This is a genomic window from Micromonospora sp. ATCC 39149, assembly GCF_000158815.1.
GTDB lineage: Bacteria > Actinomycetota > Actinomycetes > Mycobacteriales > Micromonosporaceae > Micromonospora.
Genome location: NZ_GG657738.1, coordinates 3,200,080 through 3,406,871 on the forward strand (window position 1 = coordinate 3,200,080; position 206,792 = coordinate 3,406,871).

The following is a 206,792-nucleotide window of genomic DNA, read 5'->3' on the forward strand; positions in this document are numbered from 1 at the left end:
GACAGCGCGAGCAGCGGCCGCCAGGGCAGCCGGGCGGCCAGCGCGGGTCCGCGCCACCAGACCAGCACGGCCAGCAGCAGGGCCGGCGGTGTGCCTGGGCCCACGTGCGGCAGCCAGTGCGCGGACAGCGGCGCCGTGCTGGCGTGCACCGGATGTCCCAGCAGGTACAGCACGCCGCCGGTGACGGCGGCCGTCGCGACCAGGCCGAGCGCTCCAGCGGCCGCGATCAGGTCGGCTCGTGTCGGATGGTTCGCCAGCCCGACATTCATCCGCGCAGCGGCGCGTGGGCGAACTCCGCGATTCCGTCGGCGAGTCCCACGGCGGCCCGGAATCCGAGTTCGGTCTCGGCACGTGCAGGCGAGGCGACCACGTGCCGCACGTCGCCGAGCCGGAACTCGCCGGTGAACACCGGCAGGGGCCCGCCGGCGGCCCGCGCGAGCTCCGTGGCCATCTGGCCGATGGTCGCCGGGCGACCGGAGGCGACGTTGTACGCACGCCAGCCGGTGCGCGTGCCGGTCGCGTTCACGGCGGCGAGGTTGGCCGCCGCCACGTCGCGGACGTGCACGAAGTCGCGGCGCTGGCCGCCGTCCTCGAACACCCGGGGCGCCCGTCCGGCCTCCAGCGCGGAGCGGAAGATCGCCGCGACCCCGCTGTACGGTGTGTCGCGGGGCATGCCGGGCCCGTAGACGTTGTGGTATCGCAGCGCCACGACGGTACCGCCGGTCTGCCGGGCCCAGGCTGCGGTGAGGTGCTCCTGGGCAACCTTGGTGGCGGCATACACGCTGCGTGGATCCAGCGGAGCCTCCTCACCGATCAGCCCCGGGGCGACGGCGGCACCACAGATCGTGCAGGCGGCCTCGAATTGGCCGGCGGCCAGGTCTGCGACACGTTCCCGGGCCCGGGGGCGGAACCGGAACCGTGCTTCGCCGCAAGGCGTAAGGCCCCTTTCCGCCGTAAGACGACCATGGAGCTGGGCGAGCACGAGCCGGCGGATGCCCGGCGCGGGTCAATCGCGGCGGAGCAGATCGCGTGCGAGGTCGTTACAGCCGACGTACTCGGGCAGGTCGTCCAGGTCCACGCCGAGTCCCCACCATGACCGCTAGGTGGACCACCACGTCGACGCCGGCCAGGACGCCGGCGACGGCGGGCCGGTCGCGCAGGTCGAGCCGGACGAGTGGGGCTCCTGCCACGGTGTCCGGCAGCGGCAGGCGGTGTGCGCCGGGATGACCGGCGTCCACGACGGTCACCCGGTGGCCGGCATCGTGCAGGGCGGTCACGACGTGGGTTCCGATGAATCCGGCACCGCCGGTAACGAGTACGTGAGTCACGGCGCCGACGGTAGAGCCGGGACGCGGCGACGCGCCCCGGCCGCGACCTACCGTCAGCGGTTCGTAAGGACTCCGGTCCGGGTCACCGTTCCGTAAGACTCCGTCATCGCCAGGTAAGAATTTCCGGGCGGATCGTGTCCTAGCGTCCGCGGCATGACCGATGTGGTTCTTCCCTGTCGCAACGAGGCCCCGGCCCTGCCCGGCCTGCTGGCCCGGATGCCGGCCGGCTACCGGCCGATCGTGGTGGACAACGGCTCGACCGACGACTCGGCAGCCGTGGCGCGCGCCCACGGCGCCGAGGTGATCAGTGTGGCCGAGCCCGGGTACGGCGCCGCCGTGCACGCAGGAGTCCTGGCGGCCGACCCCGCCGACGGGGTGGTGTGCGTGATGGACGCCGACGGATCCTTCGACCCGGCGCAGCTACCCCGGCTGGCCGATCCCGTCCTTGCCGGCGAGGCGCGGCTGGGCACCGGCCGGCGTCGCCCGGCCGCGCGCGGCGTGTGGCCGCTGCACGCCCGGGCCGCCAACGCCGTCCTGGCCCACCGGCTGCGCCGCACGACCGGCCTCGACATTTACGACATCGGTCCGATCCGGGCCGTGCACCGCGCCGACCTGCTGGCGCTGGGGCTGCGCGACCGCCGCTTCGGCTACCCGCTGGAACTGCTGATCGCGGCGGGCCGGGCCGGCTGGCGGGTGATCGAGGTCGACGTCGACTACCACCCTCGGGCAGCCGGCACCCGCTCGAAGGTGACCGGCACCCTGCTCGGCACCGCGCGCGCCATCCGGGACATGAGTGCGGTGCTGGCCCGGTGAGCGCCCCTCAGCTCCTGGTGCTGACCAAGACGCCGGAACCCGGCCGGGTCAAGACCCGGCTCTGCCCGCCCTGCACGCCCGAACAGGCTGCCCGGATCGCCGCAGCCGCCTTGGCCGACACCCTCGACACCGTCGCCACGGCCACGGCCGGTGCCCGGGTCCTGGTCGTCGACGGCGGCCACCCCACCCCGGAGGGCTGGACGAGGGTCGGCCAGCGAGGCGGCCCGCTCGGCGACCGCCTCGCCAACGCATTCGCCGACAGCCTCACGGTGGGCACGGCCACCCTGCTGATCGGCATGGACACCCCGCAGCTCACCGCCGAACACCTAGACACCGCAATGGGGCTGCTCGGCACGGTGGACGGGCCGGACGCGGTGCTCGGACCGGCCGACGACGGCGGCTGGTGGGCACTGGGCCTGCGCGAGCCCGGCCACGCCGAAGTCCTGCGCACGACCCCGACCTCCACAGCTGACACCGGCCGGCTCACCCTGGCCGCGCTGCACCGTCGCGGCCTGCGGGTTCACCTGTTGCCCCGCCTGCGTGACGTGGACACCGCGGCCGACGCCCGTGCCGTGGCCGCGCTGTGCCCGGCGGGCAGCCGGTTCGTCGCCGCCGTCGCAGCCAACGTGCCGTCACCGGCGGCGGTTGCCCGGTGAACGCTGTGGCGGTCTTCGAGGCCGCGTTCGACCGGGCCGCGTCGGGCGTCCCAGCCGCGTTCACGGCCCGGCACCCGAGCGGCGGCGTGGCCCGGTTCGACCCGGCCGTCTGGTGCCGCGACGCAACCGCCGGGGACACGGCACTGCTCGAACGCTGCACCGGCCCCACCCTCGACGTCGGCTGCGGTCCCGGCCGGCTCACCGGTGCGCTGATCGGCGCCGGGCGTCCGGCCCTCGGCATCGACATCAGCGCCACCGCGGTCCGCCTGGCCCGTAGCCGTGGCGCGGTCGCGCTGCAACGCGACGTCTTCGACCCGGTGCCGGGCACCGGCCGCTGGCAACACCTGCTGCTGGCCGACGGCAACGTCGGCATCGGTGGCGACCCGTACCGGCTGCTACGCCGCTGCCGACGGCTGCTGGCGGCCGACGGCCAACTGCACGCCGAGTTCGCGCCACCCGGCACGCCCGCCTGGTCCGGCACAGCCACGGTGCAGGCCCCAGGCGGCACTGGCGGCCCCCTACGCTGGGCCTGCGTACCCCTCGACGGTCTTCCAGCGCTGGCCGAGGCCACGGCGATGCGCGTTCTCGCCACCTGGACGGAGGCTGGGCGGTGGTTCGCCACCCTCGTCCTCCGGTGAACAGCCGTACGACCGTACTGCGGCGGCTCGCCCGGTGGTGGCTGATGCCGCTGCCGGCACCGCCCGCAGCACTGCGGCGCGGGCCGATGCGACCTAACGCGTTTGCGTCCGGGTTGCGGTCGACGCGGCTGACCAGCCAGCTCGGCGTCGCGCTCGGCGCGACGTTTGCCGTCTGCTTTCTCACCGGGCTGCTCAGCCACCTGATCCAGCACCCGCCGGGCTGGCTCTGGTGGCCGGCCCGCCCGGTCGGGCTCTACCGGTTCACCCAGGGTCTACACGTGGCGACCGGTCTCGCCACGGTGCCGCTGCTCGGCGCCAAGCTGTGGTCGGTCTACCCACGCCTGTTCACCTGGCCGCCGATCCGTTCGATCGCCCATGCCGCCGAACGCGCCAGCGTCGGCGTACTGGTCGCGGCGGCGCTGTTCCAGGTGGTCGGCGGGGTCCTGAACATCTCCCGCTGGTACGCGCCGATGCCGTTCTTCTTCACCGCCGGGCACTACTGGGTGGCGTGGCTGGCGGTCGGCGCGCTGCTGGTGCACGTCGGCGTACAACTGCCGGTCGTGCGCAGCGCGCTCAGCCGCGCCGTCCCCGAGCCGCCACAGGGCCGGCTGAGCCGGCGCGGGATGCTCGGCGGCGTCGCCGCCGCAGCCGGGCTGATCACCCTGACCACGGTCGGACAGACCCTCCGGCCGCTGTCCGGCCTGGCGGTGCTCGCCCCCCGGCGACCAGACGTGGGGCCCCAGGGGCTGCCGGTCAACAAGACCGCGAACAGCGCCGGGGTGTCCGCCCTGGCGCTGGATCCGTCGTACCGGCTGGCGGTCGTCGGTCGCGCCGGGCACACCGACCTGGATCTCGCCGCCCTCCACGCCTTCGAGCAGCACACCGTGGAACTGCCGATCGCCTGCGTGGAGGGTTGGAGCGCCACCGGGCGGTGGACCGGCGTACGGCTGCGGGACCTGGTAGCCCTCGTGGGTGCCGACCCGGACCGGGCGGCCGTTCTCATCGAGTCGCTGGAGGCGACCGGCCGGTACCGCACGTCGACCGTCGCGCCGGCCCACGTCCGTGACCCGCTGACGCTGATCGCTCTGCGGTTGGGCAGTGAACCCCTGCACCTCGACCACGGCTACCCGGCACGATTGATCGCCCCGAACCGGCCCGGCGTGTTGCAGACCAAGTGGGTCGCGAGGATCACCGTGCGGGAGTCTTCGTGAGGATCCGGACAGCCCTCGTCGCTGTCGGCGTCCTGCTGATGGGGTACGCCGCCGTGGGCGCTCTCGCCGACCCCGGCCTGAAGCCGGCCGGTGTGCTGCTCTTCCTGGCCGGGATGCTGGCCGGTCACGACATCGTCTGGATGGCCGGGCTGCTGGCAGCCGGTGCGGCGATCGCCCGGTTCGTCCCGGACCGCCATCGGTCGGTGACGCGTGCCGCCGCGGTCAGCGTCGCCGCCATCACTTTCGTGGCGTTGCCGCTCGTCCTCGGCTTCGGCCGGCCCCCGGACAACCCCTCGGTGCTGCCGCTGCCGTACGGCCGGAATTTTGCCGTCGTCCTGCTCCTCGTCGCCGGCACGACACTGCTGACCTGCCTGTCGGCTGACCGGCGACGCCGGTCGGCGGCAGGCCGTAAGAAGTCCGAAAGACCCGGCGGGAGCGGCCCGCGACCGGCCGGTCGGTAACGTGGCCGGGATGGGACATCGGGTGTTGGTGGTCGACGACGACCTCACCGTCAGCGACGTCGTCCGGCGCTACCTGGAGCAGGACGGCTGCGAGGTCCGGCTGGCCGCCGACGGCGCCGACGGCCTCGCGGCGATCGCCGTCCACCGGCCCGACCTCGTGGTGCTCGATCTCATGATGCCCGGCATCGACGGCCTCGAAGTGTGCCGCCGGATCCGCAGGCAGTTGCCCGACCTGCCGGTGATCATGCTTACCGCCCTCGGCGAGGAGGCCGACCGGGTCCTGGGGCTGGAGGTCGGTGCCGACGACTATGTGACCAAACCGTTCTCGCCCCGCGAACTCGTGCTCCGCATCCGTTCGGTGCTGCGACGTACCGCCGGGCACACCACCAGCCCGGCCGGCCTGACCAGGCTCGTGGACGCGGAGCTGGCCGTCGACACCGCCCGCCGCGTCGCCGAGCTGAACGGCACGCCGCTGTCGCTGACCGTCCGGGAGTTCGATCTGCTGGTCTTTCTCATGCGTCACCCCGGGCGCGCGTGGTCCCGCAGCGACCTGCTGGACAAGGTGTGGGGGTGGCAGTTCGGTGACCAGTCGACGGTGACCGTCCACGTCCGCCGGCTACGCGAGAAGATCGAGAGAAAGCCGGCCGAACCGCGCCGCATCCGCACCGTCTGGGGCGTCGGTTACCGCTACGACCCGCTCGCCGAGGGCGACCACCGGTGAACGACACGCTGCTCATCGGGCTCTACGCCCTCGCCGCCGGAGGCGTCGTCGGGCTGGCCGGCGCCGGGACGCTACGGCTGCTGCGCGGACGCTCGATCCTCGTCCACGTCCTGGTGCTGCTCACCGTCACCGTGCTCGCGGTGGTCGTCGGCGTGGCCACGGTCGCCCAGGCCATGTTCCTGTCCCCGCACGACCTGTGGGTCGTCCTCGTCACCGTCAGCGCCTCGGCGGTGATCAGCCTCGCCGTCGGCGCCATCTTCGGCAGCCGGCTGGCCGCCTCCGCGGTCTGGGCACAGGCGGCCCGGGACCGGGAACGGCGGCTGGAGGCCGGGCGGCGCGAACTCGTCGCCTGGGTGTCGCACGATCTGCGCACCCCGCTTGCCGGGCTACGGGCGATGGCCGAAGCCCTCGAGGACCGCGTCATCGACGACCCGGCCACCATCGACGACTACCACCGGCGCATCCGGGTCGAGACCGACCGCATGACTCAACTCGTCGACGACCTGTTCGAGCTGTCCCGGATCAGCGCGGGGGCGCTGCGGCTCGTGCCCACCACCGTGCCGCTGCGCGACATCGTGTCCGACGCGATCGCCGGCGTCGGCCCGCTCGCCGCCAGCCGCAGGATCCGTCTCGTCGCCGCGGACAGCGGCTGGCCTCTCGTCCGCGCCGGCGAGCGCGAACTCGCCCGCGTCGTCAGCAACCTGCTGATCAACTCCGTCCGGTACACGCCCGAGGACGGCACCGTGCACATCGCGGCCGGCCACGAACGCGACGACGTGTGGCTTGTCGTCTCCGACACCTGCGGCGGCATTCCAGAGGAGGACTTGGACCGGGTCTTCGACGTCGCCTTCCGCGGCGAACGCGCCCGCACGCCGGGAGCGGCCGGCTCCGGTGGTGGTGGAGGGCTCGGCCTTGCCATCGTGCGCGGCCTCGTCGAAGCCCACGGCGGCAGGGTCGACGTCCGCAACACCAGCCGCGGCTGCCAGTTCGAGGTGCGGCTGCCCGCAGCCTGATCCGGCCCCGGGACGCGGTGAGCATGGCCGGGCCGCAGGCTGACTGCTCAGTCGAGCCATGGCCCGGTGGCCTCGGTGATCGTGCCGCTCGCCCAGAGCAGCACGACGATGTCGGCAATGGCGATGTCCGTACGCACGACACCCGCCGCCGGCGGCGCCCCTCGACCCGACGCCGGGGCCCGCTCCGCGACGCCGGGTGCCCCAGCCTCCACAGGTATAGTGATCACATTCAATGACTTGACCACGATGATCACGCCGGGATCCCAGTCGGGACATTGATCGTCACAAATGGCGCTGATTGCCAGAAATCGCTCCAGACCTAGGCATGACTTCCCAAAATCTGTAAAGTGAGCGCACCGCCGGGCAGCCAATGTTCCGGGCCGGCGGCGCATGTCTCGGAATAGGTCGAGGAGGGCCCATCGCGCGCCGGGGCAACTTTCCGATGACTGCGCGGCAGAGGCGGGCCGCGATCACCCGATCCAGGCGATCGTCCTCGTGTGCGGTTCGTGGGTGTCTACGGAAAAGACGGCAGGCCTCTCGGCCGCCCTCCGGCGTGCAGCGGTGAGGCGAGGCGAAGGAGGCGAATACATGGAGGACCACCCGTTGCGGTCCCGGCGCAGCTTTCTGGGAATGGGGGTGGGGCTGCTCGGCGCGGCCGGTCTGGCCGCGTGCGGAGACAGCTCGCCGTCGACGCCCCGGGTACAGGCCGAGGTCCCGAAGGAGCTGATCGACGCCGCGGCATCGTTGAAGGGCTCCTCGATGGGAATGCTGTCGCAGAAGCTGTACTCGGAGGCGGCGAACGCGGCACTCGACAGCTCGATCAAGAATTTCGCCGACGCCACCGGCACGAAGATCGAGAACAGTCTGGTCCAGGCCGATGCCGGTGACGCGGTAGCCAAGATCGACGCCGAGGTCAAAGGTGGCGTGGCGCGTGACCTTGCGTTCATGACCGACTCGCGGTTCGTCGCGCAGTTCCACGCGCTGGGCGACCTGGAGGACGTGACGGACGTCGTCCAGGCGCTGACGGCGAAGTACGGCGAGCCCACCGCGGAGTCCAAGAACTTCTGCGTCTTCGACGGCAGGTGGTTCGCCATCCCCTACCACTTCATCGGGATCGGGTCGTTCCTGCGCAAGGACTGGATGCAGGACAAGGGCATCTCCCCCAAGGACATCTACACCTGGGAGGAACTGCGGGACCTGTGCCTGGCGATCTCCGATCCAGGCAAGCGCCGGTTCGGCTGGGGCATGACCGTGAACCGGTCCGGTGACGCCAACGGCATGATCGAGGCACTGATCAACTCCTACGGCGGGGCGATCGCCTCCAACGACGGCAGGAAGGTCACGTTCGACTCTCCCGAGACGGTGCAGGCGGTGACCTTCCTCGGTGACATCTACACGAACCCCAGGTACAAGCCGATGCTGCCGCCGGGGGTGGCTGCCTGGACCGACTCCAGCAACAACGAGAACTGGCTCGCCGGGATCCTCGGCTACACCCGTAACCAGTTCAGCGTCTACGCGGACTCCAAGACGAAGAAGAACCCCGTCTACGAGAACACCCACGTCTTTCCCGACTGCATCGGGCCGGCCACCGACAAGTCCCTGCTGCTCGGCCAGTCCCAGAGCTTCGTCATCTTCAAGGGCGCCAAGAACCCAGAACTCGCCAAGCTCCTGGCGCAGTACCTGGTCACCGCGCCCGCGCTGCTCGGGGTGGCGAAGGAGGCACCCGGCCTGGCGCTGCCTGCCTGGGAGAAGGTCTGGGATGCCGACCCGTTCTTCGCCAGCGGCGACCCGGCGTTCCCCGTCATGCGCAAGATCACCCAACAGTCGCTGCCGCTGTCCACGAAGAACGGCCTGAACTTCCCGCAGAAGGCCAGCGCCGGCCAGCAGGCCGCCGTCGGGTCCTACCTCCTCACCGACATGATGCAGCAGGTCATCCAGGGCACGCCGCCGGCGCGGGCCGTGCAGGCCGCCCACGCCAGGATGGTGCAGATCTTCACCCAGCAGGGGCTGCCGCAGTGACGTCGACCCGTCCAGCACCGGCCCCGGCGGCGAGAGCATCCTCGCCGCCGGGGGCCGGCTCCCTCACCGCCACCCAGCGACGACTGGGTCGCGACTGGCGGCTGGCGGCGCTGTTCCTGGCGCCCATGGCCGTGCTGGTCGGTGGTCTCGTGCTCGTGCCGATCGCCTGGTCGGTCGTCACCAGCACCACGGAACGGCACGGGCAGCACAGCGTGTTCGTCGGCCTGGCCAACTACACCGCCCTGGCCGGGGACGAGCAGTTCCACGCGGGCGTGGTGAACTCGTTCGTCTTCACCGCCTACGCCGAGGTGTTCAAGGTGGTGCTGGGGCTGTCCGCAGCCTTGTTGCTGCACCATCGGCGCCGTGGACGGGCCGTGTTGGCCGGACTGCTCCTGTTGCCGTGGGTGGTCCCGACGGTGGTCACGGCGTTCAGTTGGCGGTCGCTGCTCGACCCGATCTTCGGCAGCGTCAACATGCTGCTCACCGACTCGGGGATCGGGCCTCTGCTGGCCAGGGCACACCTGGTCGAAAGCTGGCCCGCGGGCTGGCTGTCCGAGGCGTCGCTGGCCATGCCATCGGTGATCCTCGTCAATGTGTGGAAGGGGGTGCCGTTCTTCACCGTTGCGTTTCTCGCGGGGTTGAAGGCCATCCCGACAGACCTGTACGAGGCGGCGACCGTGGACGGTGCCACGCCGTGGCAGCGGTTCGCCCACGTGACGCTCCCCGGACTGCGCCATGTGATCACCGTAACGGTGACCCTGTCGTCGATCTGGACGTTCAACAACTTCGACCTCATCTGGTTGCTGACGCAAGGCGGCCCGGGCAACGCGACAGCGCCGTATGTGCTGGTCGCCTACTCGAAGGCGATCCTGCAACTGCAGTACGGTGCGGGGGCAGCGGTCACGCTCGTGATGCTGCCGGCCATCGGCGGGCTGGTGTTCGTGCTGGTCCGGCTGTTACGCCGGGACGCCGGCACCGAGCCGCCCCGCCGTGCCCGCACGGGGCGGACGGCGCGGACGGTCCGCACGGCGCGTAAGGCGCGGAAGGCGCGGAAGGCACTGCCGTGGGCCGCCGCCGCGGCGGTCGCCGGTCTGCTGGCCTGGGCGTCGCCACACATCGCCTGGAAGGCGGCGGTGGTCCTCGGGGTGCTCCTGCTGGTCGCGGCGGCGGTCGGCCGGGTGGTCTCGGCGCTCGGGGCCTGGGGACGTCGCCGGGCGTCGTCGCTGGTGTCTGGGCTGGCCTCCGCTGTCGCCCTGGCCGGGTTGCTCGTCTTCGTCTTGGCCCCGCTGTACTGGATCGCCGTCACGGCCTTCAAGTCCGAGGGTCAGATCGTCATGCGCGACCACGACCTGTGGCCGACGCCGTGGACCCTGCAGCAGTTCGCTGATCTCTTCGCCACCAAGCCCTTCGGCCGCTGGTACCTCAACACGGTGCTGGTGTCCGTGGCGTCTACTGCGGTGGCACTGGTCTGCGCCGCCCTGGCGGGCTACGCGCTGGCCCGACTGCGGTTCCGCGGGGCGCAGAGTTTCACCGTCACGGTGCTGATCACCTACGTGATGCCGGGCGCGCTGCTGTTCATCCCGCTGTACCAGCTACTCATCGGGGTGCGACTCACCGACTCGTTGTGGTCTCTGGTGGTGACGTACCCGACCTTCACGCTTCCGTTCGCCACCTGGCTGCTGGCAGGGTACTTCGCGTCGATCCCCGTCGAGTTGGAGGAGGCCGCGCTGGTCGACGGCTGCACCCGCCTCCAAGCGTTCCGCCGGGTGGTGCTGCCCCTCGCCAAGCCGGGACTGCTGGCGGTAGCGCTGTTCACCCTGACCAATGCCTGGAACGAGTTCCTCTTCGCCTTCGTGTTCATCACGAAGGACGAGTACAAGACTCTTCCCGTGGGGATGCAGTCGATGATCACCGGGGACGTCGTGCCGCAGGGGCAGCTCGCTGCGGCGTCGCTGCTCGTCAGCATCCCCGTGGTGGTCATGTACGCCTTCGGGCAGCGCTTCCTGACCGAGGGGATCACCGCAGGCGCGGTGAAGGGCTGACCTGGGAGCCTGCTACGACGCCTGCCCTTGATGATCGACATCCCGTCCATCCTGGTCCACCCGCGCGGCCAATCCCTCACGTAGGTCCGCGACCGCCGGCGGAGTATGGGGCTCCGCCGGCGGTCCGGGGTTGCTGAGGGTCAGCGGCCGTTGGTGGTGTCGCGGATCCAGTCGGCGATGTTGTCGGTGCGTGCCGGGGTTTCGATGCCGGTGTGTGGGCAGCTCGGGCCGTTGCTCACCACGGCCACCAGTTCCGGGGCCCGCCAGCGGAATTCGCGGAAGAACGGGCCGCCGGAATCGTATGGGCACGGCGTGGTGTCGGGCCTCGGTGCCAGGCCGCGAACGCCCAGGTTCGCCTCCCGCAACGACTCCACCTCCATCTGCCCCGTGTTCAGATGCGTCACCGGCGTCGGGTTGGTGCTGGTCAGCGATCCGTAGCCGGTGAGCCGCAGCACGTCGCCGACCTTTGGAGCCCGGCTGCTCACCTTCAGCGGCTTCACATCGGTGATCGGCTCGGCCAGTTTGGCGAGGGCCACGTCGGCGGTGGCCGACTGGCGCACCTCGACGATTTCCAGGTCATGGCCGCCGGGGCTGGTGACCAGATCGGTGCGACCTACGGTCGCGACCGTGGAGGCGGCGACCGGACGGGAGACGCGGACCCCGTTCTCGTCGCGGAAGCAGTGTCCGGCGGTGATCACCCACTGGGGCGCCACCAGCGCGCCCGAGCAGGCGCTGTTGCGTGTTCCTCCGCCGAGGACCGGGATTCCGGTCATGGTCAGTTTGGCGGAGAACCGGTACTTGCCATCCTTGACCGGTTCGCCGTTGGCGATCGCGTTGGCCGGCACGATGCCGAGCATCGTGATGCCCGCCGCGACCACGGCAACGGTGGTCGCGGCGATCATCGTTCTCTTACCTGACACTGCTGTCCTCCTCGGAACGGTCGACACCACATCCTTGCGGATCACTCAGGTCCACTGCTGGTACCAGTTGCTGGAGTCGCATCCACCGGCGTACGCGCGGCCATCGCTGTTGCTGTCCACGCGCCGAGGGGGCATCGCCTCCGGGACTCGTGTCACGTCCGCTCCCTTGATTCGTGCTCGGCGAGAGATCCACCGATGGCGCACGGAAGCTACCCATGCAGGTGGAACCTGACCAACAGCCACGTCGTGCCGGTTGTCCCGCCGGCGGGACAACCGGCACGACGGAGCCTGGCCACCTACGCTGTTTCGTCGAGCGCGTGATCAATTACCTCAGCGGCGGCCCCCGCTGAGCTCCGCACTACGCGCCGGTTTCGCCGTTTTCGGATCTTGAACTGGGCCTTGGTGCTCCCGGGTGGCGGGTGGCCCCGGATCCTTTCGGGATCCGGGGCCTACCGTAGCGATCAGGCCGCCGCCAGCGAGATCACCGGAGTTTGGCGCTCGGTGTACGTCGCGTACTCGGTGAATGGCCGATGGAGCGCCACTGGGTGCTCCCACGACACCGCACGCTCCGCGCCCTGCGTAACCCGGCGGAATGACCCGGCGGCACGTGCCACCGGGCGGTACGACCTCGGTGGCCGCCATCGCCATCAGGTTGTGGGGCCAGGCTGGACGCGTGTCCGTGCCGCCCTTCGATGCGGCGATGACCAGGCGGGAATCGTCTCGGGGTAGATCAGGGGCTGATCCGAGCCTCGCCGCTGCGCCGCCCGACTTGGTGGAGGAGCAGCTTGCCGCAGCCCGGTGCGTAGGGCCAGTTCGAACAGCAGGCCGTGCCGTTGGTAGGCGCAGCCCGGGGATGAGCGTCCCCACTTTCGACGCTTAGGACAGCAGAGGTGTCGACACCGCCGAGGTCTGGTGGTTGCGATCCTCGCCCAAAGGAGCGGGCCGCAGGCGGTCAGCCCAGCAGGCGATAATGGTACGGGCCCGTCGAGCCACAGACACTTGTAGACCGGATCGAGTCGTACGTCCAGCCGAAGGGGATTGCGCAGGCCCACAGACCGTTGACCGGAACCCGCAGCCGGTAGCGGTACGAGAGCGATCCGCAGGCGCCAGTGGGCTCCACCTGGTCCCAGGTGTAGCCGCTCGGCACGTAGCAGGCCCAAGACCCGTCGAGGCCAAGCGCTCCCGGCGCGGAATTCCCATGCAGAACGGTTTCCTGTGAAATCGGATTCGCGTTGGCGGGAATTGCCGCTGGGGCAATGAGCGGTGAGGCGATCGCCAGAGCGAGAGCGGCGATGATTCGACGCAACACGGCATTCCTTTCGATCATTTTGCACCCATCCACGCAGCCCTGGAATCCTCTCAGATCAACTGTCGCACGTCTATTTTTTGATATTCGCGTCGGGCGAATCGAGAGTGCTACTGCCGCGAGTGCCACCGGCCCGTGCACCGGACGAAGCGGCCGAGCTTGCCGAGGGCCATGCCGAGCGCGTTGTGCGCCTCGGAGTACTCCGGTCGCAGATCGAGGCACGCGCGCAGCGGCTCGAGTGCCTCCTCCCACCGACCGGCGTTGGTTAGCGAGACCCCGAGGAACAGCCGGCAGCTCGACGAGCCCGGATCGGCGCCGGCTGCCTCGGCGAACCCGTCGGCAGCCTCCGGCCAGCGCTTCTGGTCGAACAGCGCCAGAGCGCGCTGGTACGTCGCCCGCGCCTGCTCGACATCGGAGCGATGTTCTCTGCTCTTGCGCGAGAACAAACCCACCCGGGGCCTCCTTCGACACCGACTTCATGGTAGGCGTGGTGCCCGCGACGCCGGTTGATCTGATGTTGGTGGTGTAGAGGACCTTGCGGACCTCGTTATCGCAGTCGAGGAACGGCACGAACTGCGGCCAGGAGGTGCGCCACAGCCGGATGAGGGCGGGGTACTGGTCGCCGAACTCAGCGGCGAACGCCGAAACGGTCCTCGGGGGCGGTGCAGATGTCCCGCAGAGCGGAAGTGACCTTCTCCCCAGTCCTTGCGGTTGGGGTAGCGCAGACTGCCCGCACGAGGTGCACGACGCACTGCTGGTGCACCCCCTGGGGCCAAACCTGTTCGACGGCGTCGGTCATACCCCCGAGGCCGTCGGAGCAGACCTGAACACGCTCTCGACAGCGCGGATGAGTACTTCGGTGAGGTACGGCGGCCGGCTCGACCTTGGCGACCCCCATTGGTCGGGTCGGCCGTACGCGACCATAGCGTCGGGCATCAATGCACACGTGCGTCGTCATCACGGCGGAGTCTGGCACGCCGCGCGGTCCGCGTGCCGGTTTAATCCCGTCGTGGATCTCCATACCGGCTGTTAGCGTCGCGGCATGTTCGCCACCGACCGGGTCCGACTGCGTCCGCCCACGCCCGACGACGCGCCAAACATGTTCCGCCTGCACGGCGATCCCGAGCTGCACCTGATCACCGACAACGAGCCGTTCCTGCCGCATCACGTCGGCCAAGTCCGGGCCCGGCTGGAGAAACAGGTCACCGAGCCGCCCGACGGCCAGACCATGGTGTCGCTGCTGGCCGAGACCGCGGCCGACGGCACTTTCCTCGGTGGCGGCGTGCTGTGGGGGATCGACGCGTTCAACCGATACGCCCACCTCGGCATTTCGTTGCTCCCCGAGGCGCGCGGCCAGGGGTACGGAACCGAAGTGATCCAGTTGCTCTGCCGGTACGGCTTCCGCAACCGCAACCTACGCCGCCTGGAACTGGAGACGTTGGCCAGCAACACGGCCATGCGGCGGACTGCGGAGACGTGCGGCTTCATGCACGAAGGCACCCAGCGGGAGCGCGAGTACGACGGCGACGGCTTCGCCGACATAGTGATCTACGGCCTGCTCCGGCGCGACTGGACCCTGTAGCCGGCCGACACGGTCGTCCGGTCGTGATCGGGCGGATCAGGCGTTCGGGGCACGTCGGGGTGCTGGCCACCCCGGAGCGGTTCGCCTCTCGCTCGGGGCCCTGGCGACACCCGGATAAAGCAACGAGGCACATTGCGGTCATCGGCATGACAGCGCACTGCCGTCCGCGCCGAACGCGGCGAGATGCCCCGTCACCCGGGCGAGCCGGGGTTGCCCGCCGCGCAGGGCCGGTCGTCGCACGTGCGGTAATCAGATGCCTGGACCTTTTGGCCGTCACCACCGATGCTCGCCCAGCCGACGTCCGATCCCCGCTCGCCACCCTGCGCCAGCCCAGGGTCAACGACGGCCGACCGAGCAACAAGCATCACCATCCGCTACCACCACGCTCGCACCGCCGACGACAAGAACACGGCGCTCGCTGCGCTGTCGGCGGCATGACAGGATGACCGGACATGATCCGATCAGCTCAGCCAGGGGTTGTCGATGTCTCAAATGGGTCGGCCGCCGGACGATGTTCGTGACACCGGGACCGCAAGCGCGGATCTCGCCGAAAGCGAGGCGCTGCGCGCTGCCGAGCGGCGCTTGCAACAGGCCCAGTTGGCCTCCGATGTCGCGGTGTTGGATCGGTTGATCGATGACCGGCTCGTGTTCACTGGACCTGACGGCGGTCTGTACTCCAAGCAGGACGACCTGCACCTGCACCGATCTGGCCGGCAGTCGATGATTCGGGTGGACGAGGAGGACCTGGCGGTGCTCGTGGTCGGCGGCACCGGGGTGACCTGGTTCCTCGGCACTTTGGAAGGCACCCTTGCCGGGAAACCGTTCCTCGCCCGGGTCCGCTACACGCGCACATGGATCCTCGATGAGGAGGAGGGATGGCGCCTGATCGCGGCACACGTCAGCCCCGCCGACCGGGACACCGCCACGGGCGGGTGACCGGACAACACGTCGCCCCAGTCCGGGAACGCGCCGACCGCGAGCGCGGCCCGGGTACGCAAGATCACTTGCACGCTCATCGGCATGACACGCTACGTATCCACCTCGACAGCGACCGCCTCACCGCATGGCGCGTTCTACACCCCCACCGGGCGGGCAAGGTCCATCACGAGTCGCGCGGGGCGACCCGCGAACAAGCGCGCCCGCCCGGTTGCCACGCCAAGGTTACGACCCACCCGCCGCCGAGGCGGTCAGCCTGGGGTCGGCCCGTGCCTGCGTGCTTGGGCGACGCCCAGCCACTCCCCGAGCCGACGGCGGATTCGGCTGCGGCGATATCCGCCATGCATTGCCCCGGTTGATGGTGGATCGAACAGCGATCCTGACCCGGGTGCGGCTGTGGCCGGCTTGGTCAAGAACGTAGCGCTCCACTGGGCGACTAACGACTCGGTGGCACGCGGTGCCAGTCGGTGGGCGGCCAGCGCCAGGTGTGAGACCACACCCGTTGTTGCCTGCCTGCGCGGACGGCGGGCGCACGCGAGAATCTTGGCAGCGAGACGCTCCGGTGCGTACGCGGGAGGGATAGCTCGTAGTTGGCGGCCCGAGTGGTTGGCGGCCCGCTCGAAGAAGGGCGTGTCGACCGGCCCGGGTAACACGAGACAGACCCGTATCCGAGGATGACGGGCGACTGCCCGCTGAAGGTTCAAGGCCAGCCCTCTGATGGCAAACTTGGTCATGGAATAGAGCGGGACCAGCGGGTTTGGGAACAGTGACAGCAACGACCCGACGAGCACGAGGGTCCCGTTGCCCTGCGCCTGAAATGTGGCCAGGGCAGCGCGGGCGCAAAGCGCGGTGCCGAATACGTTTGTGTCTACCAGCCGACGAATCTCGTCCACCGATTCAGAGCCCAGCGGCCCGGCAATGCCGACGGCCGCCGCTTCGACCCAGACGTCTATCTGCCCGAACCGTTGCACCGCCAGCCGGGCCAACCGCTCGACGGCCGCCGGATCTGCAATGTCGGTCGGCACTACCAGCACCTGCCCGCCTCGTGCCCGGCAGTCGTGTTCCACCTCCGCAAGCGCTTCTTGGCTGCGCGAGGCGAGCACCAACCTGGCCCCTTCGGCAGCGAAGGCCAACGCCGTCGCGCGACCGATTCCACTCGACGCCCCCGTGATCAGCACCACGGCGTCACGGAAGGTTCCACGCCTGACCATCACACCTCCCGCAACGCAGCAAGTCGACATCGACCATCTACCCACGGGCGTGACGATCACTCCCAGGAAGCATCACGGTGCCTGCCGAAGCGCGGCGAATCCGCCGGAAGGCCAGAAGACGCGGTGCCCGCTCATCGGCAAGACCGCGGCCGTACGCCCCGGCCGAGTAAACAGAAGTCTGACGGCGTTCTGGACGAAGCCTCCGGGGCTCAGCACAGTGGGTGGATGCCGACGACGGACAGGGCGCAGTCACCGGGGTCAACTTAGCTGCATCCCGTTGGATGCGGGCACAAGTCAGCCGAACAGCATCCCGAGAACGGCCGTACCCTTGATCAGGACGAATGTCGCCGTGCATAACAAACCGACCGAGTAAACCGTCACGGCGCCCCACCCAAGTGCGGGTGAGAATCGCCGTGGCGGTGGACTCGCCGTGCGAACCGGCCACCGCTATCAGTCGCCGCCCGGCGGCCAGCCTGTCGAGGACCTGCGCCCGGTGCACCACGGGAATGCCGGCGGCGCGGGCTATCCGCACCTCCGGCGCGTGCCGCGCGACCGTGGTGTAGACGAGGCAGCTCGCCGCCCTCGACGTGCGCCGCGTCGTGGCCCATGCGCACCCGAACGCCGGCCGCGCGCAGCGCCACGAGGACGGCTGAGCCGCGCGCAGCGCACGAGGATGGCTGAGTCGCACACGTCGCTGCCGCTGACCTGGTGCCCCAACTCAACCAGCAGTCGTTGGCGAACCGATCACCGACGTGCTTCGAAGAGGGGCCGCAGTCTTCGCTCGAAGGCCGCCTCGTCGATGCCCCGGGCCAGTTTCCGGTTGTAGTTCATGCGATACGGACAGCTGTCCTCGGCGCCCTGTCGCCCCGGGACGGTGAACTGGCTGATCATCTTGCCGCTGCGCGCCTCCCGCACCGTGACGTGGTAGACGCTCTCGAACAGGTCGAAGGTGAAGGGCCTGCCGCCGGCCATTAAGGCCTGTTCACTCGCATAGTTGCAGGTGACGTCCTGGCGCGAGTCCCGGGTCGCCACCACGCGTACGCAGACCAGCAGCTGCACCTGATCGGGATTCCTGCGGGAGGTACCCAGTTCATACCGGGGTTCAAAGCCGTCGGGCAGGAAGAACTCGGCGTACTCCATCGACCGCTCGTCGGAGTATCTGACCATCGCCATCAGGTGTGGGCCGCGGCCGGCGAAGGGCCGTGAGCTGAGGTTGTAGACGGAGAGCTTCGGTGACGTGCACGGTTCTTTGAAAGCGTCGTTGCGGGTCTGCGTCGGCCCGCTAGGCGGCGGGAGGGGGGCGAGCCGTCCGGAGGTGGGCGGGCCGCCGGGCCGATCCGGCGGCCAGGTGCATGGCCCGGTCAACGCGACGGTGAACCTGCCACTGCCCAGAGCCATCTCCATGAGCAACTCGGTGCCGTCCTCATGCTCGGCGGTGATTTCCCGGACGTTGGCGGGGGTGCCAGTCCGCAACCGCTTGGTATGTTCACCAAAACCCTCGCGGATCATCCAGGTCTCCACGTCGTCGAGGTACTTTTCGGCCTTTCCGCCGACGGACACCGTCATCTCCGCTCGCGGCCGGACACCCCAGGTCGGTCCGCCCTCGGGCAACTCCGCGCAACCCACAATCCGGGAGTGGCTCGGCGGGGTGGCCTGTGCCTCGGGTTCCAGCGCCCCGTTGACGGCGCGTGACAGGTGTTCGGTGAGCCGCTGCTCGAACTCCTCGGTGGTCACCACGGGCGCCGGCGGAGCCGGTCCGGTCTTGTCGGTGCAACCGGTAAGCGCCAACACCCCACACAACGTCATACCGAGTAAGGGACTCCACCGGCCAGCCATCGCACCCCCGATTGTTCCGTCGGCACGGCAGGCCGAAAAGAAACGGGATGGTCTACCCCGGACTCTACTGGTAATCCACGCCGTCCGATACCGGTGATGCTGTCAGTCGCGGCCTTCGGCCGCAGCCCATACCAGAATCAACAGACAGAGCGCGGGGGACGCTCGTCGGACAAGCAACCACACGCCCACAAGGGACGGGTAAGCAAAGAGCCTGGTGGCCGAGCGCAGCTGACCAAGGCGGGCGTAACCGCGGTAATCTCCAGCTCGCCGCGGAAACAGTCGCTTGCACAGGGCATCAACGTCGTAGACGTGTCCTCGACAGCGCCGTCCCCGGCGAACGGTTGGGGATGTTGCAGTGCCCGCACGGCCGCGCGCTCGGCCACGTCCCACGCCCAGTCGGAGCGGTCACTGGAGTCGGCGGGCGGCCCGGGCGCGTCGTGTTCGCCGGGGAGCACGACGCGTCCGACGGCGGCGCGCCACGCCGCCCGCACCCCGAGCTCGGGCAGCCGCCAGCGTGCCCACCGATCCGCCAAGCAACAGCGCCCCGGACACGCACGCCGTCGATGGCATCGTCGCCCTGGCGGTCACCATGGGCTTCGGCGTGTAGGTGACCAGCGCTACCGGCCGGTCGATCCCGCCGACGTCCAGCAACCCCGGCCTCAGTCCAGCAGCGCCTTCACCCACCGGTCCGTGTGGCGCTCGGTGTACTCGGCGTCCGAGCGCCACGCGTCGCCGTGCCCGGTCCGCCAGTGGGTCGCCCAAGGCTCCACTGCGAGCGCGGCCTGATCCCGCAGGAAGTCGTGCATCGCCCGGGTCCGTACGGTCAGCATCGGTACCAGATCGCGGCGCTGCTGTTCGTCGAGCCCGTACGCATCGGCGAAGGCCCGCAGCCGCGGCCCCGCGTCCGCGCGCTGCCAGTCGGGGTGAGCTGACATCGGGATGAAGCCGTGGACGGCGTAGGCGAGGTCCCACAGCCGCGATCCCGGCCCGGCGTTGTCCCAGTCGATGAAGACCCAGCGTTCGCCGATCACGAGATTCCACGGCGCAAGGTCGTGGTGCACGATCTGGTCGTCTCGGTCGGCCGGCATCAGGACGTTCCACCGTGCGTCCGGCGGTGGGGTGAAGGTCGACAGCGCGTCGTGCAAATCCCGCGCCAGCCGGCCCACCCTGGCGAGCTGGTCCTGCGGCTCCAGAAGGTCGAAGAAGAACGGCCACGGCACCTCACCTGCCGCGTAGGTGAGCACCTCCCGTCCCTTTTCGTCGATGCCCAGCGGTCGGGGCGCGCCCCGGAAACCGACCGACCAGAGGTGTTCGAGCAGCGCGTGGACCGCCGGGGTCCAGGGACCGACCCGCCGTCGTACGGTGTCTCCGACCCGCACCACGCCCGCCGTCACGTTTCCCCCGGTGAGCGGGATCTCCTCCGCAGTCATGCGTCAGTCCTTTCACATTGACGTTCACACCGACCCACCGGTCACCGTCCTCGGCGTCTACCGGTGTCAGTGACCGGATCTGTTGCGTTGGGCGAAAGCATGGCGGTTCTTCCACCGGGCGCTGACCACACTGAAGGTCCCACCCGGCGAAGTCGTCACCGAGGCCCCCACCTACTCGAGGGTGACCGAGGATCTGCTCCCGTCGGCGCGGCACCACATCGAACGGCACGCCGACAATACGATCGAGGCCGACCACAGCCAGCTCGAACACCGACTCAGACCGATACACGGACTCCGCACCGACCGGACCGCCCAGACGATCGTCACCGGCCACGCCTTCGTGCAGAGACGCTGCGGAACCGGGTCCGTAAGAAAGATCAGCACACCAGGTCGGGCGGAGCGGTGTCGGCGGCTTCCTACCATCGCGGTTCAGAGGACCTGGTGGCAGGCGTCCTCCCATTGCAGATCAGACGCTGTGGTCTCGCGTGTCCAGCGGAGCATGGCTACTGTTGTCACCGTGACGAACACGCAATTTCGGCGCGTGTACCGCAATTCCGGGCACGAAATATGGTTCGTGCTGGTCCCCGCGATGCTCGTCGGGGTGTTCCTGGTCGTCCGGCTCGCGAGCTACGACGACGTACCGGTGATCGCCCCGATCGGGCTCGCCCTCATGTTCGCCGCGGCGGTCGGCTGCATCATCCCGTCCGTCTATCGGACTGCCACTATCGCCGACGAAGCACACCTGACGATCGTGGGCCCGACCAGCACTCGCCAGATCGCGTGGCGGGACGTGCAAGGCATCGAGATCGAACTGCGCCGAAGCCGGCCGTCGATGCAGGTGGCCGTGGTGTACGACGCCGCAGGTGGCAAGCGCGACCTGCCACACGTGAATGACCACAGCCTCGTAACGGCCCTGTCCGCTGAGGTCGGCCAACTGCGCCGGATCTGGGAGCTGCGCCGGGGCGACGACTGGAAGCCCACCCCGCCCGCCGCCGCCCAGATCGCATACGACCGCCGGTATCCGACGCCGGCGTGGGCGATCGGCCTGGTCGGCGGGTTTGCCGGGTTGGTCTTGGGCGTCGCGCTGTTCTTCATCCTGTTGGCCAGCGACGCCTACACCGACCGCGACGGGTTCGCCTCGACGTATCTGAGCCCCTTCGTGCTGTCGGTCGGGCTGCCGGCCGCAGGGGCTGTGCTGACCGGGGTCGCCGTCGCGGTCCGCCGCCGGGCGGGCTAATACTGCTAAGGCGGTTCGACCCTTCAAGTCTTCCGAGTCGTCTGCGGTAGTGGGAGCCGCGGGCTCGGTGGTTGCAGAGTCGGCGGAAAGCTGAGCAGGCCAGCACGTGTTCGACGGCGGGCTCGATGGTCAGGATCACCACGGGGCATGAACGCCAGCCTGCCCGGAGCGGCAGAAGCGGGAACCGCTGCCGTCCGGCTATGACCGACGCGGACCGGCGGGGAACTGTCGTAGTCGGCACCTAGGCTCGCGCCGTGAGCATGAACGGCAACTGGCTGCGCGTTTCCCTGGACGAACTGGAGCAGGCCAGGACCGACCTCGGCTGGGCCTACGAACTCGCCATGACGGAACGGGACGACAACTCCGAACGCTGGACCGCCACTGACAAGGCATGGAACGGGCTCGATTTCCTACTCGACCGACTCGGCTTCGAGATTCCGCTTGTCCTAGGAGCGGAGGGATTCGTGGAGCTGCCAGACGTCGAACCCGACAGCGACGAGATGTTTGATTTCCTGGAGAACCTCGAAGACGACTGGGGCTACGGGCCACCCTCCTACCTGACACCGGGCCAGGTAGCGGCTGCGGCCTCGCGACTGGCTACGCTCACCGAAGACGACCTCATCGGCGACGTCGACCCGCAGGAGTTGAACCGAGCCGAGATCTACCCCGGAACTTGGGAAAGACCCGGTGAGCTTGCGTGGGTGGCCCACTATCTGCCGGGCGTCCGGAGCTTCTTCGCGGCAGCCGAGAAGGATGGCGACGCGGTGATCTGCTGGCTTGACTGATCTGCAACTCAGCCACAGGGGCACTCGCATGGATCGGGCGGTTCACGTCCACCTACGTGGGGCATCGTGTGCCGGGCTCCGCAGGGCCACTATCTGCTCGAGCTCTCTCGCTACACGTCACATCACCAGATCGACTGCCCGGCGATAGCCACTCCCGCAGTGCCCACCACCTCGCCGGATATGGCTGGAGCCAGGCGAAATGGGGTGCAAGACCGGACTGTACGTCTCACCACCGCGTTGACGGGCCCCGCAGGCCGTCGTCCGAACTGCCGGCGGCCACCGCCGGCGGCCCGGCCCGGCCATGACGGCTCGCCCGTCGGGACAACGGCCCAATTTCAGGCCGGATTCTCGGGCCGTGGGCGGCGACCAGCTGCGCCCCTCCCCAGTCCCAGCCCACGAGCGTAACGTCGCGCAGGTCGAGCACCTGCATGAACTCGGCCACCAAGGCGGCCAGCCCACGCGAGCTGAGATCGACGTCCGGGTTCATCGGCAGGCGGTGTGCGCCCAACGGCACCGCTAGCACCACGCGCGATGATCTGCCCGCAGACCAGCAACCACGTGCCGCCAAAGCGTCGCGCCCACCAACACGCACCGATGACTGGGGCGAGGGCACCACGATTCCGCCGGAGAAACTGCCGGCCGGGAGCACGGCCTACCTTGCCGCGCACCAGAGCGACGAGACAGCTGTCGCGATCACGTCCTACGCGGCCTACGCCGTCATGATCGACGCGGGCCACGCCCACCGAGGGCTGGACATCTGGCTCCTGAACCAGGGGTTTGTCGCCGCGTTGGCCGTCGTCGGCGAACAGCGGGAGCAGGGTCTCGCCGACCGGGCCGGCAGGTGTCCGGCCTCTGGACGGGCACCCGTGGTGACCGGTCGGTGACCGGCCGACGGTGCTCCGGTGTCCGGGAACCGCTCGGACAGCCCGGCCTCTGCGCAGCCTGGTCGAGATAGGCGTGACTGCGGGGGAAACCCCGTCCAACCAGAGGAGAGCCATGCTTGGAAAGAGATGGGCGGTAGTAGTCCTTGCCGCCGTAGCCGTCGGCACCGCAGCCCCTCCGGTCGGGCCAGCGACTGCCGCCACGACTCCCGACCGACCCGCCAGCGCCGATGCGGCCCAGTCCGGTCACCGGCCCGTGAGCACGACGGCACCGGTGGCCGGCACCGCCGTCGGCGTGACTCCCGCCGTCGGCACCGAGGCAATCCTCGGTCCCGACACCCGGGTGCCGGTCCGTCCGACCACCACGTTTCCCGCCAGCGCCATCGTGCGGCTGGTGTTCACCGGCGGCCAGTGCACCGGCTTCATGATCAGCGAACGCACCGTGGCGACTGCCGCCCACTGCCTGCACTCCGGCGGTTCCAATGGCACCTGGCGTACCAACGTCGTCGCGTACCCCGGGCACGACGGCACGACAGCGCCCTTCGGCGGGTGCGCGGCGCTCCGGCTCTTCGTCCCTTCGAACTGGACCAGCGCGACCAATTCCCCTGGCGGTGGCGACCCGGCCTTCGACTACGGGGCGGCGCAGCTCAACTGCGCGATCGGCACCAGGACCGGCTGGCTCGGCCTCGGTTACTCGACCCAACCGGTGACCGGATCCTGCACCAGGACCCAGGGATATCCGGCCGACCGGCCCGGACAGTGGGCGAGCGACGACGCCGTCCGGGCCGAGGACGCGAGTGTTCTCTACGTCCGGCATCCCCTCGTCGGCGGGCTGGACGGCAGCCCTGTCTCCTACACGCCCGACCCGGATGACTGGTGCCCGGTGCGGCCGCCGCTGGTGATCCCGTGCCCGTGCCCGCCGCCACCGCCCTGCGTGTGCCCGATCCCGACGGTGATGGCGATCCTCTCCCGTGGACCCTCCGGCGTCGGGCCCGGCGCCACCAACAACATCGCCACCCGGATGACGCTACCGATCATCAACAACTTCATGCAGTGGCGTTGACCCCTCCGACCGGCGCGGTCGGGGCGGGCGACGGCATCTAGTACTGCAACGGCAGTAGGCGAATCGCCTTCGGGTCGGGTTCGTTGGTCAGGTCGTGGCGGACGTTGATGTCGATCGTTGGTATGCGGAGTTGGATCGGCTGCATGCGCGGATCGGGGTGCGGTTTCGCCGGTCGGAGCCGCGTCGGCGGGCGCGGCAGTACCTGTGTGGGCTGGTCTCGGGTTTGGCCCGCAAGAACGGGTGGACCCTGGCTGAGCAGGCCGGGGATGTGTCGCCGGACGGGATGCAGCGGTTGTTGCGGTGGGCGGACTGGGACGTCGACGCCGTGCGGGATGACGTGCGTGACTACGTGGTCGAGCATCTCGGCGACCCGGCCGGGGTGCTGATCGTCGATGACACCGGGTTCCTGGAGAAGGGCACACGGTCGGCGGGGGTGCAGCGTCAGTACTTCGGCACCGCCGGGCGGACGGAGAACTGCCAGGTCGGGGTGTTCCTGGCCTACCGGTCGTCCCAGGGGCACGCGTTGATTGACCGGCAGCTGTACCTTCCGACCTCGTGGACCGATGACCGGGACCGGTGTCGGGCTGTCGGTATTCGGGACGAGGTGGAGTTCGCCACGAAGGTGCAGATGGCCCGTCAGATGCTCGCCCGCGCCTTGGACGCGGGGGTGCCGGTGGGGTGGGTGACGATGGACGAGGCCTACGGGCAGTCGAAGTACCTGCGGGTGTGGCTGGAACAGCGGGATGTGGGCTATGTGGTCGCGACCCGCCGCAACGACGACATGATCACCACGACGATGGGGACTGCCCGCGCGGAGATCGAAGAGTGCTTCCAGCAGGCCAAGGACGAAGCCGGCCTCGACGAGTACCAGGTGCGTGACTGGCGGGCCTGGTACGCCCACATCACCCTCGCGATGGCCGCCCACACCTGGCTTTCCGCGGCCAGATCCCTTGCGGCAAACGGGGATCTGGCACCGGCGACGGCATGATGATCGGCTACACGGTACCGGAGATCCGAAGACTCCTCACCGCACTCGTAGTGCGACACATCCATGAACCCCAGCGCATCTGGGCCTGGTCCCGATGGCGCAGACGCCGCCAACACCAGGCCCGAACCTGCCACTACCGACGACGCGGCTATCCCTGACCAACTGCCGTTGCAGTATTAGGAGACGTGCAGCCCGGCGGCGAGCCACGCCGCAGCGGCTTCGGCCGCGCCGGGGTGGTGCGGTGCGGTGCGAGTCTGCCGGGGGCGAGCCGAACGGCCCGCCCCCGCTAACCTGCTGCCTACTTCGCCTTCGGCGAGGCGTAGCCGACAATGCTAGTGTTCGACGGGTACCACTTCACGTGGGTGACGCCATCGGATTGGTTCCCGCCGACAACGTAGAAATAGCCCTTTGCCACTGTGTCTGCGTAGTACGAGGTAACGATGGCAACGTGATCCGTCTCGCCGCCGTCATAGTTGAAAACCACAGCGTCGCCCTTGCGGGGGATATAGCCGCTGGTCCTGGAGTGCCAGGTGCCATTGTCGTTGCCATAGGTGATAAAACTTGATGAGTGCGGCGTGAGCTTCGAGTATTCGGCCGTGCCCCAGTAGAAGGCGTACTTCGCGAAGTCCGCGCACCAGGCCCGAGAACGCCAGCTCACCGGCATTGATTGCTTAACACCACCGCTGTACATGGTGCCCGAGGTGGTTTTGGCGGGGCTGCAGGCGGCCGAATAGTGACTGGTCCTGCGGTCGTTGTCCGGGTCGGTCCAGAACCCGGTGTAGTAGTTGCAGTCTTCGTTGCCGGCCTCCGATCGGCGGACCGAAACCGTTGTGCTGGTGGAGGTGTACTGCTCCCAGGCGATGTTGCCCACGTCGATGCCGAGCTGGGTGTCACCGGCGGCGTGAGCCGTGCCCGTGCCGATGAACGTGACGGACGCCGCCGCGACTGCGGCAACCAGCGCCGCACGAATTGCTTTTCTCATGGATGTCTCCTGTGTGAAGTGTCCAACGGGGGATGGTGGCCGGTTCAGAGCCAGTAGCCGCATGTGCGGTTGGTGTTGGCATCGCTGGTGCAGACCTTGAGGTAGACGCCGGTCTTGTGGTAGCCGTGCCACTCCCCGGTCAGGACCGTCCAAAGTCTTCGCTGCGTCGTTTTCATCAGTGGCCTTTCCGGAAGGTTGCTTGGATGCAGTCGAGGCTTACCTGGTCGATCACGTCCGGCAATGGGTCGCTCCTGTCCCGGACAGGCGTAGCGCTGTCCGGGCTGGCCAGAAGCTTGTCCGCCTGCTTGTCCGGCCTGCCTGTCCGGGCGGTCCCGCTAGGCAGTTGATCTCGGCGGTCATCTCGGGCAGCATGGAGGCCGATGGATGCGGAAAGTGTTCGGCCGGACGCTGCTCGCGATAAGGCTGAGTTCGTGCAGCTCATGCGGCTGATAAAAGACCGGTCCGGGTACACGTTCCGGCAGCTCGAGCAACGGGCGGCGAGCCATGGCGAGGTTCTGGCCCGCAGCACCGTAGCTGACATGCTGGTTGGGCGGGGCCTGCCTCGCGCGGAGTTGCTGGCGGCCTTCGTTCGGGCGTGCACAGAGGACGACGCCCAGGTCGCCGCCTGGTTGGCTACCCTCAATCGGTTGGCCCACGAGACCGACGCGGCAAACGGGAAGGAGTCGGCGCCCAGGCAGTCGGCTCATGCCACCGGTCAGGGCGCCCCCGAGAAGCCGCGCGAGGTCATCTGGCGCACTTTGGTTAGGGCCGCCGCAGGTGTGACCGCGGCGGCGCTGCTCGCGGTGGGTGGTTGGCTGCTGGTCCGCGACACCGGAAGGTCGCCGGGCACCCGGGAGGCTGGCCCGGCGCCCAAGAGCCCGCTGGAACTGCCCGCGGGTGGCAGTGTCGTGCGCATCCACCCCGCGCGGACACCGGCGCTCTGCGTGACTGAGGGGCGGGAGCGCACCAGACGATACGACTCGGCCGTCGCGGTGCAACGATCGTGCGAGGACGCCGAGCCGCCCAGGACGCTGCTCGTGCCGGTCGATGGGGACCGCTTTCAGATCAAGTGGAGCCACCCGCAGCATGGAGTGGGTTGCCTGACTGTGCTGGCCAACGGCCCGGCCAGCGGCATGCTCGAACCCTGGGACGACTGCGCAGCCGGTGGGCCAGCGCAAGTGTTCCGGGTCGAGCCGGTCGCCGCTCCACTGGAGGGCTACCGGCTCCGCCCCGTGCATAGCGAACTCTGTCTCGGCATTCGTGGCGACGAGACGGTCAGCGGTGTCGAACTCGTGCAGGAGCCGTGCACAGGCGAGGGCGATCAGACGTTCCGCGTTGACGTCGTGGCGTCCGCTTCCTGAACCGGCGGGTCTCGATCACGGTGCTACCCGCCGACGTCGTCCGCGTGCGTTCCCGCTCCGGCCGGACGACGACTACTGATTTTGCCTACCGGGACCTTTCCGAGCGTTGGTCCCAGACGCCGCCCGACAGCTACCCGACCCGCCCGTACCCCGGCAGATGTTCAAGGCTATGCTGCGGGACCCCACGGCCGCCTTCAGCCCGTCGCATCCGCGCCCAGGTGCGCGCCGCGCAGCAAACAGGCGCGACCGTGTGGCGGCCGGCGACCCGGCCGTCGTGGTGGCGGCAGGCGTCGGCCGAGGACATCGCGCGGGCCTGGCGGGCCAGCGCCGAGTGGGCGGCCGTCGACCCGCGCGCCGAGGCCGCCCAGCGGGTCATGGTCGTGCGGCTCGCCGAACGCGGCGTCCGCGTCGACCCGCAGACCGGTGCCCGGCCGGGGGACGAGGCGTGGCTGTCCGACCAGCTCGACCGCGCCGCCATGGACGACGTCGACCGGCCGCAGCCGCTGTCACCGCCGCCTCGTCGGCGGGCCGGCCGGCTGAGGCGCCACCTGCACCACCGCGCTCCTCTTCGGCGGGCGTGACCGCCGAAGCGCCGGGCCGGTAGAGAGCGCGCCGGCGCGGTCAGGGGCAGGCGTCGCAGAACGTCAGGGTGGACGCCACCGGGGCGGTTTGGCAGCCGACGCAGACGTACAACCCGCAGTGGTAGCAGGTGATCGAGTCGCTGTCGGCTAGGTCGAAGAACATGCCGGGGTTGGCGCGGTGCAGCACCCGGTCCGTGGACTCGCAGCCACCGACGCTGCCCGCCGGCCGGATGCTCCGCCTCGACCGGACCCGGATCGAGATCACCGACGGGAACCTCTGCCAACCGCTGCGCCTGAACTGGGCCGATCTGGGCGCCGTCCTGGACAGCGGCCGGGTCACCACCGACCTGATCCGCTGCTGCGAGCAAGCCGTCATCGCCTGGCGTGACCACCCCGGCGGATTCCGGGGTGCCGGCTGGACCGATGTCGTCGCCGCAGCTCCCGGGCCGGAGAGGCCGTTTGGGCGGCCTGTCGATCGGCCGACCCTGGCGAGCAACTCGACCTGTTCGCCGGTCCCGGGATCTAATACTGCAACGGCAGTTGGTCAGGGATAGCCGCGTCGTCGGTAGTGGCAGGTTCGGGCCTGGTGTTGGCGGCGTCTGCGCCATCGGGACCAGGCCCAGATGCGCTGGGGTTCATGGATGTGTCGCACTACGAGTGCGGTGAGGAGTCTTCGGATCTCCGGTACCGTGTAGCCGATCATCATGCCGTCGCCGGTGCCAGATCCCCGTTTGCCGCAAGGGATCTGGCCGCGGAAAGCCAGGTGTGGGCGGCCATCGCGAGGGTGATGTGGGCGTACCAGGCCCGCCAGTCACGCACCTGGTACTCGTCGAGGCCGGCTTCGTCCTTGGCCTGCTGGAAGCACTCTTCGATCTCCGCGCGGGCAGTCCCCATCGTCGTGGTGATCATGTCGTCGTTGCGGCGGGTCGCGACCACATAGCCCACATCCCGCTGTTCCAGCCACACCCGCAGGTACTTCGACTGCCCGTAGGCCTCGTCCATCGTCACCCACCCCACCGGCACCCCCGCGTCCAAGGCGCGGGCGAGCATCTGACGGGCCATCTGCACCTTCGTGGCGAACTCCACCTCGTCCCGAATACCGACAGCCCGACACCGGTCCCGGTCATCGGTCCACGAGGTCGGAAGGTACAGCTGCCGGTCAATCAACGCGTGCCCCTGGGACGACCGGTAGGCCAGGAACACCCCGACCTGGCAGTTCTCCGTCCGCCCGGCGGTGCCGAAGTACTGACGCTGCACCCCCGCCGACCGTGTGCCCTTCTCCAGGAACCCGGTGTCATCGACGATCAGCACCCCGGCCGGGTCGCCGAGATGCTCGACCACGTAGTCACGCACGTCATCCCGCACGGCGTCGACGTCCCAGTCCGCCCACCGCAACAACCGCTGCATCCCGTCCGGCGACACATCCCCGGCCTGCTCAGCCAGGGTCCACCCGTTCTTGCGGGCCAAACCCGAGACCAGCCCACACAGGTACTGCCGCGCCCGCCGACGCGGCTCCGACCGGCGAAACCGCACCCCGATCCGCGCATGCAGCCGATCCAACTCCGCATACCAACGATCGACATCAACGTCCGCCACGACCTGACCAACGAACCCGACCCGAAGGCGATTCGCCTACTGCCGTTGCAGTACTAGATGCCGTCGCCCGCCCCGACCGCGCTTCGGCCCGCTGGTCAGGGAAACCGCCGGGCTCCGCGCGCAGCCGGTCCCGGAGCTGCTCGGCGTCCGGGTGGCCGAGCAGCTCCAGGATCTCCAGAGCGCGGCGCCAGGCCCGCCGAGCGGGGCCCGGCGCACCGGCGGCACGGTGGGTGTCGCCGAGATGGGTCAGCGTCGTCGCCTCGTAGTAGCGCTCGGCCGCCTCCCGCCACAGCGCGAGCGCGTTGCGGTAGCAGCGGATCGCCTCCGCCTGCTGCTCCAACCGGTGGTGCGCGTAACCGAGGCTGTCCCAGGTGTGCGCCTGCCAGTACCGGTTGCCGACCTGCCGTTGCAGCACCAGCGCCTGCGTGCAGTAGTCGATCGCCTGTTGGTGGTTGCCGAGCTGGCTGTGGTACCAGCCGATGTTGTTCAGCGCGTTCGCCTTCCCGTTGGCGTTCTCCGCCGCCGCGAACAGGCCGAGGGCCTGCTGCGCGTGCTGGAGCGCCTGCTCGTACCGGCCCAGGCGTTCGGCCAGGATGCCGAGGTTGAGGTGAGCCCGAGCGCTGCCGATCGCATCGCCGAGGCCGGTGTAGAGCCGCAGCGACCGGCGCAGGTGCACCTGGGCCTGGTGGTGGTCCCCCAGCCGCAGGCAGGCCACGGCCCGGTTCCGGTGGGCGCGGGCCTGCCCGTCCCGGTCGGCCACCCGCGACGCGGCGAGCAACGCCCGCTCCTGGACCACGAGCTGCTCCTGCCAGGCCCCGAGCCGATCGAGGTACGTGTTGACGGCCCAGGCGAGCTGCCAGGCGGGTGTGTCGAACCTGGCGTCCGTGGCGAGGCCGACGACGGCCAGGAGGACTCGGTGCTCGCTGGTGAACCAGCGCCAGGCCGCCGCCCGGTCGGTGAGCGCGGTGATCGCGGTGCCCGGCCGGGCCGGGGCGGGGCTGATCGGGTCCCGCTGGTCGTAGAGAAGCAGGTCTGCGGCGTACCCGGTGTGCAGGTAGGAGTCGATGAGCCGGCCGAGCGCCTGCCGGCGGGCCTGCTCGGGCTCGTGTTCGGCGACCAGCTCGGCCGCGTAGGCGCGCAGCAGATCGTGCAGGACGTACCGCTGTGGGAGATGCTCGGAGACCAGGTTCGCGCGCACGAGTGCCGCCAGGGTCCGACCCGCCTCCGCCACCGGTGCGCCGACCAGGCTCGCGAGCGCCGGCACCGAGACGTCCGGCCCAGGGTGCAGTCCGAGCAGCCGGAACGCCCGCGCCGAGGTCGCGTCCAGATTGCGGTACGACCAGGAGAAGACCGTCCGGATGTCGGTGGCCGCATCGCCGTGGCTGAACCGGTCGAGGCCGTCCGACCCGGTCAGCTCGTCCGCGAGCCGACCGAGGCCGAGGGCCGGCTGGACGGCGGCCCGCCCTGCCACGATGGCCAGCGCGAGCGGCAGCCCCGCCGCCGCGTCGACGATCCGGCTCGTCGCCTCCGGCTCGTTCTCCAACCGATCCGTGCCGAGTCGCCGGGACAACAACTCGTGCGCCTCCCGCCGCGACAGCGGATCGAGGAAGATCGGACTCGCCCCCTCGATGGTCACCAGCCCTGGCAAGTGACCACGGCTGGTGACCACCACCAGGCACCCCGGCGAGCCGGGCAGCAGGGGGCGGACCTGATCGACGTCACCGGCGTTGTCGAGCAGTACGAGTACCCGCCTGCCGGTCAGCACGCTGCGGAACAGTCCGGAGCGGGCATCCTGTCCCGCCGGGACGCGCTGCGCCGGCACTCCGAGAGCTTCGAGGAACTCGCGGAGCACCTCCGCCGGGCTCGCCGCCGGCCCGGTCGCGTCGAACCCACGGAGGTTGACGTAGAGCTGCCCGTCGGGGAAACGGTCGGCGACCTGGTGCGCCCAGCCGACCGCCAGGCTCGTCTTGCCGACCCCGGCCGTACCGCTGATCAGGCAGATCGTCGTGGTGCCCGGGGCGCGGTGTCGGTGCGCCAGCAGGCCGTCCAGTCTGGTGAGCGCCGCCCTGCGACCCACGAAATGGGGTACGGCCGTCGGCAGTTGCCGGGGCGTCACCCTGTCGAGGACACCCGCCCGTTGCCCGGTCGGCGACGGTCCGGGTGCCGGCGGCTCGGGTTGGCTGGCCGGCGCGGCGCCGCCGGATCGGCGGCCGAGCTGGGCGTGGGCGGCGGCCCGCAGCCGATCCTCGGTACGGGCGGCGTCGGCGATCCGCAGCAGCCGCCAGTGTCTCGCATCCCAGTGCCTCATCTCGGCCAGCTCGGCTGGCAGGCGGACACCGGCCCGGTCGGCATGCGCCAAACATGCCTTGACGAAGGCGACGACGAAGGGCCAGTCGGGCAACGACTTGGCGTTCAGCTTGTCGCTGATCGTCGAGCGGGCCAGTGGCTGCCCCTGCGCTGTCGAGATGGCGACCAGGGTGTTCAACGACGGGGCCCCGCAAAGCTGCCGGAGGTGTCGGAGTTCGCCGGCGAACCAGGCCGACGCCTGCTGCGCATCCCCGCCCGCTTCGCTCATCCGTCCGCACCTCTCCGCGCCGGACAAGTCTATCAATGCATGGAGGATATTCGATGTTTTCTGCGACGGCTGAGGTGATCCGTCATCCGAGCGTGCTGGCCGCACTATCCCAGCTATTGGTCCTGTTCTTCGTGGACCACCCCGTCATCGCGTTCATCGCCATGGGCGTCGTGGTACTGGCCATCACCGGCGCCGAAGCGCTCTACGCCGGCCTTGCGCACTTCGGGCGCGCCCCGATCCGCCGGCCTGATTCGTGATCGTGTTTCCCGCCCTGACGCTGAACTACCTCGGCCAGGGCGCGCTGATCCTCCGCACACCCGCCAGCCGGGAGAGCCCGTTCTTCCTGCTGCTACCAGACTGGGCGCACTACGCCACCGCGAACGGCATCGGCGTCGCCTGGACCACCCGGGGCACTCCAATCGTCTTGGCCGTCCTGTCGTCGAAGACCACGAAGGACGCGCCGATCACGAACGCCCTCATCGCCGACACGGCACGGATCCTCGCCGCCGCCGGTCCTACGGACCGACGGCGGCCGTACGATCGCCATCCACCTCGATGATCGCTCAGCGCGGGACGCGGTACTCACCGCCGCCGGTCCCTGCGCCAAAGGCATGATTGGTCGCTCGGGTAGCGCCTGAAGCCCTCCAGCATCTGCCGCGAAGCCGGTGACCGGTAGAGGTCATGGGCACCGTGATCGCATGCCTCTTCCAAGCCGCCGCCCCTGGGCAACGCAGGCTCAGAGAGCGGATTTCAGCTCCTCGCGATGCTCGATCAGCCAGTCCTCGAGTGTCTGAAGCCGCGGATTGATGGTGCGGATCAGGCTGAGGTCGCGGTTGCCGACGAAGGCCTCGGTCGCGTCGGTGAAGAACTGGAACATGTTGCCGAGTTCGTCGGCATCCGGGAAACCGGCACCACGCAGCTGGTCATGGCTCATCGGTCGGTAGGCGACCGGCTCACCAAGCACCTTGGCGAAGAGTTCAGCCAGTTCGGTTCCGGTGGCGTGACTACCGGCCAGGCCGATGGTACGGCCGATGAACCGCGCTCCGGTCCGGAAGATGCCATAAGCGGTACGGCCGATGTCCTCAGCCGCCACGAGCGCCATCACGCTATCGCCGATCGGCAAGGTCAGCGCCAGTTCGCCGTCCGGACTGCGGTGCGGGCCCAGCCCAGCGGTGATGAACATCTCGTAGTAGAACGAGGTCTGCAGGAAGGTTGTCGGCACCCCGAGGCCAGTGAAGTAGGCGTTCGCCTCGTCCTTGGCATCGAGATGCGGCACCTTGTAGCCATCGCCGATGGTGGGAACTTCGCTGCCGAGGAACTCGAAGTGCGGCCGCGTGTCCTCCAGCGTCGACCAGATCACGTGCTTCAGCCCGGCGGCCTTGACCGCGCGTGCCGCGTTGGCGGCCTGGTCCAGTTCCCTCTGCGCGCGGCTACGGGCCGCGACCTGCTCAGGAGTCAGCTCCGCCCGGTAGTTTGTGACGACGAACGATCCGTATGCGCCGTCGAAGGCGGCCCGCAGACCGCCCTCGTCGTCGAGATCGACTTGGACCACCTCGACGCCACGCGCGGCGAACTCCTTGGCTGCCGCCGAGTCCGGATTCCGGGTGAGAGCCCGCGCCGCGAACGGCCCGTTCTCGTCGTCTAGAATGGCCCGTACCAGCCCGCCGCCCTGCGAGCCGGTCGCACCTACTACCGCGATAATCTTTTTCTCGGTCATGATCACTTTCCTTCTGTGTGTCGTCGGATCAAATACGTCGGACGAAGCGCGCTTGGCGCGTCATCTGCCACGGAATGTCGCGATGGTGCGCTGCGCCCAGGCGACGAAAAGGTGCGGATGCCGGCCCTGGACCGTCGTCTCGTCTTGGCTGACCCGCTGCTGCTCGAGGGTCGGCGACACCGGTTCATCGGTCAATAACCGACGGCGAGCCAAGCGCGATGGGTACTCGGTTCGTCGATCTCATCGGCGAACGCGATCGCATAGTCATCCACGCCAATCACCGAACGGCCCTCCTTGTCGGCGACCAGCGCGCTGCTACTCGTGCGATATGAGCCGGTACGAATGCCCGGTAGGTGCCGGCCAAAATTCGCTGCGGGGACGAGATAGAACCAATCAACGTTTCTGGGTGCCGAATTGAGCAAGCTCAGCGCCCGGGTATGGGCCTCGGCAAGCGGAACAAGCCACGCGGGAAGATCTGTGCTGTCCGCCTGACGGGGGCCGCCCTCGGCGATCGGGACAACCGCCGAGCCGCCGACGACACCGAAGCGCGAACCGATCGCCTCGGCGGCCGAAAGAAGGTGGGCCACGCTCGCGGGGAGACCTCCGTCTGCATCGAGGGCGGGGAGCGCCGAGACGATTACCTCTGCGTCGGAGGTCACTTTCGTGACGAACGCCGGATCGTGAGCGCTACCGGCAATGGTGATGACCCCGTCAGCAGTGCCGCTGCCTGGATGCCGCGAAACGACGGTTACATCGTGTCCTCGCGCGGCGAACTCTCGCACCAAGGCGCTGCCGACAAAGCCGGCACCGAATACGACGAGCTTCATTCTTTACCTCAACAGTGCTGCTCGGAGACCGGCTTGAAATGGGTGCCCGGTTGAAGTCTCGGGTTTCAACGGAACCGCACGGCCCCGTAAGGAACTTTCCTGACCTATCATGGAAGCACTTTGCAAGTGGGTCAATAAGGCACATTCGCGTGGCCAGGTTTCATGGAGGTAACCTTGAGCAGCCAACAAGCCCCCCAGGGGGCGGAGACGTGTGACGTCCGCGAGGTCTTGGACGTGGTGAGCGACAAGTGGTCCCTCTACGTGGTCGCCAACCTGGGCGGTGGCCCGCGCCGCTTCACCGAGCTCAAGCGCGCAATCGACGGTGTCAGCCAGAAGATGCTGACGCTTACCCTGCGGCACCTAGAACGTGACGGCCTCCTCACCCGCACCGTCCACGCGGTCATGCCGCCCAATGTCACCTATGAGCTCACCCCGCTCGGCACCGCCCTGCTGCACGCGGCCGGTCCCCTCATCGCATGGAGCACTGGCAATCTGGCGCAGATCGCGGCCGCGCGCGCGGAGTACGACCGAAAGACCCACGCGCACGCCGCGACCGCCTAGCGGTGACATCCGTGCCGATCGCAACGGCACTCAGCGGAGCGGCTCGGCCCTCGGGCCACGCCATTGCCGAACGCCGGGCGATGGTGAACAGCCACGGTGCGAACCGCTCCGGCTGGTGCAGACGTGGCAGCGCCTTCAGCGCACCCGCCCACACGTCCTGGCCCACGTCATCTGCCTGACCCGGCCCGCGCCATGACAGTCGCACCGAAGACCGATGTGGATCACGGCCCCCGCCCGCGGCACGACCGGATGCCACCGTGGCCCCGGTGGAGACCAGTTACCAGGAGCGTCAAATCAACGTCGACCGGCCGGAGAGTGCAAAGTAGCCGCGCAAGATCCTCTGCCGGAATCCGCCCGATGCGCCATGTCGACCAGGTAGGCCAACCGCCGAGCCGCGTATCGCCAGTCAGGGAGCCGGTAGGGCGGACGCGCGCAGTGCCGCGGCCAGCCACTCGAACGGGAACCGCTCCGGTGGCATGTTGTTCACGGCGGCGACCAGTTCCATGTACCGGTCGAACGGTCCCTCCGGCTCCGGCGGGGTGCGGTCCCACTCCGCGCCTGCCAGCATGTGGTCGGCCGCCTGGATCCGGAACTCGGGCGTGTCCGGCATCCCAGGGCTGTCCGGTGTCGCGAAGATGCCGGTCAGCCACCCGATCCACCGGTCGGCGATCTCCCGCCCCCTGGGCGAGTCCGGTGGCACCCGCTCCCGCGCCGCGTCCATCAGCGGCTGTCCGATCGCCGCCCCCGCTTCCAGGGCGTCCAGCATCGGCGACGAGGTCATCAGCGGCCCGGCCCCGGTGGTGCACGCCTCGTGCAGCTCACGGCGCACGGCCTGCCGGACCTCGGTGTCCCGGACCAGCTCGGCCAGTTCGATCCACGCCTCCAGCTGCGCCGCGGTGGGATGTTCGGGCAGCTCCGGCCGGGCCGCCCGCCACCACTCGACCATCCGCTCCGGTGGCTCCCAGCCGGTGGAGACCTCGGTCCAGAACTCGTCGATCAGCCGATCGCGTTCCTCGTCCGGCATGCCAACCAGCTTGTGCATCAGCGTGACCTGCTCGGCTGTGGAGTCCTGCCGCAGGATGGCCGACAGCACCGCGCGGCGGCTGCGCAGCCGTGCCTCCTGCCCTGCCAGCAGGGCCAGGTGGGTGGTGGCCAACTCGCGCAGCGTCGCCCCGCCGGCCAGCACCCGCCGGATCTCGTCCAGGCTGGCGTCGAGTTCCCGTAGCGTCCGGACCAGTTCTAGCCGGGCGATGGCCGACACGTCGTACAGGCGGTGGCCGGCCGGGGTGCTGGCGGCCGCCGCGACGACACCGGCGTCCGCGTAGTACCGGACGGCGCTGACGCTCAGGCCGGTCCGTCGGGCGACATCCCCGATGGCATACAGCTCGTTCATGTCCACGACGCCACTATGCGATCTCAAGCGGGTTGAGGTACAAGCCCCTCATCAGATCGCCCGGCAGTCTCGGGAGACGGGCCCAGGCTAGGCCGAACGACCCTCATCCAAGATCGCGCACCCGGTCATCGCATGACAGCGCACTGCCATCCGTGCCGACCGCGGCGAATGCCCCCGCCACCCAAGGCGAGCTGGGCTGCCCGCCGCGCAGGCCGACCGCACGTGCGGCAATCAGATGCGTCGGCCTCCCGACCGGCACCACCGATGATCGCCCGGCCGACATCCCGGCCCCCTCTCGCCACCCTGCGTCAGCCCAGGTCAACGACGACCGACCGCCCGGGCACCCATCTCGGCACACAAGATCTATTCGGTACGCAGCGCGACAGCGGTGCGGGTGCGGGCGGCCCAGCCGGCCGGCAACAGCGCGCCCAGGATCGCGATCAGCAGACCGCCGAGGCCGAGCAGTGCCAGGCTGGCCGGCTGGTAGACGTCGGTGACGGAGGCGGGCAGGGTGATGCCGGCGCCGCTTCCCATCGCGGGCACGACCACACGGTGCAAGGCAACGCCGGCCGATGCGCCGATCGCGCCGCCGGCCAGCCCGGTCACGACGACCGAGGCGACGACCATCGCTATTGTCTGCCGGGGCGTCATCCCCAACGCCTTGTGGATGGCGAGGTCGCGGACGCGTTCGCGGGTGTCGAGCACGACCATGTTCAGCACGCCCATCCCGGCGACGGCGACCAGCATCAAGGTGAGGAGCGCGGCGAGCGCGTCGAGAAGGACAATCGTGTCGCTGCTGTCGCCGGACTGCCCGGACTGCGCGGTGAAGCCCGACGGCCCCAGTGCGGTGTTCAGCCCGGCCACGTAGACGGCCACGTCCGTGCCATCGGAGAGCCCGATGTGGTAGGTCGCGGCGACCAGGTTCGGTTTCGTGGTCGCGAACGTGCCGGCGTCGGCGAACATCAACAGGTTGTTGGTGGGGTGGAAGACCTCGCCGACGATCCGGACCGGCACCGTCTTGCCGTGGTCGGTCAGCATGACCGTGTCGCCGATCCGGGTGCCGGTGGCGGTCAGGAACGTGCCCGGCACCGTGGCTTCGCCGGGGCGGGTGAACCACCGGCCGGAGACCATCTCGTACCCACCCCAGGACGCGTCACCGGTGAACCCGTAGAGCCGGACGGAGCCGGCCCTACCGGCGATCGCAACCTCCGTGCTGGCGACGCTGTAGTACCTCGTCGTGCCGGGCTGGCCCTGGATCGCTGTGGTGATTTTGGCGATCTCGTCGGCGCTGAGCGCCCTCGGGGCGTTGGGCGTCGGGTTCGCTCCGCTCGTCGGGCCGAACGTATCGATGATTACGTCGGCGGCGGCGTGGTCCTTGGCGACCTGCACCTGGTTCAGCGAGGCTGCCACGCCGACGGCGAACGTGACGGTGGTGACGCCGAACACGACGGCCGCGAGCATTGAGGCGGCGCGGACAGGACGGGCGAACGGGTGGGCCAGCCCGAGACTCACCGACCGGGGTAGCGGGAGTCGGGCGGTCAGCCGGGCCGCCCACTGGCCGCGGCCGGGACCTGGCGTGTGCCCGGCGGCGATCGCGTCAACGGTGCGCAGCCGGCCGGCCCGCAGCGCCGCCGCCCAGGCGACCAGCGCCACGACGCTGAGCGCGCCGGTGACCACGACCGCGTCGACCCACCAGGCGACGCCGGCGGTACGGGTGCCGTAGAGCTGGTCGGCATCGGCCAGCACCGGGATGGCCAGGAGATTGCCGGCCACGACGCCGGCCGTGATGCCGCCCGCGGCCGGGATCAGTGCCTGGGCCACGTACGCCCGTACGACCTGCGCGGGCGTGAACCCGATGGCCTTGAGGATGCCGATCCGCCGTGTGCCGGCACCGACCGCGCCGGCGATCACGTTGCCGACGATGAGCACCGACATGATCACGCCTAGTGCGCCGAACGCGACCAGGAACGGCAGGAACAGCGCGGTGTTGCGGTCGTTGGCCTCCTTGACGGTGAGCCAGGACTGCGTCCCGGTCAGCGCCTCCGCGCCGGTCGCTGCAACCACCGCGGCCCGGCCCTGGCCGAGTTGCGTGGCGGTGCTCGCCGCGGCGAAGCGGTAGAGCATCTGGTAGCCGCTGGTCGCGCCGGGCGCGGTCAGCGTGGCGATGTCGGATGGCGACACCCAGGCGTCGGCGGTGTGGCTGACCGACCGGGCCACGCCGACCACCCTCAGCGTCGGGCTTCCCGGCAACTCGGCGAAGCGCAGGGTGATGCCGAGCGGGAACGGCCCGGTGGGGTAGTCGGCGGCGAGCACGATCTGGCCGGGCCCGGTCACCCACTGTCCCTGGCTCAGAGACACGTCGTCGACGCCTCCCCTCGCCGCGGCACGACCGACGACGGTCATCGGTGGCAGTTCCCGGTCGGCGGCGTCGCGCGGGATAGCGGACACGGTCGGGAATGGACCAGCCGCCGCCGTGACACCGGTGGCCCGCACGGATGCCGACAGCCGCGCGGTCGTGGTCTTGGCGGCGTCGAACTGCGCCGTCAGGTGCGCGCCGTGTTGTTGGGCGAACGCCCGGTCGAATGGCCCGCTGGACGCCACGACCAGCGACCCGCCGAGCACCGACGCGGTCACCGCGATCATCGTGGCCAGCCCGATCACGACCGTCTGCACCCGGCGGCGGCCCACGCCCGAGCGCACCACACGTCCCAGTGCGCTCATCGGGCCCGCCCCGCCGCGACGGTGCGAACATCGGCGACGACCCGGCCGTCAACGAGCCGGATCATGCGGGTCGCGCAGGATTCGGCCAGCGACAGGTCATGCGTGACCAGGACGATGGTCTGGCCGTCGTCGTGCAGGTCGTTGAGCAGTCGTTTGACGTCCTCGCCGGACGCGGTGTCCAGCGCGCCGGTCGGTTCGTCGGCCAGCAACAGCGTCGGGCGGTTCATCAGCGCTCGGGCCACCGCGACGCGCTGCCGCTCGCCGCCGGAGAGCCGGCCCGGGTACGCGGCGGCGTGCCGGGAGACGCCGAGCGCGCCGAGCAGCTCCTTGACACGGTGGTGGGCTGCGCCGCGCGCCATCCCGGCCAGCTGCGCCGGCAGGACGACGTTGTCGGCGACGGTCAGGTCGTCGAGGAGGTTGAAGAACTGGAACACCATGCCGATCTTGTCCCGCCGGTAGCGGGCCGAGGCGGCTTCGTTGAGCTGGTCGACGCGGACGCCGTCGACGGTCACGGTGCCGCTGCTCGGCCGGTCCAGACCGGCGATCAGGTTGAGCAACGTGGACTTGCCGCTCCCGGACGGCCCGAGGATCGCGACCGCCTCGCCGGGCGCGATGCTCAGCGCTGTGTTGTGCAGCGCGGGCGGCCCTTCGTCGTACTTGCGGCTCACGTTGTGCAACTCGATCACCGGCGGGGTCATGCTCGTCTCCTCGGTTCGGCTTACCCTTGCGGAGATCGACGCTAGGTGTGCGGGCATTCCGGGCGCGTCGGCCCGGAGAGGCATCCTCGTTGGCGCGCAGGGATGAAGGCGTCCGGCCTCATCCCCGAGGACTAGGCGCGCGGTGGAGCCCGCTGGTTCTCCGGACCAATACCGCCGGCCGCGGCGGATCGGCGAGAATGGAGCCGGTGGGGAACACCGACCGACTGTGGGCCTGGGGCCGGCAACTGCTGCGCCCGTCCGGTCCGCTGCCCCGACCATCGCGGCGCAGCCAGGGATTCGACGCGATACTCGCGCTGGGCCTCAGCGCCATCGTGATCCAGCCGAGCTACGGCGTGTTTCCCAGGCCCGCCGGGCCCGGCACGCCGGGCCCGGCGCTGCCGGAGCGGCCGGGACCGCAATTCCAGGTGGATCCAACGGGCACGCTCGACCCGCTCGCGTACCATCATGTCGCCTGGGCGATCGTGATGCTGCTGATTGCCGCGCCGCTCGTGACTCGCCGCAGATATCCGCTCGCGGTGCTCTGGATCGTCATGGCCATGGCCACGGTGGTGTCGGCGGTCACGGAGGACCGCGCGACGATCCGGTTCTCGTTCTACGTCTGCGTGATCGCCGCGTACAGTGCCGCTGTCTACAGTCCGTACCGCATGCCGGTGCTGGCCAGTCAGCTCGTGGCGGCCCTGCTGTACAGCCAGCTCCAGCAGCTCCAGTCACCGACGCTGCCCACCGTCTCCAGCGACGCCGTCCCGGCCCTGGTCCTGATCCCGCTCGCGATCGCAACCGACGGGCTACGCCGGTGGCGGCGCCGGGCCGACGAGGAACGCGCGCGGACGGTGGCGCTGGAACGCGAACGGGACGAGGCGCTCCGCCGTGCGACCGAGCAGGAACGCGCCCGTATCGCCCGGGAACTGCACGACGTCGTCACCCACAACGTCAGCATGATGGTCATCCAGGCCGGCGCCGCCCGCACAATGATGCCGCCCGACCAGGAGCAGGTCCGGGAGGCGCTGCTCGCGGTCGAGGCGGGCGGTCGAGCGGCGATGTCCGAACTGCGCCACGTCATGGGGCTGCTGACGATGAACGTCTCCGGCTCCGACGCGGCCGGCCCCGCGGAACTCGCACCCCAACCCGGCCTGGACCGATTGGAGGCCTTGGTCGCAGGCGTCCGGGCCAGCGGCGTGCCGGTCGAGTTGAACGTGGCCGGGCAACCGCGCCCCATGCTGCCCGGGATCGAACTGGCGGCCTACCGGGTGGTACAGGAAGCGCTGACGAACACCGTCAAGCACGCGCGCGGCGCATCCGCGACCGTCGCCGTCGACTACGACACCAGCCACCTCCGCGTAGAGGTGGCTGACACCGGTGGCGTGCCGCGTGCGTCAGCCACGACCGGCAACGGGCGCGGGCTGATCGGGCTCCAGGAACGCCTCGCTGTCTACGGTGGAACCCTGCATGCCGGGCCACGCCTCAGCGGCGGCTACCGTGTCCAGGCACAAATTCCCCTGGAGGCACCATGGCCCCACCACTGCGCGTAGTGATCGCCGATGATCAGGCATTGGTCCGCGCCGGCTTCCGGATGATCCTGTCGGGCCACGGCATCGACGTCGTCGCCGAGGCGACCGACGGCACCGAAGCGGTCGACGCGGTCCGACGTACCCGCCCCGATGTGGTCCTCATGGACATCAGGATGCCTGAGCTGGACGGTTTGGAGGCCACCCGACGCATCATGACCGGCGCCGCGGACGAGCCACGCGTGATCATGCTCACCACGTTCGACCTCGACCAGTACGTGTACGCGGCGCTGACCGCCGGGGCTAGCGGCTTCCTCCTCAAGGACGTCAGCCCCGAATACCTGGTCGCCGCCGTGCGCCTGGTCCGCTCCGGCGACGCGCTGCTCGCGCCCGCCATCACCCGCCGCCTCGTCGAACGGTTCGCCCGCCGCGACACCGACACGCCCGCGATCCACCGCGACCTGAGCGCACTAACCGCCCGTGAGCTGGAAGTGCTGCGCCTGCTCGCCGAAGGCCTCAGCAACGCCGAACTCGCCGAACGCTTGCACCTATCCGAGGCCACCGTGAAGTCGCACGTCGCCCGCATCCTCGCCAAACTCGGCCTGCGCGACCGAGTTCAAGCCGTCGTCGTGGCGTACCGGACCGGTGTAGCTAATCCCGCACCACCGGACTGACCTCATCACCTGAAGTCCAGGGGGCTGCGCAAGCCGACCCGGAGCTGGCCCGGCTCGCCGCCCGGGCGCTCGGCGTCGCGATCGCCGACTGCTGGTCCGCCGGCGACAGCCGGCACCGCGACGTCGCCTGCGCCCGCCGCGCCGGTGTCGGGGCGGCCGTGCTGATGCGCTCGCCGCGCACCGACCGCGAGGACCCCCTACCCGAGGCCGGGGACCGGGGCCCGGCGGGGTCAGTGCCTGGCGAACTGGACCCGGGTCGGCTGCACGACGTCCGGCTTCAGCTTGATCCCGCTGATCGTCAACTTCTCTCCGTAGATGTCGGTGATCCTGATCGGGCCGCCGCACCCACTGCCGTTGGCGGAGATGAAGTAGTTGTATTCGGGACGGGGTAGCTGGCGCCAACCGCTGCTGGTGCGGACCTCCAGCAGCGCCACCGGATTCCGATGGCCGATCGCCTGTATGCCGCACCACCACTGGCTGGACCCGACCTTGTACCGGATCGAGATCGTATCGGACATGCTGGGACTGAGCAGTTTCCACGTGATCGGCACTTCGCCGAGTGAGCGGTTGGCCAGTTTGGCGAAGGCCTGTGGGCTCAGGTCGATCTGCCCGGGCGCACAGGGCAACGGGCACAGGTTGGTGATCCGGACCGTGACGGAGTTTCCGTTGGCCGCCTTGACGAGCACATACGCCCCGCACGCCTTGGCCGACTCGTAGTCGGTCTGGTTCATCGCCCCGATCATTAGGTCACTGGCCGGGCCGAACAGGCAGGCCCCTCCACCGTCCCCAGCGTCATAGAAAGTGGCTTTTCCGCGGTACGTAACGTTGGGCCGGATCCGTCCCGCCAGCGGTGCCACGCCGCTGGACTTCGGCGACGGGCTGCCGGTAGCCGACGGCCGTGCGGTCGTGGGGGTGGTCGCGGGGGTGGTCGCGTCAGCCGCCGCGGTCGGGAACCCCGGCCCGGACTTGCCGACCGCCGGGGTGCTGGTGCCGGCGGCGGGCGTGGGCGCGGCATGCCAGGCCGGAGATGGGCCGCCACAACCGGCAACGGACGCCAGCACGACCGCCGACACGGCGCTCGCGAACGCGATGCGCCACGGGCGGCGCGGATGCAGAGGGGGCATATCGGCGTTCTCCTTCAGCCGTTCAGTCGACCAGTCGACCTTCAGTGGCCCGGCGGACCGGAAAGGTTGCTCGGCCGCCCCGAAGAATTCAGCCGCCCTGATTCAGAAGCCGCCGTCCACCTCGGCCCGGGCAACCTCGGCGGTGGCGATCGCCTGGTAGCTGTCCCGGCTCGGGTCCCTGCCGCCCACGGCGTGACCGTACTGAACCGCGAAGATGTATGAGCCCGGCGTGATGCGTACCGCCGGCTTCAGCGTGAACGTGTAGACCAGGACGCCCGGCTGCTGCTCGACAGTCGTCACCAGGTGCTCGGCCGGTATGGTGCTCCACATTCCGGTGCTGGTCACGTACGGGGTCAGCGCGATCCGTACGCGGACCTCCAGCGCCGTCAACGTCTCGCTGTTCCTCACCGTCACGTTGCTCTGCGCCCAGTTGTCGATGCTCTGCGGGTCCACCGCGCCGCTGGCCCACAGGAAGCCCCGCTCGACGCCGCTGTTCCCCGGGGACGCCACCGGTGACCGGGACCCATGGGCAGCCGACGACGGACGGCTCGCACCACCACGGCTCGGCGACGATCCAGCGGTGGCGGGTGAGACGGCCGTGGGGGCGGTTGGGGCGGTTGGGGCGGTTGGGGCGGTTGGGGCGGTTGGGGCGGTGGAGGCCATGGGGGACGGCATGTGTACCGGTGGCGTCGTCGCCTCTTGGCCGACGGCGGCCCACGTGACGACCACGCCGAGCCCGAGTACCGTGGCCACGGTCGCAGCCATCCCCGCCGCCCGCACGACCGCACCCCGACGGGTCGGGCGGGTCGCCGGGGACGGATCGAAGGCCGCCTGGCCGCGTTGGATCCGGGCCAGGATCGCTGCGCGGTCCGGCTGGTGAGAGGCCGCAGTGGCGCGGAGCACGGCGCGAACGCGATCCGACCGCATCATCGTCCCCTTCCCCACGAGCCCGGCGGAACCGTGGCCCGCGAAGCAGGCGACTCCCAGTGCGTGCGGTCGGTAGCCGGTAACGCCGGCCCGCCGAGCAACGTCGTCAACTGCGCGACCCCGCGCGACGTCTGGCTCTTCACGGTGCCCACCGAGATGCCGAGCGCGCGCGCCGTCTCCCGCTCGGACAAGTCAAACGCATACCGCAACACCACGCACGCCCGGCGCCGGTGCGGCAGGCGGCGGAGCGCCTCCCGTACGTCGAGCACCGCGGATACGTCCGCGTCCCGGGCGTACGCCCGCTGTTGCCACAGCAGGCCCACGCCGAGCAAACCGCGCCGTTCCCGGCGCTGCCGGCGGATCCGGTTGCGGGCCAGGTTGACCAGCACCCCACGGGCGTACGCGATCGGGCTTTCGGCCGCGGCGACCCGGTCCCAGTGCCGCCACACCTCCAACAGGGCATCGGCGGCGAGGTCGTCGGCCACCTCCCCCTCGCCGGTGACCAGGTACGCCAAGCGTGCCAACTCGGAATGGTAGGTCTCGAAGAAGCAGTGGAAGGCGTCGTCGCGTGATGTCGCCATGGCCGCCTCCAGTTCTCGACCTTTGGCGGCCGCGGGTGCGGTGGCCAGCGTTCGCGAGGCTACCAACCCAGCCGCGACTACGAACACGGCGGTGACACGCTGACGTGCCCCGGACCGAGGCGCGCGGGTCGGGCCGCGGGGTGGGCTCGTGTCAGGCATGGACGCCGCCCCGCCGCCCGGCACCACCGACCAAGGGAGTCGTCCCCGTGTTCAAGATCCCCACCGACGCGACAATGCCCCCACCCGAAACGGACGGGGACATGCGCAAACGTCGGGCCAAGGACCGCGCCATCGGCGTCGAGCATCTCTTCGAAGAGATCAAGGCCCTCGGATACACCGGCTGCCTGAACCTCCTGTCCAAGTACATCAGCCAGGGCTGTGCGGACGCGAACGCAGCCACATCTCCGCACGTCGGCTCGCCCGGATGCTCCTCACCAGGCTCGACAACCTCAAGCCCGAACAACGAGATCTTCTGACACGGCTCACCGCCGCCTGCCCCGAGATGACCCAACTGGCCGCCGCTGTCGAAGGCTTCGCCCAGTTCCTCACGCCTGCGAAGGAACGCTGACCGGCGCGCCAGATGCACCGACGAGCAGGCTTCACCCTGCTCCGCCACCGCATCCTTCTCGGATAGCAGCACTCTCCGTCGCCACCGGATGTGAGACAGGGCGGTTCGTTTGACAAACCCGTTAAAAGATCAAGCTCAGCGAACGGCCTCGAATGTGGTCTTCCACGTGGTGTGGAACGAGCCTGTCCACGCCGCGCCCAGCTCAGCGGAAGTCGGCTATCTCGACCGGCCCGCCGGCGCGGGGAACGACTGGGTGCCGCCGCTGGCGCGAAGTTCACCCTCGCTCTTCACATCGATGATGTAGGCCAAACCGTCCGAACCCTTGCAGCGGATCGACGAGCCCTGCCGGTTGGTGAGGCCGCCCTCGCACTGAAGGGTCACATCCTTACCGAGGTCGCGCTTGACCGCGGCGGCCCCATCCTTCTGTAGCTGCTCATTGGACCAGTTTCCTTCGTGTCCGCCACCACAGCCGGCAAGAACGAAGGCCATGCTGACGGCAAGAATCACGCGGGATGCTCTCATAACAGCTTCTTCGGACGGGGTGGCCGACCTTACCTGCCAGGTCCAACATGACCGTGCGCCTCGAACTCCGCATCGGGACAACCCACGGCCAGACACCACTGCCACTCATGTCAACACCGACTCAACCCTATTAGGCGGAGCCGACAAGATTGCCGACAGCGAACCGGTGACGACTCCCATTACGCGATCACGACGAGTCGCGGCCGAACGGCGCATCCATTGACAATATTCACTGGGCAGTGGAGTATGCTGGAATGGGCCTCAGGCATCTGCTCGGCGTCGCGCTCGCCTTCGCGTTGGTGACCTCCGGACCGGCGCCGGCACAGGCGAGCGCACCGGTGACCCCGCCCGGCACCCCGCAGGTCGCCGGCACGCAGTTCCTCTCCGCCACCACGGTCGATCTGGCCTGGATGCCGGCCGCCACAGGCACCAACCCGATCGCGGTGTACGAGGTCTACGCCCGCCGGCTGGGCTGGACCTACCCGGACCAGCTGGTCACCACCACGACCAGCACGTGGGTCTTCGTGCCGATCCGCGGGTTGCGCCCGGCCACGACCTACGAGCTGTACGTGCGGGCGCGGGACACCAGCGGCCTCCCCGGGCCGGCCTCGGCCCCCGTGACCATCACGACCCTGCCGAGCGAAACCGTGCCCGGTCCGCCGGTGGCGACCAACGTCACCGCCACCACCGCCACGGTCTCCTGGCGACCACCGGCGGTCGCCATTGAACGGATCGCCGGCTACGACCTGATCGTCCCGCCCGCAACCCCGACCCAGCCGATCCAGATCCGGGCGAGCACGGGCCCGTCGACGACCAGCGTCCAGCTCACCGGGCTCAGACCAGGCACGAGTTACACGTTCATCGTCGTCGTCCGCTACACCGACGGCACGCAGCGCTCGGCCCCGTCCGCACGCGGCACCGTCACCACCGTCCCGTCGGTGCCGCCGTCCCCGCCGTCCGACCTGACCGTCACCACGCTCACCCCGACCTCCGCGACGTTGTCATGGACGGCCTCGGCACCGGGCGACTTCCCGATCTCCCGGTACTTCACGTACGTCAACGGCGGCGCCCTCGGCGTCTCGAACCCCACCCCGGACGTACGGACCGTCACGTTCGCCGTCTCCCCCGGCAACGCGTACGAGGTCTACGTACGCGCGGTCGACCAGGCGGGCATCTACTCCGCCCCCTCCAAAACGGTGACCTTCACCGCACCCAGCCAGTAGGTCAGCAGCCCGGCAAGGAATCCCGCAATGGCCGTCCCTACACCACCAGCGCAGACGTGACCTCCTCCGTCGAGGACAGTGCGCGTGCTACCGCGCTCAACGCGAGACGGCGTCGGTGAGGATCGCCTGGAGGCGGCTTCGGCATTCGGCCACGAACGCCGGGTAGGTGTGCCAGTAGTACGAGATGCCGCTGGCGCCCACCGCGATGGCCCAGGCGCGGGCGCGGGTCCAGGTCAGGTCGTCAAGGCCGACGGTGTCCCAGTAGGCGTGTCGCGCCTGTGGCGGCAGGTCCCAGACCGTGGAGTGCTCGGCATCGGGCAGACCGATCGACAGGCCACCGAAGTCGATGATCGCGTGCAACCTGCCGTCCTGTACCAGGAGGTTGGTGGGTTTGAGATCGCCGTGGAGCCACACGTGAGGTCCGGAGGGTTCGGGCAGGGCGAGCGCTTCGCGCCACAACCGTTCCAGGGTCTCGACGTCGATTTCGCCGCCGACGGTGGCCCGGCAGTCCATGAGAGACCTGCTGATCCACTCGTCGCAGTCCCGCAGGTGTCCCCCGCGGTACCAACTGAGCTCGCCCGTGCGGGTTGCGCCCATGAGGTCGATATCGTGAAGTTCCCGCACAAAGGACGCCAGATCGCTGCCAAAGGTCGACCAGTCCTGGACAGTGTCCGGCTGGGCTTCGTCGCCGTCGATCCACCGGTAGACCGACCAAGGAAGTGGGTACGCGGTCGTAGGCATGCCGGTGTGCAGTGGCTCTGGGACCGCACACGCCATCAGCGGCGCGAGACGAGGAAGCCACTTTTGCTCCTTAAGCAGGGCGCGCGCCTTGTCCGCAGTTCGCGGGAGCCTCACTAGCAGATCACTACCCAGCCGGTACATGATGTTGTCGGTGCCCGCACCCGCCGGCGACAGCGACAGGCCGGCCCACTGCGGGCACTGCTCATTCAGCAGCGACCCGACAACTCTCTCATCGACCGGGACCTCATTCTGGTGCAGTGTCATGCCCAGATCCTTCCGTCAGATGCCGAGGCAAGCCACTGACTTAGGTCGACGACGCCCACCCGACACCACCGGCCGCGCCATGGATCCCTCATGACCCGACGCCCACCCAGGAAGTCTGTTCGTGCCTGCGGGAGGGCCTGTCTCACAGGCCAGCCGTGTACGGACTTGCCGTCCTGCTCATGCCGGACTTCGGGGCGGCGCTCCGGACGGGCTGCGGCGGGTGCTGATGACTAGGGTTGGCTAGGGTCGTCGGAGACCCGCGCCGACGACGACGAGGACCGCGATGACCCGGACCGACGACGATGTCGCCCTCGACGCGGCGCTGGACCCGCTGGTCCTCGCGCTGGACATCGGTTCCACCGCCACCCGCGGCGGCGTGCATGACGCGTCGGGCCGGCGGGTCCAGGGCCTGCAGCACAAGGTGCCGCACGCCTTCACGGTCGCGCCCGACGGTACCTCGATCATCGACCCCGAACAGGCGACCGCAGAGGTCGAGCAGGTTCTCGACGCGGTGACCGGCGACCTACGGCTGGGGACCCGCATCGCCGGCGTCGCGATGGACACCTTCGCCGCCTCGCTGATCGCGGTCGACGCGGCCGGACGCGCGCTCACCCCGTGCCTGACCTACGCCGATGCGCGCAGCGCCGATGCGGTGACGGCGCTGCGGGAGGAGCTCGACGAGCAGGCAATGCAGCAGCGCACCGGCACCCGCCTGCACACGAGCTACCACGCCCCGCGCCTGCGCTGGCTCGCGGCCGTGGAGCCCCGCGTCGTCGCTGAGACCGCGGTGTGGTGGTCCCTGGGCGAGTACGTTCTGGCTCGGCTGGTCGGGCACCCGCTCGCCGGGACGTCCACGGTGGCGTGGACCGGCCTGCTCGACCGTCGCACCGGCGAGTTCGACGCCGAGCTGCTCGCTGCCGCCGGCGTCGGCCCCGAGCAGCTCTCCGCGCCACGGGACGTGACGGAGCCGGTGCCGGCGGCGGCCCCGGCGCGCTGGCCCGCCCTCGCCGGGGCCGTGTGGTTCCCCGTCATCACCGACGGCTTTGCCAGCAACATCGGGTCCGGGGCGACCGACGCCACGGTGCTCACCGCGTCGACAGCCACCAGCGGGGCGCTGCGGGTGCTGCTCGACGGACCTGCTGATCCGCTGCCGTTCGGGTTGTGGAACTACCGGGTCGATGCGGGACGCACGCTGCTCGGCGGGGCAATCAACGATGTCGGTCGCGCCGTCAGTTGGGCGCAGAGCACGTTGCGCCTCAGCCCGACGGTCACGGCCGTCCTCACCGCGCCGCCGAGTGATGCCACGCCGCTCATGCTGCCGTACCTCACCGGCGAACGCGCGCCGGGCTGGGTCGGCGGGGCACGCGCCGTACTCGAAGGGGTTTCGGCGGCCACGGACGCCGACGCGATGTTCCGCGGCATCGTCGAGGGCGTGGCCATGACCTACGCGCGCGTCGCCGATGAGCTGCATCCGGCCGCCCCGCAGATCCTGGAGGTCGCGGCGGCGGGTCGGGTCAGCAACGACCAGCCTGAGTGGCTCCAGGTCCTTGCAGATGTGCTCGGGCGACCGGTCACGCACGTGACCCGCCGGCGTGCCACGCAGCATGGCACGGCGCTGCTCGCGCTCCACGTGCTGGCACCGGACGTGCCGCGCGCGCCCCGGGCCGTCGGGGCGACGTACGAGCCCCGGCCAGCGCACGTCGAGCACTACGCCGAACGACGCGCGCGGTTCGCCAAGGTGTACGACGCGCTCGTGCGCGGCTGAGAGATCAGGTGGCGGGGGTCCCCGAGCCCGGCGCGCGAAGCGACGTCCACCGGTGCGATACAGCGTCTGCCGGACCGGCGGCCCCGACGACCTCACCGAGGGCCGTCGCCCGGTCGCCGCCGCTCATCACGCGTCCTAGCGGCCACTGGATCGACCACGAGCACAGGCGCGGACGCGACTGCGGGCCGAGGAGTGGGATACATTGACATCAATCGATGCGTGCCGCATCGTTGACGCATGGTAGGCGTCCACTCGGGCTCGCGGTGTCGCCGCGTGCGACCCGGCCTGCTGGCCGCCGTCGTCTCGTCGATCGCAGTGCTCGGCGTCGGGCTGATCGCCGTACCGGCGGCCGATGCCGGCACCGCAACGCTCACCGGGACGGCACCCGTCGTGTACCCCGCCCCCGTACCCGGTGGCGCCTCGGTGCCCATCATGGGGCCGGCCGGGGCCACGCCGACACCGACCGCAGCACCCACCACACCGGGCACCTCACCCTTTCCACCGGGTGCGCCCACGAACCTCACCGCCAGTCAGGTCCGGACGGGGTCGATCACCCTCACCTGGACGGCCGCAACGCCCGGCTGCTGCGCCATCACCGGCTACGACATCACCTACTACATGGCCTTCGACGACGTCGTCTTCTCCGCCAGCGTCGGGAACGTCACCACCACCACGATCACCAACTACATCGGGGCGGGCAAGCAGTACCTGTTCCAGATTGCCGCCAAGGACGGCCTCGGGCACCGCTCCAACTCGTCGGACACGCTGACCGTGGTCACCCCGGTGACCGACACCGGCCCGGACACCACCCCACCGAGCGCTCCGCAGAACCTGAGCATCGGCGACGTGACCGCCTCGACCGCCACGCTGTCCTGGTCGCCGTCGACGGACGACGTCGGCGTGCGCGGCTACAACGTCTACCGCTTCGACGGCTGGTTCACCTCGATCGTGATCGCCACCGTGACGGCAACGACGTACACGATGCCGCTTCCGTCGTCCACGCCGCAGCTGCGCTACCTGTACTACGTGCGGGCCCGAGACGCGGTGGGCAACGTGTCGATCGCGTCCAACACCGTCACCACGCCCACAGCGCCTACCCCGCCACCGTCCACCTGTCGCGTGACCTACCAGAACCAATCAGAGTGGCAGGAGGGTTTCGTTGCCGTCGTGACGATCCAGAACACCGGGACGGCTCCGATCGACGGCTGGATGCTGACCTTCAGCTTCCGGGGAGACCAGCAGATCACCTCCGCATGGAACGCCACGGTCAGCCAGAGCGGCGCCACGGTGACGGCCCGTAACGTCGACTACAACCGCGTCCTCGCGGCGAACGGCTCCGCGACCTTCGGCATTCAGGGAAGGTGGAGCGCCAGCAACGCGCCGCCGACCAGTTTCGTCCTCAACGGCACCCCCTGCACCGCAGGCTAAGAGCGCACCGGGGAAACAACGCTGCGTCCGGGCCGGTGGACGTCTCGGGTCCCGTTGCGTTGGGCGAAATCATGATCGACTTCAGCTTGGCCGGTATGGCCTGTTTGGCCGGTAAGGTGATCGTCTCGTGTCCGGTCCTGGTCTGCGCCGTCGTCGGCGTTCGTCGGGTTCCGGTTCCCGCCCGAGGTGATCGTCCTGGCGGTCCGCTGGTACCTGTGGTTCGACCAAACGCAACAGCGTCAGCACGGCTACCTCAACACCAAGATCATCGACTCTGTCGAGTAGCATGTCTGGTCAGTCGTCCAAGACGATCGACCAAGGAGAGGGTATGCCGGGCCAGACCAATACCGAACGCGGCCGGGTCGCGCGAGCACGCCTGCTGGCGGCCGCCCGGGAGCTGATCGGCGAGCTCGGTTGGAGCGCCGTCAGCACTCGGGTACTGGCCGAGCGGGCCGGGGTCCCTCCGGGACTGGTGCACTACCACTTCAAATCGCTGCAGGCGCTCCTGTGCCATGCCGCGCTGGAGGAGATGCGGCAGGTGCTCGACGGCATCACCGCGATCCTCACTCAGGCCACCAGCCCGGCCGACGGCATCGAGACGATCCTGTTCGACCTCGACCAGCACAACGGGTCCGATCCGGCCTCCCTGCTGTTCATCGAGACCTACCTCGCCGCCACCCGCGACCGCGAACTGCGCCAGCAGATGAGTGCACTCGTGGCCGACTTCCGCGGCTCACTCACCGATGTGCTGACGCGCTCGGGACACCCCAGCCCCCAGGACGCCGCGAGTGCGGTGATGGCGGTCTTCGACGGCTTCGTCCTCCACAAAGGACTCGACCCGGACCTCTCGGCAGCGCGCATCGCCCCGCTCCTGCGTCGGATCACCACCACCGAAGAGAACGGAGAACACCGATGAAAGCCCTTATCTGCGGCGCCGGCATCGCCGGACTGACCCTCGCCCACCGCCTGCACCACCACGGCTGGGAAGTCCACGTCGTCGACCACGCTCCGGGGCCACGCGAACAGGGCTACATGATCGACTTCTTTGGCCCCGGGTACGAGGCAGTGACGGCGATGGGCCTGCAGCCGAACCTGCGGAGGTTCGCCAGCTCGGTCAACTCCTTCCGCTACATCGACGCCCGCGGCCGCACGACCGTCAGCGTCGACTACACGCTCTTCGCCAAGGCCCTCGACGGCGAGATCGCCAGCATCATGCGGCCCGCCCTCGAATGCATGCTCCGCGAATCGCTCAGCGACCAGGTCGAGATCCGCTACGGCACCACGATCGACCGGATCGACGGCGACCAGGCCGAGCTCTCCGACCGCACCGTTGTCGAGGCCGACGTGATCGTGGGCGCCGACGGCATCCACTCCCGCGTCCGCCGCCTGGCCTTCGGCCCCGAACCCGACTACCTCCGCTACCTGGGCATGCATACCGGGGCTTACGTCTTCCGCGATCCCAAGGTGTTCGAGCAGGTCCAGGGCCAGTTCGTGCTCACGGAGACAATCAACCGCCAGATCGGCCTCTACGGGCTCGACGAGGGACGCGTCGCGGTGTTCGCCGTGCACCGCACCGAAGACCCGCGCCTACCCGAGGACCCGCGCGAGGCGCTGCGCCGCACCTACACCGGCATGGGCGACCTGGCCGAGCGGGCCCTCGCCAACTGCCCGCCGCCGGAGGAGGTCTACTACGACCAGGTCGCCCAGATCGACGCGCCGCGCTGGACCGACGGGCGGGTCGCGCTGGTCGGCGACGCCGCCTATGCGGTGTCCCTGGTTGCCGGGCAGGGCGCTTCACTGGGAATCGCGGGTGCGTACGTGCTGGCCCAGCGGCTGCACGCCGCCGCATCAGTACAGGAAGGACTGGCCGACTACGAACGCCGCTGGAGGCCGGTCGCGGCGGCCGTGCAGCAGGCGGCCCGAAACCGGGTCACCGAGTGGTTCCTGCCGACTTCGTCGGCCAAGCTCTTGCTGCGGCGCTGGGGATTCAAGGCAATGCGCCTGCCGGGCCTCGACCGAATCCTGGTCGCCCCCCTGTTCCCGAAGAACCACCAGAACATAGCCGAGCTCGCAAGGTAAAGACTACGCGGCGCTACGCTACGGCATCACTCCGTACCTCGTTTCTGCTATCACCGCCTGAAGCCGAACCCCACGACACCTACCGGTACCGGGCTCTGTTGCGTTGGCGGACGCATGATCGACTCCGGCTTGGCCGGTATGGTCGGCTTGCCCGGTGAGGTTGTCGTCTCGTCTCCGGTCCTGGTCGGCGTCGGCGTCGGCGTTCGTGGGTTCCGGTTCCCGCCTGAGGTGATCGTTCTGGCGGTCCGTTGGTACCTGCGTTTCGACCTCTCGTACCGGGATGTGGAGGAACTCGTGGTCGAGCGCGGTGTCGAGGCCGATCACGCCACCGTCCACCGGTGGGCACAGCGGTTCACCCCGCTGTTGGCCGACGCCGCCCGGTGAGCCCCAGACGATCATCACCGGCCACGCCTTCGTGCAGAACATCCGACGCGGACACTGCGAACTCGCCGCTGATGTCCCACCCGGACCTGGGCAGCTGGGACGACGGCCGGCTCTGCGGATGGCAGTCGCACTCACGGAACTGGCGCAAGCGATCTGATCAATGCCCGGCGGACGCGCCTCGGCGTGTCCACCGACCCGCCAATGCAACAGCGCCGTGTCGATGATCTGCTCCCGAGAGCACATGATTGCGCCGCTGTGTCCGGCGCTCGCGTTGCCATGCCTCGATCACGCCACGTTTGGTGCACCGAACCAAGTCAGAGCGCTGTACCAACCCGGGAGGTCACCTGTCGCCTCCAGTGTCGGTCGGACGTACCGCATCCACCGCTGCCACGGCGTCCAGGTCCGCAACAGGCCGGCGGCGGGGCTTCCCTGCCGCGGCGAATGTTTTACGAGCCACCTGGTACTGCTGCAGGGTCGCCTCCGCGATACGGTCCCAGGAGTACGCCGTCCGCGCGTGGGAACCGGCTCGTTCGCCCAGGGTGCGGGCGCGGTCGGGATCTGCCAGTACCCAACGGATCCATCCGGCCAACGCGATGTGGTCCTCGGGCGGGGTGAGGATCCCGGTCTCCAGGTGATCGATCTGCTCGGGGATCCCGCCGATCCGCGCCCCGATGACCACCTTGCCGACGGCCTGCGCCTCGCAGACTGCGATGGGGCAGGGATCGAACCTACTCGGCACCAACGCTATCTGCGCGTTTGCGTACAGCGTCTCCAGCCGACTCCTGGCCACGTAGCCAAGGAAGGTGACCCGGTCGCGGACGCCCAGAGACCGTGCGAGACCTTCCAGGTGGGGCCGGGCCGGGCCGTCGCCCGCGACCACGAGATGTACGGGAAGATCACGCAGCAGGCTCAACGCCGCGATCGACAGGTCACAACCCTTCTGGTGGACCAGTCGTCCCACCTGGAGAAGTTCGACCTGCTGGGCTCGCGGCCCGCCGAGCGACGACGTCGAACCGTCCCGGGGGGCGTCGTGGAACTCCGTCCCGTTGGGGATGACCACGAGGTTCTCGACCGCTCGGCCGACGGACGTATGGACCCCCCGCGCGAGGGACTGGCTGACCGCGATGATGACGGTGCTGCGCTCCAACCCCCACCGCTCGAGCCGTTGTTCGTAGTCGAGCATGACCCGGTCGGAGGAGCCCTCGTCGAGGTGGGTGCCGCCCGCCGAACGGTCATAGTGTTTCGTCATGACCAGCGGCAGATCCCACAGGTCGGCGACGGCACGTGCCGCCAGGACGGCTCGCGAGTCATGGCAGTGGACCAGGTCGAAGCTGGCAGGCAGCTTTCCGGCGGCCGCTGCCATGCCCACGTTGCGGTGCAACATGCTCAACGTGGCCGATGCCTCACCGGGGAAGGACAGGATCTCCGAGCCGAGCGTCCCGCAGTAGTGGTCGTCATCGTCCCGGACGCCCTCCGGTTTCGAACCCGCCGTGATGACCGTTACCGAGACGCCCAGCCTGCGCAGAGCCCTGGTGAGGGCTGCGGCATGTACTCCGATGCCGCTGCGGGGCCGGGGAGGGTAGTCACTACTGATCATCAGTACACGCATGCCGCCAACCACCGGGGAAGAGACGAAGGCTCTCGAGGGGCGAAGCTAGTAATGACCCAACCTCTGGATGTCGTTCGACCGGGGATCGAGGCGCTTCCAATCCGTCACGAACGACGGGGCGAAGCCCAGTGCGGTCAAAATCCGTTCGCCCCCAGACGCCTTCTGGAGTGAGCCGTGCAACAGCGCCTCGTTGATCACCAGAGCGTCCCCGGCCTTCGCCCGGACGAATTCCAGCGACGGAAAGTTCTCCCTCGTGAGAGCCACCCTCGGGTTACCTGTCTCCGAGACCCACGCATTTGGCGAACCCGAGTCACCATCCGGAAACCAGGCGAAGTTGGCCTTGTGTGATCCTTGCAGGTAGCAGAAGGGTCCATCGTCGTCTCTCAGGACGTCACTCAGATAGATCAGAACCTTGACGAACATGCAGTAGAGTTTCCCGTCATGAAACGTGTGCATGTAGCTCATGTTTCGTCGGGCGACCCGGTCACCCCCGTAACGTAGAACCTCGCCACTGCCGTTGTGGAGGTAGAAGACGCTCTGCCGGGTGCGCCTCAGCGCATAGCTCTCGATAAGCCGGTAGGGCTGGTTGATGAGCGGTTCGACCAGCGCTCGCACTGCCTCATCGGCCGCCAGCTCGGCGAAGTGGGCGCTGTTCCCCACCAGGTCTTCGACCTTCTCCTTCTCACCGTCGCCGAGTGCTTCCGTCGACGACAGACGCCGCACTTCGTCACGGCACACCTCGACGGCATCAGGGGAGAGGAACCCAGGTATCCGTAACAGCCCCATAGTGTCGAACAGGTACAGTTCGCGAGTGGACATGGTCTGCATCTGCGACGGAGGGATGAGCATAGGGCCTCCTGAGGTCATGACCTCGGTACGGTCACCCGGCATATTCGCCGCGCCGCTGGACAAGGGCCTCGTGGAACTTTCGGCATGGCCCGGCGACTCCGAACCAGCTCCGAGCGTAGGCATGGGGGGAACTCCGAACGGCAATACTGGCAGGTTCATGCCAGCCCGCCAGTCTGCGCAGCTCGGCGTGGACGCAAAAGGCTAACCGGAGAAATCTCCGGGCACTGTCGCGCCCTCGTTCGGTCCACCGTCTCGACGCGTCCGGCCGAAGAGGAGGCCCTGAACAGCCGCCTGATATCCCGCCTGGAAGCGGCTTTGCGCGCCAAGACGGGTCATCCACCGCGCCACGCTCCGGCGATAGGTGCGCAGGGACATGCCGATCCTGCGCGCGGCGGCCTCGTCCTTGAAACCACTTACGAGCTGGTGCAACACCTCCCGGCTCAGCAACTCGGTCGACTCATCGTCCGGGAACTCGGTGGGCAGGGCCAAGGCATGCGCGTGCATCGACCGAAGCATGAGCCCCAGGAAGGGAAGTTCCCGGCCGGCGAGGCCGCCACTGTCATACCCGCGTTGGTTCAGGGCGGACATCAGCAGTTTTCCATCCACCACACTGAGCCGCGGCAACGATTCCGGAGTCGTGAAGACGGACGCGCCGGAACGAATGAGCCGCCGGACCTCCCCGTCGATGGTCATCTCACCAACCCGGCACTCGGCACTGACGTATGCCCTGACCCGAATCCCCGCCCGAGCCAGACGGCACCCGGCCCGAACATCCAGCGCCGGCCCCGTTCGCTTCCACTCGACGGGCAACGCCAGCAGAAGCTCGTGCCTACTGCCGGCAATGGCCCGGTAGACGACCTCGGGACCAACCATCCTCATTCCCAGCGAACCAATGACGTCGCCGAACACGGACCGCCCACCAGACGGCGAAGGAAAAAAATCGGCAGACCCACCATCGTCACGACGGCGACCTCTCGGAAGTGCGGAATCATTGATCAGATTACCGTCAGTGCGCACTTCTCCTCTTTTCATCCATGCCGCGACTCATCATGGACCCCACTGCGACCCCGACAACAGCGCTCAACGCGCCGAGTCGTGACTCGGCTTCATCGCCCATCACCGGCACTCAGCCAGCAGCAAGCGCTCTCCCCGGCCACCCGCATAGCGGAGATACCTTTATACACAGTGACGAACACCGATCTTTTCATACACCTGCGCAGGATGTCCATAGTCTTTACCGGACGGTCATTCCAAAGCTGGATGGATGCCAGTGGACGTCACGGTATGTGAGTTCGGAAGGCGTCTGCGGCCCACACGGGCGTCTCCGGCGACTACGGTGCTACGCGGGGTGGCGACGAGGGCGGGCTCGGTGCCGGTGCGGGCCTGGCGGAGTTCTCACGGAACGTGACACCCCGAACGCGGTGGACGAGCTTCCGATGTGGCAACCTCACCGGCCCCTTACCCGGCAAGCTCGGGCCTACCCATAGGCCTCCGCCTGGAGGCGGTAGAGGCTCGCGTACTCGCCCCCGGCCGCCAACAGCTCCGGATGCGTGCCCTGCTCGATGATCCTGCCGCCGGAGACGACGACGATGCGGTCGGCCAGGTGAACCGTCGAGAAGCGGTGGGACACGAGCACCGTGATCGCCCCATCACCGCCGTACTCACGAGCCTGCCTGGTGAAAAGTTCGAACAAGTCGTGCTCGGACTGCGCATCGAGGGCTGCGGTCGGCTCGTCCAGGACGAGGAGCAACGGGCTCGTGCGCATCAGCCCTCGTGCGACGGCGAGTCGCTGCCACTGCCCGTGCGACAGCTCGATTCCTCCAAAGAGCCTGCCGAGGAGGGTCTCGATGCCCTCGGGAAGTTCCTGGACGAACTGCGCGGCCGCGGCACGACGCAGGGCACCGTTGACCGCGACGACGTCCCCGATCTTTCGCAGGTCGCCCGCGCCGACCGATTCCCGAACCGGGACCTGGAGCTTCAGGAAGTCCTGGAGCGTACCGGTGCTCGCCGCCGCCCATCCGGACGCGTCCAATCGCGTGAGGTCGACCCCGTCGACGGTGATGGTGCCTCCGGTCGGACGACGCGCCCCCATGAGAAGCTTGATGAGGGTGCTCTTGCCCGCCCCGTTTTCACCCACGACAGCAATCGAACAACCTGCGGGAATGACGAGGTCCACCTTGTCCAGTACGCACTCCTCGGTGCCGGGATAGGCGAAGGAGACCCGATCCAGGACGATTCCCTGGGTCAACCGCGTTGGCGGCGGCAGTACCCCCGTACGGGACGCCGACGCATATCTCGTGAGCCAGAAATGATGTTCGGCGATCCGTCCACCGGCAGCGACCTGAGTGATCGCATCGACTACCGCCTGCTGCTGGGTACGCAGTTGACCGGCGAGAGAGATGAGCAGGACGGCACCACCCGCGGTGGTCTGCCCAGCCGCCATCAGGTGCCCGACGAGGATTAGGGTGAAGGCCAGGGCTCCGTAGTAGAGCGCCCAGCCGGCTGCCTCCATGCCCAGGCCGCGGAGCCGCGCCGACCCCTCTTCGCGGGCAGCGCTCGTCCACAACTGCTGCGCGAGCCGGTTCAGCCTCGCGGCGTTCCCGCTGATCCGCACTTCCTTCGCAGGGCCGGGTCGCAGGCACAGCTCATGCAGCGCGGCCTCTTGCCGCAGCGGCTCCGCAGTCGCGTCGATCGCCTGCTGCTGGATCTTCCGGGCCCGGTTGGTCAGGACGAGAATCGGCAGAGCGCATGGCGCCAGAATGGTGAGCAGCGGGTGGAGATCCGCCAGCAGCCAGACGCTCAGGCAAAGTCCGACGCCGGCGGACACCGCATAGGCTGCAGCCCAGCCGGTGGTGGTCAGGGCAACCGTTCCACGCCGCAGCATGGTGATCTGGTTCAGAAACTCGGCGCGCTCCAGGTGCTCGATCGTCGGAATCCGTGCCGCTGTCTCCGTGATCTCCTGCTCTATGGCCATCTGGACTCGGTTGACGAGATCGTTACGAAAGTTGAGTGCCAGCCGCTGGCCCACGACCTGCATGACGTAGGCAAGAATGCCCACCACGACTGCCTCGACGAGCCCGACGAGCATACGGGTGCCCGCCGCATCGACCAGCCACCGTTGGGCGCTCGCAGTGGCGGCGACGAGGCCGGCTTGGAGAAGGACGAGAACCCCGACGAAGCAGGTCACCCGGGAATCCGCGCGGTAGCTGAGCCGCAGGGTGTAGAGCGCCATCCGCAGGCTTGCCGGCACGGTCACTCCGGGGACTCCCGATGCGGGTGCCGGGCCGTGAACCTCGACGCCTGGAGCGTGAAGAGCCTGGCGTACGTCCCGCCGTCAGCCATCAGGGAGTCGTGATCACCTTCTTCGGTGATCCTCCCACCATCCAGGAGCACGATTCGGTCGGCTGCCCGGACGGTAGAGAACCGGTGTGAGATCACCACTACCGAGGCTGCCGGAATCGACCCCAGGATCCGCTGGTGGAACTCCGCTTCTGCCCTAACGTCGAGGTGCGCCGTTGGCTCGTCGAGCAGCACCACCTGTCGCCCCTTGTCGACCGCGTGGAGCACTCGTACCATCGCGAGCTTCTGCCACTGCCCACCCGAGAGGTCGGTGCCCGAGGTCCCCGTACGCCACAGCAACGTGTCCAGGCCGCGGGGCCGGCTCGCCAGCAGAGCCGCCGCCCCGGCACGCCGAATCAACTCGTCGAGCTCGGCGTCATCGGTCTCCGCCTCTGGGGCGGCCAGGGCGATGTTGTCGCGGAGGGTCAGCGGATAGTGGATGAAGTCCTGGAACAACGCGGTGACCCTGCGACGCCACACCTCGGGGTCGAGGTCGCGCAGGTCGACTCCGTCCACCGTGATTCGTCCCCCCGTCGGCTCGTACAAGCCCGCGAGGAGCTTGATCAGGGTCGTCTTTCCAACCCCGTTCACCCCCACCAGGGCCAGCCGCTCTCCCGCCCGGATGGTCAGGTTGAGCCCGTTCATGACAGGGCGGGGCTGGCCGGGATACTCGAAGGACACCTCCTCGAACCTGATGGTCGGGATCGTCGCCGGCGGCGGCTGTAGATTCCGCCGCGGTTCGACCTGCGCGCGCTCAAGGACGGCCAGCGCCCGCATCGGATCCTTGCCGTACTCGATGTCGTGTGCCTCGGCGCCGAGGGCGGCGATGGCGAAGATGCCCCAGGCAGCGACCAGACATGACGCCAACGCCCCCACGCTGATCTGACCGTCGAAGGCCGCACGGCCAGGGACCCCGAGCGCCAGACCGGCACAGACCACGGCCAGCACGGCCGCCGTCTTCTGGCTACGGAGAACTCTCCGGCGCAACTTCCAGTAATCGGCCAGCCAGGCGAGGTGGGCAGCGGCCCGGCGTTCGACCACCCACCCGGCAAGACCGAACAGCCTGATCTCTTTCGCAGCCTCGGGTCCGGCCGCCAGCTCCGCCCAATAGTCGACCTTGCGTCGCTCCGGCATCGCCGCGTCCTTGACCGACTCAAGGTGCATCCACTGCCGGACGGCGATCCACCGCGAGGTGACGGAGAGCAGGAACAGCACTGCCGCCAGGACCGGGAAGTAGGCGCCGAGCGCCACGGCCATGGCCGCTGCGGAGAGGATCCGGCCGGTCAGCGACAACTGGCCCACGGCCGCCAGACCAGCGGACCTGTCGCGCCACGCCACGCCTTGGTCCGCGGCGCGCAGCGCCACATCCTGAAAGGCAGGATCCTCCAGATGGGCTATGCCGGGTGGCCGGGAGGCGATACGTCGAAGCTCGGCGCGCACGGCGCCGTCGACCTGCCTCGCGATCGAGGCCCGCAGGGTTGATCCGGCGATCTCCGCGAACTGCCGGACGAGCATCAGGAGGGCAACGGCGACAGCCAGCCGGACGAACTCTCCCGACCTCGAGAGCATGGCGTCGACGAGTCCGCGGGTGGCCGCGACAGTGATCGGACCGACCGCCACGACAACGACGAGCGATACGACCAGAGCACCCAGCCACCGTCGATCCGCGTTGCGTAGCAACCCCAGAAGCCTGCGCCGTTCGACGTACACCGCCCGCACACCGGACGGGTTCACATTTTCCCACAACGGCGGCGTGCGAAGGGCGGCGTCGCTCATGAATCAACCACGCTGTTCCGCGCCTTCAAGTTGCTGGAGCGCACGCAGGAACAGATCGGGGTGCCGCCGGATGTTGTCATCGACCTCCGGCGACTCGATGGACGCGAAGTAGTGACACAGGACGCGGTTCTCCGCAGGCGGCAGCCTGCTCCACGGCCCCGAGCGATAGGGTTCACCGAGTGGCTGGGCCGCATCGCCGAGCCGCCCGCCCAGCACTGAATAGAACATCTGTGTGACATGGCGAGGGCGAAACAGGATCTCCCGGGGCGTCCGATCCATCATGACCTCCAGGTAGTCGAGGTCGAGAAAGCGACGACGGTGCGCGCAGACGAAACCGCAGCACATGTGCGGCACGTACGGCACGTCGGGTAACGCCTCGGGAATCCAACGAACACCGCCCGGCAATCGCCCCGACGCGAATTGCTCCTGCGAGTACATGAAGGCCGGCTGCCGCTCGGTGGCGGCGGCCCACCGCATCACCTCCAGCGGTTCGCCGAAAAAGAGGATGTCGCTGTCCATGCCGATGACCAGTTCGGCGTCACCGAGCAAGAAGTAGTCGACGAGTTGCAGGATGCGAACATTCCTCCGCCGGACCTCCGCGAGGAGTGGATGGTCCTCGAGCATGACCTGGACCATGTCGTCGGCGTCAGGCCGCCGGATGACGCGGACGTCCAGGACCTGTTCTTCCAGCAGCGCCAGGTCAACGTCGGTCAACGAGCCGTCGTCGTGCACGACTGCCGCCACCCCGCGCCAGTAGCCAGCGAGTGACTTGATGGCGAACAAATACAATGGAACATGCTTGTGGGAGACCAGGGAGTGGACCTGCACCGGGGCGGCGCCGTCGAGTTCGGCCGGAGGCGCCTCAAGCATCCGACGGTGCAGTTCGTCAGGCGAGGGATACGGCATCAGCGTCACATTCGCCGGAGATGGATCTGCCGGGACACCCGCTTCCGGTCGCGCTCGGGATCCAACTGGCAGACGGCGCGGCGGACATCGTCGATATCGATAGGGATGCGCTCGTCGCGCCCATCAGGCCTCCATCGACGCAATGTCGCAAACGGTCTCATCGTCCGACGACCGTAACGTGAGGACGGCCGCCCGCCCGCTCGTCGGCCACATCCTGCCAACACGGGCTCAGCCAGCGGAGCCCCGACCGCCGGCATGATCAGCCGACGTCGATGGCGCCCGACCAGAGGCATCTGCTACAGGTACGGGCGGGTGATCAGTTCGATCGCGTGGCCTGCTGGGTCTTTAAAGTAGACTCCTCGGCCGCCGTGCTCGTGGTTGATCTCGCTAGGGCGACGCATCTGCGGATCGGCCCAGTGCTCCACGCCGTGGTCGCGCAGTCGCGCGTACGCCCGATCGAAAAGGTCGTCGTCAACCAGAAACGCGTAGTGTTGCATCTGAATCTCCACCGGCGGTTCGGCGAACTGGAGAAGCACCCCGTCGCTGAGCTGAATGTTGGTGAACAGACCCCAGGACGGCGCTTCTGAAACTTCTAGCAACTCGCGGTAGAACCGGGCCGACTCGTTGCGATCCTTGGCGGCGACAATAGTGTGGTTGAACCTGACTGCCATTCGGCTGACCTCGCTGTTGTTCGACACGACTATAACGGGACCTGGCAACTGTTGATTACCTGGAGGCCCGCGTGCCGAATCGGCGGGGTGCCCACGAAGCACCCGCCGGTCGATCAGCTGTCCACCGGATCGCCAATCCGTGTGCGGCTTGGCGCCAGTCCGGTGTTCACGACAGGCCACGATACCTGATGGGGCCAACTACGACAAAGGGAGTGCATCAACCGTCCTCAGGATCGCGACCGGTCCGCCCTGGTGCTTCAGCTTCCGGTACTGGCCGAGATGGGTGCAGCCGATCAAGGTCCGGCGGTGCGTTGTCGCGCCGGCGGCGTCAGGGATGAGCGGTAGAGCCGATCGAGCCGCTCGTACGGGCGGGTTGTCGTCGGCGAAGTGCCCGTCGTCGCGGACGACTTGGAAAGGACGGCTGCCTATCAGGGACGAAGCCAGAAGACATCCCGGAGGATTGCATTGCCGACACGCGCGTCGGTGACCCAGGTGGCGCCCCTGTCTTATAAGGGAATGCCGGAGCGGTAGAACGCACTACGGCCGGCACGAGTGTCACGCCCCCCCCGCAGCCCAGGCGGCCATAAGGACCGAAGGAACTCGTGGTCGAGCGCGGTGTCGAGGCCGATCACGTGACCGTCCACCGGTGGGCGCAGCGGTTCACCCCGCTGTTGGCCGACGCCCGCCCGGTGAGCCCGCCACTGTCCTGGTGACCGCTGGTCGTAGACGAGACCTACGCCAGGGTCAACGGCCTCTTGAGGTACGTCTACCGAACCGGCGACCAGCATGTCCAGGTCATCCACGTGCTCGTATCGACACGTCGGGACGCCGCTGCGGCCCGACGCTTCTTCCGCCGGGCGCTGACCATGCTGAAGGTCGCGCCCAGCGAAGTCGTGACCGACGCGAACCCTGTCATTCCGAGGATGTTGGACGACCTGCTCCCCCCGGCGGGGCACCACGTCGAACGACACGCCAACAATCCGATCGAGGCTGATCACAGCCAGCTCAAGCACCGGGCGGTGAACAGGACCCTGGCCCGGCTCGCTCAGGCCGGCGCGGTCACGCCGGCGGATCGTGGAATCGTCGTGGCCGACGGGGCACGCCTCGACGCCGTCGCCGGGGACTGACCGACCCCCCCACTCGGCCAGCTCGTGGATCGTCGTCGGCGACGGCGGCTGCTCGTCGGCCTGGCCTCCACCCACCGTCAGCCCGCGACCACCTTGTGCAGGAAGCCGGCCAGGTTGGTCCGGGTCCGATCGATCTTTTCGGCCAGCGTGATCGACTCGTGGAGTCGACCGCCGAGCCCGGTCTGCTTCTGGCCCCGCAGGTAGAGCGAGCAGGCGAGGTCGGTGCAGATGTAGACACCCACCGAGTTGCCCTGCTGTCCGGCCGGCCCAGCCTTGCGGGCGGTCATCAGCGATACGCCGCCACCCGAATGGTTGGTCAGGCACAACGAGCACATGCTGCGTCGGGCCCGTCCGGCGGACGGTGCCGCCAGTCGCAGCGCCACCCCCACCGGCCCCTGGTCGGACTCGGCTACCAGGTAGGCCCGCTGGGGTGCGGCGGGGTCCTGCCAGCCGAGAAAGTCCAGGTCGGCCCAGGGTCGTTCGGTCAGGTCCCGGGGCAGGGCCAGGCGCTTCGTCTCACCCTTGGTGCAGTTGACGAATGACGCGCGGATGTCGTGCTCGGTCAGGGGAACCATGCCTCGAAGCTATATCGCCCAGGCTGAGAGTGCCAACCGCTATGAGATAACCTAGAGGCCCTAGGCAGGAGGGCAACGTGGTACGTGCAAAGGTGACCATCGAACGCCTGGTCAACGCTGCGGCGGAGCTGACGGACGAGGTGGGATTCGACCAGTTGACCGTTTCGGCGCTCGCCCGCCGCCTGGACGTACGGGACGCGAGCCTCTACTCGCACGTCCGGAACGTGCAGGACCTGCGGATGAGGCTGGCGGCGCTGGCCCTGACCGAGCTGGCCGACCGGGTGGCGGAGGCCCTGGCCGGTCGCGCCGGCAAGGACGCGCTGGTGGCCTTCGGAAACGCCTACCGCGACTACGCCAAGGCCCACCCGGGCCGGTACGCCGCCGCCCAGATCGAGATCGACCCGGAATCACCCGCCGGCAGCGCGGCACGCCGGCACGCCGAGCTGACCCGGGCGATCCTCCGGGGCTACGCGCTGGCCGAACCCGCCCAGACGGACGCAGTGCGCTTTCTGCACAGCACCCTGCACGGCTACGTCAGCCTGGAGAGGGCCGGCGGGTTCCGGCATCACCCGCGTACGGCGGACGACTCCTGGCGGAGGTCCCTGGACGCCCTCGACGCCGTCCTGACCACCTGGCCGCCGGACTGACCCGCCCGCGGGACACCATCCGTTCCCAGGCAACCGCACGAGGCCCCGACCACCGGAGTGGACGAGGCCTCGTGCGGTTGCTGGTCAGGCCGCGTCGACCGCCGCGACCGGGAACGAACCGGAAGCCCCGCAGACAGGAAGGCCCGGTGGTCGACGGCAAACCGGAACTGAAACTCTTGCTCGACCCGATCAAAGTCCGAGTCGATGCGCCCAGGGTCGGCCAACCACACAGACGGACCTGAGCCGTGACCGCCACGTCGCCTCCTGACCGAGACGACAACCAACCCCACCCTGTTGATCAAGCCGTGACACCACGACACGAGACACCACCTCGTCAACGCGTCACAAATCTGCGCCTTCGTCATAGCCCAACGCACCCTGTGCCGTGCCATAACTCGTCGGACAGGCTGTGAGCTGGGAGTTCTCGGTTCGCACTGATGATCTCTGGTATGACCGTGCGGTTGCTGTACCTGGGAATGAGTTGCTGTACCTGGGAATGATCAGCCTGTTCAGCGGACTGGGATTGTTGATCCACGGCGACAGGGCGTTGCTGGTCGAGGTCCTCGCGCTGCGGCATGAGGTGGCGTGCTCCGCCGGCAGGACCCCGGCCGACCACGACTGTCCTAGCCGGACCGGGCGATCCCGTCCGCCCTCACCCGCCTGCTGCCGGCCCGGATGCGGGCACACCGGATCGTCACACCGGCGACGTTGCTCGCCTGGCACCGACGGCTGGTACGACGCCACTGCCCCTACCCGAACAAGCCAGGCCGGCCACCCCACCACGGCCCAGCCGTCATCATCCCCATGGACAAGCCCGTACGACGCCGACGACGATTCAACGGGGTGATCAACAAGTACCACCGAGCAGCCTGACACGATCCTCAAAACACCAGATCACGACCACCGAACGAGTTTGGCACGGTACACCATCTCGATGCGTGCGTCCGCCGTCGCGGCGTCCAGGTCGCCGGCAAAGTCCGCGGCACCGTCGTTGTCGGATGGGCCTACGTCCCAGAAGCCCAAAGCCACCGCCTCCAACTGGCACCTTCGCGATCCCCGACGAGCGCGGTGCTGGTCATCAACCTGCAAGCTTCTCGGCATGGGTATGCCGGCCGATTCAGCACTTCGTGACGCCGTGCTGGGGCTGTCTGCTACGGTCGCCGCCATGCCTGCCGTTTGGCGGATCGCGAACTATCACCGCGCCGAGGCGCCGGTGACCGAGCCGGTCACCAAGTTCGGCGGTCAGCCCGTCTGGCTCACCGGACCGCAATGGCCGGTAAGCCAAGGCTGGGACACCCCGATGCGGTTTGTCTGCCAGATCGTATTGGAGCCCGAGCTCGCCGGAGCCGGCCCGGGGCGGTTGGCCTACGTGTTCGTCACCCATGGCGACCACGGCAGCGACGTGGAGGACTTCGACCCGGACGTCATCTTCCCCGACGGCGGCGAGAACGCCGTCATCATCCAGCCCGACGGCGTCTTCGACGGGCCGACCAGCCCACTGACCAGCGGCCCAGCCCTCTACCACGGCGATGGGTCGCCGGCGGAGTACACCGTCGAGTTGGTCCGCGGTGAGGACCCCGAGCACCTGCCGTTCGACGCCTACATGGCGCTGCCGCCACATGAACGGGACCGCTACTTCCAGGCACTGGACCAGGACAAAATCGGCGGGACGGCACTGCTGTTCAACGGGCACGACTGGCCCGAGGGCGGGCCGTGGCGGCCCCTACTGCGCCTGGAAGCGAACGGAAAGCCGTTCTACCTCAACCTGGGTGCCGCACCGGTGGCGTTCGCGTTCATCTCCACCGACGGCCGGCACGGGTGTTTCCTCGTCCAAGACTCGTAGTCAATAGTCAATATTGCCTGTACGTCAGTCGCCAGCGGCGAACACAACGCGCCCTGCCGGCGCACGCCCCGCGGCATGAGCGCACACCTGATCTTGGCAGAACCGGAGCGGCGTCAGTCACTTCCCAACCGGGCGGGAGGCGGCCCGTGGGTTTCCCGCTGGCGGTCAAGTCCTATCGGACGTATCCCCGCCGGCCGAGGTGCTCGGCTGTGTCCGGCGGCGCGTTCGACCGCTACGAGCATGCTCGATTCGGGGGAATGCAACAGTCTGGCGCCGAGGTTGATGCGCGCTGTCCCGGTTGCCTGATGCCCTCTGATATAAGCCGGGGTAGAGATGGGACGCGCTGAGAAACAACATCTCCGAGACTGCGATTCACAAGCTGATCCGCTCTCTTCTCGACAGATCTGATCTGGAACTTGCCTCTTTTCGCATTCTGGCATGACGCCGCACCGGGAACGAACCGCCTGGTTGCGCACCCAACCACCCGATGGTCCGCGTAGCTGACCTGGCCTCCGACGACTCCTGCTACAACGCTTCAGAGCGCCAGAGCCGGCCTGATCATCACCCACAGGAGTCCGACAAGCACACAACGCAGTCCACGCGGGATCACGCTCGGTCTTCATTTACCGCCCCAAAAAAGGCATATCGGCGATAGTCGTTCTCGGGGTTGGACGGGATCCCTTGGGACCACCCGCGGCTGGTTTGTGGCAGGCTTGTTTCTCGTTGACAACCACCGTGTTAACGCTCACAATCCTGCGATAACAAGTGATCAATGGCCGGAGACAGGGCGGGATAAATGGATCGACGGTCGGTTCTACGTGGAATGACTCTGGCCGGTGCGGCACCGGCCCTACTGGCAGGGCTCACCGATCCGGTGTGGGCCTCGGAGACGGCCCCGGCGGCCGGTCCGCCTTGGGCCACGGTGCCGCCGTCTTGGAAGCTGCGCCCGTTCCCGCTGGGTGAGGTTGCTCTGCGCGATGGTGTCTTCGCCCGTAAGCGGGATCTCATGCTGGAGCACGCCCGCGGCTACAATGTCGACCGGTTGTTGCAGGTCTTCCGCGCCAACGCCGGCCTGGACACCCTCGGCGCGGTCGCCCCGTCCGGCTGGGAGGGCCTGGACGGCGAGGCCAACGGCAACCTGCGCGGCCACTACACCGGCCACTTCCTGACGATGCTGGCCCAGGCGTACGGCAGCACCGGCGACAAGGTCTTCGCCGACAAGCTCAAGTACATGGTGGGTGCGCTGGTCGAGGCGCGGGCGGCGCTGCGTGCCGACCCGCAGTGGCTGAGCGTGCCGGGCCGCTTCGGCACGGCGGTGCAGCAGGTTCGCGGCTCCTACCGGTACGTCGATCTGCCGGCCACCGTGCTGGGTAACAGCGCATCGATCACGATCGCGGCCTGGGTGAACCCGGCGCACGCCGCCAACTGGGCCCGGATCTTCGACTTCGGCAACGACACCCAGCGGTACATGTACCTGGCCGCCCGCAACGGCGACGGCGTGCCGCGATTCGCGATCACTACCAACTGGGCCGGCGGCGAGCAGGGCATCAACGGCACCGCGACGCTACCGCTCAACCAGTGGAGCCACCTCGCGGTCACCATCGGCGGTGGCGTCGGCCGACTGTACGTCAACGGAACGCAGGTCGGTGTGAACACCGGCATGACGCTGAACCCGGCAGTGCTCGGCACGCTGCGCAACAACTGGCTCGGTCGGTCCAACTACGCCGGCGACCCGCTCTTCGCCGGCGGGCTCGACAGCGTCAACATCTGGTCTTGGGCGCTGAACGCGGACGAGATCACCACGCTGCAGACCACGCCCGGGCAGGGTGACCTCGCCGCGTACGCCTGCGACGAGACGTCCGGGAACGCACTGATCGACCACTCAGGCCGAGGACAAGACGGCACGCTGCTGCGCACCTGGGGCGGGCCGAGCCACCCGGGCTTCCTCGCCGCCTACCCCGAGACGCAGTTCATCACCCTCGAATCGATGACCGCCAGCGACTACGCCAAGGTGTGGGCGCCCTACTACACGGCCCACAAGATCCTGCAAGGGATCCTCGACGCGTACCTGAACACCGGCGACGAACGCGCCCTGGATCTCGCCACCGGCATGTGCGACTGGATGCACTCGCGGCTGTCCAAGCTTCCCGCGGCCACCCTGCAGCGCATGTGGGGGCTGTTCTCCAGCGGCGAGTTCGGCGGCATCGTCGAGACGATCTGCGACGTGCACCGCATCACCGGCAGTCCCAACCACCTGGCCCTGGCCCGCCTGTTCGACCTGAACAGCCTCATCGACGCCGCCGCGGCCGGCACCGACACGATCACCGGCCTGCACGCCAACCAGCACATCCCGATCTTCACGGGCCTGCTGCGGCTACACGACGAGACCGGCGAGCAGCGCTACCTGAACGCGGCCCGCAACTTCTGGCCGATGGTGGTGCCGACCCGCATGTACAGCATCGGCGGCACCAGCACTGTCGAGTTCTGGAAGGAGCCCGGCGCGATCGCCGGGTCGCTCAGCGACACCAACGCGGAAACCTGCTGCGCGTACAACCTGCTCAAGCTGAGCCGGACGCTGTTCCTGCACGAGCAGGACCCGAAGTACATGGACTACTACGAGCGCGCCCTCTACAACCAGATCCTCGGCTCCAAACGGGACCTCGCCGACGCCGAGAAACCGCTGGTCACCTACTTCATCGGCCTCGTGCCCGGGCACGTACGCGACTACACCCCCAAGCAGGGCACCACCTGCTGCGAGGGCACCGGCATGGAGAGCGCCACCAAATACCAGGACACCGTGTATCTCGACACGGCCGACGGCCGGGCGCTCTACGTCAACCTCTACAGTTCGTCGAAGCTGACCTGGGCCCGGCGGGGAATCACGCTCACCCAGACGACCCGCTACCCGTTCGAGCAGAACACCACGATCAAGGTAGGCGGCAACGCGACCTTCGAACTCCGGCTGCGGGTGCCGGGGTGGGTCAAAGGCGACTTCAAGGTGTACGTCAATGGCCGCCGCGCTCCCGGCAAGGCCACGCCGGGCAGCTACTTCCCGGTCGCGCGCCGCTGGCGCGCCGGTGACACCGTGCGTGTGCACATCCCGTTCCAGCTACGCGTGGAGAAGGCCCTGGACGACCCGTCGACGCAGACGCTGTTCTACGGCCCGGTCAACCTGGTCGCCCGCAGCGCAAGCACCAACTTCCTGAAGATCGGCCTATACCGCAACTGCGCCCTCTCCGGCGACCTGCTTCCCAGCCTCACCCCGGTCGAGGGCAAGCCGCTGCACTTCACCACCATCGACGGGATCGAGTTCGCACCCTTCCTGGAAGGCACCGAAGACCCCAGCCACGTCTACTTCACCCGGTCCGAACCGACCGTGGTCTTCGGCAATCACGACTCCGGAGTGGCCAACCCGGCCAAGCCCGACGGCACCACCCTGCTCGACGAAATCTGGGCCGCCGCCCCCTTCCCGACCCGAGCTGCGTTCCTCACCAAGGTCACCAAAACCGTCAACGCCTGGGTGACGGTCGCCCTCCTGACATCTACGGACGCCACCAGGATCCTCACCACGGCCCGCGCAGCGCACTACGCCTGCTGACCAACCCGTCCGCCGGTCGGCAACCAGCCATCCAGTTGCCGACCGGCCCGACTATGTAGAACCGGAACGGCTGCATCGCGGAGTCGGGACGGGATGCACGCAGGTCACCGTGGCCAAGCCAGCGCCGTCCACCGCGTCGCGCCGAAATCCGGCAGAAGCCATCCATCGTGTCCCCGAGGCCATACTCGGACAGGAATCGGAGACAGTCTGTCCGCCGCCAGCCCCGGTCGAGCAACGGGAAGACGTTGTGTATGTTGCCGACGTCCGAGTCATGGGCCCGGCCGATCTCGTCCAGGCTGATCCCGATCGCCACCTGCGCCCGCACCCCGGCCGGCACCGCGTCGGACGCGGGAGCCGCTGGCGGGACTGTACAAGTAACGCCGGCTTCAAAAACCGCGTCGTCGAACAGCGCGCCACCCTCGGCGTCGACGTCGAAGTCGTCACCAAAGACCCACAGGCCAGGGGATTCTCAGTAGTCAAGCGGCGGTGGGTCGTCGAACGCAGCCTCGGCTGGATCATGCAGCACCGACGCCTCGCCCGCGACTACGAAGCCCTACCCGACAACTCCGCCAGCATGATCCGCATCGCCATGATCGACAACCTCGCCAAACGCCTCACCAACGAGACCACCCCAACCTGACGAGACACATAAACACGCATCACTCGCAAAAAACGTGAATCATACGTTCTCTGAGCGCTATTCAGAATGGCTTGCCCCGAGGTGTGATGATCCCGAGTCCGGTGACGCTCCCCAGCACTCGAAGGAAGTTGGTGAGGCGTTCGCCCCAACTGGCATGGAGGATGTTCTGTTAATCAGGTTGCGATGATGCGCAATCGACTGCGGCAGGCTGCTGTTGATGGCGGTAGTGCCGTGCCGACCGGGGTGTTAGGGTCGCCGGATGCCTTCACTCCTTACCAAGCCATTCCTCGCCGGACGCACCGCGCTGATCGTTGTGGACCTGATGCCGCGTATCGTCGAGCAGGACATGGGCCCCCACAAGGGGGCCGACGTGGTGGCCCGGGCAAGCCGCCTGGTGACAGCGTTCCGCCGGGCAGGCGGCACCGTGGTGCTGGTCCGGGTGGATCGGCCGGGCGTTGCCGAGCAGCCCCCGGGCAGTGGGTTCGTCCCGGAGATGGAGCCGCAGCCCGGCGACATCATTGTCGTGAAGCAGACCATTGGTGCGTTCTACGGCACAGGATTGGCCGACCAGCTGCGGGAGCGCGGTGTGTCTGCAGTGGTCATGACCGGCCTTGCCACGACGATGGGTGTCGAGTCGACTGCGCGGGCTGCGTCCGATTACGGGTTCGAGGTCATCCTCGTGGCCGATGCGATGAGCGGTATGGCGGCGGCGGAGCATGACCACGCTCTGACCGTGGTTCTGCCGCGGTTCGGCGAGGTCGTCACCACTGACGAGGTGCTCGACTGGCTCAGTTGACGCCTGTCGCGCTTACTGGTCGGGGGATTCTCGCCTCACTTTGCGGGCCTCACCGAAACGCGCTACGTAATGGGCCCACTGTGCTCAAGAACACGAGTGTCACTACAGGTGACGGCGGCTGCCCGGTAGTAGATCGACTGGTTTGTGTGGAACACCGAGATCACCGAGGGGCAGCCGCCGCGCTGCCAAGCTATGACCGGACTACCCGCCGATCAAGTCCGCGAACTGGTCGGCGCGGTGTTCGGCCTGCTCGGCGGGGTGTGGCAGCCGGTCCATGGCCGGCGGCGGGTGCTGGGCTTGTATCGGGCGGTAGTGCTGACCCTGTTCCTGATGCGCCGAAACGAGGCCCAGGTCGTGGCCGGTGAGCTATTCAGTTGCTCGCAGTCCAGCGTGTCGCGGATCGTGCGCCTGCTGCGTCCGCTGCTCCGACAAGCGACCGCCGAGTTGGCCGGCCAGGTACGCCAGCAGGCGAAGCGCTCAGCAGTGCTGGTCGACGGACTCTTGGCCCCGACCGGCAAACGCACCGGCGTACCCGACCTGTACTCCGGCAAGCGCCACACCAGCGGGTTAAACATCCAGGCCGTGTCTGACCTGGCCGGCAGGCTGGTCGATGTCGGGTTACCGGTTCCCGGCGTACGCCACGACAGCAAAGCCCTGACCGAATCCGGAATCGCCGACCGTTGGGCCAGCCACCTCAAACCCGGCGGGCCCGGCATGCTCGCCGACCTCGGCTACCTGGGCACCGCCGCGATCACCGGCACCCGCAAACCCCCGAAAGCAGACCTGATCAACGTCCAACGCGCCTGCAACAAGGCCATCAACAGCACACGGGCCGCGGTCGCTCTGTGTCTATGCCATGGCGTTCAGCCAGCTGGCGAGGAGTGGCAGTACAGCTCGGAGGTCGGTTCCGTCGGCTGAGGCGTGGGCGGCTGCGAGGACCGCAGGCTTGGTCGAAGCCGAAGCGGTCGCACAGGTAGGTGCCCACGGGCTCCCACGCCAACGTGGCCAAGACAGGCGCCAATCCGTGCCGGCGGCACCAGGAGACGGTCTCGGCGATGCCATCCACGAGCGGCAGCGACTCCAAGAAGCCACGCACGTCCGCCGGAGTCCGCGTCGCCCAGCCGCAGGCGTCGAGGACGGAAACCTCCGCGTTGCTCAGCGTGCCAGCGGCGTAGCCGGCTTCCGCGTGCCGTACAACCTCGGCACGGCCCAGCAAATTCGCCAGGTGCTGCCCGCTACTGGTGCGCGGGACCAACGTCCCGTCGACGTCGAAGAACACCGCTCCACGCACCACGGCAGAAGATTATCGGCCACCGCTGGCGGTCCAGCCACCAGCACGGCCAGCACGGGCTTCTGCCGCCAGGCGCGTGCCAACGCGTTAAGCAGTGGACGGAAGGCAGGAGCCGGTCAGCGCACATGCCACCCCATCGCGGAGGCGCTCATGCACGTCCGTCATCTCCTCGAGCACCACCAGGAGCGATAGCCACGGCCGAACGTAAAGTGCCCGGATCTGCCGCGAACTGGGCGGTGGTGCGGGTGGCCCGCTGTGCGTCGGGCTGACGTCGGGGCATCATGAGAGCATGATCATGCGAATCTGGCGCACGCGGGTAGACGAGGGTCGGGCCGCCGAGTACGAGCGTTTCGCCGCCGAGGAGTCGTTGCCAATGTTCAGCGGCCAACCGGGTTTCCTCGGCCTGCTGTTCGGGCGGGCGGGCACCGAGTGCGCGGTGGTGACCCTCTGGGAGGACGACGCGGCGGCTGAATCGCTCGAGGCGTCACCGAACTACCGCGAAACGGTCGCCCGGATCGGCGCGACGGGATTTCTGCAGGGAGCATCGACCGTCGAGCGCATGAACGTGCACGGCGGCCAGTTGCCCGGCGGCTGGCGTATGGAATGAGCAGCCGGCGGCACGCCCAGAAGCTGACCAGGTCGGGTGCGCGGATCTGCAGCAGATAGGGCGCGTTACCTGTCGGCTGCTGCCCTCACTCTCCGTGGTCGGACGTTGGTCCGGCCGGCTTCCTGTGGGTAGTGGGCGGGCATGTCGTACTTCGGGTGGTAGCCGCCGGCGGTGAGGAAGACGCTGCCGGCGGTCGGCGGAATCCAGGCACGCAGCTGGTCGACGGTGTTGCCAGTTGTCCCCGTGTCAGGATCGAGCCTGCCATTGCTGACAGTAGTTGTTCAGCCACGCCCACAACCGGACGGTGGTGCCGTCCGTGGTGCCGCAGTCCGCCACGTCCGCGACCTTGCCGCTGTTGACGTTCTCCAGCCTCATCCAGCCGTCCTCCGTGTCTATGAGGGACCATCGCTGGCAGGCGTTGTTCAGCCACGACCACTGCTGGATCTTCGTGCCGTCCGCAGTGCCGCAGCCGTTGACATCCAGTGCCTTGGAACTGGCGAGATTGATGAGGCGGTAGTTGCCGCCAGCGGCCTCGTCGATGCGCCAGCGTTGGTTCGCGCCACCGTTGCAGGTCCACAGCCCGGCATCAGCCCCGTCCACCAGCGAAGAGGCGTACACGTCCAGGCACTTCCCGGTGGCCCGGTTGACGAGCGTGACCTCGCTGGTCGTCGCCACCGGCAGCCGGAGGCGGGCCTGCACCGGCAGGTGGTCGCTGGGGAACTGTCCCGATCCCGAGCCGTACGTGTTGATGGCCGCAGCTGATACCGTCACGCCCCGCGTCGCGAGTATCCAGTCGATGCGAGCACCCCCGGCCACCAGCGGCTGGTAGTTGTGGTACGTGCCGTACGCCGGTCCGGTGGCCGCAGCCGCCGTCCAGGTGTCGACCAGCCCCGCCTGCCGGACGAGGACGTCGTAGACCGGGCTGCCAGCCCATGGCCCACTGTTGAAATCTCCGGTCAGCACGATCGGCAGCCCCGGAGCCAGGGCCGCCAGCCGAGCCCTGATGAGCTGCGCGGCCCGCTCACGGGCAAGGGCGCTGGCGTTGTCCAGGTGGGTGTTGACCGCGTACAACTGCCCACCCGTGACAACGTCGCGGAACCGGACCCAGGTGACCATGCGGATCGATCCGCCGCCCCACGTGTTGGATCCCACCACCTCCGGCGTGTCCGACAGCCAGAAGTGGTGCTGTTCCAGCGGCTGCAGGCGGGTGTTGTCGTAGAAAATGGCCATGTACTCGCCCCTGGTGCCGCCCTCCCGACCAACGCCGATGAGTTCGTAGCGGCTGCCCAGATCCTGCTTGATGTTCGCGAGTTGGCCGGCTAACCCCTCCTGAGTACCGATCAGGTCTGGCTGCTCGGCAGTGAGTAGTTCACGCATGGCCGGCCGGCGCTGCGCCCACGAGTTTGGCCTGCTGCTGCTTGCGTACCGCAGGTTGAACGTCATAACGTCCAGATCCGCAGCGGCCGGCGACCCTGCGAGCTCATCGAGCGTCGCGGCGGCGGCCGGCGTGGCGGCCAGCAGGCCACCGCCGGTGAAGAACACCGCTGCGGCCAGCGCGACGGCGACCGAGCGGAAGCACGCTAGTCGGCTCACCGCTTGTCCGGTGCGGGTCATGACCACGGGCCACCTTCCATGATCACAAATGGTGGGGTCCACACCGTATCGAATATCGCCGTCACGCACGAGATCATCTGATGTGCTCATCAGGCTGAGCTGTTCATCGACCCGGCAGGGCTATCACTGTGGAGCTGCGCGTGGGCTCCACTGGTGCCGACGGCCACGGCGTAGCCGGATCTCGGGCTAGGTAGTCGGCGCGCGGTCGTCAGGCCTGTGCGGCACCGCATTGTTGACCGGGCCGACCATGGCGTGCCGGTGCAGGCGACGGCCGGCGATCATCTTGAGCGCACGCCAAGGGTGGCCAGCGGGCGGCCGCCCTTGGCCTGCAGTGGCATCCCGGCGCTGTTCCAGGCGCGCAGGCCGCCGGCGAGGTCGTGCACCTGTCGCCCCTCGCCGGCGATCAGCGCAGCCGCCTGCCGCGGGTCAACGGACCGGTACGGCTTGCGGAACAGTTTGGTGAGCAGCGCGGATACGAACATCTAATCCCCTCTGATGCTGTGTGGCGTGGCGGGTGCGACCGGGCACCCATCTCCTCAGATACCCCGGGGGTATTTGAGGGTGGTAGTCGTGGTGTGCGCCACCATCTCGGGGTCTTCCCGGGGAGGGCGGTCAGGCGGTGACGGGGTTGACGATCGTCTGGATGGCGACGAAGGCGGCGATGGCGAAGACGAGCCAGGCGAAGGCGCGTTGCAGCCGCTGGGTGGGCAGCCGGACGGCGAGTCGCCCGGCGGCGAGGGAGCCGGTGGTGGCGGCCAGGGTGAACGCCGCGGCTATGCGGTAGTCGATGGCCGCGTCACCGGCGTGCGCGGCGAACCCGGCGGCGGAGTTGACCACGATGATCACCAGTGAGGTGGCAACCGCGGCGGGCATGCTCAGACCGAGCAGCAGGACCAGGGCGGGGATGATGAGGAAGCCGCCGCCGACGCCGAACAGGCCGGTCATGAAGCCGACGCCGATTCCGGCTGCGATGGATTTGGGCAGGCAGCCGCGCCAGTTGATGCCGCCGCCGGGCAGGGCGCAGTCGCCGCCGGAGTCGTCGGTGCTGCCCAGCATCCGCCACCCGGCGAGCACCATCAGGGCGGCGAAGCCGATCAGGACCAGGCGGGGGTCGAGCAGCCGGTTGGCGGCGGCGCCGGCGAACGCGGCGGCGGCGCCGGTGCCGCCGACGATGGCGGCGATGCGCCACTGCACCAGCCCGGCCCGCAGTCGCGGGAGCAGGGCGGTGGCCGAGGAGATGCCGACCACCAGCAGTGAGGTGGGCACGGCGGCGGCCAGGGTGAGGCCTGCGCCGTAGACCAGGGCGGGGACGGCGAGGATGGAGCCGCCGCCGCCGAGCAGGCCGAGCAGGATCCCGATGACCGCGCCGAACCCGACAGCGGCGATCATGACCAACCCCGGCCCGGCCGGCAGCGGATGCTGCGGTGACACGGCACGGCGGCTACCGCCGGTCACCGGTCAGGGCGGTGACGACCTGGTCGAGGTCGGTGCGCGGGCCCCGGTTGTACGGCAGTTTGGCCAGCAGCATGCCCATCGCGCAGGTGTTGGTCAGCGCGGCGAACGCCAGGCCCGCGCCGATGAACGCGGCCACCCACTTCACCGGCTCTGCGAGGGCGCTGGCGAGCACCGCAAGCAGGACGATGCTGCCCGCGACGAGGCGGACCTGCCGTTCCAGGTCCCAGCGCGGCGTGCCGGTGGTGACCGGCGCCTGGGCGGCCTGCCAGGCGGTGATGCCGCCGGTGAGCACCCGGAGGTTCGGCAGGCCCGCCCCAGCGAGGGCCTGTTCGGCCTGGCCAGCGCGTTGCCCGGAGCGGCAGACGAGGACGACCTGCTCGTCGAGGTGGTTACGCAGTTCGCCGCGGTGCTCGCGCAGCAGATCGAGGGGCACGTTGTAGGAGCCGGGGATATGTGCGGCCTCGAACTCGGCCGGGGTGCGCACGTCGATCAGCCGCGGCGCGTGGCCGGTGGTGAGCAGGTGTTGCAGGGCGGGGACGTCGAGGGCGGCGGGGGTGCCAGTGGGGGTAGTCATCGAGTACGGGTTCTCCAATTCAGTTTCCGGCGACGATGGGCAGTCCGGCGTCGGCGGCGTCGGTGTAGGCATCGTCGATGTGCACGACCTGCCGGCCGGCGCGCTGCAGCAGGCTGGTGGCGGCCGCAGCGCGGTAGCCGGAGCCGCAGTGCACCCAGACCGTGCCGGCGGGCACCTCAGCGAGTCGGGCGGGCAGGTCGGGCAGGGGGATGTGCACGGCGCCGTCGATGTGGTCGGTGCGCCACTCGTTGCTCATTCGCACGTCGAGCAGCACCTCGACGGCCGGCAGCCCGTGCGGCGGAGTTCCGGTCCGGGCGGCGGCCAGGTCGGCGAAGGTGGCGGTGGTGAGCTGGGCGAGGCGAGTGTCGTCGCCGCCGGCCCACTGCTCGGGGCTGCCGGTGGCCGCGGCGGCGGGCCGATCGATGCCGATGCGAGCCAGCTCTCGCTGGGCGTCGGCGACCTGCTGTTCGCTGTCGCCGAGCAACGTGATCGGCGTACCCCAGGGGGCCATCCAGGCCAGCCACGTCGACATCGGCCCATCCAGGCCGAAGCTCAGCGTGCCGGTCAGGTGCCGGTGGGCGAATGCCTTGCGGTTGCGCAGGTCGACCACCCACTCGCCGTCGGAGATCCGGGTCGCGAGTTCGGCCGGGTCGGCGGCGGCGGCCGGGGTAAGGTCGATCAGGTCGGCGCCGGCGGTGTTGCGGGCACCCATGTGGGCGTAATAAGCCGGATAGGCATCCAGGCCGGCCAGGGTTTCACGGACGAAGTCGTCGGTTTCGAGGCGCAGTGCCGGGTTGGCGGTGCGTTCCCGGCCGATCGTCGACTCCGGCGCGTCGGACTGGGTCGCGGAGCAGAAGCTGCCGAAGCCGTGGGTGGGCCACACTTGCGCGCCGTCGGGCAGCAGGTCCGCCAGCCGCCGCACCGAGGTGTGCTGGTGCTCGGCGAGGGTGTGGGCGTGCTGCTTGCCGAGTAGGTCGGTGCGGCCGGTGGTGCCGAACAGCAGCGACCCGCCGGTGAATACCCCGACCGGCCCGTCGGTGTCGTCGAGGACGTACGACAGGTGATGGAAGGTGTGCCCGGGCGTGGCCACCACCCGCAGCCGCATGCTCGCCGACACGCTGATCTCATCGCCGTCGGCCACCGGCCGCCGGTCGAAGCCGACCTCGTCGGCGGCGGCCACCAGGTACGTCGCGCCGGTCAGCTTCGCAAGGGCCAGGCCGCCGGAGACGTAGTCGTTGTGCAGGTGCGTCTCGGCGACGTGCGTGATCCGCACGCCGAGCCGGCCGGCCAGGCCCAGGATCCGGTCGATGTCGCGCTGCGGGTCGACCACGACCGCCACCTGCCCGTCGTGGGCCAGGTAACTGCGGTCGCCCAGGGACGAGGTCTGCACGACCTCCACGCTCACCTCAGTCATCACATACCTCTCCTCGTTTGTTTACGGTGCTCAACGGTGGGTCTCGACCGGGTACCCGGCCTGGTGCCACGCTTCGGTGCCGCCGGACAGTGACTGCACTCGGGCGCCCGCGGCGGACAGCAGCCGGGCTGCGGCGAGACTGCGGGCACCGGAGTGGCACACCGTCACCACGTCCTGCCCGGCGTACCGGGCGGCGACCGCTTCCACCTCATCGAGCGGCACGTTCACCGCACCCGGCAGGTGACCGCCGGCGTACTCAGCCGGGCTGCGCACATCGAGCAACAGGCCAGCGCTGCCGCTGCGACTCAGCTGGTCAACAGAAATCTCACTCAAAGTCACAAAGAACTCCACTCAGTCTATACCCCTGGGGGTATACAGCGGCCATGGTTCGGCCATGAGATGAACCGAACTGCCGCCCCATGCCAGGCGGCAGGGGCGCGGAAGATTCGGGATCAGGACAGCGACATGAACAGCTTTTCGAGCTCTTCCTCGCTCATCGGCGGCTCCTCGCCGCGCTTGCGGGCGGTCTGGCATTCCCGCATCCCAGTAGCGATGATCTTGAAGCCGGCCCGATCAACGGCACTGGACACCGCGGACAGCTGGGTAAGTACCCGCTTGCAGTCCTCACCGTTCTCGATCATCGCAATCACCGCACCGAGCTGCCCCTGCGCCCGCTTCAGGCGAGTCAGTGCGTCCTTGAGCAGGACCGGGCTCATCTCCATGGGTACACCTCCACCGCGAATATACCCCAGGGGGTACCCGCCATCACGTGACCAATATACCCCCCCTAGGTATCCCTCGTGTCTACGGTGACCTGCACCGCACGTACCAGCAGATCCGGGCTTTCCCCGCCCGGCTGCGGTGCCGCCGCCTGATCGGATACAGCAGAGCAGGTCGTCCCACATGCTCGTGATCAGGTCGAGGTTTGAGCCGGCGAGTCAGCAGCGCCCCGGCCACCGCGGTCACTGCGGAGATCCCGACCGCCGAGCCGAACCGGGTGAACGTGTACAGCAGCCCGCCGGCCAGGCCCTGCTCCTCCTAAGGGTGACAGTCCGCTCGGGAGGGCACAGCTGGTCGACTGGTACCTGCCGGACGATGCCGTGCTGATCGACCTGTCGTCGTTGCAGGACGTCGAGATCGATCCGGCGGCTTCGACGGCAATCGTGCGCCCGGCGGTCGAGGGCCAGGTCCTCAACGCGGCGCTTGCCGAACACGGCTTGATGTTCCCGACCGGTCACTGCCCCGACGTCGGAATCGGCGTGTTCCTGCTGAACGGCGGATGGGGCTGGAACTCCCGGGCATGGGGCCGGCGTGTTTCAGCGTCCGCGCCGTCGACGTGGTTACCCCAGACGGACGGTTGGTCAGGGCGGACAAGACCACCGATCCGGAACTCTTCTGAGCCGCGCGCGACGGAGGCCCTGGCTTCTTCGGCGGGATCACCCGATTCCACCTCACCCTGCGGCCCGGCTGGTCGGTTCCGCGCACCACTAGCAGAACTCGAAACGCCCTAGCGGGCGTTCGGAAAGCAGGGTCGCCCGCTGGTGGACGGCGACCCTGCTTCCGTTCAGAACGCGTACGGCCCGAAGCGTCCCCACACCACGACGGCCGCGAGCACACCCAGGACGACGTTCATAGCGATCTTGGACCCCGCCGATTCTCGCGCGTGGGCCACGATGGCACCGACCATGATCACGACGATGCCGACGGCCGCGACCGGGCTCAGCACCGGGGCGACTCCGGCGAGCGGCGGAACGACCAGGCCGACGGCGCCGAGCACCTCGACCAGGCCGAGGAGCTTGACTCCTGGGGCGGAGAAGGAGCGGACCCATTCGCCCAAGGGGGCGACGAGTTCCTCTTTCGGCTTGGCGATCTTCGTCAGGCCCGCGCCGAGGAAGACGGCGGCCAGCGCTCCCTGCACGACCCAGAGCACAATGTTCATCAATTGTCCAATCTGCGTTGAGGATGGAAAAAATCAAGCCGAGCCAGCCCTTCCGCTGATCACCGCGCCATGAGGAGTCTGGGGGCGGCATTGCCCGTCAGGGAAACCAAGGGGCGGTACGGAAGCGGTGGTTGGTACGGGATGCGTGATGGACTCGGTGCGGCGGTCGTCGTCGGCCTTACCCCGGAACGCCGTCGTTGACCTCGTAGCGGGTCGCGGGTGCCGCGCCCTTCCGTTGGCCGGCGGGCCTGGCACTGCGCAGGCCGAAGGCGGGGACTGCCGCTCCCAGCAGCACCATGGCCACCGGGACGACGAGCGCGGTGCGGTAGGCGTCCAGCACCGCCCGGTGAGCCATCGGAGCCGGCCACGGCGATCCCGTACACCGCGGTCACCGCGGAGATCCCGACCGCCGAGCCGAACTGGGTGAACGTGTACAGCAGCCCGCCGGCCAGGCCCTGCTCCTGCTTGGCCACGCTGTCGGTCGCCGCGATGGTGAGCGGACCGTAGGCGAGGGCGACGGCGATACCCGACAGGAGCAGGCCCGGGAAAATCGCCGCGTAGGACCAGTCCATCCCCACCGGCAGGAAGAGGCCATAGGCCACGATCGCCAGCAGGAAGCCGCCGAAGATCACCCGGCTGTTGCCGTAGCGGTTCACCAGTCGCGGGGTGAGGATGGGCGCCAGCACGGCGTCGCAGCACATGACGATCAGCGCGATCGCGGCGGAAGATCCCCAGCCGGACGAGCGGCGCTGTGGCGCGTCGTTCGATCAGGATGAACGCCGCCACCAGCGCCAGCCCGGCGGCGAGCGCGCCGAGGGTCAGCCCGCGCCCTGCGCCGCGGTGGTCGAGCCGGACAATGCCGTAGGCCAGCAGCAGCATCGCGGCGGCGGCGCTGGCCGCAGCCGGCAGGTCGTAGCCGTGCGGTGCGGGCTCGGGGCGGGCCTCGGCCGGCAGCAGCCTGAGCGCTGCGAGCAGGATGGCACCGGCCACGAACACCGGGGCGAAGAAGACCCAGCGCCAGCCGAGTTCGGTCAGCAGCCCGCCGATGACGAGGCCCAGTGAGAAGCCGCCGGCGCCGACACCGGCGAAGATGAGCAGGGCCTTGTTGCGCTGCGGCCCCTCCGGATACGAGGTCGTGATGATCGACATGGCGGCGGGGGTCATGAAGGCCGCCGCCACGCCGGTGACGAACCGGGCCACGACCAGCATCCAGCTGTCGGTCGCGAAGCCCCCCAGCATGGAGAAGACAAGGAAGACGCCCAGCCAGGTGAGGAACATCCGCCGCCTGCCCAGCAGATCGGCAGCCCGGCCGCCGAGCAGGGTGAAACCGGCGTAGCCGAGCACGTAGCCACTCATGACCCACGCCGTGGTGCCGGTGGTCAGGCCGAGGTCGGCGCGGATGGCGGGGACGGCAACGGCCAGCATCGCGATATCGATGCCCTCGAGGAAGATCGTGCCGCACAGGACGAGCAGCAGGGCCCAGGCTCGTCCGCTTGTGCGGGCCGCAGGGATCGTGGACACGGATGCGCCCCTCACCCGTTGAGCCGCTTGGTCACTTCCGGGTCTTCCGCGACCGGCGCTGTCCGTCGCGGAAGCTGCACGGACCCTGCCACGTCGCCAGTGCCCGCACGTCGAATCATCCATCCCGGAGCCTCCACAGGCTTCTCGCTGTCAGTGGGAATGCCCGGCGATCGCGCGGAGGAAGGCCACGTTCTCGGTGACGCGGACTCCAATTCGGACATTCCGTACCTGCGGTTGGCGGACAGTTTCACAATGGTGGTGCGGCTGGCCGGGTCGACGAAGACGAACTGGTTGTAGACGCCTATCGCGGTGAAGTCGCCGCGGAATCCCGCGGGAAGCCACCACTGGTAGCCGTAGCCCAGGTCGGTGGTGTGCCCGCCGACCCAGGGCCGGCCCGCCTTCAGGTGCGGAGCCGCGACGGCCACGGAGTCGCGCACCCACTGCGCCGGGATGATCTGCTTGCCCTGCCAGAGCCCGCCGTTGCGGTAGAGCTCACCGAGTCTGGCGAATCCCGTGCGGTCATGTTCAGGCCGGCGGAGGCCATCTCCGTGCCGGCGGAGTCCACGGCCCAGTAGCCGGGGGATTCCATGCCGAGGGGCTCACACAGTTTTTCCTGCGTGTACTCGCTGAGGGGACGGCCGGTCGCCCGGGTCAGCAGTGCTCCCAGTGGCCGCCGGAAAGGACGGCGACCTTCCCGCCGTACGCCGCTGCACCGCGGACCGCGGCGATGACCTCGTCTTCGGTCCGTGGCGAGACGACGAGGTCGGGTGCGGGGTCGAACCGCAGCTTGTTGAACACCAGCCCGTGCAGGCGCTCAGCGAAACCCGCTTCCCCGCGTGACAGCTGCGGAACTCCCGCACTCATGGTCGTGCCCTCACCCGCCGACGAGCTGGCGCGACTCGTGCCAATGGATGAATCGCCAACCACCGTCAGTCCGACGCAGAGCGGCCGAGAGCCGTGAGTCGCCGGCGAGCGACTCGCCGGAGTCCTTGAACTCGAACGTGGTGTGGCCCCGCCAGTAGACGAGCGCGACATCGCCGAGCACAGCGACGTCGCTGCTGATCTCACGCCCTTCGATCCGGCCGACGACTCCCGGAATGCGACGCCAGTAGTCGACGATCGCGTCCCACGTCATGAACGCGACTTCGTACTCCTCCGGCTGGTAGACCAGGTGCTCGTAGCCGTCGTCCCACAGATCTTTCATCGCCTCGAGATCCATCGCCTGCATCGCCTGGGCGAAGGCCGTGCACGCGGCGTGGACTGCCGTCTCGTCGTCAGTCATCAGTGTCCTTGTCGTGTCAGTCATCGGTGTCCTTGTCGTGATGGAAGGTCCGGCTATTGGTACCCGTGCCGGATCAGTCATCGTCGTCCTTCAGAGGGTCCCGACCGATGCGGAGGCTTCCGGCTTCGGTGCATGAAAAAGTAGCAGTACCACTCGGTTAGGGCAACCGTTTGGTACGCTTAATCGACCAGGCAGGCGGAGTGAGGACGACAGCTGATGAGTTCCGAGCGCGTCGACGGGCGGACCCTCCGGTTTCAGCACAGGCGGCCGGAGCTGCTGGCCGCGGCGACCGAGTACGTCCTCGATCACGGCACCGCCGGCCTGTCGCTGCGTCCGGTGGCCCAGGCGCTGGGGGTGACCCATGCGACGCTGCTGCGCCACTTCTCGTCGAAGGACGAGCTGATCAAGTGCGTACTGGAGAAGATCCGCACCGATCTCTTCGCTCAGGTGACCGCCGACAGGGAGCTCCAGGAAGCCGGGTCGACGGCACAACTGCTGAGGATCACTTGGCGACGGCTGTGCGAGCCGAAGGAGCAGCGGCAGTTCCTGCTCCTGTTCGAAATGGTCGCCGGCAAGGTGTGGCGGTCCCGCGACGGCGGGGAGCTGGCGCGGTCGATGGAGGACGCCTTCGTCGATTTCATCTCCGGGTGGCTCAGGCAGGACGGGTGGGCGCCCGAGGACGCCTCAGCCCTGGCCACCCTCCTCCTGGCTCAGATACGGGGGCTTCAGCTCGACCTTCTCATCTCGGGAGACCGCGCGCGTGTCGATCGCGCGTTCGAATTCGCCCTCGCTCTCCTCGAGCCTCGGACGGGGTCGAGCGTGTCCTGACAGTGGCTGGACCACTGCCGACGCGGATGCGGTCGGCGCGCTTGAAGCGGGTGGGCCGTCGAACATGGCCAACGATCCACTCAGCGCAGAGCAGTCCCCCGGTCCCCGCTGGTCTGGGTCTGTAGAGGCTGGTTCGTTAGGTTAGGTCCGTTTCGGGGTGAGGGTGAACACTCCGGGTTGGTGCTCGGTCAGGATGTGATGCTTGACCATGCGTTTGAGCTTCGCGCGGGCGCTCTCGACATGTTTCGGGATGGGTTCCACACCGAGTGCAAGGCAGATGTCCTTGGCCCGCATGCCGGTAGGCGCGGTGTGCAGGACCGTCAGGATCTGCTGGTAGGGGGCGCTGGCTATCGTCGGGTCTTCAGCGGTGAACTCGGCGGCGGTGAGGGTGCGCAGCGTGGTGCGGACGACCTTCAGGTCGGTCAGTTCGCCCTCGATGCGGATGAGGTCGGCGGTGAGGGCGGTGATCTGCTCGCGTAGCCGGTCGGCGGCCTGACCGACGGTGGTCTCGCGTGCGGTGATCAGGTCGAGGATCACGGTGAGGTTCACCGGTATCGCCAGGACGGTGTGCTGGTGCCGGTCAGCCGACGCACGATGATGACCATCGACGCCCACAACTGCCCGACGCCGTGGACACCGGTACGCCACCGTGCTCATCGACATGCACACCCGCCGGCCGATCGACGTCCTACCCGACCGCACCGCCGACGCCCTCGCCGGATGGCTGCGGGAACACCCCGGAGTGCAGATCATCTGCCGGGACCGTGGTGGCAGCTACGCCGAAGGCGACCGGCAAGGGGCACCGGCCGCGATCCAGGTCGCCGACCGGTGGCACCTGCTGAACAACCTCAGCGACGCCGTCGAGAAGGTCATCCGTGGGCACCGCCGGTGCCTGAGAGAGCCCGCCGACCGGTACCTGCGCTTGCTGTTCCGGTCGCGGCCGAGCCGGTGAGGACGGGACGCCGTGCGGCGAACACCCGCGCACGCCATGCGGCCGTGCACGCCCTGCGGGCCGAAGGGCTGTCGATCAGCGCGACCGCCCGCCGGCTCGGCATGAACGTCAGAACTGCCCGCAAGTACGCCCACGCCGCCACCGCCGAGGCGTTGATCGGCCCGAACGCCAGCAGCCGACCCAGCGTCCTCGCCCCGTTCCACCCCTACCTGCGCCAACGCCTCACCGACGGCGTCCACCAGACAGCCGAGCTGTATACCGAGATCCCTGGCCCGCGGCTACCAGGGCAGCCTGCGGATTCTGCAGGACTGGCTCACCATCGCCCGCATCCGGCCCACGCGGGTGGTCCTCCAGGTGCCCTCCGCCCGGCGAATCACCGCGTGGATCATGAGACCCGGCCACAAGCTCACCGACGACTGTCGTCGGCGCGTGAAATCGGACCCTGCTGCGACGTCTGAAATCGGACCCCTTTGCCTGGGTATGACCTTACTCAGTCGTTGGTCTTGGTAGCCGCAGGAACGCGGCCGAGGTCGCGGTCTTTGAGTCGGTAGCTGTCGCCCTTCATCGAGATGACTTCGGCGTGGTGGACGAGGCGGTCGATCATGGCTGCGGCGACGACGTCGTCGCCGAACACTTCGCCCCACCGGCCGAAGGGCTTGTTGGACGTGACTATCAGCGAGGCTCGTTCGTAGCGGTTGGACACGAGTTGGAAGAACAGGTTCGCGGCTTCGGCTTCGAAGGGGATGTAGCCGACCTCGTCGACGATCAGCAGCGGGATCCGGCCGAGCTTGACCAGCTCGTCCTGGAGACGGCCGGCGTGGTGGGCATCGGCGAGGCGGGACACCCACTGGGCGGCGGTGGCGAACGCGACCCGGTGTCCGGCCTGGCAGGCCCGGATCCCCAGGCCGATGGACAGGTGGGTCTTGCCCGTGCCAGGCGGGCCGAGGAACACCACGTTCTCCTTCGACGCCACGAAGTCGAGGGTGCCGAGGTGGGCGATCGTCTCCCGCTTCAACGACCGTTGGTGGTCGAAGTCGAACTCCTCCAGGCTCTTGCGGGCCGGGAACCTCGCCGCCCGGATGCGGCCCTCACCGCCATGAGCCTCACGGGCAGCGACCTCGCGTTGCAGGCAGGCGGCGAGGAACTCCTCATGCGTCCACGACTCCGCCCGGGCCCGCTCCGCCAGCCTCTCGACCGACGCCGCGAGGGACGGCGCCTTCAGGGCACGGGTGAGGAACGCGATCTCCGAGACGACGTTGCGGCTGGTCTTGGCGGCCATCACGCAGCCACCTCATCCAGGCCGAACAGGCGGTCGTAGTCACTCAACGGCCGCCGTTCGACCTGGCCGTCGACGGCGGCCGCCGGCTTGTGTTGCGCGGCGATACGCAAATCCGCGGCGGCCCGGCGGTGGACGGGATCGGTGATGCTCTGATGCTTGGCCCAGCAACGATCGTGCCGGGCCACCGCCCGACCATCACAGAACACCTCCACCCGATCGACATCGGCGGTGACCTCGACGCGGCGGCCGACCACCGACGGGTGCACCGAATAGTCGTTGCCGTCCAAGCGCACGTAATGATCACGAGGAAGGCGGGTGGTCTGCCGCCAGCCGACCACCGGCGCGACCGGTGGCAACGGCAACATCACCTGCCGGTCGGCGTCCCACCGCTGCACCGGCCGGCAGCCCAGCGTCCGGTGCTGGCGGTTGTTCGCCCGCACCAACCACTCAGTGAGTTGGGCGTTGAAGTCGGCCGGCGAGGAGAAGCGGCGTCCGGGCAGAAACGAGGTCTCCAGATAGCCGTTGGCCCGCTCCACCAGGCCCTTGGACTCCGGGTCCGCCGGCCGGCACTGGATCACCTTGATGCCGAGGGTGCCGCGGAAGGCGTTCATCGCCTCCGTCAGCTGCGGCCTGCCGGCCCGCCACTGACCGATGGCGGACTCGTTGTCCCACACCAACGCCTTGGGCACCCGTCCCCAGCCGGAGATCAACGTCCAGTGTCCGACCAGCAGGTCCGGTGACTGCCGCGACGGGATCATCACCGCCGACAGCCACCGCGAATAGCCGGACACCATCACCAACACCGGCGGCCGACCCACCTGCCCGAACCCCAACGGCACATCCGCCGGCGGGAACCACAGATCACACTGCGCCAACTCGCCCGGCAGATACTCCGTGCGCTGCGCCGGGTCCGGCGCCATGAACAACGGCCGCAACAGGCGCACCCGCTCCTTGAGCACGGTCAACGACCGCGTCCAACCGATCCTCTCCGCGATCACCGTGGCCGGCATCGACGGCCACTCCCGCAGCAACGCCCGGATCTGCGGCTCCACCGCGTCCACGATCGAACCCTTCGCCGGCCGCTGGTACTTCGGCGGCCCCTGCGCGGCCAACGCCCGCCGCACCGTGTTACGACCCACCCCAAGCGTGCGGGCGATCACCTTGATCGGCATCCCCTCAGCCCGATGAAGACGACGGATCTCCGCCCAGTTCTCCATGCTCAACACCCCTCCGATCCTCGAAGAGGGGTCCAGATTCACCCGCCGACCCGGGGTCCGATTTCACGCGTCGCCGACAACGACAACCGCACCAACCTCATCGACGCCCCAGCCGCTGCCCCGACCTGGACACCGTCTGCAACCTCGCCCGCGGATTCACCGCACTGGTCCGCCACCAGGGCACCGGACGACACCTCGACGCCTGGATCGAACAGGCCCGGCACGCCGGATACCCCGAACTCCGCGGCTTCGCCGCTTGCCTGGTCGGCGATCGTGACGCCGTCGTCGCCGGTCTCACCCAGCCCTGGAGCTCAGGCCCGGTCGAAGGCCACGTCAACCGCATCAAGACGATCAAACGACAGATGTACGGCCGGGCGAACCTCGACCTCCTCCGCAAACGCGTCCTCGCCCTGCCGTGAGCTACCCCCAAGATCACTCACAGAATGTGTGCCAGAGCCCGATTTCACGCGTCGCCGACACATGCCGCCCACCGCACACAACGGCTGACACCAGCGAGCGGGGCCACCGGCTGGTTCTCCGACACTCCCCCTCCCTCCCCGTGCGGCAACCCCCTAGCGACTACCAGAGGAGACAGTCAACGACCTGCTGCTTCAGGCGGGATACCACGTTTCCGCACCTGAGCCGCAACTCGTGTTGGCGGGCCTTTCGTTCTCGGGCGGCGACATCTGTGCCGGGTGTGGCCACAACACGTCGATGATGGTCTCGATGCTGACGCTGAGGGTCGACTCGATGTCATCGAAGTCGAACGGGCTTTCCATGAGCGCGAGGTGGTCGAGCAGGGAGTCGAACGAGCCGGCCAGGTGCTGCAGTGGTGGCCGATGCTCGCGGCGTTCGGCAGCCTGGGTCTGCAGCGAGACCGCGTACGCGACAGCGGCCGGCCACACCTGGTCGAGGAACAGCCCAGGAGGAGGTTCGCCGTCGCTCCACCCCGCGTCGCGCCAGTTCTCGGTCTCGGCCGCATGGGCACGCTGGCGCAGGTCGGGCATTGTTCATCCAGTGCTGCGACGAGGGCTCCGAGTCGGGCGCCGGGCCCGAATCTGGCCAATGGAGCGGGCCGGTCACCGGGTGGCAGCCATACCCAGAGCTGTTCCGGCTACGACCAGTAGTCCGCAGGCAGTAGGAACGTGCCGGCCTGCCTCCACAGTTTTGTCAGCCGGTCGTCGAACCCGGTTGGCGCCGTACACCCCAGCAGCGCCACTGGTCCGGCCCAGCCAGCCGGCATCGCGAGGTCGGTCGCGGCCAACTGGTCGATCTGGTAAGTCAGGTAGGCGGTGACGTGCCCGGCAGTGACGTGCACGTCACCATCGAACGCGAAGACCGGGCACAGCGGTAGCTCATCGTCGCCAGCGGCGGGGAGTAGGTGTGCGCTCGGGTAGGCGTCCCCCCACACGGCGCACTGTGCCTGGTTGGCGGCCTTCGCCACCGCGCGTGCACGTCCGGCGGCAGCATGCGGTTCAGTTCCGCGATCAACTCGTGGGCGGGACGGTCACCGCTGATCTGGGTGTGCGCCTCGAAGCCGGTCGGGGTCAGCGGGGCGGCCATCTCCACCGTCGGCGGCTGGGACACATCGAGCCGCGTGCCGTCGTCCGGGTCCGGGGCATCAGGACTGGGGCGTGTCGTCGAACTCGAGGCGCTGGCGCGCCGGCTCGGCCAGCCGGTCGAGCAGGTCGTCCTCGCGGTAGACACGGCCGGCCTCCAGGAAGTCGGGGGCGGGCGCGAGCGGGACGAACAGGTTACCGTCGCCGTCGAGCTGCCGTAGCCAGAGCGCGACAACGTAGATCCCTGGGATCTTCAGCAGGTGCGGCTCGTAGGTGTCGGTCTGTACCTCCGGTGCCCCGGCGAGGTCGCGGAGGGTCCAGGCGGTCGACTGCACGTACGGCCCCTCGCTGACCTGCTCGAATCGTTCCGGCTGGCCGTTTGCGTCGGTGGCGACCTCACTGCTGGCCACGGCGGTCGACTCGGTGGCGACCAGAAAGCGCCAACCGGTGGTCGGGGCCTCGGTGAGCGGCCGGCGGGCGGCGACGGCGTCCAGCCCCACGTGGTGGACCGGGTGCGGTGCCGACAGCACGGCGGTGTCCGCCGGTGCGGTCATCAGGGCGACCCCGCCCGCCGTTGCGAACTGGGCGGAGCGGGCGATCTCCCGCAGCCCAGTCATCGCGGTCGTTTCAGTTTCCGACGGTGGGGTGGCGAACTGGATTCCCATGGTCAGTCCCGGGTGAAGTAGGTGTGCGTCCAGGTTCCGGTGCCCTGGTACGCAGTACGGAAAGTGTCGTAGCTAGGAAAGGACGGCCCGTACCACGGGTCCTGGATAGCCAGGTAGATCGTGCCGTAGTCCAGGTAGCCGCTGATCACGACGAAGTGGGCACCGCCGCCGCTCCAGGCGATGCGCGCGCCCACCGGCCGGCCGGCGTCGATCTCGGAGCGGATCGCGGTCATGGTCAGCGCGCCAACCTGCCAGTGGTCGAGGTTGCCGACCCGGTTCAGCGCGCGGTCGAGGTACCAGGGCTGGTTGCATCGCGGGGCCGATCCGTCGGAGCAGCAGGTCGACTGGCCGAGTTCGGCGTTCGCCAGATAACACTGGTACCAGCCGCTGGTGGGGTTGTAGAAGAGCGAGACGCTGGTGGCGGTCGCGCTCCAGCACCAGTTGGTCTGCTGCTGGTACTGCATGAGGAAGGCGAGTTGGCGGGTGTCCTGGACCGCTTCCTGGACGGTTGTCGCCATGTTCCCACTCCTTGCCGATGCGGACTCGATGGTCGTCGCGGGCGGTGTCGGCAACCCACACGATGGGTAATGCCTAGATAACTCTAGGTTACTTCTCGGCTTGTTGTAGCGGGTCCGGCGAAACCGTGGCCGGCACCGTGCGGGGCGAAGCGATCGCCTAGTGTCCCGTAATTGAGATCTTTCACTCGTTGTTGGTGAGGAGTTTGCGGACCTGGGTGTGGACCCAGCGGACCTTGCCAGGATCTCGCCGGGGGTCGCGGGCCAGACGAATGGTTTCGCGTTGGTGTTCCAGGCGGTGACGTAGTCGTTGATTGCCCTGGTCAGGCGGGTGACGGAGGTGAAGATGCCGCGTCGGATCGCTTGTCGGGTGATGATGCCGAACCAGATCTCGACCATGTTCAACCACGACGAGCCGATGGGGGTGAAGTGGAAGACGATCCGGGGATGCTGGGCGAGCCAGGCCTTCACCTCGTCGGTGGTGTGGGTGGACAGGTTGTCCACCACGACGTGTAGCTCACGGTTGGGATACGCGGTGGAGACCTGCTTCATGAAGGCCAGGAACTCCTGCCCGCGTCGTTTCGGGAAGCAGCGGGCGGTGACCTGCCCGGTGGCGGCGTCCAGGACCGCGACCTCCTCCGCACTGTGGCCCTCATCGCGCCACAACACCATCCGCGCCTGCCCCGCCACCACCGCGTCGACCCGCCGGTCACCGACCAGGCTGGACAGTTCGGCCCGCAGCTGCCGCGTCAACGCCACGCCCTGAAGTGAACCACTACGAAGTAACACCAAGCCACGTAAAAGATCTCAATTAAGCGACACTAGCGGTGCTATACGGCGAGTAGGCCTAATGCTGGCCAGCTTGCGCCCGGCGGGTCCTGGCACCTACTCGCGGCCCTTCGGTTCTCTCAGATCACTCTTGGCAGCCGGACCAACGAGCCCGCATGAAGCCCTTCAGAAGGCACTTCCTCTTTGAGGATCCACGATGCGAGCCGGCCCTTACTGGAGCGCCGAGGCTACTATTGAGTATAGATGCTGTTGAACCCATCAACCTTCCACATCATCGCGTCGATGCCGCATTCACCATAGGCGATTTTGAAGTAGCCTCGCTCAAGATGTGGCTGAACTTCCTCATTCTCGAACCTGGGTATTTGACCCCACCCGGTGTTCCATTGGTTTTTGCACAGCCAGGCTTGTTCGTTGTCGCTGTAGCCGACGACGCAGACGCAGTGGCCACCTGCCCGACCGCCCGAGGTGTGGCGGTAGACGCCGCCGGCGTAGTAATGGAAGTCATCGTAGACGGTGAAGCACGTGGTCAGAGGGGTGGTTGTTAGCCAATCCTTCATTATTACAGGATCACCTGTCCAGGAGTAGCCGCTGATAATGGTGAGCTGGTTCCGCCAGTCATCGCAGAGATTGCAGGGCTGATTACCTGGAGTGTAGGGAAAGCACCACTCGGGCACCACACCAGTGTTCTCCGCATAATCAAAGGCCGCATCGGGATACCAACCATGCTGGCATCCCATTGATCCTCCGCAGTAGAACAGTTGTGCCGGAGAAAGCTGGGGAAGGGCGTTCCCATTAGGATCGCTGTAAGGGATGTCCTCAGCGATCCGAGCTGCCCCTTCTATCGTCGCCGTGACCCCGAACGCGACGCACGAGCCGCAGCTCTTTTGGTCCCTGACCGGGTCTATGAATGACCGAGCACTGCCATCCACGTTTGTCCAGTTCCATTCCCCAGCGGCGGCTGATCGGACTAGGCCCCGATGCTCCTCCGAGCGTCGTTCCCTCTCTTCGAGGGACAAGTCTTGGGGCCCGGGGACGTAACCTAGACGCTTCCTGCGCTCCTCTTCGGTCAGCCGCGAGATAGATGTCTCCTCGGCAGTCCAGCTCACTGTCGGATCGGCGGCGAGACGGGCTTGCAGTTGCTCAAAAAACTCATTGTCAGTGGGCATGATTCCTCACTCTCCATAGGTTCTGGCGTTCAACTTACCCGCAGAGTGATCTGCATGGTTTCGGCAATCTCACCGCTCCAACTGCGTGCGAGTTCGAGCCGAACATGAGCGGCTCCTGAGATTGTTGTGCGAAGGCAGACTTCGCGACTACCTCCGGCACCAGGTCTTCCCGAAGTGCTCGGAGAGTACTCCGAGCTGACAGTTCCCACTGGGCCGTCGACTACCGCGACAGCCCATTTGAAACCCGTGGTGGCATTCTCTTTAGGATGACGAGCACGGTTTCGCCGGGGCTGATTTCAAGCTCGGCTTCTGCGGCGTTGTGCTCGATGACATAGTTAGCCATTAATGCGCGGCATCGTCGATATGACTCTTTCCGTGTGCGCGTTGTACCACTTCCCAGGCTGGAAGCTACCAGGTTTTCGCCTTCGTCGTGCCGAGACGTCAAACTGGGGCGGGCTCTTCTGCAGTGAGGCTTTTTCGTCGTGATGCGCCTGGTCACGATGGGCGACGAGGATCTGATGTCGACATAAGACGAGGCTCCCGGCAAGACAGCAGTCGACCCAGGGCCCCGGCAAAGTCCTCAGGTGATGCCGAGTAGGGACAGTGGTCGGTTGCTGTCGCGGGCGTGGTGGCGGTTGGCGGCGGCGATGTTGGTGACGCCGTTCAGGCGTAGGGCGCCGATGGCGGCGTTGCGCAGGGCTGCCATGACCTGGGGTCCGGTGCCGGTGTGGATCTGGGATCGGTCTTCGTCGTAGGTGACGTCGCGAACCCAGTGGACCTTGTTCTCGATGGACCAGTGACCGCGGATCCAGGTGGCGAGCTGGGCGGGTCTGGCTTGGTGAACGAGCAGGTCGGTGTAGACGGTTTCGGTGGTGAAGCATTTTGGTTGGTCGAGGCGGCGGCGTCGGATCTGGCACGACTTGGCTCATTTAGTGCGTGCCGTGGATCGAGTCCAGTGCTGTCTGTAGTTCAGCGGGTATGGGGTCGGCGGCGGTGATGGTGTGGTCACCGGCTTGGATCTGGATGGTGCGGTAGCGGCGGGCGGTGGTGACGAAGCGCTTGATGCTCCAGCCGGTGGTGTTCTCGATCCATCGGGACACGGCCAGGGCGGCGAACACGATGGTCAGGTGCGCTTTGATCGATTCGCGGGTGTGGTGGTAGATCGGTCGGGCGGCCAGGTCGGTCTTGGACATCCGGAAGGACTTCTCGACCTGCAGGAGCCGGCTGTAGGCGCCGATCACCTGTCCGGGGTCGGGTCGCCGGGTTGGTGACGTAGCCCTTGATGCCGGCCAGGGCACGGTTCTTGGTCTCCAGGATTTGGTTGACGCTCTTGGTCGCGCCGGTCAGGCGCACGTACCGGTTGCGCTTGACCGGCGACGGCGTTCTCGGCCTTGCCGACCTGGGTGTCGATCCCCCGTAGAGTGCGCCGTGCCCGGTCGACGCGGTACTGATAGAAGATCGTGTGATCCTGGCGTTTGTCGCTCGGCCCGGCCGGTCAGGGCTGGACGAACACGTGCCCGTCGGGGACCTCCGTGTCGGGGTGCGCGTCGCGCCACGCGGTGACGACGTAGGGCACGTCGGGGACGCGGACGCCGGCGTTGCGTTCGACGAGGTCATCGCTGCCAAAGGCATCACAATGGTCAAGCCCCGCCCATGGACACCGCAGGCAAACTGCTACACCGAACGCTGGCAGCAGCCTGACGCGGTCTTCAAAAACACCAGCCCAAGGCCACTGAACGAGTGTGGCACGGTGCAGGCGGTCCGGCGCGAGTTCGTGTGGACGACCAGCCGGCGGCAGAGTTTCGCCAACGGCCTGACCCGACCGCTGCTGATCGCGGTCACCGACAACGTCACCAGGCCAAGGGCGACCAGGAGCCGTCGACGTGACAGCCGCGGGCGGTCGGCGGACCGGTGTACCTACAGCAAAATGTGGATCCACCGTGAAGCACAGCTGGGGCCTGACGCTGCAGTCGTCGGAGAAGTCCGCGCTGCAACGCATGCTCAACACCTGCTCGCCCTGACCGTGCCCGGCGTGGTTGGTCAGGCGGCTGCCGACCGCCGGAAGCGAGGAAGCGCCGACCCCTTCGGAGCCACAGCAGAAATAGGCACGTGTAGTGCTTTATAGGCAGTTGCACTATCTTCGGCATGACCGGAAGTCGGGCCCCAGCTGCGCTCTGTCTGACCCAGTGCCCGACAGGTGCGCCTGTTGGTGTCACTCGGTGCGCATCGCACATCGGGCAGGACCGGTCTGTCGTTGTGTCTGCGCCCTGGCGATTCCCGGCCCTCGGGGGTAGTCGGCTGGTAGGTATCGGTAGACCGACCGTAGGGACCTGCCTATTTCTCGGCGAGCAGTTCAGGGTCCATGTTCGGTTCTCTGCGTGACCAGTAGGCCACTGCCTCTGCGGTGCCGCTGGGAATCTCTGGGTCCTCGGCGGTCGGCAGCGACGCCTCCGTTGTCTTCCGCGCCGGCCCGCTCGTTCACCGGCGGCGCGGCATGTGGGACAACGTTGTCGCGGCTCTCGGCTGTCAGGCGCTGGTCGCTGTTCGATCCGGGACCTGGGTCGCGCTCCGGCTCTGGATTCGGTGCCCGCCGCTCCCCGCCGGGTGTGTATGTCGGAACTGAGTTGACGATGGTGACGGAGATGGGTCGGGCTCAGGTGACCGTGATGCCTGGGCATGGTCTTGTCGGCTGCGCCAGCGACGGCGTCGGCTGGCGTTGTTGGCGGTGAGGATCCGTTCTGGGGTGAGGGCGTTGACGAGACCCTGCAGGCCAGCGGGGTCACCCGCCGCGATGTAGCGGAAGCTCTGCGGAGGACGGAAGGGGCCTGCTCGCGTAGGTGATGTAGCGGTAGCGGCTCGTTGAGGCGGTTGACGGTTGTCAGGTGCAGGAGATGCGCGTTCGGGGCGCAGTCGAGGTAGGCATCGTATTCGTCGCGGTTGAGGCCGAACTGCTGGTGGAAGCGCCGCCATCGTCGTCGGGGGCGCAGATGGTGGTGGCGCCGAGTCGGGCGCTGTCGTACCGATGTGAGTTCGCCGAGAAGTGGCCGTGGCCGCCGGCCTGGTCGCGCAAGTCTTGCATGGCGACCGTACTTCTCGGCGATGTGGGGGCCTGCTGGCAGACGCTGATTGTAGGCGGGCTACAGGTTGTTGATTCGGGCCAGCAGCTCTGCCTCGGTCAGGTTTTCCAGGACCGCGTCCTGCTTGCGGCCCAGGACTGCCAGCAGCTTTTCCTTCTCCAGTTTCTTGGCTGCCGCTGCCTTCGCCGCCTGGTCCTCCGCGAGGCGGATAGCGATGACGTGCTTGACGACCTCCAACTTGGTCTCCAAGGTCGCCTTGGCCGGATTGGTCTCGGTGGCCACGAACGACTCGGTGTCGATGGCCTTGAGTTCGGCGTTGACCGCCTTGGCCACGTCATCGAGGCTGAAGCCGGACCTGGCGGTCAGCGGAAGCTCCCACAGCTGTTCCGTGGTCAGCAGTCCCTTGGCCGACGGGTAGCGGAATTTCTCCCGCGTGGCCTTTTCAAAAATGGTCACGATGGCCTCTCTCCAATTTTCTGGGTAGGAAATCAGAACTGGATACTGATGAGGTGGCGCCGGCCGCCGGTCATGGTCACCTTGGCGACCACAGAGCTGCGGACCGTGGAGCTGAAGCCGAGGCCGGACAGCTGATCCGGGGACGGCTCGCACTTGGTGCGATCGCCGAGGACCTCGAACACCTTGCGGTGCGGTTGCAGGTCGCCGCGGAGGAACTCGTTGTAGATTCCCCGGGTCGGCTGGTCGTTCACGCACCCTTTCAGGATGAAGAAGTAGTGGCGGTTGCCGACCTCGCCGTCGTCGAAGTAGTTTGGCGAGAACATGATGGTGGACACCGGCACGAACTGTTCGGTAGTGATTCCCCAGAGGTTCTTGCCTGCGCTGCCCGGCTGCATGTCCTCACCCGGCCGGAAAGCGGTGATCACCTCGTCGGCGACCGTCATCCGGCCCACCTCGACGGTCTCCTTGTGGCCGACCGCCCGCTCGTGGCTGTAATGCTCGATTTTCCCGTTGCTCTCGGTCTCGATCACGAAGCCGACCTCGGTGCTCTCCCGCTTGTTGAACTGGTTCACCTCGATTCGGTACTCGCCGTCGGGGACGTTGTCGGTCCAGGTGACGTTCTCCACCGGCTCGCGCGAGAACGTCCCGCCCGCGTTCATGTCGACATCCAGCTTGTTGCGCTTGTCCTTGTACCAGATGTGGTCGCCGTTGGGTTCGAACACGTGCAGGTCGAGGTCGTCGTGGTTGAACCAGGACAGGCTCACCCGCAGCTTGCCGGTGACGTTGCCGCCGGCCCGCTTGACCTTCTCCTTGATCGAGTCGGTGACGTTGCCGTTGTAGGACCAGCCGAAATCGTTGTCCCAGGTGAACAGCCGCGGGGCGGCCGGGTGCCGGCCGGTGGTGAGACTGACGAAGTGCGGTTCGTGGCTGTTGGCCACCCACAGGTCGATGGCCGCGGCACCGGGCAGGATGTCTTTCATGAAGGTGACCACGGGAATCTCCTCCGGCTTCGCGTCACGAAGGCGCGCACCTGCCGACCTCATGGTGGCCGCCTGCATGAGCAGCCCTTCGATGCCGTCCTTCATCCGCGACTGTGTGTCGTTGTCGACCCATAGCACGTTGGTGACCGACACATCGGACAGCCGGGCGAACCGTCGCTGCAACGACTCCTCGATGCCCAACTCGTCGATGGTCTTCATGGCAGCCTTGACCATGGCCGGGGTGATCAACGCCGTCGGGCGCTGGTAATTCTGCGGTGCCACCTTCGTCTCGAACGACCGGACCGCCTGCTCCAGGTCGACGCCCGCGGAGAGATCCTGGACGAGGGTGCCGATCACCGTGTTGCGGAAGCGGGCCGCCGGGTTCATGGCGTTGGCGAAAATGAAGGCCTGTCCGTCGGTCGCCTTCGTCCACCGGTTCTGCAGTGACCGGAACTCGGTCACCGCCCGACGATGCTCCGTGCCGCGGTAGAGGGCGTTGTCATCGATGAGGTCGACGACGGTGTCCAGAGCGTGCTGGGTCAGCTCGGCCAGGCCACGCTGGAACACCTGCACCGCGGCGTCGAAGGCACCCCGTGCCGCGCCGACGTCCTTGATGCGATGCCGCTTCTCCACCCGGCCGTGCAGGTGGTGCCACACCTCGACCTGGCCGTCGCGCAGCGTCCGAGTCGTCCTTGTCCCGTACTGCTCCTCGGTGGACCGGAAAATGGTGGACAACGGCAGCGTGCTGACGAATTCGTCCATTGCGGCGGCGACGACGGAGAAGACCGGGTCGGATGCAGACACCCCGGACCAGACAGAGCGGACCTGTCCGTTGTGGATCTCGACGATGTTACCGAGGTTCTTGATGAACCCACGGCAGGTCGAGCAGTCGTACTCGGACCGCTCGCGGAACCGGAGATTGGTGCCGGCGGGGAAGGAATCGAGAAAGGTGAGCCAGAGTGAGTCCCGGTCGAGACCGTCGCCGACGACGTACAACTCGCCCTTGGACATCGTGGACAGACGTATAGTCACATCCGTCACGAACTGCTGGAAATCGCCCACTGCGTCATCCTCCTCGATCACCGGAGATCCTACGAAGTGCCTGCAATCGGAGAAACGCATTTCCGGCTGTCCGCACGGTCACGGACGGGCGCCGGTGGCCGGCGGTCAGTCGACCGGATTCGCATACGGCGGTGGGGTGCCGAGCCGGCGGTCAGCAGTTCCGCCAGCTGGCCGGTGGCGCCGTTGAGCAGATCCCGGCTCACGCCGTGGTTGCCTTCCCGGGCACCGGCAGGCCTGGGTGGTCGGGGCATGCTCCGCATGACGATTTTCCTCGTCACCAACAACACCGCCGACACTGCGAGGAGACCGGTGTCCTCGCGCTCGGACGTTGATCGACACCGAAACCGTGCGCCGCCGGATCCTCCTCCAAAGCGGTGGCCAGGCGCCGCAGCCGAGCCTCATTTAGACGACACCGGGGCCCGCCAGGCCCCTTCGAAGCGAGGGCGTCCTCACCACCGGCCCGCCACCGCTTACGCCACCCGTACACCGCGGTCAGCGACACCCGCAACCGGCGGGCGACCTCCGGCACCGACACACCCTGGCCGAACCAACCGGCAGCCTGTCGTCGTACCGCCTCACGCTTCGCCCGCCCCCGCGCGGACAACCCACCTCCATCGGGATACCTCATCCCATCGATCTACCCCAGCTCAAGACCATCACAAAGACCATCGGACGAACCTGGCCATTCAAGATCTGTATCTGCGGACTCCGTACCGCCGCGCAAGCCACTGATGAACGGCGTCGAGATCAGCGCCCGTCAACCCGCGATGTGGATCGACGCGGTGCAGCAACGCGGGGTGCCGGTGGTGCGCGGCGGCCCACCGGCGGTCGGCGTCGGTGATCTCGTCGTTGAGCCAGACGAACGGACGACCGGCGGCGTGCCGCATCAGCGGCCCAGTCTTCCAATGCACACCGCCCGGCGAATGCTCGTCGACATCCGGCCAGTCGACGAGCGGCAACACGGGAAGACCGAGCCGAGGCGCGATCACCTCGTTCGCCTCCGCCATCCACGTACTCGCCCACACCAGATCCCCCGGCAGCTCATCCAGCCGAGGACCGTCAGCCGGGTCGAGCCGGTCGAGCAGCGGATTGCCGGAGCCGTCCGAAACAGCCATCGCACCGAGGACCACGGGTGAGCTCGCGCCGGCTGGCCGAGCCCGCAACGGCAGAAGCACACCGTCGATATCCACAAAGATCAAGGGTCGCGTGACGCCACCAAGCACGGGTGCACCGTACTGCTGATCCCCAACCCCGGCCCACGTCGTCCTGGGCCGCCAGGCCGTCCCGCCGCGGCGCGATGACAGAGCTTGCAGCTCAGCGGAATGCCGGCGCGAACCCGGCGCGGGCCCGCCAACCTTCGCGATAGCGTTGATACGGAATCTGGGTGGAACAATCGGTCCTGATCGTTGAGGATCGGCGGGTGTCCGTTCCCGTACGTCAGATCCGTGCTCGCTACTCGGCCGCGACCATCACCGTGTACCAGGCATACCCGCCGCAGATCGCGCTGCCGGCGGTGTCGGCCGGCCGTTTCGTCGCCCCGTTCAAGCGGGACCGGATGACGTGGATCAAGCCGTCCTTCCTGTGGATGATGTACCGCTGCGGCTGGGCCACCAAACCAGGGCAGGAGCGCGTGCTGTCCATCGACATCACGCGGGATGGGTTCGAGTGGGCACTGGCGCGAGCCTGCCTGAGCCACTACGACCGAGACGTGCACGGCGACAAGGCGACCTGGTCGCGGCAGCTGAAGACAAGTCCCGTCCGAGTGCAGTGGGACCCAGAGCGGTCCCTGCACCTGAACGCACTGCCGTACCGGTCGCTGCAGGTCGGCCTGTCCGGCGAGGCTGTCGACCGGTACGTCGACGACTGGATCGTCGCCGTCACAGACATCACCCCCACCGTTGAACGAGCCCGGGACCTGCTGCGCCGCGGCGACGATCAGGCAGCGGCAGCTCAACTGCCCGTCGAGTACGTCTACCCACTCCCGGATCGGATCGCCGTCGGCCTCCACGCCAGCCCGGACGTCACTGCCAGCGAGGACCCCGAACGACAGCAGTGACAGTGCATCAGAGACGACCCGCCCAGCCGCCCCCGTCGCGGCGGGACAGGACGCGCCCCTGACAGCTTCGAACTCGGTGGCGAGAACCGGGACAGACGTGAGAATGCGTTCATGGCCGATGATCCACTGCTCGCTCGGGCTCGGTAGTCCTGGCTCGGGATGGCTGGCGTAGCGATGGCCTTCCCCGCCGACGGCGGCGTCGACGTAGCCGCCTCGGCCAGATCGCGGCTCTGTCCGCCGGGCTGGGTCGGGATCGTCGCGTTGGGCGAAGCCGCCATCGTCACCGTGCCGACAGGCAGTCGGGCCGGAATCTTGCGCAAGCGTTTGCGCAGTCTGCCCGTCGAAGTACTGACCGACCCTGACCGGCTGCGCGCTGTCCTGCCGTTCACCGAGGTACTGGGCCCGGCGAGCCTGGCCTACCTCAATGAGTGTGACCTCCATCCGGCCGAACTCGACACGGTCGATGCGGTACCCCGAGGACATGCCGATCTCGCCACGCTCCTGGCCTCTGTCCCGGTGCACGACGCCGACGAATGCGGGTTGGCCGCCATCACCTCCGACGCGTTCGTGTCCGCCGTGGGAACCATGTAGTCGCGGCGGCCGGCTACCGACGCCGGCCGGAGGAGGTGGCCCACCTGTGCGTACTCACCGAGCCGAGCCACCGTGGGCGTGGGCTGGCGCGTGCCGCTGCCTCCGCAGCAGTCGCCGACGGTTCAACTGGCGAGGGCCGGGTGGCGGGAGATGAAGTCACGCCAGAGGGCGATGGCCACGGGATCGGTCTTCGCGTGCGTGCCGACGTAGCCAGCGGGTTGCTTGTCCGTTGACCCCAACCGAGAACCTCAGGAGGGCCTGGGCATCTGCGCCCGGACCGCGTGGGCGACCGGCGCGGGCAGCGCGGCGAGGTAGCGCTTGCTGTCGGCCGAGGCCATCGCGGAGAGCTGCGTGGCGGAGACGGCAGGGTCGGTCTCCGTGATCCGCGTGACTGCTGCGTCGAACGGCATCAGGTTGAGCAGGCCGGCCGCCCGCCCGGGTGGCACATGAGTCAGCCAGCGAGCCGCCGTGGGCGGGGCCGCTGTCGCGAGGCGGGCGGCGGCCTGTTCGGGCTGCATGTCCGCGAGCCAGTGCCCCGCCGCCTCCGGGCTCATCTCGATCGCCGGGCGTACCGGTGGCGCGAGCAAAAGGTCGACGGACTCACCCTGGCTCCGCATGAAGTCGGCGAAGTCCGCGGCGAAGGAGAACAGCATCGCCAGTTGCAGTGCCTGCGACTCGAACACCGACTCGGACGCGAGCCTGGCGAGCATCTGCCGCATGGCGTCCCGGTTCATGAGCGCGACCCGCTCGAACGAGCTCCGTCGGTCCATCGCGACAAGGCAGCGCAGCGCCTCTACGTCGTCCATCAGCTCGAGGATTTTCGCCGCCGCCGGTGGGTCCATTTGGGCCAACGATCTGCCGGCTAGGTCCGGAGCGAGGAGGCTAAGGTAGGCCGTCGCGGCACTGGCACCCATGGCCTGGAGCAGCGTTGTGGCGATGTCCGAGTCCATCATCCGCAGGAAGGACACCGCCCGCTCCACCCCCATCGCGCCGAGCCGCTTGACCGCGGCGTGGACGTCGAGGGCAGCAACGAGGTGCGCGGCGGGCGCGGGCTCGATCCGGGATAGCAAGGTGGCGGCCCGGTCGGCAGGGAGTGCCTCCAACAGCTCCGCCGCGTCGAGGACCGGCATCGACTTGATCCGCCGCGCGGCCAGTTCGATCGGCATCTGCATGAAGAGCCGCTTCAGCCGCTCCTGGGCGGTCGCGACTATGGGGCCCGTTTCCCGCGCGGTGGCGGCGGGAGAGGGGCGGTCCCGGTTGGCATGGGCACGGCGGCGGGCGGCCAGCCAGCGGGGAACATCGTCAGCGGGCACCGCGCAGGCGGTGACGATGTTCCGGACGACGTCGAGCGAGGGCAGGTGCCGGCCCGACTCGGCGTTCGAGATGGTCGCCGGCGGTACGCCGCTCCGCTTGGACAGCTCGCGTACCGTCGGGTTGTCCACGGGAAACACGTGTATCCGCAGTAGACTGAGCTGGCGGCCGAGATCCTCGACACTGTTGATCAAATCAGGGTCGATCTCTGAATTGGATGCGCCGTTCCTTGCCACCGCTCCACTATGAACGACGACGGCCCAACTTGTTCCAAGATCACTCATGGTTGTGGCCGCACGGCCGACCTTGTCCGATCATCGTTCGCTCCGTTGATGACGCAGGGTTGCCGGTTGTTCCCTGTCTAGACAAGGCCGACCGGCCCCGAGCTGAACGAGGTGGCTCCTATGCGTGATCTCCGTGATGCCCTGCGGCTCATCTGGTTTCTGTTCATCCTCATTTTCGCGCTGCTGGTGGGCGCGACCGGAGGCCTACTGTCATGGGTGGACAGCCGCGGGGGCGCGTCGGCGATCCTCTACGGTGCCGGCGCATTCGCCGCCACGGTGGGTTTGGGCTTGGCCGTCTGCCACTTTCTCCAGCAACGCCCGTAGCGGTGCCAATTCCACAACCCCGTCACGACCGGCCCTGACCGAGCATCTCGCCGCTCGGCCAGGGACCGGGTCCGGGAACAGTCTCAATCCGAGCCGTCGCCCCACCTACGCATCACCATGATGGCCGCCCTCATCTCGTGCACCACGTCGCGAGCCTCGGCGTCGATCCGGCAGGGACTGCGTAGATTTCCGTGTTTGGCCTGGGTGTGGTCTGTTGGACAGGACGTAGTTCCTGTCCGGGAAGGACCACGTCATGGCAGACAAGAAGAACACCGCTTCACTTCCACAGCCGTCGGCGGTGGAAGTGGAGTTCGCGCAGCAGTTGGTCGAGCGGGCCAAGGCCGACGGAGTCTCGTTGGTCGGGCCGGGTGGGCTCCTCACCGGGATCACCCGCACCGTGCTCGAATCGGCCCTCGACGCCGAACTGGATGCCCACCTCGACGACGCGGGCGTCGATGAGGCAACCGGCCGGCGGACCAACATCCGTAACGGCCACGGGGCCAAGACGGTGCAGACCGAGGTCGGGCCGGTGCGGATCCAGGTCCCGCGGGACCGGGCCGGGTCGTTCACGCCGCGGATCGTCCCGAAGCACGCCCGTCGTCTGGACGGGTTCAACGAGGCGATCGGCGTCGCTGTATGCCAAAGGGTTGACGACCGGGGAGATCTCCGCGCATCTGGCGGATGTGTACGACGCCGAGGTGTCCCGGGAGTTGATCAGCCGGGTCACCGACAGCGTCCTGGCCGACATGGAAGCCTGGCGGCAACGGCCCCTGGACCGGGTCTACCCGGTGGTGTTCATCGACGCACTCGTGATGAAGATCCGCCAGGGACAGGTCGCGAACCGGCCCGTCTACGTCGTGGTCGGGATCAGCCTCGACGGGGAACGCGACGTGCTCGGTATGTGGGCCGGCACCGGCGGCGAGGGCGCCAAGCAGTGGGCCGGCTACCTCACCGAACTCCGCAACCGTGGCATTGAGGACGTGTTCATGGTCTGCTCCGACGGGCTCAAGGGCATGACCGACGCGATCGAGCAGGTCTGGCCGCAGGCGGTGCACCAACAGTGCGTCGTCCACCTCGTCCGAGCCAGTCTGCGGTATACCAACCGTAAGGACCGGGGAGAAGATCACCCCGGCGTTGCGGGAGATCTACACCGCCCCGACCGTCGCCGCTGCGGAGGCTCGTTTCGAGGCGTTCGCCGCCGAGTTCGGCGACCAGTACCCGGCCGTCATCCGGCTGTGGCGCACCTCGTGGCCGCAGTTCGTGCCCTTCCTCGACTACGACCACGAGGTCCGCAAGGTCCTCTACACCACCAACATCATCGAAAGCCTGAACGCCCGGTTCCGGCAGGCCGCCCGCCGGCGCGGGCACTTCCCCACCGAGCAGGCCGCGATGAAGGTCCTCTACCTCGTCGTCCAGCAGAAACGCCGGGGCGGCGGGAGCATCACCGGCCGGGTCTACGGTTGGGCCAAGGCCCTCAACGCCCTGATCCTCGCCTACAGCGACCGGATCACCATCTAACCACCTCGATCACACCCAGCGGTCAAACACGGAAAACGCCACACTCCCCACCTACATAACCGGCCCGGCCGGCCTGCGCTCTACGGTTCGATGAGTGCGGTGGAGCGCAGGAAGCGCACGACGGCAGCGGTTTCCGTGTCGACTTCGGTCTGGATCTGAGGTGGCCAGGGCTGGAACGGCTCCACCTGGATCGTGCGTCCGCCGGAGCGGCGCGTCCAGGTGGCGACGGCCAGGCCGTCGGCGACTACGGTAGCTCGGATGGTTCCGCCTCCGGGCCAGACCCGGGCTTGGTGGGCCGCGGGGACGGAGCCCTCGCGGGTTCGGGAGCCGGTCAGGTAATTGTCGTAGGCCGGGAGCAGACGTACGTCGGGCGTGCGGGGCGTGTCCAGGGGCTGGTGGCCGTGTCGGGCGAGCGCGGTCAATCCGGCGTCCGTGGTGATCGTGCCGGATTGCGCGAGTTTCTTCCATGCGCTGCGTGCCCAGGTGATGGGAAGCCCTGACCAGGCTGCGAAGTCTTCGACGCCTGCGGGCGCGAAGGCGATCAGGTAACGGCGGGCAAGCTCGGCGAGGGCGGCGCCCTGCTCGAGGTGACTTCCGGTGCTGGGCAGCCAGTCGTCGAGCAGGACGTAGGTGGCGTCTGCGGCGCGCTGCGGGCCGTGGCAGATGATGCCGGCGAGTGCCGCGTGGCGGATCAAGTGGAAGGGCGCCTGTCCGTCAGGGGAAATGCCGAGGGCGGTGAGGTGTTCGGACAGCTCGGCTCGGGTCAGCGGCCCGTGCGTGCCCAGTACGCGTCGGATCAGGTGGTCGGCGCGCTGGCGTAGGTCGTCGTCCAGGCCGAGCTGCTGGTAGCGGCGGCTCGTCGCCGCGAGGAAATGCGGGCCGAGCAGGCGCAGCGCCCAGCGGGCGTCCTCGCCGGGGATGGTGTGTAGGGTGCCGCGCATGAACCAGTTGCGGACGATGCTTCTCTCGTCCTCGTACGCGGTGCGAATGGCGCTGGCCGTGATGTCGCGGCCGCGCGCGCGGATGCCGAGGTCGGCTGCCGTGGCGTCCTGCGCTTGGATGGCGAAGACCCGCCGCACGATCGCCGCGGCGGAGTCCTCCCGGACGCCGTCGGCCAGTGCTTGCGCGCGGGCGCGCATCCGGCGGACGCGCTCCTGGTGAAGCATCGGATGCATCTGCTGCTCTGCGCCCTCAGGAGACGGCCGAGCCGAGAACGTGTGCGAGTTCGGCTGGGGCCGACAACATAGGCCAATGCCCCGTCGACAGGTCGAAACGCCGCCACGGCGGCTGGTTGAGGAACGCCAACATCGGCACCCCGGCATCCAGCAGGTTCTTGAAGTCGTTGCAAGCGACCAGGACGCGGTCGACGTCTGGGCTGGGTTCGGCCGGGCCGGCGAGCCGCTGCTCGAAGGTGCCGAACGGCTGGGAGGTGGCACCTGCGCGCATAAGCCCCCGCTTGTTCTCATCGAGTCCGTAGAGGCTGCTGGACAGGCCCAGGACGTCAAAGGGCGGCATCGGCAGCCGCCACCCGTCGCCGAACTCTGCTACCTGCTGGCGCAGCTGGTCGACAGCCTCGGGTGGCATGAGGTCAAGCATGCACATGCCAGCGGCGAACGGGGCGCTGTCCACGTAGACCACACGTTCCAGCCGATCGCCAAGGCGCCCGGTGGCCCCGGTGACGGGAGCAGCTGCGTAGCTGTGGGCGACCAAAGTGACTTCGCGCAGATCGCGTCGCTCGATGAAGTCAGTGATGTCCGCAATATGGGTTTCCAGGTCCGTCTCCGGGGTGCCCCGGTCGGCGTACTCGCCGAGACCGGTCAGCGTCAGCGGCAGCGCCGTATGCCCGCGCTCACGCAGAGCCTGCGCGGTGTCTTCCCAGGCCCACGCGCCGAGCCAGGCGCCGGGAACGAGTACGAAGGTAGCCATGTGATCTCCCTGAAGTGAGGTGCCGCCGCGAGCGTAGGATCAATACAGGACAAGTTCCGCCCTGAAATGTCGAGTGATCCATGTCGCATCCCCTCACCCGCGTATTGACCCTGCTGGAACTCCTCCAGTCGCACACGCGGCTTCCCGGCTCCGAGCTGGCCGATCGGCTCGGCACCGACGTCCGCACCGTGCGCCGGTACGCCGCGCACCTGCGCGAACTTGGCATCCCGGTAGAGGCCGAACGAGGACGCCACGGCGGCTACCGCCTGGCCCGCGGCTACCGGATGCCACCCTTGGTGCTCACCAACGACGAGGCCCTCGCCGTCGTCGTGGGCCTGCTTGCCGCTGAGCGGCTGGGCATGAGCATGACCACCCCTGCGAATTCGGGCGCACTGGCCAAGATCGAACGCGTCCTACCGCACAGCCTGCGGGAGCCGCTGGCCGCCATGCGAGAGACCTTGTCCTTCACGACGAACGCGGTGACCGCACAGGCACCCGAGACGAGTGTGCTGCTGGCCCTGGCCCAGGCGTCGCGCGCCCGCACCACCGTCGGCATCAGCTACCTGTCCTGGCACCAGGACCAGACCGAACGTGACCTCGATCCCTACGGCGTCGTCTTCCATCGCGGCCGCTGGTACGCCGTCGGCCGCGACCACCGGCACGACAGCCTACGGACCTTCCGCATCGACCGCATCGCATCAGTCACGACCCGCACGCAGACCTTCACCGCCCCCGACGACTTCGACCCCGTCACCCACCTGACCTCGGCACTGGCTCAAGTGCCCTACCGCTGGGACGTCGAGGTTCTCATCCACGGCCCGCTGGACGACATCGCCCGCCGACTGCCCCGCTCCGCCGTGACACTCACCGCAGACACCGCCGGTGTCTTGATGCACGCAAGGGCAGAGCGCCTGGACGGAATGGCCCACCTGCTCGCCTCCCTGGAATGGCCCTTCACCATCCACCGACCCGACGAACTACGGCAGGCCCTGAAGAACCTGGCCGACCAGCTCACAGCAGCCGCAGAGCGAGCACCGGGACAACCGTCGTAGCGGGATGCCGCGACCAGCTCACGCCCGAGCCCTGGCTCGATCATGAAGGTGCCGGAGCTCGGACAGAATCGCGCGATGAGCAGGCAGTCGCCGATCAACGGCACACGAGGGCGTCTCCCACGGGCGGATTGACAAACGAGCTGGTTGAGCTGGTCGCGACACGGCGGTCAACGCACCTGCTTCGGGTGGCGATCGACGCCGGACACCGCCAGCAAGACAACCCTCGCAGACGAGGGGCCGATAAGCTCACCGCGCAGGCGGCAAGGTGATCCGGGTCGGCGTCGATGGCTTCCAGCAGCTACGAGCCGTGCGACACCGGCGCAGCCTGCCCGCGGAAGGGGCTTCTACCAGGACTCGTTCGACTATGCGGCCCTACGCGGGTTGCTATTGGACCCGTTGGGCCGGGGCGGTAATCGTCGCTACGGACCGCGCCGTCGGCCACCATCAAACCGTCCGGAGGACGCGCCAGTGCGAGTAGCGCCCGACGGGGCGGTTTCTTCTGTTCGATCGGGAATTCCTGCTACGCCGGGGACTCGACGGCTGCTCGGATTTGCGGGTGTTAGTCACTGCTCAGTGCACACGACTACGGAAGTCGACATCTCGTGTCCGGCGCCGCGACTCGGATCGGTGTCATGTCCGAGAAACGATCGTTTCCTGGAAAAGATCAAAAACCGGGGCGACAGCCGGTCGGACCCGTCCAACAAACCTGTCCAGAAACTCGGCATGTCCAACAAGACGACCGCTGGTTTGTCGGCAAGACGACCGCTGGTTTGTCGGACGTCCTCAACGGCATGACCGCTTCCACGCCGCGCCGGTCAACCTCCTCGCACCCGCCCCGCTATCCGGAGTGCCCGTCGGCTACGGCCGAAAGGATTTCTCGTAACTCGGTGATGGCGTTGCCGGTCAACGGTGCCAGTGTCACCCGAGCAGGATGATGTCGTGGAGGTGGGCGATGCCGGAAGCGGTGTCGGCCAATGTGGTGGCGGCGCCGGTAGTCCCGCAGGATCTTGAAGGTCTTCATGCGGGCCAGGGCGTGTTCGACCTGTGCCCGGACGGTGCGGTGTTGCCTGTTCAGGTCCTTCTTCCAGTCGGGTAGTTCGCTGCCGTCGGTGGGTTTGCGGTACGGGATGATCACTTCGGGGTTGCCGCGGTAGGCGTCGTCGGCCATGACCGGCCGTCCGGCCAGCTTCTGGTCGACCTGTGAGCTGCGGTAGGCGATGGTGTCGTTGCGGTTGCCCGGCTGCGGGTCACACAGGGCGACGACGAGGCGGGTGTGGGCGTCGATGGCGATTTGCAGGTTCGTGGAGTAGCGGTAGTTCTTGCTCGGCGCGGCCAGTCGGTGGTCCCGGGTCGGGATCAGGGTGCCGTCGACGATCGCGATCTGTTCGACCCGACGTCGGCGGACCGGGGCCAGAGCCAGCAGGGGGCTGAGGGTGTCGATGACCCGGTGGGCGGCGGAGTGCGACACCCCGAACAGCGGACCGATCTGGCGCATGGTCAGGTTCGTGCGCCAGTACGCGGCCACCAGCGGCACCCGGTCGGCGAGGTCGAGGGACCTAACGATCGGAAACCTGGTCGGGGGCGACGCGCAGTCCGTAGGCCGGCAAGTGCTGGTCGGCATCCCGCTCGTACTGATCATCAAGACCAATCCCATGCGCCTTACGTAGCAGCCACCGGCCAGGCGACGCTGTCAAACGCCGGCACGAGCTGAGCGCGAGGAAGACCGCCTGAGAGAGGAAGTTTCCCCTCCGACCCGGCGGTACAGTTCGTCTATGGCCCTGCCTGTCTTCTATGCACGGCCGGAACTCGTGGGCAGCACCCTCAACGTTGCGCCTGCCCCGGCCAGTTGGGACACGGCTGGGGAACCCGGCCAGGTGCGCTCCGCCGCGTTCACCGCCGACGTCCTGGCGGCCATCGCCCCGACGGTGACTGTCGCACCGGATCCGCTCGCACTGCGCTTGGACGTCGGGTTGTCGGACACGGTGCCCCTGCTCTTGCTCAACGATCTCGACAACTACCTGTTTCCGCTCGTCCCGAAGCTGACAAAGGGAACCCTGCGGCAGTTCGCCTCGGTGTGGGCGACCAAGCAGCACGCAACGACATCCTCAGTCGCGGTGTGCCAGACCCAGCCCGCCCCGGACCCCGGCGGGGTGTACTCGCTACGGGTGCGCACCACAGCATCGGCAAGTACCGCCGCCTACAAGCGGCAGATCCACGACCAAATCAGCGTCGCCCCACCACTTCCCGATGGCGGCATCGCCCTCCAACTCGCGTTCGTGGTCGGGCCCCGCCGTGCCTGGCCCAACCTCTGGAAGGCCACGATCGACTCACTCGGCCCAATCCTCGGACGTGACCATGCCGCCCGCGAGTGGGACACACGCGACGGCCGGATAACGAACCTCGGACTGCACTGCACCACAGACCCGTTCGCAGGCAATCACGTCACCATCGCGATCCGCGCCCGCACAACCGACATGCATACAGCCCGCTGACGAAACAGATCCAGCACAGCTGAGCCCTGCCCTGCACGCTGGCTACGTAGCGAACGTGAGACACCTCGTCGGCGGACCGGCTAGTCCGCCGAGGGCAACCCTAACCGCCTCTGCACCCACGCCGCTCAGGGCGCACAGCATCGGTTTCCTAAGACGGCTCTCTATATGTACCCATAGGCTGATGACCTGCGGGTTCCTGTTCTGTTTTCACGTTAGCGGTCGCACGCGCCCGTTGCTGTGCTCGTTTGCCGAAGATCAGCGCACCAGGTCGTCAGGTCATCCGGTGTGCTCCCGCCGGCTGGGAGCGATCTGCGGAGGGGGCGAGGTCAGTCTGCTGGCGGGGCGGGAACCTGCCACAAGGCGCTGACTGGTAGGGCGCGAAGTTTGTCGCCGAACGGCAGCGTCGAGGTGCCGGTGTAGAGGACGACGCCGGCGATGAAGTCGTCGCCGAGGCGGTCGGCGAGTCGACGTAGCCCGCGGAAGTCGTCGGGTCCGACGGTGGTGGCTGCTTTGACTTCGATCCCGACGACGTGGCCGGATCTGTTTTCGAGCACCGCGTCGACTTCGTACCTGCTCTGGTCGCGGTAATGGGAGAGGTCGACGAACTGTTCGGACCAGGTGAGCTGGCGGGACAACTCGGAGAGGACAAATGATTCGAGTAGTGGCCCGAACGGTGCGCCGGGCCGGAGCAGTGCCCGGGCGTCGGTCGCGATCTCGTTCGCGGCGATGCCGGAGTCGACGAAGATCAGTTTAGGGGCGGCGGTGGTGCGGGTGCCCAGGTTACGGGACCAGCCGGGAATCCGCTTGATCAGGAAGATCTCTTCCAGAGCTTGAAGGTAGCGGGCGATCGTCGGCCGGCTCAGTCCGAGGGCGGATTCGAGAGAGTTGGCGGCGATGATGGTCGCGGATCTGGCCGCGAGGAGGCGTACCAGCTTGCGTAGCTCACCCTTGTGCTGGATGTCGGACAGCTGCCGGACATCGCGGTCGATGAGCGCTTGGACGTAGGCGTCGAGGAACCGTTGGCGGCGGCGCGGGTCGGTGCGGGTGGTGGCCTCGGGCAGGCCGCCGCGCACGATCCTGGCCGCGTAGTCGGCGCGGGTCACCTCCGACTCGTGTCGCAGATCCGGACCGAGCGCGAACAGGGCGTCGACGAATCCGTCCGGCGCTCCGTCGAGTTCACCTTGGGACAACGGCCAGAGCTCGACGGTCTCCATCCGGCCGGGCAACGCGTCCGGGGCAGCCACCATGCCGAACAGGCGAGACGAGCCGGTGAGCAGATAACGGCCCGGGCGGGGATCCTCGTCGACGGCTGCCTTGATGGCCAGCAGCAGCTCCGGAGCGCCTTGGATCTCGTCGATGGCCAGGAGTTCGGGCGAGTCCACGAACCCGACCGGGTCGGCGAGCGCCGCCGCCCGGTCCTGCGCCCGGTCGAGATCACGGCGCTCGGCGAGACGATCGCCGGCGACGATGCGAACCAGCGTGCTCTTGCCTGCCTGGCGTGCGCCGCTGATCAGCACGACGCGGGTGTCGGCCAGGGCGGCGTCGACCTGCGCGGCGGCCCGACGCGGAATCAGATGCGGTATCGGCACGACGTCATGATAGCCGCGGCGGTTTCGATCTGCGGGGAATGCTGTGTTCAATCTGCGGCAAGATCATGTTCGAAATGCGGGTCGTTAGGTGTTCGAACTGCGGGGCCTCGAAGGCGTTCGTGGAAGGGGTCCATCGTTATGCAGCGTTGGCTGATGGCGGCAGGCTGGCGCTGCCGTGCCCGCGGGGCCGGGAGTGGGGATGGCTGTGTGTGTTCGCTTGCCCGAAGGTCCGACGTCGCCGTCCACGTCGACCGCGACTGGCGCGAAACGACGGCGCCGACTCAACCGCACGGGGCCGTCCGGCGTTCCTGAAATGATCAGGCGCAGGCTCTCGGCCGGGCGTCGTACGCCATCCGCTGACCGTATCCGAGCCGAGGTGCCCCCGGCCTCGGATCGATCACCTACGGCCGGATCCGTCCCGGTTTTCGGGCGTGGTCGATCCGGCCCGGACCGTGTCATGCTGCACGGACCCCGACGGGAGGACGACGATGGCTGCTGGCGATGCCGTACAGGTGCGGCCGGCGCGAGGGGCGCTGCGACCGCTGGTGTCCGGTTCGACGCTGATCGCGGTCCTGGCGTTGCTGTTCGGGCTGCCGTGGTGGACGTTGATGGCGGCGGCGCGGTGGCCGGCGCCGGTGGTGGCCGCGGGCACGGCCGTGTTCGTCGTCGCGGTGGTCGCGTTCCCCGTTCTGATGTATCTCGGGCACGGCCGCCGGCGGCTGGACGCGGCGGCCCGCGCGGGGGACACGCTCCTCGGCCTGGTCTGGATCCTGTTCGTCTGGGCGCTGCTCGGCAACGTGGCCCGGCTCCCGCTGGCCGCCGCAGGGGTCGCCGATCCGGTGCGGTCCCGAGCCGTGGCGGTCGGCGCGGCGGCCGTCTCGATCGTCCTGGCCGTCTGGGGCTACGCCGAGGCGATGCGGGTGCCCCGGGTCCGGCGGATGGACGTCACCATCGACCGGCTCGGCGCCGGTCTCGACGGGGTCCGGGTGGTGCTGCTGACGGACACCCACTACGGCCCGATCGACCGGGCCCGCTGGTCCGCCCGCACCATCGAGGTGGTCAATGGCCTGGCCCCCGACATCGTCTGCCACACCGGCGACATCGCCGACGGCACGGTCGACCAGCGCCGGGCGCAGGCAGCGCCGCTGGGCACTGTGCAGGCCCGGCTGGCCCGGGTGTACGTGACGGGCAACCACGAGTACTACGGCCAGGCGCAGGGCTGGGTCGACCACATGCGGACCCTCGGCTGGGAGCCCTTGCACAACCGGCACCTCGTGGTGGAGCGGGGTGGCGCCCGGCTCGTCGTCGCCGGGGTGGACGACGTGACCGCTGCCTCGTCCGGCGTCGCCGGTCACCGGGCCGACCACGCGGCGGCGCTCGCCGGCACCGACCCGCGGCTGCCCGTGCTGCTGCTGGCGCACCAGCCGAAGCAGATCGACGACGCGGTCGCGGCCGGCGTGGATCTGCAACTGTCCGGGCACACCCACGGCGGCCAGATGTGGCCGTTCCACTACCTGGTCCGGCTCGACCAGCCGGTCGTGCAGGGCCTCAGCCGGCACGGCCGGACCCAGCTCTACACGAGCCGGGGGACCGGTTTCTGGGGTCCGCCGTTCCGGATCTTCGCGCCGAGCGAGATCACCCTGCTCACCCTCCGGGCGGGTTAGTACTGCAACGACACTGAGCGTGTCGAGTGTTGCTCGGGTTCGTTGGTCAGCCTGTGACGGGTGTTGATGTTGAGCGTTGGCAGGCGGAGCTGGATCGGCTTCATGGCCTGGATCGGGGTGCGGTTTCGCCGGGAGCAGCCGCGTCGGCGGGCGAGGCAGTACCTGTGTGGGCTGGTCTCGGGTCTGGATCGGAAGAACGGATGGACCGTTGCGGAGCAAGCCGGTGATATGTCGCCGGATGGGATGCAGCGGCTGTTGCGGGTGGCGGACTGGGACATCGACGCGGTTCGTGACGATGTGCGGGACTACGTAATCGAGCATCTCGGTGACCCGGCTGGGGTGCTGATCGTGGATGACACGGGCTTCCTGAAGAAGGGTGTGCGGTCGGCCGGGGTGCAGCGGCAGTATTCCGGGACTGCCGGGCGGCGGGAGAACTGTCAGGTCGGGGTGTTTCTGGCCTACCGGTCGGGCAGGGGGCACGCGTTGATCGACCGGCAGTTGTACCTGCCGGTGTCGTGGACCGATGACCGGGACCGGTGCCGGGCCGCCGGTGTTCCCGACGAGGTGGGGTTCGCCACGAAGGTGGAGATGGCCCGGGTCATGCTCGGCCGCGCGTTGGACGCGGGGGTGCCGGTCGGGTGGGTGACGATGGACGAGGCGTACGGCCAGTGCAAGACGCTGCGGGTGTGGTTGGAGGAGCGGGACGTGCCGTACGTGGTGGCGACCCGCCGCAACGACGACATGGTCACCACCTCGATGGGCCGTGCACGGGCCGACGCTCTGATCGCCGCCCTGCCCGCGCGGTCGTGGTGCCGGCTGTCCGCCGGCGCTGGCGCGCATGGCCCCCGGGGGTACTGGTGGGCGCGGGTGCCGGTCCGGATGTGGTGGAAACCGGGACGAGGCCACTGGCTCCTCGCTCGGCGCAGCCTCGCCACCGGTGAAATCGCCTACTACGTCTGCTACGGGCCCCGCCGCAGCCGTCTGGTCGACCTCGCCCGGGTCGCCGGGAGCCGGTGGGCGATTGAGGAATGCTTCCAACAGGCCAAGAACGAGGCCGGCCTTGATGAGTACCAGGTGCGGGACTGGCGGGCCTGGTACGCCCACATCACCTTGTCCATGGCCGCTCACGCCTGGCTGGCGGTGGCCCGGTCCCAGTCCGTAAAAGGGGCACCAGCCCGGACGACGAGCTGCTGATCGGCTTCACCGTGCCCGAGATCCGAAGACTACTCACCGCACTGGCTGTGCGATCAGAACGCCAACCCAGCCACGTCTGAGCCTGGTCGAGATGGCGACGACGACGCCAACACCAAGCCCGCACCTGCCACTACCGACGACGCGGCTACCCATGACAATGCCGTTGCAGTACTAGTGCACCGTCTCAAGTTCCCGGACCGGTGGTGCCTCGTCCAGCGGCTCGTGGCCGCCGGGCAGCAGGCGGTCCAGCCACTTCGGCAGCCACCAGTTGGCGTTGCCGAGCAGGGTCATGGTCGCCGGTACCAGCACCATGCGCACGATCGTGGCGTCGACGAAGATGGCGGTGGCCAGGCCGAGGCCGAACATCTTCGTCGACGGGTCGTCCGCGACGGCGAAGGACAGGAAGACCGCCACCATGATGAGCGCGGCCGAGGTGATGACCCGAGCGGTGCCGGAGATGCCCCGCACGATCGCGGTGCGGTTCTCCCCGGTGCGCAGGTACTCCTCCCGCACCCGGGACAGCAGGAACACCTCGTAGTCCATGGACAGGCCGAACAGGATCGCGAACATGAACATCGGGATGAACGACACGATCGGCACCGTGGACTCCAAACCGATCAGCGCGCCGCCCCAGCCCCACTGGAAGACCGCGACCATGATGCCGTAGGACGCGCCGATGCTCAGCAGGTTCAGCAGCACGGCTTTCAGCGGTACCAGCACCGAGCGGAACACCAGCAGCAGCAGCACGAAGGACAGCGCCAGCACGGCGCCGACGAACGCCGGCATGCGGTCACTGGTCCGCTTCCCGACGTCGGACAGGCTCGCCGCGGCGCCGCCGACGTGGGCCTTCGCCGGGCCCGCACCGACCGCGCCGGGCAGGACGTCGGCGCGCAGCCGGGCGACGGTGTCCGTGGTGGCCTTCTCCTGCGGCCCGCTGGTCGGGAACAGCACCAGGGTCGCGATCCCGGTCGCCTGGTCGACCTGCATCCCGGCGACCGACGCGATGCCCCGGTCGGCGGTGACTGCGGTGACGACCCGGTCCAGCGCGCCCGGATCCCCGGCGGTGGTCATGGCGATGATGACGGGACCGTTGGCGCCTGGCCCGAAGCCTTCGGCGACGAGGTCGTACGCCCTGCGCTCCGTCCGGTTCTGCGGCATCGAGCCGTCGTCCGGCAGACCCACCCGCAGGCTGAGCACGGGCAGCATCGCGGCGAGCAGAAGCGCGGCGGCACAGACCGCGTAGAGCCCCGGGTGCCGGTTCACGTGCCCGATCCAGCGCACCCACCCGGTGCCCGCGGTGGTAGCGGCGCGCCGCCGGACGACGCGGCGCATCAGCCGGCCCGGGTGGCCCAGGCGGGCACCGGCGAGGCCGAGGAAGGCCGGCAGCAGCGTCACCGACGCGAGCACCATGATCAGCACGACCAGGGCGACCGCGAGCCCGCCGATCGTCATGAACGGCACGTCCGCGACCGCCATGCCGAGGATCGACACGACGACGGTGCCGCCGGCGAACACCACGGGCCGCCCGGCCGTGGCCACCGCCCGCGCCGTCGCCTCGGGCGGCTCGATGCCCGCGGCGAGGTACTCCCGGTGCCGGGCGAGCACGAACAGGGCGTAGTCGATGCCGACGCCGAGCCCGACCATGCTGCCGAGCACCGGCCCGAACGTCGGTACCTCGATGAACCTGGCCAGGACCGTCATCGTGGCGATGCCGACGGTCAGCCCGAAGATCGCCATGCCGATCGGGAGCGCAGCGGCGATGAGCGAGCCGAACGCCAGGAACAGGATCGTGGCCGCAGCGAGGAGGCCGACCAACTCGCCGATGCCGGCGCCGGCATCGGAGAAGGCGAAGAACAGGTCCCCGCCCATCTCGATGCGCAGCGGCAGCTCACCGCGCAGCCGTTCCACGGCGGCGACCAGCGCGTCGAGGTCCTTGGCCGACAGCTCGTCCTGCGGCGGGTACTGCACCCGGATCAGCGCGATCCGCCCGTCGGCGGAAACCAGACCGGCGCGGACGGCGGCGTCGCCACCGGCCTCCAGCGCCTGGACCGGCTCGCCGGTGCCGAGCACGTGCGGGAGCTGCCGCACCTCGGCCTGCAGCCGGGCCAGCGCCGTCCGCGCGGCACCCTGGTCGAAGAAGCTCACGCCGCCGTCGAGCGGGGTGACGACCACCTGGGCCGTCATGCCGTCCTGGCCGGTGCCGGTCTGCTCGATCAGCTCCGCGGCCAGCTGCGAGTCCAGCCCTGGAGCGGTCATTGAGTCGGCGGGCCGCCCACCGAACGCACTCGCGGCGACGACAGCGAGCACGGCGACGAGCAGCCAGGCCGCGATCATCCGCCACGGATGGCGGGCCGCGCCGCCGCCCAGACGGGAAAGGGCTTTCGAAAGCATCGGGGTCCTCCAATGACCTCTTCGGCCGCTGTACCCCGGCCGCCGATGCAAAGGCTCGTCGTCGCAGCACCGGCGGGCATCGGCCTGCGAGCCGCAGATCCGTCCCTCCCCGGGCCGAGCGGTCCGCCGTTCTTTCGGCCGATGCGCGCGCCGGTGCGATCCCTAGGCTGGAAAGCGTGCTGACCGATGACCTGCGAAATCTGTGGACCGAGCCGCGGCCCCCCGACGTGCCCGTACGGGTGTGGCGGGACTGGGCGCTGCTCGCCGCGGGACTGGGCACCGCGGTCACCGAGGCCACGCTGCGCGACGACCTCGTGTGGCGGCCGGTGGCCCTCGTGCTCGCCGTCTGGTTGTGCGCGTTGCTCATGTGGCGCCGGACCCGGCCGCTGGCGGCGGTCGCGCTCGGGTTCGGTGCGATAATCCTGCTCGGGCTGGCGTCACTGGTAGCGGACCCGAGCGAGCCGGTCGGGCTTGGCAGCAGCGTGATCGCGCTGCTGCTGGTGTATGCGCTGCTCCGGTGGGGATCGGGACGGGAGATCGTCCTGGGTATCGGGATCCTCCTCGCGGCGTTCGTCGTCCAGGCGGTCGAGGACGACATCACCCCGCCCGCCGAGCAGATCGCGGGGTTCGGGTTCCTGTTCATGCCGGCGGTGATCGGGGCGTCGGTGCGGTTCCAGGCGACCGCCCGCGAGCGGCTCCTGGACGGGGTGCGCTCCAGAGAGCGTGAGCGACTGGCCCGGGAGCTGCACGACACCGTGGCCCATCACGTCTCCGCGATCGTCGTCCGCGCTCAGGCGGGCCGGGTGCTCGCGGCCGTGGACCCTGCCGCCACCGTCGAGGCGCTGGAGGGCGTCGAGGAGGAGGGCGCGCGCACGCTGGAGGAGATGCGGGCCATGGTCGCCGCGCTGCGGGACCGCGGCACCGGCGCCGAGCTGGCCCCCATCGCCGGGGTCACGGACCTGGAGCGGCTGCTGAGCGGCACCGGCGGCGGGCTCCCGATCGACCTGCGGCTCGACGGCGACCTGGACGCGCTGCCACCGGCCGTGGACGCGGCGGTCTACCGCATCGTGCAGGAGTCGGTGACCAACGCCCGGCGGCACTCCGTTGACGCCAGCGGGATCATCGTCCGGGTCACCGGCGAGCCGGAGCGGATCACGGTGACGGTGCGCAACGACGGGGTCCGCGCCGGCAAGGGCCGCGATGGGTATGGTCTGGCGGGGCTGCGCGAGCGGGCCGCGATACTCGGCGGCGAGCTACGGGCCGGGCCGGGCGCCGAGCACGGCTGGCAGGTCGAGGCCGAGCTGCCCCGGGGGAGGACGCACAGTGCAGCCCATTCGCGTCGTCATCGCTGACGATCAGGCCATCATCCGCACGGGGCTGCGGATCATGCTGGACGTCCAGCCCGACATCGAGGTGGTCGGCGAGGCGTCCGACGGGCGCGAGGCCGTGCGGCTCGCCCGTGACCTGCGGCCCGACGTCTGCCTGTTCGACATCCGGATGCCGGTCCTCGACGGGCTGGAGGCCACCCGTCAGCTCGCCGGACCCGGCGTCGCCGACCCCTTCGTGGTCGTCGTGATCACCACGTTCGACCTCGACGAGCATGTCTACGGTGCACTGCGCGCGGGCGCCCGCGGGTTCCTGCTCAAGGACGCCGGGCCGGAGCTGCTGGTCCAGGCCGTCCGGTCGGCGGCGGACGGTCAGGCGCTCATCGCCCCGAGCGTCACGGTGCGCCTGCTGCAGGCGTTCGCTGACGTGCCGGTCGGGCGGCCCATGACACAGCCGGTCGTCCCGGTCACCGCCCGCGAGGAGGACGTGCTCATCGCCGTCGCCCGGGGGCTGACCAACGTGGAGATCGCCGACGCCCTGCACATCAGTCTGAGCACGGTGAAGACCCACCTCGCGAGCCTGATGGGCAAGCTCGGCGTCCGGAACCGGGTTGAGATCGCGATGTGGGCGTACGAGACCCGCCGCATCGTCCCCGGCGCCTAGCTACTTCGAGCTGAAAAAGTCGGTGTAGTGGCGGGGCCGGCGTGGGCTGCCGGCGTGCCCGGAGGGCGGGTGGCCGGGTTATGCCGTCGTGATCCTGAAACATCAGGCGCCCGGCTCGCCGCAACGGAGGCCGGACTTGCCGGCAGGAACAGCCAAAGCAGCTCATGCAGCGAGCCGTGCCAGGCTAGCTCGTGCGTACGCCATGGTGCAGTCGGCACGCGGGCAGGACTGCCGCCAGAGCACCCCCTGCGACGTGCGTCGATCTACCTGGGCGGTCCTGACGGCTGCGGCATGAAGACTCCGTATCCGAAGTGGCTGAGCTGGCCCAGCGCGAGCGGTCCTTCGTGGTCCTGGTCGAACTCCAGGCTGACGCCGAGTCCTGGCCGGGCGTCGTTGAGCTTTTCTGGTGGGAGGCGGTATCGGCGGAAGGCGCGGGCCCAGTGGTCGGAGAGGCCTTTGTCTGGGCTGAGACGGGTGACGGTCGCTGTTGGGAGGTTGCGGTAGTTGAGTTCGGTTCGGATGTCGGCGGTGATGTACTCGTCGAGGGTTTGTCGTTTCGGGTATCGGACCGGTAGGTAGGGGGTGAGGCTGCGCCACCGTCTGGCCGGGCCCCAGAGCTCGGGTGCTACCTGGATCGGTGTGCCGGTCGCCTGCAGGAGGAGGTCGACTTCGGGGAATCCCTTGACCTGGTAGCCGCTGCGGCGTCCGGAGGCACGGCGGATGCCGATGAGGTGGCTGACTTCGTCGAGCATGAGTCCGCCGGGTACCCAGACGAGGAAACCGGTAACGGTGGCGCCGGGCTCGGGTCCGGTGGGGATGGGAATCCAGTGGGCGTGTTGGTGGTTTGTTGCCGCGCCTCGTTGGCCGAACACGGCGGGTCGTGGGCCGTCGAGTCTGCTTGCGGCGATTCGGTGGATCTCGTCGGCGAGGATCACGCCGTGGGTGGTCTTGAGGGGGACGCGGGAGGTGACGGCGAAGCGGATCGCGGTGATGGCGCTGTCGAATTGCCGTGTGGCGCACGACCGACTACGAAGACGCCCGGGCTCGCACAACCCCGTGTGCGCGCCGTGACGCTGACACTCGCCACGCTCGTCGGTGCGCTTCTCTCGGCCACCAGCGCGGGGACCGCGGAGGCGACGCCGCCGGGGATCCCCTCCAAGGCGACCGCGCAGTCGCAGCTCAACGCCCTCACCGTTGCCAACGAGGGTTCCACCAGCGGCTACTCCCGCGACCTGTTCCCCCACTGGATCACCATCAGCGGCAGCTGCGACACGCGCGAGCAGGTTCTCAAGCGCGACGGCACCTCGGTCGTCGTCAACTCCTCATGCCAGGCCACATCAGGCCGCTGGTACAGCCCTTATGACGGGGCGACTTGGACCGCCGCGTCGGACGTCGACATCGACCACGTGGCCCCCCTTGCCGAGGCATGGCGCTCCGGCGCGAACGCCTGGACGACCAGCCGCCGGCAGAGCTTCGCCAACGACCTGTCCCACCCGCAACTGATCGCGGTAACCGAAAACGTCAACCAATCCAAAGGCGATCAAGACCCGTCGACATGGCAACCATCGCTGTCGTCGTACCGCTGCACCTACAGCAAGATGTGGATCACCGTAAAGTACGCCTGGGACCTGCGGCTGCAATCGTCAGAGAAGTCCCCCCTGCAAAGCATGCTCAACACCTGCTCGTCCTGAACCCGCCCAACATCTTGGCGTCGGCAGCCCCGCGAGCGGGGCTGCCGACGCCAAGGGGCCCGAGGCGGCAACCGCACCGCCGATCACCGAACGGCTCGCACCAGTCGGCCGAGCGCGCAACGTCAGAAGCACGCCGTCGATGTCCACGAAGATCAAGGGCCGCGTGACGCCACCAAGCACGAACGGAACCGTACTGCCGATCACCGATCCCGGCCCACGCTCGTCGCGCACCGCCCGCTCACTGACGTCGTTGTGCAGGCTCCCCGCTGACTACCTGGGCGGGCGAATCCCGTCTCATCGATCGGCTCCTCGGCGCACCGGCCGGGTCGCGCGGGCCTCGAACGGTTGATTCCGGCAGCGAACCCCCGGCACTAAACGCCACCGGTTCCTGACTTTCCGTAGGACCCCACGAACTGAAGGTGAACCGATGATGGAGGGATGCTGGAGCAGATCGCGGTCAGCAGCGCCGGCCCGTCGGCGCGGCTCGCCGCCCGAATTCTCTGTGGACGGCTGAGGCGCCCACCTGCCGGCAACGTCGCTGCGGTGGCCCGGCTGATGACGGGTGCGCGGGACGAACGGGTCGCGGCGATGGCCGAGGAGGCCCTGGCCCTGGCCTGGGGCAGCGACCAGAAAGTGACCAACCGCGTCTGGGACACCCTGACCGCCACGCCGGGGCCGGCGTGGCGGTTCCTGCTCGCGCCCGCGCCGGACTGCCCGCACAAACCACGGGTACGGCTGGTCACCGCACCACCGGACGGTAGACGGGTGCTTGCGGCCGCCCTCAAGTCCGCCGATCCCGAGTTGCGCGGGGCGACGGCCGACCTCCTGCGCGCCACCGACCACCCGATCCTCCTCGCCGACTTCGAGAGCGCGCTGGGAAGCACGCCGAAGCCGTTGCGCGAACCCATGGACGGGAAGCTGGAGGCCCGCGCGGTGCTCGATCTCGCGCTGACCAACACCCACCTGTGCCAGCCCGCGCCGCTCGGCGGGTACCGCGCCGGGCTCGCCATCGTGGCGATCCTGAAGAGGCGGTTCGACCTGCTCGACAGCTACGACCCAGCATCCCTGGTAGATGAGTTGGTGTGCCTCGACGACAGGGCGTTCCCGGCACCGGCGGCCGAGGGATACCGCCGGTGGCTACGTGCCCTGGGTCCCGGCCCGGGCCGCGAGCGACTGTGCGAGCTCGTCACCGATGGCTACCCCGGGGCGCTGGCTGCAATCGCGGACAGCGGCCAGGAGCCGGACTCGCCGGACCTGTTGCCAGCCTTCCTCTTCTGCATTGAGCAGTGGGAGCGGTACGACGCCCTGGACCCCGACGGCGCCCTGCTCGAGAACTACATCATCAAGGAGGGCGACGACGCCGGAATGTACTTGTGGACGGTCGCGGAGCGCAACGGACGCCAGTTGCCAGCCCCGAGAGGTTTCGCCGACCCCGGGTTCTGACGGTGGGCGGGCGGCGCCGGGTCAATCGGCCTCGACCGGCGCCTCGCCGATCCGGGCGAAGGTAGACCAGCGCGCAATGGTGGCACCTACACCCGACTCGCTGCCAGCTGGTTTCCATCGATCAGGGACGTAGGCGGTGGCAGGTGCCTCCCGGTTCGACCAGGTGGGAGCACAGCGTGCACCATAGCGCGGGTACGGTCTCGTGGATTGTTGCCCCGAAGACGACCGGGTTCGCGTCGGCAGCCTGCGCCGGTGCCCGGGTGAAGTACCGGATGGTCCACACGTCTCGGTCGTGTGGCCAAGCGCTCAGCTGGGCCTGGACAGCGACACCCGCGTCGCCGTTTAGCCACCAGGAATCGGTCGGGCCGGTCGCTTCGGGTACGCGCTGCGGTAGGTGCCGCTCGTCCACTATTGGGGCCACGCCGCGCGGGGTGTAGCAGGTGAAGGTCCGATGGAACCAGCCGCTGACCGTCACGAGCAAGGCGTGGCTCTCCAGACGCTGATCGACGCAGCGCTCGATCACACGGTAGGACCACCGGCCGGGTCCCATGGCGGTGCGGCCGTCAGCAAGAACGTCGACGCCCCAGGTCCAGTCGCCGTCGACGATTCCGGTGAAGGCCAGCCCGAGCGGGCTGCGATGAACCACCGCATCACCATCCGGCCCGGTACACGTACCGCCAGACACCGTTGACCTTGACGTAGGTCTCGTCCACGAACCAGCGGTCACCAGGTAAATGACGAGCGAACCGGGCGGCATCGGCCAGTAGCGGGGTGAACCGCTGCACCCACCGGTAGACCATGACGTGATCCACCTCGACACCTCGCTCGACCAGCAACTCCTCCACTTCCGGGACTGTAAAACGAACGGCCCTGTCTCACATTCGGTGTGACAGACAGTGGCCGTTGTCGTGGTTCCTATGTGGAGGACGTCAACAGACTTGTACAGACGGTGTTCTCGGGGCTGTTGCCGCTGGTCATCGAGGACGTGACCGACGAGGGCGAGCGGATCGTCGTGCGGGCCCCGACGCCGCGGGACACCGCGGTCTGCCCGACGTGCGGGGCCTCGTCAGGGCGGGTCCACGGCTATCACTGACGCACGGTGGCTGACGTGCCGGTCGACGGGCGGCGGGGGTGGTCCGCGTGCGGGTACGGCGTCTGGTGTGCCCCACGCGCGGCTGCCGCCACACCTTCCGGGAACAGGTTCCCGGGAACTGGAGCGGTACCAGCGCCGCACGGCCCGTCTGAACAGGCAAGTCAAAGCCGTCGTCAAGGAGCTGGCGGGCCGGGCAGGGGCACGTCTGCCGGCGATACCGGCCATGGGCCTGTCCCGCCACACGGCCCTGCGCACCCTGCTGCGCATCCCGCTGCCCACCGGGCGCACACCCCATGTGATCGGCGCCGACGATTTCGCCCTGCGCCGGCGGCACCGCTACGCCACCGTGGTGATCGACGCCGAGACCCATGAGCGGATCGACGTACTGCCCGACCGCACCGCCAACACCCTGCAAGCGTGGCTGCGCGAGCATCCCGGCGTCGAGGTCGTGTGCCGAGACGGCTCGGCCACCTACGCCGAAGCCATCCGCCGCGCCCTACCCCACGCGGTGCAGGTCGCGGACCGGTGGCACCTATGGCACAACCTGTGGGAAGCGACCCTCAGCGAGGTGAAGGCACACAGCACCTGCTGGGCCCCCGTGCTGGACGCACCCATCTACGACGGGCCCCGCGCACAGACGACCCTGCAACGCTGGCACCAGGTCCACGACCTGCTCGATTAGGGCGTGGGCCTGCTCGAATCCGCCCGCCGCCTACAACTGGCCCTGAACACCGTCAAACGCCACGCACGCACCCGATGACGGCAACCCCGGCGAACGGCTGCGACCCCGTCCAGCACATGACCACCCAAGGTAACCGTCGCCGCCTGCCACCGGACCTGGTAGAGATTGGAGAGACATCACCCGGCCAAAGCAATAGACACGCCGCTACCTGCCAGCTTTAGAGGCTCAGCCAACTCTGAATCTGCAAGCACCGGGCGGCGCCTTCTATTCACCGTAGTCCTCAAACTCCCATCTACCAATTCGGCCAATTTTAGCTGCCAACTCCAGCCAGCTTGACCCCTCCAGCGAATCTATCTGACGGTACAGGAAATGCTTGATGGCCTCTGGCTGGAAATTTTCAACTATTAAGTAATGGCGGCCAATGAGAGGCCCGTGCTCTGCCACTCGACGACCAATCCAGGCAGGAGTGCAGACAACGATGTCGAAGGATTCGCCACTCAGCTCCCCCTTAGGCCCTACAGTCATCTGCACCAGTGCGCAGAAATCTGATGGACAACTAAGGTCCGGCAGATCCATATCTACATCAGGGCTTACGATGTGCCTAATTTCCGCTTTCATTCGATGATATCCAAGTGTCCGTTGGATTGAAACTGTCCGCCGGGGTTGTACCGCCATTCGTAGTTAGCTTGCGTCTTTTGTAGAGGATTTTTCCACGAAGGCGGCCGGAACTGTCGCAATTTATCCTTACTCAGCAAAGCGCCGTTCGACAGCGTCGTATATCCCTCGCCGACCCATGCCTCACCGGCCAGTCTCGCCTGCGCTGACGTGGCGGCGCCTAGCCCGTAGTTCCCCTTCTTCTTCGCCGCATCGCGGACGATTCCACTCGCTACTGCCCAGTCGGCGGTACCGCACGGTGTGTTGTGTACCAGCACCGGGGTGTTGCCGGCGAGCACATAGTACGTGTGCAGGCGGGCGACGGTCAGATTGTAGGCCGGTCCGTTGGAGACCTCTCCTCGCTTCAGTCCCTGCGTCGGCACCTCTCGGCCTGACCGGGTCAGCAGAAGGTCCCCGGAGTCGAGGGCGCTTGCTGGTTGCCACTCGCGGTCGGTTGCGTTCCAGTAGGGGTGGTCCTCGGTCGTAGTGAGCGATGCGCCGGCCACGTCCAGTTGGTGAAGGTTGTCTTCGTGCACCCAGACGTTGGTGACGGGTTCCTGGCTTACCTCGCCGGTTTCGGGGTCCTGTGCTTCGAGGCGGTCGCCGACCTTTAGTTCGCTGATGGGTTTCGTCTCGCCGTCGGCGAGGAGGACGGGTGTGTTTCCGGCGAAGCTGCACAGCGCGCCTGCGGCGAGCCCGTATCCGCTGAGGGTTCCGATGCCCGCGCCTCCAAGCCAGCTGCCGGTTGCGGCGAATTCTCCCACCCCGGCGGCAGCGTTGGTGGCAGCGCGGCCGCCGGGAGAAGCGGCGAGCCGGGTCAGTGCGGGACCGACAGCCCGTAGTGCGACTCCTGCCGCTACCCAGCATTCGGGTCCTGCCACAGCGCAGGCCGCAGTTCCCGCTACGAGTGCTACCGCGACGAGGCCGGCCAGCCCTCCGGAGTTCGATTTCCAGGAGATGCTGTTGCAGCTGGCTTCTGACAGCTTCAGCATGTGGTAGCAGGCGTAGGAGCCGTGGGCCGGGTCTTGGGCGGCCCACTCGTATGCGTCGCCCCAGGTGAAGACGCCGTCGGCGTCTCGGTAGCCGCTGGAGACTACGTATTCAGGGATGCCCCCGGGGACGGGGGTGGCCAAGTGGTTGGCCAGCACCTCGACCTTGACGTGCCCGGAGGGCTGGTGGGTCTCGCTGCAGCCGTCGCAGCCGTCGTTGTGGCCGGGGATCTCGACGTACTCGTCGTAGAGGTCGTCGTAGTCGGAGCCGGGTCGACAGTTGTCGTCGGAGCAGGCTTTGAGGCCGCTGGGGTCTGACAGGGTGACGGGGCTGTTGTCTGCGTAGGAGTAGCCGTGCCACTGCTGTGGGTTGGCGAGGTCCTGGACGGGGTCGACGCTGATGAACCGGCCGAGTGTGGGGTCGTATTCGCGGGCGCTGAGATGGGTGAGTCCGGTGGGGTCCTGGTCGCCGCCGACGAAGCCACGGGCGTTGGGCCAGTTGGGTGTGCTGCCGCGGGGTCGGCCGTAGGGCTCTTGCCGTCGGGTGGTGACGGCGTGGGTGGTGGCGTTGATGGCGGTGAGTTGGGTGCCTTGGTGGTCGGTGTAGGTCCAGGTGAGTCCGCTGGGGTTGCGGCTGGCGATGAGCTGGCCGGCGAAGCTGTAGTAGCGGGTGCCGCTGACGGTGGTGTTCTCGCGGCGGATCTCCTGGCCGGGGAGGTAGAGGGTGGTGCCGGTGGCGTCGCGGCGTATGAGGCGGTTGCCGTCGGCGTCGTAGATGTTGCTGCCGGCGGTGGGGGCGTTGCCGGAGATGGTGGCGAGGCGGCCTTCGGCGTCCCAGGCGAGGTTCTGTGATTGGGCGTCGGGTGGGCAGGTGTTGGCGGCGGCGCCGACGGGCCGGCAGGTGGTGTTTCCGGCGTTGTCGTAGGAGTAGTTGGTGATGGTGGCGGGATTGCTGCCGACGGTGGTGGTGACCTTCGTGACGGCGTGCGGGCGTACGACGTTGGTGCCGCCGGTGGGGTGGGTGTAGACGCGTTGGGTGTTGGCGATGGCCCCGTGGGAGACCTCCTGGGTGCGGTTGCCGACCGCGTCGAAGGTCCAGTCGAGCCAGTAGGGCGCGGGGCCGCCGAGGTTGGCGGTGGTGGGGTTGGTGCTGCAGGGGGTGCTGCCGGTGGGGGTCCAGGCGGAGGTGAGGCGGCGCAGCGTGTCGTACCGGAAGCACTGGGTCTCGCTGCTGCCGATAGCGGGGGTGTCGGTGATGGTGGTGATGTTGCCGGCGTCGTCGGGGGTGTAGCGGCGGTCGGCGACGGTCCCGGCGGCGGTCTGGGGCTGGATGGTGACACGGTTGGCGCGGCGGGTGACGTCGTCGTAGTAGGTGGCGTCCTCGACGTAGAGGCCGCCGGAGGTCTGGCGGGTGGTGATGTTGGGTTCGCCGAACTCGGTGTACGTCTGCAGGGTGACGTAGGTGCCCGCGCTGGTCGACGTCAGCGAGGTGGGCAGGCCGGTGGTGGCGTTGTAGAGAGTTTCGACCTGTTCGTTGGGTAGGCCGGTGTTGATGGTGCTGCCGCTAGGCTTGTTCGGGTATCCGGTGTAAGTGGGCGTGCCGTCGTAGGGTGAGTAGCCGTGGCCGTAGGCCCAGGTACCGGCAAGTCCGGTTCCTTCGACGGCGGGAATGACGTAGTTGGTGGTGCTGGGTTGGCCGCGGGGGTTGAAGGCGCCGACCTGCCACTTGTAGATGTTCGTCGAGCCTGGTGGGTCGTACCGGTAGGACTCGGTCAGTTGGTTCTTCGCTTTGGCGGTGGAACCGGTGTAGAGCTGGTCGTACTTCCACTTGGCGCGCAGGGCCCCGGTGGCGGAGTCGTCGCGGAGTTCGGTCTTGCGGCCGAGCGCGTCGTAGACGTACCAGAGGACCTCGCCTCGGGCGTCGGTCGTCTTCTCCAGCTCGTTGTAGTCGTTGTATTGGCTGGTGCTGGTTCCCTTGTCCGGGTCCTTCGCGGAGGTTTGGCGGCCCTTGACGTCGAAAGTGTAGGTCCACGTGTTGCCGACGTGGTCGGCGACCGTGGTGAGCTGGTCCTTGCCGTTGTAGGTGTACCAGGTCGACTGGTAGGGGCCGGTGACGCCTTGGCTGGTGGTGTGCTCGCGCAGCTCCACGGTGCGGCCCTGGGCGTCGACGAGCGTGGTGGTTGGCGTGCCTCCGTCGGGTGGTGTGACGGTGGTGAGGTCACCTTCGTGGGTGGTGGTGGCACGCCACTTCTCCACGAGATTCGTGACGCCGTCGCCGTGCAGCAAGATCTCCGCCGTGGCCCGGTTGGCGTTGTCGTAGATGGTGCGTACGAGTGAGGGCACCGCCCACTCGGGTTTCCACCACAGGGAGCCGGAGGGGGTGCCCGCCTCGACGTGGGTGTTGTAGCGGGTGTCGGCGCGGCCGAGCTTGTCGTAGATGGTGTCGTCGACGAGGGTCGCGTTGGGCAGGGCTCCGGCGGTCTGGGTCTGGCGGGGTCGCAGGAAACCGTCGAAGAGTTGGTAGGTGGTGCGGTGGCCGCCGGCGGCGTTGAGCGCTGTCGAGGCGGTGTAGGGGTAGGCGTCGCGGTTGGGTGCGAAATGGTAGGTGTACTCGACTGATGGGTTGTTCTCGTGGGCGGTCTTGTCCCAGCCGCTGGTCCAGACCCGCCAGACTCGGCCGAGGCCGTCGTAGGCGACGTCGGTGACCAGGCCGTTGAAGTCGGTGACCTTGGTGGTGGAGCCCCAGTACGGGTTGAGAACGGTGGTGCTGGTCCAGTTGTAGGGTGCCGGCCGGGTGGTGGTGGTGCCGGTGACGGGGCCGCCGCTGGCCGGGGTGTAGGAGGTGTTGACGACGTTGCCCTTGATGTCGGTGCTGGAGGTCAGCCGGCCGAAGGCGTCGAACGCGTTCTGGGTCGTCGTCTGCCAGGTCGTGCCACTGCCGGCGGTCCAGTCCTTGAGCTGTTCGACCTTGGTGATCGCTCCTGTGGTCGGCGCGGTGTCGGGGCTGGTGGCGCCGTCGTAGTAGTTGCGAGTGTCGGAGATGATGTGGGCGGTGGTGGTGGGGGCGGTGGCGCAGGGTAGTGCGGTGACGGTGGACCGCTTCACGGCGGTGATGAGGTTTACTCCGACGTTGCGGTTGTAGGTGCGGGTTTCGCACTTCTCGTCGCCGGCGGCGTCGAGGCCGTTGTCCTGGGTCTTGTCGATCGTGCCGTAGGTGTCGGAGAACCAGGTTTGGCTGCTGGTGGTGCGCCAGCCTCGGTTGCCGTCGACGCCGAGGGCGGTGGCGTTGTAGGTCTTCTGGGTGCGGACGAAGCGGGCGGTGACGGTGTCGCCGTTGATGGTCCGGGAGGCGGTCGCCGGGGAGCGCCAGGGGACGTTGACCTTCTTCGACACGGGCTTGGTGTCGGTGCCGTTGTAGACGATCTGTTCGCGGACCATGCCGGTGAACTGGTCCTCGTCGTACACCGTCTCGGAGCCCAGTGAGGCGGGGACGGTGACGGTGCGGGTGGTGGTGGAGGTCAGCCGGTCTCCGTGCATGCCCCGCAGGTAGTGCGTCTCGGTGAGGGTCTGCGCGCCGGGCACGTCACCGACTCGGGTCTTGACGGTGGCGTAGCCGCGGAACTGGTTCCAGGTCTTGCGGTTCGGTTTGGTGAGGCCGTCGTCGTCGGAGTAGTGCCAGGCGGGCGCGCCGACGTATTCGTAGTAGGTGAACTTCGGTGGGGCCGCGCCGTTGGACAGTTGGACGTCGGACTCGGAGATGGCCTTGACGACGTACTTGTGCCACCACTCGTTGACCAGTGCCTCGCCCTGTGGATCGTCGGGGTCGATGACGCGGGCCGGGTAGCAGCGCTTGTCGTTGCTCTGTGGTGACGAGGGCAGGTTGGAGGCGGTGCACTCGGGCAGCGAGTACTCGATGTCGATTTTCGCGCCGGTCTCGGTGACGAGGTAGTCGATGCGCTGCCAGTTGTTGCTGGTGTTGTTGCTGGTCAAAACCCGGTTGGGCATCGAGACAGGGGTGAACGTGACCGGTGGCATGGTCACGGTGGTGCCGACGAGCCCTTCCTGGGTGATCTTCTCTAGCCACAGGCCGTCGTGGTCGCTGCCGTCACCGGTCGGCGGGAACGACTGCGTGAAGGTCCAGGCGTCGACGTTCTGCCAGTCCGGGGTGGTCTTCGTAGTGTCCCAGACCCTTGTGGTGATCTTGGTCAGGCGTTTCGTGGACCAGAAGGTCGGTGAGTACTTGCCGGGGCAGGAGGTGCCGTCGCACTCCTGGTCCTTGGGGGTGTCGGGCCAGTTGGCGTCGACGGAGCAGGAGTTGAGGCAGCGGTCTGCGGTGGTGAAGAGAACCTGGGCCGTAGGAGTGACGGACCGGTCGGCAGAACCGCGGTCCCACGTCCCGTAGTCGGCTCGGACGAGGGTTCCGCCGCGGACGTAGGAGGCATCGTCGCTGTCGTCGATGTTGCGGGCGTACTTGTTGGTTTCCTTGTTGTACCAGTACGACAGGGTGTTGCCGCGGGTGTCGATGACGTAGTCGAGGTTCCACCGCCAGGCCTGCTCGCAGAACGACGAGCTGAACGTGCTTTGTCGGCAGGGCTCACCGGTGTGGTTGCCGGCGACGGGCACGGTCCAGGTGGAGTTGGTGGCGGAGCTCTGCCCGGGCAGGTTGTGCTGGCCGAAGTAGTACTGGATGCCGTCGGAGGTGGTGACCTTCCAGTACTCGCCGTTGTTGTCGCCGTTGCTGGCCCCGGTCGCCTTCTGGATGAGGGAGCCGTCCTCCTCGCGGGGGTGCCATCCCCGGCCGTCTTCGTAGACGAGTTCGACGCCTTGACCGTTGAGGTACATCATGGCGTTGTCGGAGCGCCAGCACAGGTCACCGGTCTTGACGGTGTTGTTGGCGCTGCCGGCCATGTCGTCGAGGCAGGGCACGTAGCGGCGTTCGATGTAGCCGGGCCAGTAGTCGAAGCCCTCCCCGATCCAGGAAGGCTGGTTGTTGGTCACCGACGACCGCCCGTCCACGCTCGCCGACGAGTAGGAGACGTTGATCGACGGCGCGAGGCCACCGATGGCCGGGGGCACCCGGATGGGCTGGGACCAGGAGAAGTTGCCGGCCGAACCGCCCGCCGACCACGTCGACGACGCCTGCAACGGCGTGGCCCCGAAGTCACCGGAGGGGCCCGAGGATCCGGCGGACAGGGCGATGAAGGTGTCCGTGGCGGCGGCCGAGTTGGCGGCGGTGACGGGCACTTCCGCCGTTACGGTGCCGGCTGTGGTGTCGTTCGATGACCGCAGGGCGGTGACGCTGCATCCGGGCTTCTGTCCGTCGGTCAGCGCGCAGGCGGGAACCCGCCACAGCTTGAGGCGGGACGCCCAGTCGCCGCCGTAGGCGTTGCGGAAGCCGGTGTAGTCGACCGACAGGGCCGCCCTGCCGGGCTTGCCCGCGGTCGCGCCGGTGACGCGCATCAGCAGGCCGTCGCGCAGGCTCGCGGGGATGGTGGCCCGGTCGAGGATCTGGACCGTCACCGACGAGACAGCATCGCCGGTCGGATCTGAGCTGCGTGCCACTCGTACTGGCAACTGCCCCAGGCGCACCGGTCCAGCGGTGCGGGCGTCCGGTTCCGGCAGGGCGACGCTGGCGGTGGCGGGTGCGGGCCACTTCGGCGCGGGCAGCGCGTCCCGTCGCTGGATGGTGTGCGGCCATGCCTTGCCCTTGGCGTGGCCTCCGTGGCTGTTGATGGTGGAGGTCTGCGCGGCGAGGTGTGGAGTGGGTTTGGCCTGGGCCGGCTCGCCGACGACCATGGCGCTGCTCACCAGTGAGCTGGCCACCACGCCGCAGAGCAGAACGCGGAGCTGCGTGATACGGGTCTGGCGTCGCGCGACTGGGTTCGAGCGCATCACCAGTGACGTCAGGTCGAGCATCGTGTCTCCACCGTCCTGCTGACGAGAGGGGTTGAGCGGGGGTGCCGGGTGGGCGGATGTGAGCACGTATCCGCCCACCCGGGTTGAGGCGTGGTGGGTTGCTTAGCTTTCGACGACCTGCGTCTGGTACAGGGCGTTGATCTGGGCTGGGGCGAGGGCTCCCTGGAAGACGGAGATGTCGTCCACTCCGCCGTGGAGCCAGCCGGTGGTGGTGCCGTTGGCGATGGAGCGTCCCACCGTCAGTGGTCCGGCGGCCTGCCACGGGCTCCAGGCCGTCTTCATCGTCGCTGTGCTGACCAGCGTGCCGTCGAGATACAGGCGTAGCTCGCGTTTCTGCGCGTCGAGGACACCGACGAGGTGATGCCAGGAGGTGCCGGGGTCCGGTGCCGCAGCGGTGACGCTGGTGGTGTCGGCGGCGTTGGTGGCTCCGGCGTTCGCGGGCATGCTGAACTTCCACGTGCCGGTGTCGGCGGTGGCACCGGGGACGTATTGGAGTAGGAAGCCGCTGTGGGAGGCCCCGTCCTGGGCGATGACGGTCTGGGTGATGTCGGTGCGGTCCACTCGTGCCCAGGTCGACACGGTGAAGGACTGGTCGGTGCGCAGCACGGGGGTGTTCGCCCAGACGTTGTAGTCGATGCCGTCCTCGTCCGTCGTCACGCCGGTGATGACGGCCGAGCGGCCCGCTTCCTGCGTGACCTCGCTGTTCTCCCCTTCTTCGGGGAAGTAACGGTTGTCCAGCTGCAGGCCGTTGCCGCGGTTGCCGCGGGCGATGCCACTGCCGCGGCTGAGAGCCAGATACCGGGCGAACGGGGTGCTGTCCTGGGCGTCACAGGTGTCGGCCTGGTCGGTGATGTAGCAGGGATGGGCTCCCCACTCGAAGTCCCAGCGGCCGACTTCGGTGGGGGCGAGGATTCCGGGTTCGTCAACGCCACCGGAGTCGGGGTCGGAGGCGAGCTGGCCGGTGAAGTCGTGGTTGACCAGCACGCGGTTGTAGACCTGCACGTCGGCGATCTGTCCGGGGCCGGTGTTGCTCTGGCCGGCGCCCCACTTGGCGTAGCCGACGTGGAGGGCTCCGGTGGCGTTCCACGTCGAGTCGTGGCTGGTGGTGCCGGCCAGGGTGCCGTTGACGTAGAGGCGCATCTGCTTCTGTTCGTCGTCGTACACCGCTGACAGGTGGGTCCAGGTGTTCGCCACCGCGGGGGCGAAGACGAAGTTTCCCTGCGTGCTGGTGCCGTCCGCGTTGTACATCGAGAATCCCCACTGCTTCGGGTTGGGGACGTAGTACAGGTTGAACCCGTTGGTGACGGCGCCGTCCTGGGAGACGATGGTCCTACAGCAGGTCGTGCCGGTGTCGGTGACGCGCACCCATGCGGCCACGCTGAACGACTTGGTGGTGTCTACGACCGGGCCGGTGGTCTGGGCCTGCTTCCCGGTGCCCGTCATGGCGGCGGTCTGACCGCCTATCAATCGGGCGTCGTTGTCCCAGCTGACGTTGCTGGTGGTCAACGGCGTGTCGTTGGCCAGGGGTCCGGCCGCGTCGGTGTCGCCCAGTAGGGGTTGGTTGTCCGCCAACGCCGCGGTCTGGTCGTGCCCGGGGTAGGTTTCCATGCTCCACCTCGCGACCGGGCGCGACGGTTCCGCGACCTCGACCTCCTTCGAGCTGGTGTTGCCCAGGTTCCCGACGGCGTCGATGCTTCGAGCCCAGAAGATGTTCTTGCCGTACTTGTAGGCAAGGACGGTCACCTGGGCGGTCTTGACGGTCGGATCGGTGGGGCTGGTGACAGCGGGGACCTCACCGAAACTCGGCGCGGCGGCTACGGCGGCCAGGATGTCCGGCTTGCCGTCGCCGGTGAAGTCGCCCGGGGTGAAGACGCCTCCACCCGGTGGGATGGTGCCCTTGGTGACGCCGACAGTGTCCAACCATCCGCCCGTGCCGTTGCCCCGGTGCAGACGCACCTCGCCGGTGGAGTTGAGGCGCACCAGGACGTCGGTCTTGCCGTCGCCGGAGAAGTCGCCGCGGCCGAACAGCGCGGCGCCGCCCCAGCCGGAGCCGATGTTCTCCGAGATGCCGGTGATCCAACCGCCGGTGCCGTTGCCGCGGATCATGTAGAAGGTGCCGTCGGTCTTGCGCCAGAGCACATCGGGCTTGCCGTCGCCGTTGAAGTCACCGGGTGAGAAGATCCAGTTGGCGGTCGAGAAGCCGGTGCCGATCTGCACTGAGGTGGTCTGCAGGCCGCCGCCGACCGCTCCGGGGCGCATCCACAGGTTCTGGGTGGCGGCGTCGCGGTAGAGCAGGTCGGGTGCGCCGTCGCCGGTGAAGTCACCCGGTGAGAACAGGTACTGCGCGGTGGACCAGTTCGAGCCTTCCAGGAACTCGGGTGAGCCCAGGAAGCCACCCGCGCCGTCGCCCCTGACCAGGTAGAGGCTGGCCGTTTCCTGCCGGCGGAACACGACGTCGGGCTCGCCGTCGCCGGAGAGGTCGCCCGGGCTGAGGACGGTGCCGTCGGTGTACCAGGCCGATGCGGCCTCGCTGAACGTGGCCGAGAATCCGCCGACTCCATCACCGGGATAGGCGCGCAGGCCGTACAGGGTGGCGGGCGGGCCGGTGAAGCTGTACCGGAACTTGGCGACGTCGGCTGCGGTCGTCGAGATCGTCACGGTGAGGGGTTCACCCGGGCCGGGGCCCGTGTCCGGTGGGGTGAAGGTGGGGGGCGTGATGTCGGGTGGCGGCGGCACGGAGGTGTCGACGGAGAACTGGCACCAGGCGGACCAGCCGTCGCTCCAGATCTGGTACGGGGCGGGGTCGACGGTCTTCACCCGGAACGCGTAGTTCTTGGCCGTGACCACGGTGACCGGGGCAGTCGTGCCACGGGTGTTCGCCGAGGCCGGAGCGGGAGCCGGCGGTGTCTTACGGGTAGGCACCGTGTCCGTCACCGCGCCCATACCGGCGGCCGGCACCTCGATCCACTCGTAGGTGCCCGTCAGTGTCTGTCCGGTGTCCCCATCGGGATAGACGGCGGAGAACTTCGGGGTGGTGGTGCCGACGGTCACCCCGTCGACGGGGCAGTCCACCTCAGCGACCTGGAGCTTGTTCGGCTTACCCGGTTTCGAGTCGTAGTCCACGACCAGCTTCGCGTTGGCCGGCCGGAACTTCTTCCACCGTTCCAGGTCAGACTCGTACTGACCCTCGTCGTTGCAGGCGCAGAACCCCACGGTGAGGGTGCTCCAGTTACCCGTCGCGGCGGTCTGGACCTGGCTGGTGACCGTCGAGCCGGTGAAGTTCATGACCATGTCGTCCTGCGGCGAGTCCGAACAGCCACCGGCCTTGTTCGCGTGCCCGTCGGTGGCGTCGAGCCACTTCTTCAACGTCATCCCCGACCACGACGCCTTCATCGTGGCGTTGATCGCGGGCGTCAGGTACATGTGCGCGGGCGAGTCACCACACGAGTACGAGTGGTACAGCTTCATCTGCACGTACGCCGACTCGATGTGCTTACCACCCAGCGCCACGGTGCCGTTGGTCATCGGGAACGTGAAGTAGGAGCGGAACTTCGCCCCCACACACGGCCCTTCCGGGCTGTAACCCACCCGCGCCATCGTGTAGTCGGTGTTGGTGCAACCGTTGCTGGTGGCATAAGCCCACTTCGACTCCGCCACCGACCACGCCGGGTCGATGAACAACGGAAACGTCACCTCGTCCGAGTCGAGCAACGCCGAATCGGGAATGAGCTCAAGATCTCCACCCGCTGTGACGTTGGTGATCACCTCACCCGTCAGCGCCGCATCACCCGCCGCCAGCGTCGAGGAGCGCGCGGCGGATGAGCGAAGGGTCGACCCGGCCGTGGAGTCCCACATGCGCGCCGGCTCGGTGCGAGCGACCACTGCCGCCCCGGCGCTGGCCTGGAGCGACCCGTCCGGCTGTGCCTCAAGGTCGACGTCACCGCTCACCGGCAGAGTGATCTTGCGAAGGGTCGGGTTGGCCGCTGCCTGAGCAGACTTCACGACCAACACGTGCGTGAATCCCGTGTGGGTGGCGTGGACCACGAGATCCACGTCCGGGAAGACCCCCGGGTAGGTGGCCCCATCGCCGGACAGGACCGGGGCGGGCAACGGGCCCGGCCAGGACATCTGCAGTGTCTTACCGGAGCGGCGCAGGGTTACCAGGGGGCCCGCTCCTCCCCCGGAGAAGGCCACATCCGCAACCGAGACCGCCGGCCTGACCAGGCCATCGCCGTCCGCCTGCAACGTCAGATCGACATCGGCCCACGAACCGTCTTCCTGACGCGCACGCTGCGGCACGACCGCCGACTCGAACGACAGCCGGCCATCCGGCTGCGCCACCACCTGCGTGTACTCGGAACGAGAGGATTCCACCGCGACCGGGATGTCACACGCCGCCGCCGAAGCAAGCGCCTCGGCCTCGGAAACCGCAGATCCGCTACACGACGGAGACGCCCCACGCGCCGGCGAGGCAGCGAAAACGGTCGGCGCCGCCACTGCCGCCGTCGACAGGAGCAACCACCCGACCGTCGAAGCCACAAGCGCCCCGCGCCGAGACAGCAGGCCTACCTTCTCAGGGGAGCCCCTGCCGTGCCCATCGAGTCCGATGGGTGTCGAGTTGCCCATACCGTCCAGCACAGGGCCTCCCCCCGACACCCATGGCGATCAATTGATGTGGGACTGTAGTCGAAATCGCACTCGGCAGCCACAACATGACTTTGCGTAACAACGCCTGACTGGGCGAGGCAGTCACACAGTCCGACAGGCGACTGCCACCTCCGAACCGCTTCGACCTGCCTCGATCACATGGAGCGACTCAGTACGCCCCACAGCGAGGAGGCACCCTCATCACGCAGAGCAAGCGTCGTAGCGAAACCCTTGACCTGGATGTGATCAACACAACAGCAGAGAGAGATGACTCGGCTTCCCCGGCCAGGGCGCGCGGACGTTTCGGGCGCCTCGCTTTCGCCTCCGCCACTCACGCACGAAACCGGCCAACGTGAGACAGGCCGCCCAGGGTCGCGGGCCGCCGAGCCGCCGTCGACCGTTAACTCTCCCCCGGCGGGCGGGCCGATGGTCGGAAGACACAGCAGGCGAGCATCAGCTGGCGAATCCGCGTCAGCAAAAAGACGACATCGATGAAAGAGGGTGAGTCCACGAGAAGGGATGCCAGCATGACATCAGGTGTGATCTTGAAGAGGTGCGGATGCCGGGACGACGGCGGTCGGCGGTTGGAGCAGCGCTGCCCGAGCCTGGGCGACCGGCAGCACGGCACCTGGTACTTCCACTGCTCCGCTCGCAACGTTCTCGGCCAATCCGAGCGCGTCCGCCGAGGTGGCTACCCATCGCAGGTGGCGGCGCGCAAAGCGCGGGACGAGTGGCTGGCCGCGACCGAGGCGCAGCGCACCGCCAGCGGATGGACCGTCGAGCGGTGGCTACGCCATTGGCTCGACCAGCACACCCGGATCCGGCCGACCACCCGGCTGCACTACACCCGCGACGTCGAACGCGTCCTGATCCCCCACCTCGGTCAGTACCGCCTCGCCGACCTCGACGCCCGACTGCTGCGCACCGTCTTCGACCGGATCGCCCAGACCACCAACACCAAAGGGCTGCCCCAATCCGCCTCCGCGATGCAGCACCTGCGCACCACCCTGCGCGCCGCGCTCAACCTCGCCGTCAGACAAGGCATCATCGAGGGCAACCCGGCCCGTCACATCACCGTCGCCGGCTACCGCAAACCCCACGCGCAAGTCTGGACCGACGACCGCATCAACGCCTGGCATGCCTCCGGCGAGCACCCCTCAGTCGCGGTGTGGACCGCCGAACAACTCGGCACGTTCCTCGACGCCGTAGCCGACGACCCCCTGTTCGCGTTCTGGTGGCTCACCGCACTGCGCGGCCTGCGCCGCGGCGAGATGTGCGGGCTGCGCTGGACCGAGATCGACCTCAACCACGGTGTGCTCTACGTCGAACGCAACCGCACCACCGCCGGCTACCAGGTCATCGAAGGCGACCCGAAAACCCCCGCCGGACGCCGCCCAGTCGCCCTCGACAAACGCACCCTCCACGTCCTGCGCGAACACCGAAAGCGCCAACAAGAGCAGCGGACACGCCGCGAGACCACCGGAAAGACCTGGATCGACTCCGGCTACGTATTCGTCCGCAAAGACGGCAGCCCTCTCCATCCTGGCTACGCCAGCGGCCGGTTCCGACTCCTGATCAAGCGGACCGGCGTCCCCCCGGTCCGACTGCACGACCTACGCCATGGGGCCGCATCCCTCGCCCACGAAGCCGGCGCCGACCTCAAGACCCTGCAGGACATGCTCGGTCACTCCAGCATTCTGGTCACCGCCGACACCTATACCAGCGTCCTGCCCCTGACCCACCGACGCAGCGCCGACGCCACCGCCCACCTCGTCCTCGCCGCCGCCCATCGCACCCGCGCCACAATCCGCGAGGCGAGCCTCCGCAACCGGCCCAAACTCCGGTCAGCGACCGATACCTCCACCCGAAAGGCAGCAGCGAAGAGGAGAAAGCCTCAGATCAGAAAGTCGCGACCCTCGCATCGTCACGGAAAGTGACGACACCCGGGTGGCGCCCACGTAACACCCAGCGTCCACACTAGCCATACACGACAACGGGCCTGACCGCGTTTCCGCAGGTCAGGCCCGTTACGATCTTGTGCGCCCGAAGGGACTCGAACCCCTAACCTTCTGATCCGTAGTCAGATGCTCTATCCGTTGAGCTACGGGCGCTTGCTGCTCGGCCAGTCTACACACCGGCTTTCGCGCGGAGACTCCGGGATTCGAACCCGGGAGGGGCTTTAAGACCCCAACCGCATTAGCAGTGCGGCGCCATAGACCAGACTAGGCGAAGTCTCCCAGGTGGCCCGTAGACCACCGCGCCCGAGGATACAGGTCCGCACCCTTTCGGGGCAAAGCGACTATCGCAACGCGGCTGGCCGGGCAGGGAGGACCGCCAGGTATGGTGCGGACGGGCGCGTCCCACCCAGGTATTTCCCCCTGTGCGGCATGAGGATCAGGGCTAGGCTCCATCGACATGGAGGAGCAGTCCCCGAGCGACCCGTCCCACCGACAGCCTGGTGAGAACGCGCGGCGGCGCCGTTCCCCGAGGGCGACCTTCACGCCGCCGGTCGATCCTGATCCCGCACCGGCCCAAGCCGAGGATCCCGCCCCGGAAGCCGCGCGGCCCCGGCCGCGCCGAGGCGGGGTGGCTCCCACTGTGATCTTCCAGCCGCCCGAACCCGACCAACCGGCATCGTCGCCGCCGGGTTCCAAGCCGGTCCCGGCCCAGGCGGCCCTGATCCACTCTGCCGCGTCGGAGCCGCGCGAGCCGTTCAGGGGTACGGCTCGGCGACGTGATCAGGCACACCTTGGCACCGAGGAGGCGCCGGCCGGGCCCGCCGAGGCGAAAGCGGCCAGGCCGGCCGCCGCTGGGAGCGTCCCCGCCGGGGCACCCGAGCCCGGCACCGCCGCCGAGACATTCGATCCGAGCGTCGCCGCTGAGGAGAAGACTCCTGATACGCCTGAGACTGACGGTACCGCCGTCAGGCGGGCACCCCGGGCACGGGCGCCCCGGAAGGCCCCCGCCCGCAAGGCGGCGCCGGTCGAGCAGGCAGCGCAGACCGCCCCGGCCACCGAACCCGTAGAGCTGACGGAGCCCGACAAGGCAAGCAAGACCGACAAGGCCGTCAAGGCCGTCGAAACCGCCAGGGCCATGCCGGCCAGGAAGACCGCCACGCCGGCCAGGAAGACCGCCACGCCGGCCAGGAAGACCGCCACGCCGAGGAAGGCCTCCCCGAGGAAGGGCGAGCCGCAGCGAACCACGCCGGGAAAGGAAGAACCGGAGGGAGCCACCGCCACCCCGCCCGGGCCTATGCCCGCGCCGCAGGCGACCGGGCCGGCCCCGGGCCCGGCGGCGGACGCCGGAGCAGGCGGACGGATGCCGGGGGCGGCGTCGGCGCGTACCTCCGATGGGGGCCTGCGGGCGACGGCCGTGCGGGTGCTCGACCAGCCGGGCTTCGCTCCAGAGCTGCTCGCCCTCGCCGCCGTGCGGACGCTCGGGCCGCGCGCCCGCGACTGGGTCTCCTGGCATCGCGCCGCCTACCCCGACGCGGTGCCCGACGGGTTGGCGCGGCTCGCGACCCGGCGGTTCGTCCGCCTGGCCGGGACGGGTGGGGCCGCCGCCGCGCTGGCGGGACTCTTCGCGCCGGTCGCGGAGCTGGCGGTGGTGCTGTGGACGCAGGCCAACCTGGTGTTGCACCTGGCGGCGGCCTACGGGCGGGACCCGGCCGACCCGGACCGGGCGGTGGAGCTGCTGGTGTTGACCCGGGTGCACCCGGATGCCCAGAGCGCCCGAGCGGCGCTGGCCGCAGCGGAGCGGAGGGCGACGGCGGACCCGGCGGAGGGGGCGGAGGGGGCGACGGCGGAGACAACGGAAGGGGCGACCGGGACCTGGGGAGCGACCGAGCCGGCCGAGGTGCCGTGGTCCCGGGTCGCGGAGGGGGCCTGGCGGTTGGCCGCGCCGCTGACCGCGCAGGCCGGCGGGTGGCTGGGGCTGCGGGTGGCGTCCCGGCTGCTGCCGGGGGCGGCGGCGCTGGCCGCCGCGGCGGGCGACTCGGCCGCCGCCGAACGGCTGGCGGCCCGGGCGGTCGCCGCCTACCGCCCGGCCCTGACCTCGGCCCCGGTCAGAGCCAGCTGAACCAGGACTTCGGCAGGAGCGCGTAACCGACGAAGGCGACCACGTCGAGCAGGGTGTGCGCGACGATCAGCGGCATCACCCGCTTGGTGCGAAGGTAGAAAAGGCCGAACACGACGCCCATCACGGCGTTGCCGACGAACGCGCCGAAACCCTGGTAGAGGTGGTAGGAGCCGCGCAGTACGGCGCTCGCCGCGAGCACCGCGCCGAGCCGCCACTGGAGCTGGCGGAGCCGGGTGACCAGGTAGCCGACGACGATCACCTCCTCCAGCACGGCGTTCTGCGCCGCGGCGAGGATCAACACCGGAACGGCCCACCAGACCTCCGGTAGGCCGGCGGGGACGAGGGTGGCGTTGACGCCGAGCTGGGCGGCGGCCCAGAACAGGGCGAGGCCGGGCAGGCCGATGAGCGCCGCGAGGCCGGCACCCCGGGCCAGGTCGGCGCCGGGCCGGCGCAGGTCCACCCCGAGGGTACGGACGGGATCGCCGGGGTCGCGCGCCAGCAGGTGTACGGCGAGCAGCACCGGCAGCAGCGCGAAGACGATGCCGAGTAGCTGGTACGTCAGGTCGAGCCAGGGCCGGGCCGACTGGGAGGTGTTCAGCGCGGCGGTCTGCTTCGACAGCGGTCCGTCGGCGGTCAGCTTCGCGATGATCGACACGAGTGCGTAGACGGCCGACTGCCCGAGCGACAGCCCGAGCACCAGCAGCGTCTCCGTGCCGAGGACCCGGCGGGACACCGGGCGGGTGAGCTCCTCAACGGTCACCGCACCACTGTGCCCGACCGACGCGCGGTGCGGACACGGCCGACGAGCCGGTATGAGCTGATCGCACATTCTGTGCGATCGACAGGCACGCTCCGTGGACATTCTATGGGTGCCCGATCCGCCGTCAGCCCGATCCGCCGCCAGGAGGAGGAGCGCCCCCGTGGACCATGTCGCGCGGTTGCTGAAGGAGAGCTGGACCCTGGTCGAGGAGGACCGGGACCGGCTGAGCGGTCACTTCTACGCCCGGCTCTTCCTCCTCGACCCCGCGCTGCGTCAGCTCTTCCCGGTCGAGATGGCCGGCCAGGGTGACCGCGTCCTGGACGCGATCGTCACGGCCACCCAGGTGGTGGACGATCCGGAGAGCTTCGACGAATACCTGCGCTCCCTCGGCCGGGACCACCGGAAGTACCACGTCGACGCGGCGCACTACGAGACGATGGGCGTCGCGCTGCTGGACGCGCTGCGTAGCACTGCCGGCGACGGCTGGAACCTGGAGTACGACCAGGCGTGGCGGGACGCGTACGGGGCCATCTCGGCAAGGATGCTGGCCGGGGCGGCGGCGGACGACAACCCGCCGTTCTGGCACGCGGAGGTGTTGACCCACGAGCGGCACGGGCGGGACACCGCCGTGCTGACCGTGCGCGCCCTCCAGCACCCGCTGCGGTGGCAGGCCGGGCAGTACGTCAGCGTCGAGGTGCCCCGCCACCTGCCCCGGGTGTGGCGGACGTACTCGGTGGCGAACGCGCCGAACGACGACAACGTGCTGGAGTTCCACGTTCGTACGCCGCGGGGGGCGGGCTGGGTCTCCGGGGCTCTGGTCCGCCGCACGAAACCGGGTGACCTCCTTCGCGTCGCCGCGCCGATGGGCTCGATGGTCCTGGACCGTTCCTCCGAGCGGGACGTGCTCTGCGTCGCCGGCGGGGTGGGGCTGGCCCCGGTCAAGGCGTTGGTGGAAGAGCTGACCGGCTGGAACCGGACCCGCTGGGTGCACGTCTTCTACGGGGCCCGACACGCCGCCGACCTGTACGGGCTGGCCCAGCTCCGCGAGTTGGTGGAGGCCCACCCCTGGCTCTCGGTGACGGCGGCGTGCTGCGACGACCCGGACTTCGACGGCGAACGGGGCGACATCTCCGAGGTGATCACCCGCTACGGCCCGTGGACCACCCACGACTGCTACGTCTCGGGCTCGGCCCGAATGGTCCGGTCGACCCTGCGGGCCCTCGCCGAGGACGAGGTCCCGCCGCCGAACATCCGGTACGACACCTTCGGCGAGCTCTAGACCGACCGGCACCGAGCGCCTCCCCGGCCGCGCCGTCCGGTTAGTCGTCCGGTTAGTTGTCCGGCCGCGTCGTCCGGGCAGTCGCGAAGGCTTTCCTCCCCCCGAAAAGGACCGGGTCGCGTGCCCCCGCCCCCTGGGGCACGCGACCCGGTCCACCTCTGCGCTCAGTACCGCCAGGGGGTGCCGGTCTCGCGGTACTCCTCGACGGGCACCAGCGGCACGCCGGGCGTCATCCGGTCGACGTACAGGCGGCCCTCCAGGTGGTCGATCTCATGCGCCACGAGACGGGCCATGGCGAACTCGAACGAGGTGATGAGGCGACCGCCGTCCCACTGCGCGTGTTCCACGTCGATGCGCAGCGACCGGGGCACCAGCCCGCGGTGGTCGAAGAAGGAGAGGCAGCCCTCGTACTGCTCGTCGGTGTCCGGGGACGAGTCGACGACCCGGGGGTTGAGCAGCACCACCGGCTCGGCGGCACGGTCCGGCGGGCGTACGACGGCGGCGGCCCAGGCGAGGCCGAGTTGCGTGGCCGCGATGCCGACCCCCTTGCTGAACGGATGCAGCTCGTCGAGGCGGACCAGCGCCGAACCGAGCCGGTCGACCACTTCCCGGGCGACCCCCGCCTCGGCGGGCAGGTCGAACTGGCGGCTGGGCTGACGGAGCAGGTCCGCGCCGCGCTGGACGATGCCGAGGCCGCGCATCCGGTCGCTGGCCCGTGCCCGGACGCCGCCGGCCGGGCCGCCAGGGGCGGATTCGGGCGGGCGGCTGCGGAACCGCCATTGCAGCCGGTACCGGGCGTTGAGCGGCGGGTCCTCGGTGGCCCAGTCGAAGACGGCCCGATCGGCCCGGTCGTGCCGGACGACCGGGCGGCGCAGCGGCCCCTCCTCCGCCGAGAGCGAGGTCTCCAACCCCCAGACCAGGGGGTCCAGCTCCGCGGGGAGGTCCAGCCGCACCTCCAGGTGCCGGGTGGGCAGGCGTACGGCGCGCTGGAACCAGGGGCCCCACTTCTCCCGGCCGACCCGGTACGCGTACTCGATGGTGACCCGGTCGCCGGGGTAGAGCGGGAACCGGCCCTCGTCGTTCTCGAAGAGCAGCCAGATCTCCTTGAACGCGTCCCGGTCGTGCTTGGCCCGCCAGTGCATCGGCTCGGGCTGCCCACCGTCGTCCCGGTACGCCCGCAGGTGCAGCTCGGCGAAGGTGAGCGGGTGATCCCGGTGGTGCCGGTTCGACCGGCCCGGGTCGTTGGGGTACCGGTCGACGGCGACCCGGACGAGGTAGCGGGTGACCGGTTCGGTGCCGGCGTTGTAGAGCTCCCGGCGGATGACGCAGTGGTAGGCGTCGCCGGTGTAGGTGAGGACCGCCCGTTCGCGCTCCACGATGAGCCCGGTCCCGGGGGGCATCCACTGGCCGGGGGCGGGGTGGTCCCGCAGGGGGGTGGCGGAGCGGCCGTGCCGCAGTTCGTCGTACTCCCGGAAGCGCTGCCAGATCGTGCCGCTGGCCTCCAGGACGGCCTCCGCCCGGCGGGCGAAGTCCTCGGTCGGCCGGTGCCGGCGCCCCTCGACGTGGCTGACGTAGGACGGGTCGAAGCCCATCAGCGTGGCCAACTGCTTCTTGGACAGGCCCCGCTCGGTCCGGTACCGGGCGAGTTCGACCGCGAACGACTCGGCGGCCCGCTCGATGGGAGAGGTCGTCATCAGCTTCCTCAACGCCGGGGAGTATTAGTTTCACGTTCAGTACGTGAACGCGCACAGAAATGGCACATTGCCGACATTTACCTTGACAACTCGTCCATAAACGTCAATAATTTCGCGACCCGACACCCGAGCCGCGCGTTTCCGCAGTCCTCGACCGGGTAGTACGCGGCGCGGCCGCCTATCGACCCGCGGGCCGCCGGAGTGATCGGAGCCTCCCGACCGCAGCCAGGCGAAGCTCCCCCCTTACTCAGAGGCAGCAGTTAGGCTAGCCTTAGCTCACCGGTTCGAGGTTCCGGTGGGAAGACCAGGGGCGGGGGGAGATCGGGTGACTGCGGTGATGCCCACGCGGGAGGCCGCCACGCCGCTCGCCCCGGTGACCGCCACCCTGCGCGCCATGTTCGGCACCGACGACGTGCCCGGCCTCGCACCGGGCCTGCTGGTGACCGACGACCGGTGCGGCTGGGCCCCGGCCACCACCCTCGTCGACGGCACCCGGCTGCCCGAGCTGCTGTCCGCCGCCGCGCTGCGCTGGGGCGGCACCCCGCACGCCTGCGCCGCCCTGGCCTGGAAGTCGTACAGCTACTGGGCCGCCCTGCCGGCCGTCCTCGGTTGGGCGGCGGCCCGCCGGGTCCCGCTGCTCGACCCCGCCGACGTGCTGATCCACTTCGAGGACCACCGTCCGCTGGTCACCCTCGGGTTGCGCCGGTCGACCACCGTCGCGGTGCTGCCCAGCGACCCGCTGGCCCTGGCCGGGTTTCCCGAGACAAGGGTCGTCGCCGACGAGGCCGCGCTGCTGGCCGCGCTCCGCGCCTCGCTGCTCGACGCCCACCTCGCCCCGCTGGTCGCCGCAATCCAGTCCGAGGTCCGCATCGGCACCCGTACGCTGCTCGGCTCGGTCGCCTCTGGCATCGCGCACGGCGTCCTGCGGGCGGCCGACGCGCTGCCCGGCCCCGCGGCCCGGCACGTGGAGACGCTGCTCGGCGCGCTCGGCCTGAGCGACCTGGTCGAGCTGGTGCCCGGTCCGACCGGCGAGCCGACGGTCCAGCGCCGCACCTGCTGCCTGGCCTTCACGCTGCCCCGGCCGAAGGTCTGCCAGGGCTGCTGTCTCCGCGCCGCCTGACCGGCCGGGCACCCCACCGCCGCCCGCCAGCACCGCCGCGGGCCCACGTCCCTCGGGCCCACCACGCCACGCAGCCCCGGCTCGGGCCTCCGCCCGGCCGGGCCGTTTGCGGCCCCGGCTCAGCCCGTCAACGGACGGACATCCCACACCCAGGCCCCGCCGGTGTACGTCGGACGGATGCCGGTCAGCTCGGTCATGCCTCGGCGCAGCGCGTCGGCATGCTCGTGCGGGCCGAGCACCACCACCCCCGCCCGCCAGTAGCGCAGGTCTTTCACGGCGTTCACCCGGGCCAGCGGGGTGACCCGGGGCACCTGCCCAGTGCGCCGGATAACGATGAAGAAGCTGCTGGTGGGGCGGGGCGGGGCGGTGAACAGGGCGATCCGCCCCTCCGGCGCCCGGGGGCGGGTGTCCGGCCCGAGGAAGTAGCCGCGCGCCAGCGGCAGATCCAGCCCGGTGGCCGCCGACCAGCGCAGCGGGTCGGGATAGTCGGTGTCGGGCAGCGGCAGGGCCACCACGCTGCGCCCGCCGGCCACGTACGGACGCCAGGCGCCGGAGCTGACGAACGCGGGCACGGGATCGAGGCGAACCGACGGCAGCGGGGTGGGGAACGCGGGGAGCAGGGCCATGGTCAGCACGGTGGCGGTGGCGAAGCGGATCTGCGGCCGGGCGGCGGGGTACTCCCTGGCGAGCCGGCGGGCGTGATCCGCGCCAAGCGCGAGCAGCACCCCGACGATCGGTACGGTCGCCAGCGCCCACCGGGTCGGCACCACGGAGTGCAGGATCGGCAGGTTCTCCAGCGCGGCCCAGGGGCCGGCGATCCCGGTGGCCCGGCCCTCGAACTGGATCTCGCGGCCCAGCGAGAGCACGGCGAAGAGCAGGCCGAGCACCGCGAGGCCGAGCACCGCCGGGCTGCGCCGCAGCCACCACACGACCGCGCCCACCAGCACCACCAGCGGCCAGCCGAAGAAGCCGTTCTCCTCGGTGGGGTTCTTCACCAGCTTGAGGTTGGCTTTCGGATCTCCCGCGATCGACTCGCGGGCGAACGCGGTGAACGCGGCCAGGTCGGTGCGGTAGCCGCGGATCAGCCGGGACAGCCCCTCGTACGCGCCGGGGCCAAAGAACTGCACGTAGAGCGGGTACGCCAGGGCCAGGCCGGCGAGGAGGGCGGCGACCGCGAGACCGGCGAGGAACGGTCGGGCCTGCCGGCGCAGGTCGGCCCGGCCCAGGGCCAGCGCGCCGACCACCACGCCGAGCCCGATCGCGGTCATCAGCAGGATCTCCAGGTTGATGAACGCCTGCCAGACGATCACCAGGCCGAGCAGTACGCCGTTGCGCAGCCACCGGCCCCCGTCCGCCAGACGCAGGGTGCGCCAGACGACCAGCGGCACCACGAACTGGCTGACGATGTTGGGGTGGGCGTTGGCGTGCGAGACCATCGCGGGCGCGAAGGCGCAGAATCCGGCCCCGAGCCAGGCCGGTCCCCGGGATCCGATCAGCGCCCGGGAGAGCACGAGATACCAGGCGGTCCCGGTGGCGATCATGCCGCCGGTGAGAAAGACCAGGAATGCGGTACGCGGCCCGAACAGGACGGTGATAGGCGCCATTGGCAGCGAAATGGACAATACGGATGTGTTGGCCATCAGATTGACGCCGTCCGGCACGTTCATTCGGTCCGAGCCGAACGGGTAGGCGAAATCGGTCACCACCCGCGCGCCGTGCGCCATCATCCATTCGAAGAGCGCCTGATCCGACCGGTTGTCCCGGACGCCGTGCCCCGGGTTCACCCAGAACCGGACGGTCACCCAGAGGGCGATCAGCGCGAAGCTGAGCATGGCGGCGACGTCGACCCACCACCCCCGCCGGGCCGCCTCGGCATCGCCCCGCCCAGCCTCGCCACCGGGATGGCCCGGTTGAGGAGTAGTCATAACAATTCGTAGAGTAGTCAGGGTATGGCACTGACGTGACATGTTTCGGGGGACTGGCGTACTATGTGCCGGGTTCGCCGACCGCCGATCTCGTGCCCACCCCCGACCACAATTCGGCCACCACGGTGCCCCGATTTCCCCGCCGTCCGCCTCGGATGGTTCACTCTGTCGGTCCCGGGGCAGGTCGAGTCACACCGTGAGGAATCGACGCATGGCAGATATCACTGGGGATCAGCGAGTCCAGTCCGAGGTCCTCGAAGGGCTCGCGACGGCGGTCAACCACCGCAGGTGGTTCGTCGAACTGGCCATCCCACACCTCGGCGACAACCCCATCGAGATCGGCAGCGGACTGGGCGACTATGCCCTGGAGTGGTCGGCGCACCTCCCCCGCTTCACGGCCACCGAGGCCGACCCGGATCGGCTGGTCGCGCTGAAGGAGCGCCTCGCCGAGCAGCCCGCCATCGAGGTACGGCAGATGCTGCTGCCGCACTCCGAGCGCGGCGACTACAGCGCCGCCGTCTCGTACAACGTGCTGGAGCACATCGAGGACCACGTGGGCGCGCTGCGCAGCATGCGCGACCTGGTCCGGCCGGGCGGGAACGTGATCATCATCGTGCCGGCGTTCCAGTTCGCGATGAGCCCGGCGGACATCGCCACCGGCCACGTCCGCCGGTACACGAAGAAGACCCTGGCCGCCGCGATGACCGAGGCCGGGATGACCGTGGAGAAGATCCACTACGCGAACGCGCTCGGCCTGATCGGCTACTTCATGGCGACCAAGGTATTCCGGCTGATGCCGAAGGAGGGCCCGATGGTCAAGGTCTACGACACCCTGGTCCTCCCCGCCACCAAGGCCGCCGAACAACTGGTCCGTCCCCCCTTCGGCCAGTCCGTCTTCGCCGTAGCCCGAGTCCCCGCCTGACCCCCTCCCCCTCCCCCTCCCTTCGCGATCTTGCACTTGCGGCCCCCGCTGAGCCGGCAAAGGCGTGAACAACGGGCCGTAAGTACAAGATCGCGGAAGTGGTGGGACGGGGTCAGCCCCTGACCTGGTACGTGGGGCGGATGACCGCGCGGGCCAGGGTGTGGAAGGCCAGGTTGAAACCGACGTACGCGCAGCTCGCGCCCGGACCGACTCCGAGGCGCTCGACGTCGACGGCGTGCACGGCGAAGACGTACCGGTGGGGGCGGTCACCGGCCGGCGGGGCGGCCCCACCGAACCCGGTGTCGCCGTAGTCGTTGCGGACGCTGAACGCGCCGCCGAGGTCGGCCTCCTTGACGCCCTGGGGCAGCTCCGTCACCGAGGCGGGCACGTCGACCAGCACCCAGTGCCAGAAGCCGCTGCCGGTCGGCGCGTCCGGGTCGAAGCAGGTGACCACGAAACTCTTCGTCTCGGCGGGGAAGTCCGACCAGGCGAGTTGGGGCGAGACGTTCTCGCCGCCGACGCTGCCGTGGGCGTACCGGGCGTCCATCGGCTCGCCATTGTGCACGTCGTCACTGGTCAGAGTGAACGAAGCAACGGTGGGCAGCAGCTCGTACGGGTCCGGGGCGATCGGTCGTTCCAGGGACATCCGGGTGGTCCTTCCGGTTGGCGCGGTTCTTCTGCGCCTCCTTCTTACCCCGACCCGCACGGTCAATCGACCACCACCGGCCATGCTGCCGAACGTGGCAGAGGTTGTGGGATTCGATAGCCAGGACTGCGAGGCTGCGACTGCTGCGGCCCGCGTTGCTGCTCAAGCACCGCCGCGCCTCCCTGCCTTGCAAGGATCAAGACTGCGTACCGGCGTCGGTCACCGACGCTGCCCTGCTCGCCGCGTCGGTTCACGTCGGCACCGGACTGTGTCCGTCGACCGGCCTGGCTGTACAGCGAAGCCTCGGTAGACCCGCGGATCGAGAGTGCTCTCTTCGGATCCGACTGCGCCGGACAGACCTCGGCCTCACCTGCTAGCTCGGTGTGCCGGTGGCCGCTTGTCTTGCAGGCGGTTGGGGCGGGCGGGGGTCGGCTCATGGTCAGCCCCTGGGGCCGGGCCGCGCATCCACGAACGCGGGGGACCGCCTGGGTGGTTCAGCCAACTGAACCCACACCCCTATGCAGAGTTCTTCATAGGGCCTACGCTGACGCACTATGCCGAACCTCCGGATGACAATGCCGCGCCTACTGGTGTTAGAGGCGTTCCTTGATGAACCCGAGTGCGAGCGATACGGTCTCGAACTCGCGCACGGTGCCGGGCTTGAGCCGGGCACGATCTATCCGATCCTCGTGGCGTTCGAGGCCGCTGGCTGGCTCACGAGTCGGGCGGAGGAGGTGGACGTCCACGCCGAGGGTCGCCCGCGGCGGCGGTATTACCGCCTCACCGCAGAGGGTGTGGCCGCCGGTCGTGCCGCCATAGCCGTTCGGAAGCAACGCACGCAGCCGGGCGCCCGGAGGCTTGCGTGGTGAGCCCAGACCGAGCAGGTGAGCCTGCTCAGCAACACAAACTGACCCGTGCCGAGCGCGCTGCCGTCGCGGCGCTGTGCCACCTTCTGCCATCTGGCTTTCGGAGCCGGCAGCGTGACGAGTGGACGGCTGACCTACTGAGCTTTGCAAGCGGTGCGGTCACCCGCTGGCGGTATCTGGTCAGTGCAGCCTGGACGCTGCCCGCACTGCGCCACGCTGCACGTCGCGGTGGCTTCGCCGACCTGTCAACCGTCGCGCCGGTGCCGGGCGCACTCACGTCGACGGCCCACCTGTTTCTCCTTGGGCTGGGTTGGCCGGTTCTTTCCTGGCTGATCATGGTGCCTCTTACCTACGTGGCGGCGGATGTTCCCGGTCGCATCGACCGGACCGGGGCGCTGGTGGACCCGAAGGCACTGTGGCCGACGAACGGACTTTTCGTCGTTCTGCTTCCCTTGGAGGTCCTGCTGCGCCTGGGCGCCTGGGCTGCGATCCTCGGCGGCCCCCTCCTGCTGGGTGCGTTCGGCGCTTCAGGGCTGGTGCTTGCCGTCGCGCGGTGTCGTCGCAGCGGTAGGTCCCGGCTCGTTATCGCCGCAGTTGGGCTGGTCTGCCTCGCCCTGGCAGCCGTGGCCGGCCTCGTCGCCGGCCTCGCTTGGTCCTACGGTGCCGTCCACCCCGACGCATTCGGCCTCGACAGTGGGCGCACGGTCGCCGTGCTGGGTACTGCGGCCGGAATCCTCGCCCTCGCCGGCCGACGCCTTGAGACGCGTACCCGAAGCGCGCTCGCGGTGCTCAGCATCCTCGCGGTCACCGTGCCCATCGTTCATGGCACGACTACCGGCGCCGAAATGCTCACTTGGTACCTCGACTAGCCCATGGAAATGCCGGGCACAGCGCGCATGTGCTGCTCAGGGTCCACGCTCGCGCATCGACGGACAGGTCGATGCCGCCCGGAGCCGTTGCGCTCCGACCGCCGGGCTTGGCGGTCGGAGCTGCTTGAGCTGCCGCCAGATGTCACGCCCGCTCGCCACCAACTGCGCTACGTCGAGAACGATCAGGCCACCCCGCGCGCCGCCCGGTCGTCACCGTTGGGCCGCCCGATCAGGAAAGTGTCGCGAGAGGATCTCAACGACGCGGCCATGCGGCGCGATGCTCTTGCCAGCGACCGTGGAGCGCCGTATGTTACCGATCACATCAACGGAGCACCGGTATTCAAAACCGGCCTTCGGTCAGCTCATCCGACCAAAGGCGGCACGCTGAAGCTGGGCTGTACCTGAAGCCGTATCTGGGGTACCGGGCTGCACCGCTTCCGCTCCCGACCGCCAGACAGCACGACGCGCGCCGCTCCGGAGACGCGCCCGTCACAGGTCCTCGAGCCGTACCACATCTTGCCACCGCCCCCACCCGCTTAGCAGCAGCTCCAGCGCAGCCGACAGGCAGGACACCACGTTCCCCCGTCACGTCCTGACAGCTTGCCGGACACCCAGGCGGATGCCGCTTGCGTCGCCCGCCCCCACAAGTGAATGCACTGACCGCTGATCCGTCCCGACCGTGAGGTAACCGTGAAACCCGTACGCAGCCCGCGCGTGACACGCCGCACCCGGCGAATCACCATCGGCCTCTCGACCCTGCTGGCAGCCGTGACACTCATGCCCGCGGCGGCCGTGGCCGACAACCCGATAGTCCAGACCGTCTACACCGCCGACCCGGCTCCACTCGTGTACGACGGCCGCGTGTACGTGTACACGGGCCGCGACGAGGACGGCTCGACCAACTTCACCATGCGGGAGTGGCGCGTCTACTCCTCGGCGGACATGGTGAACTGGACCGACCACGGCGTACCGATGAACCTGGGCACCTTCAGCTGGGCCAGCTCCGACGCCTGGGCGGGACAGGCCATCTACCGCAACGGCAAGTTCTACTGGTATGTGCCGGTGCGCATGTCCAACGGCTCGCAAGCGATCGGAGTGGCGGTCTCGGACAATCCCACCGGGCCGTTCCGCGACGCGCTCGGCCGCCCGCTGATCCAGAACTCCGAGATCGACCCCAACGTCTTCATCGACGACGACGGGCAAGCCTACCTGTACTACGGCAACCCGCGCCTGTGGTACGTCCGGCTCAACGCCGACATGATCTCCTACTCGGGCAGCCCCACGCAGATCCCGCTCACCACCGCGGGCTACGGCACCCGCACCGGAAACGCCAGCCGCCCGACCCTGTACGAAGAGGGGCCCTGGGTCTACAAGCGCAACGGCCTCTACTACAACGTATTCGCCGCTGAGTGCTGCTCGGAGTTCATCGCCTACTCGACAGCGCCCGGCCCGACCGGACCGTGGACCTACCGCGGGACGGTCATGCCCCGCCAGGGCGGCAGCTTCACCAACCACGCCGGCATCGTCGACTTCAACGGCGGGTCGTACTTCTTCTACCACAACGCGGCGCTTCCCGGCGGTAGCGGGTACACCCGATCGGTCGCCGTGGAGAAGTTCACCTACAACGCCGACGGCACCATCCCGACCATCAACATGACCACCGCGGGTGTTCCCCAGGTCGGCACGCTGAACCCGTACACCCGCCAGGAGGCCGAGACCATCGCCTGGGAATCCGGCGTGGAGACCGAGCCGTCCAGTGAAGGCACCCTGAACGTCGGTTACATCGACAACGGCGACTACATCAAGGTCAAGGGGGTGAATTTCGGGCCCGGCGCCGCCTCCTTCAACGCCAGGGTCGCCTCGGCGAGCGCGGGCGGCAACATCGAGTTGCGCCTGGACAGCCTGACCGGCCCCACCGTGGGCACGTGCGGCGTGCCTGGCACCGGCGGCTGGCAGACCTGGACCACAGTCTCCTGCACGGTCGGCGGCGCCACTGGCACCCACGACCTCTACCTGCGGTTCACCGGTTCGGGTGGCGGACTGTTCAACCTGAACTGGTGGCAGTTCAACCCGTCGGCCGGCGGCAACCAGCTCACCAACGGCAACATGGAGAGCGGCACGACCGGGTGGAGCGTGTTCGGCAACGCAACCCTGTCGCCGAACACGAGTGTCGTGCACGGCGGGACCGGATCGCTCCTGATCACCGGCCGGACGGCGTCGTGGCAGGGCATCCGCCAGGACGTCACCTCAAAGCTGGTCAACGGCAAGAGCTATGCGACAAGCGTCTGGGTACGCACACAGAGCGGAACCCCCTCTGCGAAGGTGACCCTGGCTTTGACCGCCAACGGCACCACCAGCTACGTCCAGCTCGCCCCGGCGACGGCGGTGAACCCGAACGGCTGGACCCAGCTGACCGGCACCGCGACCGTCTCCTGGACCGGCACCCTGACCAGCGCCACCCTCTACATCGAGACCGTGGCCGGAACGGACAACTACTACCTCGACGACGCCACGTTCCAGTGACGTCGATGGCGCACCTATCAGGATGAGCACTGTCAGCGGCGCCTGGCTCCTCCGCCCAAAACGGGGGAGCCAGGCACTCACCCGCAAAGATCACAGCGTTGCCGCCGATCTGCCGCCACCAGTGAGCCCGAGCGGCCCAGGTGAGACGTGCTCGCGTGCTGTAGACACGCCCCCTGGCCAGCGTACGCGCTGGGCAGGGGGCGTTTTCGCTGCCCAGGTGGCGGAGGGTGTGGGATTCGAACCCACGAAGACATCGCTGCCTTACCGGTTTTCAAGACCAGCGCCATCGGCCACTAGGCGAACCCTCCCGGACCACGCCCCGAGGGACGCGACCACCGCCTAGTCTGCCAGAAGTCGACCAGCCCGCGAGCCGCCGTCCCACCCGGGACGAAACGGTGGCCGGCCGGGGCCACCATGACTGACGCGCTGGTCACCACGATCACGGCCGCCCGGGGAGTCCACAGTGGCCGAAAGGATCATCGTCGCCACTGACTGGTCCGGGCGTACAGGGCCCACCGGATCGGGTATGACTGGGCGATGCGCGCGATCACGATCCCGAAGCCCGGTGGACCCGACGCACTCGCCTGGGCTGAAGTGCCCGATCCCGCTCCCGGCCCGGGTGAGGTGGTCGTCGACGTGCGGGCCAGCGCCGTCAACCGGGCCGACCTGCTGCAACGACAGGGGCACTACCCGCCCCCGCCGGGCGCGCCCGCGTACCCCGGGTTGGAATGCTCGGGAGTGATCAGCGCGCTCGGTCCCGGCGTGGCCGGGTGGGAGGTAGGCCAGGAGGTCTGCGCGCTGCTGGCCGGCGGCGGATACGCCGAGCGGGTGGCCGTGCCCGCCGGGCAGTTGCTGCCGGTGCCGGACGGCGTCGACCTGGTCGACGCGGCGGCGCTGCCCGAGGTGGCGTGCACGGTCTGGTCGAACGTCGTCCAGACCGCCCGGCTGGCGAGGGGCGAGACGCTGCTGGTGCACGGCGGGGGCAGCGGGATCGGCACGTTCGCCGTGCAGCTCGGCGCGGCGCTGGGGGCGACGGTGGTGGTGACGGCCCGGTCGGCGAAGCACGAGCGGCTGCGCGGGCTGGGCGCGGCGCACGCGATCGACTACCGGGAACAGGACTTCGTCGACGAGGTTCGCCGGGTCACCGACGGCCGGGGCGCGGACGTGATCCTCGACATCATGGGCGCGGCCTACCTGGCTCGCAACGTGGCGGCGCTGGCCACCGGCGGCCGGCTGGTGGTGATCGGGATGCAGGGCGGCCGGAAGGCGGAACTGGACCTGGGGGCGCTGCTGGCGAAGCGGGCGTCGGTGGCGGCCACCGCGCTGCGGTCCCGGCCGCTGGCGGAGAAGGCCGCGATCGTCGCGGGCGTACGCGAGCAGGTGTGGCCGCTGGTCGCCGCCGGCACGATCCGCCCGGTCGTCGACCGGCGGCTACCGATCACGGAGGCCGCCGAGGCGCACCGCCTGGTCGAGTCCAACGCCCACACCGGAAAGGTCCTACTGACCCTCCACCCCCACCGGCCCGGATCGTCGCGGTGATCAAGAGATTTGCGTCAACGACGTACGCGCTCAGGACGCAAACCTCTTGATCAGCGGCGAAGGGGTGGGGGCTCAGGCGGGGGCGCAGTCGTCGCAGCCGGGTTGCGTGTGGGGCCGGGGGAGCATGAGGCGGGCACCCGGGCCCTCGCCCGCCAGCTTGTCGTCGGGGTTGTAGAGGACGCAGCGCTGCAACGACAGGCAGCCGCAGCCGATGCAGCCGTCGAGATCGTCGCGGAGCTTGGTCATCAGCCGGATCTTCTCGCTCAGCCGGGCCCGCCAGGCGGTGGAGAGTTCGGTCCAGTCGGCCGCCGTGGGTGCGCGGGACGCGGGCAGGGAGTCCAGCGCGTCGCGGATCTCCTCCAGCGAGATGCCGACCTGCTGGGAGATGCGGATGAACGCCACCCGGCGCAGCTCGGCGCGGGCGTAGCGGCGCTGGTTGCCGCCGGTGCGGTCGGCCCGGATGAGGCCGAGGCGCTCGTAGTAACGCAGCGCCGAGGGTGCGATGCCGCTGCGCGCGGCGAGCTGGCCGATGGTCAGGGATTCCTGCATCACGTCGCCTCGAATTGAAGTGGACTTCAACTTCTCTAGGCTAACGGCACGGCCACCATGACCGCCACCACGGCGGAGCCCCGAGGGCGACGCATTCCTTCGCGGCGTTCGACGCCACGAGGCGGGGACGACGCGACCGGACAGGGCGGGGCGGGGCGGGGCGGGGCGGGGCGGGAGGATCAGTCAGCGCGAAGGGGGCGGGATCAGTGCGACGGGCGGCCGACGGGACGGCGGCGGGCGCGCTCCCGGCCGAGGATCCAGATCGCCTCGACGCCGTCCTTCCAGGTGATCTTCTTGCCCTCCTCGCGGCCCCGCGCGCGGTAGCTGATCGGCACCTCGTACGGGCGGATGCGCTGGCGCAGCAGCTTGCCGGTCACCTCCGCCTCCATGCCGAAGCCCCGCGAGCGGACGTCGAGGGAGCGGTACAGGGCGACCGGCATCAGCTTGAAGCAGGTCTCCAGGTCGCCGATGTACGAGTTGAACAGCACGTTGGCGGCCATGGTGACGCCCTTGTTTCCCATCACGTACCAGAAGCTGTACGCGCTGTGGCTGCCGAAGGTCCGATTGCCGTAGACCACCGTGGCGCGGCCGTCGAGCACCGGGTCGAGCAGCTTGGGAATGTCCTGCGGGTCGTACTCCAGATCGGCGTCGAGGATGACCATGTACTCGCCCTCGGCGTTGTCGACCGCCGTCTTGATGGCGGCGCCCTTGCCTGCGTTGCGATGGTGGGTGATCACCCGCAGCCGCGCGTCGTCCGCGCGACCGAGGATCTCGCCGGTGCCGTCGCGGCTGCCGTCGTCGACCACGACCAGCTCGATCTCGCACGGGTAGTCGACCGCCAATGCCTGCTTGAGGGCATCCGCGATGCGTTCTTCCTCGTTGTAGACCGGCATGAGGATCGAGAGCTTCACGGGAATCTCCACGGTGGCGGCGACACGTCGGCCCTAGCCTAGCCTGGCAGGTCAGCGCGGCGGGGTGCAGCACCGCCGGGCGTCGGGCTCGGCGCGTTCAGCCGGATGGTGTTTACTTCGCGCCATGTCGGCAGCCGGCTCCCTGCTCGTGGCGGCCCCGCTCGTCGCCCTCCTGTCCCTCACCGTGGCGCTGCGCCCGGCCGGGTCGGACGCTGTCGCCCCGCTGCGCCTCGCCGTGGTCCGGGCCGCAGTGGTCACCGGCGCGTTCGCGGTGTTGACGGTGGAACTGCTCGGCGCGCTGCGCCTGCTGACCATGCCCGCCTTCGCGGTAGCGTGGCTGCTCTTCGTCACCGCCGCCGTGGCGGCGGCGAGCCGGCGACGCGTCCGCGCCGGCAGGCCGGCCGGGTTCGGCACCGGCCGGGCCGCGGCCGTCGCCGTCCGCGCACGGCTGGCAGACCGATGGCGTACGGCCGGACGGGGCGAGCGGCTGCTGGCCGGCACGGTGGGCGGGATGGTCCTGGTCGAGCTGCTGATCGCGTTGCTCGCCGAGCCGAACAACTTCGACTCGCAGACGTACCACCTGCCGAAGGTGGAGCACTGGGTGGCGCAGCGCAGCCTGGAGTTCTGGCCCACCGCGATCCACCGGCAGGTGACCATCCCGCCCGGGGCGGAGTACCTGCTGCTGCACCTGCGCCTGTTCACCGGCGGCGACCGGCTGCACAACCTGGTCCAGTGGGCCGCCGGGGTGGGCTGCCTGCTGGTCGTCGCCCGGATCGCGGCGCAGTTCGGCGGGGGACGGCGGGCCCAGCTCCTCACCGCGTTCGTGCTGGGCACCACGCCCATGGTGGCGCTCCAGGCAACCAGCACCCAGACCGACCTGGTCTGCGCCGCCTGGGTGGCCTGCGTGGCGACCCTGGCGCTGGACGGGCTGCGCCGGCGGGCCGGGGTCGGCACGCTGCTGCTCCTCGGCGCGGCGACGGGACTGACCGCGGTGACGAAGACCAGCGGCCTGATCGGGGTCGGCCCGCTGCTGCTGCTCTGGGGGATCGGCCAGCTTCGGCTGGCGTACCTCGAAGGGACCGTGCAAAGCGGCGGTGGCGACCGACGGGCCGAGATCGCCGCCGACGGACCTGCCCGGCCGGCCCTGGTCGGCGCGGGCGGCGCCGGTCCGCTGCCCGGCGGCAGCGATCGCCGAGCCCGGGTCGACGAGGTCGACCGGTCGGCGGTTGCCGCCGGGCAGGTGGGATCGGTTCGGCCGGGGCGGCGGCCCGGGGAGCGGTCCCGGGCGGGCGGCATGGCCCGGACCGTGGCCGGCTCGGTGCTGGTGCTGCTGGTGGCCCTGCTGGTGGTCGGCCCGTTCCTGACCCGCGTGCAGGCCGAGTTCGGGCACCCGTTGGGGCCGCCGAGGCTGCGTGAGTCCATTCCGATGGAGCGGCACGACCCGCCGTCGGTCCTGATCAACGCGTTGCGGATCGGGCACACCGCGCTGGACACGCCGCTCGCGCCGGTCCGGGCGGGCGCGGCCGAGGCGATCATCGCCGGGGCGCGGGCGATCGGCGTGGACCCACAGGACCGGGCCATCACCTTCGGCCGGGAGGTCTTTCCGGTGCCGGCCTGGTACCCCGACGAGGACCGGGTGGCGTTCCCGCTGGCCGGCACGCTGGCGCTGGTCGGGGCGGTGTTCGCGCTGGCCCGTCCGGCCCGGGTCAGCCCGGCCGCGGCCGGTGCCCTGCGCGGGTACGCGGTCGTCGTGGTGACCGCCGTCGCGCTGCACACCACGATGATCAAGTGGCAGCCGTGGGGAAACCGGCTGCTGCTGTACGCCCTGGTACCTGGCGGCCCCACTGGCCGGGCTCCTGGCTGGACTCGCTCCTTCCGCCGCCGGCTCGCGCCCGAGGGGCCGGGACGGCTCGCCCGCCCCAAGGGCCCAACGGGCGGGGACGGCTTCGCCCGCCGGCCACGCCCAGTTGGGCGGGAACGGTTTCCTCCCCGGCCGCGCCGGGCCGCCGGTCGGTGGCGGTCGGGCTGGCGGTCACGATGCTGGCCACGTCCGCGCTGGCCGGGGTGCTCGCCCTGTCGTACGGCTTCCCGCGTCGGCTGGTCGGGGCCGGGTCGGTCTTCACCACCTCGGAGTGGGACACCCGCTTCCTGCGCCGGCCGCAGTGGGCCGACGAGTTCCGGGTGGCGGCCGACGCGGTCCGGGCCGCCGATGCCCGGCGGATCGGGTTGGTGCAGCAGAACGACAACTGGGAGTACCCGTGGTGGCTCCTGTTGCGCGACGCCGACGGCCGACCGCCCGAGCTGGTGGCGCTCCAGTCGGTGCTGCCGGACCGGCCGCCGGCCGATCCGGCCTCGACGGACGCGATCGTCTGCACCGGCAGCCGCAAGGCCTGCGCCGACCTGGTGCCCGCCGGCTGGACGCTCGTCTGGCGGGGCTACGTCGGATACGCCCTGCCACCGCCCCGCTGACGCAAGGCCCTGCCGCGCGGCGGCACTCCCGCGCGACGGGCACCCTCCGCGCGGCGGGTCGTTAACAGGGGTCCCCTGCTATACCGAAAGCGTCAACAGGGGCCCTTCCTATCGCTACTTGAGCAGGATCAGGCGGGCGGTGGCGGCGTCACCGTCCTTGGCACCGGCGATGCCGACCGTCGCGCCGACCCGCACCGCCTCGGGCTGGACGGTCGTGCGTCGTTCCACCACGCGCAGGCCGCCGCCGAAGGTCCACGTCATCGTGAAGCCGTCGGTGGACTTCACGGTCATCGAGTCGCCGTCGATCGCGGTGACCTCGCCGTGCAGAGCGTTCTTCCGCAGCAGCACCCGGGCCTGCCGGCGCTTGCGCCACTGTTCGGCCCGCTCGCCCCGCCGGTCCTTCGCTCCGGCCTCGCCGGTGGCGGGTGCGGGTGTGGCCGACCCCGCGGGCGCCGGGGCGGCGACCAGGTCGAGGTCGCCCGCGTCGAAGCCCAAAGCGGCGAGCGCCTGCCCCTCCGCGCCCAGCGCGGCGGACACGTCGACCGCGATTTCCTTGCCCGCGCCCTGGGCCACCTGGGCCGGCCCGCAGCCGGTGACGCCCAAGGCGACCGCCGCGAGCAGCGAGGTGGCGACGATCGCGATTCCCTGACGTGCCATTGGTTCCCTCTCGTCGGTGAGGATCCCAGCGTCGCGCCCCGGTGATCAGGCCGCGTCAGCGCGATGTTCGGGTCGGGTAAGGATCGGCCGGCAGCCGCACGGTGAACGCCGCGCCGCCCTCGGCGGCGTGCCCGGCGGCGATCTCCCCACCCAGCCGGCGGACCAGCCCGGCGGCGAGCGCCAGCCCGAGGCCGCTGCCGACCTTGCGTACCCCCCGGTAGCGCTCGTGCAGCGCACCCCGGTCGAAGGCCACCGCCAGGTCGTCGTCGGTGAAGCCGGGGCCGCCGTCGCGTACCTCCAGCACCCCGCTGGCGGCCGGGCCCGCTCCGGCCCGCCGGGCCGCGAGCACCACCGGCGCCCCCGGGGGTACGACCCGCAGCGCGTTCTCCAGCAGCCCGTCGATCACCTGCCGGATGCGCCCCGGATCGGTGTACGCGGGCACCGTTCCGTCGGTGATCTCCACGCGGAACGCCACCCCGACGGCCGCGCAGCGGCCGGCCCAGGTGCGTTCCACGTCGGCGGCCAGCCGGGTCAGGTCGACCGGCACCGGTTCGAGGGGGAAGTCGGCGGCCTCCAGCCGGGCCAGCGCGAGCAGGTCGCGGACCAGTCGGTCCAGGTGCTCGGCCTCGGCCAACATGGTGCGTCCGGTCTGCGGTGCCTCGTCCGCGCCGATCACCCCGTCGGCCAGCGCCTCGGCGTACCCGCGGATGGCGGTGAGCGGGGTACGCAGCTCGTGCGAGACGGAGAGCAGGAACTCCCGCTGCCGGCCCTCACTGGTGGACAGCGCGGCGGCGAGCCCATTCAGGGCCAGGGCCAGCTCGGCGACCTCGTCGGGCGGCTCCACCGGCACCCGAACCGCCCGGTCACCGGCGCTGAGCCGGGCGGCGGCGGTGGCGGCGACGCGGATCGGTCGGGCCAACCGGCGGGCCAGCAGCATCCCGGCGGCCAACCCGGCGGCCAACCCGGCGAGCAGCGGCAGCCAGAGGCCCCGGACGACCCGCCCCCACAAGCCCGGCGTGGCGGGTCGGGTCAGCACCACGCCGTCCCCGCCGGGCAGCGACCGCCCCTCGACGAGGGCGCGTTCGCCGGACACCAGCCGCAGGCCGGAGACGTTGTTGCCGGCGGAGACCCGGTTGACCACCTGCCGGGGCAGGCCGGCGTGGTCGACCGTGCCGGCGCGGATCACGTACACGTCGATGTCCTGCTCGCGGAGCTGGCGGATCAGCCGGTCGCCCGCGGCGTCCCGCTGCCCGGGGGCCCGGACGCGCAGCACGTCGGCGGCGAGCCGGACCTGCGCCGCGAGCGCCTCCTGGTCGCGCCGTTCCTGGCCGCGCACCGCCAGCGGGGCGGCCACGAGCGCGGTGACCAGCACCGAGACGAGGGCGACCGCGCAGGTGACCAGCACCGCGCGGGCGGTGAGGGTACGGCCGACACGGCGACGCGGTGCCTGGGCCGGACGCGGGCCGATCACCGGCAACGCCACGGTGGGCTGGGCCGGCGCGGACAGGCCGGCGGGGGGCGGGCGGTCAGCCATCGGCGGCGTATCCGACGCCCCGGTGGGTGCGGATCACGCCGGCCGCGCCGCCCAGCTTGGCCCGGACCTGCGCCACGTGCACGTCGACGGTGCGGGTGCTGGAGTGGGCCGCGTACCCCCAGACGGCGGCCAGCAGCTCCCCCCGGGTGAAGACCCGGCCGGGCCGGGCCATCAGGTGCGCGAGCAGGTCGAACTCGGTGTAGGTGAGCTGGATCGGCTCGCCCGACACGGTCACCGTGCGCCGGGTCGGGTCGAGGGTGACCGGGCCGACCGTCCGCACCCGTTCGACGCCCTCGGGCACGCCGACCGTGCGGCGCAGCACGGCGCGGACCCGCGCCACCAGCTCGCGCGGGCTGAACGGCTTCGTCACGTAGTCGTCCGCGCCGAGCTCCAGGCCGATGATCCGATCCACCTCGTCGTCGCGCGCGGTGAGGAACAGCACCGGCGTCCAGTCGCCGGCCTCGCGCAACCGCCGGCAGATCTCGGTGCCGGCGAGCCCGGGCAGGGCGATGTCCAGAACGCAGGCGACCGGGCGGAGCCGGCGGGCGGCGGCAAGCCCCGCCACGCCGTCGCGTTCCAGGTGTACGCCGAAACCATCCCTGGTCAGGTAGAGCCGGACCAGATCGGCGATGGCCGGCTCGTCCTCGACGACGAGGACAAGCCCGCGCTGCTGTGCGTCGACGGTCACCGGACCATGATTGCCGACCGACGCCCAACGGGGATGTCAGAACATGTTCGAATCAGGTAAGGACCCGGTCAGTGGACCACGACGGGCCGGAGCGCCGTGCCCCGGGAGGCCGCCGGCGCGTCGCCGATGGTGGCCACGACCCGCTCGCGGGGGGTGCGCCGCCGGGCGCGGAACGCGTGGTGCAGCAGCGCGTCGAGCTGCCACACCTGTCTCGGGTGCTGGGTGCGGATGACGAACCGTTCCCGCACGCCGTCGATGGCAGTGGCGGCCAACTCGACCGCCGACTGCCGGGGGTCGGCGCTCCAGGTGACGTCGCTGAGCTCGCGCAGCTCGGCGTTGAGGTGCAGGCGGAGCCGGTGCAGCACCCGGGTCTGCCGGGTGATCACGAGCCGGCGGTGGGTGAGCAGCAGCAGATACTCGCCGGCCGCCCGGTTCGGCCGGGCACACCGGGCGACCAGGACGGTGGCGTCACCGGCGCCGACGCAGCGGCGGAAGACCGGCACGTGCCGGCTGACGGCCTGCGCGGCCAGCCCGGTCTCGGCGGCGGCCGGGAGGAACGTTCGGGAGAAGACGTCCATGACGTGACCAACGACGCCCACCCGGTGCGTGATATGGGCAACGGCCAATCTACGGAACTTCCACCGGAAAGGAAGGGCCCCTTGTTAACGCATCCGGTAGAGAAGGGTCCCCTCCTCACAAACGTCCGGCAGCGGGTCCCGGCAGCGGGTGCAGGGCTTGGCCGTGCGGCCCGGCCCAGGCGACCGGCACCCCGTCGAGGCAGAGCAGGAAGCGGGTCGTGTCGTCCGGTGGGGCCGGGGCGGCGATCCCCGGCAGCACCCCGGGCACCTCGTTGGCGATCCAGTGCCCGGGCAACCCGGTGACCGTGCGGACGAACCGGGCCCGTGCGTCCGCCGGCACGTACGCGAGCACGGCGCTGTGGAACACCACGAGGGTGGCGTCCGGCGGCGCGGCGGCGGCCAGGGCCGGCAGGTCGGTGAGCAGGTCACCCCGGCGCAGCAGGGGCGGGTCGGCGCGGGCAATCCGGGCCGCCGCCGCCAACCGCGCCCGCCGCTCGTGCTGGTCGGGCCAGACCAGGGCGGTGAGCCAGCCCAGATCGTCGGCATCGGTGACGTCCAGCGGATTCAGGTCGAGCCCGGCCCGCCACACCACCTGCGGCACCCTCTCGGGCAGCGCGCCGCCGCCCCGGACCGCGCAGGCGAGCTCCACCGGGCTCCCGGCGGGCCCGACCACGTGGTCGGGTGCCCCGGAACGTCGGTAACGGTAGCGGTAGGCGTCCGGGTAGAGGCAGAGGCCGGCGGACGCGCCGACCTCCAGCAGGGCCAGCGGCTGCGGCAGCCGGGCCAGCAGCGGCAGCAGCACCGCGCACCGGGCGGCCTCGTTGGTCTGCGTCCGCCGGGCCCGCACGGTCGCGGCCACCTCGGCCCAGTGCTCGGCCGTCCAGCGTCGGAACGCCGCCGGGTCATCGACCGGGCCACCCAGGTGTCGTACGGCACCGAAGAGCAGGTTGGGCTGCCGCTTCGGCTCCGGCAGGCCGTCGAGGAGCGCGATCAGCCGGCGGTCACCGGCGACCGCGTGGGCCAGCCGCTCGTACGTGGGGGACTCGCCCCGGGCCTCGCGCTTGCCGAACTCCCGGTACCACCGCGCGGTGTCCATTCCGGAGAGCCTGCCGGCGGCGGACCCGCTGCGCCATGACGGCCGCCACTTTCCCGTCCGGCGGCTGTCAGAGCCGGTCGGGCTCGAACAGTTCGCCGAGCCAGCCGGGGACCGCGGCGGCGTACTCGGCGCGGGTCGGGTCCGGCGTGCACAGCGCGCGCCGCCAGGACAGCGCCCGGCTGACCTTGGCCACCGTGACCGCGAGGCCGGCCACTTCCCGCAGGTCGGCGCGGTCGTACCGGTCGGTCCACGGTTCGAGGTACGCGTCGCGCAGCCGCAGCAGCACCGGGTCGCCGTCGGGCAGCTCGAAGGAGTGCGCCACGGAGTTCAGCGTCACCAGCAGCGTCCCGAACGGGTGGGCGACGGAGGCGTCCCCCCAGTCGAAGAATCGGTGGTCGGCGGCGAACACGTTGCCGTCGTGCAGATCGTCGTGCTGCACGCTGGCCGGCACCCCGGTCGCGGCGAGCCGGCGGCAGCGCTCGGTGTACTCCGGGAGGAACCGCCGAAGCCGTGCCAACGTCTCGGGGGTGAGGCCGTCCGGCGCGCCGACCAGCAGGGCGTCGGGGTCGTCGAGCAGCCCCGCGAAAAGCTCGGGCATCGCCTCGGGACGGTGGTCCGGCACGCCGACGGCCAGCATCTCGTCGACCCGGGGCGCGACGGCGCGCTGGAGCGCCGCGTACCCGGTCAGGACGCGTTCCCAGACGGCCGGTTCCCGGTGCCGGGCGAGCGCGTCGCGCAGCGTCTCGCCGCCGTCGGGCAGCAGCGACCAGCCCAGGTCGGCGTCGACCGCCACCGGTTCGGGCACCCGGCCGGGGGCGATCCGGGCCAGCGCGCCGAGCAGCCCGGCCTCGAAGCGGGTGCCGGCGTTGTTGGCCTTGAACCAGTACGGGCCGGCGTCGGTGGGCACCCGCCACACCAGCGACCAGGGGCGGACGCGGGCTTCCGCCGGCCCGGTGACCCGGCGGCCGGCCCGGCCGAGCCACCCGGCGACCCAGTCGCGGGCGTGGGCCTGCCAGCGCGGGTCGGACCAGTCGACGGGCGGTAGCGAGGAGCCGGTCACGCTGGGCAGGATAGGCAGCCGAGCGGCGCTGGGCGAGGAGTTTTCCGCGTCGCTGAGGTGGTCGAGCTGCCTGCGGGCCCGCCGCGCCTGGTCAGAGCAGTTCGACGATGGTGGCGTTGGCCATCCCGCCGCCCTCGCACATGGTCTGGAGGCCGTAGCGGATGCCGTTGTCGCGCATGTGCTGGAGCATCGTGGTCATGATCCGGGCCCCGGACGCGCCGAGCGGGTGACCCAGGGCGATCGCGCCGCCGCGCGGGTTCAGCCGCTCCGGGTCCGCCTCCGTCTCGGCCAGCCAGGCCAGCGGCACCGGGGCGAACGCCTCGTTCACCTCGTACACCCCGATCTCCTCGATGCCCAGCCCCGCGCGGCGCAGGGCCTTCGCGGTGGCCGGGATGGGGGCGGTGAGCATGGTGACCGGGTCGTCGGCGGCGACCACGGCGGTGTGCACCCGGGCCAGCGGGCGCAGGCCGTGACGGCTGGCCCACTCGGAGGTGGTGACCGCGAGCGCGGCGGCGCCGTCGGAGATCTGGGACGCCGAGCCGGCGGTGACCACGCCGTCGGCGCGGAAGGGGGTCTTCAGGCCGCCCAGCTTCGCCAGCGAGGTGTCCCGGCGGATGCCCTCGTCGGCGGCGAACTTGCCGCCGTCGGCCAGGACCACCGGGGCCAGCTCCGGGTCGAACGCCCCGGCGTCCTGGGCGGCGGCGGCCTTGACGTGGCTGGCGAGGGCGAACTCGTCGAGCTGGGCGCGGGAGAAGCGCCAGCGGGCGGCGATCAGCTCGGCGCCGACGCCCTGGCTGAACGGCAGCGGGTCGTCGTCGGCGAAGCCCTCGACGCCCCGGTAGCGGTCGCGGACCTGGCCGCTGAACGGCATGCCGCCGCCGACGCTGGAGCCCATCGGCACCCGGGTCATCGACTCGACGCCGCCAGCGACCACCAGGTCGGCCTGACCGGACAGCACGGTCGCGGCGGCGAAGTGCAGCGCCTGCTGGCTGGACCCGCACTGCCGGTCCAGCGTGGTGCCGGGCACCGACTCGGGCCAGCCGGCGGCGAGGACGGCGTTGCGGGCGACGTTCCACGACTGCTCGCCGACCTGGGACACGCAGCCCCAGATCACGTCGTCGACCTGCCCGGGGTCGATCCCGGTGCGCTCGGCGAGGGCGCGGAGCACGTGCGCCGAGAGGTCGACCGGATGCACGGCGGCGAGGCTGCCCTCGCGTCGCCCGACCGGGGTGCGTACCGCACCGACGATGACCGCGTCACTCATGTTTACTCCCCGGTAACCTGGCTGCCCCGATACTACGTCCTCCGCCGTTCGGTCGCCCCCCGCGACGCCGGGCCGACCGGGGGCGGACGCGGCTGGCATCCTGGTGGGATGGAGTCGGCAGGGACCTCCGAAGCGTCGTCGGCCCGGCAGTGGCGGGTGCCGCCGGTCCTGCCGGCGGTGAAGCTGGTGGGCGCGGCGGCGTTGGTCGGGCTCGGGCTGTTGTTCGCCGACGGCGACCGGGTGCGGCTGGTGCTCGCCGGGGTGGTGGCCGCCGGGCTGGCCGGCTGGGCGCTGCGGGACCTGCTGGCCCCGGTGCGGCTCGCGGTCGACCCAACGGGGATCACGGTGGTCCGCGGCTTCGCGGGCCGGCGGCGGCTCGACTGGGCGGCCGTCGAGGCGATCACGGTGGACCGGCGGCCCCGGCTGGGCCTGTCCACGGAGGTCCTGGAGATCGACGCGGGCGAGTCGCTGCACCTGTTCGGCCGGTACGACCTGGACGCCCCGCCCGGCGAGGTGGCCGACGCGCTGCGCGCCGCCCGCCCCTCCTCGACCGGGCCGGACCGCGCTAGCCGGTCAGCATGAGGGTGCGGACGACCGCCAGGGCGAGCAGCGCCACCAGCAGGATGGTCCCCCCGGCTGCCTGGAACAGCGTCCGCCGGGACCGGGGGGCATACGCCAGCATCAGCGCCATGGCCCCGCCGGTCACCAGGCCGCCGAGGTGGCCCGGGATCGAGATGCCCGGAACGGTCAGGGTGAAGACCAGGTTGATCACCAGGACCGGCAGTACCGAGGAGATGTCCCGTCCCATCCGGCGTTCGATCACGATCAGCGCGGCGAAGAGGCCGAAGATCGCGGTGGACGCACCGGCCGTGGTGGCGTTCTCGGCGCTGAACAGGTAGGCGGCCACGTTCCCGCCGAAGCCGGCGATCAGGTAGAGGGCGAGGAACCGCAGCGGGCCGAGGTTGGCCTCCAGCGACCGGCCGAGCACCCACAGTGCCCACATGTTCAGCAGCAGGTGCACCACGCCGTAGTGCAGGAACATCGCGGTGACCAGGCGGTACCACTCGCCCTGGACGATGCCGTGCACGCTGCCGTCGGGGAACAGGGCGTGGCCGAGCACCGAGCCCCAGTCGGTGAGCGGGGTGCTGCCGCCCATCAGGCCGCCGAAGCCGGAGCCGCCGGCGACCGCGTCGCCACCCCGGTCGGAGGCGATGGACAGGAGCATGAGCAGCACGTTGAGCGCGATGAGCGCCTTGGTGACGTAGCCAAGGCGGCCGACGGCACCGCCACCGAAGGCGGTACGCGCCGGCCGCACGCTACGGCGTCCCTCGTCCACGCACTCCGGGCACTGGTGCCCGACCGAGGCGTCCCGCATGCAGTCGGGGCAGATCGGCCGGTCGCAGCGGGTGCAGCGGACGTACGTCTCCCGGCCGGGGTGCCGGTAGCAGACCGGGGTGGTCGGCGGGGACTCACTCACGGCCGCTGCCTCCCGGTGCCGCGGGGCGCTCAGTCATGCGAGCAAAGGTACCTCGCCGAGCCGGTCAGGCCGGGACGCGCTCGATCTCGACGCGCTCGATGACCACGTCCTGAAGGGGACGGTCGCTCGGGCCGGTGGGGGTGTTGGCGATCGAGTCGACGACCTTCGCCGACGCCTCGTCGGCCACCTGGCCGAAGATGGTGTGCCGGTTGTTCAGGTGCGGGGTCGGGCCGACGGTGATGAAGAACTGCGAGCCGTTGGTGCCCGGCCCGGCGTTCGCCATGGCCAGCAGGTACGGCCGGTCGAAGCGCAGCTCGGGGTGAAACTCGTCACCGAACTTGTAGCCCGGGCCGCCGCGACCGGTGCCGGTCGGGTCACCCATCTGGATCATGAAGCCGCTGATCACCCGGTGCGAGATCGTGCCGTCGTAGTACGGCCCGTTGCCCGGCTGACCCGTACGCGGGTCGGTGTACTCCTTGTTGCCCTCGGCCAGGTCGACGAAGTTGCGGACCGTCTTCGGCGCGTGGTTGGGGAAGAGCTCCAGCCGGATCGGGCCGGCGTTGGTGTGCAGGGTGGCGTAGACAGCCTCGGCCACGGGTACTCCTCACTCGTTGGTCAGTTCCATGCGGATCCTCCCATGTGCCCGATCTGGCAGTGCGGAGGCATCCGAAGGTGGAGGATGACGAAGGAACAACTCCCAGGAGGTGGGACCGTGTTTGGAATCGTCCGGCGCAAGACCCAGGGACAGCTGGCGAGGGCCGAACTGAACCAGGGCATCGGCCACCTGAGGCAAGCCGCGACCTACGCGGCCAAGGGGGCCGGCGCCACGGTCCGCCCTCGGGTCCAGGCGGCCCGGGGAGCCGTCGCGCCGACCGCCCTCGTCGTGCGGGACCGGGCGTCCAGCGGTTTCGCGTCGACGGTCGCGGCCCTCGCGCCGCTGGCCCTGGCCGTCCGCAACGCACAGGCCGAGGCGACCGGGAAGGCCGTCGCGGGGAAGAAGGCCGCCGCCGCCCGACGGGCCGCGGAGAGCAGAAAGGTCAAGGCGAAGATCATGAAGGGGAAGCGGAAGCAGAAGCGGTCGCGCGGCACGATGGTCGGCCTGCTGGCCGCCGGCACGGTCGCCGGCCTGGCCGGCGCCATGGCGATGCGCCGCCGCCGCGAGCAGCAGGAGTGGTCCGAGTACGACCCGACCCGCACCCTGGAACCGGCCCGCGACGAGGTGGACACCCTGGTCGTGGAAACCCCCTCGGCGAACGGCGCGAAGGTGACCGATTCATCCACGATGTCCAGCGGCTCGCCGGCGGCGGGTGGGCCGACCGGGGCCGGCAGCTCGGCGGTGGCCGGGGGCGACAGCGCCTCCACCACCCGGCCCGGCGCCCGGCCGGTCATTCACCCCACCGACCGGGTCCCCTCGGTCGCCGAGGGCGCCCGGGACGTCTCCGGCCGACCGGCCGACGACCTCGACAAGGCGCTCGGTAAGGAGAACAAGGCCGGGTCCGCCGGCCGCCGCTGACCCTCGTGCCATCGCGCCCACGGCGCGGCGACGGCCCCCGTCGTCCCGCGCCGTGGGCGTGCCCGGGTGACCGTTGCGGCGAGGGCGGTCAGGGCCAGCCGTTACGGCGCGACCAGCGGTACAGGGCCAGCCGTTACGGCGGAGCCGTCAGAGCCAGCCGTTACGGCGGAACCGTCAGAGCCAGCCGTTACGGCAGAGCCGTCAGAGCCAGCCGTTACGGCAGAGCCGTCAGAGCCAGCCGTTACGGCAGAGCCGTCAGAGCCAGCCGTTACGGCGGAGCCGTCAGAGCCAGCCGTTACGGCGGAACCAGCGGTACAGGGCCAGCGAGATGGCCAGCATCAGGGCGAGCACGACCGGATAGCCGTACTTCATCTTCAGTTCCGGCATGTTCTCGAAGTTCATGCCGTAGATGCCGGCGATCGCGGTCCAGACCGCCGCGATGCCGGCCCAGGCCGCGATCTTGCGCATGTCGTTGTTCTGGTCGACCGTGACCTGGGCCAGCCGCGCCTGGAGGATCGAGTTGAGCAGGTCGTCGTACGAGTTGACCTGTTCGACGGTGCGGCTGAGGTGGTCCTGCACGTCCCGGAAGTAGCGCCGCACCTCCTGCGGGATCTCCCGGCTGACCTGAGCGGTGAGGGTCAGCAGCGGGCGTTGCAGCGGCACCACCGCCCGCTTGAACTCGACCAGTTCCCGCTTCATCTGGTAGACCCGCTGGATACGCCCGGTGCTCTGCCGGTCGAACACGTCGGCCTCCAGCACGTCCAGGTCGTCCTCCAGCCGGTCGGCCACCTCCAGGTAGAGGTCGACCACCCGGTCGGTGATCGCGTACGCGACAGCCCAGGGGCCATGCGCCAGCAGTTCGTGCTTGGCCTCCAGGCCGGCGCGGACCGGGGCGAGCCGGCAGGCGTCGCCGTGCCGGACGCTGATCACGAAGTTCGGGCCGATGAAGAGCATCACCTGGCCGGTCTCGACGACCTCCGAGTTCTCGGTCAGCTCGTCGTGCTCGCAGTACCGGGCGGTACGCAGCACCAGGAAGCTGACTTCGCCGAAGCGTTCCAACTTGGGCCGCTGCTGGGCCTTCACGGCGTCCTCGACGGCCAGCTCGTGCAGGCCGAAGGTGTCGGCGATCGCGGTCATCTCGGCCAGCTCGGGCTCGTGCAGGCCGATCCAGACGAACCCGCGCTCGCGGCGGGCGGCGGCCAGTGCCTCCGCGTAGTGCCAGTCCCCGGGTTGCCGCCGGCCGTCGACGTAGAGGGCGGAGTCCATGACCGCGCTGCGGCCGGTGCCGGTGCCGCGCGGCGTGGAGGCGCGCTGGCTGCCGTCGGCGTTGAGGATCCTGGTCATCGCCCGCACCGGGGCCCAGGCCCGGGGCTTGATCGCCCGCCCCCCGGTTGGCGACGTGGCCTCGCTCCGCTCCGCCCGGTCCGACATGGCGACCCCCTCCCCCCGCTGCCGCGACCGCCGACGCCGCCGCGGGTAGCAGGGTACGCCCGCCAGACCTGGGCCTGCCGCCGTCGGCCGGCGGGAGTGATCGAGGGGGCGGGGGCGGCGCCGGGTGGGCCGGGCCGCATCAGGGGGGTGAGGGGCGGCCCGGCCCACCCGGCGCACTTGGGGGCGGGGGTAGTGCCTACGCGCCGCTGGTCGGGGCCGTCGGGCCCGCGTCGGGGCAGGCCAGCCGACCGAGATGAGCGGCGCTCGCAGCATTGTGGGCTTTCGGCCGGCCGGGCGGGAGGCCCCACCCGGCCCACACCGCGCTTCTGTCAGAAATTTGACAGAAATTCAGCTGCGGACGGCCGCCATCGCCTCCGCGAGCCGGCGAACACCCTCGTCGATCCGGTCCGCCGTGACCGCCGAGAAGGCCAAGCGCAGCGCGTGCTGCCCGCCGGCGAGCACGAAGTCGCTGCCCTTGACCACCGCCACTCCGCGCTCCGCCGCCGCCGGGGCGAGGCGGTCGACCAGGACGTCCTCGGGCAGCTCGACCCAGAGGAAGTAGCCCCCGTCCGGCTCGACGAAGCGCGCCTCGGGGATGTGCCGGCGCAACGACTCGGCGAGCACCCGGGCCCGCTCACCCAGGGCGGCGCTGACCGTCTCGATCGAGCGGGCGATGTCACCGGAGACGCAGAACTGGTGCACGATCGCCTCGGACACCATGCCGGGCGAGATGTAGAGGCTGGTGGCCTTCTTCGCGATGTCGCTGATCAGGTCCGCCGGCCCGACCAGGTACCCGACCCGCACGCCCGGGCAGACCGTCTTGGTGAAGCTGGAGGCGTGCACCACCACGCCCCGGGTGTCCATCGACAGCATCGAGGGCAGCGGCTCGCCCCGGAACCGGATGTCGGCGTACGGGTCGTCCTCGAAGAGGGTGAAGCCGTACTCGGCGGCCAGGTCGAGCAGCTCCCGCCGCTTGTCCAGCGACAGCGTGACGCCGGCCGGGTTCTGGTAGTTGGGGATGACGTGGGCGAGCTTCGGCCGGACCCCGGACTCCAGTAGTTTGCGCAGCTCGGCGGTGTCCAGGCCGTCCGGTTGAACCGTCACGCCGTGGATCTCGCCACCCATCCGCTGAAGGTTCAGCAGCGTCCGGTCGTACGTGGGACGCTCCACCACGACCGCGTCGCCCGGCCGGACCAGGTGGTCGAAGAGGAACGCGTCGGCCTGGAGCGAGCCGTTGGTGACCAGCACCTGATCGGCCTCGACGCCGTGCTTCTCCGCAATCCACTTCCGCAGGGGCGGGTACCCGACGGAGGTGCCGTACGCCGTGACCCCGGCTGGGTCGGCGTCGAAGGCGCGGACGGCGGCGGCCTTGAGCCCCTCGACATCCACGATGTCCAGCGAGGGAGCGCCACGGGCGAAGGAGATCAGCTGCTCGGCAGTCATGCGGACGAGCCTAGGGCCTGGTCCGGGCGGTCCGACCGGCATACACGCCAAGTTCAACATGCGGGCAGCGGACGGGCGGCGAACGGCCGAAGCGGGGACCACCGGAGGTACGCGACACTCTCGGTGTCGATTATCGGACCAGTGTCTGGCCGCGCCCGCGCGACCGCCGAAGGATAGGCGTCCGCGCGGTGCCCGGGGACACGGGCCGGCGGGTGGCACCGAAGGAGTGGTGAGGTTCACGTGACCGAGGACGGTACGGGTCGGCTCGACGACCAGGCGTTCGCCGAGTGGTTGGCCGGCGAGGCCGGCGTGGCGCTGACCGCGCTCCGCGCCGAGCAGGGCTTCGCCGACCCGAAGGCCCTCAAGGACGCGGGGGACAAGGTCTCGCACGACCTGATGTCGACCGCCCTGGCCCGGTGGCGCCCGGCCGACGCGGTGCTCTCCGAGGAGCAGGCGGACAGCCGACGGGCCTGGGCCGACGACCCGTCCGCCGGGGACCGGCCGACCCGGCTCACGGCGGACCGGGTGTGGATCATCGACCCGCTGGACGGCACCCGGGAATTCTCTGAGGAAGGGCGCGACGACTGGGCTGTGCACGTGGCACTCTGGCAGCGGTCGGCCGCCCCGGACGGCGCGCTGGTCGCCGGCGCGGTCGGCATGCCGGCCCGTACCGGCCCCGGCGGCACGCCGCTGGTCCTCGGCAACCGGGTCCCGACCGCGCCGCCCGTCGACGGGCCGCTGCGGATCGCCGTGAGCCGCAGCCGGCCGCCCGCGTTCGTGAGCGAACTGGTCGAGGGCATCGGCGCCCGCGCGGTGCCGATGGGCTCGGCCGGGGTGAAGGTCTGCGCGGTGGTCACCGGCCAGGTCGACGCGTACGTGCACGCCGGGGGCCAGTACGAATGGGACTCGGCTGCCCCGGTCGCCGTGGCCCTCGGCGCAGGCATGCACGCGTCCCGGATCGACGGCTCACCGCTGCGCTACAACCGGGACGACCCGCGCCTTCCGGACCTGCTGGTCTGCCGTCCGGAGCACGCGGAGTCCCTGCTCGCGGCCATCGACCGCTACCGTTGACGACGCCCGCTCCGGCACCGTTGAACAGAGGAGGGTCATGAGTTCCGGCCCCATCGCCGCGCCCACCCTCGCCGCCCCCGACCCGACCCCGCCGCGGCGCCGGCTCGGCCGCTGGTGGCTGCTCCCGCTGACCGCCGGCGCGCTCGTGCTGGGTACCACGGTCGCCCTGGCCACCAACGGCCACCTGCCCGGCGGGCCCGCCCCGACGGCCACCGACGCCACCGGCGGCAACGCCGGACTCGGCCCGGCGGCCCCCGGCACCCGCCCGACGCCGAGCGGCAACGAGGGCTTCGGCGCGGGCCCCGCGTCGGGCTCGCCGAGCCCGAGCGTCAGCGGCGGGGCCACGTCCGGCGCTTTCCCGGGCGGCCGCAACACGCTGCCCGGGGCGAGCATCTACCTCAAGAGCGGGGAGAGCTTCGCCGCCGGGCTGGCCCGCTCGGACCGCAGCTACGGCCCGCTGCGCATGGTCCGGGTCTTCTACCCGGGGCTGCCGCCGTCCTGGTCGGGCAGCCGCGCCGACGTCGCCAACCGGACCGTGGTGGTCTCGTTCAAGGCGCCGCCCGGCGAGGTGGCCGCCGGCAAGCACGACTCGCGGCTCGCCGCCTGGTTCCGCTCCGTCCCGCGGGACCTCGACGTGTACTGGTCGTACTTCCACGAGCCGGAGGACGACGTCGAGCGCGGCTCGTACACCGCCGCCCAGTACCGGGCCGCGTGGAAACGCCTCGCCGGCCTCGCCGACCGGGCCGGCAACGCCCGGCTGCGATCCACGCTGATCCTGATGTGCTGGACGCTCAACCCGAACTCCCGGCGCACCTTCGAGGACTACTGGCCGGGTGGCGACGCCATCGACGTGCTCGGCTGGGACTGTTACAACAGCGGCGGCAAGTACGACCGGTACACCGACCCGGCGCAGGTCTTCACCCCGATGATCAACAAGTCGAAGGCGCTGGGGAAGCCGTGGGGGCTCGCCGAGACCGGCAGCGTCCGCATCGCCGGGGACAGCAGCGGCACCGGCCGGGCCGCCTGGATCCGGTCGATGAGCCGGTACCTCGACGGGCAACGCCCGCTGTGGGTGGCGTACTACGACTACGAGGTCGCCGGAGGCGACTTCCGGCTCACCGACGCGCCGAGCCGGGAGGCGTGGCGGGCCTGGTGCGCCGCCTCCTGACCGGGCTCAGATCCCCCGGCCGCGCTTGTGCAGCGTACGCAGGACGCGGTCGGGGTCGACGGCCCGGCTGGCCACGGCGAGGGCCAGGTACGCGCGCGGCTCCCGGGGGTTGCGCGACAGCGTGCGCCGCGCCCAGCGCACGGCCTCGCCCCGGTTGCCCAGCGCCGCCTGGGCGAACGCGATCTGGCCGCTGACCCGCGCCTCGCCGGCCGGCACGGTGGCGAACTCCGGGTACCGGCCGAGCAGCCACTGCAACGCCACGGAGATGGTCTCCCAGCGCTGGGCGAAGTACGACTGCTTGTGCCAGCGCACCGTCACGTACGGCTCGACCAGGTTGACCAGCGGGGCGTGCCGGGCGGCCCGGAGCAGGAACTCGTAGTCCTCCGCGTAGCTGCCCGGGATCTCCTCGTCGACCAGCCCGATGCCGTCGAGCAGCGCCTCCCGGCGGATCAGGAACGTCGACGGGTGCAGCTCGGTGTGCCGGTCCCGCAGCAGGGCGGCCAGCGGCACCCGGTTGACCGGCAGCACCCGGTCGACCTGGCGGCCGTCGTAGTCGACCCGGATGCCGCAGCTCACGAACGCGCCGTCGGGCGCGGCGGCGAGCGCCGCCACCTGCGCGGCGAGCTTGCCGGGCAGCCACTCGTCGTCGTCGTCGCAGAACGCCACGAGGTCACCGGTGGCGGCCAGGATGCCCGTGTTGCGGTTGCCGGCCAGGCCCGGGTTGCGCTGGTTGACCAGCACGGTGACCCGGGGGTCGTCGGCCAGCGACCGGTCCGGCTCGGACTGGTCGTAGACGACCACCACGTCCACCCGGCCGGGGTAGTCCTGACCGAGAATCGCGTCGAGGGCCTTGCGCAGCAGCTCGGGGCGGTCCCGGGTGGGAACCACCGCGGTCACCGACGGGTACCCGCCGACCGGCTCGGTCATTGCGTCGGTGTCGTGCACCGGCTCGGTCATTGCGCCTCCGTGGAGCCCGGGCGGCCGAGGCCGACGTATCCGTACCGCAGACGCAGGGGCAGCGTCGCGGCGCTCACCACCACCCGGCTACGCGACGGCAGGGCCGTGCGCCAGGCGTCGTCCTGCCGGACCCGCAGCGGGCCGGCGTTGAACCGCAGCGGGTTGCCGGCGATGCTGTGCGCCGGGCGCAGCGGCGCGGGCGACGGGTCCAGCACCCGCAGCGCGCCGGGGTCGTCGGGCAGGCCGGCGAAGCGGCGCAGCCGGGCGATCGTGTCGCGCGGGTCGGCGGTGAAGTCCTCGTAGCGCAGCCGGACCACCGGCACGCGGGTGGCCAGCAGGTGGAACGCGGCGTTCTGCGCGGTCCACAACTTGCTCACCGTGAACGGCGAGAAGGTCGGCATGTACGCCTCGGCGTCCACCACCTCGGGCCGGCGTACCTGCTTCGCCCAGGAGTACGCCACCGCCCGGCTGTCCCGCACCAGGTGCAGCACCCGCAGATCGAGGTCGTCGGCCCAGCGCAGCGCGAACGCAGTGGAGGCGTGCTTGCTGGAGTCCACCACGAGCCGCGCGCCGGTCACCGCCATCGCGGCGGCGTAGATCCGGGTGTAGAGGTCGGCGTAGCGGCGCACCTCGTCGAGCTGTGCGGCGGGCAGCTCGGCCCGGGCCAGCCGGGGGATGTGCCGGGTCCGGTCGACAGCGTCCTTCAGCGCCAGCACGTCGGCGCGGTCGACCGCCGACCAGCCGCCGAAGGCGTGCTCGCCGACGCGCTGCCAGAAGTCACAGGCGGTGAACCGCTCCCCACAACCGCACCGCTCGTCGCCGCCGAGAGCCCGTTCCCACAGGTGCACCACCTCGCCGACCGCGCAGACGTCGGGATGCTGGGCTAGGATCAGCTCCAACAGGGTGGAGCCGCTACGACCCAGCCCGCCGACGAAGAGCACCCGGGCACTCACCGCCACCACCTGCGCCGCCCGGGTTCCCGGCTGGCACGGACCAGGTCCTCGACGATCCGGCCAACCGCTGTAGCGGCGGCGACCCGGGGGTCGGGCCGGTCCGGGTCGGCGGCCAGGGCGTACGTCAGCGGGTCCGCCACGCCCTTGTCCAGCGCCTCGACCAGGTCGGCCTCGGACTCGGCCAGCCGGACCATCCCGGCCGCGCCGAGCCGGCGGGAGAAGAGCTGCTGGTGGTTGTCGACGTGCTCGTGGTGGGCCGGGTCCCTGGGCACCACGATCGGCAGGTGCCCGTGCCGGCGTGCCTCGGTGATGGTGGCGGGACCGCCGTGGCAGACCACCAGGTCCGCCTCGGTCATCGCCCGCTGGAGCTCGTCGTGGGCCAGGAACGGCACCGCGCCCGGCAGCCGGGGCGCCCGGCTGCGCCCGTGCTGCACGACGAGCCGGACCTCCGGCGCGGCGGCGTCCCGGCCAACGTGCCAGCGCTCCAGCCAGTCGACCAGCCTGTCGAAACGGTGCACGTCCGTGCCGACCATGGCCAGGATCGTGCGGGGGGCCGGGGAGTCGCCGCGCTGGCGCGGAATCGGCAGGTTCACAGCAGGTTTCCCACCACGGTCGCCTTTGGATAGAGCCGGCGCTGCTCCTCCCACTGCACGAGCATCGCCGAGAGGAAGGGCCGACACAGCCGGGCCGAGAGCGTCGGGGTGTCGATCCGGTCGTAGACCTCGATGTAGACCGTGGGGATGCCGCGCAGCCGGGCCACCACCACGAAGGGCAGGGCGACCCCGGCACCGGTGGTGACCACCGCGGCGACATCCCGCCCGCGGAACACCCGCACGGCGAGCCAGAGGTTGCGGGCCAGGTTCTTCAGGTTGCGGGTGGTCGGGTGGTACGCCCAGACCACGTCCTCGCCGTCGAGCAGTGATCGGGCGTCCGGGGTGTCGAAGGTCACCCAGGAGCGGGCCCGGTTGCGGTACCACGGTGCGAGCGCCACCAGTTGGGCGAGGTGCCCGCCGCTGGAACCGACGAGCATGACTTCACCAGACTCCACGTACACCCGCCTCCCGAGGGCCCCACCGCGCCCCGGGACGCGCCCACCGGGGGCGGTCGACCGGACGGCGCGACGCCGCCACAATGTAGCGGCCCTGCGAACAGAAACATAAGTGGCGCTCATCATCATCCGACCTGTCGGATGGTTGCCAGCAGGACCTTTCGCCAATGCCGAGCTCCCCCGTCCCGCGCCTAGACTGCCGCTGACATCCACCGGGGCGAGGGGATCGCGGATGACCGACCAGACGGCCGAGGCAACGCAGGGTACCGGCAACGGGGTGACCCCCGACCCGGTCACCGTCCTCTACGTCTGCGGCATGCCGCGCAGTGGCTCCACACTGCTCGACCTGATGCTCGGCCAGTTCGTCGGGCACTGCGACGTCGGCGAGCTGTTCTACCTGTGGCAGTCCGGTGTCGAGCGGAACTTCCGGTGCGCCTGCGGTGAGCACTTCGACGCGTGCCCGTTCTGGGGCGAGGTGGGCCGGCGGGCGTACGGCGGATGGTCGCAGATCGACGTGGCCGACGTACGGGCGCTGCAACGCCGGGTCGATGCCACCGCCAAGATCCCGCTGATCGTGAACCCGGGGATGTCCGCTGCCTTCCGGCGGGACCTGGACCGCTACACCGAGCTGCTGACGAGGCTCTACCGGGCGGTGGGGGAGGTGTCCGGGGCGCGGGTCGTGGTCGACTCCACCAAGCGCCCGTCGCTGGCGTACATCCTGGCCCGGACTCCGCAGGTCGACCTGCGGCTGGTGCACGTGCTGCGCGACCCGCGCGGGGTGGCGTACTCGTGGAGCCAGGTGGTGGAGCTGCCCGAGGGCACCTCGACCAAGGGGCGGATGAACCAACGGTCGGCGCGGCTGACCGCCCGGCGCTGGGTCACCGTCAACGCGATGGTCGCCGCGCTGGGCCGCCGTGGCGTGCCCCGGGTCACCGTCCGGTACGAGGACCTGGTCCGCGACCCGCGCGGCGAGCTGGGCCGGATCGCGGCGCTGACCGCCGACGTGACCGGCGTCGTCGATCCGCTGGAGTTCCTCCGGGACAACGAGTTCGAGCAGGCCGGCTCGCACGCGGTGGCCGGCGGGCGGATCCGGATGCGTAGCGGCCCGATCACCCTGGCGCTGGACGAGAAGTGGCGCCGCGAGTACGCCCCGGGCCCCCGCCGCCTGGTCGGGGCGATGACCTGGCCGATGCGCCGCCGCTACGGCTACCGCTGACGCCCCTGTTCGGCGTCCGGCTCGGGCCGGCCGGCTCCCGGCTCGGCCGAAGGCGTCGGAACCGGCTCGGCCGAAGGCGTTAGGAAGGGACCCTTCCTATACCGAAAGCGTTAACAGGGGGCCCTTCCTTACCGGGCGGCGGCGGCCAGGTGGGCGTCGAGGGTGTCGAGCAGCTCCGGGGCCCGCTCGTAGTCGAACTTGCGGGCGAAATGCGCCCCGCTGGCCAGCGCGCGGGGCAGGTCCTCGGCGGTCAGCGACTTGGGGTGGTTGAAGGTGCTGTTCCGGAAGTCGAAGTAGCGCTTGCAGTCTGGCACCAGGTCGAAGCGGCCGGCGCTGCACACGATGGTCTGGAAGACCGCCTCGACCGGGGAGAGGCAGTGCCGGAAGTACTCCACCACGTCCGGCCGCCGGTCGAAGTACTCCCGCAGGTAGGCCACCACCGGCCAGCTCAGCGAGGAGAACGCCGACCCGCCGTGCAGCCGCAGGTCGTCCCCGAACGGGGTGCGGGCCCGGCGGCCGACCGCCAGCCCGTACGACACGTGCACCCGGACCAACGGCTGCACCCGGTTGACCGCCTGGAGCGGGCGGAGCAGCTTCTTGCCCCGGGGGCTGAGCCGGAGCAGCCGCCGGTGCTGGAAGTGGTAGCGGGAGCGGACCCGGCTGCGTGGCCAGTGGCTGTCCGGCCCATTCGCGTCCCAGTACTCCATGAACCCGTCGGCGCCCGAGTCGACCAGCTCGGCCTCGCACTCGCCGAGCGGGCGGAGGGGGTAGTCCTGACCGGTGATGTTCACCAGCCAGTCGACCTGCACCCCCTCGCCGTTCAGCCAGTCGACGGCAGCCATGTAGCGGTCTACATGACTGAAGTCACCGTATCCACCCTCGTGCATCTGCACGACGACGTCGGGCAGTGACCGCAGCTCGGCGAGGTCCAGCGGGGCACCGTTCACGTCGTGACTGACGTGCACAATGCTGTCTGGACTGTACTTTTTCACCGCGTGTACCAGCCGGTTCAGCTGCTCGGGTGACCGGTGGCTCTGGATGTGGTAGCAAAACCGCACCCGCTCATCCTCCCCCGCGACGCCGCCGCTGAGAAGCGAACCTTCGTCGGCTTCCCCTGACCGCTCGGATCAGGGAGACTCAAGGTTCGCCGTGGCACCGCTCGCCACGGACGACTGGCCGGCCCGGTCCAAAGGGAGCGACACAGCCCGATGCCCTCGTCTCACCACGCCGATCTGCGCGACTCAGACGGCCCCACGCTGATGACCTACATCGAGTGGCTTCGCCGCCGATGGTGGCTCCTCGTGGTGGCCGCGCTGCTCGGCGCGGGTGCCGGCATGCTGGTCAGCCAGGTGCAGACCCGCACGTACGTGTCGACCACGTCGCTGCTGGTCCGCCAGGTCGGCCCGGACGCCAACCCCGGCGCCAAGGTCAACCTCGACACCGAGGCGCAGGTCGTCCGTTCCCTGGTCGTCGCCGAGCGGGCCCAGGCTCTACTGAAGACCAATCTTCCCGCCGAGGACCTGGTCCGGTCGCTGTCGGTCACCGTGCCGCCGAACAGCCAGGTGCTCCAGATCGTGTTCGAGGCGGGCAGCCCCGAGGCCGCTCAGGCCGGCTCGCACTCCTTCGCCCAGGCGTACCTGGACCTGCGGCTGGCGACGGCCACCCGGTCCCTGGAGAACGAGACCACCGCGCTCAAGCAGCAGATCACCGAGACCAACAAGCAGCTCGCCGCCGTCGCCGGCAAGATCGCCGCCGCTCCGCCGAACTCGGTGGAGCGGGCCCGGGCCGAGGCCGACCGCAACGTGCTGACCAACCAGCTCGCCAGCCTCAACAGCCGGCTGAGCCCGCTGCTGAGCACCGCGCTCGACCCCGGCGAGATCATCTCGGACGCGCCGCTGCCCCGGAAGCCCAGCTCCCCGAACACCACCCTCAACCTGGCCAGCGGCCTCGGCGCGGGGCTGCTGTTCGGCATCGTGGTCGCCCTGGTGCTGGACCGGCTCGACACCCGGGTCCGGCGCGGCCGGGACGTCGCCGACCGGCTCGGCCTGCCGATGCTGCTGGAGCTGCCGACCCGCCAGGCCGGCCTGACCATCCTGCCGCCGGGCCACGAGGTCTCCCGCGAACTGGGCCGGCTACGCAACGTGCTGTTGTCGACGATGCCCGAGCCGCAGCCCGGCCGGGGACGCCTGCTGCTGCTCACCGACACCTCGCCCGGCCCGGCGGCCGGCTTCGTGGTCGGCAATCTCGCCGCCGCGTACGCCCGCACCGGCGCGCAGGTCGCGGTGGTCACGACCAAGCGGGACTCGCCGCTCCCCGCGATGCTCGGTGGGGTCAAGCCCCGGCACACCCTGGCCGACGTGCTGCGCCACGACGTGTCGGCGCTGACCGCGCTGACCCCGGCCCCTGGCCTCGGCCAGCTCCGGGTGCTGTTCCCCGGCAACCTCGACACCGAGGTGGAGCTGCCGGTCGCCACCATGCTGGAGGTGCTCGGAGAGCTGGCGGCCCGCTTCGACCACGTGCTGATCGAGACGGCCCAGCCGACGGCCGCGGTGGAGGCGCAGGCGCTGGCCCGGCACGTCAACGGGGTGATCCTGGTGATCGAGGGCGGGCAGACGCGCAGCAGCGAGATCACCGCCGCGATCCACCAGTTCGAGCAGGTCGACGCGCCGGTCCTCGGCGCGGTGCTGGCCCCCCGGCTGGCCGAGCGCGTCCCGGCCCCGCCCGCCCCGGCCGCGCGACGCGGCGGCCCGCCGTCGCCCCGCCCGCGGCCCGACCCGACGGTGCCGTCGCAGGCCGGCCCGCCCAACAACATCGAGTCCACGATGATCCTGCCCCGTTCCACCGCGAGCGCCCGGGACGCCCGGCCGTCCGGGCCGCAGGGGCCCGCCAAGCCCGCCCCCGCCCCGGCGGTTCAGGCCCCGCCGGTGCTTCCGTCCAGGCCGGTGACCCAACCGAAGCCCCCGGGCAAGTCCACCGTCTACCGCTCCTCGCGGGATTCCGACGGCATCGACCCCGGCCGGTACTCGATGGCCCTCGACCCGGTCGAGGACAGGGAGTGAACCGCCGGCGCGTCTTGGGCAACACGCTCGCGGTGGCGCTGGTCGCCGCCCTCGGCGCGGGTTGCGCCGAGGAACAGCCGCCCGGGGCCACCGACCTGGTCGACCCGGGCTCCCCGGCCCCCCGGCCCAGTCCCACCCCGAGCCTGCCGGCCGCCCCGCTGTCCGGAAAGCCGGTCGCCGAGGCGGTGGCGGGCCGCCAGGCGGTGGTGGTGCCGCTGCGGGTGACCGCCGGCACGAGCCCCGTGGGGCTGGCCGAGGCCGACCTGGTCTACCAGGAGTTCGCCGAGTCGGAGAGCCTGCACCTGACAGCGGTCTACCAGTCCCGGGACGCCGCGAGGGTGGGCCCGGTCGCGGAGATCCGCCCCGTGGACATCCGCACGGTCGGCGTGCTGCGCCCCTTCGTCGGGTACGCGGGCGGGCCTACCGGCTTTCTCAACCAGTTCGCCGCCGCCGAACTGGAGGGGGTCACCCCGGCGCAGCGCGCCGCCGCGTTCCCGTCCGGCCAGGCGTCGACCGCCGCGCTGCGCCAGGCGGCCCCGAAGGGTGGCGCAGCGCCGACCCAGGTCCTCGACCACGCCGCCCCGGGCGCCCCGCTGGGCAGCCAGGGCGTCAGCCCGGCCGGCAAGCTGACCGTCGCCGCCCCCGGGCACCCCACGCAGACCTGGGCGTACGACGCGGCCAGCTCGTCGTGGCGCGGCAAGATCGGCAAGGTCACGGTGAGCGTCGCCTCGGTCGTCGTGCTCACGATGGAATACCGCACCCTCACCGTGCGCAAGCCCAGCCACCGCTCGCTGCCCGGGGCGAACGTCTACGGCTCCGGCGCGGCGCTCGTGGTGTCCGGCCCGTCCAGCGCCAAGGCGAGGTGGAGCAAGCCCGGGCAGCGGCTGGTCTGCAACATCACCGACGAGGGCGGCTTCCAGGTCCGGCCACAGCCCGGCCCCGCCTGGGTGATCTACGCCCCGAAGAACGCCAAGGTCAGCGTGACATGACGACGGCCGCCCCGCTCCGGCCCGCACCGGGGCCGGAGCCGGCACCGGCGGGACGGCGTCCGGCCGACCCGCCGCGAACCCCGCCGGCAGCGCCGGCCCGGCGCTGGTCGCTGCGGCTGCCCCCCGCCTGGCCGGTGACCGCGCTCTTCGTGCTCTACCCGGTGTGGTGGGCGCTGGGCCTTCCCTCGTTCATCTTCGCCATCCTCGCCGTCCCGATGGCCTTCCGGCTCTACCGGCGCGGCAACGTCAAGGTGCCGCCGGGCTTCGGGCTCTGGCTGATCCTGCTGGCCTGGGTGGTGCTGTCCGGGCTGATGCTCGGCATCACCGCGCCCAACACGCTCGCCCCGAGCGGCTCCGGCCGGTACATCGGCTGGGGCATCCGGGTGATGAACTACACCGCCCTGACGGTGACGATGCTCTACGTCCTCAACCTCAGCGAGCGGGAGCTGCCCCGGGGACGGCTGGTGAAGCTGTTCGGCTTCATGGCCGTGATCACCGTCATCGGCGGGTACGTGGGGGCGCTGTTCCCGCAGCTCAAGTTCGTCGCGCCGCTGAACTACATCCTGCCCTCCGCCATCGCCAAGGAACCGTTCGTCAACCGGCTGATGCACGTCGAGGTCGCCCAGGTGCAGGAGGTGCTCGCCGGGGAAGCCAGTTCGCCCCGCCCGGCCGCCCCCTTCGAGTACACCAACACCTGGGGCGAGAACATGGCGATCCTGCTGATCTGGTTCATCGTCGGCTGGGTGGTCCTCGGCCGGGGGCCACGCCGGCTCACCGGTTACCTCGTGGTGGTCGCCGCCGTCTTCCCGATCGTCTACTCGCTCAACCGGGGGCTGTGGATCGGGCTGGTGATCGGCGCGGTGTACGTCGCGGTGCGGCTGGCCCTGCGTGGTCGGGTCGTCGTGTTGGTCGGGTTGGCGCTGGCCACCGGGCTGATGGGGGTGGCGGTGCTCGCGTCCCCGCTGGGCGACCTGCTCAACGAACGCATGGCCAACGGGCACAGCGACGACATCCGGGCCACCCTGTCCAGCGGTGCGGTCGAGGCGGCCAACCACTCGCCGGTGCTCGGCTACGGTGGCAACCGGGCCCTGATCGGCAGCAACCGGTCGATCGCGATCGGCAAGTCGGCCGACTGCAAGCAGTGCGGCAACCGGGAGTTGGGCAGCAACGGGCAGGTGTGGAACCTGCTGACCGGCCAGGGCTGGGTGGGCGCATTCTGCTACAGCGCGTTCTTCCTGTGGTGCCTGTGGCGGTTCCGGCACGACCACACCCCGATCGGCATCGCCGGCAGCCTGGTGCTGATCCTGATGCTGTTCTTCCAGTTCCTCTACGGCTCGTTGAACACCACCCTGGCGTACGGGCTGATCAGCGTGGCGCTGCTCGCCCGCAACGACCTGCACCTGCGCGCGGCGCGCCGCGAGGCCCGGCTCGCCGCCGTCGAGGCCGCGGTCGCCCCGACCGCACCCCGTGCCCTGCCCGAACGGCGGTTCCGCTGATGCTCACCCCACCCCCCGGCGCCGACGCGCGCGGCGCGTACCTGCCCGAGTTGGCCGGCCTGGTCTGGCCGGCACCGGCCCGACCGGCGCTGCGGCGCGGCGGCCGGGCCGGGTTCGCGGTGGTGCCCTCGGCCGCGCGGCCCCGGCTGCTGGTGCCGGCCGGCTCCCGGCGGGCGGCGGCCGGCGCGGTCCGGCACTCCACCGAGGCGCAGAGCGCGAAGGCCCGGCTGCGCCGCGCGGTGCTGGCCGCCGCGTTCCGCACCGGGCTCGGGCGGCTCGCCTTCCGCGACCGGCTGGTGGTCGACGCGGGCGGCGACGCGCTCGACGCGCACCTGGCCGCCGTGCTGGGCCGCCCGGCGCTGCTGAGCATCCACATCGGGCCGGCGCGGGCCAACCGCAAACCGGTGGTCCAGCTCCTCGACGCCGCTGGCGACCCGATCGGGTACGCGAAGCTCGGCGTCGACCCGCTCACCCGGGCCCTGGTCGAGGCGGAGGCGGCGGCGCTGGCCCGGTTGGCGAAACTCGACCTGCCCGGCGTGCAGGTGGCCGAGGCGCTGCACCACGGCGTCTGGGGCGGGCACGCCCTGTTGGTGCAGAGTGCCCTGCCGGTGGGGCTGCCCCGGGCCGCGCCCGCGCCGGCCGCCGAGGCCGAACGGGCAGCCATGGTCGCGGTGAGCCGCTGCGTCGGCGTGGAGCGCCGCCCGTACGCGGGCAGCGCCCACGACCGGCGGCTCCGCGACGAGTTGGCGGCGCTCGGGGACCGGCCGGAGGCGGCCCGGCTGCGCGCGGTGCTGGCCGAGGTCCGCCGCGTCGACCCGGTGCTGGCCCTGGGGGCCTGGCACGGCGACTGGAACGGCGGCAACAGCGCGGCCCTGGCCGACGGCCGGGTGCTGGTGTGAGACTGGGAACGGTTCGCCGACGACGTGCCGCTGGGCTTCGACGCCCTGCACCGGCGGGTGCAGACGGCGATCACCCGCGCCGGGGTGGAGCCCCGGGCGGCGGCGGGGCGGCTGATCGCCGCGGCGGCGGACGACCTGGCCCCGTTCGGCCAGCCGGCCGGGGTCGCCGACCTGGTGGCGGTGCTCTACCTGGTCGAGTTGGCGGCGCGCTACCTGCGCGACCGGCAGGCCGAGGCGGGGGCCCGGCTGGGACACGTGGACGCCTGGCTGCTGCCGGCGGTGGAGGATCACCTGGCCGGGCGGCCGGGTGCGGGAGGAGTGGCGAAGTGACGCTGGTCAAGGCACAGGCGCGGCGCGCGGTGCGGTCGGTGAGTCGGACGTATGGCCGGTGGACCGCCGGTTCGCGGCTCGCCCCCGACTTCCTCATCGTGGGCGCGCAGCGCTGCGGCACGACGTCGCTGTTCAAGACCCTGTCGCAGCACCCGGCGGTGCTGCCGGCGGTCTACCACAAGGGCGTGCACTACTTCGACACCGGCTACGACCGGGGGCTGGACTGGTACCTCGGGCACTTCCCGACGGTGCGCCGCGCCGAGGCGGTGCGGCAGCAGGTCGGGGTGCGCGGGGTGACCGGGGAGTCGAGCCCGTACTACATGTTCCACCCCCTCGCGGGCGAGCGGATCGCGAAGGACCTGCCGGGCGTGCGGCTGCTGGTGCTGCTACGCGACCCGGTGGAGCGGGCGTACTCGGCGCACACCCACGAGGCGGCCCGGGGCTTCGAGACGGAGGGCTTCGAGCGGGCCCTGGAGCTGGAGCAGGAGCGGATCGCCGGGGAGCGGGAGCGGCTGCTCGCCGACCCGACGGCGCACAGCCACCACTTCCAGCACAACGCGTACCTGACCCGGGGTCAGTACGTGGAGCAGCTCGAACGCCTTGAGTCGATCTTCGGCCGGGACCGGCTGCACGTGATCGACGCGGACGACTTCTTCGCCGAGTCCCGGCCGGCGTTCGACGCGGTCTGCGACTTCCTCGGCCTGCCGCGCTGGGCGGACATCTCGTTCGGCAAGCACAACGCGCGGTCCCGTTCGCCGATGGACCCGGCGCTGCGGGCCCGGCTGGAGGAGCACTTCGCCCCGTACGACGAGCGGTTGAGCACCTGGTGGGGACGCGTGCCGTCGTGGCGACGGTAGCCCCGGCCCGGTCGGGCGCCGGCGAGCTGGGCGGAGCGGCCCGGCACGGGGTCGCGAACCTGCTCGGGGTGGCGGTCGCGGCGGTCGCCGGGTTCGGCCTGAACATCGTCGTCACCCGGGGCTGGTCCATGTCGGACGCCGGCCTCTTCTTCGCCGCCACCAGCGCGTTCATGATCGCATACGCGGCGGCGCGGCTGGGTACCGGCGTCGGCGCGGTCTACTTCATCAGCCGCTACCGGGCCCTCGGCCAACCGGAGCGCCTGCGCGCGTCGGTGCTGGTCGGGCTGCTGCCGGTGCTGGGGGTCGGCACGCTGATCGCGGTGGCCGGCTGGTGGGCGGCTCCCCGGATCGTGGCGCTGACGTTCGACGAGCCGGTGCCCGGTGCGGTGCGCGCGCTGCGGGTGCTGCTGGTCTTCGTGCCGGTGGCCGCGCTCTGCGACTTCGCCCTGGCCGCCTGCCGGGGCTTCGGCAAGATGCGCCCGCTGCTGTTGATCGAGCGGTTCGGCCGGACCGGGCTGCAACTGGTCGGGGTGGGGCTCGCCGCCGTCCTCGGCCTCTCGGCGACGACGGCGCTGCCGCTGGCCTGGGTCGCACCGTACCTGCCGGCCGCGCTGGTCGGCACCGTGTGGCTGGCCCGGCTGGTCCGGCGCGCGGAGCGGGGCGCGCAGGCCCCGGCGGTGTCGCTGCGCGAGGAGTTCGGCCCGTACTGGCGCTACAGCGGGCCCCGCGCGCTGAGCGGCCTGGCCCAGATGGTGGTGCAGCGGCTCGACATCGTGCTGCTCGGCGCGCTGCGCGGGCTGTCCGAGGCGGCGCTCTACACGGCGGCCACCCGGTTCCTCGCCCTCGGGCAGCTCTCCGGGCAGGCGCTCTCCACCGCCGTGCAGCACCGGCTCGCCGAGCACATGGTCCGCGACGACCGGGACGCGGCCGGCCGGCTCTACCAGGCGGCCACCGGCTGGCTGGTGCTGCTGGCCTGGCCGGCGTACCTGCTGTTCGCGGTGTTCGCCGAGCCGATGCTGCACCTGTTCGGCGACGGGTACGCCGCCGGGGCGCGGGTGACCGTCTTCCTCGCCCTGACCATGCTGGTGGCCACCGGCTGCGGCATGGTAGACACAGTGCTCAACATGGCCGGCCGAACGTCCTGGACGTTCTACAACGCGCTGGCCGGCACGCTGGTCAACGTGGTGCTGAACGTGCTGCTCATCCCACGTTTTGGCATCATGGGCGCGGCGGTCGCCTGGTCGTCGTCCATCCTGATCACCAACCTGGTGCCGCTGGCCCAGCTGCACCACGCATACCGGCTGCACCCGTTCGGCCGGGGCACGCTGGCCGCCGCCGGGCTGGCGGTGGCGTGCTTCGGCGTGCCGGCGCTGATCGCCCGCGCGGTGCTCGACGCCGGGCCGGTCACCCTGGCGGTGCTCGCGGTACTCGGGACCACCGGGTACGCCGCCGGGGCATGGCGGCTACGCCGGGTGCTCCAGCTCGACGCGCTGCGGGCCCTGCGCCGGGGCCGCCGACGCTGAGGCCCGCTCGGGTCTTGTTCACGAGAACGTCCGCCGCCGGGTACACCGGTGGCACCGGTACGGGAAGGTGCGGCAACGATGAAGCGGTTCCACAGGGCGGTGGCGCTCCTGCTCGGGTCGGCGCTGGCCGTCACGGCCTGCTCCGAGTCGGCCCCGGACTTCGTGCCGCCCCCGGCCGGCACCGCGCCGACGGTGTCCCCCCGCGCGACGGACGACCTGGCCACCACCGGCCGGGGCCCGGAGCTGCCCGAGAAGGGCGTCTGGCTGGGCGCGTGGGTGAAGCCGGACTGGCAGACCCCGGAGGGGCGGGTCGAGGCGCTGACCGCGTTCGCCGACCAGACCCGCGGCAAGGTGACCCTGGCGCACATGTTCCACGAGTGGGAGGACGACTTCCCCGGCCCCACCGAGTACGCCTTCCAGGCCACCGGGAAGCTCCAGATGATCTCCTGGTCGGGTGCCGACACCCGGTCCATCCGCGACGGCGTCTACGACCAGCTCATCCGGCAGCGGGCCGAAAAGATCAAGCAGTTCGGGGTGCCGCTGCTGCTGCGCTGGCGGTGGGAGATGGACCGGCCGAACCTGGCCCAGAGCGTCCACTCGCCGGAGGACTACGTCGCCGCCTGGAAGCGCATCCGGGGCATCTTCACCGAGGTCGGCGCCACCAACGCCGCCTTCGTCTGGTGCCCGCACGTGCAGGGCTTCGTCGACCCGTCCCGCAACGCCGCGGCGTACTACCCCGGCGACGACCAGGTCGACTGGCTCTGCACCGATGTGTACCCGGGCAAGGAGTTCGAAGGCTTCGCCCCCCAGATGGACACCTTCATGGCGTTCGCCGCCCAGCACCCGCGTCCGGTAGTGATCGGCGAGTTCGGGGTCACCTACCCGGGCGCGCCCGGCCAGCGCGGCGCGTGGCTGCGCGAGGCCGGCGACTACATCAAGCGGCACCCGCAAATCAAGGCCGTCGTCTACTTCGCCGCGAAGCAGACGAAGCCCGCGTACGACAGCACCTTCAACGACGACCCGGAGGGGCTGGCCGCGTTCCAGGAACTGACGGCGGACCCGTGGTTCTCCGCACCGCCGCCGCCCACCCCCGCGCACGGTCCGCGCGCCCAGTGACCTCGTCTTTTCGTACGAGCGGCCCGGCTGCACCGGCGGCGGCCGGCACGTTGTCGGTCACAACACGCCCCCCGGGGTAGACGCCGCGCGTTCCGTGCGCGATCGTGTCATCGAGCTTCCGTCCGGTCGTCGCCTCTACGACCCGGGTCACCGAGTGGGTTCGCCCGATCGCACGGAGGCGCCTCACACCGATCTCCGCCGTTCATCCGGAGTTGCCCGTGGTCCGTTTTCCGGCGCTCGGTCGCCGACCCCTCGCGGCCCTGACCGCCGCCGCACTGACCGTTTCCGGCATCCTCGTCGCTGGCCCGGCCCCCGCCGCCCCCAACCACACCACCGTGGTCGGCGCGGTTCCCTCCTCCCTCACCCCGAACATCGTGGACGGCACCGTCTTCGCCATCCACGACGCCGGCAGCAAGGTCGTCGTCGGCGGCTCGTTCACCGGGGTGCAGAACCGCAACTCGGACGTCACGATCGCCCGCAAGTACGTGCTGGCCTTCGACAAGGCCACCGGCCAGGTGGACACCGCGTTCGCCCCGGTGGTCGACAGCGAGGTCTACGACATCCTCGCCGGCCCGACGGCCGGCACCGTCTACCTCGCCGGCAAGTTCAACACCGTCAACGGCACCAGCCGCCGCAAGCTGGCCCTGCTCAACCTGGCCAACGGCAGCGTGGTCACCAGCTTCCCCAACCTGAACTTCAACGGCCTGGTCAACGACATCGCCAAGGTTGGCAGCCGGCTGCTCGTGGGCGGCATCTTCACCACCGCCGCCACGCAGCCGCGCAACGGTTTGGCCTCGCTCGACGCCGTCACCGGCGTGGTGGACAACTACCTCACCGCGTCGCTGACCGGGCACCACAACTACGACGGGATCAGCGGCGCGAGCGCCGGCGTCGGGGCCGAGAAGATGGCCGTCTCGCCGGACGGCACCCAGCTCGTGGTGATCGGCAACTTCAAGAAGGCCAACGGGGTGCTGCACGACCAGGTGGTCCGGATCACCCTGGGCGGCTCCGCCGCGACCGTGTCGTCCTGGAACACCAACCGGTACGAGCCGCGCTGCGCCTACAAGTCGTTCGACTCGTACGTGCGGGACGTGAGCTTCTCCCCCAACGGCAGCTACTTCGTCATCGTCACCACGGGTACGGCGTACGCGGGAACGCTCTGCGACGCCGCGGCCCGCTGGGAGACGTCGTCCACCGGCACCACCGTCCAGCCGACCTGGGTCGCCTACACCGGCGGGGACACGTTCCTCTCCGTGGGCATCACCGAGCAGGCCGTCTACGTCGGCGGTCACTTCCGCTGGCTGAACAACACCTCCGCCACGAACTCGGCGTACCCGGGCGCGGTGGCCCGGCCCAGCATCGCCGCCCTCGACCCGCTCAACGGCCTGCCGCTGTCGTGGAACCCGGGCCGGCACCCGCGCGGCTACGGCGTGGCAGAGCTGCTGGTCACCCCGCAGGGCATCTGGCTCGGCTCGGACCAGCCCTGGATCGGCAACTTCCAGTACCGCCGGGAGCGGATCGCGTTCTTCCCGCTCAGCGGCGGGGCCGCCCCGCACTCCACCGCCACCGCCACCCTGCCGGGCAGGGTCTACCAGGCCGGGTTCAGCAGCGGCTCGGTCAACGCGGTGCAGCGCCGGTCGTACGACGGGACGAGCGCCGTGGGCGCGGCCACGCCGGTCGCCAACCCCGACGGCACCACCTGGTCGACGGCGAAGAGCGCCTTCTGGGCCGGCGGCACCCTGTTCTACGGGATGAGCGGCGCGCTGTGGCGGCGCACGTTCGACGGCACCACCTTCGGCAAGCCGACGCGGGTCGACCCGTACCACGACGCGCTGTGGGACACGGTGGTGACCGGTTCCGGGCCGGAGGGCCAGACGTACGCCGGCAACACGGTGAGCTTCTACCCGGAGATCGCCAACATGACCGGCATGTTCTACACCAACGGCCGGCTCTACTACACCCTGACCGGGCAGAACGGCCTCTTCTGGCGCTGGTTCAACCCGGACAGCGGCACCGTCGGGGCGGACAAGTTCACCGTGGCCGGAGCGACCGGCTTCGCCGACTCCGGCGGAGTCTTCGTCGCCGGGTCCCGGATCTACATGGTCAGCCGTAGTCTCGGCAACCTGTCGTCGGCCAACTGGGTCAACGGTGCGCCCTCGGGTAGCTGGACGGTGCGCAGCGGCCCTGCCCAGGGCGGGGTCGACTGGCGGACGAAGGCGATCTTCGTCGGCCCCTAGCCCAGATCACGACGGCAGCGAGCCGGGGCCGGACGGGGCATCGCCCTGACGGTCCCGGCTCGCTACTGTCGTTGACGTGCCCACCGAGCCTCTCCGCTGCGCCAACGCGTTGATCGTCGACGACAACGGCCGCCTCTTCGTCCCGCGCCGGTCCCCGCAGCGGGCCGCCTTCGCGGCGCTGCGCTCGATCGGTCTGTGAGCGAGGACGTCGAGCTTCCGTCGCACCGGTTCGCCGGGCTGGTCGCCCCGGCGGTCGACCGGGTCTTCGTCGCCGGCATCCTCGCCGGTCGGGACGGAGGTGGCGCGGAGCTGAGCCAGCGGTACGGCGGGCCGGCGGCCACGGGTTTCCTGGTCGAGTTCCGCACCCGGCTGGCCGCGCCGGGCGGGACGGTCGACCCGGCGGGCTTCGCTGCGGTGACCCGGTACCGCGACCCGGCCTCCTGCCAGCGGGCGCTGGACAAGCAGGTCGCGTACGGCATGCTGCACCGCCGCCCAGACGGCTGCATCTGCGCCACGGAACGCGGCCTCGCCTTCCTGGCCGAGCTGTACCAGGTGCACGCCGAGGTGACCGAGGAGCTGTGGTCCGGGCACGACGACCGGGTGCTCCGGCTGGTCGAGACACTCGGCGGGCTGCTGGCGTACGCGCTGGTCAGCGCCGAGGAGGGGGCCGACGTGCTGGGCGACGCGTTCGCGGTGACGGCACCGCCGTACGAGCCGGACGGCACCGCGCCGGGGGTGCTGCTGCTCAACCGGCTGGGCACGCTGCGCTACCACCGGGCCGACGCGCACGCGGCGGCGTGGACGGCGGCGGGGCACACCGCTCTGAGCGTCGGCGAGCTGCCGGCCGGCCCGGAGCGGCTGGCCATCGAGCTGGAGACGGACCGCCGGGCGGCCGGCCCGTACGCGGTGCTGACCGCCGAGGAGCGGCTGACCATGCTGGCGGACCTGGCCGCGCTGCCGGGCTGACGCCGAGGCGCGGTGCGGTGCCGCCGGGCTGACGCGCCGGTTGACGGCGGGCGCGGTCCGCCCCGGCGCTATCCTCCACCGGTGACCCGGAGACGTACCAAGGAGGCGGTCGCATGATCGGGATGGTCCTCGCGGCCGGTGCGGGGCGCCGACTGCGCCCGTACACCGACACCCTGCCCAAGGCGCTGGTGCCGGTGGACGGTGACACCACCATCCTGGACATCGCGCTGCGCAACCTCGCCGAGGTCGGCCTCACCGACGTGGTGATCGTCGTCGGATACGCCGCCGACGCGGTCGTGACCCGCCAGGCGGAGCTGGAGAAGCGCCACGGCGTCACGATCACCCTCGTGCCCAACGACAGGGCCGAGGAGTGGAACAACGCGTACTCGCTCTGGCTGGCCCGGGAACACTTCGCCCGGGGCGTGCTGCTGGTCAACGGCGACACCGTGCACCCGGTGAGCGTGGAGCGGACCCTGCTGGCCCAGCGCGGGCCGGGCATCCTGCTCGCCGTGGACACGCTCAAGCCGCTGGCCGAGGAGGAGATGAAGACCACCTTCGACGCCGCCGGCCAGCTCACCCGGATCACCAAGCTGATGGACCCGGGCGAGGCGTACGGAGAGTACATCGGCGCGACGCTGATCGAGCCGCGGGTGGCCGACGCGCTCGCCGACGCCCTGGAGGCGACCTGGCGGCGGGACCCGAACCTCTACTACGAGGACGGCTACCAGGAGTTCGCCGAGCGCGGCGGCGAGGTGCGGGCGGCGCCGATCGGCGACGTCTCCTGGGTGGAGGTCGACAACCACGACGACCTGGCCCGGGCGCGGGAGATCGCGTGCCGCTACTAGCCCGCACGATCCTCACCCCGCTGCACATAGACGTGCGGCGGGGCGCGGTGGCGGACCTGGCCACGATCCTGGCCGACGGGCGGATCTCCTCCGGCGGCGACGTCGCCGTGGTGGTCGGGCCGGGGCAGGGCGGGCAGATCGCCGAGCTGATCCGCCCGTCGCTGCGCTCGGCGGACGTGTTCACCGTGGCCGGCGGCACCCTCGACGCGGCTGACGACCTGGGCGGGAAGCTGCGCGCCCGGTCGTACGACGCGGTGGTGGGCATCGGCGGCGGCAAGACCATCGACGTGGCCAAGTACGCGGCCACGCGGCGCGGCCTGCCGATGGTGACCGTGGCGACGAGCCTGGCCAACGACGGCATCGCCTCCCCGGTGGCCTCGCTGATCACCGGTGGGATCAAGGGCTCCTACGGGGTGCACATCCCGATCGCCGTCATCGTGGACCTCGACTTCGTGGAGGCCGGGCCGGAGCGGCACAACAGGGCCGGCATCGGCGACGTGGTGAGCAACATCAGCGCGCTGGCAGACTGGGAGTTGTCCCGCCGGGTACGCGGGGAGCCCGTCGACGGCCTGGCCGCGTCGCTGGCCCGGATGGGGGCCGAGGCGGTCCTCGCCCACCCCGGCGACATGACCGACGACGCGTTCGTCATCGTGCTGGCCGAGGCGTTGATCTCCAGCGGCCTGGCGATGGCGGTGTGCGGCACCTCCCGCCCGTCCAGCGGCGGCTGCCACGAGATCATGCACGCGGTCGACGCCCTCTTCCCCGGCACCGCCTCGCACGGCGAGTTGGCCGGCCTCGGCGCGCTGTTCTGCACGTTCCTGCGCGGCGACGGGCGGCGTCTCGCGGAGATGTCGGCCTGCCTGGCCCGGCACAACCTGCCCCGGCTCCCGGCCGAGGTCGAACTGACCGACGACCAGTTCGTCGAGGCGGTGCAGTTCGCGCCGGCCACCCGGCCCGACCGGTACACCATCCTGGAGCACCTGGCGATGTCGGCTTCCGAGACGCGGGAGCGGCTGGCAGACTACGCCGGTGCACTCCGCGACCTTGGCTGAGCCGTCCCGCCCCTCCGTAGCCGACTTCCACCGGGTCAACCGGGGCGGTGGCCTGTTCAGCGAGTCGATCAGCCAGTGGCTGGGCGCGGTGTTCGCGCTGGTCGCCCAGCGACTCGGGCTGCGCCCCACGGCGCTGACCATCGCCAACCTGGTGCTGGGCCTGGCCACGTCGGTGACCGTGGTGGCGCTGGCCGACCGGGTCGCCGCCGGCAACGTACCGGCGTGGGTGGTGGGGCTGGCCGCGCTGGTCGGCTGGCAGGTCGCGTACTCCCTGGACTGCGCCGACGGGCAGCTCGCCCGGGTGACCGGGCAGGGCAGCGCGGCGGGTGCCCGGGTGGACGTGCTCTGCGACGTGGCCGCCCAGATCGCCCTGGTGGCCGCGCTGTCCGCCACGGCCGTGGCGCAGCGTCCGGGGACGCCGAGCTGGCTGGTCGCGCTCTTCGCGGGCACCTGGATGGTCAACCTGGTGACGTCGGTGATGCAGTCCGGCCCGAACGCGGCCAGCATGGTCACCTCGACGTCGCTGCCGGTGCGGCTGGTGAAGCTGGTCCGCGACTACGGCGCGGTGATCTTCGTGGCGGCCGTGGTGCTGGCGTTCGCCCCGGCCCTCACCCTCTGGGTGGTGGTGGCGTTCACCGTGGTCAACGGCGGCTTCCTCCTGGCCAGCATCGCCTTCTCCGCCCGCGCCTCGCTGCGCTGAGGTGTGCAAGGAGGGGCCCCCTGTTAAGCAGGTTGCCGTAAGTCTTGTCGGTAACCGTCTGGGTTGAGGCTCGTCGTGCGGTGTGGACCTCGCTGGGTTTGCATGGAGTTTCCGACAACGTGCAAACACCAGCGAGGCCACGATCAGTATGCGACCGGCACAGACCTACGCCAACCCGACCGACGCCGAGTACCAGCAACTGCTCACCGCGTTGCACCACCAATGGCGCGTCGCCATGCGCACGGTGATGATCCTGCTCTCCGCCGACGGCATGTCCCCGGCGGAGATCGCCGAACTCCTGCACTACGACGACCCCGTCACCGTGCGCCGCTGGATCCGACGACACAACGCCGAAGGCCTGGCCGGCCTACCCGACCGGCCTCGTTCAGGCCGGCCCCGCCACGGCAGCACCGGCCTCGGCCGACGGATCCGCGTCCTCCTGACCACCCCGAAGGCCTGGACCACCCTCCGGATCTGGCGAGCCCTCGACCGACCCGCGATCAGCCTGCGCACCACCTACCGGCGCATCCGCGAACACGCAAACTGGCGCCGGCCCCGCCTGGTCGCCAAGACCGACCCCGACCACGACACCATCTGCACCCGTATCCGCGCTCACCTGCGACACCTGCCCGCCGGGACGGTCATGCTGGCCGAGGACGAAACCTACCTCGAACTCCTCGCCAAAGTCCGCGCATGCTGGCAGCCCACCGGCATCCGCCACCGCATCCCCACCCCCGGCCGCAACCAACGCCGCAGCATCTACGGCGCGATCAACCTCACCACCGGCGTCTTCCACTACCACGCCTGCGTCAAGGCCGTGTCCGAGGTGTTCTGCTACTTCCTCCAGCAACTCCTCGACGCCTACCCCGACGCCCCGGCCGTAGTCGTGCTCTGCGACAACGACACCACCCACACCAGCCGCCACACCCAGGCGTGGCTCGCCCAACACCCCCGCCTACACCTGATCACCGGCGCCCGTTACAGCCCCCAGGACAACCCCGTCGAACGCATCTGGGCCGCCCTCAAACACCACATCGCCAACACCGCCGTCACCACCCTCGCCGACCGACTCCGCCAAGCCCACACCTTCTTCCGCCACCGCACCTCCGACCAGAACCTCACCACCGCCGCACCCTGGACCAGCCCATGGCTACCCCACGAATACCGACAGAACTTCTGGCCAGGCGCTTAACGCATTCTGTATAGGAGGGGCCCCGGTTAACGCGGTTGGGCGGTTGAGCACGCTGCCATCGGGTGAGCCGGCTCCGACCGCACCGCAGCGGGCACCCGCGACAGCAGGAGGTCCGTGCGCGCGTTGGCTCAGAGCTGGGCGAGCCACTGTCGGGCCCGCACGGCGCTGCCCGTGCCAAGGGCGACCATCAATGCCGCTCTTGCTTTGGGGCCACTGAGGCCGCGGGCGCTGATGGCCCCGACCGTCATGGCCAGGCCGTTGACGTATGCCGGGTCCGGCAGCGACGGGTTGGTGGTGGTGTGGCAGCGGGAGGCGACGACCACCGGGATGCCCCACTCCGTGAGGTCACTGATGGTGGCGAACAGGCTGGCCGGCACGTTACCCACCCCGGTCCCTTCCAGCACGATGCCGGCCGCGCCGGCGTCCACGGCCGCGGTGAGCAGCGTGGATTCCATCCCGGGATAGGTCTTGATGAGCGCGACGTCGGATGCTGGTTGGCCCACGGGGTCGGGCGGTCGCGGCGGCGGTGCGGCAACGGGCACCACACGGTTTGCCACCACGTGGGCCAGGAGCGGGAACGGGGCGGAGGAGAACGCCGTCACGCCGGCGTTGACGTTGGTGGCCCAGCGGGCGGCGTGCAGTTCGTCGTTGAGGCAGAGCACGGCTCCGGCTCGGTGCAGCGCCGGATCGCAGGCGGCGGTGATCGCGCTGGCGAGGTTGCGAGGCCCGTCGGCGGACAGCTCGTCGGCGCGCCGTGTCGCGCCGGTGAACACGATGCCGGCCCGCGTGGCGGCGGCTCCGGCGAGCAGATCGGCCAGGAACGCCGTCTCCTCCATGGTGTCGATGCCATGGGTGACGACGACGCCGTCGTAGCCGTCGTCCAGGATCGCGGCGCGTACCCGCCGAGCGAGCGTCAGCATCGTGGCCGGCGACATGTCCCAACTTGGCTCCGTCATGACGTCCTCGACGCTCACCTCAGCGCTCAACTGCGTCGTCGGAATGCCGGTGAGAAGCTGCGCACCGGTGAACACGGTCGGCTCAGTGTCGCGCTGCCCGTAGGCGTGAATGTCCTTGGTGGCCACGAGCAACACCCGGGGTGCCACGGCATACGTCCTTTCGGTTCTGCCTGATCCGCGCTGGCTACGGGATCACCAGCAGCGGCGACATGATTACGAGGAAGGCAGCCAGGGCGGCCACAGCCACGGCACCGCGCCGCAGGAGGGCGACGATGGCCGAGCCGGGCTTCTGCCCACCGGCAGCGCGCGAAGTTCGTGGCATGCCCTCCGTAGGCGTGGTCATCGCGGCGGATCGGGAAGGCTCAACTGCTGCTCCAGCCGCTCGATCCGGGCGATCAGCGGCTGCAGATGCTGCTGCATCGCCGTTGCGAGCGCCTGGACCGGTTCGGCGGAGGGTTGCGGCGATGTCTGGGCACGCAGATGCACGTAGCCGGCCAGCGCCGCGGCCACGGCGCGGCGGGTCAGCCGAGGGTCGGCTCCCAACGAGCGCAGCACCTGTCCGGCGACACCGTCCGGCTCGGCGACCAGGCCCAGCAGCAGATGTTCACAGCCGATGTAGTTGTGCCCGAGTGAGGTCGCCTCGGTCACCGCCAGCTCCAGCGCACCGGCGGCTGCGGTACTGAAATGCACCGACCCGTCTTCGGATGTTCCACCCGGCTCCACACCGGGATGCCGCCGCAGGTCACGCAGCACGTGCGCCGGGTCGATCTCGATGGCCCGCAGCACGTGAAGGGCCAGATTGCCGCCTTCACCGACGATTCCGGCGAGCAGGTGACCGGTACCCACCGACGGCGCCGACGCCGTGCCGGCGTGCTCAATGGCCAGCGCGAGCACCGCCCGGGCCCGCTCGGTGAAGTGAGGGAACCGTTCATCCAGATCGTCACGGGTGAGCTGCCCCAGGGCGGTCTGCCGGACGGCGGTGACCCGGCGCACCGCCTGCTCCAAGGCGCGTTGGCAGATCGCCGATACCGGCACACCGGTTTCCTTGACTGCCTCGGCCAGCTCGTCGGGCAGATACACGTTGATCTTCGGCATCAAGACCCTCCACACCTGGGGGTTATGAACGGGGTACGTCACTTATACCCCCACTGGGGTTATCGGACAACCCCAAGACTTGACGTCCGACAATCACACCGTCGATCAGTTCGCGCGGGCGGGGGCCGATCCGGCGGCCACGGGAGTTGGAGGTGGGGTTGACCGAGCGGTGGCGCGACGCCCAGCCCATCGCGCGGGTGCTGGTGCACACCTCGCTGACCGGGCTGGCCGAGGCGCTGGGCCGCTGGACCGCCGACCACGACCGGGTGCTGGACGGGCCCGCCGAGGAGCGGTATCTCGTCCCGCCCGGCCCCGGCGTGCCGACGCGGGCGTACCGCACGGAGATCGCCTGGCCGATCCGCTCCGAACCGGGGCGGTCATCCCCACCCACAGTCCACGAGGCCAAATGATCGTCGAGAACGTGTCCTGCGCCGGCGGGCAGCACTGCGAGACCACCGCGCTCGGTGTCCTGCTCCGTCACGAGGGCATCGACCTGTCCGAGCCCATGCGGTTCGGCCTCGGCGAAGGCCTCGGCTTCGTCTACTGGGACGCCAAGAACATGGGCTTTCCGTTCCTCGGTGGCCGGACCAAGCCGATGACCATCACCCGGACCCTGGCCGCCCGGCTGGGCCTGACGATGCGCGTCGAGGAGACCACGTCGGTGCGCAAGGCCTGGCACAACGTCGCCGCCGCCATCGACGCCGGCCGGCCGGTCGGGCTACAGCTCGACTCCTACCACCTGGACTACTTCACCGTGAAGGTCCACTTCGGCGGCCACGTCGTCGCGATGTACGGCTACGACGACACCCACGCCTACCTGGTCGACACCGCCCAGCAGGGCGGCGCCGTGACGACCACCCGCGCGAGCCTGGAACTGGCCCGAAACGTTCGCGGGCCGATGACGGCCCGGAACCTCTCCTACACCCTCGCCTGCGGTGGGGACCGGCCGAAGCTGGGCGAGGTCGTCGGTGCGGCCATCCGCAGCAACGCCCACGACTTCCTGAACCCGCCCATCGCCAACCTCGGCCACCGCGGCATCCGCAAGGCGGCCGGGCAGGTGCCGAAGTGGCTCACCCGCAGCGCCGACCCGCGCCACGACCTCGCCCTGGCCGCCTCGCTGATGGAACGCGGCGGAACCGGCGGCGCCCTGTTCCGCGCCATGTACCGCGATTTCCTCGCCGAATGCTGCACCATCGTCGACGACGACAACCTCCGTCGCGGTCATCAGATGTACCGCGAGATAGCTCCGCTGTGGACGGAAGTCTCCCGCCATCTCGCGGCCGCCGCAGAAACCACCGACCACCGCCACCTGGTCGACGCCTCGGCCGTCCTTTCGGACCTGGCAGACCGCGAACACGACGCCATGCAGACACTGGCCAACATCCGTACCGGGTAAAAACGGCTATGCGACCGGCAGGAGCCCGCGTTCGGCGAAGACCTTCTTCGCGGTGAACGTGGCGTTGAGGGCGCGCGGGAACCCACAGTAGACGGCCGAGTGCAGGAACGCTTCGATGATCTGCTGCGGGGTGAGGCCGACGTTGAGCGCGGCGTTGATGTGGACGTCTAGCTGCGGTTCGCATCCGCCGAGTGCGGTAAGCATCCCGAGGGTGACGAGCTGCCGGTCTCGTGGCTCGAGGCCAGGGCGGGAGTAGATCTCGCCGAAGCCCCAGGCGACGATCTGGTGGCCGAGTTCCGGTGAGATGTCGCCGAGCGCGTCGATGACCTTTGCGCCCGCGGCCCCGTCGACCGCGTCGAGCACCGCCTTGCCCCGTTCGAAACCTTCCTGCCGTTCTTTTTTCTCAGTCATCTTCAGATCCCTTCTCCTGCTGTGATTGGAGCGCCGCGAGGTCATCCAGGTAGGTAGCGATTTTCCCGGCCAACGCCTTCTCGTGGGCGCGAAGCCGGGCGATCTGCCTGCGCAGGCCCGCCTGATGTGCTTCGAGCAAGCGCAGACGCGGCTCGGTCGTGACCGACCCGCGCTCCCGGAGCTGCGCGTACTCGCGCATCTGCGCGATCGGCATGCCCGTCTCCCGTAGCCGGAGCAGGAACTTCAACCATTCCACATCCGCCGACGAGTACCGGCGCTGATTCCCGGAGTTCCGCGCCACCGGTCGGATCAACTCCGCACGCTCGTAGTAGCGCAGAGTGTGCCCCGACACTCCGGTCGCCGCGGTCATCTGCGCGACGGTGAGCCCTGCCTCGTCCTCTGCCACGTCAGCAGAGTAGAAGTTAGAGTGCGCTCTAAGTCAAACCCGAGGAATCGACAACCTCATGGCCCGCAACAGCTAGTTGCTCTTGAGGGAATCGATGAACGTGCGCCAGCCCTGGGCGTCGAAGGACAAGATGGGGCCGAACTTGTCCTTGCTTTCTCGAACGGCCACCCCGTCGCGGAGGTCCGCCACCTCAACGCACGCGCCGCCATTTAAGTCGCTGCGGGTGGACTTGCGCCACACCGCGTCGGTGAGGTCCGGGTTCGACATATCAGCCTCTACTTCATCTCGTCGGCGATCCGCAGGATGAGCCTCCGGGACTCCGCCGGCCCCACGGCCGCAGCCTGGAGACGACCCCAGAGCCGATTGTAGGACCGGAGCGCCTCGGGGCTGTCGAGGTAATCCGCGTCCGTGAACGTCTCCAGAGCCGCAGTGCCGACTCGCTGAGGATGAAGTTCAGCTCCGGCCCGTCCGGGCGATCGATCGCCTCTTGTCATTCGAGGCGCACTGCGATCTGCCGCTCCACGTCCTCACCCTCGTCGAGGATCGCCCGGATGTAGGGCTCGGTCTGGAGGATGCCGGGGATGACCTCGGACTGGTACCAGCGGATCTCCGCCGCGTCCGCCTCCAGGTCGAGGTACTGCCGGAACCAGTCCGGCACCACGTTCCGGTAGCCGCTCCACCGTCCCCGCTGCCGTCCGGCACGAGCGAGTTCCCGCAGCGGCTCGGCTTCCTCCCCGGTCACCCCGTAGAAGTCGAGGAGCAGCTTCAAGTCCGTCAACCGAATGCCGGACTGCCCCAGTTCCAGCCGGCCGGTCGATGTCGCTCGTGGTGGTCGCCTTGAGGCGGATCACCCCCTTGGCCACCAGGGAGACGTATCTGCCAAGCGTCCCCGAGCCCGGCAACGACACGGGGCTCACAGGATGCGGCGTCACGAGTGCGGCTGCCTCGGCAGGGTCAGGATCTCTGCCCCCTCGTCGGTGATGGCGATCGTGTGCTCGCTGTGTGCCGTCCGGCAGCCCGTCGCGCTGCGCAGCGTCCACCCGTCGGCGTCGGTGACCAGCTCGGCGGTGTCCGCCATGATCCACGGCTCCAGGGCCAGCAGCAGCCCGGGGCGCAGCTTGTAGCCCCGACCGGGCCGTCCGGTGTTCGACACGTGCGGGTCCTGGTGCATCGTCGATCCGACGCCGTGGCCGCCGAACTGGGTGTTGACCGAGTATCCCGCTTCGTTGAGGGTCGTGCCGATGGCGTGGGAGATGTCGCCGATGCGCGCCCCGGGCCCGGCGACGGCGATCCCTGCGGCGAGCGCGCGTTCGGTCGCGCTGATCAGCTCGACGCTCTGCGCGGGCTTGGTGTCGCCCACGATGAAGCTGATGGCGGAGTCCGCGACGACTCCGCCCACCGAGACGGCGAGGTCGAGGGAGAGCAGGTCGCCGTCGGCGAGCGCGTAGTCGTGCGGCAGCCCGTGCAGCACCGCGTCGTTGACGGACGTGCAGATGTAGTGGCCGAACGGCCCGCGCCCGAAGGACGGCTCGTAGTCGACGTAGCAGGACAGCGCACCGGCCTCGACGATCATGGCCTCGGCCCACCGGTCGATGTCCAGGAGGTTGGTGCCCACCTCGCAACGGCTCTTGAGCGTCTGGAGGATGTCGGCGACCAGGGCACCCGCCTCCCTCGCTCGGGGCAGCTGGGTGGGGCTCAGGATCTCGATCATGCGACGCCTTCCTCGTGCCGCCAATAACTATACCGGCCATATTATCCCGGTATTAAAATCGGCCGATGGTCAGGTTCGCGGTCGGCCTCGTAGGTCCCGAACCCCCAGTCGCGTCGGCGCCGCCAACAGAGGTCGACGCCGCCAACGAGAAGTCGGCGTCGTCGACGGAAGCAGCGGCGTCAGCGGGGCGGGCCGGCCAGCGAGGCGTACACGTCGATGAGCCGCTTGGTGACCACGTCCGGGTGGAAGGTGCGCTCGTAGCGCAGCCGCGCCGGGGCCGACAGCGCCGCCGCGCCGGCGCGGGCGACCGGCAGCGCGGCGGCCATCGCGGCCGGCTCCGGGGCCACCACCCAGCCCGCCTCGCCCGCCTCCACGCCGGTGGGCAGCGCGACGCGGCCCTGGCCGGGGGCGGCCGTAGCGAGGGCGGCCGGGCCGGTGCCGGCGGGTTCGCGCGGGGCGTCCGCTCCGATCAGGTACGGGATGCCGCCGAGGGCGGTGCCGAGCACCGGCCGGCCGCTGGCCAGCGCCTCCAGGATCACCGTGGGCAGCACGTCGTGCCAGGTGGACGCGGCGATGATCACCGCGCTGGCCTCGATCGCGGCGCGTACCCCGGCGCGGTCCAGCGGGCCGAGGTACGTCACGTCGGCGCGCTCGGCGGCGGCGGCCTCGGCCAGCGGGCGCAGCTCGCCGTCCCCGGCGATGCGCAGCGGGCCGAGGGAGCCGTCCGGGTGCCGCCGCCAGGCGTCCAGCAGCAGCCCCAGCCCCTTCTCCGGGGAGAGCCGGGCCATGTAGAGGAACCCGTCGCCGAGCGGCGCGGGGGTGCCCGGGTCGGGGATGCCGTTGGGCTTGACCACGATCCGCTCCGCCGGCACCCCGTAGTCGCGCAGGTGGTCGGCGACGGCGCTCGTGAGGGCGATGAAGCGGTCCACCGACTTCCAGGTGCCCCGGTGCACCGCGAGGGTGGTGGCCATCAGTGCGCTCTGTGCCCGCGACCCCCGGTAGCAGCGGTGCACGATCGCCGGCACGCCGAGCGCCCGGCCCCGGCAGTCCTGGCAGATCACCCCGTCGCGGAAGTACAGCCCGGACGAGCAGACCTGCCGGTAGTTGTGCACCGTCTGCACCACCGGCACGCCGTGGCCGTGCGCGGTCCGCACCACCCAGGGCGAGAGCAGCGGGTACGGGTTGTGCAGGTGCAGCACGTCGGGCCGGTGCTCGGTGATCAGCCGGCTCAGCTCCTGCTGGGCCCGGGGAGCGTAGATCGGGGAGATCGGCAGCAGCGCCTTGGCCGTCTTCGGCAGGCCGGGGATCTCGTCGGAGCTGCGCAGGAACGGCAGCACCTCCACCCCGGCCGCGCGGAGCTGGGCGATCTCCGCGTCGACGATGGTGTTCTCGCCGGACGGCTGGGCTTCCCGGTACCGGTTGTGCGCCACCACGATTCTCACAGTGCTTGCCCTTCGTTCGCGACTGCGGGACTCGCAAGCTCGTTCCTCGCGCTCACGCGAAGGAAGGCTACCGTTGGGGTGTGCCCGAACTTCCCGAGGTGGAAGCGCTCGCCGGCTACCTGCGGGAGCGCGCCGTGTCGCGGCGCGTCGACCGGGTCGAGGTGGCCGCGATCAGCGCCCTGAAGACGTACGATCCGGCGCCCGCCGCCGTGTCGGGTCGGGCGGTGACCGACGCCCGTCGGCACGGGAAGTTCCTCGACGTGGTCTTCGACGGCGACCTGCACCTGGTGGTGCACCTGGCCCGGGCGGGCTGGCTGCACTACCGGGAGTCGTTCCCGTCCGCCGCGCCGCTGCGCCCGGGGAAGGGGCCGATCGCCCTGCGGGTCCGGCTCGACGACGGCTCCGGCTTCGACCTGACCGAGGCGGGCACCCAGAAGAAGCTGGCCGCGTACCTGGTCGCCGACCCGGCGACGGTGCCCGGCGTGGCGAAGCTCGGCCCGGACGTGCTCGCCGCCGACCTGCCCACCTTCGCCGCCCGCATCCGCAGCCGGCGGGGCCAGGTCAAGGGGGTGCTGATGGACCAGGCGGTGCTGGCCGGCGTCGGCAACGCGTACTCCGACGAGATCCTGCACGCGGCGAGGCTGTCGCCGTTCGCGCTCACCGACCGGCTGACCGACGATCAGGTCGCCGCCCTGCACGAGTCGACCCGGCGGGTGCTGGGCGACGCGCTGTCCCGCTCACTGGGACACCGGGCGGCGGAACTGAAGGGCGAGAAGCGGTCCGGGCTGGCCGTGCACGCCCGCGCCGGCCTGCCCTGCCCGACCTGCGGCGATACGGTCCGGGAGGTCAGTTTCGCCGATTCGAGCCTGCAATACTGCCCCACCTGCCAGACCGGCGGCAAGCCGCTTGCTGACCGACGGTTGTCGCGGATCGTACGGTGAGTGACACCACTCGGTGATTACGCAGCGGAATCGCCTGCCGAGCGCCGATCCTCCCGGTCCGCGCCTCTACCCGGCCCGTCAACCATCGGTATAGTGGCCCGGTCCCCGGCTTTCGCACCTGAGGTGAAGCCGGCCGGATCCCACGCGGCGCACCAGGCGCGAAGTCCCTCGGGTCGACGTCCGGTGCGGGCCCCGCGTGGGAAACTGAACGGTGGGCGACCCGGGCCCTCACCACGAGTGAGCGGCACGCGTCATGCGGGAGGACATGGGTGAGGTGACGACTAGCCTCCAGCGCCCGGTAACCAACACAGGCCGGAGCAAACTCGTGCGGCACGTCGACAGCTTCGAGATCCAGCCGCCGACACCGCCGTCGCACAACGGTGTCCCCCGGTCGGCGTGGGCGCGGGCCCGCCGGCGCGTCTCCCGCTGGCACCGCCCCTACACGGCCATGCTGCTGCTGATCGACTTCGCCGCCGTGGTGCTGGCCGACTGGATCGCCCAGGAGGCGTTCGGTCAGGCCCGGGCCGGCTTCTACAACGCCCAGGCGGACCCGACCTGGTTCTACACGGTCGCGTTCCTGCTGCTGCCGCTCGGCTGGCTGGTCATCCTCTGGGGCAACCGGGCCTACGACCGGCGGTACATGGGGCTCGGGCCGGACGAGTTCAAGCGCGTGATCCGGGCCGGGGTGGCGGTGGCCGCCACCGTCTCGTTCATCGCCTTCGCCACCAAGACCGACCTCTCCCGCTACACGGTCGGTTTCGCCCTGCTCGGGGCGTTGCTACTGATCCTACTCGGCCGCATCCTGACCCGGTTCACCCTGCACGCCGTGCGTCGCCGGACCGGGCAGGCCGGGCACCGGATGGTGCTGGTCGGCACGCTGCCGGAGTGCCTGGAGGTCTACGTCGCGGTCACCCGCAACCCGAGCGCCGGGCTGGTCCCGGTGGCCATCCACATCACCGACGGGTACGCGGCGGCCCGGGGCATCCAGACCCCCGTTCCGGTGTACGCGGGCCGCGACGTCCTCGCCCTGGTGCGGGAGGTCGGCGGCGACACGATCGCGGTCTGCGGCTCGGCCAGCGCCGAGCCGGGCGAGCTGCGCCGGCTGGCCTGGCAACTGGAGGGCTCCGGCGTCGACCTGGTGGTGGCCCCGCAGCTCACCGACATCGCCGGCCCCCGGGTGCACATCCGCCCGATCGAGGGGCTGCCGCTGCTGCACGTCGAGGAGCCGACCCTGTCGGGGCCGGCGCTGCTGGTCAAGAACCTGATGGACCGGGTCGCCGCCGGGCTCGGCCTGCTCCTGCTCGTGCCGGTGTTCCTGCTCATCGGGACGGCGATCCGGCTCTCCGACCCGGGCCCGGTCTTCTTCCGGCAGCCCCGGGTCGGCCACGAGGGCCGCACGTTCCGGGTGTGGAAGTTCCGCACCATGTACGTCGACGCCGAGGACCGCCTGGCGGGCCTGGTCGACCAGAACGAGACCGACGGCATGCTGTTCAAGATGAAGCACGACCCCCGGGTCTTTCCGGTGGGCCGCTTCCTGCGGGCCTCCTCGCTCGACGAGCTGCCCCAGTTGATCAACGTGCTCTGGGGCGAGATGTCGCTGGTGGGGCCCCGCCCGCTGCCCGCCGACGACGGTGACTTCCTCGGCGACGTGCGCCGCCGGCTGCTGGTCCGGCCGGGCATGACCGGGCTGTGGCAGGTCTCCGGCCGCTCCGACCTGTCCTGGGACGAGGCGGTCCGGCTGGACCTCTACTACGTCGACAACTGGTCGCTGGCGTACGACCTGAGCATCCTGTGGCGCACGGTGGGCGTGGTGCTGGCCCGCAAGGGCGCGTACTAGCGCGCGGCGGCGGTAGCCGTCAGGATCGCGGGGTGGCTGGCAACCTCTCCGCCGTGCTCGGCGTCGTCTCCCTGGTCACCGCGCTGGGCGCGGCCCTGTACGCGGTGGTCCGGCTGCGCGCCCGCCGGGGCATCGCCACCGCCACCCAGCGGGCCACGTACGAGGTGCTGCACACCGCCGGGCTGGCCGCCGAGCCGCTGCGTACCGGCCTGAGCCCGGCGGGCGCGGCGAAGGCCGTACGCCACCTGCGGGCCCTCGTCGGCGCGGCCGGGCTGGCCCTGACGGACCGGGACAAGCTGCTCGCCCTCGACGGGCGCGGGACGCACCACGCCGACCAGCTGGTCGCGGCGGCCCGGCGGGCGGTGTCCAGCGGGCGGTCGACCGTGCTGGGGGAGCCGGAGCTGCACTGCGACCGGGTCGACTGCCCGGTCCGGGGCGCGGTGGTCGCGCCGCTGCGCGCCGACGGCCGGGTGGTCGGGGCGCTGCTCGCCGTCGCCGACGGCCCGCCCGCCCCAGGGCTGGTGCAGGCCACCCTGGAGACCGCGCACTGGGCCGGCAACCAGCTCGCCCTGGCCGAGCTGGACGCCTCCCGGGAGCGGTTGGCCCGCGCCGAGGTACGCGCGCTGCGCGCGCAGATCAGCCCCCACTTCATCTACAACGCGCTGACCGCCATCGGCTCCTTCGTCCGCACCGACCCGGAGCGGGCCCGGGAGCTGATCCTGGAGTTCGCCGAGTTCACCCGGTACTCGTTCCGGGCGCACGGCGAGTTCACCACGCTCGCGGAGGAGTTACGCTCGATCGACCGGTACCTCACGATCGAGCGGGCCCGGTTCGGCGACCGGCTCCAGGTGCGGTTGCAGATCGCCCCGGAGGTGCTGCCGGTGACCCTGCCATTCCTCTGCCTCCAGCCATTGGTCGAGAACGCGGTCCGGCACGGGTTGTCCCGCAAGCCCGGCACCGGCATGGTGAGCATCGAGGCCCGGGACGCGGGCGCCGAGTGCCACATCACGGTGGAGGACGATGGAGTGGGCATGGACCCGACGACACTGACCGCCGGCATCGCCGAGCTGGCCGGTGCCGGCAGCGACCCCACCGACGACCCGGGCCAGCACGTCGGCCTGTCGAACGTCGACGAGCGGCTCCGCTCGGCCTTCGGGGACCGGTTCGGCCTGGTCGTCGAGACCGGCCTCGGTTCGGGTACGAAGGTGAGCATGCGGGTGCCGAAGTTCCACCCCGGCGTGCGGGTCGCCTCGTGAACTCCCCCGGCTTCCTGCGGGTGCTCGCGGTCGACGACGAGCCCCCGGCGCTGGACGAGCTGGCGTACCACCTGCGGGCCGATCCCCGGGTGGCCCGGCTGCACACGGCGGGGGACGCCACCGAGGCGCTGCGGGTGCTCCGCGACGACGACGTGGACGTGGTCTTCCTGGACATCCGGATGCCCGGCCTGGACGGCATGGAGCTGGCCCGGGTGCTGCGCCGGTTCGCCCGGCCCCCGGCGATCGTCTTCGTCACCGCGTACGACGACGGGGCGGTGGACGCCTTCGACCTAGGCGCGACGGACTACGTGCGCAAGCCGGTGCGGGCGGAACGGCTGGCCGAGTCGCTGCGCCGGGTGATCGGCTCCCGGGTGGTCGCCTCGCATCCGGCGGCGCTGGCCCGTGCGGAGGAGGACCCGACGATCCCGATCGAGCTGGCCGGCACGACGCGGATGCTGCCCCGTTCGGCGGTGCGCTGGGTGGAGGCGCAGGGCGACTACGCCCGGCTGCACACCACCGACGGTTCGCACCTGGTGCGTGTCTCGCTGGCCACCCTCGCCGAGCGCTGGGCAGACGCGGGGTTCGTCCGCATCCACCGCTCGTACCTGGTGCAGCTCAAGCTCATCGCCGAGCTGCGGCTGGTCAACTCCGGGTACGTGGTGACGATCGACTCGACCGAGCTGCCGGTGAGCCGGCGGCACACCCGGGAGCTGAAGGACAAGCTGGTCCGCGCCGCCAAGCAGGACTGGAACCGCTGACCGACCGGGT

The 206,792-nt window shown here is 69.8% G+C and carries 188 protein-coding genes, 3 tRNA genes and 16 pseudogenes; 94 read left to right on the forward strand and 113 right to left on the reverse strand.

All coding sequences use genetic code 11. The annotated features are described in order from the left end of the window. The 3 genes and pseudogenes from MCAG_RS33675 to MCAG_RS34725 all read right to left on the reverse strand — a co-directional run. Positions 1-269, reverse strand: a pseudogene (locus tag MCAG_RS33675) (hypothetical protein); the annotation flags it as partial. Then, positions 266-781, reverse strand: coding sequence for an NAD-dependent epimerase/dehydratase family protein (locus MCAG_RS34720; RefSeq protein WP_232290154.1), 516 nt, complete (start codon positions 779-781; stop codon positions 266-268). The gene MCAG_RS34720 and the pseudogene MCAG_RS33675, both read right to left, overlap by 4 nt. Positions 782-1,040: 259 nt before the next feature. Continuing rightward, positions 1,041-1,328 carry an NAD-dependent epimerase/dehydratase family protein gene (locus MCAG_RS34725; protein ID WP_369751321.1) on the reverse strand — a complete coding sequence of 96 codons (288 nt, stop codon included), beginning with the start codon at positions 1,326-1,328 and terminating at the stop codon, positions 1,041-1,043. Positions 1,329-1,481: 153 nt separating this feature from the next. On the opposite strand from MCAG_RS34725, the gene MCAG_RS13515 reads away from it, so the two are divergent. The 7 genes from MCAG_RS13515 to MCAG_RS13545 are packed head-to-tail and all read left to right on the forward strand — an operon-like array spanning position 1,482 to position 6,841. Next, entirely contained in the window at positions 1,482-2,141 is a 660-nt protein-coding gene (locus tag MCAG_RS13515; protein ID WP_007073537.1) for a glycosyltransferase family 2 protein, read from the forward strand. Continuing rightward, complete coding sequence (locus MCAG_RS13520; RefSeq protein WP_007073538.1) at positions 2,138-2,797, forward strand: TIGR04282 family arsenosugar biosynthesis glycosyltransferase; 660 nt, start codon at positions 2,138-2,140, stop codon at positions 2,795-2,797. Before MCAG_RS13515 ends, MCAG_RS13520 begins: the two co-directional genes overlap by 4 nt. Beyond that, positions 2,794-3,435 (forward strand): class I SAM-dependent methyltransferase, encoded by a 642-nt coding sequence (locus MCAG_RS13525; RefSeq protein WP_036373338.1) that lies wholly within the window; start codon positions 2,794-2,796, stop codon positions 3,433-3,435. The genes MCAG_RS13520 and MCAG_RS13525 overlap by 4 nt, the downstream gene beginning before the upstream one ends. Continuing rightward, positions 3,432-4,646, forward strand: coding sequence for a molybdopterin-dependent oxidoreductase (locus MCAG_RS13530; RefSeq protein ID WP_232290155.1), 1,215 nt, complete (start codon positions 3,432-3,434; stop codon positions 4,644-4,646). Before MCAG_RS13525 ends, MCAG_RS13530 begins: the two co-directional genes overlap by 4 nt. Further along, on the forward strand, positions 4,643-5,107 hold the full coding sequence (locus MCAG_RS13535) for a hypothetical protein (protein WP_050777951.1): 465 nt from the start codon (positions 4,643-4,645) through the stop codon (positions 5,105-5,107). The genes MCAG_RS13530 and MCAG_RS13535 overlap by 4 nt, the downstream gene beginning before the upstream one ends. A gap of 10 nt (positions 5,108-5,117) precedes the next feature. Continuing rightward, complete coding sequence (locus MCAG_RS13540) at positions 5,118-5,828, forward strand: response regulator transcription factor (protein ID WP_036373339.1); 711 nt, start codon at positions 5,118-5,120, stop codon at positions 5,826-5,828. Continuing rightward, positions 5,825-6,841: a sensor histidine kinase KdpD gene (locus tag MCAG_RS13545; RefSeq protein ID WP_007073543.1), complete on the forward strand. Its 1,017-nt coding sequence runs from the start codon at positions 5,825-5,827 to the stop codon at positions 6,839-6,841. The genes MCAG_RS13540 and MCAG_RS13545 overlap by 4 nt, the downstream gene beginning before the upstream one ends. Positions 6,842-6,888: 47 nt before the next feature. Here the strand turns inward: MCAG_RS13545 and MCAG_RS32510 are convergent, their stop codons facing one another. Then, positions 6,889-7,095, reverse strand: coding sequence for a hypothetical protein (locus MCAG_RS32510; protein ID WP_157548035.1), 207 nt, complete (start codon positions 7,093-7,095; stop codon positions 6,889-6,891). A gap of 334 nt (positions 7,096-7,429) precedes the next feature. Here MCAG_RS32510 and MCAG_RS13550 point away from each other — a divergent pair, with 334 nt between their 5' ends. Both MCAG_RS13550 and MCAG_RS13555 read left to right on the forward strand, forming a co-directional pair. Then, a complete protein-coding gene (locus MCAG_RS13550; protein ID WP_036373340.1) occupies positions 7,430-8,860 on the forward strand; it encodes an extracellular solute-binding protein in 1,431 nt (476 codons plus the stop codon). Between the two features lie 125 nt (positions 8,861-8,985). Then, the gene (locus MCAG_RS13555; protein WP_232290156.1) at positions 8,986-10,902 is read left to right on the forward strand and encodes an ABC transporter permease subunit; all 1,917 of its coding nucleotides are present in this window, start codon (positions 8,986-8,988) and stop codon (positions 10,900-10,902) included. A 140-nt stretch (positions 10,903-11,042) separates the two neighbouring features. On the opposite strand, the gene MCAG_RS13560 is transcribed toward MCAG_RS13555, so the two are convergent. The 4 genes from MCAG_RS13560 to MCAG_RS36225 form a co-directional block, all read right to left on the reverse strand. Beyond that, positions 11,043-11,822 (reverse strand): trypsin-like serine protease, encoded by a 780-nt coding sequence (locus MCAG_RS13560; protein ID WP_232290157.1) that lies wholly within the window; start codon positions 11,820-11,822, stop codon positions 11,043-11,045. A gap of 952 nt (positions 11,823-12,774) precedes the next feature. Then, positions 12,775-13,149, reverse strand: a complete 375-nt coding sequence (locus tag MCAG_RS33680) for a hypothetical protein (protein ID WP_007073547.1) — start codon at positions 13,147-13,149, stop codon at positions 12,775-12,777. Positions 13,150-13,238: 89 nt separating this feature from the next. Further along, positions 13,239-13,580 (reverse strand): tetratricopeptide repeat protein, encoded by a 342-nt coding sequence (locus MCAG_RS13565; RefSeq protein WP_007073548.1) that lies wholly within the window; start codon positions 13,578-13,580, stop codon positions 13,239-13,241. Positions 13,581-13,756: 176 nt separating this feature from the next. Beyond that, on the reverse strand, positions 13,757-14,149 hold the full coding sequence (locus MCAG_RS36225; RefSeq protein ID WP_369751322.1) for a transposase: 393 nt from the start codon (positions 14,147-14,149) through the stop codon (positions 13,757-13,759). A 21-nt stretch (positions 14,150-14,170) separates the two neighbouring features. On the opposite strand from MCAG_RS36225, the gene MCAG_RS13570 reads away from it, so the two are divergent. Both MCAG_RS13570 and MCAG_RS13575 read left to right on the forward strand, forming a co-directional pair. After that, positions 14,171-14,710, forward strand: a complete 540-nt coding sequence (locus MCAG_RS13570; RefSeq protein WP_007073550.1) for a GNAT family N-acetyltransferase — start codon at positions 14,171-14,173, stop codon at positions 14,708-14,710. Positions 14,711-15,202: 492 nt separating this feature from the next. Next, on the forward strand, positions 15,203-15,646 hold the full coding sequence (locus MCAG_RS13575; protein ID WP_036373341.1) for a nuclear transport factor 2 family protein: 444 nt from the start codon (positions 15,203-15,205) through the stop codon (positions 15,644-15,646). A 251-nt stretch (positions 15,647-15,897) separates the two neighbouring features. Here the strand turns inward: MCAG_RS13575 and MCAG_RS30710 are convergent, their stop codons facing one another. From MCAG_RS30710 to MCAG_RS13585, 3 genes are all read right to left on the reverse strand, one after another. Then, a complete protein-coding gene (locus MCAG_RS30710; RefSeq protein ID WP_232290159.1) occupies positions 15,898-16,827 on the reverse strand; it encodes an SDR family NAD(P)-dependent oxidoreductase in 930 nt (309 codons plus the stop codon). 774 nt (positions 16,828-17,601) lie between these two features. Continuing rightward, complete coding sequence (locus MCAG_RS13580) at positions 17,602-18,648, reverse strand: hypothetical protein (protein ID WP_036373342.1); 1,047 nt, start codon at positions 18,646-18,648, stop codon at positions 17,602-17,604. 704 nt (positions 18,649-19,352) lie between these two features. After that, positions 19,353-20,123, reverse strand: a complete 771-nt coding sequence (locus MCAG_RS13585; RefSeq protein WP_007073555.1) for a phosphotransferase — start codon at positions 20,121-20,123, stop codon at positions 19,353-19,355. A gap of 82 nt (positions 20,124-20,205) precedes the next feature. Here MCAG_RS13585 and MCAG_RS34735 point away from each other — a divergent pair. From MCAG_RS34735 to MCAG_RS13615, 6 genes and pseudogenes are all read left to right on the forward strand, one after another. Continuing rightward, positions 20,206-20,457 (forward strand): annotated as a pseudogene (locus MCAG_RS34735) (DDE-type integrase/transposase/recombinase); the annotation flags it as partial. A 183-nt stretch (positions 20,458-20,640) separates the two neighbouring features. Further along, a complete protein-coding gene (locus MCAG_RS34740; RefSeq protein WP_232290437.1) occupies positions 20,641-21,360 on the forward strand; it encodes a hypothetical protein in 720 nt (239 codons plus the stop codon). Positions 21,361-21,620: 260 nt separating this feature from the next. Continuing rightward, positions 21,621-22,145: a YfbM family protein gene (locus MCAG_RS13595; RefSeq protein ID WP_036377092.1), complete on the forward strand. Its 525-nt coding sequence runs from the start codon at positions 21,621-21,623 to the stop codon at positions 22,143-22,145. Between the two features lie 428 nt (positions 22,146-22,573). Further along, positions 22,574-23,029, forward strand: a complete 456-nt coding sequence (locus MCAG_RS32515) for a hypothetical protein (protein WP_007073558.1) — start codon at positions 22,574-22,576, stop codon at positions 23,027-23,029. Positions 23,030-23,282: 253 nt separating this feature from the next. Further along, positions 23,283-24,089, forward strand: coding sequence for a serine protease (locus MCAG_RS13605; protein ID WP_232290160.1), 807 nt, complete (start codon positions 23,283-23,285; stop codon positions 24,087-24,089). Positions 24,090-24,183: 94 nt separating this feature from the next. Next, complete coding sequence (locus MCAG_RS13615; RefSeq protein WP_007073560.1) at positions 24,184-25,077, forward strand: IS701 family transposase; 894 nt, start codon at positions 24,184-24,186, stop codon at positions 25,075-25,077. 298 nt (positions 25,078-25,375) lie between these two features. Here MCAG_RS13615 and MCAG_RS32520 read toward each other — a convergent pair whose 3' ends face one another. Both MCAG_RS32520 and MCAG_RS35685 read right to left on the reverse strand, forming a co-directional pair. After that, entirely contained in the window at positions 25,376-26,059 is a 684-nt protein-coding gene (locus MCAG_RS32520) for a CHAP domain-containing protein (protein WP_007073561.1), read from the reverse strand. Between the two features lie 44 nt (positions 26,060-26,103). Next, complete coding sequence (locus MCAG_RS35685) at positions 26,104-26,235, reverse strand: hypothetical protein (RefSeq protein ID WP_255348986.1); 132 nt, start codon at positions 26,233-26,235, stop codon at positions 26,104-26,106. Between the two features lie 204 nt (positions 26,236-26,439). On the opposite strand from MCAG_RS35685, the gene MCAG_RS13625 reads away from it, so the two are divergent. Both MCAG_RS13625 and MCAG_RS13630 read left to right on the forward strand, forming a co-directional pair. Then, entirely contained in the window at positions 26,440-27,420 is a 981-nt protein-coding gene (locus tag MCAG_RS13625; protein WP_036373345.1) for an RICIN domain-containing protein, read from the forward strand. 218 nt (positions 27,421-27,638) lie between these two features. Continuing rightward, complete coding sequence (locus tag MCAG_RS13630; protein ID WP_198141556.1) at positions 27,639-28,001, forward strand: hypothetical protein; 363 nt, start codon at positions 27,639-27,641, stop codon at positions 27,999-28,001. A gap of 40 nt (positions 28,002-28,041) precedes the next feature. Here MCAG_RS13630 and MCAG_RS29675 read toward each other — a convergent pair whose 3' ends face one another. The 3 genes from MCAG_RS29675 to MCAG_RS13645 form a co-directional block, all read right to left on the reverse strand. Further along, entirely contained in the window at positions 28,042-28,266 is a 225-nt protein-coding gene (locus MCAG_RS29675; protein WP_007073565.1) for a hypothetical protein, read from the reverse strand. Between the two features lie 437 nt (positions 28,267-28,703). Continuing rightward, the gene (locus tag MCAG_RS13640; RefSeq protein ID WP_007073560.1) at positions 28,704-29,597 is read right to left on the reverse strand and encodes an IS701 family transposase; all 894 of its coding nucleotides are present in this window, start codon (positions 29,595-29,597) and stop codon (positions 28,704-28,706) included. Beyond that, positions 29,584-32,172, reverse strand: a complete 2,589-nt coding sequence (locus tag MCAG_RS13645) for a tetratricopeptide repeat protein (protein WP_157548045.1) — start codon at positions 32,170-32,172, stop codon at positions 29,584-29,586. Before MCAG_RS13645 ends, MCAG_RS13640 begins: the two co-directional genes overlap by 14 nt. 53 nt (positions 32,173-32,225) lie before the next feature. Here MCAG_RS13645 and MCAG_RS35690 point away from each other — a divergent pair, with 53 nt between their 5' ends. Both MCAG_RS35690 and MCAG_RS35695 read left to right on the forward strand, forming a co-directional pair. Beyond that, positions 32,226-32,429, forward strand: a complete 204-nt coding sequence (locus MCAG_RS35690) for a KUP/HAK/KT family potassium transporter (protein ID WP_007073566.1) — start codon at positions 32,226-32,228, stop codon at positions 32,427-32,429. Positions 32,430-32,431: 2 nt separating this feature from the next. Beyond that, positions 32,432-32,731 (forward strand): KUP/HAK/KT family potassium transporter, encoded by a 300-nt coding sequence (locus MCAG_RS35695; protein ID WP_198141557.1) that lies wholly within the window; start codon positions 32,432-32,434, stop codon positions 32,729-32,731. A 177-nt stretch (positions 32,732-32,908) separates the two neighbouring features. Here MCAG_RS35695 and MCAG_RS13655 read toward each other — a convergent pair whose 3' ends face one another. Together MCAG_RS13655 and MCAG_RS13660 are read right to left on the reverse strand one after the other, a co-directional pair. Beyond that, positions 32,909-33,889, reverse strand: coding sequence for an NmrA/HSCARG family protein (locus MCAG_RS13655; protein ID WP_007073569.1), 981 nt, complete (start codon positions 33,887-33,889; stop codon positions 32,909-32,911). A 191-nt stretch (positions 33,890-34,080) separates the two neighbouring features. Beyond that, entirely contained in the window at positions 34,081-34,716 is a 636-nt protein-coding gene (locus MCAG_RS13660) for an NAD(P)-dependent oxidoreductase (RefSeq protein ID WP_007073570.1), read from the reverse strand. Positions 34,717-34,878: 162 nt separating this feature from the next. Here MCAG_RS13660 and MCAG_RS13665 point away from each other — a divergent pair, with 162 nt between their 5' ends. Continuing rightward, entirely contained in the window at positions 34,879-35,277 is a 399-nt protein-coding gene (locus tag MCAG_RS13665; protein ID WP_007073571.1) for a helix-turn-helix domain-containing protein, read from the forward strand. Here MCAG_RS13665 and MCAG_RS34750 read toward each other — a convergent pair. The 4 genes from MCAG_RS34750 to MCAG_RS13680 form a co-directional block, all read right to left on the reverse strand. Beyond that, positions 35,186-35,533, reverse strand: a complete 348-nt coding sequence (locus MCAG_RS34750; RefSeq protein WP_369751323.1) for a sigma factor — start codon at positions 35,531-35,533, stop codon at positions 35,186-35,188. The two genes, MCAG_RS13665 and MCAG_RS34750, sit on opposite strands and share 92 nt — an antisense overlap. A gap of 150 nt (positions 35,534-35,683) precedes the next feature. After that, positions 35,684-36,676: a MerR family transcriptional regulator gene (locus tag MCAG_RS13670; protein WP_007073572.1), complete on the reverse strand. Its 993-nt coding sequence runs from the start codon at positions 36,674-36,676 to the stop codon at positions 35,684-35,686. 357 nt (positions 36,677-37,033) lie between these two features. After that, positions 37,034-39,391, reverse strand: a complete 2,358-nt coding sequence (locus MCAG_RS13675) for an FtsX-like permease family protein (RefSeq protein WP_007073573.1) — start codon at positions 39,389-39,391, stop codon at positions 37,034-37,036. Continuing rightward, the gene (locus tag MCAG_RS13680; RefSeq protein ID WP_036373349.1) at positions 39,388-40,089 is read right to left on the reverse strand and encodes an ABC transporter ATP-binding protein; all 702 of its coding nucleotides are present in this window, start codon (positions 40,087-40,089) and stop codon (positions 39,388-39,390) included. The genes MCAG_RS13675 and MCAG_RS13680 overlap by 4 nt, the downstream gene beginning before the upstream one ends. A 197-nt stretch (positions 40,090-40,286) precedes the next feature. On the opposite strand from MCAG_RS13680, the gene MCAG_RS13685 reads away from it, so the two are divergent. The 3 genes and pseudogenes from MCAG_RS13685 to MCAG_RS34755 all read left to right on the forward strand — a co-directional run. Then, positions 40,287-41,639, forward strand: coding sequence for a sensor histidine kinase (locus tag MCAG_RS13685; protein WP_007073575.1), 1,353 nt, complete (start codon positions 40,287-40,289; stop codon positions 41,637-41,639). Beyond that, positions 41,618-42,289: a response regulator transcription factor gene (locus MCAG_RS13690; RefSeq protein WP_007073576.1), complete on the forward strand. Its 672-nt coding sequence runs from the start codon at positions 41,618-41,620 to the stop codon at positions 42,287-42,289. Before MCAG_RS13685 ends, MCAG_RS13690 begins: the two co-directional genes overlap by 22 nt. A gap of 20 nt (positions 42,290-42,309) precedes the next feature. Next, positions 42,310-42,495: pseudogene (locus tag MCAG_RS34755) on the forward strand (HAD hydrolase-like protein); the annotation flags it as partial. A gap of 24 nt (positions 42,496-42,519) precedes the next feature. Here MCAG_RS34755 and MCAG_RS13695 read toward each other — a convergent pair. The 3 genes from MCAG_RS13695 to MCAG_RS13705 form a co-directional block, all read right to left on the reverse strand. Continuing rightward, entirely contained in the window at positions 42,520-43,413 is an 894-nt protein-coding gene (locus tag MCAG_RS13695) for an expansin EXLX1 family cellulose-binding protein (protein WP_083802268.1), read from the reverse strand. A 102-nt stretch (positions 43,414-43,515) separates the two neighbouring features. Further along, entirely contained in the window at positions 43,516-43,923 is a 408-nt protein-coding gene (locus MCAG_RS30740) for a hypothetical protein (RefSeq protein WP_083802269.1), read from the reverse strand. Between the two features lie 416 nt (positions 43,924-44,339). Continuing rightward, on the reverse strand, positions 44,340-44,921 hold the full coding sequence (locus MCAG_RS13705; RefSeq protein ID WP_083802271.1) for a SigE family RNA polymerase sigma factor: 582 nt from the start codon (positions 44,919-44,921) through the stop codon (positions 44,340-44,342). Between the two features lie 227 nt (positions 44,922-45,148). Here MCAG_RS13705 and MCAG_RS32535 point away from each other — a divergent pair. Beyond that, positions 45,149-45,555: pseudogene (locus MCAG_RS32535) on the forward strand (hypothetical protein); the annotation flags it as partial. Positions 45,556-45,705: 150 nt separating this feature from the next. Here MCAG_RS32535 and MCAG_RS13715 read toward each other — a convergent pair. Then, the gene (locus tag MCAG_RS13715) at positions 45,706-45,996 is read right to left on the reverse strand and encodes a hypothetical protein (protein WP_036373351.1); all 291 of its coding nucleotides are present in this window, start codon (positions 45,994-45,996) and stop codon (positions 45,706-45,708) included. A 269-nt stretch (positions 45,997-46,265) separates the two neighbouring features. Here MCAG_RS13715 and MCAG_RS13720 point away from each other — a divergent pair, with 269 nt between their 5' ends. After that, complete coding sequence (locus MCAG_RS13720) at positions 46,266-47,234, forward strand: fibronectin type III domain-containing protein (protein ID WP_036373353.1); 969 nt, start codon at positions 46,266-46,268, stop codon at positions 47,232-47,234. A 96-nt stretch (positions 47,235-47,330) separates the two neighbouring features. Here the strand turns inward: MCAG_RS13720 and MCAG_RS13725 are convergent, their stop codons facing one another. Further along, entirely contained in the window at positions 47,331-48,239 is a 909-nt protein-coding gene (locus MCAG_RS13725; RefSeq protein ID WP_036373355.1) for an aminoglycoside phosphotransferase family protein, read from the reverse strand. A gap of 283 nt (positions 48,240-48,522) precedes the next feature. Between MCAG_RS13725 and MCAG_RS13730 the strand changes: the two genes are divergently transcribed. The 5 genes and pseudogenes from MCAG_RS13730 to MCAG_RS34760 form a co-directional block, all read left to right on the forward strand. Then, on the forward strand, positions 48,523-50,004 hold the full coding sequence (locus tag MCAG_RS13730) for a gluconokinase (protein WP_007073582.1): 1,482 nt from the start codon (positions 48,523-48,525) through the stop codon (positions 50,002-50,004). Positions 50,005-50,277: 273 nt separating this feature from the next. Next, entirely contained in the window at positions 50,278-51,432 is a 1,155-nt protein-coding gene (locus MCAG_RS13735; RefSeq protein ID WP_232290162.1) for a cellulose binding domain-containing protein, read from the forward strand. A gap of 328 nt (positions 51,433-51,760) precedes the next feature. Beyond that, the gene (locus tag MCAG_RS13740; RefSeq protein ID WP_007073584.1) at positions 51,761-52,348 is read left to right on the forward strand and encodes a TetR/AcrR family transcriptional regulator; all 588 of its coding nucleotides are present in this window, start codon (positions 51,761-51,763) and stop codon (positions 52,346-52,348) included. Beyond that, a complete protein-coding gene (locus tag MCAG_RS13745; RefSeq protein WP_007073585.1) occupies positions 52,345-53,511 on the forward strand; it encodes an FAD-dependent monooxygenase in 1,167 nt (388 codons plus the stop codon). The genes MCAG_RS13740 and MCAG_RS13745 overlap by 4 nt, the downstream gene beginning before the upstream one ends. A 180-nt stretch (positions 53,512-53,691) precedes the next feature. Continuing rightward, a pseudogene (locus MCAG_RS34760) lies at positions 53,692-53,892 on the forward strand (IS6 family transposase); the annotation flags it as partial. 343 nt (positions 53,893-54,235) lie between these two features. Here MCAG_RS34760 and MCAG_RS13755 read toward each other — a convergent pair. From MCAG_RS13755 to MCAG_RS13785, 7 genes are all read right to left on the reverse strand, one after another. Then, positions 54,236-55,504, reverse strand: coding sequence for a glycosyltransferase family 4 protein (locus MCAG_RS13755; protein ID WP_036373357.1), 1,269 nt, complete (start codon positions 55,502-55,504; stop codon positions 54,236-54,238). Positions 55,505-55,549: 45 nt separating this feature from the next. Continuing rightward, a complete protein-coding gene (locus MCAG_RS13760; RefSeq protein ID WP_007073588.1) occupies positions 55,550-56,353 on the reverse strand; it encodes a phytanoyl-CoA dioxygenase family protein in 804 nt (267 codons plus the stop codon). Positions 56,354-56,554: 201 nt separating this feature from the next. Next, a complete protein-coding gene (locus MCAG_RS29680; RefSeq protein WP_007073589.1) occupies positions 56,555-57,262 on the reverse strand; it encodes a response regulator transcription factor in 708 nt (235 codons plus the stop codon). 568 nt (positions 57,263-57,830) lie between these two features. After that, positions 57,831-59,609, reverse strand: coding sequence for an ABC transporter ATP-binding protein (locus tag MCAG_RS13770; RefSeq protein WP_007073590.1), 1,779 nt, complete (start codon positions 59,607-59,609; stop codon positions 57,831-57,833). Beyond that, a complete protein-coding gene (locus tag MCAG_RS13775) occupies positions 59,606-61,468 on the reverse strand; it encodes an ABC transporter ATP-binding protein (RefSeq protein ID WP_007073591.1) in 1,863 nt (620 codons plus the stop codon). Before MCAG_RS13775 ends, MCAG_RS13770 begins: the two co-directional genes overlap by 4 nt. Positions 61,469-61,471: 3 nt before the next feature. Further along, positions 61,472-62,383 carry a hypothetical protein gene (locus MCAG_RS13780; RefSeq protein ID WP_157548047.1) on the reverse strand — a complete coding sequence of 304 codons (912 nt, stop codon included), beginning with the start codon at positions 62,381-62,383 and terminating at the stop codon, positions 61,472-61,474. A 287-nt stretch (positions 62,384-62,670) separates the two neighbouring features. After that, positions 62,671-63,072 (reverse strand): VOC family protein, encoded by a 402-nt coding sequence (locus tag MCAG_RS13785; protein ID WP_007073593.1) that lies wholly within the window; start codon positions 63,070-63,072, stop codon positions 62,671-62,673. Between the two features lie 689 nt (positions 63,073-63,761). Here MCAG_RS13785 and MCAG_RS13790 point away from each other — a divergent pair. Next, complete coding sequence (locus MCAG_RS13790; RefSeq protein ID WP_083802273.1) at positions 63,762-64,172, forward strand: DDE-type integrase/transposase/recombinase; 411 nt, start codon at positions 63,762-63,764, stop codon at positions 64,170-64,172. Positions 64,173-64,249: 77 nt separating this feature from the next. Here MCAG_RS13790 and MCAG_RS13795 read toward each other — a convergent pair whose 3' ends face one another. Then, on the reverse strand, positions 64,250-64,747 hold the full coding sequence (locus tag MCAG_RS13795; RefSeq protein WP_036373360.1) for an FBP domain-containing protein: 498 nt from the start codon (positions 64,745-64,747) through the stop codon (positions 64,250-64,252). Between the two features lie 92 nt (positions 64,748-64,839). Between MCAG_RS13795 and MCAG_RS13800 the strand changes: the two genes are divergently transcribed. The 6 genes and pseudogenes from MCAG_RS13800 (at position 64,840) to MCAG_RS13825 (ending at position 73,189) form a co-directional block, all read left to right on the forward strand. Further along, positions 64,840-65,394, forward strand: coding sequence for a TetR/AcrR family transcriptional regulator (locus MCAG_RS13800; RefSeq protein ID WP_232290163.1), 555 nt, complete (start codon positions 64,840-64,842; stop codon positions 65,392-65,394). A 1,165-nt stretch (positions 65,395-66,559) separates the two neighbouring features. Next, entirely contained in the window at positions 66,560-67,237 is a 678-nt protein-coding gene (locus MCAG_RS13805; RefSeq protein WP_036373362.1) for a hypothetical protein, read from the forward strand. Positions 67,238-68,159: 922 nt separating this feature from the next. Further along, positions 68,160-70,835, forward strand: coding sequence for a beta-L-arabinofuranosidase domain-containing protein (locus MCAG_RS13810; RefSeq protein WP_198141559.1), 2,676 nt, complete (start codon positions 68,160-68,162; stop codon positions 70,833-70,835). A 376-nt stretch (positions 70,836-71,211) separates the two neighbouring features. After that, a pseudogene (locus MCAG_RS13815) lies at positions 71,212-71,475 on the forward strand (transposase); the annotation flags it as partial. 259 nt (positions 71,476-71,734) lie between these two features. Further along, positions 71,735-72,271 (forward strand): isochorismatase family protein, encoded by a 537-nt coding sequence (locus MCAG_RS13820; protein WP_007073601.1) that lies wholly within the window; start codon positions 71,735-71,737, stop codon positions 72,269-72,271. A gap of 144 nt (positions 72,272-72,415) precedes the next feature. Continuing rightward, positions 72,416-73,189 carry a transposase family protein gene (locus MCAG_RS13825; protein ID WP_157548049.1) on the forward strand — a complete coding sequence of 258 codons (774 nt, stop codon included), beginning with the start codon at positions 72,416-72,418 and terminating at the stop codon, positions 73,187-73,189. Here the strand turns inward: MCAG_RS13825 and MCAG_RS30755 are convergent. Then, positions 73,089-73,565 carry an HAD family hydrolase gene (locus MCAG_RS30755; protein ID WP_007073603.1) on the reverse strand — a complete coding sequence of 159 codons (477 nt, stop codon included), beginning with the start codon at positions 73,563-73,565 and terminating at the stop codon, positions 73,089-73,091. The two genes, MCAG_RS13825 and MCAG_RS30755, sit on opposite strands and share 101 nt — an antisense overlap. Positions 73,566-73,851: 286 nt before the next feature. On the opposite strand from MCAG_RS30755, the gene MCAG_RS13830 reads away from it, so the two are divergent. Next, on the forward strand, positions 73,852-74,169 hold the full coding sequence (locus MCAG_RS13830; protein WP_007073604.1) for an antibiotic biosynthesis monooxygenase: 318 nt from the start codon (positions 73,852-73,854) through the stop codon (positions 74,167-74,169). Positions 74,170-74,234: 65 nt separating this feature from the next. Here MCAG_RS13830 and MCAG_RS36230 read toward each other — a convergent pair whose 3' ends face one another. The 8 genes from MCAG_RS36230 to MCAG_RS13865 all read right to left on the reverse strand — a co-directional run bounded on the left by MCAG_RS36230 (position 74,235) and on the right by MCAG_RS13865 (position 79,948). Beyond that, positions 74,235-74,384, reverse strand: coding sequence for a DUF6603 domain-containing protein (locus tag MCAG_RS36230; RefSeq protein ID WP_369751362.1), 150 nt, complete (start codon positions 74,382-74,384; stop codon positions 74,235-74,237). A gap of 31 nt (positions 74,385-74,415) precedes the next feature. Beyond that, positions 74,416-75,783 (reverse strand): RICIN domain-containing protein, encoded by a 1,368-nt coding sequence (locus MCAG_RS13835; protein ID WP_157548053.1) that lies wholly within the window; start codon positions 75,781-75,783, stop codon positions 74,416-74,418. 278 nt (positions 75,784-76,061) lie between these two features. Continuing rightward, complete coding sequence (locus MCAG_RS13840) at positions 76,062-76,265, reverse strand: hypothetical protein (RefSeq protein ID WP_036373364.1); 204 nt, start codon at positions 76,263-76,265, stop codon at positions 76,062-76,064. Between the two features lie 130 nt (positions 76,266-76,395). Beyond that, entirely contained in the window at positions 76,396-77,214 is an 819-nt protein-coding gene (locus MCAG_RS13845) for a sulfite exporter TauE/SafE family protein (RefSeq protein ID WP_232290164.1), read from the reverse strand. A 10-nt stretch (positions 77,215-77,224) separates the two neighbouring features. Beyond that, positions 77,225-77,812 carry a rhodanese-like domain-containing protein gene (locus MCAG_RS13850; protein WP_036377122.1) on the reverse strand — a complete coding sequence of 196 codons (588 nt, stop codon included), beginning with the start codon at positions 77,810-77,812 and terminating at the stop codon, positions 77,225-77,227. A 19-nt stretch (positions 77,813-77,831) separates the two neighbouring features. Further along, entirely contained in the window at positions 77,832-79,226 is a 1,395-nt protein-coding gene (locus MCAG_RS13855; protein ID WP_036373365.1) for a rhodanese-like domain-containing protein, read from the reverse strand. Positions 79,227-79,256: 30 nt separating this feature from the next. Next, positions 79,257-79,565: a rhodanese-like domain-containing protein gene (locus tag MCAG_RS13860; protein ID WP_085986159.1), complete on the reverse strand. Its 309-nt coding sequence runs from the start codon at positions 79,563-79,565 to the stop codon at positions 79,257-79,259. 113 nt (positions 79,566-79,678) lie between these two features. Beyond that, positions 79,679-79,948 (reverse strand): metal-sensitive transcriptional regulator, encoded by a 270-nt coding sequence (locus MCAG_RS13865; RefSeq protein WP_007073609.1) that lies wholly within the window; start codon positions 79,946-79,948, stop codon positions 79,679-79,681. Between the two features lie 378 nt (positions 79,949-80,326). Here MCAG_RS13865 and MCAG_RS30760 point away from each other — a divergent pair, with 378 nt between their 5' ends. Continuing rightward, entirely contained in the window at positions 80,327-80,737 is a 411-nt protein-coding gene (locus tag MCAG_RS30760; protein ID WP_198141560.1) for an FAD-binding protein, read from the forward strand. A gap of 53 nt (positions 80,738-80,790) precedes the next feature. On the opposite strand, the gene MCAG_RS13870 is transcribed toward MCAG_RS30760, so the two are convergent. The 6 genes and pseudogenes from MCAG_RS13870 to MCAG_RS13885 all read right to left on the reverse strand — a co-directional run bounded on the left by MCAG_RS13870 (position 80,791) and on the right by MCAG_RS13885 (position 83,968). Next, positions 80,791-81,165, reverse strand: coding sequence for a DoxX family protein (locus tag MCAG_RS13870; protein ID WP_007073610.1), 375 nt, complete (start codon positions 81,163-81,165; stop codon positions 80,791-80,793). A 59-nt stretch (positions 81,166-81,224) separates the two neighbouring features. After that, positions 81,225-81,851 (reverse strand): MFS transporter, encoded by a 627-nt coding sequence (locus tag MCAG_RS35700; protein WP_255348988.1) that lies wholly within the window; start codon positions 81,849-81,851, stop codon positions 81,225-81,227. Between the two features lie 142 nt (positions 81,852-81,993). Beyond that, positions 81,994-82,809: pseudogene (locus MCAG_RS36235) on the reverse strand (MFS transporter); the annotation flags it as partial. After that, positions 82,698-83,123 (reverse strand): hypothetical protein, encoded by a 426-nt coding sequence (locus tag MCAG_RS33685; RefSeq protein WP_198141562.1) that lies wholly within the window; start codon positions 83,121-83,123, stop codon positions 82,698-82,700. The gene MCAG_RS33685 and the pseudogene MCAG_RS36235, both read right to left, overlap by 112 nt. Positions 83,124-83,337: 214 nt before the next feature. Continuing rightward, a complete protein-coding gene (locus tag MCAG_RS13880) occupies positions 83,338-83,550 on the reverse strand; it encodes an FAD-binding protein (RefSeq protein WP_007073613.1) in 213 nt (70 codons plus the stop codon). A 10-nt stretch (positions 83,551-83,560) separates the two neighbouring features. Then, positions 83,561-83,968: a nuclear transport factor 2 family protein gene (locus MCAG_RS13885; protein ID WP_157548055.1), complete on the reverse strand. Its 408-nt coding sequence runs from the start codon at positions 83,966-83,968 to the stop codon at positions 83,561-83,563. Positions 83,969-84,184: 216 nt separating this feature from the next. Here MCAG_RS13885 and MCAG_RS13890 point away from each other — a divergent pair, with 216 nt between their 5' ends. After that, positions 84,185-84,796 carry a TetR/AcrR family transcriptional regulator gene (locus MCAG_RS13890; RefSeq protein WP_050777957.1) on the forward strand — a complete coding sequence of 204 codons (612 nt, stop codon included), beginning with the start codon at positions 84,185-84,187 and terminating at the stop codon, positions 84,794-84,796. Between the two features lie 141 nt (positions 84,797-84,937). Here MCAG_RS13890 and MCAG_RS13895 read toward each other — a convergent pair whose 3' ends face one another. Next, complete coding sequence (locus tag MCAG_RS13895; RefSeq protein ID WP_036373368.1) at positions 84,938-85,345, reverse strand: hypothetical protein; 408 nt, start codon at positions 85,343-85,345, stop codon at positions 84,938-84,940. A gap of 82 nt (positions 85,346-85,427) precedes the next feature. Here MCAG_RS13895 and MCAG_RS34765 point away from each other — a divergent pair. Next, positions 85,428-85,748: pseudogene (locus MCAG_RS34765) on the forward strand (transposase); the annotation flags it as partial. A 490-nt stretch (positions 85,749-86,238) separates the two neighbouring features. Here MCAG_RS34765 and istB read toward each other — a convergent pair. Further along, on the reverse strand, positions 86,239-87,027 hold the full coding sequence (istB, locus tag MCAG_RS13905; RefSeq protein ID WP_036372296.1) for an IS21-like element helper ATPase IstB: 789 nt from the start codon (positions 87,025-87,027) through the stop codon (positions 86,239-86,241). After that, complete coding sequence (istA, locus tag MCAG_RS13910; RefSeq protein WP_007071708.1) at positions 87,027-88,253, reverse strand: IS21 family transposase; 1,227 nt, start codon at positions 88,251-88,253, stop codon at positions 87,027-87,029. The genes istB and istA overlap by 1 nt, the downstream gene beginning before the upstream one ends. Before the next feature lie 155 nt (positions 88,254-88,408). Between istA and MCAG_RS34770 the strand changes: the two genes are divergently transcribed. After that, entirely contained in the window at positions 88,409-88,663 is a 255-nt protein-coding gene (locus MCAG_RS34770; protein ID WP_369751363.1) for a transposase, read from the forward strand. Between the two features lie 192 nt (positions 88,664-88,855). On the opposite strand, the gene MCAG_RS13915 is transcribed toward MCAG_RS34770, so the two are convergent. The 12 genes and pseudogenes from MCAG_RS13915 to MCAG_RS13965 form a co-directional block, all read right to left on the reverse strand. Further along, entirely contained in the window at positions 88,856-89,251 is a 396-nt protein-coding gene (locus MCAG_RS13915; protein ID WP_007073618.1) for a hypothetical protein, read from the reverse strand. 107 nt (positions 89,252-89,358) lie between these two features. Beyond that, complete coding sequence (locus MCAG_RS13920; RefSeq protein ID WP_007073619.1) at positions 89,359-89,688, reverse strand: hypothetical protein; 330 nt, start codon at positions 89,686-89,688, stop codon at positions 89,359-89,361. A gap of 177 nt (positions 89,689-89,865) precedes the next feature. Continuing rightward, positions 89,866-90,420 (reverse strand): hypothetical protein, encoded by a 555-nt coding sequence (locus MCAG_RS13925; RefSeq protein WP_050777958.1) that lies wholly within the window; start codon positions 90,418-90,420, stop codon positions 89,866-89,868. Between the two features lie 50 nt (positions 90,421-90,470). After that, complete coding sequence (locus MCAG_RS30770; protein ID WP_083802276.1) at positions 90,471-91,742, reverse strand: IS630 family transposase; 1,272 nt, start codon at positions 91,740-91,742, stop codon at positions 90,471-90,473. 260 nt (positions 91,743-92,002) lie between these two features. Further along, positions 92,003-92,938 carry a C1 family peptidase gene (locus tag MCAG_RS30775; protein ID WP_007073622.1) on the reverse strand — a complete coding sequence of 312 codons (936 nt, stop codon included), beginning with the start codon at positions 92,936-92,938 and terminating at the stop codon, positions 92,003-92,005. 29 nt (positions 92,939-92,967) lie between these two features. Continuing rightward, positions 92,968-93,189, reverse strand: a pseudogene (locus MCAG_RS36240) (protease inhibitor I42 family protein); the annotation flags it as partial. Between the two features lie 329 nt (positions 93,190-93,518). Beyond that, entirely contained in the window at positions 93,519-93,644 is a 126-nt protein-coding gene (locus tag MCAG_RS35715) for a hypothetical protein (protein ID WP_255348991.1), read from the reverse strand. 223 nt (positions 93,645-93,867) lie between these two features. Beyond that, positions 93,868-94,532, reverse strand: a pseudogene (locus MCAG_RS34775) (IS1634 family transposase); the annotation flags it as partial. 1,543 nt (positions 94,533-96,075) lie between these two features. After that, positions 96,076-96,471 (reverse strand): hypothetical protein, encoded by a 396-nt coding sequence (locus MCAG_RS13955; protein ID WP_007073625.1) that lies wholly within the window; start codon positions 96,469-96,471, stop codon positions 96,076-96,078. A 32-nt stretch (positions 96,472-96,503) separates the two neighbouring features. Next, positions 96,504-98,513 carry a hypothetical protein gene (locus MCAG_RS13960; RefSeq protein WP_007073626.1) on the reverse strand — a complete coding sequence of 670 codons (2,010 nt, stop codon included), beginning with the start codon at positions 98,511-98,513 and terminating at the stop codon, positions 96,504-96,506. A 274-nt stretch (positions 98,514-98,787) separates the two neighbouring features. After that, the gene (locus tag MCAG_RS34780; protein WP_007073627.1) at positions 98,788-99,141 is read right to left on the reverse strand and encodes a helix-turn-helix domain-containing protein; all 354 of its coding nucleotides are present in this window, start codon (positions 99,139-99,141) and stop codon (positions 98,788-98,790) included. Positions 99,142-99,199: 58 nt separating this feature from the next. Further along, a complete protein-coding gene (locus tag MCAG_RS13965) occupies positions 99,200-99,712 on the reverse strand; it encodes an HAD domain-containing protein (RefSeq protein ID WP_007073628.1) in 513 nt (170 codons plus the stop codon). Positions 99,713-99,933: 221 nt separating this feature from the next. Here MCAG_RS13965 and MCAG_RS13970 point away from each other — a divergent pair, with 221 nt between their 5' ends. From MCAG_RS13970 to MCAG_RS36245, 3 genes and pseudogenes are all read left to right on the forward strand, one after another. After that, positions 99,934-100,569, forward strand: coding sequence for a DUF4291 domain-containing protein (locus MCAG_RS13970; RefSeq protein ID WP_007073629.1), 636 nt, complete (start codon positions 99,934-99,936; stop codon positions 100,567-100,569). 174 nt (positions 100,570-100,743) lie between these two features. Then, complete coding sequence (locus tag MCAG_RS13975) at positions 100,744-101,160, forward strand: hypothetical protein (protein WP_050777961.1); 417 nt, start codon at positions 100,744-100,746, stop codon at positions 101,158-101,160. 11 nt (positions 101,161-101,171) lie between these two features. Further along, positions 101,172-101,216: pseudogene (locus tag MCAG_RS36245) on the forward strand (hypothetical protein); the annotation flags it as partial. A gap of 192 nt (positions 101,217-101,408) precedes the next feature. On the opposite strand, the gene MCAG_RS13980 reads toward MCAG_RS36245, so the two are convergent. After that, positions 101,409-102,707: a magnesium transporter MgtE N-terminal domain-containing protein gene (locus MCAG_RS13980; RefSeq protein WP_198141563.1), complete on the reverse strand. Its 1,299-nt coding sequence runs from the start codon at positions 102,705-102,707 to the stop codon at positions 101,409-101,411. Positions 102,708-102,875: 168 nt separating this feature from the next. Between MCAG_RS13980 and MCAG_RS13985 the strand changes: the two genes are divergently transcribed. Both MCAG_RS13985 and MCAG_RS36250 read left to right on the forward strand, forming a co-directional pair. Beyond that, complete coding sequence (locus MCAG_RS13985) at positions 102,876-103,079, forward strand: hypothetical protein (RefSeq protein WP_036373380.1); 204 nt, start codon at positions 102,876-102,878, stop codon at positions 103,077-103,079. A 253-nt stretch (positions 103,080-103,332) separates the two neighbouring features. Beyond that, positions 103,333-104,597, forward strand: a pseudogene (locus MCAG_RS36250) (IS256 family transposase). An 80-nt stretch (positions 104,598-104,677) separates the two neighbouring features. Here the strand turns inward: MCAG_RS36250 and MCAG_RS14000 are convergent. Together MCAG_RS14000 and MCAG_RS14005 are read right to left on the reverse strand one after the other, a co-directional pair. Next, a complete protein-coding gene (locus MCAG_RS14000) occupies positions 104,678-105,736 on the reverse strand; it encodes a winged helix DNA-binding domain-containing protein (RefSeq protein WP_198141564.1) in 1,059 nt (352 codons plus the stop codon). 52 nt (positions 105,737-105,788) lie between these two features. Then, positions 105,789-106,523 (reverse strand): alpha/beta fold hydrolase, encoded by a 735-nt coding sequence (locus MCAG_RS14005; RefSeq protein WP_007073635.1) that lies wholly within the window; start codon positions 106,521-106,523, stop codon positions 105,789-105,791. 80 nt (positions 106,524-106,603) lie between these two features. Between MCAG_RS14005 and MCAG_RS14010 the strand changes: the two genes are divergently transcribed. Then, positions 106,604-107,575 carry a YafY family protein gene (locus MCAG_RS14010; RefSeq protein WP_007073636.1) on the forward strand — a complete coding sequence of 324 codons (972 nt, stop codon included), beginning with the start codon at positions 106,604-106,606 and terminating at the stop codon, positions 107,573-107,575. Between the two features lie 918 nt (positions 107,576-108,493). Here the strand turns inward: MCAG_RS14010 and MCAG_RS14015 are convergent. Then, positions 108,494-109,127, reverse strand: a pseudogene (locus MCAG_RS14015) (transposase family protein); the annotation flags it as partial. Positions 109,128-109,347: 220 nt separating this feature from the next. On the opposite strand from MCAG_RS14015, the gene MCAG_RS14020 reads away from it, so the two are divergent. Continuing rightward, positions 109,348-110,067, forward strand: coding sequence for a hypothetical protein (locus MCAG_RS14020; RefSeq protein WP_007073638.1), 720 nt, complete (start codon positions 109,348-109,350; stop codon positions 110,065-110,067). Between the two features lie 326 nt (positions 110,068-110,393). On the opposite strand, the gene MCAG_RS14025 is transcribed toward MCAG_RS14020, so the two are convergent. Beyond that, entirely contained in the window at positions 110,394-111,650 is a 1,257-nt protein-coding gene (locus tag MCAG_RS14025) for an ATP-binding protein (RefSeq protein WP_036377136.1), read from the reverse strand. A 494-nt stretch (positions 111,651-112,144) separates the two neighbouring features. Between MCAG_RS14025 and MCAG_RS14030 the strand changes: the two genes are divergently transcribed. Then, positions 112,145-113,320, forward strand: a complete 1,176-nt coding sequence (locus MCAG_RS14030; RefSeq protein WP_036373383.1) for a metallophosphoesterase — start codon at positions 112,145-112,147, stop codon at positions 113,318-113,320. A gap of 53 nt (positions 113,321-113,373) precedes the next feature. Beyond that, a pseudogene (locus MCAG_RS14035) lies at positions 113,374-114,514 on the forward strand (IS701 family transposase). Positions 114,515-114,685: 171 nt separating this feature from the next. Here MCAG_RS14035 and MCAG_RS14040 read toward each other — a convergent pair. Then, a complete protein-coding gene (locus MCAG_RS14040) occupies positions 114,686-116,905 on the reverse strand; it encodes an MMPL family transporter (protein WP_007073642.1) in 2,220 nt (739 codons plus the stop codon). Positions 116,906-117,081: 176 nt separating this feature from the next. Between MCAG_RS14040 and MCAG_RS34785 the strand changes: the two genes are divergently transcribed. Continuing rightward, complete coding sequence (locus MCAG_RS34785; RefSeq protein WP_007073643.1) at positions 117,082-118,257, forward strand: sensor histidine kinase; 1,176 nt, start codon at positions 117,082-117,084, stop codon at positions 118,255-118,257. 34 nt (positions 118,258-118,291) lie between these two features. After that, positions 118,292-118,894: a response regulator transcription factor gene (locus MCAG_RS14050; protein WP_050778182.1), complete on the forward strand. Its 603-nt coding sequence runs from the start codon at positions 118,292-118,294 to the stop codon at positions 118,892-118,894. A gap of 263 nt (positions 118,895-119,157) precedes the next feature. Here MCAG_RS14050 and csb2 read toward each other — a convergent pair whose 3' ends face one another. Further along, the gene (gene csb2 / locus MCAG_RS30805; protein ID WP_007073645.1) at positions 119,158-119,946 is read right to left on the reverse strand and encodes a type I-U CRISPR-associated protein Csb2; all 789 of its coding nucleotides are present in this window, start codon (positions 119,944-119,946) and stop codon (positions 119,158-119,160) included. Between the two features lie 21 nt (positions 119,947-119,967). On the opposite strand from csb2, the gene MCAG_RS14060 reads away from it, so the two are divergent. Next, the gene (locus tag MCAG_RS14060; protein ID WP_007073646.1) at positions 119,968-120,585 is read left to right on the forward strand and encodes a DUF1524 domain-containing protein; all 618 of its coding nucleotides are present in this window, start codon (positions 119,968-119,970) and stop codon (positions 120,583-120,585) included. A gap of 438 nt (positions 120,586-121,023) precedes the next feature. Continuing rightward, on the forward strand, positions 121,024-122,028 hold the full coding sequence (locus tag MCAG_RS14065; protein ID WP_007073647.1) for a hypothetical protein: 1,005 nt from the start codon (positions 121,024-121,026) through the stop codon (positions 122,026-122,028). A gap of 121 nt (positions 122,029-122,149) precedes the next feature. On the opposite strand, the gene MCAG_RS29690 is transcribed toward MCAG_RS14065, so the two are convergent. Both MCAG_RS29690 and MCAG_RS29695 read right to left on the reverse strand, forming a co-directional pair. Further along, the gene (locus tag MCAG_RS29690) at positions 122,150-122,674 is read right to left on the reverse strand and encodes a hypothetical protein (protein WP_007073648.1); all 525 of its coding nucleotides are present in this window, start codon (positions 122,672-122,674) and stop codon (positions 122,150-122,152) included. A gap of 13 nt (positions 122,675-122,687) precedes the next feature. After that, positions 122,688-122,876: pseudogene (locus tag MCAG_RS29695) on the reverse strand (DDE-type integrase/transposase/recombinase); the annotation flags it as partial. Positions 122,877-122,977: 101 nt separating this feature from the next. Between MCAG_RS29695 and MCAG_RS14075 the strand changes: the two are divergent. Further along, a pseudogene (locus MCAG_RS14075) lies at positions 122,978-123,872 on the forward strand (ISL3 family transposase); the annotation flags it as partial. Between the two features lie 195 nt (positions 123,873-124,067). Here MCAG_RS14075 and MCAG_RS30810 read toward each other — a convergent pair. From MCAG_RS30810 to MCAG_RS14085, 3 genes are all read right to left on the reverse strand, one after another. Beyond that, on the reverse strand, positions 124,068-124,421 hold the full coding sequence (locus tag MCAG_RS30810; protein ID WP_157548061.1) for an Imm8 family immunity protein: 354 nt from the start codon (positions 124,419-124,421) through the stop codon (positions 124,068-124,070). Continuing rightward, entirely contained in the window at positions 124,418-131,362 is a 6,945-nt protein-coding gene (locus MCAG_RS35735) for an RHS repeat-associated core domain-containing protein (protein ID WP_157548063.1), read from the reverse strand. Before MCAG_RS35735 ends, MCAG_RS30810 begins: the two co-directional genes overlap by 4 nt. 102 nt (positions 131,363-131,464) lie before the next feature. After that, positions 131,465-135,490: a LamG-like jellyroll fold domain-containing protein gene (locus MCAG_RS14085; RefSeq protein WP_198141566.1), complete on the reverse strand. Its 4,026-nt coding sequence runs from the start codon at positions 135,488-135,490 to the stop codon at positions 131,465-131,467. Between the two features lie 1,223 nt (positions 135,491-136,713). Between MCAG_RS14085 and MCAG_RS14090 the strand changes: the two genes are divergently transcribed. Next, positions 136,714-137,946, forward strand: a complete 1,233-nt coding sequence (locus MCAG_RS14090; protein WP_232290166.1) for a tyrosine-type recombinase/integrase — start codon at positions 136,714-136,716, stop codon at positions 137,944-137,946. 101 nt (positions 137,947-138,047) lie between these two features. Here MCAG_RS14090 and MCAG_RS14095 read toward each other — a convergent pair. Together MCAG_RS14095 and MCAG_RS14100 are read right to left on the reverse strand one after the other, a co-directional pair. Further along, positions 138,048-138,120, reverse strand: a tRNA-Arg gene (locus tag MCAG_RS14095). A gap of 35 nt (positions 138,121-138,155) precedes the next feature. Then, a tRNA-Ser gene (locus MCAG_RS14100) sits at positions 138,156-138,246 on the reverse strand. A gap of 1,081 nt (positions 138,247-139,327) precedes the next feature. Here MCAG_RS14100 and MCAG_RS14105 point away from each other — a divergent pair. Continuing rightward, positions 139,328-140,086 (forward strand): hypothetical protein, encoded by a 759-nt coding sequence (locus MCAG_RS14105; RefSeq protein WP_232290167.1) that lies wholly within the window; start codon positions 139,328-139,330, stop codon positions 140,084-140,086. Here the strand turns inward: MCAG_RS14105 and MCAG_RS14110 are convergent. Further along, positions 140,073-140,846 carry a CPBP family intramembrane glutamic endopeptidase gene (locus MCAG_RS14110; RefSeq protein WP_007073656.1) on the reverse strand — a complete coding sequence of 258 codons (774 nt, stop codon included), beginning with the start codon at positions 140,844-140,846 and terminating at the stop codon, positions 140,073-140,075. The genes MCAG_RS14105 and MCAG_RS14110 overlap by 14 nt on opposite strands. Positions 140,847-141,006: 160 nt before the next feature. Here MCAG_RS14110 and MCAG_RS14115 point away from each other — a divergent pair, with 160 nt between their 5' ends. Next, the gene (locus MCAG_RS14115) at positions 141,007-142,125 is read left to right on the forward strand and encodes a globin domain-containing protein (RefSeq protein WP_036373388.1); all 1,119 of its coding nucleotides are present in this window, start codon (positions 141,007-141,009) and stop codon (positions 142,123-142,125) included. Positions 142,126-142,289: 164 nt separating this feature from the next. Here the strand turns inward: MCAG_RS14115 and MCAG_RS14120 are convergent, their stop codons facing one another. Next, on the reverse strand, positions 142,290-143,819 hold the full coding sequence (locus MCAG_RS14120) for a peptide deformylase (RefSeq protein WP_007073658.1): 1,530 nt from the start codon (positions 143,817-143,819) through the stop codon (positions 142,290-142,292). 337 nt (positions 143,820-144,156) lie between these two features. On the opposite strand from MCAG_RS14120, the gene MCAG_RS14125 reads away from it, so the two are divergent. Then, positions 144,157-144,939, forward strand: coding sequence for an IucA/IucC family C-terminal-domain containing protein (locus MCAG_RS14125; protein WP_007073659.1), 783 nt, complete (start codon positions 144,157-144,159; stop codon positions 144,937-144,939). A gap of 119 nt (positions 144,940-145,058) precedes the next feature. On the opposite strand, the gene MCAG_RS14130 is transcribed toward MCAG_RS14125, so the two are convergent. Then, a complete protein-coding gene (locus MCAG_RS14130; RefSeq protein ID WP_232290388.1) occupies positions 145,059-146,771 on the reverse strand; it encodes a hypothetical protein in 1,713 nt (570 codons plus the stop codon). A 304-nt stretch (positions 146,772-147,075) separates the two neighbouring features. Here MCAG_RS14130 and MCAG_RS14135 point away from each other — a divergent pair, with 304 nt between their 5' ends. After that, positions 147,076-147,786 carry a class I SAM-dependent methyltransferase gene (locus MCAG_RS14135; protein WP_007073661.1) on the forward strand — a complete coding sequence of 237 codons (711 nt, stop codon included), beginning with the start codon at positions 147,076-147,078 and terminating at the stop codon, positions 147,784-147,786. Positions 147,787-147,898: 112 nt separating this feature from the next. Here the strand turns inward: MCAG_RS14135 and MCAG_RS14140 are convergent, their stop codons facing one another. After that, complete coding sequence (locus MCAG_RS14140) at positions 147,899-148,432, reverse strand: YbhB/YbcL family Raf kinase inhibitor-like protein (RefSeq protein WP_007073662.1); 534 nt, start codon at positions 148,430-148,432, stop codon at positions 147,899-147,901. A gap of 554 nt (positions 148,433-148,986) precedes the next feature. Between MCAG_RS14140 and MCAG_RS14145 the strand changes: the two genes are divergently transcribed. The 3 genes from MCAG_RS14145 (at position 148,987) to MCAG_RS14155 (ending at position 152,690) form a co-directional block, all read left to right on the forward strand. Continuing rightward, positions 148,987-149,301, forward strand: coding sequence for a PadR family transcriptional regulator (locus MCAG_RS14145; protein WP_036373394.1), 315 nt, complete (start codon positions 148,987-148,989; stop codon positions 149,299-149,301). Next, entirely contained in the window at positions 149,295-150,167 is an 873-nt protein-coding gene (locus tag MCAG_RS14150; protein WP_157548065.1) for a hypothetical protein, read from the forward strand. The genes MCAG_RS14145 and MCAG_RS14150 overlap by 7 nt, the downstream gene beginning before the upstream one ends. Before the next feature lie 777 nt (positions 150,168-150,944). Further along, positions 150,945-152,690 carry a family 43 glycosylhydrolase gene (locus MCAG_RS14155; protein WP_007073663.1) on the forward strand — a complete coding sequence of 582 codons (1,746 nt, stop codon included), beginning with the start codon at positions 150,945-150,947 and terminating at the stop codon, positions 152,688-152,690. Positions 152,691-152,908: 218 nt separating this feature from the next. On the opposite strand, the gene MCAG_RS14160 is transcribed toward MCAG_RS14155, so the two are convergent. Next, positions 152,909-152,998 (reverse strand) — tRNA-Ser (locus MCAG_RS14160). Between the two features lie 229 nt (positions 152,999-153,227). Between MCAG_RS14160 and MCAG_RS14165 the strand changes: the two genes are divergently transcribed. Then, entirely contained in the window at positions 153,228-154,229 is a 1,002-nt protein-coding gene (locus MCAG_RS14165; protein WP_007073664.1) for an NAD(P)H-quinone oxidoreductase, read from the forward strand. Positions 154,230-154,301: 72 nt separating this feature from the next. Here MCAG_RS14165 and soxR read toward each other — a convergent pair whose 3' ends face one another. From soxR to MCAG_RS34795, 3 genes are all read right to left on the reverse strand, one after another. Beyond that, positions 154,302-154,778, reverse strand: a complete 477-nt coding sequence (gene soxR, locus MCAG_RS14170) for a redox-sensitive transcriptional activator SoxR (RefSeq protein ID WP_036373403.1) — start codon at positions 154,776-154,778, stop codon at positions 154,302-154,304. Positions 154,779-154,981: 203 nt separating this feature from the next. Beyond that, positions 154,982-155,689, reverse strand: coding sequence for a glycosyltransferase family 2 protein (locus MCAG_RS14175; protein WP_007073666.1), 708 nt, complete (start codon positions 155,687-155,689; stop codon positions 154,982-154,984). Positions 155,690-155,740: 51 nt separating this feature from the next. Beyond that, positions 155,741-156,643 carry a hypothetical protein gene (locus MCAG_RS34795; RefSeq protein ID WP_232290168.1) on the reverse strand — a complete coding sequence of 301 codons (903 nt, stop codon included), beginning with the start codon at positions 156,641-156,643 and terminating at the stop codon, positions 155,741-155,743. Positions 156,644-157,726: 1,083 nt separating this feature from the next. On the opposite strand from MCAG_RS34795, the gene MCAG_RS34800 reads away from it, so the two are divergent. Further along, positions 157,727-158,158 (forward strand): hypothetical protein, encoded by a 432-nt coding sequence (locus MCAG_RS34800; RefSeq protein ID WP_232290169.1) that lies wholly within the window; start codon positions 157,727-157,729, stop codon positions 158,156-158,158. A gap of 114 nt (positions 158,159-158,272) precedes the next feature. Here MCAG_RS34800 and MCAG_RS14185 read toward each other — a convergent pair whose 3' ends face one another. From MCAG_RS14185 to MCAG_RS14215, 7 genes are all read right to left on the reverse strand, one after another. After that, entirely contained in the window at positions 158,273-158,815 is a 543-nt protein-coding gene (locus MCAG_RS14185) for a hypothetical protein (RefSeq protein WP_007073668.1), read from the reverse strand. A gap of 55 nt (positions 158,816-158,870) precedes the next feature. After that, positions 158,871-160,349, reverse strand: a complete 1,479-nt coding sequence (locus MCAG_RS14190; RefSeq protein ID WP_007073669.1) for a HAMP domain-containing sensor histidine kinase — start codon at positions 160,347-160,349, stop codon at positions 158,871-158,873. Continuing rightward, on the reverse strand, positions 160,342-161,037 hold the full coding sequence (locus MCAG_RS14195; protein WP_007073670.1) for a response regulator transcription factor: 696 nt from the start codon (positions 161,035-161,037) through the stop codon (positions 160,342-160,344). The genes MCAG_RS14190 and MCAG_RS14195 overlap by 8 nt, the downstream gene beginning before the upstream one ends. Before the next feature lie 68 nt (positions 161,038-161,105). After that, entirely contained in the window at positions 161,106-161,615 is a 510-nt protein-coding gene (locus MCAG_RS14200) for a hypothetical protein (RefSeq protein WP_036373406.1), read from the reverse strand. Positions 161,616-161,730: 115 nt separating this feature from the next. Continuing rightward, the gene (locus MCAG_RS14205; RefSeq protein WP_007073672.1) at positions 161,731-162,711 is read right to left on the reverse strand and encodes a DUF2332 domain-containing protein; all 981 of its coding nucleotides are present in this window, start codon (positions 162,709-162,711) and stop codon (positions 161,731-161,733) included. A gap of 67 nt (positions 162,712-162,778) precedes the next feature. After that, entirely contained in the window at positions 162,779-163,771 is a 993-nt protein-coding gene (locus MCAG_RS14210) for an aminoglycoside phosphotransferase family protein (protein WP_036373409.1), read from the reverse strand. A gap of 91 nt (positions 163,772-163,862) precedes the next feature. Beyond that, complete coding sequence (locus MCAG_RS14215) at positions 163,863-165,035, reverse strand: acetyl-CoA C-acyltransferase (protein ID WP_007073674.1); 1,173 nt, start codon at positions 165,033-165,035, stop codon at positions 163,863-163,865. Between the two features lie 108 nt (positions 165,036-165,143). Here MCAG_RS14215 and MCAG_RS14220 point away from each other — a divergent pair, with 108 nt between their 5' ends. After that, positions 165,144-165,617: a PH domain-containing protein gene (locus MCAG_RS14220; RefSeq protein ID WP_007073675.1), complete on the forward strand. Its 474-nt coding sequence runs from the start codon at positions 165,144-165,146 to the stop codon at positions 165,615-165,617. Here MCAG_RS14220 and MCAG_RS14225 read toward each other — a convergent pair. Together MCAG_RS14225 and MCAG_RS14230 are read right to left on the reverse strand one after the other, a co-directional pair. Further along, positions 165,601-166,512, reverse strand: coding sequence for a rhomboid family intramembrane serine protease (locus tag MCAG_RS14225; protein WP_007073676.1), 912 nt, complete (start codon positions 166,510-166,512; stop codon positions 165,601-165,603). The genes MCAG_RS14220 and MCAG_RS14225 overlap by 17 nt on opposite strands. 64 nt (positions 166,513-166,576) lie before the next feature. Beyond that, positions 166,577-167,107 carry a peptidylprolyl isomerase gene (locus MCAG_RS14230; protein WP_007073678.1) on the reverse strand — a complete coding sequence of 177 codons (531 nt, stop codon included), beginning with the start codon at positions 167,105-167,107 and terminating at the stop codon, positions 166,577-166,579. 84 nt (positions 167,108-167,191) lie between these two features. On the opposite strand from MCAG_RS14230, the gene MCAG_RS14235 reads away from it, so the two are divergent. After that, entirely contained in the window at positions 167,192-168,025 is an 834-nt protein-coding gene (locus MCAG_RS14235) for a hypothetical protein (protein ID WP_036373411.1), read from the forward strand. A 282-nt stretch (positions 168,026-168,307) separates the two neighbouring features. On the opposite strand, the gene corA is transcribed toward MCAG_RS14235, so the two are convergent. Both corA and MCAG_RS14245 read right to left on the reverse strand, forming a co-directional pair. Then, positions 168,308-169,456 (reverse strand): magnesium/cobalt transporter CorA, encoded by a 1,149-nt coding sequence (gene corA, locus MCAG_RS14240; RefSeq protein WP_007073679.1) that lies wholly within the window; start codon positions 169,454-169,456, stop codon positions 168,308-168,310. 348 nt (positions 169,457-169,804) lie between these two features. Beyond that, the gene (locus tag MCAG_RS14245) at positions 169,805-170,899 is read right to left on the reverse strand and encodes a PLP-dependent aminotransferase family protein (protein WP_007073680.1); all 1,095 of its coding nucleotides are present in this window, start codon (positions 170,897-170,899) and stop codon (positions 169,805-169,807) included. 240 nt (positions 170,900-171,139) lie between these two features. Here MCAG_RS14245 and MCAG_RS14250 point away from each other — a divergent pair, with 240 nt between their 5' ends. Together MCAG_RS14250 and MCAG_RS14255 are read left to right on the forward strand one after the other, a co-directional pair. Continuing rightward, a complete protein-coding gene (locus tag MCAG_RS14250) occupies positions 171,140-171,970 on the forward strand; it encodes a 3'(2'),5'-bisphosphate nucleotidase CysQ (RefSeq protein ID WP_007073681.1) in 831 nt (276 codons plus the stop codon). A 37-nt stretch (positions 171,971-172,007) separates the two neighbouring features. Then, on the forward strand, positions 172,008-173,138 hold the full coding sequence (locus MCAG_RS14255; RefSeq protein WP_007073682.1) for a hypothetical protein: 1,131 nt from the start codon (positions 172,008-172,010) through the stop codon (positions 173,136-173,138). A gap of 6 nt (positions 173,139-173,144) precedes the next feature. Here the strand turns inward: MCAG_RS14255 and MCAG_RS14260 are convergent, their stop codons facing one another. Genes MCAG_RS14260 through MCAG_RS32575 form a run of 4 tightly spaced genes read right to left on the reverse strand, consistent with a single transcriptional unit; the run spans position 173,145 to position 176,078 of the window. Further along, complete coding sequence (locus MCAG_RS14260) at positions 173,145-174,095, reverse strand: glycosyltransferase family A protein (RefSeq protein WP_007073683.1); 951 nt, start codon at positions 174,093-174,095, stop codon at positions 173,145-173,147. Beyond that, positions 174,092-175,057, reverse strand: coding sequence for a sulfotransferase (locus MCAG_RS32565; protein WP_007073684.1), 966 nt, complete (start codon positions 175,055-175,057; stop codon positions 174,092-174,094). Before MCAG_RS32565 ends, MCAG_RS14260 begins: the two co-directional genes overlap by 4 nt. After that, positions 175,045-175,581: a glycosyltransferase gene (locus tag MCAG_RS32570; RefSeq protein ID WP_157548504.1), complete on the reverse strand. Its 537-nt coding sequence runs from the start codon at positions 175,579-175,581 to the stop codon at positions 175,045-175,047. Before MCAG_RS32570 ends, MCAG_RS32565 begins: the two co-directional genes overlap by 13 nt. 56 nt (positions 175,582-175,637) lie before the next feature. Beyond that, entirely contained in the window at positions 175,638-176,078 is a 441-nt protein-coding gene (locus tag MCAG_RS32575) for a polysaccharide biosynthesis protein (protein WP_050777967.1), read from the reverse strand. A 250-nt stretch (positions 176,079-176,328) separates the two neighbouring features. Here MCAG_RS32575 and MCAG_RS14280 point away from each other — a divergent pair, with 250 nt between their 5' ends. Further along, positions 176,329-177,312 carry a sulfotransferase gene (locus MCAG_RS14280; protein WP_050777968.1) on the forward strand — a complete coding sequence of 328 codons (984 nt, stop codon included), beginning with the start codon at positions 176,329-176,331 and terminating at the stop codon, positions 177,310-177,312. Between the two features lie 128 nt (positions 177,313-177,440). On the opposite strand, the gene MCAG_RS14285 is transcribed toward MCAG_RS14280, so the two are convergent. Beyond that, positions 177,441-178,259, reverse strand: a complete 819-nt coding sequence (locus MCAG_RS14285) for a hypothetical protein (protein ID WP_157548069.1) — start codon at positions 178,257-178,259, stop codon at positions 177,441-177,443. A gap of 261 nt (positions 178,260-178,520) precedes the next feature. On the opposite strand from MCAG_RS14285, the gene MCAG_RS14290 reads away from it, so the two are divergent. The 15 genes from MCAG_RS14290 (at position 178,521) to MCAG_RS14345 (ending at position 194,573) form a co-directional block, all read left to right on the forward strand. Then, the gene (locus MCAG_RS14290) at positions 178,521-180,371 is read left to right on the forward strand and encodes a hypothetical protein (RefSeq protein WP_007073689.1); all 1,851 of its coding nucleotides are present in this window, start codon (positions 178,521-178,523) and stop codon (positions 180,369-180,371) included. After that, a complete protein-coding gene (locus tag MCAG_RS29700; protein ID WP_050777969.1) occupies positions 180,368-181,360 on the forward strand; it encodes a DUF3048 domain-containing protein in 993 nt (330 codons plus the stop codon). Before MCAG_RS14290 ends, MCAG_RS29700 begins: the two co-directional genes overlap by 4 nt. Continuing rightward, positions 181,357-182,856: an O-antigen ligase gene (locus MCAG_RS14295; RefSeq protein WP_050777970.1), complete on the forward strand. Its 1,500-nt coding sequence runs from the start codon at positions 181,357-181,359 to the stop codon at positions 182,854-182,856. Before MCAG_RS29700 ends, MCAG_RS14295 begins: the two co-directional genes overlap by 4 nt. Beyond that, a complete protein-coding gene (locus MCAG_RS14300; RefSeq protein ID WP_232290171.1) occupies positions 182,856-183,755 on the forward strand; it encodes a hypothetical protein in 900 nt (299 codons plus the stop codon). The genes MCAG_RS14295 and MCAG_RS14300 overlap by 1 nt, the downstream gene beginning before the upstream one ends. Positions 183,756-183,779: 24 nt before the next feature. Next, entirely contained in the window at positions 183,780-184,085 is a 306-nt protein-coding gene (locus tag MCAG_RS34805) for a hypothetical protein (RefSeq protein WP_232290172.1), read from the forward strand. Then, positions 184,082-184,942 carry a sulfotransferase domain-containing protein gene (locus tag MCAG_RS14305; RefSeq protein WP_036373429.1) on the forward strand — a complete coding sequence of 287 codons (861 nt, stop codon included), beginning with the start codon at positions 184,082-184,084 and terminating at the stop codon, positions 184,940-184,942. Before MCAG_RS34805 ends, MCAG_RS14305 begins: the two co-directional genes overlap by 4 nt. Beyond that, a complete protein-coding gene (locus tag MCAG_RS14310; RefSeq protein WP_232290173.1) occupies positions 184,930-186,465 on the forward strand; it encodes a lipopolysaccharide biosynthesis protein in 1,536 nt (511 codons plus the stop codon). The genes MCAG_RS14305 and MCAG_RS14310 overlap by 13 nt, the downstream gene beginning before the upstream one ends. Before the next feature lie 78 nt (positions 186,466-186,543). Beyond that, on the forward strand, positions 186,544-187,581 hold the full coding sequence (locus MCAG_RS14315; RefSeq protein ID WP_157548071.1) for a glycoside hydrolase family 26 protein: 1,038 nt from the start codon (positions 186,544-186,546) through the stop codon (positions 187,579-187,581). A 218-nt stretch (positions 187,582-187,799) separates the two neighbouring features. Then, positions 187,800-189,818 (forward strand): hypothetical protein, encoded by a 2,019-nt coding sequence (locus MCAG_RS14320; RefSeq protein WP_036373431.1) that lies wholly within the window; start codon positions 187,800-187,802, stop codon positions 189,816-189,818. 76 nt (positions 189,819-189,894) lie between these two features. After that, positions 189,895-190,017 carry a hypothetical protein gene (locus MCAG_RS35740; protein ID WP_255348992.1) on the forward strand — a complete coding sequence of 41 codons (123 nt, stop codon included), beginning with the start codon at positions 189,895-189,897 and terminating at the stop codon, positions 190,015-190,017. Then, positions 190,014-190,784 (forward strand): hypothetical protein, encoded by a 771-nt coding sequence (locus MCAG_RS14325; protein ID WP_007073695.1) that lies wholly within the window; start codon positions 190,014-190,016, stop codon positions 190,782-190,784. Before MCAG_RS35740 ends, MCAG_RS14325 begins: the two co-directional genes overlap by 4 nt. Before the next feature lie 113 nt (positions 190,785-190,897). After that, on the forward strand, positions 190,898-191,629 hold the full coding sequence (locus MCAG_RS14330; protein WP_007073696.1) for a sugar phosphate nucleotidyltransferase: 732 nt from the start codon (positions 190,898-190,900) through the stop codon (positions 191,627-191,629). Beyond that, positions 191,617-192,681 carry an iron-containing alcohol dehydrogenase family protein gene (locus tag MCAG_RS14335; RefSeq protein ID WP_007073697.1) on the forward strand — a complete coding sequence of 355 codons (1,065 nt, stop codon included), beginning with the start codon at positions 191,617-191,619 and terminating at the stop codon, positions 192,679-192,681. The genes MCAG_RS14330 and MCAG_RS14335 overlap by 13 nt, the downstream gene beginning before the upstream one ends. Further along, positions 192,659-193,381, forward strand: a complete 723-nt coding sequence (locus tag MCAG_RS14340) for a CDP-alcohol phosphatidyltransferase family protein (protein WP_007073698.1) — start codon at positions 192,659-192,661, stop codon at positions 193,379-193,381. Before MCAG_RS14335 ends, MCAG_RS14340 begins: the two co-directional genes overlap by 23 nt. 148 nt (positions 193,382-193,529) lie before the next feature. Beyond that, entirely contained in the window at positions 193,530-194,573 is a 1,044-nt protein-coding gene (locus MCAG_RS14345; protein ID WP_157548073.1) for an IS630 family transposase, read from the forward strand. Between the two features lie 128 nt (positions 194,574-194,701). Here MCAG_RS14345 and MCAG_RS14350 read toward each other — a convergent pair whose 3' ends face one another. From MCAG_RS14350 to MCAG_RS14355, 3 genes are read right to left on the reverse strand one after another with little or no spacing between them, the layout of a single operon-like run. Then, complete coding sequence (locus tag MCAG_RS14350) at positions 194,702-195,676, reverse strand: asparaginase (protein WP_036373434.1); 975 nt, start codon at positions 195,674-195,676, stop codon at positions 194,702-194,704. Positions 195,677-195,713: 37 nt separating this feature from the next. Further along, positions 195,714-195,851, reverse strand: coding sequence for a hypothetical protein (locus MCAG_RS34810; RefSeq protein WP_232290174.1), 138 nt, complete (start codon positions 195,849-195,851; stop codon positions 195,714-195,716). 17 nt (positions 195,852-195,868) lie between these two features. After that, the gene (locus tag MCAG_RS14355) at positions 195,869-196,624 is read right to left on the reverse strand and encodes a Clp protease N-terminal domain-containing protein (protein WP_036373436.1); all 756 of its coding nucleotides are present in this window, start codon (positions 196,622-196,624) and stop codon (positions 195,869-195,871) included. Between the two features lie 152 nt (positions 196,625-196,776). On the opposite strand from MCAG_RS14355, the gene MCAG_RS14360 reads away from it, so the two are divergent. Together MCAG_RS14360 and MCAG_RS14365 are read left to right on the forward strand one after the other, a co-directional pair. After that, positions 196,777-197,034 (forward strand): hypothetical protein, encoded by a 258-nt coding sequence (locus MCAG_RS14360; RefSeq protein WP_157548077.1) that lies wholly within the window; start codon positions 196,777-196,779, stop codon positions 197,032-197,034. Next, complete coding sequence (locus MCAG_RS14365; protein ID WP_036373440.1) at positions 197,031-198,020, forward strand: BtrH N-terminal domain-containing protein; 990 nt, start codon at positions 197,031-197,033, stop codon at positions 198,018-198,020. Before MCAG_RS14360 ends, MCAG_RS14365 begins: the two co-directional genes overlap by 4 nt. Positions 198,021-198,026: 6 nt before the next feature. Here MCAG_RS14365 and MCAG_RS14370 read toward each other — a convergent pair whose 3' ends face one another. The 7 genes from MCAG_RS14370 to MCAG_RS14395 form a co-directional block, all read right to left on the reverse strand. Beyond that, positions 198,027-198,431: a carboxymuconolactone decarboxylase family protein gene (locus MCAG_RS14370; protein WP_036373443.1), complete on the reverse strand. Its 405-nt coding sequence runs from the start codon at positions 198,429-198,431 to the stop codon at positions 198,027-198,029. Then, complete coding sequence (locus MCAG_RS14375) at positions 198,424-198,837, reverse strand: MerR family transcriptional regulator (RefSeq protein WP_007073705.1); 414 nt, start codon at positions 198,835-198,837, stop codon at positions 198,424-198,426. Before MCAG_RS14375 ends, MCAG_RS14370 begins: the two co-directional genes overlap by 8 nt. Positions 198,838-198,909: 72 nt before the next feature. Further along, positions 198,910-199,104 carry a DUF397 domain-containing protein gene (locus MCAG_RS14380; protein WP_007073706.1) on the reverse strand — a complete coding sequence of 65 codons (195 nt, stop codon included), beginning with the start codon at positions 199,102-199,104 and terminating at the stop codon, positions 198,910-198,912. 8 nt (positions 199,105-199,112) lie between these two features. Then, positions 199,113-199,331 (reverse strand): Scr1 family TA system antitoxin-like transcriptional regulator, encoded by a 219-nt coding sequence (locus MCAG_RS34815; protein WP_007073707.1) that lies wholly within the window; start codon positions 199,329-199,331, stop codon positions 199,113-199,115. Then, entirely contained in the window at positions 199,328-199,615 is a 288-nt protein-coding gene (locus MCAG_RS34820; protein ID WP_007073708.1) for a Scr1 family TA system antitoxin-like transcriptional regulator, read from the reverse strand. Before MCAG_RS34820 ends, MCAG_RS34815 begins: the two co-directional genes overlap by 4 nt. 150 nt (positions 199,616-199,765) lie before the next feature. Continuing rightward, positions 199,766-200,548 (reverse strand): type I methionyl aminopeptidase, encoded by a 783-nt coding sequence (gene map, locus MCAG_RS14390; protein ID WP_007073709.1) that lies wholly within the window; start codon positions 200,546-200,548, stop codon positions 199,766-199,768. 179 nt (positions 200,549-200,727) lie between these two features. Next, positions 200,728-201,990 carry a glycosyltransferase family 4 protein gene (locus tag MCAG_RS14395; RefSeq protein ID WP_036373446.1) on the reverse strand — a complete coding sequence of 421 codons (1,263 nt, stop codon included), beginning with the start codon at positions 201,988-201,990 and terminating at the stop codon, positions 200,728-200,730. Positions 201,991-202,070: 80 nt separating this feature from the next. On the opposite strand from MCAG_RS14395, the gene MCAG_RS14400 reads away from it, so the two are divergent. From MCAG_RS14400 to MCAG_RS14415, 4 genes are all read left to right on the forward strand, one after another. Continuing rightward, the gene (locus tag MCAG_RS14400; RefSeq protein WP_007073711.1) at positions 202,071-202,931 is read left to right on the forward strand and encodes an Fpg/Nei family DNA glycosylase; all 861 of its coding nucleotides are present in this window, start codon (positions 202,071-202,073) and stop codon (positions 202,929-202,931) included. Between the two features lie 265 nt (positions 202,932-203,196). Beyond that, positions 203,197-204,768, forward strand: a complete 1,572-nt coding sequence (locus tag MCAG_RS14405; protein WP_050777972.1) for a sugar transferase — start codon at positions 203,197-203,199, stop codon at positions 204,766-204,768. A 32-nt stretch (positions 204,769-204,800) separates the two neighbouring features. Continuing rightward, a complete protein-coding gene (locus MCAG_RS14410) occupies positions 204,801-206,024 on the forward strand; it encodes a sensor histidine kinase (protein ID WP_007073713.1) in 1,224 nt (407 codons plus the stop codon). Beyond that, the gene (locus MCAG_RS14415; protein ID WP_007073714.1) at positions 206,021-206,782 is read left to right on the forward strand and encodes a LytTR family DNA-binding domain-containing protein; all 762 of its coding nucleotides are present in this window, start codon (positions 206,021-206,023) and stop codon (positions 206,780-206,782) included. The genes MCAG_RS14410 and MCAG_RS14415 overlap by 4 nt, the downstream gene beginning before the upstream one ends. The last annotated feature ends 10 nt before the right edge of the window (positions 206,783-206,792 follow it).

What these genes read in the sequence shown, in the direction of transcription:
- MCAG_RS13515 (WP_007073537.1), top strand. Translation starts at nt 1,482, where the DNA reads ATGACCGATGTGGTTCTTCCCTGTCGCAACGAGGCCCCGGCCCTGCCC.
- MCAG_RS13540 (WP_036373339.1), top strand. Translation starts at nt 5,118, where the DNA reads ATGGGACATCGGGTGTTGGTGGTCGACGACGACCTCACCGTCAGCGAC.
- MCAG_RS13550 (WP_036373340.1), top strand. Translation starts at nt 7,430, where the DNA reads ATGGAGGACCACCCGTTGCGGTCCCGGCGCAGCTTTCTGGGAATGGGG.
- MCAG_RS13555 (WP_232290156.1), top strand. Translation starts at nt 8,986, where the DNA reads ATGGCCGTGCTGGTCGGTGGTCTCGTGCTCGTGCCGATCGCCTGGTCG.
- MCAG_RS33680 (WP_007073547.1), bottom strand. Translation starts at nt 13,149, where the DNA reads ATGATCGAAAGGAATGCCGTGTTGCGTCGAATCATCGCCGCTCTCGCT.
- MCAG_RS36225 (WP_369751322.1), bottom strand. Translation starts at nt 14,149, where the DNA reads ATGGAGATCCACGACGGGATTAAACCGGCACGCGGACCGCGCGGCGTG.
- MCAG_RS13570 (WP_007073550.1), top strand. Translation starts at nt 14,171, where the DNA reads ATGTTCGCCACCGACCGGGTCCGACTGCGTCCGCCCACGCCCGACGAC.
- MCAG_RS13575 (WP_036373341.1), top strand. Translation starts at nt 15,203, where the DNA reads ATGGGTCGGCCGCCGGACGATGTTCGTGACACCGGGACCGCAAGCGCG.
- MCAG_RS13585 (WP_007073555.1), bottom strand. Translation starts at nt 20,123, where the DNA reads ATGACTGCGGAGGAGATCCCGCTCACCGGGGGAAACGTGACGGCGGGC.
- MCAG_RS13595 (WP_036377092.1), top strand. Translation starts at nt 21,621, where the DNA reads ATGAACGGCAACTGGCTGCGCGTTTCCCTGGACGAACTGGAGCAGGCC.
- MCAG_RS32515 (WP_007073558.1), top strand. Translation starts at nt 22,574, where the DNA reads ATGAACTCGGCCACCAAGGCGGCCAGCCCACGCGAGCTGAGATCGACG.
- MCAG_RS32520 (WP_007073561.1), bottom strand. Translation starts at nt 26,059, where the DNA reads ATGAGAAAAGCAATTCGTGCGGCGCTGGTTGCCGCAGTCGCGGCGGCG.
- MCAG_RS35685 (WP_255348986.1), bottom strand. Translation starts at nt 26,235, where the DNA reads ATGAAAACGACGCAGCGAAGACTTTGGACGGTCCTGACCGGGGAGTGG.
- MCAG_RS13625 (WP_036373345.1), top strand. Translation starts at nt 26,440, where the DNA reads ATGGATGCGGAAAGTGTTCGGCCGGACGCTGCTCGCGATAAGGCTGAG.
- MCAG_RS13645 (WP_157548045.1), bottom strand. Translation starts at nt 32,172, where the DNA reads ATGAGCGAAGCGGGCGGGGATGCGCAGCAGGCGTCGGCCTGGTTCGCC.
- MCAG_RS35690 (WP_007073566.1), top strand. Translation starts at nt 32,226, where the DNA reads ATGTTTTCTGCGACGGCTGAGGTGATCCGTCATCCGAGCGTGCTGGCC.
- MCAG_RS13655 (WP_007073569.1), bottom strand. Translation starts at nt 33,889, where the DNA reads ATGACCGAGAAAAAGATTATCGCGGTAGTAGGTGCGACCGGCTCGCAG.
- MCAG_RS13660 (WP_007073570.1), bottom strand. Translation starts at nt 34,716, where the DNA reads ATGAAGCTCGTCGTATTCGGTGCCGGCTTTGTCGGCAGCGCCTTGGTG.
- MCAG_RS13665 (WP_007073571.1), top strand. Translation starts at nt 34,879, where the DNA reads ATGGAGGTAACCTTGAGCAGCCAACAAGCCCCCCAGGGGGCGGAGACG.
- MCAG_RS13675 (WP_007073573.1), bottom strand. Translation starts at nt 39,391, where the DNA reads ATGAGCGCACTGGGACGTGTGGTGCGCTCGGGCGTGGGCCGCCGCCGG.
- MCAG_RS13680 (WP_036373349.1), bottom strand. Translation starts at nt 40,089, where the DNA reads ATGACCCCGCCGGTGATCGAGTTGCACAACGTGAGCCGCAAGTACGAC.
- MCAG_RS13685 (WP_007073575.1), top strand. Translation starts at nt 40,287, where the DNA reads ATGGAGCCGGTGGGGAACACCGACCGACTGTGGGCCTGGGGCCGGCAA.
- MCAG_RS13690 (WP_007073576.1), top strand. Translation starts at nt 41,618, where the DNA reads ATGGCCCCACCACTGCGCGTAGTGATCGCCGATGATCAGGCATTGGTC.
- MCAG_RS13695 (WP_083802268.1), bottom strand. Translation starts at nt 43,413, where the DNA reads ATGCCCCCTCTGCATCCGCGCCGCCCGTGGCGCATCGCGTTCGCGAGC.
- MCAG_RS13705 (WP_083802271.1), bottom strand. Translation starts at nt 44,921, where the DNA reads ATGGCGACATCACGCGACGACGCCTTCCACTGCTTCTTCGAGACCTAC.
- MCAG_RS13720 (WP_036373353.1), top strand. Translation starts at nt 46,266, where the DNA reads ATGGGCCTCAGGCATCTGCTCGGCGTCGCGCTCGCCTTCGCGTTGGTG.
- MCAG_RS13725 (WP_036373355.1), bottom strand. Translation starts at nt 48,239, where the DNA reads ATGACACTGCACCAGAATGAGGTCCCGGTCGATGAGAGAGTTGTCGGG.
- MCAG_RS13730 (WP_007073582.1), top strand. Translation starts at nt 48,523, where the DNA reads ATGACCCGGACCGACGACGATGTCGCCCTCGACGCGGCGCTGGACCCG.
- MCAG_RS13740 (WP_007073584.1), top strand. Translation starts at nt 51,761, where the DNA reads ATGCCGGGCCAGACCAATACCGAACGCGGCCGGGTCGCGCGAGCACGC.
- MCAG_RS13745 (WP_007073585.1), top strand. Translation starts at nt 52,345, where the DNA reads ATGAAAGCCCTTATCTGCGGCGCCGGCATCGCCGGACTGACCCTCGCC.
- MCAG_RS13755 (WP_036373357.1), bottom strand. Translation starts at nt 55,504, where the DNA reads ATGCGTGTACTGATGATCAGTAGTGACTACCCTCCCCGGCCCCGCAGC.
- MCAG_RS13760 (WP_007073588.1), bottom strand. Translation starts at nt 56,353, where the DNA reads ATGCTCATCCCTCCGTCGCAGATGCAGACCATGTCCACTCGCGAACTG.
- MCAG_RS13775 (WP_007073591.1), bottom strand. Translation starts at nt 61,468, where the DNA reads ATGAGCGACGCCGCCCTTCGCACGCCGCCGTTGTGGGAAAATGTGAAC.
- MCAG_RS13795 (WP_036373360.1), bottom strand. Translation starts at nt 64,747, where the DNA reads ATGGTTCCCCTGACCGAGCACGACATCCGCGCGTCATTCGTCAACTGC.
- MCAG_RS13805 (WP_036373362.1), top strand. Translation starts at nt 66,560, where the DNA reads ATGCCTGCCGTTTGGCGGATCGCGAACTATCACCGCGCCGAGGCGCCG.
- MCAG_RS13820 (WP_007073601.1), top strand. Translation starts at nt 71,735, where the DNA reads ATGCCTTCACTCCTTACCAAGCCATTCCTCGCCGGACGCACCGCGCTG.
- MCAG_RS13830 (WP_007073604.1), top strand. Translation starts at nt 73,852, where the DNA reads ATGATCATGCGAATCTGGCGCACGCGGGTAGACGAGGGTCGGGCCGCC.
- MCAG_RS13835 (WP_157548053.1), bottom strand. Translation starts at nt 75,783, where the DNA reads ATGACCCGCACCGGACAAGCGGTGAGCCGACTAGCGTGCTTCCGCTCG.
- MCAG_RS13840 (WP_036373364.1), bottom strand. Translation starts at nt 76,265, where the DNA reads ATGTTCGTATCCGCGCTGCTCACCAAACTGTTCCGCAAGCCGTACCGG.
- MCAG_RS13850 (WP_036377122.1), bottom strand. Translation starts at nt 77,812, where the DNA reads ATGACTACCCCCACTGGCACCCCCGCCGCCCTCGACGTCCCCGCCCTG.
- MCAG_RS13855 (WP_036373365.1), bottom strand. Translation starts at nt 79,226, where the DNA reads ATGACTGAGGTGAGCGTGGAGGTCGTGCAGACCTCGTCCCTGGGCGAC.
- MCAG_RS13865 (WP_007073609.1), bottom strand. Translation starts at nt 79,948, where the DNA reads ATGGAGATGAGCCCGGTCCTGCTCAAGGACGCACTGACTCGCCTGAAG.
- MCAG_RS13870 (WP_007073610.1), bottom strand. Translation starts at nt 81,165, where the DNA reads ATGAACATTGTGCTCTGGGTCGTGCAGGGAGCGCTGGCCGCCGTCTTC.
- MCAG_RS13880 (WP_007073613.1), bottom strand. Translation starts at nt 83,550, where the DNA reads ATGAGTGCGGGAGTTCCGCAGCTGTCACGCGGGGAAGCGGGTTTCGCT.
- MCAG_RS13885 (WP_157548055.1), bottom strand. Translation starts at nt 83,968, where the DNA reads ATGACTGACGACGAGACGGCAGTCCACGCCGCGTGCACGGCCTTCGCC.
- MCAG_RS13890 (WP_050777957.1), top strand. Translation starts at nt 84,185, where the DNA reads ATGAGTTCCGAGCGCGTCGACGGGCGGACCCTCCGGTTTCAGCACAGG.
- istB (WP_036372296.1), bottom strand. Translation starts at nt 87,027, where the DNA reads ATGGCCGCCAAGACCAGCCGCAACGTCGTCTCGGAGATCGCGTTCCTC.
- MCAG_RS13915 (WP_007073618.1), bottom strand. Translation starts at nt 89,251, where the DNA reads ATGCCCGACCTGCGCCAGCGTGCCCATGCGGCCGAGACCGAGAACTGG.
- MCAG_RS13925 (WP_050777958.1), bottom strand. Translation starts at nt 90,420, where the DNA reads ATGACTGGGCTGCGGGAGATCGCCCGCTCCGCCCAGTTCGCAACGGCG.
- MCAG_RS30775 (WP_007073622.1), bottom strand. Translation starts at nt 92,938, where the DNA reads ATGCCCACTGACAATGAGTTTTTTGAGCAACTGCAAGCCCGTCTCGCC.
- MCAG_RS35715 (WP_255348991.1), bottom strand. Translation starts at nt 93,644, where the DNA reads ATGGCAGCCCTGCGCAACGCCGCCATCGGCGCCCTACGCCTGAACGGC.
- MCAG_RS34780 (WP_007073627.1), bottom strand. Translation starts at nt 99,141, where the DNA reads ATGAGGTATCCCGATGGAGGTGGGTTGTCCGCGCGGGGGCGGGCGAAG.
- MCAG_RS13975 (WP_050777961.1), top strand. Translation starts at nt 100,744, where the DNA reads ATGGCCTTCCCCGCCGACGGCGGCGTCGACGTAGCCGCCTCGGCCAGA.
- MCAG_RS13985 (WP_036373380.1), top strand. Translation starts at nt 102,876, where the DNA reads ATGCGTGATCTCCGTGATGCCCTGCGGCTCATCTGGTTTCTGTTCATC.
- MCAG_RS14000 (WP_198141564.1), bottom strand. Translation starts at nt 105,736, where the DNA reads ATGCGCGCCCGCGCGCAAGCACTGGCCGACGGCGTCCGGGAGGACTCC.
- MCAG_RS14005 (WP_007073635.1), bottom strand. Translation starts at nt 106,523, where the DNA reads ATGGCTACCTTCGTACTCGTTCCCGGCGCCTGGCTCGGCGCGTGGGCC.
- MCAG_RS14010 (WP_007073636.1), top strand. Translation starts at nt 106,604, where the DNA reads ATGTCGCATCCCCTCACCCGCGTATTGACCCTGCTGGAACTCCTCCAG.
- MCAG_RS14020 (WP_007073638.1), top strand. Translation starts at nt 109,348, where the DNA reads ATGGCCCTGCCTGTCTTCTATGCACGGCCGGAACTCGTGGGCAGCACC.
- MCAG_RS14030 (WP_036373383.1), top strand. Translation starts at nt 112,145, where the DNA reads ATGGCTGCTGGCGATGCCGTACAGGTGCGGCCGGCGCGAGGGGCGCTG.
- MCAG_RS14040 (WP_007073642.1), bottom strand. Translation starts at nt 116,905, where the DNA reads ATGCTTTCGAAAGCCCTTTCCCGTCTGGGCGGCGGCGCGGCCCGCCAT.
- MCAG_RS14050 (WP_050778182.1), top strand. Translation starts at nt 118,292, where the DNA reads ATGCTGGACGTCCAGCCCGACATCGAGGTGGTCGGCGAGGCGTCCGAC.
- MCAG_RS14065 (WP_007073647.1), top strand. Translation starts at nt 121,024, where the DNA reads ATGCTGGAGCAGATCGCGGTCAGCAGCGCCGGCCCGTCGGCGCGGCTC.
- MCAG_RS30810 (WP_157548061.1), bottom strand. Translation starts at nt 124,421, where the DNA reads ATGAAAGCGGAAATTAGGCACATCGTAAGCCCTGATGTAGATATGGAT.
- MCAG_RS35735 (WP_157548063.1), bottom strand. Translation starts at nt 131,362, where the DNA reads ATGCTCGACCTGACGTCACTGGTGATGCGCTCGAACCCAGTCGCGCGA.
- MCAG_RS14085 (WP_198141566.1), bottom strand. Translation starts at nt 135,490, where the DNA reads ATGTCCTGGCCGGGCCCGTTGCCCGCCCCGGTCCTGTCCGGCGATGGG.
- MCAG_RS14105 (WP_232290167.1), top strand. Translation starts at nt 139,328, where the DNA reads ATGCCGGGGGCGGCGTCGGCGCGTACCTCCGATGGGGGCCTGCGGGCG.
- MCAG_RS14120 (WP_007073658.1), bottom strand. Translation starts at nt 143,819, where the DNA reads ATGACGACCTCTCCCATCGAGCGGGCCGCCGAGTCGTTCGCGGTCGAA.
- MCAG_RS14125 (WP_007073659.1), top strand. Translation starts at nt 144,157, where the DNA reads ATGCCCACGCGGGAGGCCGCCACGCCGCTCGCCCCGGTGACCGCCACC.
- MCAG_RS14130 (WP_232290388.1), bottom strand. Translation starts at nt 146,771, where the DNA reads ATGCTCAGCTTCGCGCTGATCGCCCTCTGGGTGACCGTCCGGTTCTGG.
- MCAG_RS14135 (WP_007073661.1), top strand. Translation starts at nt 147,076, where the DNA reads ATGGCAGATATCACTGGGGATCAGCGAGTCCAGTCCGAGGTCCTCGAA.
- MCAG_RS14140 (WP_007073662.1), bottom strand. Translation starts at nt 148,432, where the DNA reads ATGTCCCTGGAACGACCGATCGCCCCGGACCCGTACGAGCTGCTGCCC.
- MCAG_RS14145 (WP_036373394.1), top strand. Translation starts at nt 148,987, where the DNA reads ATGCCGAACCTCCGGATGACAATGCCGCGCCTACTGGTGTTAGAGGCG.
- MCAG_RS14155 (WP_007073663.1), top strand. Translation starts at nt 150,945, where the DNA reads ATGCCCGCGGCGGCCGTGGCCGACAACCCGATAGTCCAGACCGTCTAC.
- MCAG_RS14165 (WP_007073664.1), top strand. Translation starts at nt 153,228, where the DNA reads ATGCGCGCGATCACGATCCCGAAGCCCGGTGGACCCGACGCACTCGCC.
- soxR (WP_036373403.1), bottom strand. Translation starts at nt 154,778, where the DNA reads ATGCAGGAATCCCTGACCATCGGCCAGCTCGCCGCGCGCAGCGGCATC.
- MCAG_RS34800 (WP_232290169.1), top strand. Translation starts at nt 157,727, where the DNA reads ATGCTGGCCACGTCCGCGCTGGCCGGGGTGCTCGCCCTGTCGTACGGC.
- MCAG_RS14185 (WP_007073668.1), bottom strand. Translation starts at nt 158,815, where the DNA reads ATGGCACGTCAGGGAATCGCGATCGTCGCCACCTCGCTGCTCGCGGCG.
- MCAG_RS14190 (WP_007073669.1), bottom strand. Translation starts at nt 160,349, where the DNA reads ATGGCTGACCGCCCGCCCCCCGCCGGCCTGTCCGCGCCGGCCCAGCCC.
- MCAG_RS14200 (WP_036373406.1), bottom strand. Translation starts at nt 161,615, where the DNA reads ATGGACGTCTTCTCCCGAACGTTCCTCCCGGCCGCCGCCGAGACCGGG.
- MCAG_RS14205 (WP_007073672.1), bottom strand. Translation starts at nt 162,711, where the DNA reads ATGGACACCGCGCGGTGGTACCGGGAGTTCGGCAAGCGCGAGGCCCGG.
- MCAG_RS14215 (WP_007073674.1), bottom strand. Translation starts at nt 165,035, where the DNA reads ATGAGTGACGCGGTCATCGTCGGTGCGGTACGCACCCCGGTCGGGCGA.
- MCAG_RS14220 (WP_007073675.1), top strand. Translation starts at nt 165,144, where the DNA reads ATGGAGTCGGCAGGGACCTCCGAAGCGTCGTCGGCCCGGCAGTGGCGG.
- MCAG_RS14235 (WP_036373411.1), top strand. Translation starts at nt 167,192, where the DNA reads ATGACGAAGGAACAACTCCCAGGAGGTGGGACCGTGTTTGGAATCGTC.
- corA (WP_007073679.1), bottom strand. Translation starts at nt 169,456, where the DNA reads ATGTCGGACCGGGCGGAGCGGAGCGAGGCCACGTCGCCAACCGGGGGG.
- MCAG_RS14245 (WP_007073680.1), bottom strand. Translation starts at nt 170,899, where the DNA reads ATGACTGCCGAGCAGCTGATCTCCTTCGCCCGTGGCGCTCCCTCGCTG.
- MCAG_RS14255 (WP_007073682.1), top strand. Translation starts at nt 172,008, where the DNA reads ATGAGTTCCGGCCCCATCGCCGCGCCCACCCTCGCCGCCCCCGACCCG.
- MCAG_RS14260 (WP_007073683.1), bottom strand. Translation starts at nt 174,095, where the DNA reads ATGACCGAGCCGGTGCACGACACCGACGCAATGACCGAGCCGGTCGGC.
- MCAG_RS32570 (WP_157548504.1), bottom strand. Translation starts at nt 175,581, where the DNA reads ATGGTCGGCACGGACGTGCACCGTTTCGACAGGCTGGTCGACTGGCTG.
- MCAG_RS32575 (WP_050777967.1), bottom strand. Translation starts at nt 176,078, where the DNA reads ATGCTCGTCGGTTCCAGCGGCGGGCACCTCGCCCAACTGGTGGCGCTC.
- MCAG_RS14280 (WP_050777968.1), top strand. Translation starts at nt 176,329, where the DNA reads ATGACCGACCAGACGGCCGAGGCAACGCAGGGTACCGGCAACGGGGTG.
- MCAG_RS14290 (WP_007073689.1), top strand. Translation starts at nt 178,521, where the DNA reads ATGCCCTCGTCTCACCACGCCGATCTGCGCGACTCAGACGGCCCCACG.
- MCAG_RS14295 (WP_050777970.1), top strand. Translation starts at nt 181,357, where the DNA reads ATGACGACGGCCGCCCCGCTCCGGCCCGCACCGGGGCCGGAGCCGGCA.
- MCAG_RS14300 (WP_232290171.1), top strand. Translation starts at nt 182,856, where the DNA reads ATGCTCACCCCACCCCCCGGCGCCGACGCGCGCGGCGCGTACCTGCCC.
- MCAG_RS14315 (WP_157548071.1), top strand. Translation starts at nt 186,544, where the DNA reads ATGAAGCGGTTCCACAGGGCGGTGGCGCTCCTGCTCGGGTCGGCGCTG.
- MCAG_RS14330 (WP_007073696.1), top strand. Translation starts at nt 190,898, where the DNA reads ATGATCGGGATGGTCCTCGCGGCCGGTGCGGGGCGCCGACTGCGCCCG.
- MCAG_RS14345 (WP_157548073.1), top strand. Translation starts at nt 193,530, where the DNA reads ATGCGACCGGCACAGACCTACGCCAACCCGACCGACGCCGAGTACCAG.
- MCAG_RS34810 (WP_232290174.1), bottom strand. Translation starts at nt 195,851, where the DNA reads ATGCCACGAACTTCGCGCGCTGCCGGTGGGCAGAAGCCCGGCTCGGCC.
- MCAG_RS14355 (WP_036373436.1), bottom strand. Translation starts at nt 196,624, where the DNA reads ATGCCGAAGATCAACGTGTATCTGCCCGACGAGCTGGCCGAGGCAGTC.
- MCAG_RS14365 (WP_036373440.1), top strand. Translation starts at nt 197,031, where the DNA reads ATGATCGTCGAGAACGTGTCCTGCGCCGGCGGGCAGCACTGCGAGACC.
- MCAG_RS14370 (WP_036373443.1), bottom strand. Translation starts at nt 198,431, where the DNA reads ATGACTGAGAAAAAAGAACGGCAGGAAGGTTTCGAACGGGGCAAGGCG.
- MCAG_RS14380 (WP_007073706.1), bottom strand. Translation starts at nt 199,104, where the DNA reads ATGTCGAACCCGGACCTCACCGACGCGGTGTGGCGCAAGTCCACCCGC.
- MCAG_RS34815 (WP_007073707.1), bottom strand. Translation starts at nt 199,331, where the DNA reads ATGACAAGAGGCGATCGATCGCCCGGACGGGCCGGAGCTGAACTTCAT.
- map (WP_007073709.1), bottom strand. Translation starts at nt 200,548, where the DNA reads ATGATCGAGATCCTGAGCCCCACCCAGCTGCCCCGAGCGAGGGAGGCG.
- MCAG_RS14405 (WP_050777972.1), top strand. Translation starts at nt 203,197, where the DNA reads ATGGGTGAGGTGACGACTAGCCTCCAGCGCCCGGTAACCAACACAGGC.